This is a genomic window from Pseudomonas fluorescens (assembly GCF_001623525.1).
In the GTDB taxonomy this organism is placed as follows: Bacteria; Pseudomonadota; Gammaproteobacteria; order Pseudomonadales; family Pseudomonadaceae; genus Aquipseudomonas; species Aquipseudomonas fluorescens_Q.
Window position 1 is genome coordinate 57,672 of sequence record NZ_CP015225.1, and the last position, 230,686, is coordinate 288,357.

Consider the following 230,686-nt stretch of genomic DNA (forward strand, 5'->3'; position numbering starts at 1 on the left):
AAGTCTCTGGCATCGCCCGCCATGCGTTCCGCACCCTCACTACGGTGGAGAAGGCCACGGCCACCGACGCCGGTGTGGAACTGGCGGTGCGCAACAACGCTACTGGCGAGTTGACCGTGCGCCGCTATGACGCCGTGGTGCTGGCCACCGGATACGAGCGGCAGATGCATCGCACCTTGCTGGAGCCGCTGGCGCAATACCTGGGGGATTTCGAGGTGGATCGCAACTACAAGCTGATCACCGACGAGCGCTGCAAGGCGGCGATCTACATGCAGGGCTTCTGCCAGGCCAGCCATGGCCTGAGCGATACCTTGCTGTCGATCCTGCCGGTGCGTGCCGATGAAATTGCCGGCTCGCTGTATGAGCACGGGAGCAATCGCGGGCAGGCGCGTCCGGTGCGCGATCAGTTGCTCGCCGCCGTATAGGCCCTGTGGGAGCGAGTCACTCGCAGGAAATCTATCAGCCAACGCAACCCTGTGGGAGCGAGCAAGCTCCCACAGGCCATAGGCCCGGTCTCCGGTCACTCGCAGGAAATTCTTCAGAAATTTCCTACACTCACTTCACAGCCTCCTGCTGTTTGACAGGCTCGGTTCGCTGTTCCCTCGTATTGGCAGTCTGAACCCCTCAGCCGGTCCACCCTGACTGTATGTGCAGTCGGTGTGAGCCGGGCCGACTACGCCAAGCGAAACACCCTGACCAGATGATGTTGCTTTTACGCACAGGCCTGGTGGCGCTGTTGCTGGGCTCATTGAGTGTGGTGCCACCAGTGGACGCGGCCCCCGAGGCGCTGCGGGTGCTCGGGCGCTCCAATGTGAGCGATTATTCGGTGTCCCTGGACGACGCCGACTGGACCTGGCTGCGCCAAAAGGGCGCGTTGCAGTTGGGCGCCTCGGCGCCGGACTACGCGCCGTTCAGCATCACCGGCAATGGTCGCGACTATGAAGGCCTGACCGCCGATTATGCGCAATTGCTCGGGCAACTCCTTCACATCAAGGTGCAGGTCCAGCGCTACCCATCCCGTGCCGAATCGATCCAGGCCCTGCGCGGCGGTGAGATCGATATGCTCGGCACCGCCAACGGCTTCGAAGCCGCTGATCGGGACCTGGCGATGTCCCAGGCCTATGCCGATGACCTGCCCACCCTCGTAGCGCGCATCAACGACAGCCAGGACTTGCCCAGCGACCTGGCGGGCAAGCGCGTGGCGATGCTGTATCACTACTTGCCGCCGGAGACGGTCGAGGCGTTTTACCCCGAAGCCTCCTTGCAGCTGTTTCCCTCGACCTTGAGCGCCATCGGTGCCGTGGCGTTTGGTCAGGCCGACGTTTATCTGGGGGACTCGATCAGTTCCAACTACCTGATCAGCAAGAATTACCTGAACAATATTCAACTGGCCGATTTTTCGCGCATGGAAGTGCAGCCGTTCGCCTTCGCGGTCAGCCGCGACAACGTGCGCCTGTTGCGCATCATCAATGCCGCGCTGCAAGCCATCCCCGCCAGCGAACAGATGAGCATCCTGAGGCGCTGGAGTGCCGGCGGCGCGAGCATGCCGGGTCAGCAGGCGCTGCACTTCAGCGTCAAGGAGCAGCGCTGGCTGGATGCCCACCCACGGATCAAAGTCGCTGCCAACGAAAATTTCTTGCCGCTGACGTTCTTCGATGAACAAGGCCATTTGCACGGCATCGGCGCCGATGTGCTGGCGAGGATCAGTTTGCGCACCGGTTTGAAATTCGATGTACAGCGTGGCGACTCGGTTGATGATTTGATCGGGCAGATCAAGAGCGGCAAGGCCGACGTCCTGGCGACCGCCATACCCAGCACCGAACTCGAAGACGAGTTGCGCTTTACCCGACCGTACCTGACGAATCCGTTCGTGCTGGTGGTGCCCGCGCGGGCCAAGGGGCCGCTAACCCTGGACCAGATGGCCGGCAAGCGCCTGGCGCTGGTGCGTGGCAACGTGTTGCGCGAGTTCCTGCTGGAGCAGTTCCCCCGCGTGCAGTTGGTGACGGCACAAAACACCGCCGATGCCATGGCCATGGTCGCCGCTGGCAGGGCGGACGCTGCGGTCAATCCGCTGATCAGCGCCCGCTACATGATCTCCCGCCAGTACCGCGACACGCTGCAGGTCACCAGTACCGTCGGCACCTTGCCCGCGCGCGTTGCGTTGGCGACGAACCGGGGCGCATTGGAGCTTTACTCGATTCTCGACAAGGCGCTGTTGAGCATTTCTCCCGAAGAGATGGACGAGCTGACCAACCGCTGGCGCAGTGAGGTGGTGATCGACGACAGTTACTGGCTGCGCAACCGCGCCACGATTCTCCAGGGGTTCACCGTCGCTGCGCTGCTATTGCTGGTGACCTTGGGCTGGGTCGTTTACTTGCGGCGCCTGCTGGAGCAATTGCGCGTCGCCAAGGAAAGCGCTGACGACGCCAACCGGGCCAAGACCACCTTCGTGGCGACCATGAGCCATGAGATCCGCACACCGATGAACGCGGTGATCGGCCTGCTGGAACTGGCCCTGAAAAAAGCCGATCAAGGCATCGTGGACCGGGTCGCCATCGAGGTCGCATCGGGGGCCGCCCATGGCATGCTGGACTTGATCGGCGACATCCTCGACATCGCCCGCATCGAGTCGGGCAAGCTGTCGCTGGCGCCACAACGGGCCAATCTGCACGAATTGACCGAGTCGGTGGCGCGGATTTTCGAGGGCCTGGCCCGGCAGAAACACCTGCGCCTGCAACGGGTGCAGGACACCGGGGTCAACCATGACGTGTTGATCGACCCGTTGCGCTTCAAGCAGATCGTCTCGAACCTGTTGAGCAACGCCATCAAGTTCACCGACCAAGGCGAGGTGCGCCTGAGTGTGCGCGGCGAGCCGGACATTGAACACAGGCGCCTGGGCATTTGCCTGCGAGTCGAGGACACCGGCTGCGGGATTTCGCCTGAGGACCAGCGCCGCCTCTTCAGCCCCTTTACCCAGGCCAGCCACACGACCCAGTCGGCCCGCAGCGGTTCCGGGCTGGGGCTGGTCATCAGCCGCACCTTGTGCGAAATGATGGGCGGCACCCTGACGTTGCGCAGCGTGGCGGGGGCGGGCACGCAGGTCGAGATCCTACTGGACCTGCCCCTGCTCGACGCCTTGCCGACCTCGCCGCCTGTCGAGGCTGAGGCGCTGGTGCCGGGCCGGGCGCTGAGTATCCTGGTGGTCGATGACTACCCGGCCAATCGCTTGCTGCTGTCCCAGCAACTGGGCTACCTGGGCCATCGTGTCCAGGAGGCGCAGAACGGTGTCGAAGGCCTGCACGCCTGGCGCAGCGAGCACTTCGATGTGGTCATCACCGATTGCAACATGCCCTTGATGAGCGGCTACGAACTTGCGCGGGCCATTCGCGACGAAGAGCATGCGCAAAACCTGTCGCCCGGGGTGATCCTGGGGTTCACGGCCAACGCCCAGCCTGAGGAAAAGGACCGCTGCGCCGAGGCCGGGATGGACGATTGCCTGTTCAAACCCATCAGCCTTCGGGCGCTCAATGCGTGCCTGGTTTCGGTCACGCCGGACGTGGGGGCGCCTCAGCCCGACGATGGCATCGACTTGACCAGCCTGGAACAACTGACCGGTGGCGACACGACCGCCATCAGGGCACTGCTGGAGGAACTGGTCAGCAGCAATGCCGACGATCAGGCGCGACTGTTGCACTTGTCCAGCCGACAAGACTTGCCGGGCCTGGCGGACCTGGCGCACCGGATCAAGGGTGGGGCGCGGATCGTCCAGGCGCAACGGCTGATCGCCGCCTGCGAGGCGCTGGAAAGCGCTTGTCGGGGCGGCGATACGTTGCTGCTCGCCCAAGCCGTGGAAGATATTCGCCAAGCCATCGAGCACGTGGCGGAGCAACTGAAGACCTAACAAGGGCTTCGTCTGGCTTCATTTTGGGAATAATCCTACATCGTCTTTCAAGCGCTTCCTCTAGCCTGACGGCCTTTAATGTTCTGAGCCGGTTTCTACCTGGCGCGTTGCTATTGGAAAGCTTGCCATGCCGAACAAAGCACTCCGTATCCTGATTGCCGACCCACACCATGCTCATCGAATCGTGCTGGAGCGCCTGTTCAATCAACAGGGCTATTTCCGGATTGTCCCCGTCAGCCATGTGCAAGAGTTGCTGACGCTGGTGGAGTACGGCAGCGAGCCCTTCGACCTGATCGTCGTCAATGCCGGGCTGACCAGCGGGGCGTTGGACTTGCACGATTTTGTTATCTATAACCCACAGGTTCGTCACGGGATGATTTACAACGCGCAACCGGCCAGCCTGTCGCCGGTGCCGGTCGCGCGCCGATCGAGCATGCACCTGAGCCAGGCGCCACTGCCTGACCTTGTCTCCCTGCGGCGCCTGATGGAGCAGGTCGACCCTCAAGTCCGTGAGTCGCTGCAACCGTGGACGCACGCCCTCAGGCAGGGCCATGGACGCTGAGAAAGACCGTTGGTCTGCACTGTCGGATCTGACAGGTGGCTGGGCCTGGCGCTTGTGCAAGAGTCCGGTGCAGTCATGGCGCCGGTGCCGTTTGTAATGACCTGGGGAATTGCCTTGAAAGACGTGTTGATCGTGGATGACCACCCTGTCATACGAGGGGCGCTGCGGCTTATTTGCCAGAATGAGGCGTTCACCCACATCCGAGACGCCAGCGGCGTGGCCGATGCCAGGGCCCTCATCAAGGAGTGCGTGCCAGACCTGGTGATCCTCGACCTGGTGATGAACGGTTTCGATGGCCTGGACCTGCTGGTCTGGATCATGGCCCAATTCCCTGAGTGCAGTGTGCTGGTGTTCACTTCCCAGGATGCGCAGCACTTCTGCAACCGCTGCATCTCGGCCGGGGCCCGGGGTTTTGTGACCAAGAAAAGCGACCTCAAGGAACTGACCAAGGCCATCCAGGCCTTGAAGTCCGGTTATGCCTATTTTCCGCAGATGTCCGTCAGGCTGGATTTTCAGCAGCGCAGCGAACAGCAGGCGCTGGAAAGCCTCTCCACCCGCGAGCTGTCCATCCTGCGCATGCTGGCCATGGGCATGCGCGGCAAGGACATCGCCGAAAGCCTGTTCCTGAGTCCAAAAACCGTCAGCACCTACAAGACTCGGCTGCTGGAAAAGCTTGGCCTGCAATCCTTGGTGGGGCTGTCGGAGTTTGCCAAGCGCAATCACCTTTGAATGACACCAGAACCTGTAGGAGCGAGCTCCTACAGGTTTTTCAGTCGTTCTCTAAATAGAACGCTAAAGCCGATTTTTGCAGTCTAGTGTTGCAAAGGTGTCGGTTCTAAGCTGTGTCCATTGAATCGCAGTAGCTGATTTTGGAGACACAGCATGAAAAACATCATCGGCCTCTACACCAGCCCACGGCCCCATTGGGTTGGCGATGGCTTCCAGGTTCGCACGCTGTTTTCCTACGACAACCTGGGCAAGCACGTCAGCCCGTTCCTGCTGCTGGACCACGCCGCCCCGACTGAATTCACGCCCACCACCGAGCGTCGTGGCGTCGGCCAGCACCCGCATCGCGGTTTCGAAACGGTGACCATCGTCTACCAGGGCGAACTGGAGCACCGAGACTCCACGGGCAGCGGCGGCAAGATCGGTCCCGGCGATGTGCAATGGATGACCGCCGCGTCCGGCATCATCCACGAAGAGTTTCACTCCGAAGCCTTCGCCCGGCAGGGCGGGTTCATGGAGATGGTCCAGTTGTGGGTCAACCTGCCTGCCAAGGACAAGATGGCCCCGGCCGGCTACCAGACACTGCTCAAAGGCGACATTCCGAACATTGCGCTGAAGGACGATGCCGGCAGCCTGCGGTTGATCGCCGGGCGCTTCGAGGGGCATCAAGGGCCCGCGAAGACTTTCACCCCCATCGACGTCTGGGACATTCGCTTGAAGGCCGGTAAAGACCTGGTCCTTGACCTGCATGAAGGCCACAACACCGCCCTGGTGGTGCTGCATGGCTCGGTCCAGGTCAATGGCCGCGAACGGGTCGAGGCCGGCCAGCTCGCGCTGTTCGACCGGGCTGGCGACCAATTGAGCCTGCAAGCCAATAACGATGCCGTTGTGCTGCTGCTCAGTGGCGAGCCGATCGACGAACCCATCGTTGGCCATGGCCCGTTCGTGATGAACAGCGAGCAGGAAATCCACCAGGCCTTCAACGATTTCCACTCGGGGCGTTTTGGCCGGATGGACGATTGAACGCGAAAACAACAGCCATGCCGCTCCCACATGGAGATCTGCGGGGATCTCTACAGCTTGGTCATTCTGTGCCAATCTTCGCCTCATTGATCTTTCTGGAGCCGTCCGATGCTGTCTCTGATCTCCGAGCACCCGCTGCTCTGTGCCCTGGCGCTGCTTGTGCTCGACATCCTGATATGGCGGCTGGTGAGTGCGGATCGGACCTACTGGAAAATCGGCGCGCGGCTGGTGATTTTTTCCTTGTTCAGCATGTTGCTGTTCAACGAGGGCCTCAACCCCATGGAGCCGGCGCAGTGGGTCGACGACGTGCCACGGCACCTGGCGGCCACCGGGTTGCAGATCGCCTGGTGGCTGCTCGCCGCGCGAACCCTGACGGTGATGATGGGCGCGGTGATGATGCAGCGGGTCGGTCACACCGGGCGCTTGTTGCAGGATTTGCTCGGCGCGGTGATTTTCCTGATCGCCGTCATCGCAGCGCTGGCCTATGTGCTGGACCTCCCAGTCAAGGGCGTGCTGGCAACGTCCGGGGCGATGGCGATCATTGTCGGCCTGGCGTTGCAGAGCACCCTCAGCGACGTGTTTTCCGGGATCGTGCTCAACACCACCAAGCCTTATCAGCTCGATGACTGGATTTCCATCGACGGCACCGAAGGCCGGGTCACTGACATCGACTGGCGGGCCACGCGGTTGCAGACCGCCCAGGGCAGCATGGCGGTGATCCCCAACTCACTCGCGGCCAAGGCCAAGGTCATCAACTTCAGTCGACCCAGCGACGTCCATGGCTTGTCCATCAGTATCCAGGTCAGCCCTCACGCGCGGCCACAAACCGTGATCGACGCACTGGAGCGAGCGATGATCGGTTGTCGGACCTTGCTCGCCAACCCGGCACCCTGCGTGACGCTCAAAAGCAGCAGCAGTGACGGGGCGGAATACGAGATCAGCGGGTTCGTCGCCTCCAGGGCCCAGAAGCGCGAGGTGCGCAACCAGCTGTTCGACCTGGCGTTCCGGCATTTGCAGGCCTCGGGCGTGAGCCTGTTGTCCAACAGTGAAAGCGCCACCGCCAAGGATGCGTCGCGGCCTCGGGCGTTGCTGGAAAGCTCGAACATCTTCTCCACCTTGCGCCAGGACGAGAAAGACACCTTCAGCCAGAACATGACCCTGCAGACCTTCCGCGCCGGCGACATGATTTTGCCGGCGGGGGAGGTCAGCGATCATTTGTTCATCATTGAATCCGGTGTGGTCAGCGTGACCCTTGTGCGTAACGGCCAGCCATTCGAGGCCGGGCGCATGGGACCCGGAGAGGTGATCGGCGAAGCCGGGATCGTTTCCGAACAGGCCGCGCTGGCGAGCTTTTCGGCCAAGACCTTCTGCACCCTTTATCGCATCGAGAACAGCTACCTCAAACCTTGCCTCGACGCCCGTCACGACATCAACGACGCCATGAAAAACCTGCTGGACGTACGCATCCACCTCGCCCAGAACCTCACCCGCGAGCTGCCCAAGCCCGTGGCCAAGAAGCGCTTCCTGCAGTGGCTGCGCAGCCGGGCCTGAACCTGCCCCGAAAACACCCCCTGTGGCGAGGGAGCTTGCTCCCGCTGGGTGGCGCAGCCGCCCCAAAATGGCCTACACCGTTCCCCAGGCAGACCGCGTCAGTCGGGTGACGACTGCTTCGCAGCCGAGCGGGAGCAAGCTCCCTCGCCACAACAGCCCCTATGATTGAATACCCTTGCACAGGCCAATATCCGCTCCAACCTGGCGGCCTCCCATTGGCCACCCGAACTTCCCAACAATTGGCTATTTGTACCGCGCCACTGCACGGCTAACGTAGCGCTACACCCCATTGTTCTGGAGTTCACCATGCAACCGCGTATCGATTTCTACACCGCTTCCCCCGACGCCTTCAAAGCCATGCTGGCCCTGGAAAATGCCGTCTCGAAACTGGGCCTGGAAAAATCCCTGCTGGAGCTGGTCAAGCTGCGTTCCTCGCAAATCAACGGCTGCGCCTTCTGCATCGACATGCACACCGCCGACGCCCGCAAGGACGGCGAGACCGAACGTCGCCTCTACGCCGTGACCGCCTGGCGCGAAGCACCGTTCTTCACCGGCCGCGAGCGCGCCGCACTGGCCTGGACCGAAGCCCTGACCCGCCTGAGCGACACCCACGCGCCGGACGCCGACTATGCCCTGCTGAGCGAGCATTTCAGCCCCAAGGAAATGGTCGACCTGACCGTGGCGATCAACGCCATCAATGGCTGGAACCGCCTGGCGGTGGGGTTTCGCAAGATGCCTGAGGCGTAGTCAGAAAAAACTACCCGGGGCGCCTGTAGGAGCAAAGCTTGCTCGCGATAGCGGTGCAACAGTCCATACACATCGACTGACACACCGTCATCGCGAGCAAGCTTTGCTCCCACATAGATTTAATCCTCATCTTTAAAGCTTCGGACGACAGGCACCGTAATAGGTTTGCTTCATATGAATAGTAACCATTACTATTCACGCCCCGTTTCCACAGCGCGCCGCGATGACCCCCAAGCTGCCCCGCAGTCCCGGCTTTTTCGAGCATTACGAAGAGTTGATCGGCACCTGGACCCGTCGCCTGCGCAATCGCCAGCAGGCCGAGGACCTGGCCCATGACACCTTCGTGCGGGTGCTTGAGTCCGATTCGAGCGGGGTCGAGCAGCCACGGGCCTATTTACATCAGACGGCGCGCAACATTGCAGTGGATGGCTATCGGCGCGAAGATCGACGGGGGGCCATGGAGGAGGCGGCCGTCGACCATAGCCAGTCGCTGTCGGGCGACCCGGAGCACTACATGCACGCGATCCAGCTGGCAGACTCCATCGAGCGGGCGCTTGCCGAACTGCCGGCCAACTGCCGCACGGTGTTCGTCTGGCAGAAGATCGAAGGCCTGACCCAGGCGGAAATCGCCGAGCGTTTGGGCCTGTCCAAAAACATGGTGGAAAAATATATGATCCGCACCCTGCGGCATCTGCGCGATCGCCTGGACGGGCCTGGCCAATGATCCGTCGTCCTCTTCCACCTGAGCCACAGGACCTTCCATGATGGATAGCCGTGAATGCCCGTGCGGGCAGGACAGGGTTCGCGACGCGGCGGCGCAATGGTTCGTGCGCCTGCAAGCGCCCGCCATGAGTGTCGAGGAGCGCCAGCGTTTCGAAGCCTGGCTGGACGAACATGCCAACCACCGTGACGAAATTCAATTGCTCCAGGGTATCTGGAGCGCCACGGACCTGCTGCCCAAGGAACGCCTGCGAGCGCTGTGCGAACCTCCCGCCGAACGCCCCAAGCGTCGGCCGCTGCTGCGCTATGCCGTCGCCGCCGGACTGTTCGCGGTGGCGCTGGGGTTGGGGCTGTTCAGCGGTTTGAGTTCTTCCACCGACTACAGCGGCGAATACACCACCGCCCTTGGCGAGCGTCGGCACATCGCCTTGCCGGACGGCTCGATGATCGACCTCAACAGCCGCAGCCGGGTGCGTATTCAATTTGCACATCATCAACGTCGGGTGGAACTGGTCGAAGGCGAGGCCTTGTTTTCGGTCGAGCATGATGCCGGCCGACCCTTCACCGTCGATGCGGGTAACGGCCAGGTGACGGTGACCGGGACGCGCTTCGATGTGCGCCGCGATGCCGACAAGACCCGGGTGGCGGTGGCGCAGGGCAGCGTCAAGGTCCAGGGACGCGCCGCGCCCCCGGCTCAGTTGGCCATACTGACAGCGGGTCTCGGCACCCAGATCGATGCCCAGGGCAAAGTCGCCACACCTTACGCGGTCAACGCCGAGGCGCTTACTGCCTGGCGCAACGGCAAACTGGTGTTCAACAACGCGCCGCTCAAGGAAGTGGCCGAAGAGGTTTCCCGTTATCGCACTCACCCCCTGCGGGTCGGCAGCGCGGCGGTGGGCGACCTGCGCCTGACCAGCGTGTTCCGCGCCGACGATCCCGAGGCACTGCTCAAGGCGCTGCCGAATATTCTGCCGGTGGCCGTGCGCAGCCTGGATGACGGCAGCCAGGAAATAATTGCGCGATAAATTCAGGTTTTTTTCGAGTTCTTCGTCTTCTTGTCCAACTGCAACTGGTTTGCATTAACAGACGCGTATTCTTGCGATCAACAGGACAAGGTTCGACGTGAAAACAACCGCCAAAAACAACAACCGTACCCACGTACGCTGGCTGCCCCTGGCCCTGACCCTGGCGGTCAGCGCCGCTGTGCCCCAGGCGTACGCCGATCAGGCTACCACCGCCATTCACATCCAGGCGCAGCCGTTGGGGCAAGCCTTGAGCCAGCTCGGCCAGCAAACCGCGTTGCAGGTGTTCTTCAGCCCCGAACTGGTGGCCGGTAAACAAGCGCCGGCCGTGGACGGCACCCTGTCCCCGGAAGCGGCCTTGCACCAACTGCTGCAGGGCAGTGGCCTGCAATACCAGATTGATGAGGGTTCGGCGACCGTATTGCCGGCGCCTTCGGCCTCCAGCGCCGGCCCGCTGGAGCTTGGCGCTACTGAAATCCAGGTGGTCGGTGACTGGCTCGGCGATGCCAACGCCGAGGTGGTGCAGAACCACCCCGGTGCGCGGACGGTGATCCGCCGCGAAGCGATGGTGGAGCAGGGCGCGATGAACGTCGGCGATGTGCTGCGGCGCGTGCCAGGGGTGCAGGTGCAGGACGCCAACGGCACGGGTGGCAGCGACATTTCCCTGAACGTCGGCGTGCGCGGCCTCACCTCACGTTTGTCGCCACGCTCCACGGTGTTGATCGACGGCGTTCCGGCAGCGTTCGCGCCCTACGGCCAGCCGCAACTGTCCATGGCCCCGATTTCCTCGGGCAACCTGGACAGCATCGACGTGGTGCGCGGTGCCGGTTCCGTGCGCTACGGGCCACAGAACGTCGGCGGGGTGATCAACTTCGTGACCCGGGCGATCCCGGAAAAAGCCACCGGTGAAATCGGCAGCACCCTGGAAACCTCCCAGCGCGGCGGTTGGAAGCACATCGACACGGCGTTCCTCGGCGGCACGGCGGACAATGGCCTGGGCGTGGCGCTGTTGTATTCCGGCGTCAACGGCAACGGTTATCGCCGGAGCAACAACGACAACGACATCGACGACGTCATCCTCAAGACCCATTGGGCACCCACCGAGGTGGACGATTTCTCGCTGAACTTCCATTACTACGACGCCAAGGCCGACATGCCCGGTGGCCTGACCCAGGCCCAGTACGACGCGGACCCGTACCAGTCCGACCGCGACTGGGACAACTTCAGCGGCCGGCGCAAGGACGTGTCGTTCAAATGGTTGCGCCAGATCGACGACCGCACCCAGGCCGAAGTGCTGACCTATTACTCCGACAGCTACCGTGGCAGCACCATCGCTTCCCGGGACCAGCGCAACCTGGTGTCCTACCCGCGCACCTATTACACCTTCGGCATCGAGCCCCGGGTGTCCCACGTGTTCGACCTGGGCCCCACCACCCAAGAGGCCAGCGTGGGTTATCGCTACCTCAAGGAAGGCATGCACGAAGAGGCCAGTCGCCTGGCGTTGCGTGATAACGAACCAGTGGTGCGTCCGGGGGCCGACGGTCACGTCTACCAGGACCGTACCGGTGGCACTGAAGCCCACGCGGTGTATATCGATGACAAGATCGATGTCGGCAAGTGGACCATCACCCCGGGCATCCGCTTCGAAAGCATCAGTACCGAATGGCACGACCGTCCGGTGCTCGACACCGCCGGTCGCCCGGTGCAGGAAAAACGCCGCAGCATCGACAGCAACGAACCGTTGCCGGCCCTGAGCGTGATGTATCACCTGTCCGATGCCTGGAAGCTGTTCGCCAACTACGAGACCTCGTTCGGCAGCCTGCAGTATTTCCAGCTCGGCCAGGGTGGTGACGGCAACAACACCGCCAATGGCCTGAGCCCGGAAAAGGCCAAGACCTACGAGATCGGCACGCGCTACAACGATGACGTGTGGGGCGGGGAAGTGACGCTGTTCTACATCGACTTCGACGACGAATTGCAGTACATCAGCAACGACGTGGGCTGGACCAACATGGGCGCGACCAAGCACCAGGGGCTGGAGGCTTCGGTGCATTACGACATGGCCGCGCTCGACCCACGTCTTGAAGGCCTCACCGCCAATGCCGGTTTCACCTACACCCGTGCGACCTATGAAGGCGAGATCCCGAGCTTCAAGGGACGTGACCTGCCGTTCTATTCCCGGCAGGTGGCGAACCTGGGCCTGCGCTACGACGTCAATCGCTGGACCTACAACCTCGACGCCTTTGCCCAGTCCAAGCAGCGCTCACCGGGCAACAGTGTGAACGCCGATGGCAGCTTCAGCGGCGACTACATCACCGATGGCAGCGCCGATGGGCAGTACGGCGACATGCCGGGCTACGTGCTCTGGAACGTGCGCGCCGGTTATGACTTTGGCGCGCAGCTGTCGAACCTGAAAGTCGGCGCCGGGGTGAAGAACCTGTTCGACCATCAGTACTACACCCGCTCCAGCGACAACAACTCGGGCATGTACGTGGGCGCACCGCGTACGTTCTTTGTGCAGGCGAGTGTGGGGTTTTGATCGAGGACCAGGCCCTGTAGCTTGGAACACAATGCTAGGGGCTGAAATACAATCCAGTGGCGAGGGAGCTTGCTCCCGCTGGGTGGCGCAGCCGCCCCAAAATGGCCTGACGCCGTTTTCCAGGCAGACCGCATCGGCTGGTTTACGACTGCTGCGCAGCCGAGCGGGAGCAAGCTCCCTCGCCACAGAGAGCGGTGTGAGGCCTCAGACTTTCAACACTTTCCCGCTAATCGCCACCGCCACCAGCGACAACGCAATCAACCCAAACGCAAAGCTCAAGCTGCTGCCATGGGCGACGAAACCAATCAGCGCCGGGCCGGCAAGGATGCCGGCATAGCCGATGGTGGTGATGGCCGGCACAGCGATGGCCTCTGGCATTAAGGTCTGTTTGCCGACGGCGGTGTACAGCACCGGCACGATGTTCGAACACCCGGCGCCCACCAACCCATAGCCCAGTAGCGCGGCTTGCCACATCGGTGCGAGGGTCGCCAACAGGAACCCGGCGGCCGCGATCGATCCGCCATAGATGATCACGCGTTTGGCTCCGAGGCGATGTACCACTGAATCGCCGGTCAGCCGGCCGACGGTCATGGTCAGCGCGAAGGCGGCATAACCCAGCCCGGCATAGGCGGTATCCACCGCGCGTTCGGTGGTCAGGAATACGGCGCTCCAGTCCAGCACCGCGCCTTCGGCCAGGAATACGATGAAACACAGGATGCCGATAAACAGCACCACGCCGTGGGGAATGGCGAACGCCGGTCCCGAGCTTTCACTGCCGTAGGGCAGCAGGTGCGGCGCAGCCTTGAACAACGCTACCAGTAGCACGCCATTGACCACCAGCGTCGCCCCCAGCGGCGAAAGCCCCAGGCCAAGCAGGGCACTGACACCCGCCGCGCCAATGATCCCGCCGAGACTGAACATGCCGTGGAAACCCGACATCATGGTCTTGCCACTGGCCCGTTCGACGATCACCGCTTGCAGGTTCACGGTCGAGTCCACGGTGCCGAGCCCGGCGCCAAACAGGAACAATGCGGCCACCAGCCAGGGCAGGGAAGTCATTGTCGCCAGCAACGGCAACGCCAGGCAGATCAGAATCGTACCGCCGCTGAGCACCCGCCGGCAGCCGAACCGCGTCGCCAGCGCACCGGAAATCGGCATCGCCAGGATCGACCCGACCCCCAGGCACAACAGCAGCAACCCGAGGGTGCCTTCATCCAGGTTCGCCCGCACCTTGGCGTAAGGCACCAGCGGCGCCCAGGCGGCGATGCCGATGCCGGCGATGAGATAGGCGATGCGGGTGGACATCTGTTCCAGGCGTCCGGGGATAAAGGTGGGCGGGGGCGTAATGGCAGTCATGAAACGTCCTTGGCTTACGTGCGATGCGGTGGTGCAGGCAGGAGCCTATGCTTGCATATCCACTGACCGCACCGCGACCCCAAGGTGCCGACGCGAATATCCGGTTGCCAGCAAGCTTTGCTCCCTGGCCTTTGCCGACATAAAGTAGCGGTCCTTGCTGGCTGATACCGGACAGATCCATGACGAAGTTTTATGACGCGCGCGGCAATATCTATGGCGTCATTTCCCCTCGGCAGGTTCGAGACCACGGCATCGCTCTGCCTCAGTCGGCTGCCCAGGCCGCGCAGACACGCGAGTCTTGGGCAACGGCTGCCGTGCACGCGTTCTGCGCCTGGGCGCCGGGCGAAGCTCCGCCGGATGCCAAGGCTCATCGCAGTGACGGTTTGCTGATCGGCCCGTTCCAGAACGAACCGCCCTTTGATCTGTTGATCGTCAATACCGACGGCACCCTGGCCGAGCGCAGTGGCAACGGCTTGACGATTTTCTCCCAGGCCTTGCAAGAGCAGGGCTTGATGGCAGGGACGGGTGATTGCTTGCTGCAGGTCCATCACGATAAACCCGACGGTTTGTCACCGCTGCAAACCTCGGTTCGCGCTGCTGAATTCGAAGGCGCCCAAGGCTTCTGGCTGGACCTGGGCAAACCGCTGTTCGGGCCCGGCGCCGTCGGTGCCCAGGACGTCGTGCGTGTGATGTTCAACCAGTGCGATGTCAGCCGTGTGGCGGCGCTTGAACGGTTGAACCCGGCGTGGGGCAACAGCCAGTTCGTGAACATTGGCAACCCGCATTGCGTGACGCTGGTGGACAGTGCCGAGGCGCTGCCGAGCAATCCGCAGATGCGTGCGCCGGCGCTGTGCCAGAGCCTGACCCGCATCGCCTATGCTCCGCCGGGTGGGGCTGGAATGCCGTGCCCTATGGGGGTGAACCTGCAATGGGCCTGGCTCGAAGCCGAAGGGCGAATCGCCGCCCGGGTGTTCGAGCGGGGCGAAGGTCCCACCGCATCCTCGGGCACCAGCGCCAGCGCCGTGGCCTGCGCGGCGTGGCGGGCGGGGTGGGTGCAGGCGGGGCCGGTGAGTGTGATGATGCCAGGGGGACTGCGCCGATTTTGCTGGAAGAAGAGGCGGGTGAGTGGGTGCGGGTCAGGTTGTTTGGGACGGCGCGGTCTGTGCCCTAGAGCTTTCTGAAAGTTTGTGGCGTGGCCGATGCCGCTATCGCGAGCACGCCCGCTCCCGCAGGGAAATCAGCCTGGCTGCTGCGCAAACTCCACCACCGGCATCTGCCGCTTCATCAGCACTTCACCGTTGCGAATCGAATAGAGCGGCAAGCCCTGGCTGCGGATCACTTCGTAGTCACTGTCCGCCGACAGGATCAGCAGGTTAGCCGGACGCCCGGGTTCCAGGCCATAGCGCTCGCCCAGGGCCATGGCCTTGGCGCTGTTGTCGGTGACCAGGTCGAGGGCGCTTTGCAGGTTGCGGTAGCCGAGCATGTGGCAGATGTGCAGGCCGGCTTCGAGGACTCGCAAGATATTGCCGTTGCCCAGCGGGTACCACGGGTCGACGATGGAGTCCTGGCCGAAGCACACATTCATCCCGGCCTCGAGCAGTTCATTGACCCGGGTGACACCGCGGCGTTTGGGGAAATTATCGAAGCGCCCTTGCAGGTGAATGCTTTCGGTCGGGCACGAGACAAAGCTGATGCCCGAGTGCCCGAGCAGGCGGAACAGCTTGGCGCAGTAGGCGTTGTCGTAGGAGCCCATGGCCGTGGTGTGGCTGGCGGTGACACGCGCGCCCATGTCGCGGCTACGGGCTTCCTCGGCGAGCACTTCGAGGAAGCGTGAGTGCGGGTCATCGGTTTCGTCGCAATGCACATCCACCAGGCAACCGGTGCGTTCGGCCAGGTCCATGAGGAATTTCACCGAGCTGACGCCCTGGTCGCGGGTGTACTCGAAGTGGGGAATGCCACCCACCACGTCGGCGCCCATGCGGATCGCTTCTTCCATGAGCTCGCGGCCGTTGCGATAGGACTCGATGCCTTCCTGGGGAAACGCGACGATCTGCATGTCGATCAGGTGACGACTTTCCTCGCGCACTTGCAGCAGGGCCTTGAGCGCCGTGAGCTCGGGGTCGGTCACGTCGACGTGGGTGCGCACATGCTGGATGCCATGGGCGGCGAGGGCCTGGATGGTTTTCCTGGCGCGGGTCTTGGTGTCTTCCTCGGTGATGGTGGCCTTGCGTTCGCCCCAGCACTCGATGCCTTCGAACAGCGTGCCGCTCATGTTCCAGCGCGGTTCACCGGCGGTGAGCGTGGCGTCCAGGTGGATGTGTGGTTCGACGAAGGGCGGGACCACCAGGTTGCCGCCGGCATCGAGGTCTTCCGGGCCGAGGCTGGGTGCCTCGGTCTGGCGGGCGATGTTGGCGATCAAGCCGTTTTCCAGGTGCAGTTCATGCAAGCCTTCACGGTTACGCAGACGGGCGTTGATGATGTGCATCAGGCGAATCCTTTAGAGGTTTTGTAGGGACGCATCAGCGGTGCGAGTACCCATTACGCTGATCAATAGCACATACGTTAGCGCGCCGGCAGCGATTCCTACCAGCGGCGCGACCCAGGGTGAATTGAACGCCGCGACGGTGCCAATCCCATAGGCCAACAGCCCGGGCCAGTTGAACGCCGGCAGTTGCGCCTCGGCCAGGCGCGGATAACGACCACGCCAGCGGAAGAAGAAATCGGCCATGATGACCCCGCCGATGGGTGGGATGACGGTGCCCAGCAGGATCAGGTAGGGCACCAGCAGATCGTACATGCCCAGCAGCGCCAGCAACGTGCCGATCACCGCGCCGCCGAGGGTTACGGTCTTGCGCCGACGGGTGCGCAGCAGGTTGCAACCGGCCACGGCGAAGTTGTAGATGGTGTTGTCCTGGGTGCTCCAGATGTTGAGCAGCAGCATCGCCATCGCCGCCATGGCGAAGCCCTGCAGCAGCAACACTTCGACCACGTCCGGTTGCTGATAGACGATGGCTCCGTAGGCGCCGATCAGCACCATCAGCCCATTGCCGAGGAAGAAGCCGATCAGACTCGCCAGCACCGCGACCTTCGCCGAGCGGGAGAACCGCGTCCAGTTGGTGGCCTGGGTCGCGCCGCTGACGAAGGTGCCGAACACCAACGTGATGGCGGTGGACCAGTCGAGGCTGCCCGTCGGCACCACCGCCAACAAGCCTTCGAAGCCGCCGACCTTCACCGTCGCGACCCACATCGACAGCATCAGCAGCAACATCATGGCCGGCACGGCGAGGTACGAGAGGATTTCCAACCCGCGATAACCGACATAGGCCGTGGCACAAAACCCCAGGCCGAACAGCACCATCAACCCGAGCACGGTGCTCTCGCTCAACTCGAAATACTTGCCCAGCACCACCGCGGCAGTCGCCGTGCCCCAGGCGTACCAGCCGATCTGGGTGAACCCCAGAATCAAGTCACTGAGCTTGCTGCCCACCTCGCCGAAACAGAAACGCCCCATCAACACCGAATTGAGCCCGCTCTTGAAGGCGATATAGCCCAGGCCGGCGGCGTAGAGGCCCAGCAGCAGATTGCCGATGACGATGACCGTGAGCATTTCGGCAAAACCGAACGCTACCCCCAGCTTGCCGCCGGCAAACATGGTGGCGGTGAAAAAGGTGAAACCCAGCAGCACCATGGCCGTGGAGGCCAGGCCCTTGCGAGCGTGCATCGGGACTTCGCTCAAGGGATAGTCATTGCCTGGATCGTTCTGAGTCATGTGGCGGTCCTTGCGGATGAGGGGTATATCGCAAACGTGCAGCGCCCGTGCCAAGCGAGTGATCGCGAGGTTATTTATAGACAATCCTGGGGATTGGGTGGGCGCAGGGACCAAAAGCGGTGCGCGAGTGATTCAAGTTGGAACACGGATCTCACTCGCAGGGAATTCCCTGTGGGAGCGGTTTCTTCAGGGACCAAGATGCAATGGCAGGAACCGCAACACCGCCGCGACGATGGCCTCCGGCGCGTCTTCCTGGACCAGGTGCCCGGCATTTGGAATGGGATGAAATTGTGCCCCTGGGATCATCCGTTGCAGGGCCCGGCCGCGCTCGATGGGAATCCACTGATCATCCTCGCCCCACAGGATCTGGGTCGGGCAGCGCACGTTCGGATACAGCCCCTCGGCTTCACGGGTGTAGCGTTCGTCCATCTGCGCGATCTGCCGGTAGAACGCCGCCTGGCCCGGCTCGCCAAGCCACGGCTGCACGTAGGGCGCCAGTTCCGCGTCCGGGATGTCCCGTTTGATCGCGCCGCGGACATAGGTCGGCACGATGGCCCGCTGAATGTAGTCGGGCAGGCCGCTGAAGGCCGCTTCATGCTGGCGGACATGCTGCACAAAGGGCGAACCCCAGGGTGACAGCGCCACGGGGTCGATCAGGGTCAGGCTGCGGTAATCCTTGCCGTTTAGCAGGTGCGTGCGCAGGGCCGTGGCACCGCCAAAGTCATGGGCCACCACATCCGGGCAATCCAGGCGCCAATGCTCCAGCAATTGTGCGAACAACAGGTTTTGCACGCCGAGGGACACTTCGGCATCGGGTTGTGCGGATTGGCCATACCCCAGCAGGTCGAAGTAATGCACCCGGTGGGTGGCGAAGAACAGCGGGGCGATCCGGTGCCACACGTAGGAAGAGAAGGGCGTGCCGTGGACAAACACCAACGGCGGGCCATCGCCCTGGATGGCGTAGCGGATGCAGTGCCCGTTGAAGTCGTATGTTTGATCCAGCGGCCAGTGGGTCATGATCGATACTCCCCTGAAAATGGCTCAGGGGCTAGAGCATAGGCCAATGCCATTGAGCAGGGGAGACACCCTTGTGGCGAGGGAGCTTGCTCCCGCTGGGCCGCGAAGCGGTCCTCAAGCCTGAGATTGCGGTGTATCAGGTTGAATCGAGTCGCTGCTTTTGGGGCTGCTGCGCAGCCCAGCGGGAGCAAGCTCCCTCGCCACAGGAAACTCCCTTGCCACAAGGAAAGGGGTTATTCGCCGTGGTAGATGCAACCGCTGGTGCAAGTCTCATGGATGCGGATGGCGCTGAGTTCCGGCAGCAAAGGCTTCAATTCATTCCAGATCCACTTGGCCAGGACTTCGCTGGTGGGGTTTTCCAGGCCAGGAATGTCGTTGAGGTAGTTGTGGTCCAGGCGCTCGTAGAGCGGCTTGAAGATCGCCTTGATTTCCGAGAAGTCGCGAATCCAGCCCGTGTGTGGATCGATGTCGCCGCTCAGGTGGATCGCCACTTTGAACGAGTGGCCGTGAAGGCGGCCGCACTTGTGGCCGTCCGGCACGTGGGGCAGGCGGTGGGCGGATTCGAAGGTAAATTCTTTGAAGATTTCCACAGGTTCGGGCTCTTTAAGGTAGCGGTCGCGAGGCAGGCGGCGGAGTTTATCAGTTTGATAACGGTGTTGCGCGACCGTGCTGACTAAAGGGTCAGCAAACGCTCGCCCAACCTGCCGTTGGCCGTCAGTTCCAGGAACTCGTCACCGAGCCGGCGGCTTTCGTCCATCGCCGTGCGCCAGTACTGGCGGCGGCTCGTGTCATCGCCCATGAACCGCTTGAAGTCGTTACGGTCTGGCAGCTTGCCGTAGGGCAGGCGCGCCAGGTATTCACGGGACGGCGCCAGCAGCAGCACGTCTTGCAGGCGGTCGACGTTGCCCCGGCGCCACGGCAGGCCCTTGTCGAACCAGCCGGGAATGACCCGGTCGGTGAAATGCGGGTAGAGCACGATGTCCTCGCCGCTGTAGGGCAGGTCGAGGTGGTAGTCCAGCAGACCGCCGTCGCGGTAGGTGCCGGCACCGGCGCCCGGCAGGTCGCGCACGCCTTCCATCACCATCGGGATCGAGCCCGAGGCCAGCAGGGCCTGGCGCAGGTTGCCGGCCGCCAGCGGAACGAAACGTGACGGAAAGTCATTCAACGGATGCAGGGGCGGGGCCAGGCGCGGGTCATGGATGATCAGCCGTTCGAAATGCCGCGACAGCCGTGCCCGACCTCGCAAGTTGTCGGCAATCACCGACGACAAGCCCAGGCCCAGTCGGCCGCGATGATCCTGGGCCAGCAGGCCGTGGCTCTTGACCACCATGATGTTGAGCCGGTATCGCGGGTTATCGAGGATCGACGCATCGCGGCCGTCGAGCAAATCATCGAGCATGCGTTGCGAACTCTGGCTGACCCCGGCCATGGTCACGCCTTTGGCAAAGCTTTGTTCGTTGTACAAGGTGCCCAGGCGCCGGATGCCCTCGGCGGCATCCGGCAGGCAGGCGCTGGCGAAGCGCCAGGCACCCACCGAGGCCCCGATCAGCGAGCGCTCCCGGGGCGCGGCGGGCAGCCATTCGTCGAACAGCGCCAAGTCCAGCCCCTGGATGCCCAGGGCCTTGGGACCACCGGCAGCGCCCGGCAGGATGCCGACGTCGGCGGCGTTCAAGCCGGCCTGGCGAATCCGCGCGAACGCACGGGGGCCGGCCTTGAGGGTGAGGGCGGGAAACTTGATGTGGATGGCGGTCATACCGGTCTCGAATGCGGGTAAGCGGCTGATTATAACGACACAAAACCTTGTTATTGATGTGGGTCCCATGATGGCCATTCAGTTTCAGTTAAGTTCACCCCGATACAGTCCCCCCGGTAAAGATTATAAGAAGGAGATACCCCATGAACCGCCTGACTGCCTTTTTTATCGCGACCCTGATGGCACTGGGAACCAGCCTGGTTCACGCACGAGACCTGGACACGGACGAAGCCCGCAAACTGCAAGACGCTGGTACCATCCTGTCCTTTGAAAAACTCAACGCCGCTGCCCTGGCCGAACACCCTGGCGCCACCTTGACCGATACCGAGCTGGACGAAGAGTACGGCAAGTACATTTACCAGGTGGATTTGCGCGATACGAAGGGCATTGAGTGGGATCTGGAATTGGACGCCACCAACGGCAAGGTGCTCAAGAATCATCAGGATACGTAATGAAGCTTAATCTGCGCGCCCATAATCGATGGGCGCTGGCGCTGCTGGCGTTTTGTTCGCTGGCCGTGGCCCGGGACCTGGATCAGGACGAGGCCCTGCAACTGCGCCAGCAGGGTGTGATCTTGCCGCTGGAGCAACTGCTGCAACAGGCGCTGGACCTGCACCCGGGCGCCAAACTGCTGGAAGCCGAGCTGGAGGAGAAACACGGCGTCTATATTTATGAGGTCGAGTTGCTGGACACCGACGGCGTCGTGCGCGAATTGGACCTGGAGGCCGCGACCGGCCGCTTACTCAAAGATAAGGAAGACTGATGCGCCTGCTTCTGGTGGAAGATCACGTGCCCCTGGCCGACGAACTGATGGCCGGACTTGCACGCCAGGGCTACGCCGTCGACTGGCTCGCCGATGGTCGCGACGCGGTATACCAGGGCAGCAGCGAACCCTACGACCTGATCATCCTCGATCTCGGCCTGCCGGGCGTGCCGGGGCTTGAGGTGCTCGCCCAATGGCGTGCCGGTGGCTTGAGCACGCCAGTGTTGATCCTTACCGCACGCGGTTCCTGGGCCGAGCGCATCGAAGGCCTCAAGGCCGGGGCCGACGATTACCTGACCAAACCTTTTCATCCTGAAGAGCTGCAGTTGCGGATCCAGGCGTTGCTGCGCCGCTCCCACGGCCAGGTCAACCAGCCGACGCTGAAGTCGGCCGGGTTGCACCTGGATGAGAGTCGCCAGTGCGTGGTCCGCGACGGCACCGACATCCAGCTCACGGCCGCCGAGTTCCGCCTGTTGCGCTATTTCATGCTGCATCCCGAGCAGATCCTTTCTAAAAGCCATCTCGCCGAACACCTGTACGACGGTGAGACCGAGCGCGATTCCAACGTGCTTGAAGTCCACGTCAATCACCTGCGGCGCAAGCTGGGCCGCAGCGTGATCGAAACCCGTCGCGGCCAGGGTTACCTGTTCGGCGGGCAGGCGCAGTGAGATCCATCCAGCGGCGCCTGAGCCTGGGGTTGATCGGTGTGATGGTGGTGGTCGGCCTGGTTCTGGCACAGACCAGCCTGTGGTTGTTCGAGCTGGGCTTGCAGCGTTACCTGGAAGCCGGGCTGCGCAACGACAGCGAAAACCTGCTGGTGGCCCTGGTGCGCGGCCCGCAGGGGCTGCAACTGGATGAACGACGCTTGTCGCCGGCCTATCAGCGGCCGTTTTCCGGGCATTATTTCCGTATCGACTTTGCCGATGTGCACTGGCGCTCCCGCTCCCTGTGGGACCAGGAATTGCCCCGGCTCGACCACCCGGGCCTGCACAGCAACCTGCAACTGGGGCCCGAGGGCCAGAAGCTGCTGGTGCTGCGCACCGACTATCGACGGCTGGGCCAGGCGATCTCCATCAGCGTGGCCCAGGATTACACGCCGGTGCGTGACAGCTTCCGCCGAATGCAGCAGATCGGCCTGGGGCTCGGGTTGGCGGGGTTACTGTTGATTCTGTTGCTGCAACGCATCACCGTGCGCCGCGCCTTGCGTCCGCTGGACCGGGCGCGGGAGCAGATTGCCCAGTTGCAGCGCGGGCAGCGTTCGCAACTCGACGAACAGGTGCCACGGGAGCTGGAACCGCTGGTGGCGCAAATCAACCATCTGCTGGCCCACACCGAGGACAGCCTCAAGCGTTCGCGCAACGCATTGGGCAACCTCGGCCATGCCTTGAAGACCCCGCTGGCGGTGCTGCAAAGCCTGGCTTCGAACGAGAAGCTCGATCCGTATCCCGAGTTGCGCAAGCTGCTGCTCGATCAACTGGAGCAGGTCCGCCAGCGCCTGAACCGGGAACTCAACCGCGCCCGCTTGTCCGGCGATGCCTTGCCCGGCGCGCACCTGGACTGCGATGCCGAGCTGCCGGGATTGCTCGCCACGCTGAACATGATCCACGGCGAACACCTGCACCTGAGCTACGCCGCCCCGCCGGGCCTGCACCTGCCGTGGGATCGTGAAGACCTGCTGGAGCTGTTGGGCAACCTGCTGGACAACGCCTGCAAATGGGCCGACGCCGAAGTGCGCCTGACCATGACCGAGACAGCCGACGGATTCAGCCTGGCCGTGGAAGACGACGGCCCGGGCATCCCCAGGGATCGCCGCGACCAGGTGTTCAGCCGCGGCACGCGGCTGGATGAACAGACCGATGGACACGGCCTGGGCCTGGGCATCGTGCGGGACATCGTCGACACCTGGGGTGGCCTGCTGGCGTTGGACGACAGCGAGTGGGGTGGATTGAAGGTCGTGATTGAGTTGCCCAAGCGCTGACCTCTATCGCATGGCGCCGCCCTCATGTGGGTGCGAGCTTGCTCGCGATGGCGTCAGTTCAGCCACATGGATAGCTACCGAAAGATCGCTATCGCGAGCAAGCTCGCTCCCACAAGGGTGGGGCGGTGGTGGTCGTCAATATTGCGAGATTTGAAAACCCGCCCCACGGCCCTTGCAGCTTGCCGCCGCTTGCTGCAAAGTCGCGACCTTTTTGTCCGGTGGCTTTCCATCGCTGTGCTTTGAGGTAATGATGATAAATGCAGTAATTGCCGCGGTTGGCGTCATGCTGGTGCTCAGCCTGGCCCGCGTGCATGTGGTGATCGCGCTGATTATCGGTGCGTTGGTGGGTGGCCTGACGGGTGGCCTGGGGATCGAGGCGACGCTCAAGGCGTTCAATGCCGGCCTGGGTGGTGGTGCGACGGTGGCGCTGTCCTACGCCTTGCTCGGCGCTTTCGCCGTGGCGATTGCCAAGTCCGGCATGGCCCACGCCCTGGCGGACAAAGCCCTGGCCCTGGTGGATCGCCAGGACACTGCCGGCGGCAGGGGCGTCAAATGGGTGCTGATCGGTTTGCTGGGAACGGTCGCGGTCGCCTCCCAGAACATTTTGCCGATCCATATCGCTTTCATTCCGTTGCTGGTGCCGCCGCTGCTCTATGTGCTGACCAAGTTGCAGCTGGACCGTCGGTTGATCGCCTGCGTCATGACCTTCGGCCTGATCACGCCCTACATGTTCCTGCCGGTTGGTTTCGGCAATATCTTCCTCAACGAAATCCTCCTGGCCAACATCGCCCGCAGCGGTGTGGACGTCAGCGGCATCAACGTCACCCATGCCATGGGCATCCCGGCGCTGGGCATGGTGTTTGGTCTGCTGTTGTCGTTGTTCTCCTACCGCAAGAAGCGCGTCTATGACCTGAAGAAAATCGCCCGGGTCGAGCAAGTGGCCGTGCGCTACAACCCACTGAGCCTGATGGTGGCCGGTTTTGCGGTGGCGGCGGCGTTCGCGGTGCAACTGCTGGTGGACTCGATGATCATCGGCGCCCTGGTCGGGTTCCTGATTTTCTCGCTGTCGGGGGTGGTGCGCTGGCGCGAGACTGACGACCTGTTCACCGAAGGCATGAAGATGATGGCGATGATCGGCTTCATCATGATCGCGGCCTCAGGCTTCGCCGAAGTGATGAAGGCCACCGGCGAAGTCCAGAGCCTGGTGGAGTCTTCGGCGGCCTGGATCGGCCACAACAAGGGCATTGGCGCGCTGATGATGTTGCTGGTGGGGCTGCTGGTGACCATGGGCATCGGCTCGTCGTTTTCCACGGTGCCGATCCTGGCGACGATTTTCGTGCCACTGTGCCTGCAACTGGGCTTCAGCCCGCTGGCGATCGTCTGCATCGTCGGCACCGCCGGCGCCCTGGGCGATGCCGGCTCGCCCGCCTCGGACTCGACCCTGGGCCCGACCTCCGGCCTGAACATCGACGGCCAGCACCATCACATCTGGGACACCGTGGTCCCGACCTTCATCCACTACAACCTGCCGCTGCTGGTGTTTGGTTGGGTGGCGGCGATGGTGTTGTAAGGCTGATTCAACAGGGCTCAAGGACCGAGTCGCATCCTTCGCGAGCAAGCCCGCTCCCACACTGGATCCGCAATGAACACAGAATATGTGTGCACCAGCGATCCCTTGTGGGAGCGGGCTTGCTCGCGATGAGTCCTTTGAATCCCGCGAAGAAGTTGCTATCTGTACGCGATAGCCGGTTAAACCTGTCCTACAGTTTTGCCGTGCGGTGCCGTTAATACAGCTAACCACGCCAATAACACCTACAAGAGTGAACAGCATGCGCCTGAGCCTGAAGGCTAAAGTCCTGTCCCTTGCGATACTGCCGGTATTGCTGTCCGCCGTGATCATCAGCCTGACCACGGCTTTCATCTTGAAGGAGCAAGCTAGCAAAGAGGTCCAGCAGACCCGCGAACGCCTGCTCAGCGAGGCCAAGGCCACGCTGCAGAACTATGTGGCAGTGGGCCTGACCGCGATCAAGCCGCTCTACGATGCCGCTACGCCTGGCGATAATGAAGCGCGTGCCCAGGCGATCAAGCTGCTGTCGAACATCAGCTACGGCAAGGACGGCTATTTCTTCGGCTACGACTCCGAGACCATTCGTCTGTTCAAGGCCAACAGCCCCGATGGCGTTGGCAAGAGTTTCAAGGACAACCGCGACCCGAACGGTGTCTACGTCAACCGCGACCTGGTGAAAGTCGCCAAGGACGGAACGCATTATCTGGAATACAGCTCGCCACTGCCCGGCAGCCAGGACTTGGTGCCCAAGCTCGGCTACACCGAGTACCTGTCCAAGTGGGACCTGGCAGTCGGTAGCTCAGTCAACCTGGACGGCATCGAGGCCCAGGTGGCCCTGGTGGAAGCCAAGGTCCACGATCGTGTACAAGGCGTGATATTGAGCATTGTCGGGATCGCCGCCGTGGTGTTGCTGGTGATCGCGGTCGTGGGCCTGTTGCTGGCCAATGCGATCCTGCGTCCCCTGCACCTGATGAAAGACAACCTCGACGACATCGCCGCGGGCGAGGGCGACCTGACCCGTCGCCTGACCATCACCAGCCAGGACGAGCTCGGCCAACTGGCCGGTTCGTTCAACCGCTTCGTCGACAAGATCCACGGCCTGGTGCGGCAGATCACCGACATGACCTCGCAACTGACCGGGCTGGTGACGCAAGTCTCCGAGCAGGCCCAGCGCTCCGAACAGGCCATGGAACGCCAGCGCCACGAAACCGATCAGGTCGCCACGGCGATCAACGAGATGTCCTCGGCCGCCCAGGAAGTCGCCCGCAGCGCCCAGGGTGCCGCTGTCGCGGCCCAGCAGACCGACGAGGAAGGACAATCGGCCAAGCGTGTGGTGGCCGGCAGCATCCAGCAGATTCATGCGTTGGTGAACGATATCCGCAGCAGCGGCGTGTCCCTGGACAGCCTGCAGCAGGACGTGGCCTCGATCGTCAGCGTGCTCGGAGTGATTCGTTCGATTGCCGAGCAGACCAACCTGCTGGCCCTCAACGCCGCCATCGAGGCCGCGCGTGCCGGGGAGGCGGGGCGTGGGTTCGCGGTGGTGGCCGATGAAGTACGGGCCCTGGCCAGCCGGACCCAGCAGAGCACCCAGGAAATCCAGGGCATGATCGATCGCCTGCAATCAGGCACCCACGCGGCGGTGGAAGCGATGCGCCGTTCCAGTGAGGCCGGCGACGGCACCTCGGAACGGGCCAACGAGGCGGGCGCCTCCCTGGACACCATGGCGCAACTGATCGGCACCATCAACTCGATGAACGCCCAGATCGCCAGCGCTGCCGAAGAACAGACCGCGGTGGCCGAGGAAATCAACCGCAGCGTGCATCAGATCGCCGTGGCCGTGGACAGCGTCGCCGACGAAACCCAACTCGGCGCCCAGACCTCCCGCAGCCTGGCTGACCTGGGCCAGCGCCTGGGCAAGCTGGTGGGGCAGTTCCGGATCTGATCCGGCGCAGCAGGAGCTGCCGAAGGCTGCGATCTTTTGCTCTCGATCCAGATGTTTTCACCCGGGCAACCGGGTCTTATCGAGAAAGAAGGATCGCAGCCTTCGGCAGTTCCTGCCGGGTAAGTGGCGAGGGAGCAAGCTCCCTCGCCACATTGCCACATTGCCACATTGCCATAATCAGGCAGGCAACTCGCGCACATCGCGCATCAACAACCCAAACCGCAGGTCCACCGCATCCGGGATGGGCAGGTACACCACGTGTCCATCCCCCGGTGCCACCTCGATGCCCTGGCCTTTGGCATTCTGCAACTGATGCAGGTCGAAGTGGAAATTGCCCTTGGGGGTCATCAGTTCCATGTGATCCCCCAGGCCAAAGCGGTTCTTCACCCGCACTTCGGCCAGGCGTTCGCGCCGTGCGCCGGTCAGTTCGCCGACGAACTGCTGGCGCTCCGACACCGAGCTGCCGTTCTGGTAGTTCTGGTATTCGTCGTGCACGTGGCGCCTCAGAAAACCTTCGGTGTAGCCGCGCTGGGCCAGGGACTCCAGGTCGGTCATCAGGCCACGATCGAATTCCCGGCCGGCCACCGCGTCATCGATGGCCCGGCGATACACCTGGGTGGTGCGCGCGCAATAGAAGTGCGACTTGGTCCGGCCTTCGATCTTCAGCGAATGCACGCCCATGCGCGCCAGGCGCTCGACGTGTTGTACGGCGCGCAGGTCCTTGGCATTCATGATGTAGGTGCCGTGTTCGTCCTCGAAGGCCGGCATGGATTCTTCCGGGCGGTTGGCTTCCTGGAGCAAAAACACTTGGTCAGTGGGCGCGCCGAGACCCAGGGTCGGCTCGGGCTGATAGCTCTGCACAATGTCGCCCACGATATTTTCCACCGCCGGTTGTGCCGCATATTTCCAGCGACAGGCATTGGTGCAACTGCCCTGGTTGGCGTCGCGCTTGTTTAAATAGCCGGACAGCAGGCAGCGCCCGGAATAAGCCATGCACAGCGCTCCGTGGACGAACACTTCCAATTCCATGGCCGGCACCTGCTCGCGGATCTCGGCGATTTCCTCCAGGGACAGTTCCCGGGACAGGATGATCCGGCTCAAGCCCTGCTGCTGCCAGAACTCGACGCTCGCCCAGTTCACCGTGTTGGCCTGCACCGACAGGTGAATCGGCATCTGGGGGAAGTGCCGGCGCACCAGCATGATCAGCCCCGGGTCGGACATGATCAGCGCGTCCGGCGCCATGGCGATCACCGGTTCAAGGTCTTTGAGGAAGGTGCGCAGCTTGGCGTTGTGCGGGGCAATGTTCACCACCACGTAGAAGCGCTTGCCCATGGCCTGGGCCTCGGCAATACCCAAGGCCAGATTCGCATGGTCGAACTCGTTGTTGCGCACCCGCAGGCTGTAGCGCGGCTGGCCGGCATACACCGCATCGGCACCGTAGGCGAAGGCATAGCGCATGTTTTTCAGGGTACCGGCGGGAGCCAGCAGTTCGGGGGCGGCGAGGGTCATGATGGCGTCGGATCGCAAAAGGCGGCGAGGGTAGCCCATGGTCGGCCAGGCCTTATTGATCTGAATCAATGCACGGCGCAAACGAGAAGGCACTCCCACGAGTCCTGGCTGACTAATGTTTATCCCGCCTTAGGACATGGAAAGCTGATGAATCGAAAGATGCTGCAAAACAAAGCCCAGATGCTGCTCCTGGTGCTGGTCACCATCGCGTTCATCTGGATTCTGCTGCCGTTTTACGGCGCGGTGTTCTGGGCGGTGATCCTGGGCATCGTCTTTGCGCCGATGCAGCGCCGCCTGCAGTTGAAATTCGGCTGGCACCGCAATGTCACGTCGCTGTTCACGTTGAGCATCTGTGTGGTCAGCGCGATCTTGCCGGTGATCATCATCAGTACGTTGTTGGTCCAGGAAGGCGCGGCGCTGTACAAGAGCCTGGAAAGCGGAGAACTGGACATTGCCGATTACCTGGCCCGTTTCAAGGATGCCTTGCCGCCGTACTTTCAGCACCTGCTGGACCGCTTCGGCCTGGGCAACCTGAACGGCTTGCGCGACAAGATCGTCAGGAGCGCGATGCAGGGCAGCGAGTTCTTCGCCACCCAGGCCTTCAGTTTCGGGCAGGGCACCTTTCAGTTCATGGTCAGCTTCTTCGTGATGATCTACCTGCTGTTCTTCTTTCTGCGCGACGGCGCGGAGCTGGTGCGTAAGGTGCGCATGGCCATTCCCTTGGCGGAACACCAAAAGCGCCGCCTGCAGCTGAAGTTCAATCGAGTGGTGCGCGCCACGGTGAAAGGCAACCTGCTGGTCGCCATCAGCCAGGGGGCGCTGGGTGGGCTGATCTTCTGGGTCCTGGGGATTTCGACGGTGTTGCCCTGGGCGGTGCTGATGGCGTTCCTGTCGTTGTTGCCAGCGGTGGGGGCGGGCCTCGTCTGGGCGCCGGTGGCGGTGTATTTCCTGCTTTCCGGGGCGATCTGGCAGGGCGTGGTGCTGACGCTGTTCGGGGTGTTCGTGATCGGCCTGGTGGACAATTTCCTGCGCCCGATCCTGGTGGGCAAGGACACCAAGATGCCCGACTACATGGTGCTGGTCTCGACACTGGGCGGGCTGGCGGTGTTCGGGCTCAATGGCTTCGTGATCGGGCCGCTGATCGCCGCGCTGTTCATGTCGAGTTGGGCCCTGTTCGTCGAAACCACGCCGCGGGTGCAGTTGCCCTAGGCGCTCAGCAGATACGGGCCGATGCGTTGCGACAGGGCCTGGGCGGCGGGCAGTGAAGTCAGCGGGCCGCTGATGGTCACGCCGTCTTGCACCAGATACCAGCAGGCCAGCAACCCGAGCTCCCGGAGTGGGGCAGGGACGGCGCTGCCAATGACAGACATGATTTGAACCTTGGGCATGGGAAACCTCCATCAATCGATGGGGTTACCTTACGACTCAGTGGGGGTAACGAAAAATCAACCGGCTCAATAGTAGGAATCGATGCCGCTCAATCGACGACCAGATCGAGCATGTGCACCACTTCCTGCTCGTTGAGCAGGCCCTTGCGCACCAGGTTTTCCGTCAGTAGGGAAAGGAACTTGGCGCTGCGGTGGCCTTCGAGTTGCTTGAGTTCGGTCAGCACGTTGTACACCTTGCTGGAGGTGCACAGGCCGACGATGCGATGGGGGTTTTGTGTGGGCATACCTTCGTCCTTGTTTTTATGAAGCTGTTGTTGGCGGACAGAGCCAGTTTGCGGCCCTGTCATGACGCTCACGTGACAGCTTGGGTTGTTGGAAAAAAGAAAGCAGGATTCAGACCATAATGCCTTTTTGGCGCCGGATTATTGTTCCTGTAGCGACCTCGGCAAGTCTTTTCAACCAGCTGCGCTTAAATTTTTCCCACAAAAAAGCCCCTGAACCTTTCGATTCAGGGGCTTGATTGCTTGCTATCTGGCTCCACGACCTGGACTCGAACCAGGGACCCAGTGATTAACAGTCACTTGCTCTACCAACTGAGCTATCGCGGAATGGCGCGTATGTTACTGATTGGAAAAGAGAAGTCAAGCGTCCATTGCCGCACGGCGCATTCCTGGTGCCCTTTGACGGTCAATCAACGATTGGCAGTTACCGTCAGGGCAGGAGAGGACTACCATGGTCGCCCGGAAGTGGCAGGATGCGCTGCCGGCCATTCGCCGACATTAAGGTACGCGCCATGAACCACCTGTTACCTCTTCTCAGTGCCCGCCGCGCCGAGGTGCTCTTGTGAGTACCGCCCAGATCAGCTTGCCCAAGGGTGTGGGGCCTCATGCCGAGAAACTGTACGACGCCATCACCCAGGCCAGCACGGCTGAGGAATTGAACCGTGCCGGGGGCAAGGCCGAGGGTTTTGTCCTGGGGCTGGAAAGTACCAAGGCGATCAAGAGCCAGGTGGCCGAGTCGCTGTACGTCGTGTACGACGATGCGGCGAGCCAGCGGGCGACGGAGTTGTAGTTCTGGAGGCTTTTTGTGGCGAGGGAGCTTGCTCCCGCTGGGCTGCGTAGCAGCCCCAGGAAATGCTTGAGCCAATCAGTCTGACACACCGCGGTGGCTGGCTTTAGGGCCGCTTCGCAGCCCAGCGGGAGCAAGCTCCCTCGCCACGGGGCGGTGTGCGGGCTCAAAAAAAACGGGAAGCCATGGCTTCCCGTTCTTCATTACAGAGACCTTCAGATCACCTGTACGATGGCCTTGGTCACCGCATCGATGTTGTTCTGGTTCAGCGCGGCCACGCAGATGCGGCCGGTGTCCAGGGCATAGATGCCGAACTCGTTGCGCAGGCGTGTCACTTGTTCAACGGTCAGACCGGAGTAGGAGAACATCCCGCTCTGGCGTGCGACGAAGCTGAAGTCGTGGTGCGGGGCGGCCTTGGCCAGCATGTCCACCATCTGGATGCGCATGCCGCGAATGCGCAGGCGCATTTCGGCCAGCTCGGCTTCCCACTGGGCCCGCAGTTCCGGGCTGTTGAGCACGGCGGCGACGATGCTGGCGCCGTGGGTCGGTGGGTTGGAGTAGTTGGTGCGGATCACGCGCTTGACCTGGGACAGCACGCGGGCACTTTCTTCTTTCGATTCGCTGACGATCGACAGGGCGCCGACGCGCTCGCCGTACAGGGAGAACGACTTGGAGAACGAGCTGGAGGCAAAGAAGGTCAGGCCCGACTCGGCGAACAGGCGCACGGCCGCCGCGTCTTCGTCGATACCGGCGCCAAAGCCCTGGTAGGCCATGTCCAGGAACGGAACGTGGTTCTTGGCCTTGACCACGGCCAGCACGTTTTTCCAGTCTTCCGGGCTCAGGTCCACGCCGGTCGGGTTGTGGCAGCAGGCGTGCAGCACAACGATGGAGCGGTCGGGCAGGGCGTTGAGGTCTTCCAGCAGGCCGCTGCGGTTCACGTCGTGGGTGGCGGCGTCGTAGTAGCGGTAGTTCTGCACCGGGAAACCAGCGGTTTCGAACAGGGCGCGGTGGTTTTCCCAGCTTGGGTCGCTGATGGCGACGACGGCGTCAGGCAGCAGTTGCTTGAGGAAGTCGGCACCGATCTTCAGTGCACCGGTGCCGCCCACGGCCTGGGTGGTGATGACGCGACCGGAGGTGATCAGCGGCGAATCCTTGCCGAACAGCAAGGTCTGCACGGCCTGGTCGTAGGCGGCGATGCCGTCGATCGGCAAGTAGCCACGGGAAACGTGCTGAGCCACGCGAGCCGTCTCGGCCTCGACAACGGCGCGCAGGAGTGGAATACGCCCCTCTTCATTGCAGTAAACACCCACACCCAGGTTGACCTTGTTGGTACGGGTGTCGGCGTTGAAAGCTTCGTTGAGGCCCAGGATGGGGTCGCGGGGTGCCAATTCGACAGCGGAAAACAGGCTCATTATTGCGCGGCTCTAATGGAGAGTGAGGGGAGGTGTGGCGCTCCAGCCGAATGCACTAGAGCGGTGCACAAACGGGGAGCTAGTATAGAGGCCATCACTCGGCACGGCGACAGGCGATTCGGCTTTCAGGCTAAGTTTTTTCGATTTTTTTCGACCGTTAGTCCTTTCGCCGCGTCAAAGTCTTCAAGGCGTGTAGGACGTTCGTCTTGAAAGCGAAGGCATTCACCTCCACATTGTGTGCATCCCAGCTTTTTCCTCGGGCGACACCCGTCGTTTCGGTCTTTCTCGTTCCTGTCGGCTGGCCGACAGGGGTGAATCCAGAGGTTATGTCATGTCTGAATTCCAGCTAGTCACCCGCTTCCAGCCCGCCGGCGATCAGCCGGAAGCCATCCGCCTGATGGTCGAGGGCATCGAGGCCGGGCTGGCGCACCAGACGTTGCTCGGTGTGACCGGTTCGGGCAAGACCTTCAGCATCGCCAACGTGATCGCCCAGATTCAGCGCCCGACCCTGGTACTGGCGCCGAACAAGACCTTGGCGGCGCAGCTGTACGGCGAGTTCAAGGCGTTTTTCCCGAATAACGCCGTGGAATACTTCGTTTCCTACTACGACTACTACCAGCCCGAGGCCTACGTGCCGTCGTCGGACACCTTCATCGAGAAGGATGCCTCGATCAACGATCACATCGAACAGATGCGACTGTCGGCGACCAAGGCCTTGCTCGAGCGCAAGGACGCGATCATCGTCACCACGGTGTCGTGCATCTACGGCCTGGGCAGCCCGGAAACCTACTTGAAGATGGTGCTGCACGTGGACCGTGGCGACAAACTCGACCAACGCGCCTTGCTGCGGCGCCTGGCGGACTTGCAGTACACCCGCAACGACATGGATTTCGCCCGGGCGACGTTCCGGGTGCGTGGCGATGTGATCGACATCTACCCGGCGGAATCGGACCTGGAAGCGATTCGCATCGAGCTGTTCGACGATGAAGTGGAGAGCCTCTCGGCGTTCGACCCGCTGACCGGTGAAGTGATCCGCAAGTTGCCACGCTTCACGTTCTACCCCAAGAGCCACTATGTGACGCCCCGGGAAACCCTGCTGGACGCCATCGAAGGAATCAAGGTCGAGTTGCAGGAGCGCCTGGAATACCTGCGTTCGAACAACAAGCTGGTGGAAGCCCAGCGTCTGGAGCAGCGGACCCGGTTCGACCTGGAGATGATCCTGGAGCTGGGCTACTGCAACGGCATCGAAAACTATTCGCGCTACCTGTCGGGCCGTCCGGCGGGCGCGCCACCCCCCACCTTGTATGACTACCTGCCGGCCGATGCCCTGCTGGTCATCGACGAGTCCCACGTCAGCGTGCCCCAGGTCGGCGCCATGTACAAAGGCGACCGTTCGCGCAAGGAAACCCTGGTGGAATACGGTTTCCGCCTGCCCTCGGCCCTGGACAACCGGCCGATGCGCTTCGATGAATGGGAAAGCGTGAGCCCGCAGACGATTTTTGTCTCGGCCACCCCTGGCAACTACGAAGCCGAGCATGCCGGGCGGGTGGTCGAGCAAGTGGTGCGACCGACCGGGCTGGTGGACCCGCAAGTCGAGGTGCGCCCGGCGCTGACCCAGGTGGACGACCTGCTCTCGGAAATCTCCAAGCGCGTGGCGCTGGAAGAGCGAGTGCTGGTCACCACGCTGACCAAGCGCATGGCCGAAGACCTTACCGACTACCTGGCCGACCACGGCGTGCGGGTGCGTTACCTGCACTCGGACATCGACACGGTGGAGCGGGTCGAGATCATTCGCGACCTGCGCCTGGGCACTTTCGATGTGTTGGTGGGGATCAACCTGCTGCGCGAAGGCCTGGACATGCCGGAAGTGTCGCTGGTGGCGATTCTCGACGCCGACAAGGAAGGTTTCCTGCGTTCCGAGCGTTCGTTGATCCAGACCATCGGTCGTGCGGCACGTAACCTCAATGGCCGGGCGATTCTGTATGCCGACCGCATCACCGGCTCCATGGAGCGGGCCATCGGCGAGACCGAGCGCCGTCGCGACAAACAGATCGCCTTCAACCTGGCCAACGGCATTACCCCCAAAGGCGTGTTCAAGGACGTCGCCGACATCATGGAGGGCGCCACCGTGCCCGGCTCGCGCAGCAAGAAGCGCAAGGGCATGGCCAAGGCGGCCGAAGAGAGCGCTCGTTACGAGGCCGAACTGCGCTCGCCAAGCGAAATCACCAAGCGCATCCGGCAGTTGGAAGAGAAGATGTACCAGTTGGCCCGGGACCTGGAGTTCGAGGCGGCGGCGCAGTTGCGCGATGAGATTGGCAAGTTGCGCGAGCGTTTGCTGGTTGTCTGAGGTTGTGTGGCGACCTTAAGGGCGTCATCGCGAGCAAGCTCGCCCCCAGAGTTCGATCGAATCGCCCAATGATCCCTTGTGGGAGCGGGCTTACTCGCGATGGGGGCGATTCGGTCTGACGACTGGCGACACAAATCCCGCTCTCACTGGAGCCCGCCCGCCATCGCCTGTTACCATTCGCCCCCTGTTTGATCTTCGCTTTTATATTCTTTCCGAGACATGCCATGACCACCGTCCGCACCCGCATCGCGCCTTCGCCCACTGGCGATCCCCATGTCGGCACCGCCTACATCGCTTTGTTCAACTATTGCTTTGCCAAGCAGCATGGCGGCGAGTTCATTCTGCGGATCGAGGACACCGACCAGTTGCGTTCGACCCGCGAGTCCGAACAGCAGATCTTCGACGCCCTGCGCTGGTTGGGGATCGACTGGAGCGAAGGCCCGGACGTCGGCGGCCCGCACGGTCCGTATCGCCAGAGCGAGCGTGGTGACATCTACCAGCAATATTGCCAGCAACTGGTGGACATGGGGCATGCGTTCCCGTGTTTCTGCACCGCCGAAGAGCTGGACCAGATGCGCGCCGAGCAAATGGCCCGTGGCGAAACCCCGCGCTACGACGGCCGGGCGCTGCTGCTGTCCAAGGAAGAAGTCGCTCGTCGCCTGGCGGCTGGCGAGCCCCATGTGATCCGCATGAAGGTGCCAACCGAAGGCGTCTGCGTGGTGCCGGACATGCTGCGTGGCGATGTCGAGATCCCGTGGGATCGCATGGACATGCAAGTGCTGATGAAGACCGACGGCCTGCCGACGTACTTCCTGGCCAACGTGGTCGACGATCACTTGATGGGCATCACCCACGTGTTGCGCGGTGAAGAATGGCTGCCGTCGGCGCCGAAACTGATCCTGCTCTACGAATACTTCGGCTGGGAGCAACCACAGCTGTGCTACATGCCGCTGCTGCGTAACCCGGACAAGAGCAAGCTGTCCAAGCGCAAGAACCCGACCTCGGTGACGTTCTACGAGCGCATGGGCTTCATGCCCGAGGCGATGCTCAACTACCTGGGACGCATGGGCTGGTCGATGCCGGACGAGCGCGAGAAGTTCTCGCTGCAGGAAATGGTCGAGCATTTCGATCTGTCGCGCGTGTCCCTGGGCGGGCCGATCTTCGACGTCGAGAAACTGTCGTGGCTCAACGGCCAGTGGCTGCGGGACCTGCCGGTGGAGGAGTTCGCCGCACGTGTGCAGAAGTGGGCATTGAACCCTGAGTACATGATGAAGATCGCTCCTCATGTGCAGGGTAGGGTAGAGACCTTCAGTCAGATCGCCCCGCTGGCCGGTTTCTTCTTCGCCGGCGGCGTGACGCCGGATGCGAAGTTGTTCGAATCCAAGAAGCTTTCGGGCGACCAGGTGCGCCAGTTGATGCAACTGATCCTGTGGAAGCTCGAAAGCCTGCGTCAATGGGAGAAGGACAGCATCACCGCGACCATCCAGGCCGTGGTCGAATCGCTGGAGTTGAAACTGCGCGATGCCATGCCGCTGATGTTCGCCGCCATTACCGGCCAGGCCAGCTCGGTGTCGGTGCTCGATGCGATGGAAATCCTCGGGCCGGACCTCACCCGTTTTCGCCTGCGCCAGGCCATCGATCTGCTCGGTGGTGTGTCGAAGAAGGAAAACAAGGAGTGGGAAAAACTGCTGGGCGCGATCGCGTAAGCGTTCAATGAGGCAGGACATACCCCGGTTTTCCGGGGTTTGTCGGTAAGTGATTGTTATCCCGGCAAAAAATTTTCAAATTTGTTGAAAATAAATTTGACAGCCCTCCGATACGCCCTTAAGATTCGCCCCGTCCTCAGCGATGAGGGGCTATAGCTCAGCTGGGAGAGCGCTTGCATGGCATGCAAGAGGTCGACGGTTCGATCCCGTCTAGCTCCACCAATTTACACTTCAAGGCCTGGCCACACCGGTCTTGATGCGATCAACACTCAGCGTTGATCAGTTGTACAGAAGGGTTTGCGTCCCCTTCGTCTAGTGGCCTAGGACACCGCCCTTTCACGGCGGTAACAGGGGTTCGAGTCCCCTAGGGGACGCCAGTTTTACAGAAGCGATGTTGCAAGATGTCGCTCCGCCGCGAGGCGAAAAATCCGGGGCTATAGCTCAGCTGGGAGAGCGCTTGCATGGCATGCAAGAGGTCGACGGTTCGATCCCGTCTAGCTCCACCAATTACAGGTTCAAGGTCTGGCCACACGGTCCTTGAATCGATCAGTTCTCAGCACTGATCAAGTCAGAAGGTTTGTGTCCCCTTCGTCTAGTGGCCTAGGACACCGCCCTTTCACGGCGGTAACAGGGGTTCGAGTCCCCTAGGGGACGCCACGATTACCCGCTCTGCGGGATTTTATAAGGGTCATTCAATTCTTGAATGGCCCTTTTGTTTGTCTGGCGTTCGGCCAATTCCCTTGTCCTTGAAAATAGACTTCTGACCGGCGGTCAAAATTTCCGCTTGCGGAAAATTATTATAGGAATAATATTTCAATCATAATATTCGGAGGCGACGATGAGCGATAAAAAGGCACAAACCCGTGAACGCATTCTCAAGGCCGCCAGCGACGCGCTGATCCAGCGTGGGCCGGCTGAGCCGAGCGTGGGCGAGGTGATGGGCGCGGCCGGCCTGACGGTGGGCGGTTTTTATGCCCATTTCGAAAGCAAGGATGCCTTGATGCTGGAGGCATTCAAGCACTTGCTCAGCCGGCGTCGCGGCCTGATCGCCGACATGGACGGCGAGCTGACAGGCGAAGAGCGGCGCGCCCTGGTGGCGGCGTTCTATCTGTCGCGCAAGCACCGCGATTCCACCGAAAACGCTTGTCCGATCCCGGCGTCGGTCGGCGAGCTCGGCCGGCTGCCGGATGCGTTCCGTGAGGTCCTCAATGAGCATATCGAGCTGATGACCGCGCAATTGGCGGCCAGCCCGGAAGACGCCGACAAAGTCTTGGCCGACATTGCCCTGATGGTGGGCGGCCTGGCCCTGGCGCGGGCATTGGGCCCTGGAGAGTTGTCGGATCGTTTGCTGCGCGCCGCCAAGTCGGCGGTGCGATGAGCTAAGGCGCAAGCCCTGGAGATGAGCGATGAACAGGTTGAGCTGGATTCGTAGCGTCAATGGCACGCTTGGTTGGGTGGCTCCGCGCCTGGTAGCGAAGAAGATGCGTGGGGTGTTCATGCAGCCCCGGAACCTGCCGCCCCGCGACTGGGAGTTGCCGTTGCTGGCCAGTTCTGAGCGCATCACCTTGCGTTTCGGTCTGTCGGCGTTACGTTGGGGCAGGGGCCCGGTCGTCCTGCTGATGCACGGCTGGGAAGGGCGGCCCACTCAGTTCGGGGCGTTGATCACTGCATTGGTGGACGCCGGCTACATGGTGGTGGCGCTGGACGGCCCGGCCCATGGTCGCTCTCCTGGTCGCGAGGCGAATGTCTTGCTGTTCGCCAGGGCCATGCTTGAAGCAGCGGCTGAATTACCGCCGCTGCAAGCCGTGATCGGGCATTCCATGGGCGGTGCCAGTGCCATGCTGGCGGTTCAGTTGGGGTTGCGTACCGAGACCCTGGTCAGTGTTGCCGCGCCCGCGCGCATTCTTGGCGTGTTGCGCGGGTTCGCCCGGATCATGGGGTTGCCACCCAAGGCACGTTCGGCCTTCATTCGCGAAGTGGAGCGTGACGTCGGCATGCGGGCCGCAAAGATGGACGTCTCCCACTACCAGCTGGATCTGCCCGGGCTGATCGTCCATGCCGAGGACGACACATTCGTCTCGGTCAAGGAATCGCAACTGATCCACGAAGCCTGGTTCGACAGCCGCTTGCTGCGATTGCCCGAGGGTGGGCACCAGCGGGTGCTGGCCGATCCTCGTGTCATTGATGGGGTGTTATCACTGCTGGCCGGGCGCAGCCTGCAAGCGCGGCAATCGGCTTGATCATCCGTTACACTGCCCCGATCCACATTCGACCGGGAGAGGGGCATGGGCTGGGATCGCGCAACACCGTTCATTATTGATCTTCAGGTAAATGCCGAAGACATCGACGGGCTGGGCCACGCCAACAACGCGGTATACGTCACCTGGCTCGAGCGCTGTGCCTGGCGTCATTCCCAGCGCCTGGGCCTGGACCTGGTGGAGTACCGGCGCCTCGACCGGGCCATGGCAGTGGTGCGGCATGAAATCGATTACCTGGCAGCCGCCTATGAAGGCGACGAGCTGCAATTGGCGACCTGGATCGTCGACTGGGACCAGCGGTTGAAGATGACCCGGCATTTCCAGCTGATTCGGCCAAGCGACAACACCACGTTGCTGCGGGCCCAGACCACCTTCGTTTGCATCGAGCTGTCCACTGGCCGGCCCAAGCGTATGCCGCAGGAATTCATCGAGGGTTATGGTCCCGCCCTGGAACCGTCCGGCATCCTCGTGGATTGATCCACCGCCATCACGAGCAAGCTCAGCTCCCACAGGGATTGATGGTGAATTCCGATGTCATGGGCAAAATCCGGTAAACTGCCGCACGTTTTTTCCTTGAGTGTGTCTTTTTCATGCAAATTGCCCTGGCGCCCATGGAGGGGTTGGTCGACAACATCCTGCGGGATGTCCTGACCCGTGTTGGCGGGATCGACTGGTGTGTCACCGAGTTCATCCGTGTCAACGACCGCCTGCTCACGCCGGCCTATTTCCATAAGCTCGCCCCTGAGTTGCTGACCGGTGCCCAGACGGCTGCCGGCGTGCCGTTGCGGGTGCAGTTGCTCGGTTCCGATCCGGTGTGCCTGGCGGAAAACGCGGCGTTGGCGTGCGAGTTGGGTTCCCAGGTTATCGATCTGAACTTCGGTTGCCCGGCCAAAACCGTGAACAAATCCCGGGGCGGGGCGGTGTTGCTCAAGGAACCGGAGTTGCTCAACCAGATCGTCGAACACGTGCGCCGCGCGGTGCCCAGGCATATCCCCGTTACCGCCAAGATGCGCCTGGGCTTCGACAGCCCGGACGGCGCGTTGGTCTGTGCCACGGCGCTGGCCGAAGGTGGCGCGGCGCATATCGTGGTGCATGCGCGGACCAAGGTCGACGGCTACAAGCCTCCGGCCCACTGGGAGTGGATTCCCCGGGTGCAGGAAGTGGTCAAGGTGCCGGTGTTCGCCAACGGCGATATCTGGAGCGTGGACGATTGGCGCCGTTGCCGCGAAATCAGCGGTGTCGAAGACATCATGCTCGGTCGCGGTCTCGTTTCCCGTCCTGACCTGGCCCGGCAGATCGCCGCCGCTCGAGCCGGTGAGGAGGTGGTCGAGATGTCCTGGGTCGAACTGCAGCCGATGCTCCACGACTTCTGGGTGCAAGTGGTCGAGCAGCTGACACCGCGCCAGGCCCCGGGCCGGTTGAAGCAGTGGCTGGCGATGCTGACTCGCAATTACCCCGAAGCGGTGGCGCTGTTTAGCGCTTTGCGCCGGGAAACCGACCTGGACGCGGTGGGCCATTTGTTGGGTGTGCAGCGCACCGAAGCGGCCTGAAAAAAATTTCAGAAAAAGCTCTTGAAAAGTTTTTGGCGGTCCCTAGATAAGGGTTACGCGATGCCGAATTCGGGTCGCGGAGACAAAAAAACTTGCTGAATTTTTCAGGAGATTTGAATCATGAGTACTGCATTTTCGCTGGCCCCTCTGTTCCGTTCCTCGGTAGGTTTCGACCGTTTCAACGACTTGTTCGAAACCGCCCTGCGCAACGAGCCGGGCAGCAGCTATCCACCCTACAACGTGGAAAAACATGGTGATGACGAGTACCGCATCGTGGTCGCCGCCGCCGGGTTCCAGGAAGAAGACCTGGACCTGCAAGTGGAAAAAGGTGTGCTGACCATCAGTGGTGGCAAACGTGAAGCCAGTAACGACAGCGTCACCTACCTGCACCAGGGCATCGCCCAGCGTGCGTTCAAGCTGTCCTTCCGGTTGGCCGATCATATCGAGATCAAGTCCGCCGGCCTGCGTAACGGTCTGTTGAGCATCGACCTGTTGCGAGTGGTTCCGGAAGAGGCGAAAGCCAAGCGCATCCCGATCAACGGTGCGCAGCAGCAACCCGCGCTGCAAAACTGATGCATCGCAACTGAAGAAGGGCGCCAGATGGCGCCCTTTTTCATATTTGTACCTGTGGCGAGGGAGCTTGCTCCCGTTGGACTGCGCAGCAGTCCCAATCAATTGTCGAGGTACAGTCGACCGCTTTTAGGGCTGCGGCGCAGCCCAGCGGGAGCAAGCTCCCTCGCCACAACATCGCCTCTCATATTCCTTTCTATGGCAACAACCGCTCAAACGCCTCCAGCGGCAGCGGTCGGCTATGCAAATAACCCTGGTATAGATGGCAATCGAGCCCTTGCAGGAAGTGCAATTGCTCCAGGGTCTCCACGCCTTCGGCAATCATGATCAGGTTGAGGCTGCGGGCCATGGCGACGATGGCGCGGATGATTTCGGCGTCGTTGGGGTCGCTGGTGGCGTCGCGCACGAATGACTGGTCGATTTTCAGCGTGTCCACCGGCAGGCGCTTGAGGTAGGTCAGCGACGAATAACCGGTGCCGAAATCATCCATGGCGAAGCTCACCCCCAGTTTCTTGAGCCGGCGCATCTTGGCAATGGTGTCGTCCAGGTTCTGGATCACGATGCCTTCGGTGATCTCCAGTTTCAGCAGGGAGAAGGGCAGGCCATGAGTGACGAGGCTATTTTCGATGCGTTCGACAAAGTCGCTCTGGCGGAATTGCCGTGGGCTGATGTTCACGCACAGGCTGAATTGCTGGGGATCGATCTTGCCCTTGGCGATCAGTTGCTTGAAGCCGTCGCAGGCTTCATCGAGGATCCAGGTCCCGACTTCCAGGATCAGGCCACTGTCCTCCAGCACTTTGATGAATTCGTTAGGCGATTGGGCGCCCAGGTCCGGGTGGTGCCAGCGCACCAGGGCTTCGGCGCCGATGATGCGGTTGTCCCGGGCATCGACCTGAGGCTGGAAATGCACGCTGAACTCGCCACGGGCCAGGGCAAGGCGCAGATCGGTCTCCATGCGCAGTCGTTCGCTGGCGGCTTTTTGCATGGTGGTGTGAAACATCTGCGAGGTGTTGCGCCCTGAGTCCTTGGCGCGGTACAGCGCAATGTCGGCGCGCTTGAGCAAATCGGTGGGCGTGGAACCGTGGTCGGGAATCAGCGCTATACCGATGCTCGGCGTGACCTGCAGTCGCTGGCCATCGAGGAACATCGGCTCCGAGAGCAATTCGCGCAGGGTGTTGGCCAGGGTCTGCACTTGCTTGCTGACATCGCTGCGCGAGCCTTCCAGGCCGCTGAGCAGCACCACGAACTCATCGCCACCCAGCCGTGCGACGGTGTCTTCCAGGCGCACGCTGGCCTCCAGGCGTGCGGTGATGATCTTCAGCACGGTGTCGCCCACCGGGTGACCGAGGGAGTCGTTGATGTGCTTGAAGTGATCCAGATCGAGAAACAGCAGGGCGCCGCGCAAGTTGTGGCGCTTGAGCAGGGCGATCTGCTGGCTCAGCCGGTCCATCAGCAAGGCGCGGTTGGGCAGGTTGGTCAGCGGGTCGTGGTAGGCCAGGTGGCGGATCTGGGCTTCGGCATTGCGCAGCAGGCTCACGTCCCGGGCGGTCAGCAGCAGGCACGCCGTTTCATTGAGGGTGATGGGCTCGACCGAGACCTCCACCGTAAGGATTTCCCCCCGTTTATTGCGCCCGAGCATCTCCTGGTGAACGACGCGGCCCTTGAGTCGCAGCTCGGCCAGCAAGGCGGCTCGCTGTTTTTCTTCGGCCCAGATCCCCACTTCGTAGACGGTGTGCCCGATCACTTCGTCGGCGCGGTAGCCGGTCAGCCGGCAGAAGCCGTCGTTGACCTCGAGGTAGCGACCGCTTTCGAGCTCGGTGATGGTGATGGCGTCGGGGCTGGAATGGAACGCCTTGGCGAATTTCTCTTCACTGGCCTTGAGGGCGGCTTCGGAGCGTTGTTGCTGCGTGATGTCCCGCAAGGTCGTGACGATGCAGGGCTGGTTGCCGACGTTGATTTGCCGGCTGGAAATCACACAGGTCAATGGCTGGCCGTTCTTATGGTGAACGACGATGGCGACATTGTTCAGCGATTGTTCGCGGATCACCCGTTCGATGCGTTGCAGGCTGCTGCCCGAGGCATCCCATAGGCCGATTTCGTCGGCGTCGAGACCAATCACGTCGCTGGCGGTCCAGCCGAAGGTCTGGGTGAAACTGGAATTGATCTCAAGGAATCGGCCGCTGTCCTGGTGAGTGACGCAGATGGGGTCGGGGCTGACCTGGAACAGTGTGGCGAATTTTTCCTCCGAGGCGGCCAGGCTTTGTTCGCGCTCCACCTGGTCGGTGATGTCGAGCAAGGTGCCGGCCATGCGCAAGGGGCTGCCGTCGTCGTTGCGGTAGAGGCGGGCGCGGCTTTCCAGGTAGCGCGAACTGCCGTCCGGCAGTTGCACGCGGTAGGTCAACTGATAGTTGCCCGCCGGGCCTTCGCGCAGGCTGCGATAGGCATTGCGCATGTTGTTGCGTTCTTCAGTGGGGACGCCTTCGAAAAACGCATCGAACGATTCGTGGAACGGCTTGGGCTCCAGGCCATGGAGCTGCGCGGCCCGGGCCGAGCCGTAGAGCATGCCGCTGGGAATGTGCCAGTCCCAGGTGCCCAGTTGCGCCGAGTCGAGGGCCAGGTCCAGGCGTTCCTGGCTGTCCTTGAGGGCCTGTTCGGCGAGTTTGTGCTCGGTGGTGTCGAGGAAGGTACTCAACAGGTAGGGCTGGCCCTCCAGCTCGACTTTCTGTGCGCTGAGCAGGCCGGTGTGGATCTGGCCGTTGCTGGCCCGCAGTTCCACCTCCATGCTCGCCAGTTCGCCCCTGGCCTTGATGACCTCCAACAGTTTTACCCGTTGCCCGGGGTCGACCCACAGGCCCAGTTCCAGGGTGGTCCGGCCAATCACATCGTGCAGCGGCCAGCCGAACAGGCTTTCGAAATACTGGTTGGCCTCGCTGATCATCCCGTCTTCCTGGCGGGTCAGCAGCACCATGTTCGGGCTCAGGTGGAACAGCGTGGCAAAGCGCTTTTCCGAACTGCGCAGCGCCTGTTCCCGCTCGCGCTGATGGGTGATTTCGCGGATCACCCCGATCATGCGCGGGCGCCCGTGCTTGTCGGGCAGCACGCTGCCGCTGATCTCCAGCCAGTGCAGGCTGCCATCGGGCCAGACGATGCGGTGGTGCATGGCCTGTTCCAGCGGCGCTCCGGCCACTGCCGCGTGAAAGGCGCGCACGGCCCGGGCCCGGTCTTCGGGTAGTAACAGGTCCAGATAATCCACATCCGCTGGCAATGGCTGCCGCGGATCGAAGCCGAACAGCGCCTGGGTGCCCCGGGACCAGCTGATCTGTCCGCTGTCGATGTCCCACGACCAGGCCCCCAGCCGTGCACCGTTCAGGGCGGCCAGCAACTGCTGCGCGCTGTCCCAGCTTTGTTCGGACCGTTTCGGGTCGAGCGCCTGGATGCGTGGCAAGGGCGGAAGGTGGTCAGCGGGTTTGGGCATTATCTCGCGAGCCTTGAGCGGGTTTGGGCATAAAGCACAAGCGTTCGGGCCCTACAGGCGCGGCACAACCTATGCCCTTGTCCCTGGCAAATCGATTTGTGCGTCCAGTAAGGCCATGAAAGCCCGTGCGGCATTCGATAGCGTCCGTTCGGTGTGCAAGATATAGCCTAGCTGGCGACTGAGTTGTATGCCCGGTAAAGGAATGCGCGCCACCTGTTCGTCGAGCATGGTGCGCGGCAAGACGCTCCAGGCCAGGCCGATGGAGACCATCATTTTTATGGTTTCCAGGTAATTCGTGCTCATGGCGATGTTCGGCGTCAGGCCCTGGGCTTCGAACAGCCGTTGCACGATGTGATGGGTAAACGTGTTGCCCCCCCGGGAAAACCGCTGGATGCAAGGCAACGTCCGCCAGGCTGACCGCGCCGTTTTCCAGCAGCGCATGCTCCGGGGCGACCACGAAATCCAGGGGGTCGTCCCACACTGGCTTGGCCCGTACCAGCGTATGGGGTTCGGGGGGCGAGGGTGATGACGGCCAGTTCCGCCCGACCATGGAGGATTTCTTCGTAGGCCACTTCCGAATCCAGAAACTGGATATCCAGCGCCACCTGGGGGTAGCGTCGGGTAAATTCCCGCAATAACGGCGGCAGGCGGTGCAGGCCTATGTGGTGGCTGGTGGCGAGCGTCAGGCGCCCGGTCACTTCGCCGGTCAGGTTGGTCAGGGCGCGGCGGGTGTCGTCCAGCACGTTGAGGATCTGATAGGCCCTTGGTAACAGGGCCCGGCCGGCCTCGGTCAGGCCCACTTCACGACCGAGGCGGTCGAACAGGCGCACCTTGAGTTGTTGCTCAAGGCCGGCAATGCGCTTGCTGATGGCCGGCTGGGTCAGGTGCAAGCGTTCGCCGGCGCCGGAGAAACTGCCCGTCTCGGCGATGGCTATAAAGGCATTGAGGTTGGCGAGATCCATGGCGGTTCCGATTGAATTCCAGTTGGTTATGCAAAGTATGAAAAATATGAATTTGAGTTATTTAATGTAACCCCATAGGATCAGCCTCACAAGCCAAGGGGTTATTGATTCGTTCAAGGCCCGGGGCATAGAAACAAGCTGATGAGGAAACCGTCTGATGGCCGGCAAAACGCTCTACGACAAGCTCTGGGATTCGCATTTGGTCAAGCAGCGCGACGATGGCTCGGCGCTGATCTACATCGATCGTCACATCATCCACGAAGTGACGTCGCCGCAAGCCTTCGAAGGCCTGCGCCTGGCCGGGCGCAAGCCGTGGCGCATCGATGCCAACATCGCGACCCCGGACCACAACGTACCGACCACGCCAGAGCGCAAGGGCGGCATCGAAGCCATTGTCGACCAGGTCTCGCGCTTGCAGGTCCAGACCCTCGACGATAACTGTGACGAATACGGCATCGTCGAATTCAAGATGAACGATGTGCGCCAGGGCATCGTCCACGTCATCGGCCCGGAGCAGGGCGCGACCTTGCCGGGCATGACCGTGGTCTGCGGTGACTCGCACACCTCGACCCACGGTGCTTTCGGCGCCCTGGCCCATGGCATCGGCACCTCCGAGGTGGAGCATGTGCTTGCCACCCAGTGCCTGGTCGCCAAGAAAATGAAAAACATGCTGGTGCGCGTCGAGGGCAAGTTGCCGTTCGGCGTGACCGCCAAGGACATCGTCCTGGCGGTGATCGGCAAGATCGGCACCGCCGGCGGTAACGGCCATGCCATCGAGTTCGCCGGCAGCGCGATCCGTGACTTGTCCGTCGAAGGCCGCATGACCATCTGCAACATGTCCATCGAGGCCGGTGCCCGCGTGGGCCTGGTGGCCGCCGATAAAAAAACAGTGGAATACGTCAAGGGCCGTCCGTTTGCCCCGAAAGGCGCCGAGTGGGACATGGCGGTCGAGGCCTGGAAAGACCTGGTCTCCGATGCCGATGCCAAATTCGACACCGTGGTCGAGCTCGACGCAACGCAGATCAAGCCGCAAGTCAGCTGGGGCACTTCGCCTGAGATGGTGTTGGCGGTGGACCAGAACGTACCGGATCCGGCCAAGGAAATGGACCTGGTCAAGCGCGACTCCATCGTCCGCGCCTTGAAATACATGGGCTTGAGCGCCAACCAGGCGATCACTGACATTCAGCTCGACCGCGTGTTCATCGGCTCCTGCACCAACTCGCGGATCGAAGACCTGCGCGCTGCGGCGGTGATCGCCAAGGGCCGCAAAGTCGCCTCGACCATCAAGCAGGCCATCGTGGTACCGGGTTCGGGCCTGGTGAAGGCCCAGGCGGAAGCGGAAGGGCTGGACAAGATTTTCCTCGAAGCCGGTTTCGAATGGCGTGAGCCGGGCTGCTCCATGTGCCTGGCGATGAACCCGGACCGTTTGGAGTCGGGCGAACATTGCGCCTCCACCTCCAACCGTAACTTCGAAGGCCGTCAGGGCGCCGGTGGCCGTACGCACCTGGTGAGCCCGGCCATGGCCGCGGCGGCGGCTGTCAACGGCCGTTTCGTCGACGTCCGCGAATTGATCTGAAGGAGCGCAGCATGAAAGCTTTTACCCAGCACACCGGTCTTGTCGCGCCTTTGGATCGTGCCAACGTCGACACCGACCAGATCATTCCCAAGCAGTTCCTGAAGTCCATCAAGCGCACCGGCTTCGGCCCGAACCTGTTCGACGAGTGGCGCTACCTGGATGTCGGCCAGCCATACCAGGACAACTCCAAGCGCCCAGTGAACAAGGATTTCGTGCTCAACGCCGAGCGTTACCAAGGCGCCAGCGTGCTGCTGGCCCGTGAGAACTTCGGCTGCGGTTCCAGTCGTGAGCACGCGCCATGGGCCCTGGAAGAGTACGGTTTCCGCAGCATCATCGCGCCGAGCTACGCCGACATCTTCTTCAACAACAGCTTCAAGAACGGTTTGCTGCCGATCATCTTGAGCGACGCTGAAGTGGATGAACTGTTCCAGCAGGTCGAGGCCAACCCCGGCTATCAGTTGCAGATCGACCTGGCGGCCCAGACCGTGACCCGTCCCGACGGCAAGGTGCTGGGTTTCGAGATCGACGCGTTCCGCAAGCATTGCCTGCTCAACGGCCTGGACGATATCGGCCTGACTTTGCAGGACGGCGAGGCGATTGCTGCGTTCGAGGCCAAGCACCGGGCGAGCCAGCCTTGGTTGTTTCGCGATGCTTGATTTTGCGTAAGGCGTAAAGACACCATCGCGAGCAAGCTCGCTCCCACATTGGATTTGCGGCGTTCACAAAGCCCCCGTGGGAGCGAGCTTGCTCGCGATGGGGCCGGCCCAGGCAAGACAAAACCACAAGGACATCCCATGACCAGCACCGCCCACAGTCAGGTTGTACAAAAGCAATTCGGTGAACAGGCCTCGGCCTATCTGAGCAGTGCCGTGCACGCCCAGGGTGCTGAATTCGCGCTGCTACAAGCTGCATTGGCCGGTCGTGGCGATGCGCGGGTGCTGGACCTGGGGTGCGGTGCCGGCCATGTGAGTTTCCACGTGGCGCCGCTGGCCGGTGAAGTGGTGGCTTATGATTTGTCCCAGCAGATGCTCGACGTGGTTGCCACGGCGGCTGCCGAGCGTGGCCTGGGCAATATCGGCACGGTATGCGGCGCCGCTGAGCACCTGCCGTTCGCCGACGCTGAGTTCGACTTCGTGTTCAGCCGCTATTCGGCGCATCATTGGAGCGATCTGGGCCTGGCGTTGCGGGAAGTGCGCCGAGTGCTCAAGCCGGGCGGGGTGGCGGCGTTCATCGATGTCCTGTCGCCTGGCGCGCCGTTGCTGGACACGTACCTGCAAAGCGTCGAAGTGCTGCGTGACACCAGCCATGTGCGCGATTATTCGGCCGGTGAGTGGTTGCGGCAGGTCAGCGAGGCGGGGCTGCACACCCGCAGTACTTCGCGTCAGCGCCTGCGCCTGGAGTACCGCTCGTGGGTCGAGCGCATGCGTACCCCCGAGGTGATGCGGGCGGCGATTCTCGAGCTGCAGCGATCGATGGGCGACGAAGTGCGTGAATATTTTCAGATTGAGGCCGATGGTTCGTTCAGTACAGATGTGCTGGTGCTGTGGGCCGAGCGATAGCATTTTTCCCGGCCAGGCGTTGGGTACAAAGCCCAGGCGTGTGCCGACAGAGCAAACGAGGAAAGCATGAGCAAGCAGATTCTGATTCTCCCAGGTGATGGCATTGGCCCGGAAATCATGGCCGAAGCGGTCAAGGTCCTGGAGCTGGCCAACGACAAGTACGGCCTGGGCTTCGAACTCAGCCACGACGTGATCGGCGGCGCCGCCATCGACAAGCACGGCGTGCCCCTGGCCGATGAAACCCTGGACCGTGCCCGTGCAGCCGATGCCGTGCTGTTGGGCGCCGTGGGCGGCCCGAAGTGGGACAAGATCGAACGTGACATCCGTCCTGAGCGCGGCCTGCTGAAGATTCGCGCGCAACTGGGCCTGTTCGGCAACCTGCGTCCGGCGATTCTTTATCCGCAACTGGCCGATGCGTCGAGCCTGAAGCCGGAAATCGTCTCGGGCCTGGACATCCTCATCGTCCGTGAACTGACCGGTGGTATCTATTTCGGCGCCCCGCGTGGCACCCGAGAGCTGGAAAATGGCGAGCGCCAGGCCTACGACACCCTGCCGTACAGCGAAAGCGAAATCCGCCGTATCGCCCGGGTCGGCTTCGACATGGCCCGCGTGCGTGGCAAGAAGCTGTGCTCGGTGGACAAGGCCAACGTACTGGCTTCCAGCCAACTGTGGCGTGAAGTGGTCGAGCAGGTGGCCAAGGATTACCCGGACATCGAACTGAGCCACATGTACGTCGACAACGCCGCCATGCAACTGGTGCGTGCGCCGAAGCAGTTCGACGTGATCGTCACCGACAACATGTTCGGCGACATCCTGTCCGACGAAGCGTCGATGCTCACCGGCTCCATCGGCATGCTGCCGTCGGCCTCCCTGGATGCCAACAACAAGGGCATGTACGAGCCGTGCCACGGTTCGGCGCCGGACATCGCCGGACAGGGCATTGCCAACCCATTGGCGACCATCCTGTCGGTGTCGATGATGCTGCGCTACAGCTTCAACTTGAACGATGCCGCCGACGCGATCGAAAAAGCCGTCAGTGTGGTCTTGGACCAAGGCTTGCGCACCGGTGACATCTGGTCGCAAGGTTGTACCAAAGTCGGTACGCAGCAAATGGGCGATGCAGTAGTCGCCGCGCTGCGGAATCTGTAATCTTTCGGGCCCACCGCTCCGACGGTGGCCCACTTTTGTATAGGTGTAGTTGCGATGAAACGTGTAGGTCTGATCGGTTGGCGCGGCATGGTCGGTTCCGTGCTCATGCAGCGAATGCTGGAAGAGCAGGATTTCGATCTCATTGAGCCGGTGTTTTTCACCACTTCCAATGTCGGTGGCCAGGGCCCGTCCGTGGGCAAGGACATCGGTGCGCTCAAGGATGCCTACAGCATCGAAGAGCTCAAGACCCTCGACGTGATCCTGACCTGCCAGGGTGGCGACTACACCAGCGAAGTCTTCCCCAAGCTGCGTGAAGCCGGCTGGCAGGGTTACTGGATCGACGCCGCTTCCAGCCTGCGCATGCAGGACGACGCGGTGATCATCCTCGACCCGGTGAACCGCAAGGTCATCGACCAGCAGCTGGACGCGGGCACCAAGAACTACATCGGCGGCAACTGCACCGTCAGCCTGATGCTGATGGGCCTGGGCGGCCTGTTCGAAGCGGGTCTGGTGGAATGGATGAGCGCCATGACCTACCAGGCGGCGTCCGGTGCCGGCGCGCAGAACATGCGTGAGTTGATCAAGCAGATGGGCGCCACCCACGCCGCCGTCGCCGATGACCTGGCCAACCCGGCCAGCGCCATCCTCGACATCGACCGCAAGGTCGCCGAGGCGATGCGCAGCGATGCCTACCCGACCGAGAACTTCGGCGTACCGCTGGCCGGCAGCCTGATCCCCTGGATCGACAAGGAACTGCCTAACGGCCAGAGCCGCGAAGAGTGGAAGGCCCAGGCCGAAACCAACAAGATCCTGGGTCGCTTCAAGAGCCCGATCCCGGTGGACGGCATCTGCGTGCGCATCGGCGCCATGCGCTGCCACAGCCAGGCGCTGACCATCAAGCTGAACAAAGACGTGCCGATCGCCGACATCGAAGGGCTGATCAGCCAGCACAACCCTTGGGTCAAGCTGGTGCCGAACAACCGCGAAATCAGCATGCAGGAGCTGAGCCCGACCAAGGTCACCGGCACCCTGAACGTACCGGTCGGCCGTCTGCGCAAACTGAACATGGGTTCGCAGTTCGTCGGTGCCTTCACCGTCGGCGACCAACTGCTGTGGGGCGCGGCCGAACCGCTGCGTCGCATGCTGCGGATCCTGCTCGAACGTTGATCGATTGCTGCTGTGAAAGAACCCGTGCCTTGTGAGAGGTGCGGGTTTTTTTATCTCGGTCGGGTGAGTGCCACAGGTTCTCTTGTGTTCAATTGCTTGCCCGCCAGCCACCCGGTAAAGTGCCGCTCCCCACGTTTTACCTGAGGTAGACCCATGAGCCAGTCCTTTGATATTGCCGTGATCGGCGCCACCGGTACTGTCGGCGAAACCCTCGTGCAGATTCTCGAAGAGCGGGACTTCCCGGTCGGCAACCTGCACCTGCTGGCCAGCAGCGAATCGGCAGGCAGCTCGGTGATGTTCCGCGGCAAAAACGTGCGGGTGCGCGAAGTCGACGAGTTCGATTTCAGCAAGGTCCAACTGGTGTTCTTCGCCGCCGGTCCGGCGGTGACCCTGAGTTTCGCCCCGCGGGCCACGGCGGCTGGCTGTGCGCTGATCGACCTGTCCGGCGCCTTGCCGCCTGAACAGGCCCCGCAGATCGTGCCGGAAGCCAATGCCCAGATGCTCGCCGGCTTGGGCAAGCCGTTGCAGGTCAGCAGCCCCAGCGCTTCGGCCACGGCCTTGGCGGTGGTGCTGGCGCCGCTGCGCGAATGCCTGGACTTGCAGCGCATCAGCCTGACCGCGAGCCTGGCTGTGTCGGCCCAGGGCCGCGTGGCGGTGAGCGAATTGGCGCGCCAGACCGCCGAGCTGCTCAACGCCCGTCCGCTGGAGCCGAAATTCTTTGATCGACAGATGGCGTTCAACCTGCTGGCCCAGGTCGGCACCCCGGACGAGCAGGGTCATACGCAGCTGGAAAAGCGCCTGGTCCGCGAGTTGCGCCAGGTGCTGAATCAACCTTTGTTAAAGATTTCCGTAACTTGCATTCAAGCCCCGGTGTTTTTTGGCGATAGCTTTAGCGTGACTGTGCAGTCTGCGACTCCCGTCGACCTGGCCAAGGTCAACGCGGCGTTGGAAGCGGCACCCGGTATCGAGCTGGTGGATGCGGGCGATTATCCGACGGCGGTAGGCGATGCGGTGGGGCAGGATGTGGTCTACGTTGGTCGTGTGCGCAATGGGATCGACGATCCGGCGGAACTAAATATGTGGCTGACGTCAGATAACGTGCGCAAGGGCGCGGCACTCAATGCCGTGCAGGTGGCTGAGTTGTTGATAAAAGACTTGCTGTAAAAGATACTTGGCATCAATTTGTCGAATGATTCTAGCTGGGCGCTATGCTTGGCCGGAGTGCTAAAGGCGAACATCCCTCTGGGGGACTTTCCCGGGGCATGAGTGAAATGATCGCGCGCACCGTCGCATCGGGGCTGCGCGCAATGCCTTACGGCAGCGGCATCAATACCTTCTCGCTGGCCGAGGAATGTTCAAACAAAGGAAGAGGCTATGGTTCAAGTTCGCAAACTGGTGTTAGCAATAGCGGCCGCCTCGGCGCTGTCCTCCGGTATGGCGCAAGCGCTCGGGCTCGGGGAATTGACCCTGAAGTCGACGCCGAACCAGCCTCTGGTCGCCGAGATCGAGTTGCTCGACGTCCAGCAACTGACCGCTGCCGAAGTCGTGCCGAGCCTGGCCTCGCCCGATGACTTCGCCAAGGCCGGCGTCGACCGCCAGGCCTTTCTCAACGACCTGAGCTTCACCCCGGTGATCAACGCCAATGGCAAGAGCATCCTGCGGGTAACGTCCAGCCGGCCGCTGTCTGAACCGATGGTCAAGTTCCTGGTGCAGGTGATGTGGCCCAACGGCCGTCTGCTGCGCGACTACAGCGTATTGCTCGATCCTTCCAAATTCTCGCCACAGGCCGCTGACGCGGCCCGGGCGAAACCGCCCCAGGTCGTGGCCACGCCGGTCACCGGGGCCACCAAGCCTTCCCAATACACCACCACGCCGCGCGATACCCTGTGGGAAATCGCCGCCAAGGTGCGTAATGGTGGGTCGGTCCAGCAAACCATGCTTGCGATCCAGGCGTTGAACCCGAACGCATTCATCAACGGCAACATCAACCTGCTCAAGACCGGTCAGGTCTTGCGCCTGCCCGACCCGGTGCAAAGCACTGCACTGCCGCAACCCCAGGCCATTGCTGAAGTGGCTGCGCAGAACGCCGCCTGGCGCTCGGGTCGCCGTGGCGTGGCGGGTGCTGGCAAGCAGCAGTTGGATGCCACCAAGCGTGGCCGTGGCGAAGGCGCGCCGGCGCAGGCTGCCGGTCGCGACAACTTGAGCCTGGTGTCGGCCGACTCGGCGAAGGCGGGCGGCAAGGGCAAGGGCGCTGCCGGCGATGCCCAGGCGCTTAGCAACAAGCTTGCAGTCACCCAGGAAAGCCTCGACTCGGCTCGCCGGGATAACGAAGAACTGAAAAGCCGCATGGCAGATCTGCAGAGCCAACTGGACAAACTGCAGCGCCTGATCGAGCTGAAGAACAACCAACTGGCCAAGATGCAGGCCGAAGGTGCCGCCGTTCCTCCTGCTGGCGAGGCACCTCCTGCAATGTCCGCAGAGTTGACCCCTGCGCCAGCGGCACAGGCCCCGACGGCTGCGCCTGCGCCAGAGGCGGCCCCGGAAGCGACGCCGCCTGCCGCTCCGGTCGAGCCGACGCCTGCCGCGTCCAACGAGCAAAAATACAATGACCTGCTGACCAACCCGATCCTGCTGGGATTGATTGGCGGCGGCGCGGTGCTCCTGCTGTTGCTGCTGTTGTTGCTCGCCCGTCGCCGCAAGGCTCAACAGGAAGCGGAAAAGCATTTGCGCATGGCTCGAGCCCTCGAGGAGGAGGCTGACTTCTCCCCGGAGCTCGATCTGCCCCCGAGCAGCTTCGAGGGCATTGATGTTCCACCGCCAAGCGTGAAACTCGAGCCAAAACCCGCGCCTGCCCCTGCGCCAGTGCCCAAGCCGGCTCCGGTGGTCGCGCCTGTGGTGGTCACACCGCCTATCGCGGCGCCATTGGTGGCTCCGGCTGCCGAGCGCTCCGACGACGTGCTGCCCCAGGCCCAGTCCCATATCGACCGCGGTCGCTTGAACCAGGCCGCTGACTTGCTTGAGCAAGGCATCAAGGCCGAGCCTCAGCGCAGCGACCTGCGCCTGAAGCTGATGGAAGTCTACGGTCAGCAGGGCGACCGCGACGCTTTCGTCGCCCAAGAACGCCAATTGGTGGCCAATGGCGAGAATTTCGCCCAGGTCGAACAGCTGAAAAGCCGTTTCCCGGCCATGGTGGTCGCCACCGCCGCAGGCTTGGCCGCCGCGACCGTGGCAGCAGAGCTGGACGCGCAGTACGTCAAGGACCTGCTGGAAGACAAGACGCCGACCGACGAGGAGTTGGACAACGCCTTCGACCTGAGCCTGGATGACCTGGAAACGACCCCGGTTGCGCCGACGCCAGAGCCTGTCGCTGAGCTGGACGCGTTCCCGGAAGATGACGACCTGAGTTTCGAGTCGGTGCTCAAGCAGCAGACTGAAGCCAACGAAAGCCTGGACGACCTGTCGGAATTCGACCTGGACCTGGGCGCCGAGGCGCCGACGCCGGTTGCGGCGCTCGACGATGAAGACTTCCTGCTGGACCTGGATGACGACCTCAAGGGCCTGGATCTGCCTGCGACTGAAACGCCAGCCTTGGCCGACATCCCAGCCGACGATCTCGAACTGCCAGCGGATTTCGATCTGTCCCTGTCTGACGAAATGGACGCGCACGATGCGCCCAAGGATGCCTTCGAGTCCGAGCTGGACGATGTGAACGCCGAGCTGGATCGCCTGTCCGACAGCCTGGGCCAGCCGACGTTTACCGCCGAAGATGCCTTGGTCGGCGCCGAAGACGAACCGGACTTCGACTTCCTTAGCGGTACCGATGAAGTGGCGACCAAGCTCGATCTGGCCCAGGCCTACATCGACATGGGCGACAACGACGGCGCCCGCGACATCCTCGGCGAAGTCCTCAGCGAAGGCGACGCCACCCAGAAGAGCGAAGCGCAGGAGATGTTGTCGCGCCTGGCGTGAATCAGCGGTTATACAAAAGCGGCAGCCAGTGAGGCTGCCGTTTTTTTTGCGGGTGATTCACACCGCTCTTGGTGGCGAGGGAGCTTGCTCCCGCTGGGCTGCGAAGCAGACCCTCTCCATGGTGCGTCGAGCACTTTTGCGAGCGCTGCGCACTCGAGCGGGAGCAAGCTCCCTCGCCACAAAGACTTGTCTTGGTCTGGAAAATCACCTGAGCCTCTGTGCGAGCTTGCTCGCGATAGCGCCAGCCCATTCAACACAGGATCACCCGCCGGACTGGCATCCCTAGCCATCGGCCTTATAATGCCCGCCTTTGCGTACTTCAGCAGGCTGTAATTCCTTGGCAAACATAGACAACCCGGCCGCCGAAATGGCGGCCGACGGCTTTTTCCGGATCGCCTTGGGCGTTGAATACAAAGGCTCGCGCTATCGTGGCTGGCAGCGCCAGGCTTCCGGTGTGTTGACGGTGCAGGAAACCCTCGAAAACGCCCTGTCCAAAGTCGCCGACTCGCCCGTGTCGCTGCATTGCGCCGGCCGTACCGATGCCGGCGTGCATGCCTGCGGCCAAGTGGTGCATTTCGACACCCAGGTCGAGCGTTCGATGAAGGCCTGGGTGATGGGCGCCAACATCAACTTGCCCCACGACGTCAGCGTCAGTTGGGCGAAGGTGATGCCGGCGCATTTCCATGCACGCTTCAAGGCCATCGCCCGGCGTTATCGCTACGTGATCTACAACGATCAGATCCGCCCGGCGCACCTGAATGAAGAAATCACCTGGAATCACCGCCCGCTGGACGTCGAACGCATGGCCGAGGCCGCGCAATACCTGGTCGGTGTCCATGATTTCAGCGCCTTCCGTGCCGGCCAGTGCCAGGCCAAATCGCCGATCAAGGAGTTGCATCACCTGCGCGTGACCCGTCACGGCAAGATGATCGTGCTCGACATCCGCGCCAGCGCGTTCCTGCATCACATGGTGCGCAACATTGCCGGCGTGCTGATGACCATTGGTGCTGGCGAACGGCCGGTGGAGTGGATCAAGGAAGTGCTCGACAGTCGTGTCCGTCGCTCCGGTGGCGTCACCGCGCACCCGTTTGGCTTGTACCTGGTACAGGTCGAATATCGCGATGAATTCGAGCTGCCGGAGCGTTACATCGGGCCACATTTCCTCACGGGCTTCTCGGAACTCGACGGCTGACGCCCTCCGCAGCATTTGCTACCATCCGGGACTTTCACGGATTTGCCTGAGGTTTTACCCACCATGCCGGTCGTTCGCAGCAAGATTTGCGGGATTACCCGCGTCGAGGACGCGTTGGCGGCTGTCGAGGCCGGGGCCGATGCCATCGGGCTGGTGTTTTACGCCAAGAGCCCGCGCGCGGTGACGGTGCAGCAGGCGAGAGCGATTATCCAGGCCTTGCCGCCGTTCGTGACGCCCGTGGGCCTGTTCGTCAACGCCAGTCGTTGCGAGTTGGGCGAAATACTCGATGCGGTGCCGCTGGGCCTGTTGCAGTTTCATGGCGACGAGGCCCCGGCCGATTGTGAAGGCTGGCATCGCCCGTACATCAAGGCGTTGCGGGTCAAGGCCGGGGATGACATTGCCGCCAGTTGCGCAGCGTTCGCCAGTGCCAGCGGCATTTTGCTGGACGCCTATGTGGAAGGCGTTCCCGGAGGGACCGGCGAAGCGTTCGATTGGTCGCTGGTGCCCCAAGGCCTGGACAAACCGATCATCCTGGCCGGTGGCCTGACCGTGGACAACGTGGCCCAGGCCATTCGCCAGGTTCGCCCTTACGCGGTGGACGTGAGCGGAGGTGTGGAGCAGGGCAAGGGCATCAAGGACCCTGCAAAGATTCGTGCATTCATGGCCGCTGTGCGCAGCAGCCAGTCGTCAATGTGACGGCTGGCAGACTGCCGCCGTCCATACCAGCACTGTACAAAGCAGGCCGGTGCCGCCTCCGGGTGGGCCGATAGCGAAGTGGTAGCCGCCGTGCGGTTGCCGGGATGGCTGAGGAAGGTTGGGTTGCACGCAGGTCATGTTTTGCACTGACCGTGGTGGCCCCTCGACTCGCCGCACAATGAATTTAGCTCAAGGGCATACGCGGGGCCGCGAACCAAAGCGTTCGGGCCGCCGGTACTGGAGAAAGAAAGCATGAGCAACTGGTTGGTAGACAAACTGATCCCTTCGATCATGCGTTCCGAGGTGAAGAAAAGCTCGGTGCCTGAAGGTCTGTGGCACAAATGTCCATCCTGCGAAGCGGTGCTGTACCGCCCCGAGCTGGAAAAGACCCTGGACGTTTGCCCCAAGTGCAACCATCACATGCGCATCAGTGCGCGTGCCCGTATCGACATTTTCCTCGATGCAGAAGGCCGTGTTGAGCTGGGTGCCGACCTGGAGCCAGTGGACCGTCTGAAATTCCGTGACGGCAAGAAGTACAAGGATCGCCTGACCGCTGCCCAGAAGCAGACCGGCGAAAAAGACGCGCTGATATCCATGAGTGGCACCCTGCTGGGCATGCCGGTGGTGGTGTCGGCCTTCGAATTTTCCTTCATGGGCGGCTCCATGGGTGCCATCGTCGGTGAGCGCTTCGTTCGTGCCGCCAACTACGCTCTGGAAAACCGTTGCCCGATGATCTGCTTCGCCGCTTCCGGCGGTGCGCGGATGCAGGAAGCGCTGATCTCCCTGATGCAAATGGCCAAGACCTCCGCGGTGCTGGCGCGTCTGCGCGAAGAAGGCATTCCGTTCATCTCGGTGCTGACCGACCCGGTCTACGGTGGCGTTTCCGCCAGTCTGGCCATGTTGGGCGACGTGATCGTCGGCGAGCCGAAAGCCTTGATCGGCTTTGCCGGCCCGCGCGTGATCGAGCAGACCGTGCGTGAAAAACTGCCGGAAGGCTTCCAGCGCAGTGAGTTCCTGCTGGAGCACGGCGCCATCGACATGATCATCCATCGTCAGGAGTTGCGTCCGCGCCTGGGCAACCTGCTGGCGCAACTGATGGGGCTGCCGACGCCGAAATTCGTCGCCGCGCCGATCGAGCCGATCGTGGTTCCGCCAGTGCCTGCCGGACTATGACCCAACGCACCCTGGGCGACTGGCTTGCCTACCTCGAGCAGTTGCATCCTTCGGCCATCGACATGGGGCTGGAGCGGTCGCAAGCGGTAGCGTCCCGGATGGGGCTGTCCAAGCCGGCGCCCCGGGTCATCACCGTCACTGGCACCAACGGCAAGGGTTCGACCTGCGCCTTCGTGGCTTCGCTGCTGCGGGCCCAGGGCCTGGGCGTCGGTGTCTACAGCTCGCCGCACCTGCTGCGCTACAACGAGCGGGTGCAAGTGAACGGCGTCGAAGCCACTGACGTCCAGCTGTGCGAAGCCTTTGCCGCGGTGGAAGCCGGGCGAGGCGATACAACCCTCACGTATTTCGAAATGGGCACCCTGGCGGCGTTCTGGTTGTTTGCCCGTGCCGGTCTCGATGCGGTTGTGCTGGAGGTGGGCCTGGGCGGACGGCTGGATACGGTCAACCTGGTGGACGCAGACATTGCGCTGGTCACCAGCATTGGTGTGGACCATGCCGATTACCTGGGCGATACCCGCGAATCCGTGGCCTTCGAGAAGGCCGGCATCTTTCGCCAGGGCGTGCCTGCGCTTTGCGGCGATCTCAATCCCCCCCAGCCGTTGCTGGACAAGGTTCGCGAATTGAGCTGCCCGTTCTTTCTGCGCGGGCGGGATTTCGACCTGGCGATGACCGAGCAGCATTGGCAATGGCGCGGCAGCGACCTGCAGGGCAATCCAGTGGAGTTGCACGATCTGCCCTTGCTGGACCTGCCGATGGAAAACGCCGCGCTGGCGCTCCAGGCCTATCTGTTGCTGGGCTTGCCATGGGATGCCGGGCAAATCGTCCAGGCGCTGCAGGCGACCCGTGTGGTCGGGCGCCTCGATCGTCGTCAGTTCGACTGGCAAGGCAAGCGTCTGAACCTGTTGCTGGATGTCGGCCATAACCCCCACGCGGCGCAGTACCTGGCTGAGCGCCTGGCACGGCGACCCGTGGTGGGGCGGCGCCTGGCGGTGTTCGGGCTACTGTCTGACAAGGATCTGGATGGCGTTGTCGAGGCGTTGGGTGCTAGTGTCCAGCATTGGGCGGTGACGCCACTGGATTCGCCGCGCTCGCGTACCGCGGCGCAGTTGCAGGAAGCCTTGCAGCGCCATGGCGCTTCAGTGCAGGCCTACGCTAGCGTGGCCGCCGCGCTGGAAGGGCAGTGCGCCCTGGCGACGGCCGATGATGAAATCCTGCTGTTCGGATCATTTTTTTGTGTTGCCGAGGCCCTTCAATGGTTGGCCCGGCGCTCCACGGAGGAGGCTGCAGATGGCATTGCTGGATAAGGCGTACAAGCAGCGCATGGTCGGGGCCTTGGTGTTGGTGGCCCTGGCGGTGATTTTCCTGCCGATGCTGTTTTCCCGTCAGGACGAGCAACGCCAGGTCACGGTCGACGCGCCGGCCGCGCCCCAGGCACCTTCGGTGCCGCCTGTGCAAGTCGAGCCAGTGGCGGTGCCCGAGCCCCAGGCGTTGCCTCAGGAACCTGTCCCGAGCGACGAGGAGTTGGCCGAGCAACCGGCGCCGTCGATGCCGATTGCGCCTGCACCCGCAACGCCTGCGCCTGCCGCACCGACCAAGCCGTCAGTCGCTCCGACTCCAGCTCCCGTTCCGGCTGCTCCAGCGGTCAAGCCGGCCCCAAGCCAGCCGATTACCGCCGCCACGACCAAGCCTGACACCACGCAAAGCCGCGTGGATGCCAATGGCCTGTCGGTCAGCTGGTCGGTTCAGTTGGCCAGCCTGACCAGCCGTGAAAGTGCCGAGAACTTGCAGAAAACCCTGCGCAGCCAGGGCTACAACGCCTACATCCGTTCCGCCGATGGCAAGAACCGGGTGTTTGTCGGGCCGCTGATCGAGCGTGCCGAAGCCGACCGCCTGCGCGATCTGCTCAGCCGCCAGCAGAACCTCAAGGGTTTTGTGGTGCGCTTCCAGCCAGAGCGCGGCTGACAGCGATTTGGCTGATTTGAATCGTGCAGCTTACCGACAGCCCTGCGCTCTGCTAAAATGCGCCGCCTTATCCGTCTGTAGGCTGCACCGTGCCATTTACCTGGGTTGACTGGGCGATCGTTGCGATCGTCGCCATCTCCGCATTGATCAGTCTGAGTCGCGGCTTCGTCAAGGAAGCCCTCTCGCTGCTGACCTGGATCATCGCGGGAGTCGTAGCCTGGATGTTTGGTGGTTCGCTGTCCCAGTACCTCGCCGGATACATCGAAACTCCGTCGGCTCGCGTGATCGCGGGCTGTGCCATCTTGTTTATCGCCACCTTGCTGGTTGGCGCAATGATCAATTATCTGATCGGCGAACTGATTCGCGTCACCGGGCTTTCCGGGACGGACCGGTTCCTGGGCATGGCCTTTGGCGCGGCGCGTGGCGCGTTGCTGGTGGTCGTGGCCGTCGGGCTCTTGAGCCTGGGGCCGGTACAGCAGGATACGTGGTGGCAGGAGTCCCGGCTCGTGCCACAATTTCTATTGGTCGCAGACTGGTCCAAAAACCTGATCCTGGGTTGGAGTAGTCAGTGGCTTGCCAGCGGTATCAGCGTACCCGCTGAAATACCGTTCAAGGAACACCTCTTGCCGACGGCCAAAACGCCGCAGTGAGTGTTGTTCAGTTCAGATCCATTAAGTAGGGGTTGCGTCGCATGTGTGGCATCGTCGGTATCGTCGGTAAGTCGAACGTCAATCAGGCGCTGTATGACGCGCTAACCGTGCTCCAGCACCGCGGCCAGGACGCTGCCGGTATCGTGACCAGCCATGACGGCCGGTTATTCCTGCGCAAGGATAATGGCCTGGTGCGTGATGTGTTCCACCAGCGCCACATGCAGCGCCTGGTCGGCCACATGGGTATCGGCCACGTGCGCTATCCGACCGCGGGCAGCTCGACGTCGGCTGAAGCCCAGCCGTTCTACGTCAACTCGCCGTACGGCATCACCCTGGCGCACAACGGCAACCTGACCAACGTCGAGCAACTGGCCAAGGAGATCTACGAATCTGACTTGCGCCACGTCAACACCAATTCCGACTCGGAAGTGATGCTCAACGTGTTCGCCCATGAGCTGGCCCAGCGCGGCAAGCTGCAGCCGACCGAAGAAGACGTATTTGCCGCCGTGACCGACGTGCACAACCGTTGCGTGGGCGGCTATGCGGTGGTGGCAATGATCACCGGCTACGGCATCGTCGGTTTCCGCGATCCCCACGGCATCCGCCCGATCGTGTTCGGCCAGCGCCACACCGACGAAGGCGTCGAATACATGATTGCCTCCGAAAGCGTGTCCCTGGATGTGCTGGGCTTCACCCTGATTCGCGACCTGGCCCCGGGCGAAGCGGTCTACATTACAGAAGACGGCAAGCTGCACACCCGTCAGTGCGCGACCAACCCGTCCTTGACCCCGTGCATCTTCGAACACGTCTACCTGGCGCGTCCGGACTCGATCATCGATGGCGTCTCGGTCTACAAGGCCCGCCTGCGCATGGGTGAGAAACTCGCCGACAAGATCCTGCGCGAGCGTCCGGACCACGACATCGACGTGGTCATCCCGATCCCGGACACCAGCCGCACCGCGGCCCTGGAGCTGGCGAACCACCTGGGCGTCAAGTTCCGCGAAGGCTTCGTGAAGAACCGCTACATTGGCCGGACCTTCATCATGCCAGGCCAGGCTGCACGGAAAAAATCCGTACGCCAGAAGCTCAACGCCATCGAACTGGAGTTCCGCGGCAAGAACGTGATGCTGGTGGACGACTCCATCGTCCGTGGCACCACGTGCAAGCAGATCATTCAGATGGCCCGTGAAGCCGGCGCCAAGAACGTGTATTTCTGCTCTGCGGCCCCGGCCGTGCGCTACCCTAACGTCTACGGCATCGACATGCCGAGTGCCCATGAGCTGATCGCTCATAACCGTACCACCCAGGATGTGGCCGACCTGATCGGCGCTGACTGGTTGATCTACCAGGACCTGCCGGACCTGATCGAAGCGGTCGGTGGCGGCAAGATCAAGATCGAGCACTTCGATTGCGCGGTATTCGACGGCAAGTACGTCACCGGCGACGTCGACGAGGCCTACCTGAACAAGATCGAGAACGCACGTAACGATGCGTCCAAGGCCAAGACTCAGGCGGTCAGCGCGATCATCGATCTGTACAACAATTGATTAACCAACCGGCCCTGAGGGGCCGGTTTGCGTTTAAACCGATTTCAGGAGTGACAGCATGAGTCAGGATTGGGATGCCGGTCGGCTGGACAGCGACCTTGAAGGCGTAGCGTTCGATACCCTGGCGGTTCGCGCGGGTCAGCACCGTACACCGGAAGCCGAACATGGCGATCCGATGTTTTTTACCTCCAGCTACGTGTTCCGCACCGCTGCCGATGCAGCCGCACGGTTTGCCGGCGAAGTGCCGGGCAACGTTTACTCGCGCTACACCAACCCGACCGTGCGGGCCTTCGAGGAGCGCATCGCCGCCCTGGAAGGCGCTGAGCAAGCGGTGGCCACTGCCACCGGCATGGCCGCGATCATGGCCGTGGTGATGAGCCTGTGCAGCGCCGGTGATCATGTGCTGGTGTCGCGCAGCGTCTTCGGCTCGACCATCAGCCTGTTCGAGAAGTACTTCAAGCGCTTTGGCGTGGAGGTCGATTATGTGCCCCTGGCGGACCTGTCTGCTTGGGATGCGGCAATCAAGGCCAATACCAAGCTGCTGTTCGTCGAGTCGCCTTCCAACCCTCTGGCCGAGCTGGTGGACATCGCCGCGCTGGCGGAAATCGCCCACGCCAAGGGCGCCATGCTGGTGGTCGATAACTGCTTCTGTACCCCGGCGCTGCAACAGCCACTGAAAATGGGCGCGGACATGGTGGTGCATTCGGCCACCAAGTTCATCGACGGCCAGGGGCGTTGCATGGGCGGCGTGGTGGCCGGTCGTGGCGAACAGATGAAAGAAGTCGTGGGCTTTTTGCGCACCGCAGGCCCCACCCTCAGTCCGTTCAACGCCTGGATCTTCCTCAAGGGCCTGGAAACCCTGGGCCTGCGCATGAAAGCCCATTGCGCCAATGCCCAGGCCTTGGCCGAGTGGCTGGAGCAGCAGGATGGCATCGAGAAGGTGCATTACGCCGGCCTCAAGAGCCATCCGCAGCATGACCTGGCCTTGCGTCAGCAACGCGGTTTCGGCGCGGTGGTGAGCTTTGAGGTCAAGGGGGGCAAGGAGGGCGCCTGGCGCTTCATCGACGCGACCCGGTTGATTTCCATCACCGCCAACCTGGGTGACAGCAAGACCACCATCACCCACCCGAGCACCACGTCCCACGGTCGCTTGTCGCCCCAGGAACGTGAATCGGCGGGTATTCGTGACAGCTTGATCCGCGTTGCGGTCGGCCTGGAAGACGTGGCTGACCTGCAAGCCGACCTGGCCCGCGGGTTGGCGGCCTTGTGATCGAGCTGGCAACGCCACCGAGCGGCACTCATGGCCGGGTTGCCCTGGTTACGGGCGCCGCACGGGGCATCGGCCTTGGCATCGCTGCCTGGCTGATCTGTGAAGGCTGGCAGGTGGTGCTGACCGACCTGGATCGCGAACGCGGTTCCAAGGTGGCGAAGACCCTGGGCGACAATGCCTGGTTCATTGCCATGGACGTGGCGGACGAGGCGCAGGTCGCCACCGGTATCGCCGAGGTGCTTGGGCAGTTCGGGCGGCTCGACGCGCTGGTGTGCAACGCGGCCATCGCCGACCCGCACAACATCACCCTGGAAAGCCTGGACCTGGCTTATTGGAATCGGGTCCTGGCGGTGAACCTGGGTGGGCCGATGCTGCTGGCCAAGCACTGCGCGCCGTATCTGCGCGCTCACAACGGCGCCATCGTCAACCTGGCCTCGACCCGCGCTGCGCAATCGGAACCCGACACCGAAGCCTATGCGGCGAGCAAGGGCGGCTTGCTGGCCCTGACTCATGCCCTGGCCATCAGCCTCGGGCCGGAGATCCGGGTGAACGCCGTCAGCCCTGGCTGGATCGACGCGCGCGATCCATCACAGCGTCGTGCACAGCCGCTGACCGACGCCGATCACGCCCAGCATCCAGCGGGCAGGGTAGGCACGGTAGAGGACGTGGCGGCGATGGTGGCGTGGCTGTTGTCGCGCAACGCCGGTTTTGTCACGGGGCAGGAGTTCGTGGTGGACGGCGGCATGACCAAGAAAATGATTTATGAGTGAGGAGCAGCTGCAAGTGGCGAGCTGCAAGCTGCAAGCGACTATGCGGTGTTGGTGCTTCTGACTTGTAGCTTGAAGCTTGCCGCTCGAAGCTGTTTTTGAAAAAAACCCAACCCTGCTATTGACTTAGCTTCGGTACCTGCGTAAATTTCGCGGCCTCAACGAAGCAAAGGGTGATTAGCTCAGCTGGGAGAGCGTCTGCCTTACAAGCAGAATGTCGGCGGTTCGATCCCGTCATCACCCACCATGTTTTACGAGAGTTTTGCGAAAGCAAGACGGAAGCTGTCAAAAGCCTCCACCGACGCGCAGCGGTAGTTCAGTCGGTTAGAATACCGGCCTGTCACGCCGGGGGTCGCGGGTTCGAGTCCCGTCCGCTGCGCCATATTTTCCGAAGCAGGTTCGCCTGGTTCGAGATCCAAGCTCAAAGGGGTTGGGTCAGACGAGTTAACTGGACGCAAGTCCATAGCGATACGCAGCGGTAGTTCAGTCGGTTAGAATACCGGCCTGTCACGCCGGGGGTCGCGGGTTCGAGTCCCGTCCGCTGCGCCATATCTGCTTTGAGGCCCACTGAACGCCTTGAAGCTAAGAAGAAAGCTGCAAAGCTACTTCTAATCGATAGCAAAGACCCTGGTCGAAAGACCGGGGTTTTTTGTTTTTGGTGTACTGCAATCCATATGTTGGATGCTGTGGCGAGGGAGCTTGCTCCCGCTGGGCTGCGATATAGGTAGTCCGTTCCTTGCTCCCCCATACTGATACTCGCTGGAGTCCGGTTGTTGCGAGGAAGGAACATGCACCTGCGAGCTACGAATAGGGCTGCAACGCATCTCGATGATTACTGCTTCACCTTCGAGCCCAGCAGGTGCGCTTGCGCCCTCTAACGAACACTCAGGGAAAGCCGGGCACGGCTCTCTATATCGCCTTCGCTGGACGCAAGCATGCATGTTCCTGCATGTACTTTAGCGTCTGTGGAGGTGTGCGATGCAAACGCTCTTGTCTCAGAAATTCACTGCTTATATCGGAATTGATTGGGCCGATACCAAACATGACGTCTGTTTGCAGGTTGCTGGGCAAGCCCAGCGGTGCTTCTCGGTCATCCGACACAACCCCGAAGCTATTGATCAATGGGCTCATGCGCTGTATCAGCGTTATGGCGGTCCTATCGCCATTGCCGTGGAGTTAGACAAAGGACCGTTGATAGCGGCCCTGCAAAAATATGATTTTTTTTGTTTGTTCCCGATCAACCCCGCCACCTTAGCCAAGCAGCGTAAGGCCTTCGTTCCCAGCGGTGCGAAGGACGATCCGAGCGATGCCCAGTGGGCACTTGAGCTATTGCTCAAGCATCCCGACAGATTTCCCCAGCAGGAGAAACAAAGTCCTGCCATACGTTCTCTGGCTAGCTTGACTGAACATCGGAGAACCTTGGTTGATGAGCGGGTAAGAATCAGTAATCGGTTGGTTTGCATGCTCAAGCAGTACTATCCGTTGGCGCTGGAGTTGTTCCACGATCATGACACACAGGTGTTCTGTGATTTCCTGGAGCGCTGGTCGACGTTGGAAACACTTAAACGTGCTCGGCCTACAAGCGTTTTGAAGTTTCTTAACGCGCATAATGTTCGCCATGCAGAACTCAATCAGCAGCGTCTGGCCTTGATCCTCAAGGCCACGCCGCTGACAGAGGATCCGGGGATTGTTAACCCTTCAGCGCTGTATGTGCGGACCCTGGCATCGCAACTGAGTGGGATGCTGGTGGCGATCAAGCAGTTTGATGCGGCGATCGAAGAAACGGCCAATACCCTGGCCGATTACAGCCTCTTCAAATCCTTGCCTGGAGCCGGGCAACAGCTTGCACCACGGCTAATGGTAGCTTTTGGTGAGCAACGTGATCGCTTCAAGGATGCTGGTGCTATGCAGCGATATGCCGGGATCGCTCCGGTTACCGAGCGCAGTGGCAAGAAGAAAATCGTTCGCTGGCGCTATCAATGTTCAACCTTTTTGCGCCAGACATTTGTCGAGTGGGCTGCCCACAGCATCAATCAATCGGTATGGGCAGGGGCGTACTATCGCCAACAGAAGGCCAAAGGCTGCTCTCATCAAGCAGCCCTGAGGGCACTGGCTTTTAAATGGATCAGGATCGTTTATCGGTGCTGGAATGCTGGATCCCAGTATGACGAGAGCGTCTATTTACAAGCCTTGGCCCGCCACGACTCGCCTTTGATAAGAGCACCGGAGGCAACGAAAGCATGTTGACGGAAGAGCTCAGGGCGTGAAGCAGCCCTTGGTGTTGGTGGCTTCAGAACCCCAATTTATCCCGCAACCCGTAATACCAAGCCCCCATTGCCGCGAACGGCGTACGCAACAACTGCCCACCGGGGAAAGGGTAGTGGGGCAGGTCGGCAAACGCATCAAAGCGCTCAGCCTGACCCCGTAGCGCTTCCGCCAGAACCTTGCCCGCCAGATGCGTATACGTCACGCCGTGGCCGCTGCAGCCCTGGGAATAATAAATGTTATCCCCCAGTCGCCCGACCTGTGGAAGACGCGACAGCGTCAGCAGGAAATTTCCGGTCCAGGCGTAATCGATCTTCACATCCTTGAGCTGCGGGAAGGCCTTGAGCATCTTCGGCCGAATGATCGCCTCAATGTTCGCCGGATCCCTCGCGCCATATACCACGCCGCCCCCGAAGATCAGGCGCTTGTCGCCGGTCAGGCGGTAGTAATCGAGCAGGTAGTTGCAATCTTCGACGCAATAATCCTGGGGCAGCAGGCTATGAGCCAGTTCATCGCCCAACGGCTCGGTGGCGATCACCTGCGTGCCGCAAGGCATGGACTTGGCCGCCAACTCCGGCACCAGATTGCCCAGGTAAGCATTGCCCGCCACGATAATGAACTTGGCCCTGACCTTGCCCTGTGGCGTATGCACAACCGGGCTGGCACCACGCTCGATGCGCACCGCTGGCGATTGCTCATAAATCACCCCACCCAGGGACTCCACCGCCGCCGCTTCGCCCAGCGCCAGGTTGAGCGGATGAATATGCCCGCCGCTCATATCGAGCATGCCGCCCACATACTCCTCGCAAGCCACCACCTCGCGAATACGCCGCTGATCCAGCAACTCCAACTGGGTATGCCCGAAACGCTCCCATAAACGCTTCTGCGACTCCAGGTGACCCATCTGTTTAGCGGTGAGGGCGGCGAATACGCCGCCGTCCTTCAAATCACACTGAATCTGATACTTCGCCACCCGCTCACGAATGATCCGCCCACCCTCGAACGCCATGTTGCCCAGCAACTGAGCCTGCTGAGGGCCAACGCTGCGTTCGATCACATCAATATCGCGGCTATAACTGTTAACGATCTGCCCGCCGTTGCGACCCGAAGCCCCAAAGCCGACCTTCGCCGCCTCAAGCACGGTGACTTTGAAACCGTTCTCCAGCAAAAACAGTGCAGAGGACAGGCCGGTGTAACCAGCGCCGATCACGCACACATCCGTCTCGACGTCATCCTGCAGGGTAGGGCGCGGAGGAGTGGGGTTGGCCGACGCGGCGTAATAGGACGCTGGATAGGATGTGTTCGCCATTCTGCAACCTCTGTTTTATATTTTTTACGAATGCAGCGATCCTACCCGAGATAAAAATCGGCCGCCAGCCACCGCCAAGTCTTCGTCGCATCGGCGAAATTAAATATTTTGCATATTCATAGGGTTAGGTGAAAAAAAGGTGTTGACACCCCTCCGGAATTCCGTAGAATGCCGCCTCACAGCAGGCACGTAGCTCAGTTGGTTAGAGCACCACCTTGACATGGTGGGGGTCGTTGGTTCGAGTCCAATCGCGCCTACCAAACAAAATCCGCTCTGCTGGGCGGTCTAGAAGGGTCAACCGAGAGGTTGGCCCTTTTTTGTTGGCGTACACATAAGGACATGGTCATGCGGGTTGTCACTTCCGTCACTCTTCTTGCTTTAGCACTTGCTGGTTGCTCTGGAATACCTTCAGTTCCATACGAAGAGCCTGCTCAATCAGAGGGCGTGGCGCGCGTTCGCGTTATCACGAACTCCGATGTGTATGGAGATAGCATCGTCGGCAGTTGTGCTCCTGCTACCCGGCATAAGATGGCAGAAGCCGGACGTTTCGGGCAGGACGGTACGGCGAGCATCAATTATCCGCAGTATCCCCTGAAGTCGGCGAGCATTGGCATACCGAAAAGAGTTTGGCCCAGTCTTATCCAGTACATCCCTGCAATTCGGATGGGGGAAGGGGCTTACAAAGAGGTCGTGACCGAGTATCGCGTCAGGACGGATCTGCCATTCCAAATTGCAACCCTAGGCGCGACCATTGCGGGCAATGGCAGCTCTTACCGGACCTGTGGTGGCCAGGCGCTCGTTTACAAGCTGGAACCCGGGAAAGACTACGAAGCAGTGGTAGGGGTGGATGGCAGACCAAGCAAAGATGGCGAGCCAGCGCTGATTTGCATGTTGGCGGTTCTTGAAGTTACCACTTTGCCTGGCACTTCGATTGTGATTCCCCAAAAGCTGACGCCTGCTGCGCCTCCGCAGGTGGTCTGCAAAAACTGATAGGCACAGCCCGCCATTGAGCGGGTTTTGCGTCTGGCAGAAACGAGAAAGCCCCGACTTGGATCGGGGCTTTTGCGTTGCGGCGGATAACGAGAGGCATAGGCGCCGCCTCGACAGTAATCGGGGCCTTTTCGTTTTCAGCCACGCTGGGTTTTTTGTTGCTTCAAATCCTCGTCATGAGTAGGGCCCAGGTCTTCATGTTTCAGTCTCGCAAGGCTAAAAGCGTCCCAGCCAAAGTTGCTGAGGCGTTCAGAACTTTCACTGAGCCACCAGAACTTATCGTCGTCACCGTCTAGAACTACGGTTGCGAGCTTTGGTGGAACGGCGGCGTACTCCTGTGCCAGTCCAATTGGCAGGCTCAATTCATCCAAGCCTTTATTTGCAAGATGCACGAGGTAACGGGTGGCCGTCGGCTCTTGAATTTGGCGAATCAACAATTTGGTTGGGTTTTGGCTCATTACCTTGACATCAACGTAGAGTTCAAGAGCATCCAGGGCGCGCTCGACCTGATCCATTTTGGAGGTGTGAAGAAAGTCGACCAAGCGATCGCCTTGGGCCTGATGCACACCGAGCAGTCGGCACAAGTCGGCCTTTCGCATATCTCGCTCCATCATGGTGTTCCAAAGCGCGATCTTCGCCACGGTCACCGCAGGTAGATGAACAACGTGTTCGCCTTCCAGCGGGGCGGATGCCGGCGGAATCGAGCGGCGCTCATCGACGTAGATGGAGAGGGTGGATTCAATCCCGTCCAGGGCTTCGCGGATAGCGTGCTTCCGATCATCGCCGTAGCTGTTCAGCTCTGGCAGGTCGCGGCAGAACACGGCAACGCCTGGGGCGCTAACGTCCTGTTCGAATCGGATTGGATAGTCGTACATCGTCACTCCTTGGAGGTGATAGTCCAGTGCTCAGGCGTGGTGAAAGGGCTCTTCAGAGCCCAGTTGTTTAATGATCGCCTTACCGGTCGGTTCCGGCTTTTCCTTGGAACTGTGATCCGCGAGGTAGCCTTGTTGCCGTGGGGGGACTTTGAAGTGGCTTCCTTTGCCTGCTTCGAAGGCCATCCTTTGGGTCTTCAACCATCGTCTGAGCTCGCTGAGCTTCATCACTTCGCTTGGTTGTTTGGATGAGTCCACTCTACAACATTTCTGTGTTAATACAACACTTGTGTGTTGTTTGGTTCGAGCAGTGCCCGGGCCATGCAGGCCACTTTTATTCTGAAAGGACGATGGCCCCTACTGATCTCGGCACAGGCACAGCTACCTGGATGAACTGACGAGCAAAACGAGCATCGCGCAGACCAGCTGTTTACAGTTGATGGATGTAAGCGGGTGCCTCTCAGCTGTGTTGCGTCGACCGGTTGAATCCACAACCCTGACCGGACATTCATCGACGTCAGTTCAGGGTCGAAAACTGCTTGCTCCGCTATTGCAGCGGAACATACACATCAGTTTGCCAGTGATCCTGCGGTGTCTCGGGATAGATGCTCAAGTAATGGAAGAACAGCGGCTGGTCACGAAGTTCCTCTCCACTGCCAGGAAGCCAATCGCGGTAAATCGGATAGATCGTTTCGCCGATGTGATCCGGTGACCCCTCATGTCGCACCACGACACAGCGACCGCCGGGAATGACGATTTCGCGCACGCCGAACTCATTCGGCGCCACGGCCTCGTGAATCTCGCCGCAGATTGCGAAGCGGAATGCTTGCGCAGGTGTCGTGTCGGGGTTGCCATAGGGAATGCCAAAGCTGCGACTCGACGCCACCGGCGACTGTCCGCTCTGCTTACGCCACTCGATGAACTTACGCACGCTCTCATTGACGAGCCCGGCGGGCCCACAGTGTTCAAATGCTGCGACCCTGACTTCAGGGAATTGCACGATTCGTATTTGCATGATGATAGTCCTGGAAAAATGAGGGATTGCGAACACCGCATTCCAGACCTGCCAGTTCGGCTCTTTCCTGAACGCACTCGGCGTCATACCGAACGCCCGCCTGAACGCCCTGCAAAAAGCCTCCGGACTTTCGAAGCCGGCACCGAGTGCGGCCTCCAGTACCGAGTGATCAGCGGTGGCGGCAAGGCGATGCGCCGCGCGTCGTAATCGCATCAGTTGCACATAACGTGAAACAGGCACGCCTACGAACGCGGTGAATTGTCGATGGAAGTGAAATGCCGAAAAGTTCGCCACATGGCTCAACGTATTCACCGACAGATCATCTTCGAGATTCTCATTAATGTAGGCGAGGACGGCGTTGAAGCGTTTTGTGTAAGCGAAGTTGGGCGCCATGTCAGACACTGGGAAAAGGCTCCTGGAAGTACGGTCGGCAATAGAGTCGACTACAGCGCCGTGAACGCGCCTAGCCGCGTTTGCTCAAGGCACGTTTTGGGTTGGCACGTCCGATCTCTTCCAGGGCGATGTGAAGGGCGGGGGCATGTCAGGCGTTCACTTCTGGCCGTTCTCTGCCGGTGCTCACTGCTTCGTTTGCTGGTCAAGTCGAATGAGAAGGGAAAAAAGGATGAAAAAATTCTCAGATTTATTTTGGTACCCGCGCCTTGCGGGCCAAGTCCTATAAGTTAGCGCCCTGTAAGTGATAGTCTACGAGCTCTTCTATAAATGATATTGGATACAGTTATGACACGCTGTTTGAGGGCGCTCGGAGCTAGCCTCGCTGACAGTATAGTGATCCCGGCCGCTTGGTTATCGGGGCTTGTGACGATAGGACTCTTGTGGGGCATGATAGTGTTTTGGCCCGATAAGCTTACAGTCGAAGGACGTCAGCTCTTCCTGGCTTCTTTTTTTATTTTTTTTCTCGCCATATGGCACTTGATACGGCGCAAGCGACGAGCAAAAGCACTTGTAGCCTCCATCAACCTGAAAGAAAGTCTGAACCTTGACGACACTCGGCTGCTCGGCTATCCAAGCCCCCTATTTTTTGTCTTTGACCTTTCCAACAAGAAACTCGCTCAATGCCAAAGCGCCACCGGCGACTATCAAATTCGAGACTTCACGTGGGTGACAGGCTGGCAGTTTGAGTGGCTACGGATTGACAGCCGGGTGTCGGGCGGGGTTCTGCAAATAGTCGATGGGGCAGGCATGAGCGTTCCTATCGATGAGCTTCGGCGTAAATTCATAAAATTCTCACTGGTTTTGACGGTTGCCGATACAAGTCATCCTCCCTTCCGTTTTCCAATGAACCGGAGCGCAGCTGAAGGGTGGTGTACCCGGTGCAATGAGCTTTTCAAGAGCTAAGCGAAGCATCACACCAGAAGATAATTATCTTTAGAACTCGCGGCAGCGCTGCTATGAGGGCTCAAACGAGCGTTGCGAGAGGCATTGACGCAAATTCCTACACAAACCTCGGAAACGAGCGCATTGCAGCATTTGGGTATGCAACTTATTGTCTTTGTGTCGCACAGATGGCGATTCGGGTTTGGCGACTCGATTGAATGAAGCGCAGAAGCTCCTGCTCCTAAATCAATTGAATGAAGGTACTGCTCATGACCCGATACATGCCCATCACCGGCATCGACTGCATCCCCGCAACCCTGCTCATCGACACCGAAGCGCCTCTGGACGTCCTTTTCGAAACCGCCGATTACCGCATCCGCACGGTGACCCAAGTCTTGGAAAATATCGCGTTTCGCTCGGACATCAGCTCAGACACTGTGGTGCTGACTGATTTTTGTAAATTGCTGACCACATCGTTACGTGATGGTTGTGATGTCATGGATGTGATTGGAAGACGATTGCGGGCGCAGGCGGCGGAATAATGAAGACGGGCGACTTATAAGCCGCCCCGTTTCATAAGAGGAGAACAGGGACAGACTACGATTATGAGACCGACCGATTTTACAAGCGAACTCAAAATCGTGGTTTGTCCCGGTGTCTAATCCGTTCGTCAGGCAGGTGAATGATTAGCTGCACGCCCAGGCTGCGCATGAAGATCAATGCCTAGCGCATGAATGACCTTGAGTACGGTATCAAATCTCGGCTTTGATCCGGGTGCGAACGCCTTGTACAAGCTTTCTCGCCCCATGCCAGAGTCCTTAGCGATCTGCGCCATGCCGCGGGCCTTGGCGACATAGCCGATCGCTCGGAGAAACTCCTCGCTATCACCGTCAGCCAGCACTTGGGAAAGGTATTCACTGGTGGCTTCGTCGCTATCGAGTAGTGCCGCCATGTCAAATGTCGTCAGGTGTTGGCTCATGTTCAAATCTCCTTTGCCAATTTCTTCGCTCGCCGGATATCAGCACTCTGTGAAGACTTGTCACCACCCGCCAGTAGCACGATGACCACTCCACCGCGCATGGTGAAATAGACCCGGTAGCCAGCGCCTACATCCACACGCAACTCTGAAATACCATCACCGACAGGTTTCACATCGCCCAGGTTCCTGCTGCGGCGCGATCAATGCGGCGGGCGATAGCGATTTTTGTTCGCAGATCACGGACCGATGAATGCCAAGCAGCGAGCGTCTGCATTTGCTGGATGAGATCATTTATGAATGGACCGTATCCAGCTGGATACTGGCAGTCAAGATGCCGATGCTGGTCATCCCGGGGGGGTGGGGTAGGGAAGAAAATGGGGGCAGCCCATGACCTGTGAACTCAAACCATGGTCTGTCGCCAGTCTTTGCTGACCTCGTCCTTGCCTCGTAGCAGCGAAGTATTGGTGCTAAATTCTGCGCGTCCAGCGTGCGGGCCCATCTGGCTCGGCGGGATATTTAACGCCTCTCTCAACCGATTTTGTGGATATGGAAATTCAATGAGCACATCCAAGCTTTCGATTACGCTGTCCTGCGCTGTAGCTGTTTTGATGTTGAGCGGATGCGCTGCCTCTGTAAAAAGCGGTGGGACTGAAACGCTCGTCATTCAAGAGTCAGCCAAGCAGAACCTGGTCGTAAACTTTCAAGGCAATAGCAAGGTTCAACAGAACGAGGACTGGCCTCGCTTGAAGCAAGAATGGAATGAGGCCCTGCACGTCGAAGCGACTCGCGCTGGCTACAGCCTTACAGAGGCTCAGGCATCAAGCCTCGAGGGCAAGGACGGTGTCGGTATCAAGATCAACGTGACCAATTTCCGTTACCTGACCCCTGGCGCGCGTTACGGGGCCGGGGTCATGGTGGGAAATGCGTGGGTCAACTCCAGTGCAGACTACTCGGACTTGAAATCGGGCCGCCTGATTGGAACTCGCACCTATGACACGTCCTCGTCTGCTTGGGAGGGTGTCATGTCGGCTATGACTCAAGAGCAGGTCCAGGCTATTTCTCAGAAAATCATCAGTGATATCAAGAGCGCAAAAGCCAAGTAATGCGATCCTGGCTAATCAGCGGCGATGACCGGGGCGGTGTCAATCTGATGCACGCCGCTGTTGATCTTTCGGAAAGCGGATAGGTAACAGGGAAAACGGGGACAGGTCACGATTATGAGATTCAGATGAATTCAAAATCGTGGTCTGTTCTAGTTTTTAGTGCGTGGCTAGTCCTCTATTCTAGTTTTTCAATGTCTCCGTTTGAGGTTTTGAAGTAGCTTATTATGTCTTTCGGTTGCAAGCCGGAGATTATTTTCATGTCGTTGAGGCTGTTGAAATGAAAAAGCTTTAGTTCTTCTGCGTATGTGGCGACAATGGTTTCGTCATTTTCAAGGTGGCATACATACATGTTGTGAAATGGGGGGCGCGTTTCGGGCCAGTCATGGGGCTTGGTGGTGGTGGATGGTATTGGGCCAGCGAATGTTTGATCGTTTCTTGATTTGAAGTCTTCAGTTAGATTTCCTGTATAGAATTCTAGGTGGCCAATAACGTATTCTATTTTTCGAGTGTGAGGTGATGCGGACGGAAATTGATAAATGTCATTGAAGTCTCGGACTAAAAAAGAGTCCGTATCGCTGTAGTTTCCTGCAGCGTTGATCCCCTTGAAAACTTTCCATGATTCCCAGTAGGTTATGGTTTTGTTAGGGGTTTTTTCTATAAAAACTTTGTCTACCAATGAGAATTCTCTTGTTGTAATGGTGACTTTTTGTACTAGATATCCATCTGATGTGGGGTTGTTAATGGCAAATGAGCATTTCCAACTTACATCTCTTCCTTGTGTTCTGCTAGGCAAGTCCAGAGAAACTATTGCGATTCTAGGTTTGTCTTTCATCAATTCCATATGTGCGATCTCCAGGAGGTATTACTTTTCGGACTCCAAGAACCTTAGCTGACTCATGGTTGAACGCCTGATCACCGGTGGAGTAGACCAAGGCTCCAGTATGATCGATACCACGACAGGTCACGAACGCTGGTGTCTTGTGAGAGTGGTCCTTAGCTATCCAACTCTCCGAACTGGGAGCATAGCTGCGTATGGAAAAATCGTAAGGCTGTGATCGTGGGGCGAGCCGATTGCAAGTGAGCTCAAAATTGTGGTGTGTTCCCAGTTTTCTTTTTTGCTCGAAACCTTGTGGCTCAGTCTTGTACCGAGAGCGCGAATGGTTGGCCGTTAGCCGGGTCTGGACACCTGCGTAGTGTTCTGGCGTGTGATGTAATCGCGTCGAAGCTGATGAAACAACGGGCCCGAGGAAGGTTAATCAATGCCAAAGAAACTTCAGGAAAGCAAAGCAGCGACGGCTGCTGACATTGAGCGCTCTATCCAGGCACTGAACAAGATGGCTGAACGCCTCTGGGGCGATGGTCGGGAGGCTGAGGCGAAAGCCCTGCTCGATGCCTTGGATGCTTTAAACAGGGCGCTCGATAGGATCAGGATTGGGGAGAGCCGCAGGGTTCTTCATTGAAGTGCGAAGGAAAATGGGACAGACACGATATGAAACGGGCCGATTGCAAGGGGCTAGAACCGTAGTCTGTCCCCCAGTTCCATCCCCTCCAACCACTGGGCTTTTGTCCTTGGTGGATGCCTGGCCAGTCTGTTGGCGTTTTATCAAGCCCATGCAAGTCGTGATATCGTTCTGCTACTTAGCAATGGAGGCAAGCGATGAAAGTCGATAATTGGCAAGGCTGGGAACCCGAGTGGCTTAGGCTGACTGAGCATTTCCTCAATGCACCGGCGGCACCCGGCGCCTACATAATCTGTGCAGACCACGAGATTCGCCGGGCTGTCGGTTCCGACGAGCACGGTATCTTGACTATTGGCGAATCGGACAATTTACGGCGGCGTCTTGCTGCGTTTGTGCGCTGCGCAAGGAATCCCGGAGTCTCAGGGCATATGGCGGGCTGGCGGTTTAATTACGCCTCTTTCGAAACCGTTTTCCCTTTGGACACACTTTGGGTTAGCTGGTGTCCGACTCTCGATAAGACAGCCGCCTATGCAAAAGAAGGGGAGATGTTGGCCCTCTATTTGGCCCAGCATTTCGAGCTGCCTCCTCTCAACTACAAATTTAACTGGCCAAAGCTGGAAGTGGCAGTGCTCTAGCCCCAGGGGGAAACGGGACGGGAAAGCGGGGACAAACCACGATTATGGGAGGGGCTGATTACAGATAAACTCAACATCGTGGATTGTCGACGGTTTCTAGGCGTCGGCGTACCTTTGGCACGCAAAGAAAAGCCCGACTGGGGAGGCCGGGCTGAAAGGGTTTCACTAGGAGCTGAGATAACCATAGGCGCTCGGCTGTGAAAGGAATGTGAAAGATTGCGTTCAGTACGAGTTTTAAAATCGTGGTGCTCCTGGCTCCATTAAAGAAATGTTGATCCCGCTGTCGACGTGGCGAGCGAGTGAAATCGACCAATCGCTGCCGCATAACCGGCTGCCGCCTACACTGGATTAGCTCATTAATAGAAGGACATGGAATGCTCATCGTCTTCAGCGGGCTTCCCGGCACCGGAAAAACGACTATTGCCAATGATCTTGCCGCTACGACAGGCGCCGTGTACCTGCGGATCGATACGATTGAACAGGCGATTCGAAACTCGGGTGTTCTTGCGCAAGATGTAGGGCGAAGTGGTTACATGGTCGCCAATGAGCTTGCCCTGAGCAACCTTCGTTTGGGTCGCACAGTCATCGTTGATTGTGTCAATCCCGTCCTCGAAAGCCGAATTGCGTGGAGCGAAATAGCCTCACAGGCGGGTATTCGATTGGTAAACATCCAAGTGATTTGCTCCGATAAAGATGAACATCGGCGTCGGGTCGAAACAAGGAGGGTTGATATTCCCGGGTTGACGCCACCCACCTGGCAGTCGGTACTGGATCACGAATATGAGCCGTGGAATGAAGCTACGTTTTGCATAGACACAGCTCTGATTTCTCCGGTGCAAGCGGTCGCGATGATCATCAATAGACACGGTGGTGCTGACTGATTTTTGTAAATTGCTGGCTACATCGTTACGCGATGGTTGTGATGTCACGGATGTAATTGGAAGATAATTGCGTGCGCAGGCGGCGGAATAATGAAGACGGGCGACTTATAGGTCGCCCGGAGCCGGTTAAAGGCGGCTACGAAATGAATTTACCGGCGGTCCGACCTTTTGGAATTGCTGTCGCCCGGGGGACTCCACTCATAGAGAAATATGTATTTCTCAATTGCGGTGAACTCCGCCCGAGGTAAATGGAATGACGTCGTTCGAAGAATTCAGGGCCACATCCCATGAGCTTCTCAAAGAGCTAGACGCTGCGACGATAAAAATGATGATGCTGGTTTCTGCGAAAGAGGTATCCGGTCCTTTTTGGGAGGATGCTGCCCAGCGGCATCATGATGCTGTAGATGCTTGGCATTCCTTTCTCAATATCCCTACGGATTTCGCTGCGAATCCGACTCTTCCCTAAACGGGCGGAAGGAAAGGGTCTGGCGATTTCCTCTGTTCTTCCGCGCTACAGGCGTCACGGGGGACAGTTACGCTCGGACGGCCACAGATTCAAAAAAAACGAAGGCAGACCACGATTATGAGACGGGCTGGTAACAGGTGAGCTCAAATCGTGGCCTGTCGCCGATTCTAATCCTGCCGTACACATGGACGCCCATTTGAACATCCAGAGTGTTGGGCCTGATGCCCATGGGACGTTCAGGGGGGGCGCGATCGCGCTGCAGCCAATCATTGACGGCTTCTCCGAGCGTTTTAGGTACGCCATTACGTATCCAGGCCATAAAGCCCCTATCAAATTTAAAGTTCGTACTGCAGTGCTCCACCATGAATCTGCGGACGTTTTGGGTGTTTCGGTAATTCTTGCCGTAGCAGCATCCAGCGCTGCTTGCAGGACCGGCGCACCTCGACGCAAGGTCAATGCCGTACGGCATCCAAACCATGACCCAAGTCTTGGAAAATATTCGTCATCAAATTTCTTGACTAATGGCAAATTGATGCTATTTGTTTTTGTGAGGTTTGAGGTGGACAGTATTTTTTGCTGAAAGAGATTTGGATTGCTTTCTGTTTTTTTTGTTTGCGCTAAATAAAATCAAAGGATGGAAAAATAATGAGGTTTTCTTTGTTAGGTGTTATCTGGCTTCTATCATTCAGCCTATTTTTTGCCGGGTGTGCATCTTCAGTTTCGTATCCGGCTCCAACTTCCAGTTCTGAGCAGTTACCTTATCCCACGCCGGAATACAGGACTGAAGTTTTTGCGCCAGTGAAGGTCAGCTATGCAACAAATAGAAGAAAAGCGCCGGATGGCAGTCTATTACCTGAGTTGAATGTGTCCGGTGACCCCCTGTCTTATGGTCAGGAGACCGTTCTGATTCCTTTCAAGCGGGATGTAGGAAGCTTTAAAGATTCACATAGCCCTGCATTTAAGATGTTAATGAAGTTTGGGGTCGTGGATGAGCAGGATGATCCGATTATTACCTTGCTTAATGACCAGTCGCTAACGTTGACTGAGGCTGACTTCTTTAAGCAGTTCAAGTCAACGACAGGTTTTAAAAGCGGTGATGTATTGCTTTTCGTACATGGCTTTAATGTGAAGTTTGAAGACGCTGTGAAGCGTGCAGCTCAAGTTTCCTATGATATTAATCCTGATTTGCAACCGGTGGTGTTCAGCTGGCCTTCTATTGGGGATCCGTTAAAGTACAATCGCGATTTCGGTAGGGCGTTGGACTCCGTTGATGACTTCGAAACCTTCATGTTAAAGCTGGTGGCCTCTACGCAGGGAAAGAGAGTTCATGTCCTGGCTCATAGCATGGGGTCAAAAGTAGTCATTCCTGCACTGGCGAGACTCTATTCTACTCATCCAAAACTATTTGATAAGAAACTGGGTAATATCATACTGGCTGCGCCTGATTTTCCCAGGGAGACGTTTATTCTAAAATATAAGGCCGCGTTTAGTAAGTTTGGCCGCGCGACAATCTATATGTCGTCGGAGGATAAGGCGCTCAAGGTTTCCTCTAGCACCTATCTTGCTGATCGAGGAATGCTTGGTTTTAGTGGTTCTGAAGGTTTTTTCTTTCCCGGAATTGACTCTGTTGATATAACTCGTGCGGGAGGTGTTGATGATCTTCTTGGGCATTCGAACTATGGTAGTTCGGCGCGTGTGCTAGTGGATATGCATGATATGATCGGGAGTAATTTGAGGGCTAACAAAAGGAAAGGTTTTATCGTTGTGCCGCCTTACAAGTATTTTTTTCTACAGCCGTAGTGGTTTTTGGGGCTGGGAAGCGTGGCCAGGCGCGATGATTAGGAAGTCGTGATGCCTAAACTCGCAGAGTCTAAACCACTGGCTAACAACGCACCCGAGGCTGCAAGCGTCTTGATTCGTCGGGACGCAGGCAGAACTAATTCAACCAATACTCCGTCCCAACAACCACTCACTAAACCCCCGAACCGCCGCCTGCCGCTCCCGCCCTGGCACGCACACCACGGTATACCGCGCACCCGCCAAGCGAACCTCAGGGCGATATTCAACCAGCTCCCCACGCGCAACAGCCTCAGCAACCAACACATTGCTGGCAAGCACCAGCCCGTGCCCGGCGATCGCCGCCTGCAGGGCGTGCTGTTCCTCGTCATAACGCCGAAAACGCGCGTTCTCCAGCCAGCCCAGGGTGCCGGCCTTGGCGCACCATGCAGGCCAGTCGACTGCAACGTTTGCGCTGCTCAGCCATGGCACGTCGATCAGTTCGACGGGTGAGCCCGCCGCGGGTGGTTGCCAACCGGGGCGGCAATAAACGCCAAAGTGCTCATCCAACAGAGGCTGTTCGAACAGCTGTGGGTCCGGCCTGAAGAGGGCGCGTATCGCCAGGTCGATGCTGGCGTCACGCTGCAGGTCGACCACGTCGTTGCTGGTATGCAGCCTGACGTCGATCTCCGGGTACAACCGATGAAAATCCCCGAGCCGCGGTATCAGCCACAGGCTGGCGAATGCCGGCGTCGTGCTCACCACCAGAGACTGTGCCGCACAAGGCGGTGACAGCACCTGCAGGCCATGTTGGATATCAAGCAGGGCGCGGTACATGTAAGGGTGAAGGCGCTCGCCATCGGCGCTCAGGCGCACGTTTTGGCTGGAGCGCTCGAACAGCCGCACGCCAAGGAAGGCTTCAAGGCTTTTGACCTGGTGGGAGATCGCCGCCGGGCTGACATTCAGTTCCTGGGCCGCTGCCTTGAAGCTGCCCAGCCGCGCAGCGGACTCGAAGCCGCGCAAGGCGGTGAGGGGCAGTTTGGCGAACATGGGCGGGTAGGTTACTCAGGTTGAGCGTGGCTCAATTTAGCTCAATTGTGCGCGGGTGCTCAACTTGCCAGGCTGGGGTCTTCCAAACCGGCTCAGGAGCCCAGCGATGCAAGGTACGCCCCGTAAAATCCTCCAGGCCATCCTCTACGAAGCCGGTGGCGTGCTGTTCGTGGCACCGGCGCTGGCGCTGACTTACGGTCAAGGCATGGGTTATTCAACCCTGCTGTCGCTGGTGATTTCCGCCGTCGCGCTGGCCTGGAACATGCTTTTCAACGGCCTGTTCGAGTGGTGGGAGCGCCGCCAACCCAGCCGCTATCGCAACTGGCAGCGGCGACTACTCCATTCTCTGGGATTTGAAGGCGGCTTGACGTTGATTCTTACCCCGGTGATTGCCGCGTGGTTGGGCATCAGCCTGTGGTTGGCGCTGGTGACCAATCTGGGGTTGTTTGTATTTTTCTTTTTTTACGCACTGGTTTTTCAATGGGTGTTCGATCGAGTGTTCGATGTTCCGCTTTCTGCGCAGACCGATCAGGGGTCTGCGTCCAGCGCCCGCTGAGTCAGTTGCACGACGTGACATTGCGCCTGGTTGTTGCTGATCGTCAGTCATAACCGGGTGCCGATGCTAAAAAACTCATCCAGAAGCCGATAAAAATAAATTCTATCCCGATCAACCTCGATCACTCCATATCGCCGCAGAAACGGCGCTACCCATTGTTCTCCCAACCCCTCGGCAATGTCCCGAGTTGCCAGCGCCAGGTCTTGGTATCGATGCGTGTAACGGGGTGGTGGTTGATTCGTCCTGGGGGGCACCGCAGCTCCTTGGAAGGTCTGGGTCGACCGTCATGAAACCACACATTGGCCCGCCGTGGCAGGGTGTCATTGGTCGGCGACTCGTCTAGACCGGGGGTTTATGCCGGGTCAAGGGTTGCCACTCAGGTTGTTGGCAACTACCCTGAAAATGTTTGGATTGTTACGAGAAAATTCAAGCGTGGCGATTTTCGGTCAACCGACTTAAGGATGAGGTGAACACAATGTTTTCTCATGAAGGTGCTGCAATAGAGGTGTTGCTATTTATTTTTGGCTTTGCAGGCTTTGCCCTGGCGCTGTGGTTTGCTCACGCCTATTTTGAGCGAAAGACTAAAAATGGTGTAAAAAAACAACATTCAGCTCATCGGGGCAGTTAAGCATCGGCTGATGCTGCTTCCCAAGAATTTTTAATCCCCAGAAACAACAAGCCCGCACACTCATGATGAGGCGCGGGCTCTCGATGACCCAAGCCTGCAATCAGAGACGCATGCCTTTGAACGGGTTCCAGCCTTGCTCGCCTTTCATTTCCTTGAGGTAGTAGGCGTAGTTGGCCATGAGTGCGTACATCATCGACATGGCGATGCTCAGGCCTGTACTCAACGGCCGCGGAAACTCCATGCCGAGGATCGCGAAAATCACGCTCAATGCGATATTGATCGCCAGGAAAATACCCAGCAGGGCGAGGTTTTTCTTCCAGAGGCCGAGGACGAACAGGTAGATAGGGCCAAAGAAAAACGCAATCACGTTGGCGTTGATGAGGATTTTCTTCTTGACGCCTGGCAGCGTCTTGACGGCTTCCTTATAGCGCGGGTCGTTTGGTGCGCCATAGGTTTCAAAGAAGTCAAAGCGTTCCTGCCACTTGGCGCTGTATTTACCCGTGCTTTGTACTTGTTCAGTTGTGCTCATTTTGCAAGGCTCCTGCTTTCCATTAGTGATTTTTCTTTCTTCCAAGAAATCCTGTGCTCTGTTTCTAGCGCATTGATTGCTTTGATCTTTGACAAAGGGCGCGAGTGAGTCGCCTGAGGTGTTTATTTTGCCGTTTTATGGGCCTTGGTGTGGAACATTCCGCACTGGCCGCTGGAACGGTCGCCTGGTCTGTGACGTGCTTCACCCTATTTTTTCAATGGGGCCCCCGGTGTGCTGAATCCGGATCGGGAGCAGCAGGTCGAGAACAGAGCAGCACAACTAGACGGTTGACCTTCAGGAGCGGCTGACGCGGTCACCGTAGACACGGATCATGTCCAGCAGGTTCTTGACCCGCAGCGGCAGGTTGCCGGCTGGATAGACCGCATGCATGCGCGGGTCTTCACCCGTGCTGGAGGTTAGTTTGTACTCAGGGAACACCCGCACCAGGCGTCCCGCAGCCACTTCCGGCTCCGCCAGCCAGTCGGCCAGGCGGGCAATCCCGGCACCGGCCAGCGCAGCCTGGAACACCGCCGCGCCGGAACTGAAGCGAAACTTGGGGTGCACGCGAAAGCTGCCGGCCTGGCCCGGCCCACGAAAATTCCATTCCTTGAGAATCCGCGGCGCCGTGTGCAGGATCAATGCGTGCTGTTCCAGCGCCTCGATGGATGTCGGCAGCCCGCATCGCTCCAAGTAGCCAGGGCTGGCATAGAGGTAGCGCGAATAGCTCCACAGCGGGTAGCCGATCAGGTCGCTGGATTGTGGGAAGGCGCCGCGAATCGAAAAGTCCAGCTTGCCCTCGACCGGATCGACCGCCGCATCGGTAAAGATCACATCCACGCTGACATCGGGATAACGCTGGCTGTACTGGGTGATCAACTGGGGGACCACCGTGTGGGCCAAGGATTGCGGTGCGGAAAAGCGGATCCAGCCGGTGGCCAGGCCGCTGAGCCCGGCCAGGTCCTCGTCCGCCTCACGTTGCAGATCGAGCATTCTGTGGGCGTGGGGCAGTAGCCGCTCGCCGGCCTCGGTCAGCGTCACGGCATTGGCCGAGCGATTGAACAGCTTGACCCCGCTGCGTTCTTCCAGCCCTTGAATGACGCGGGTCAGCGAGCTGGGGGAGCGCCCCAGGCTGCGGGCTGCGACGACAAAGCTGCGCTTGCGGGCCACCGTCGCAAAGGCTTCAAGATCAGCCAACATATCCAGTGCCACCGGCTACCTCATTGCACTTTTCACAATATGACATTGCAACACAAAAAAGCCCCTTCCGTTAGCCTTCCCGTTCTCAGCACAAGGACGTAGGTAGACAGGAGCGATGGATATGTCAACGCTGGATGAAACGCTCAGAAAAGCAACCGCCCTTGCGGGCGAAGCGACCCACGAATGGCTGGTGCCAAAAGCCCCCCTCTCGACAGAAAAGCCTTTGGTCGAATTACAGCTTTCCTACGAAGAAAAAAGAAAACTCCACAACGAACTCAGGCATTTCGCGATCGGCGACAGCGCCAGCGGCCTGCGGCAGATGCCCGCCCTCGGACGCTGCCTGGAACAACTGCTGGCTCCGGAAAAATCCCGCTTGCTGCGTGATTTCCAGCACTGCGACGAGGTGGCGCTGGTGATCCGTGGCCTGCCGGTCGACGCGCAGTTGCCGGCGACGCCCTACGGTGGCAACCCGGATATTGCTGAACTGCCGGTGGTCGCCGGGGCGATCCTCGCGGTACTCGCCGTGCTCGGCACCTGCCCGGTGGGCTACCAGGGCGAGAGCGAGGACAGCATATTTCGCCATGTCTCGCCCAAGCAGCAGCGGGAAACCGAGAGGAGTTCTTATGGCTCGCGCCTGGACCTGGGCATGCATGTCGACAATCCACACCTGCCGCTCAGTTGCGAGGCCGTGCAGCAGTTGTCTGCCTGCCCCGAGTACCTGAGCCTGACCGGCTTGCGCTGCGAGCTGACGGTGCCGACGCGGATCGTCGCGATTGCCGACGTGCTCAACATGCTGCCGGACTTCGTCGAGCAGGAACTGCTGCGCCCGAGCTTTTCAGTCCGCCGGCCGGACTCGTTCGCCCGCCAGGACACGGTCCTGGAACAAGTCCCGCTGCTCTACCGGCCCAGCAGCGGCGGCCTGCACTGTCGCTACAACATGGCCAGCATCAGCGCTCACTGCGAGCACTCGCGACTGGCCCTGCAACTGTTCGCCGCCGCTGCCAATCACCCCGACGTAGTCCGCTCGGTACTGCTGCAGCCCGGCGACATGCTGATCTTCAAGAACCAGCAGACCCTGCACGCACGCGATGGCTTCGCGCCGCGCTACGACGGCCTGGACCGCTGGATGCTGCGGGTCTTCGGCGTCAACGACCGCAAGCGCCTGCTCCCGCTCTCGACCACCCACCCCTTTATCGCCAGAGCCTGATCCAATGTTCGATATCGTCCTGCTATGTGTCTTCGCCTTCGCCGCCGGCCTGATCGATGCGGCCGTCGGCGGCGGCGGCCTGATCCAGATCCCGGCACTGTTCAATGTGCTGCCCGGCGCCCAGCCCGCTGCCCTGCTCGGCACCAACAAGGTCGCGGCGGCCTGCGGCACGGCCTTTGCCGCGCGCTCGTTCGTGCGCAAGGTGGTGATCGACTGGAGCCTGGTGGTTCCTGCCGCCGGCGCGGCCTTTGTCATGGCCTTCGCTGGCGCGGCGACGGTATCGCTCGTGCCGCAGGCCGTGATGCGCCCGGCGGTATTGGTGCTAATCATGCTGATGGCGATCTACACCTTCTGGAAAAAGGACTTCGGCAGCCTGCACAAGCCCATGCGCATCGGCACCAAGGAGAAGCTGCTGGCGGTACTGGTCGGTGGCGCCATCGGTTTCTACGACGGGTTGTTCGGACCGGGCACCGGCAGCTTCCTGATCTTCCTGTTCATTCGCTGCTTCGCCTTCGACTTCCTGCACGCCTCGGCGTCGGCCAAGCTGGTGAATATCGCCACCAATGTCGCGGCGCTGCTGTTCTTTATCCCGAGCGGCAACGTGCTCTACTTGGTAGCGCTGCCGATGGCGCTGTTCAATATCCTCGGCGCGCTGACCGGCACCTGGCTGGCGGTGCGCAAGGGTGTGCCCTTTGTCCGCGCGTTGTTCCTGGTGCTGCTGGTGATTCTGATCAGCAAGCTGTCCTATGACCTGATCTCGGTGGGTTGAGTTGCCCATAGCCCCGCCAAAAAGTGTTCGGCAAGCAGATTCAGCCCCATACTCTCGGTTTTTGCACTGTAGATATCCAGATGAGGCCCTGTTTTGTCGAATGTTGAACCCCAGTTGCACGCGCTGACGTTGAATCACATCTATGACGGTTTCAAACAGCTGATCCCAATCTCTCTTTTCGTCGTCGTGTTCGGCGTTGCTTTCGGCCTGGCGGCTGCGCAAACGGGCTTGAGTGATACGTCAGCCGTACTCATGAGCACGCTGGTTTTTGCCGGCGCTTCTCAATTTGCCGCACTGGATCTGTGGGGGCAGCAAGTGCCGGTCGTTCCGCTGATGATCACCGTCTTCGCTATCAACGCCCGGCACTTGTTGATGGGCGCGACGCTTTACCCGTGGCTGCGGGAGCTGCCCGTTGCCAAACGCTACGGTGTCATGCTGGTTGTTTCTGACGCCAACTGGGCCATGGCGATGCAGGCGCTCAGTCGTGGCAAGCCGGGGCTCGGGCTTTTATTCGGCGGCGGCATTGCGCTCTGGGTCGCGTGGATCCTGGGCAGTTGGCTGGGACTTCATTTCGGCAGCGCCATTGAGAACCCGGTCAGTTTCGGACTCGATATGGTGATGGGCTGTTTCTTGTTGGCGATGGTCGTGGGCGGGAAGAAAAACCTGCGCATGTTCATTATCTGGACCGTGGCGGCCTGCTCATCGCTGTTGGCTTACTGGTACTTGCCGGCGAACAGTCATGTCGTGGTCGGCGCTTTGGCGGGGGGCATTCTGGGTGCGCTGTGGATGGAGAAAACACAATGAGCATTGAAACGGCGGGTTACGGCACCCTGATTGTCATATTGATCATGGCCGCGGTGACATTGGCGACTCGGTGGGGCGGTGTTTTCGTGATGTCGTTCGTGCCGATCAACTATCGGGTGCAACAATTCATCACGGCCATGTCCGGTTCGGTGTTGGTGGCGGTGTTGGCTCCGCTGGCGGTTAAAGGTGATAACGGCGCACGCCTGGCTTTGCTGACTACGGCGATCGTCATGCTGATACTGAAAAAACCGTTGCCGGCAATTGCGGCCGGCATACTTGCAGCGGCTTTAGCCAGGCAGTTCTGAATGGTCGAGTCGCCCGCGAACAAGCGAGCGACGAAACCCCATCAACACCCAGGTCAAAAACTCAGCGCCGCCGCTTCCCCAAACGAGTGATCCTGTACACCCGTCATAAAGTGCAGCGACATCTCCTGTGGCGCCTCGATGGGCGGAATTTCAAAACTCCCCACCACCTGCCCCTGAAGCGCACTCAGCCGCATCGACTCTTCTTCCTTTAACTTTGCCATTCTCGCGTGATTCGCTGCGATTTCGTTGAGAGTTGACACGGTACATCTCCGTTTGCTGACCAAGCATTGATTAATTTGCCGCCGCGTCAGAATTACGTCGTTCTTGGCTGCTGAGACAAGTCAGTGCAAGCCCTGAGCCAGACGTGGCCGCCTGTTGGCTCCGCCACTGGACAGGTGACGAATGGCGGGGCAGACGTGCATTGACGGCGGCAACGTTGCAACCATGCCTCAACAATAAGTCACTGATAATACAAACCGCTCCCCGGCAGGGTCAGTCGGTCTCGGCGCTGTAGATGCTTGACCGGTGTGTCGAATACCTGTGCACCACAACCACCCCGGCTCCGATCAGGCTGGTGGCAACCGCCAGCAGCAGAATCACCTGCTGCGTTCCAATAGGCGCGGCCAGCACCGCGACCAGTAGGCCTGCGAGTGGTTGCGACAGGTTGTTGAGCAGCGTGATGACGCCGACGGTCTTGCCGAAGTCCTGGGGCGGAATGACTTGCTGGCGGAGGGTGCGGAAGTAGACGTTGAACATTTTGTCGAAACCGACAATCAGCAAGAAACCGACGACGTAGCCCCCTGTGTTCGGGCTGAGCGCAGTGATGAAGGCGCCGACGGCAATCAGCGTGTAGGAGAGGGCGCCCAGCAGTTTCAAGGGCAGGGTCAGCCGGGCGAGGAGGAACAGAATGAGGATGGTGGTCACGGCACCGGCTGCCTGTAGGCCTGCGTAGTCATCCTTGCCGGCGCCGTAATGGCCGATGACCATGGCCGCCGAGGTGGCGAGGGTGACGCCGATGATCAGGTTGACGCCCACTGCCAGGCTGATGATTTTTTTCAGTTCTGCCAGGTTGCGGATGTGGCCGAAGGCAATGCGCAGCGGGTTCAGCCAGAGGTCATGATGCTGCTCGAAGGTTTCCAGGGTGACCGAACTGATGCGCTGCCAATACAGCATCGCCAGGTCTGCCAGCAGGAACAGCCCGGCAATCGCTAGCACCACCCAGTGCCACGCCCACACCTCTAGCAGCAGCGCAGCGATCAGCGGGCCCAGCACCAAGCCGGTCTGGTCGGCTATTTGCGAGTAGGACAGGGTCTTGGTGTAGGTGTAGTGCTTGAAGATGTACGGCATCACCACTTCGCGGGCCATGATGCCCTGGGTGGTCAGCACGCCGCACAGGGCCGAGAGCGCGACGATCCAATAGATCCCGCCGAAGACGCCATGGAGCACGACCGCCACCCCGCAGGCGACGGCGCGATAGACCTGGCTGATGTGCAGGATGCGAATCGGCGAGAACTTGTCGCACAGCGCGCCGCAGATCGGGAACGACAGGTAGCGTGGCAGGGACTCGACGAAGAACGCCAGGCCTGCCCAGGAGACGCTGTTGGTGGTCTGGAAAACAATCAGCGGGACGATGAACAGCAGAATCTGGTCGGCCAACCGGGAGAGGAACATCGAGACGAAAAAAGCCAGGTAATCCTTGCGCATGAAACTCCTTGATTGCGGTGTTCAGGTATATCCGGTCCAGGCAAGCGGCGCGCAGTGTGATATGGAACTAATATCACCGTTAGTCTCTATATCTTTACAGGGGACATCCCTTTTTTGAGAGAACTGCCATGTTCAAATCGCGCTCGTTGATTGCTGCAGTGACGTGTTTCGCCCTGGCGGCTGGCCCTGGCATTGTTGTCGCGGACCCGGGCAACGGCAAGGGGAATGCTCAATTCGATCAAGGCCCCGGTCATGGACAGGGAGGTAAAGGCGGGCAGGGTAACAAGGGCGGTCAAGGCAATCCCGGCAACAAGGGCAACCAGGGCGGCAAAGGCAACCAAGGTGGTGGCGGCGGCGATTGGCATAACGGCCCGAGCCTCGACCGCAGCGGCATCCTGGGTGTGATTGGCGGCTATCGCGATTACTGGAGCCCCGGCCCGGCGTTGCCGCCAGGCATCCAGAAAAATCTTGCACGAGGCAAGCCGTTGCCACCCGGTATCGCCAAAAAGCTCGATGGGCGACTGCTGGGGCGGTTGCCGCACTATGACGGTTATGAGTGGCAACAGGTCGGCACGGACCTGATCCTGGTGGCGATCGCCACTGGCATCATCTATGAAGTGCTCAATGGCGCGTTCGACTAAGTCGGAGTAATGCCAATCAGTTAAGCAACACACCTGTGGGAGTGGGCTTGCTCGCGAAAGCGGTGGGTCAGTTAGCGATGATGTTGGCTGTGCCGACGCCTTCGCGAGCAAGCTCGCTCCCACAACTGGATTGGAGTATGACTGGGAGAGCCAGGCCGGCTGTCAGGCCGCCTCGCGGTGGACGTTGATCTCGGCGCCCCGTTAACCATGTGTCCGGTCCGTACACGCTTTTCGAAAGTGACCCGCCGTCAGGGCGGAACCCTAAGTGGCCGTTACCGCAGCAATGGATATGTACTCAATCAACAAGAGCAAGCCCACCCACTCCCACAGGTTTCGTATCAGCTTTCAAGTTGCCGCAGCCGTTTGTACAAGGTATTGCGGCTGACGCCCAGCCGTCGCGCCAGGTGTGAAATGTTCCCGCCCACTGCCTGCAACTGACGGTTCAGGTCCTCGGCATCGTTCAGGTCCACCGTCAGCGGCTCAGGCGTTTCCACCGGTTCCATTTCAAGGTCGACAAAGAAGTCGTCGGGCAGGTGTTCCGGGCGGATCGGCTGTTCCTCGGCCATCGCCAGGGCCACTTGCAGCACGCTGCTGACCTGTCGCAGGTTGCCCGGCCATGGATGGCGTTCGAACAGGTCCAGTACCTCGCGGCTCAGGCCGGCCCATTGGGTCGGTTCGCGGTGGTGTTCCCAGAGGCGTTTGAACAGGGCCTGTTTGTCGCTGCGTTCGCGCAGCGGTGGCAGCTCCAGCGTCAGGCCGCCGATGCGGTAGTACAAGTCTTCGCGAAACCGCCCCAGTTGCACCTGTTCACGCAGCGAGCGGTTGGTGGCGGAGATGATGCGGATGTCCACTGGGAACAGCTCGGCGCTGCCCACCGGCTGTACGCAACGTTCCTGCAAGACCCGCAGCAGCCGGGCCTGGGTTGGCAGGGGCATGTCGCCGATCTCGTCGAGGAACAACGTACCCCGGTCGGCCTTGCGGATCAGGCCGATGCTGCCTTTCTGGTTGGCACCGGTGAAGGCGCCTTTTTCGTAGCCGAACAGTTCCGACTCCACCAACTCGGCGGGGATCGCTGCGCAGTTGACGGCAATGAACGGCTGCTTGCAGCGTGAACTGGCCTGGTGCAGCGCTTTGACGAAGACTTCCTTGCCGACACCGGTCTCGCCGTGGATCAGCAGCGGAATGTCCTTCTCCAGCAAGCGCTCGGCCTGGCGCACGGCTTTCTCCACGCGGCTGTCACCGAAGTGCAAGGTGTTGAGGCTGATAGCGTTGCTGGCGGGGGCCGGCGCAGGTGCTGTTTCGGTGAACACGCGAGCCTTGATCGACACCTGGCTCGGGCGTCGGAGCAAGCACTGGAAACGGTTGCTACCGGATGCTTGCAGGGCGAACGGCAGGCCGTCGGGCTGGTTCAGCAGTTCCAGCAGCGAGACCTTGAACAGGCTTTCGATACTGACCCGTGACAGGCTCAGGCCCAGCAGGTTGTCGGCCCGACGGTTGGCGGACAGGACCTGGCCGCTCTCATCGAAGATCAGCAGTCCGGCCCATTGGCTGTCGAGGTTGTTCAGGCCGGTGTTGAAGGTCAGTTGGAAGTGTTCACCGCGAAACAGGTTGAGGATCAGCCGGTTCTCCACGGTCTGGCTCATCATCTTGACCATGCCCAGGGTGTGGGAGGGCGGCAGGTAGCTGTCGCTGGAGACGTCGAGCACGGCGATGACCTTGCGCTCGGCATCGAAGATCGGCGCGGCGGAGCCGGTCATGAAGCGGTTGGCCTTGAGGAAGTGTTCATCGTGTTCGATGTGCACCGCCTGTTCGCAGGCCAGCGCGGTGCCGATGGCGTTGGTGCCGGTGCAGCGCTCCATCCAGCTCGCCCCGGCGCTGAAGCCATGGGCCAGTTTCGGCTCGATGAAACGCTGGGTGCCCCAGGAGGTCAGCACTTGGCCCTGGTTGTCGGCCAGCATGATCAGGCAGTTGGAGTTGCTCAGGATGTTTTCGTAGTACGGCAAGACTTCCTGGTGGGTGGTCTGCACCAGCGAATGCTGGCTCTCCAGCAACTGGGCGATGCCTTGGGCGGGCAACTGGTCGAAGGCCGGCACGCTTTGATGGTTCAGGCCGAAGGCGCGGCAACGGGACCAGGAGGCCTGGATGATGGCCTCGTGGGACAAGGCTGGAGCAGGTGCGGCCATGGGGCACTCTCGCAGGAGCTGTTTTTATTGTTGTGGCAAGTCTCGCACAGACGCCTTGTGCTGGGGCAGGCCTGAATACCACTTCATACACATGCCCTTGTGGGAGCGAGCAAGCTCCCACAAGGGCATGGCCAGGCTAGCCGAAAACGTTCTTTCAGTGTTGTTCAAAATTGTTCATTGTCAACCCGCTCGTTGTTCAGTTGTTCATTCCTGATTGTTCACTTGTGTTCATCAACGAACGTCTTTTTCCTACGGATAAGTAGAAATTTCTTTTAGAACAATGGCTTGTGATTTCTGGCACGGCTTTCGCTTTCTAACTCGGGTCGCTTGACTCCAATAATAAAAAGGCCGAGCCATGTCATTAAAGCTTGAGCACATCTGTCGCACCGTCGAAGGCCAGACCTGGATCGACGATGCCAATCTGAGTTTCGAACCCGGATCCTTCAACGTCTTGTTGGGCCGTACGCTGTCCGGCAAGACCAGTCTCATGCGCCTGATGGCCGGTCTGGACAAGCCCGACAGCGGCCGCATCCTGATGAACGGCGTCGACGTCACCCACCGCCCGGTGCGGCTGCGCAATGTGTCGATGGTTTACCAGCAGTTCATCAACTACCCGACCATGACTGTTTTCGAAAACATCGCCTCGCCGTTGCGCCAGGCCGGTGTGTCCAACGAGGTGATCCAGAGCAAGGTGCTGGAAACCGCCAGGATGCTGCGCATCGAGAAATTCCTGCAGCGCCATCCGCTGGAATTGTCCGGCGGCCAGCAGCAGCGCACGGCCATGGCCCGGGCCTTGGTCAAGGACGCCGAACTGATCCTGTTCGACGAGCCGCTAGTGAACCTGGACTACAAGCTGCGTGAAGAGCTGCGTCAGGAAATGCGCGAATTGTTCCAGGCCCGCCACACCATCGCCGTCTACGCCACCACCGAGCCCAACGAGGCGTTGGCCCTGGGGGGCACCACCACGATCCTGCATGAGGGCCGGGTGATCCAGAGCGGCAAATCGTCCTCTGTGTATCACCAGCCGCAAACCGTGCTGGCCGCCGAGTTGTTTTCCGAACCGCCGATCAACCTCATGCCGGGTCGTATCGCCGGCAACGAAGTCAGCTTCGCCAATTTCGTGCACTTTCCGCTGAATGTCGACCTGCGCCCGGTGGGCGAGGGTGAGTTCCGTTTCGGCGTGCGCCCCAGCCATATTTCCCTGGTGCCGAGCAACGACGACGACCTCGAACTGGCGGTGACCGTCGAGGTGGCCGAGATCAGTGGCTCGGAGACCTTCCTGCACGTGCGCAATGAACATTTCCTGCTGGTGCTGCACTTGCCAGGAGTGCATGAGTACGACGTGGATGCGCCGATCCGCATCTACATTCCGACCCATAAACTGTTTGTCTTCGACGCCCAGGGCAAGCTGGTCCAAGCCCCAGGGCAGCGTATCGCGAGGGTTGCCTGATGGCTGAAATTCGTTTGCAGAACCTCGCCCACAGCTACACCAGCACCCCGGCGGGCCCCGAGGACTACGCGATCCGCGAGATGAACCACATCTGGGAGCAGGGCGGCGCCTATGCGCTGCTCGGACCTTCGGGCTGCGGCAAGTCCACCTTGCTCAACATCATTTCCGGACTGCTCAGCCCCTCCGAGGGGCAGGTGATGTTCGACAGCAAAGTCGTCAACGACCTGACCCCGGAGCGGCGCAACATCGCCCAGGTGTTCCAGTTCCCGGTGGTGTACGACACCATGACCGTGTTCGACAACCTAGCGTTCCCGCTGCGTAACCAGGGCATGGCCGAGGCCAGGATCCACACCAAGGTCCAGGAAATCGCCGAGGTCCTGGACCTGCAGAACCTGCTGGACAAAAAGGCCCGCAACCTGACCGCCGACGAAAAACAGAAAGTCTCCATGGGCCGCGGGCTGGTGCGCGACGATGTGTCGGCGATCCTGTTCGACGAGCCGCTGACGGTGATCGACCCGCACCTGAAATGGAAACTGCGGCGCAAGCTCAAGCAGATCCACGAGCAGTTCAACATCACCATGGTCTACGTCACCCACGACCAGTTGGAAGCCTCGACGTTCGCCGACAAGATCGCGGTGATGTACGGCGGCCAGATCGTGCAGTTCGGCACGCCCCGGGATTTGTTCGAGCGCCCGAGCCACACCTTTGTCGGCTACTTCATCGGCAGCCCGGGGATGAACCTGATCGAGGTCACGGCACAGCCCGGTGGCGTCGGCTTCGCCTCGACGCACTTGCCGCTGTCGGAAACCTTGCAACGACGGGTCGCCGAAGCCGAAGGCAAAAGCCTGAAGGTCGGTATCCGTCCCGAGTTCGTGCATGTCTGGGATGGCCCTTACGACGACGCGATGCAGGCTGACGTGGTCCATGTCGAAGACCTGGGCACCTACAAGATCCTGACCCTCAACCTCGATGGCGTACCGCTGAAAGTACGGCTGGCCGAAGACAAGCCCGTGCCCGAAGGCACCGCGTACATCAGTTTTCCGGGCCAATGGCTGATGGTCTATGCCGATGAGTATTTGCTGGAACCGCTGAGCGAGGTGCAGCCATGAACAAGGTGCAGAACAACAAGGCCTGGTGGCTGGTATTGCCGGTGTTCCTGCTGGTGGCCTTCAGTGCCGTGATCCCGATGATGACGGTGGTCAATTATTCGGTGCAGGACATCTTCGACCAGTCCAGCCGCTACTTCGTCGGCGCCGACTGGTACAAGCAGGTGCTGCTCGATCCACGGCTGCACGATTCGCTGCTACGCCAGTTCATCTACTCAGCGTGCGTGCTGCTGATTGAAATCCCCCTGGGCATCGCCATCGCCCTGACCATGCCGACCAAGGGCAAATGGTCGTCCCTGGTGTTGATCATCCTCGCGATCCCACTGCTGATCCCGTGGAACGTGGTGGGCACCATCTGGCAGATTTTCGGCCGCGCTGACATCGGTTTGCTGGGCTCGACCCTCAACGGCCTGGGCATCAACTACAACTATGCGGCCAACACCATGGACGCCTGGGTCACCGTGCTGGTGATGGATGTCTGGCACTGGACTTCGCTGGTGGCGCTGCTGTGCTATTCGGGGCTGCGGGCGATTCCCGACGTGTACTACCAGGCCGCGCGGATCGACCGGGCGTCGAACTGGGCCGTGTTCCGGCACATCCAGTTGCCGAAGATGAAGAGCGTGCTGCTGATCGCGGTGATGCTGCGTTTCATGGACAGTTTCATGATCTACACCGAGCCGTTCGTACTCACTGGCGGCGGGCCGGGCAACGCCACCACGTTCCTCAGCCAGACCCTGACGCAGATGGCTATCGGCCAATTCGACCTGGGCCCGGCGGCGGCGTTTTCCCTGGTGTACTTCCTGATCATTCTGTTGGTGTCCTGGCTGTTCTACACCGCCATGACGCACTCCGACGCCAACCGTTGAGGCCCGCACGATGAGCAAGAGAAAGCTGATACCCCTGCTGATCTACATCCTGTTCCTGCTGGTGCCCATCTACTGGCTGCTGAATATGTCGTTCAAGAGCAACACCGAGATCCTCGGCAGCCTGACCCTGTGGCCGCAGGATTTCACCTTCCACAACTACAAGGTGATCTTCACCGACCCGAGCTGGTACACCGGTTACTTGAACTCGCTGTACTACGTGAGCCTGAACACGGTGATCTCCCTGGGCGTCGCGTTGCCGGCCGCCTATGCGTTTTCCCGCTATCGGTTCCTGGGGGACAAGCACCTGTTCTTCTGGCTGCTCACCAACCGCATGGCGCCACCGGCGGTGTTCCTGTTGCCGTTCTTCCAGCTGTATTCGTCCATCGGGTTGTTCGACACCCACATCGCCGTGGCCCTGGCCCACTGCCTGTTCAACGTGCCATTGGCGGTGTGGATCCTCGAAGGCTTCATGTCCGGGGTGCCGAAAGAAATTGACGAGACCGCCTACATTGACGGCTACAGTTTCCCCAAGTTCTTCGCCAAGATCTTCATTCCGTTGATCGGCTCCGGCATCGGCGTCACGGCGTTCTTCTGCTTCATGTTTTCCTGGGTAGAGCTGTTACTGGCGCGCACGCTCACTTCGGTGAATGCCAAGCCGATCGCAGCGGTCATGACCCGTACGGTGTCGGCGTCCGGTATCGACTGGGGCGTGCTGGCGGCGGCGGGGGTGTTGACCATCCTGCCGGGCATGCTGGTGATCTGGTTCGTTCGCAACCACGTGGCCAAGGGCTTTGCCCTGGGCCGGGTCTGAGGAGTCGATGATGGAATGGATGAACTGGACCGCCCCCACGGCGGCGTTCTTTGGGGTCATCGCCTTGCTGCTGGCAGGCATGACCACGTGGGAATTGCGTTCGCCGAGTATCCCTCGGCGTGGTTTCCTGCCGATTGCCACCACCCGTGGCGATCGGTTGTTTATCGGTCTTCTCGGTAGCGCCTATCTGCATCTGCTGGTGATTGGCGTTACCGACTGGAGCATCTGGATAGCGTTCGCGTTGTCTGTGGTGTGGCTGTTGGCAGTGATGCGGTGGGGCTAATCGCGACAATTCGACGATCAGGCTCTTAAACCCAAACAGGAGGTCTCTATGTTCGATAAAAACAATAAGCTGCGACATAGCGTTTCATTGGCAGCCATGCTGGCACTCAGCGGGCTGAGCGCTGCGGCCTGGGCCGACGCCTATGAAGACGCCGCTAAAAAGTGGATCGGCAGTGAATTCAAGCCGTCTACCTTGACAGCCGAGCAGCAGCTCGAAGAACTCAAGTGGTTCATCAAGGCCGCCCAGCCGTTTCGTGGGATGAAAATCAACGTGGTGTCGGAAACCATCGCCACCCACGAATATGAATCCAAGGTGTTGGCCAAGGCCTTCAGCGAAATCACCGGGATCCAGCTGACCCACGACCTGCTCCAGGAAGGCGACGTGGTGGAGAAGCTGCAGACCCAGATGCAGTCGGACAAGAATATCTATGATGGCTGGGTCAACGACTCGGACTTGATCGGTACGCACTTCCGCTATGGCAAGACCGAATCGATCACCGACCTGATGGCCAATGAAGGCAAGGACTTCACCTCGCCGACCCTGGACCTCAAGGACTTCATCGGTATCTCCTTTACCACCGCGCCGGACGGCAAGGTCTATCAACTGCCCGACCAGCAATTCGCCAACCTGTACTGGTTCCGCGCTGACTGGTTCGAACGTGCGGACCTGAAGGCCAAGTTCAAGGAGAAATACGGCTACGAGCTGGGCGTGCCGGTGAACTGGTCGGCCTATGAGGACATTGCCAAGTTCTTCTCCGAAGACGTCAAGGAAATCGACGGCAAGCGCGTCTATGGTCACATGGACTACGGCAAGAAAGACCCGTCCCTGGGTTGGCGCTTCACCGATGCCTGGTTCTCCATGGCCGGCGGCGGCGACAAGGGCCTGCCCAACGGTTTGCCAGTGGACGAGTGGGGCATTCGCGTCGAGGATTGCCATCCGGTCGGTTCCAGCGTGACCCGTGGCGGCGACACCAACGGTCCCGCGGCTGTGTTCGCGACCACCAAGTACGTGGACTGGATGAAGAAATACGCACCGCCGGAAGCTGCGGGCATGACCTTCTCCGAGTCCGGCCCGGTGCCGTCCCAAGGCAACATCGCCCAGCAGATTTTCTGGTACACCGCTTTCACCGCCGACATGACCAAGCCGGGCCTGCCGGTGGTGAACGCCGATGGCACGCCGAAATGGCGCATGGCACCTTCGCCACGCGGCCCGTATTGGGAAGAGGGCATGAAGCTGGGGTATCAGGACGTGGGTTCCTGGACATTCATGAAATCCACGCCGGAGAAGCAAAAGCTCGCGGCCTGGCTCTATGCGCAGTTCGTGACGTCCAAGACCGTGTCGCTGAAGAAAACCATCGTTGGCTTGACGCCGATTCGTGAGTCGGACATCAACTCCCAGGCGTTGACCGACCTAGCGCCGAAACTCGGTGGCCTGGTGGAGTTCTACCGCAGCCCGGCCCGCGTGCAATGGACCCCGACCGGGACCAACGTGCCGGACTACCCGCGCCTGGCTCAGCTGTGGTGGAGCCACATCGCCGAAGCCGCCAGTGGCGAGAAGACCCCGCAGCAGGCCCTCGATGGCTTGGCCAAGGACCAGGATGCGATCATGACGCGCCTGGAACGCTCCAAGGCCCAAGCCACCTGCGCCCCGAAAATGAACCCCGAGCGCGACGCGCAATACTGGTTCGACCAACCGGGCGCACCGAAGCCGAAACTGGCGAACGAGAAGCCTAAAGGTGAAACAGTGAGCTACACCGAGCTGTTGAAATCGTGGGAGGCAGCACGCAAGTAAGGCCCCAAGCGTGAAAACGAACGGCACCGAAAGGTGCCGTTTTTTTGCGTGCGCTTGCACCGCTATCGCGAGCAAGCTCGGCTCCCACTGGGGATTGTGGTGATCTGAAGGGCGAGTGATCAACCCGCTTTGGCCGGGCTGGCCAAGGCGTTTCCGGCCACGGGCGATGGTGGGCTTTTCATCAGGGCATTCAATGCCTGCCCGTAGTTTTTGCCCGCCAGGCTCATGCTGTTGTTATGCGTCGCCCCCGGCACCAGCAGCAGGCGCTTGGGCTCCCGGGCGGCGTTGAACAGTTGCTCGCTGAAGCGCGGCGGGACGTAACGATCGGCAGAACCATGGACCACCAGCAGCGGCATGTTGATCTCGCCGATTTTGTCGATGGAGTCGAATTTCTGTGACAACAACCAGCGCACCGGCAGGGACGTATTTGCCATTGCGGTGGCGACATCGCCCAGGGAGGTGAACGTGGATTCGATGATCAGGCCGCGGACCTGGGCAGCGCCATTCTTCGCGGCCTCCTGGCCCAACTGCGCAGCGAGGTCCACCGCGACGGCACCGCCCAGAGAGTGACCGTAGATCAGCCGCAGGGCCGGGTCCGGTTGCAGTACCTTGAGGCGTTCCCAAGCGATGCGTGCATCCTCATAGACGCTGGCTTCCGACGGCAGATCCCCATGGCTTTTGCCAAAGCCACGATAATCGATAGCCAGCACCGAATAACCCAGCGCCCTCAGTTGCTGGATACGAAACAACTGGCCGGTCAAATTCCAACGCACACCGTGCAAGTACAGGATCGTCGGTGCGTTCTTGCGTTCGGCCGGCCACCACCAGCCGTGGATATTTTCCCCGGCCTTGAAACTCTTGGGCTTGAGATCGAATTCCTGCACGCCGCTGGGAAGCCCACTGAACCAGCTCGCGGTCCCCGGCTCGATGCGAAAGACCAGCTCGCGTTCCTTATGTTGCAGCACTGCACAGCCCACCGGCAGCCCGACCACCATTGCGCTCATGACAAGGAAGGCCAGCCAGCGCCGCCGAAGGCGAGAGAATAAAGGTAAAGGCATCGACGCAATTCGCAACTCGAAACAGAAGATGCCTTGTAGCAGATTTTCCGCAAGCGGCGCCGGGATTTCGGACGACCGTGGCGAGGTAGCAAACGCCCTCGCCACAGGTAAACACCGCGCTCCTGTCAGTGCACATCCCCGTACTCAACCACCGTCAACACCCGTGCGTTCCGGCCGTATGCGACCTTGGGCACGCCCGCCAGGCGCTTGTGCAGTACTTGGGTCAAAGACTCGCCTGGCCTCAAGCTGGCATCGCCAAAATCCCCGTCCAATTGCATCGGATGCACGATGACCTCAAGCGAGCCATATGCCGGTGGCGCGGCGTGGTCCAGGTCGGCTGGGGTGCAGACGTAGTCCGCTGTCGCGCCGCACAGGCTGCGCATGCGCCGGTTGAGCAGGGTCTTGAAGATGCGTTTGGGCAGGTTCAAGTTTGCCCCCAGGTTGCGCGCCAGGCGTATGGGCACGCCTTGCCTGGCGGCGAAGCGGGCCACCAGTTCGCCGATGGGCCAGATGTTGTGCACATGTTGATGGGAATCGAGATGGCTGGGTCGCAGGCCGTGGTCCAGGCAGTGTTGCCATTGCGCTTGCAGTTCATCTTCCACTGCCGCCAGATCCTTTGAGCCCAGGCGCAGGCAATAACGCGACAGATTCAGGTCGAACTGGCCACTGGCGTCGCAAAAAACCGCTCGTGAGGTGATCGCCTGGCCCAGCGGCGGGCCGTAGCTGAGGTTGAAATGCAGGCCAACGTGGCCGTTGAGCAACGGTTGCCGGGCCATTTCACACGCCTGATCGAAACCCGGCATGTTGGCCATGGCCGTGGTAGAACTGATCACTCCGGTCTCGAAGGCCCGCAGGATCAGCGCGTTTTCGCTGAGGCTGAGGCCGAAGTCGTCAGCGTTGACGATCACTTGGCGCGGCATCCGTCTTCTCCTGGTTCTTTGGAGGGGACGATGCCGTCGTCGCGGTCGGTTTGCTCCGGCTTTTGCCGAACCATGGCTTCAGGCTTTTCCATAGCCGCAAGGCAAACCCCAGCAGCAAGCCACCGGGCTGCCAGGAGTAAAAACTCCAGCGCCAGTGTTCCAGTTGGCCAGTCATGCGTTCGTGTAGCTGATGGCTGGAGTTCTCCAGGCTGACGCGCGAGGCATCGATCCAGTGCCAGTTCTCGTCCAGCCCCCAGCGAATCCACTCTTCGAGCAATACCCGGCCGCTGCCCAGGTCGGCATGCTGCGGCAGGAACGCCAGGTTGTAGTCATACAGCCGTCCCTGATCCAGTAAACCGAGGCGATAGCTGATGCATTCGCCGTTCAGCTCCAGCATCACCACCCGCACCAGGCCTTGGGCGGCGAGGGCGGTGAAGGCGTGGTTCATCCATTGCCGGCGCCTGGGGTCGGCGAAGATGCCGACGCCTTCCTCGCCTTTCCAACTGGCCGCCTCGACCTCGGCCAGGTTGCGCAACAACTGCCCCATGCTGATGGCATCCGGTTTCACCCGGCGGATCTCGGCGCCACAGGCGGAGATTCGCTTGCGTGCGCGGCGCAATTTGTAGCGTGGGTCGCCGGAGATTTCCTGATGGTCGCTGTCGCTGATCAAATGTACCGGCACCCGGCAACTCAGGCGTCGTTCTCCGGTGGAACTCAGTGCCATCCAGGCACTGAGGACGCTTTGCTCACCGACCGGCTCGACCACCTCGTTCAATTGCAGCAGCGCGTGGGGCAAGTGCTGACGGATCTGCATCAACGCCTGTCCCATGCCTTCGGCGTCCAGGCGCACCATCAAGGCGATGCGGTCGGCCAATGGATAACCCAAGTGATGCAACACCCGGAACCGCAGCCCGCCGATACGCTCACGCCCCGATACCAGGGGCAGGCACAGGCACAGCGCCTGGTCCTCCCAGCCCAGCAACACCTGTAACTGCTGGTCCGGCAGCAGGGCGAACTCCGCCGCTTGCAACCAGGCCAGGGTGTTGAAGGGCGTAGCGTCGGGCACCTGGGTTCGCAGCTGGTCATAGGCCGTTATGGGAAAGTCCTCGGCGCCCAGGGAGCGACACCATTGGAACCGGATCGCCATGGGCGTCAGGCCGCTGCAGTCGATGCAACCGGCTGGGCCGGTTTACGGAAGGCGTCCAGTGCCGAGCCGTTGTAAAGCGTGTCGCGGAAAAAACGCCAGCGACCGAACAGGCGATACACATGGGTGATCTTGCCGCGTTCCTGGAAGCCCATGCGTATATGCATCTTGATCGCTGGGATGTTCTCTATGTCGCAGACATCGACCATGGTGTCGCAGCCTTTGTCCGCCATGACTTTCCACATCTCCAGCTGCATGTCCGCCGACATCCCGGAGCCCCAGTAGGCGCGGGTCATCTCGCCGCCGAACTGAAAGTATTCGCCGGGGTTGATCGGGAAGTTGCAGCGATAGAAATGACGGTCGAAATAGTCTCGCGTGCTGCCCCAGGCGAACCCCACGGTGTCGCCTTGACCGTCCAGGTACATCAAGCCTGTGTAGCCTTCGGCGGCCAGCTCGTGCATGGTTTTGACGCGGTCGCCGAAATACCGGGCAAAAGCGTCGGCATTGTTGACTGTGATGAACTCCAGGCGCATCGGCGGGTAGGCCTTGAGATTATGCGGGGGCAGTGGGGTCCGCACATCGTGCTCCAGCCATACCAGTTGCGAGTGGAGAAACACGTAGCGTCTGAACAGCTGTTTGAGGACGGCGCGCAGGCCTTTTTTCTGGATGCGATCACGCAATTTCTGCAGAACGTTCATGGTGCCTCCTGACGGGTGGCGGGGTGGGGGGAAACGGAAGCGGTCCAGCTCAGGGCAAACAGGGTTTCTCCTGGCAGGAGAAAGTGGATTTGCCCGGCCTCGCAATTGAACGGGGCGCTGCGGCTATGGTTGTCGGGGCCGAAATACGCCAACTCGGCTTTCGCCTGGGGGCAGGGCACGCCGTCCAGGCTGACCTGTTGCAGGCGCGTGCTTTTGTTTACGCCCAGCAGGCTGCGTCTTGCGTCGGTGGCCATGGCCAGTACGTCGACTTCGAAGGCGTCGTTATCCAGGCGCAACACCTGTTCGAGCCAATGCGCTTGGATGAATTGCTGGGCCAGGCCCACCGGCTTGAGTTCCAAACGCTGGTTGTCCAGCACTCGCACCATGCCTTTTGGGTACTCCGGTTCGTCGGCGGACTGGAACCAGTTGAGCATGTCCAGCCAACCGTCCGCCGAGGCGTTGATCACCACGGACGTCCACCACAGGGCGGCGTAGTGGGTTTCCTGGTCGTAGGGGCTCAGGCTCGATCCGCTGGACATGTTGGTCTGGTCCAGCAGCAAGGCCTTGTTCGGCCGGCCCTTGCTGTCCAGGCCCACCAGATCCGCGGCGCGGCGCACGCTGTTGCGATAGACCCGGGTCGCCAGCAGGTCGCGGATCATCCATTCATGCCAGGCCAAGGCGTCGATCTGGTCACTGGATTCGGCCAGCAAGCGTCGCGCCCAGTCGATCCCGCGCCGGTCAGCGGCGTTTTCCGCCAGGGGACCATTGGTGAACCGAGAGCTGGGCGGTATGGCAATGCGCACCCCGGCGCGGGTGTTGGCGGGGTCGGCGCGAACCTGGCTGGCCATGCTATTGAACACCTGCTGGAAGCTGGCGAAATCCGGGTAGTTGAGGTTCGGCTCATCGGCGAAACTGAGGTAGTGGATACCTTTGCCGCCCATGGCGCGGGTCGACTTGAGCCAGGCCTGCAAGCCGCTGTTGCTGACGCGGTCGGCCTGCAGGTCGGCCTTGCGTGCGCTACCGGCCAGCAGGGTGATGTCCCGGGTGATGCCGAAGCGGTCCTGGTACAGGCGCCGGAACCCATCTTCATGGTCCGGCTTGGCGGCGGTAACGTCGACAAAACTGTAATAAGTGGCGGCCTGGGGCTTGAGGGCATCGATTACCGGATAAGCGGAGGGCGGGGGCATGGCGTAGGGCAGGGACATACCCAGTTTCGGAGTTGTTCCCAGGACATCGCCATAGAGTTTCAGGTGCGCCTGCCCCGGGTCCTGGCGCAGCGGGTGCAGATGCTCGGCGGTCTGGGCGAACAGGTTCGCCGTGCCGTCCAGCCAGAACGCCGCCTTGCCGTTGCCCTGCAACTGCAAGCGCCAGGTTTGCTCGACGTTGGCAACGGGTAGGGCGACCTGGTCGAACTGCCAATAGGCCGGGTATGGCTTGAGGTTCAATTGCAGCTGTTTGCCATCGGCGACGCGACGGGCTTGCAGGCTGCGCACACCGCCGTGGAACTTGCCCGCGAGCATGGCTTGCTCACCGGGGGCGACCTTGAAGTACAACTCATCGCCGTCATGGGTTTCAGCGCTGAAATGCACCTTGGCCGGAGCGAACATCGCTTGGGTATGGGCGTCGTGCTCGACGGTGTAGCGACGGAAACTGTAGCCGGGAATTTCCAGTCGATAGCTGGCGGCCCCCGGCAGCAAGGGCCACTGCTGCTCGCCACGTTCCTGGGCGGCCTTGATCAAGCGCGCACCCACCAGTCGCCCCTGGCCGTTGAGCAGGTACAGGTGCTCACTATTGGCGTTGGCCTGCCAGGCTGGCACCCAGCGCACAGTCACGTAATCCGGGCGGTCGGTCTGCAGGTACAGGCTGCCGTCGCGGATGCCGGTCCATTGCATCACCGCGCCCTGGGCCAAAAAGGCCAGGCTCCAAAGGCACAGGCCTGCAGCCACTTTCCACCAATGCTGCACTGGCCCGATCGCGAGCTTATTCGCAATGGCGGTTTGGCAGGCAACCACACTCATGTCGATTTCCCCAACAGCATCTGGCGCATCGGCAGCAAGTCGCTGGGCAGGATAATCAGTGTCTGCCACAGCGCCACGCCGCTGAGGCGGCAGTACATGGCCAGCAGCGCCACGGTCACGCCCAGGTAGGCGATTGAAGACGCGGCGGCGGCCCCGACGATGCCGTAGCGGGGAATCAGGATCAGGTTCAGCGCCAGGTTCAGCAGCGCGCCCACGCCCATCAGCAGCGAAACCGTGCCGGGGCGGTCCTTGCCCAGCAGGTCCAGGCGCAGGATGCTCGCGTAGCACAGCCCGAACAGCCCCGGCAGCAGCGCCAGCAAGGCGGGATAAGCCGGCTGGTAGGCGGTGCCGAACAGGGTAACGATCAGCCATTGGCCGATCAGCGCCATGCTCAGGCAGGCGCCGAGCATCACCGTGGCGGTCAGGCGCAAGGCCAGGGGCGTCAGGCGCTGCATGTCGCGGTCCTGCTGCAACAGGCGTTTCATCAGCGGCGTGGTGACGGCTTCCGGCACGATCAGCAACAATTCGGCGGCGGCGCTGGCCATGGCGTAGTGACCCAGGGCCGTGCTGCCCAGCAGGGCACCGATGAACAGGAAGTCCGAGCGCAGCAGCACTTGCTGGAACAGCAGGTCCGGGTGGCTGCGGGCGCCGTAGCGCAGCAGTTCGTTCTGATGGGGGCGATCCCAGCGCAGGGTCACCACATGATCGCGACGCAACCACATCCAGCCGGCCAGCACCACCAGACTCAGGCCCGCCAGCCAACTGATCAGCGCCGCTTCCAGGGCCGCATCTTTCCACATCCAGAACAACACCAGGAACAGCACCAGTGGCGCCAGGGATTCCATCAGGCGCAAGGCATTGAAGGCACCCACGCCGCCGGAGGCGTTGTGCAGCGTCAGCAGACCGCTCTTGAGCACAGTCAACGGCACGGCCAGCAACAGCAGCCAGGCGAGCAATCCCAATTGCGTGGTGATGTCCAGCTCGCCGCCGAACTCGCGCACCAACGCCACCACCAGCAAGGTCAGCAAGCCGGCCAACAGGCAGCCGAAGACCAGTACCTGGCTGAGCAACAACCCCATCGAGCGCTGTTGCGCCGCCTGATAACCCACGGCGCAATTCAGCCCACCGCTGGTGGCGGCGCTGATCAGGTCCGGCAGGGTGCTGAGCAAGGCAAACAGCCCGCGTTCGCTAGGCCCGAGAATCCGCGCCAGCAGCACATTGCGCAGCAGGCGCAGGCCGATCATCGCCAGGCGCGTGCCCATGCTCAGTGCCAAGTGCTTGAGGTAATGAGCGCGGCTCATGGGCGTGTCCCGCGGCGAATGCGCCAGGCCAGCAATTCAGGGTGATGGGCATTGCTTTGACTGACGCCGAAGCGCGGCAGGTTCAGCGGGTCACCATCGTTGCGATACAGCCCCGCCTCGGTGCCGAGGGCGAAGGCAAACCCATGGGCCGCCACCTGTTGGCGCACCCGGGCATCGTGATCGCCGTTGGGGTAGCAATACACCGGCAACGGATGGGCACAGCCGTTTTCCAGGGCGATCCAGCTGCGCGTCAGTTCTTCGTGCAGGCGCTGGTCATCCAGCCCGGTCAGGATCGCGTGGCTGGCGCCATGGGGACCGAAGCGGATCAGCCCGGAATCTTCGAGCATGCGCACCTGGGGCCAGTCCAGGGCCTGGGGCTGGGAACCCTGGGGGCAGGCGTCGGTGAGGTCGCTCAGCGTGTGGGTATCGAGACTCTTGAGGCTTTGCAGGTAATGCAGCAGTGCCAGGCTGCGGCGCTCGTCGTCGATGTCATCGAGCAGCACCGGCAACGGTCGACCGACGTGCTGCAAGTGCTCGATCAATGAGCGCCGTGCCACCTGGCCATGGCTGCCCCAGAGGGTTTCGCCGATGCTTTCCCACCAGAAGTGCTGGCGACTGCCGATGAAATCGGTGGAGAGGAAAATACTCGCCGGCACCTGGTATTGGCGCAGCAACGGAAAGGCGTTCATGGCGTTGTCGCGCCAACCGTCGTCGAAGGTCAGGGCCACTCGCGGACGGTTCGGAACGGTTTCGGGATCGGCCAGCAACAAGGTCATCAGCGGCACGCACTCGAAATGCCGTAGCAGCCAGATCAGCAAATGTTCAAACGCTTCGGGCCCCACGCACAGTTCGTTGCGGTGGGGCAGTTCGGCGGCGCGGTCGTTGTTCAGTACACGATGGAGCATCAGGATCACGCCGGCGCCACGCAGGGGGTGGCGGCCCAGGGACGTGTTCAGGTACAGCCAGCCGCCGGTGCGCTTGAAGACTTGTTTGATTGACATGGGCCGTCCTCCTCAGCGGTTCTGTTCGGGGTTCCACTGGCTGTAGCGCTGGCCTCGCAGGAACTGCCAGAGCCCGATGCTCATGCCCGCCAGCGTCACCAGCACGAATGCGGCCAGGCGAAAGGGCCGGGGCAGGCGGTGGCGCGCGTCCATCAACCCGATCAGCGCCATGGCGTAACCCAGCAGTTGCGCCACCAGGCTCAGGCGATAGAACGGATGGTCGTTCCACAGCCAGGCATTGCTCAGCAAGAGCGGCAGCAGCAACACCGGCGCCAGGCGGCGGATCAACTTGTGGCTGATCAAGCCGATGGCGTAGAGCCCATGGCGCAGTGGGTTGAGCAGTTCCCGGCGCTGAGCCAGGCTCTGCAACCCGCCAACGGTGACCCGCTGGCGCCGGCGAAATTGCTTGTCGGCTTCGTCCACGCCCTGGTCGGTCACCCGGGCCATGGGGGCATAGACGATGGACTTGCCGGCAGCTGGCGCGCAGGTGCTGAGGAAAAAGTCATCGTTGACCTGGGCCGGTATCGGTTGGAACAGCACCCGGCGCAGGGCCAACAGCGCGCCGTCGGCCGAGACCATGCAACCGGTGCGACTCTCCACCCGACGCAACCAGCCTTCGTAATGGCGATACAGGCTGTCGCCCAGGCTCAGGCCCTTGCCCGGCACCGGGATTTCCATGTGCCCGGCACAAGCGCCGACTTCCGGATCGCCCAAGGGCGCCAGCAGATGGCTGAGGGTGTCGTTGGCCCATTGGTTATCGGCGTCGGTGAACACCAGGATCTCGCCGCTGCTGTGGGCGACACCGGTATTGAGGGCGGCGGCCTTGCCTTGGCGCGGCAGGTCGAGCACGGTGATGCGCGGGTCGATCACCTTGCGTGCGCAGGCCACCGTGTCGTCGGTGGAGCCGTCGCTGGCGAGGATGATTCGCAATGAATGGGCCCGATAATCCTGGGCCAGCAAGGTGCGCAACTTGTCCTCGATGTGCCGCGCCTCGTTGTGGGCGGCAATGACGATGCTCACGTCCATCGGAAGCGCCTTGCCGTAGCGCCTTACCGGAAACAGCGGCGCCAGCAGGCTCAACATCAAGGGATAACCGAGGTAGGCGTACACCGGCAGCAACAGGCACGACCAGTAAATGAATTCAGCCACGGGCAGGTCTCCTGGCATTCCAATGACACAGATTGAGCAGCAGTGCGGCACCGGTCAGGTGCAGGCGCACCCCATGCAAGGCCCACAGTTGAAGCGTCAGGCGCAGGTCGCGCCGACTCTGGCGCAGGCTGAGGAACAAGGCCGGCAGCGAGGTGATCAGCAACAGCATCAGCGCCAGACGCAGCTGCCCCTGCAGCAGCGCCACCAACGTCAGCAAATCCAAGCCCCAGGCGCCAATGGACAGCGCCGGGAAGCGCAGCAGGCGCAGGCTCGGACCATGGCTGCGCAGCAGCTGCAAATGACTGCCCTGGCGCCACAGTTCCTTGCTCATCCACTCGCGCCAACTGCCTTCGTAGCCCCAATGCAAGGCCACGCTTTCGTTGACCAGCAACAGCTGCGCTCCGGCCTGGCGCAGGCGCCAGGAGAAATCCTTGTCTTCACCAGTGCGCAGGGTTTCGTCGAAGCCGCCGACCCGTTCGAACCAACTGCGGCGCATCAACAGGTTGGCGCTGGGCAGCCACTGCACCCGATGCAGGAGGCGTGATGCCGGGCGTTGGCTGCGGCGCTGCCAGGCTTCGGCGAACCACGGTGCTTGCCGGGGCGTGTCCAGGTCCAGGCCCAGCACATCGCCCTGGTGGCCTTCGAGCTCCAGCAACAGCTTGAGCCAGTCGGCCGGCATTTCGATGTCGGCATCGATGAACGCCAGCCAGTCACCACTGGCGACAGCGGCGCCGCGGTTGCGCAGGGCGCCGATGTGCACGCCGGGTACGATCAGCACCCGCGCGTCCAACTCATTGGCGATGCGCGGGCCAGCGTCGTCGGAACCGTTGTCCACCACGATCAATTCGCACTCCAGCTGCGCCTGGCGCGCGGCTTCCTGCGCAGCCAACAGCGTGCGGCCGATGTGACGCGCCTCGTTGTACATCGGGATCACAATGCTGACCCGGCTCATGGGCGAGCCTCCAGTGGCGCGGCCCGTTCGGCGTCGTAGCGCAACACGCTGGTGAGGGCGAGCATGATCCACAGCAACTTGTGGTTCGGCGCACTGAGAAACATCAGGAACAACGCCAGCGAAAGGAAACTCGTGCCCAGGTGCGTCAGCAGGTCGGCTTGCGCCCAGTCCCGGCGTTGCAGCCAGAGGCGTCGGGCGTGCAGCAGGTTGTACAGGCCAAGGCCAATCATGCCGACGAACATCAGCCCGCCCGGCACGCCGATTTCGCTGAAGATTTCCAGGTAGGTGTTATGGGCCCGGCGATACAGGTCCCCCAGCTTGCGGTTGGCCGAGAACGCCTTGGCATAGCCGGTGGGTGCGTAGTGCAGGGGAAAGGTCCCCGGGCCTGAGCCGAGTATCGGGTTTTCGCGGATCATCTGGCTGCCGACCAGGATGTACGAGGCGCGGCGGCCCAGGGATTCGTCCTGGTGGGCGCTGGCGCCGGCACTGAGGATGCTCAATGACTGGATGCGGGCGACGTAGCCGGCAGGCATCACGGCGATTGCCAGGGGAATGATGATCGCCAGCCCGAGCATGGCGAAACCCAGGTGCCGTGGGCGGATACGCGGCAACTGCGCGCGGTAGTGATACAGCCCGATCATCAGGCTAAGCATCAACACCACCAGCCCCGAGCGCGATTCGGTCTTGGTCATGCCGCCCAGCAGCAGGATGAAGCAACCTCCCCAGAACAACCGGTGTAGCAAGCTCGGGCCGCGCACCACCAGCAGCAACGCCAGTGGCACGGTAAAGGCGATCAGCAGGGCGAAGGTGTTCGGGTCTTCCAGCAGGCCGGACGCACGGCCCTGGTTCTGGTACTTGGCTGAGAACATCGCCAGCACGCAGGTGGTGGTGACGCTCAAGGTCATCAGGCGACAGAACAGGTCCAGGTTCAATTCACGACCGATCAGCAAGGTGATCACAAACAGAATCAACCCCACCCCCAGTTCGCGAAAATGGGTCATGGACAGGCCCATGTTTTCCGACAACATCAGGCTCAAGCCATAGAGCACCATGAAACCGATCAGCGGCCGCCAGATATTGCTGCGCAGGCGTGTCGCGGGAATCTGGTGCACCGCCAGTTGCAGCATCAAGATCAGGATCAGCGCCAGGCCAAGGAACTTGCTGCCGGAAAACGCGCTGTCCTTGAACAGGCCTTCGAATGGCACCAGCGCGGCAATGCCCAGCAAACCCCAGCCGGGCTTGCGGTACAGCAGGGCGACGCCGACCAGGCCGAGCACCGCGCCCGGTGCCAGGAACGGATAAGGGCTGGCCAGCAACGCCAGGCACACAAGGCCCAGCAGGCTGACGATCGAGATCGGGACAATCATGAGCGAGCCTCCCGTGCCGTGCGGATGTAAAGCTGCGACCAGCATTCGGCCAGCGTGCGCAGGTCGTAGCGGTCCCGTTGGGTACGGCGGGCGTTATCGGCCAGGATCCGCGCCAGGTGCGGTTCGCTGAACAGCGTTTCGATCTGTGCCGCCAGTTCCGCGCTGTTGGCCGGTGCCGCGAGCAGGCCGTTATGACGGTCCTGCAATACGTCGGGAATGCCGCCGACGCCGAACGCCACCACCGGCACGCCGGCCTGCATGGCTTCGAGCAGAATCATCGGGGTGCCTTCGGTGCGCGAACTGATCACCAGGGCGTCGAGGCGACTCCACCAGGCGTTCATGTCGGTCTGGTAGCCTGGCAATTCGATACGCGTGGGCAGTCCGGCGTCGGTGATGCGCTTGAGTAGCGCCTGGCGCTCAGGGCCGTCGCCGAGCATCACCGCGTGCAGCGATGCATGCTTCTGGCACAGCGGAATCATGGCGTCGAGAAACAGGTCAGGACCTTTCTCGCTGCTCAAGCGGCCGACGTAGCCGACCCGCCAGCGTTGCTTGTCGGCGCGATGGGCCAGCGGCGTGCTGGCCGCTGGCAGGCCGTTGGGAATGACGTCGAGTTTTTCCGCCTGCACGCTGGCTCGGCGATGCAGCGTGGCGATGCTCTCGGCCACGCAGACGACCCGCTTGACCGAGGCGGTGCGGCACAGTTGCAGGCTCAGCCAGGTATAGAAGCGCTGCTTGGGGCTCCGTGGGGTGAAGCCATGCTGGGTAATCACCAGCGGCAGGCCCAGCAGCGTGGCGGCGGACCAGCCGAACAACAGCCCCTTGAAGTTGTGGGTGTTGATCAGCGGCCGCTCGTCCCGGCGCTGGCGCAAGTGCTGCAACAACTCGGCCCAACTGGCGCAATGACGGCAATCGACCCCGGCCTGGCGAAAACGCTTGATCAAGGTGGGGGGCGCCGCCAGGAACAGCACCTGGTGCTGCCCAGGCGTCGCCAGGCAATGATCGAGCAGCATCCGCTCGGCCCCATAGAAGCCGCCGCTGTCGAGCAGATGAATGATCGACAGGGGACTGCTGTGGCGGGTCGGGCCGAACGGCGCGTTCAATTTCGCACCCAATGGACAAGGCTGGGCAGGCTCCAGTTGCGGTGCGGGTTGACCTTGTCGGGGGACTGCTCGTTGATGACCAACAGTACCGGCACATCCAATTGTTGGGTGATTTGTGCTGGGTGCTTGAAGCGATGGTCGAAGAACTCACGCACATAGACCAGGGCAATCGCCAGCAGCAGGCCGCTGAACATACCGAAGACAATGATCAGCATCGGCTTGGGAAAGGCCGCAGCGGTTGGTTCGAACGGCGGGCTCAGGACCCGGGCGTTGGACAGGTCGTTGTCCAGCGAACGCGCGGTGCTGGCTTCGGCGAACCGTTGGGCGTAGGTGGAGAAGGCCGCATGCAGGGCGTTGATCTCGGTGTCCATCTGCCGCAGCTTGCTCTGGGTTTCCTGCAATTGATGGATGCGCTGCTTGAAGGCGGCGATGCGTTCGATCTTCTGATTGATCACCGAACTGACCACCGCCAGATCGGTGGTGCGTTCCTGAATGCGGTTGTTCACCACCTTCAGGAACTGCTGGCGCGTGCGGACGATCTGTTCCCGGGCCAGCAGCATCGGTTCGCTGCTGGGCTGGAAGATCGCCAGGTCATTCATGTAGCGGCTGACCTGGCTGGTCAGTTGCTCGCCCAGCTGTCTGATTTCCCGGTCTTCGAAGGCAATGTTGTCCACGGTGGTGGTGAAGGTGAACGGGAAGGTGTAGTCGTTGAACCGCGAGCTGTTCGCCGCCGCGAGACTGGTCTTGAGGTAATCGAGCCAGCGTTGGCTTTGCAGCAGGCGATCCTGGTACAGGTTCAGGGCCTGCTCTTCGGTATTGATGGCGTTCAGGCGGAAGGTGACTTCTTCCTTGGGATCGGACGATCCGATGTTTTCAAGCAGCCCGAGCCGGTTGCTTTCCAGGCCGTCGAGACGGGTCTGGTACTGGGCTTTCTTCTGCTCATAGAACGTCTGCGGCAGTTCGATCGATTGCAGGTCCTGGCGGCTGCTGAGGTAGTTCTGCAGCAGTTGCGCCACGAACCGGGTGCCCTGGGCCGGGTCGCCGAAACTGTAGACGATGGAGATGACGTTGGAGCCGGGCAGGGTCTCGATCTTCAGGTTTTCGATGGCCTCGTCGGTCAGCGTATCGAGCACGGTGTCGCGCACCGGATCGACTTCCAGCCCCAGGCCATCGCGCAACGGGTTGATGACGTACTCGCGCAGGGGCTGGGTGATGTAACGCTTGAAGGGATCGCTCACCCATTTGTTGAAGATGCCTGGGCTGGGCGTGTATTCGCCCTGGTCGCGCAGGGTGCTGATGGTCTGCCGGATCAACGCTGGCGAGCGCAGGATATTGCTTTCGGTTTCCATGTCCGCCAGGGACGGCGGGATGAAGGTCGCGTTTTCCTGGTTCAGCGACGTGGTGGCGTCGCCCTGGGAGAGTTTTTTCGACTGGACGATCACCTGGGCGGTGATATCGAAGCTCTGCTTGAGCATCAACGGCAGCACCAGGGCGATCACGGCGAAAATCAGGAAGATACGCTTCACCCACTGCTTGTTGGCGAAGAAGATCCTGAAGAACTCGTGCAGATAGTTTTCCTTGGGGTTCATGATCGGTCACCTGAGTTTCAGTTGTCGCTGCCTTTGTTGTCGACGCGGTAGCCGAAGCCGAACCCCACGCCCTGGAACAGCACTACGTCGGCCAGTTGCCTGGCCGTTTCGCCGGCTTTGGCCAGTCCGGTCTTGGGCACGTACAACATGTCCTCCGGCTGCAGGTAGGCGATCTGCGAGGCGTCGCCGCTCAAGGCCTTTTCCACGTCGTAGTGACGGGCTTCGACCTGGTTGCCGTTGCGGCGCATGATCATCACCGAGTCGAGCCGGGCCTTGACGTTCGTGCCACGGGCCAGGGTCAGGGCTTCGAGAACCGAGATCGGCCGGCGGATCGCATAGGCGCCGGGTTGGGCCACTTCACCGAGTACATAGATCTCGTTGCCGGCGGTGGACTTGAGCAGCACATCCACGGTCATGTGGCCGGGCAGTTGGGCGTAGCGCTCGTTGAGGAAGGTCTCCAGCTGGGTGACGGTCATGCCTTGCAACGGCACCGAGCCAATTTCCGGGAAGCTGGCGTAGCCATCCCGGCCCACGATGATTTCCCGACTCATGCCCGTGGCCGGGTGGGTCAGGGTGTTGCGCAGGTTCGCCTCGCCGGAGAGCGGGCTGGTCACCAGGACGGTCAATTGGTTGCGATTGGGTTGGAACAGCATCTTCTGGTCATAGGCACGCTGCACCGCCAGGCGCGCCTCGTCGGTGGTCAATCCGGCGACTTTCACCGAAGTGTTGGCGCCCGGCAGTTCGATGGTGCCGTCGGGCATCACTTGTTGCGTGCCATTGAGCTGGCTGGCGGCGGTGAAGTTCAGGGCAACCTGGTCGCCCGGTTGCACTCGATATGCCTGGGAGGAGGTCGTGCCGATGTGGAAGATCACATCCAGCACATCCTGGGGCCGCAAGGTCTGTTCGACCTTCGGCATGTCGGTGGCCTGGGCGTTGGCCGGCGCGGCCGTGAGGATCTGCACCGGCATCGAGCGGGTATCGCTGGTACTGGAGCAACCGGCAAGCGGCAGCAACAGCAGGACAAGCATTCTGGCGTTCATCTCGTCATCCTTTTGCAGGCTTACAGGTTGTTGTAGAGCCACTTGGGCATGTAGTACTTGCGGCGATTGAACACGCTGCCGACCACTTTCGCGCCGGCCTGGGACAGGCGCTGGCGGGCGGCCTGGGCCACTTCCCAGCGGGTGTCTTCACCGCGCACCACCAGCACCACGCCGTCGACCTGGGTGCTGAGCACCAGTGTGTCGCTGGCCGAATACACCGCGTCGGCGTCGATCACCACAAAGCGGTATTGCGCCGCCAGTTGCCTGAACAGTGGGCGCAGTCGCTCGGGGCTCAAGCGTTCGGCATTGCGGCCCAGGCGCCCGTGGGGCAACACGTCGAAGGGCAGGCTGGACGCCTGCACCACGCAGTCCTGCAGCAAGGGCGGGGCGAGGCTGTTGAACAACAGATCGGTAAAACCGCGCTCTTTGTGCAACGACAGTTGCTGGCTGAGGTTGCGCGGTGACTGGCTGGCATCCACCAGCAGTACGCGACCGTTGCTCATCTGCGCCAGTTGAGCGGCCAGCGCCATCGCGCTGGTGCTGGTTCCGGTGCCTGTGTTGGCGGACGTCAAGAGCAGGATCCGCAGGGAAGGGTCGAGCACGGTCGAGGTCAGGTTGGTCTCGCTCGGGCTGGCTATGGTCAGGATATTCGTTGAACCGTCCATTTAACTCGCTCCGTGGCCGCTGAACACTTTGAAGGGGGTAATCATCAGGATCTTCAAATCCAGCCACAGGCTTTGTTCAGCGATATAGCTGAGGTCCAATTCCACACGCTGGTCGAAGTCGATATTGCTGCGCCCGGAGATCTGCCAAAGGCCGGTCATGCCGGGGTAGATGCTCAAGCGCACAAGATGGTTGTCCTTGTAGCGATAGGCGTTGAACGAGGTCGGCCGGGGGCCCACCAGGCGCATGTCGCCGGTCACTACATTGATCAGGTTCGGTAGTTCGTCGAGGCTGCTGCGTCGCAGGAACCGGCCGATGGGCGTGATGCGCGGATCGTTGTCGATCTTGAAGTCGATGGCATCGGCGCCGTGTTTGTTGAGGTGGCGCAGCGACTCCTTGAGCGCCTCGGCATCGGCCACCATGGTGCGGAACTTGTACATGCCGAAGACTCGGCCGCGATACCCGGTGCGCTTTTGCACGAACAGCACGGGACCGGGGCTGGAGAACTTGACCAGCAGCGCCAGGCCCAGCAGCAGCGGGCATAACAGCAGCAGGATCGCCAGCGCGCCGAGGCAGGCCACTATGCGATTGGTGCGCGAGACCGTCCAGGGCCGGCCGCCGTCGCGACCGGTCAACCAACCTCGACCCTGGCGGTGGATGGCCGCGTCCAGGCGCCTGCGGTGGTCGGGATCGACACGCTTGTCGCGTCCAGGGGCGTTGATCTCGATGACTTGCTCATGTCGGGTCATGGATTCCTCCGCTGAGGTTGGGCCGCAAGCGTTCAGTTGCGTGCGGTGCGTGGGCAGGCTGTGCGTAGTAATCGAGGAACCACCGGATGAAGCGGCCCAGGCCGTCGTCCAGTTCGATACACGGCTTGAAACCGGTGGCCTGTGCCAGGTCGCTGGCATCGGCGCAGGTGTTGAGCACATCTCCTGCTTGCAGGGGGAGCAGTTCGATGCGGGCGGTTTGTCCCAGGTGCTTTTCCAGCAGTGCGACATAGGTGCGCAGCGCCACCGGGTGCTGCCCGCCGATGTTGTAGATCCGCCAGGGCGCACGGCTGGTGGCAGGGTCCGGTTGTTCGTGATCCAACAGGGGCGTGACCTGGGGCGCACGGTCGAGCAGGCGGGCGATGCTTTCGACGATGTCGTCGATGTAGGTGAAATCGCGTTGGTGCTCGCCGTGATTGAACAGTTGCAGCACACGGTCTTCGACGATGGCGCGGGCAAACTGGATCGGCGACATGTCTGGCCGGCCCCAAGGGCCGTACACCGTGAAGAAGCGCAGGCCGGTGCAGGGAATGCCGAACAGGTGGCTGTAGCTGTGGGCCATCAGTTCGTTGGCTTTTTTGCTGGCCGCGTACAGCGACAGCGGATGGTCGACGTTGTCCTGCACCGAATAAGGCGTGCGCGAATTGGCGCCGTATACCGAGCTTGAGGAGGCGTAGATCAGGTGCTTGACCGGATAGCGGCGGCAGTTTTCCAGAATATTCAGGAACCCGGTGATGTTGCTGTCGACATAGGCTTGTGGTTTTTCCAGCGAGTAGCGCACGCCCGCTTGGGCGGCAAGGTGAATCACTACGTCCGGGCGCCGGGCCTGGAACAGTTCATCGATGGCCGGCGCGTCGACCAGATCGATCCGCGCCAGGGGAAATTCGCCGGCCTGGTCGTTTACCCAGGTCACGCGGTCGTGCTTGAGCTGCGGGTCGTAGTAGTCGTTGAAGTTGTCGAGCCCGCACACCCGATGGCCGTCGCGCAGCAGTCGCAGCACGACGTGGGCGCCGATGAAGCCGGCCGCGCCGGTGACCAGGATGTTCATGCTTGCGGCCCGGGTAGCGGAGTGCCCGGCACGGTGTGCCGCAGCCCGATACCGCGATACAGCAGTCCGGCGGCGGCCAGGTGTTCGGGGTTGTACAGGTTGCGGCCATCGATGATCACCCGGGCGCGCAACTTGCTCGCCAGTAGGTCGAAGTCCACCACGCGAAAATTCTTCCACTCGGTGCAGATCACCAGGGCGTCGGCGTCTTCCAGGGTGTCGTCGCGGGTGGCGCAGAGGTTCAGGTCCTTTCGATAGCCGTAGAGGCGCCGGCATTCGGACATGGCTTCCGGGTCATAGGCGTGGACGCGGGCGCCTTCGCGCCACAGCGCTTCCATGAGGTAGCGGCTGGGGGCTTCGCGCATGTCATCGGTGTTGGGCTTGAATGCCAGGCCCCAGATGGCAATCGATTTGCCGGCCAGGCCCTCCTGGAATTGCGTCGCCAGTTTCTCGAAGAGGATATGCCGCTGGCTGTCATTGACGTCGGTGACGCTGCGCAACAAGCGCAGTGGCATGCCGCTTTGTTCGGCGGTGTGCAGCAAGGCCCGCAGGTCTTTGGGAAAGCATGAGCCGCCAAAACCGCAGCCGGGGTAAATGAAGTGGTAACCGATGCGTGGGTCCGAGCCGATGCCTTTGCGCACGGCTTCGATGTCGGCGCCCAGCCGTTCGGTGAGGTTGGCCAGTTCGTTCATGAAGCTGATGCGGGTGGCGAGCATGGCATTGGCGGCGTACTTGGTCAGTTCGGCGCTGCGGTTGTCCATGAACATCAGTTTTTCGTGGTTGCGGCAAAAGGGCGCGTAGAGCTCCGTCATCTGGTCGCGGGCCAGCGGGTCGGCGGTGCCGATGATGATCCGGTCGGGGCGCATGCAATCGGCCAGCGCACTGCCTTCCTTGAGGAACTCGGGATTGGACACCACGCGTACGTTCAACTGTTTCAGGCCCCGCTGCGCCAGCGCCTGGCGGGCGCATTCGGCCACCTTGTCGGCCGTGCCCACCGGCACCGTGGATTTGATGACCAGGGTGCGGTCGCTGTCCATGAAGTCGGCGATTTGCCGGGTGACGGCCAGCACATGGCTCAGGTCTGCCGAGCCGTCTTCATCGGCGGGGGTGCCGACGGCGATGAAAATCAGCTCGCCATGATTGACTGCGTCGCTGGCCTGGGAGCTGAACGACAAGCGTCCTTCCTTGATGTTGTCTTCGAGCAAGCTGGACAGCCCCGGCTCGCTGATGGTCGGTACGGCCTGTTGCAGTTGCCGGATTTTGTTCGGGTCGATATCGATGCACAAAACGCGATGTCCGACGTCGGCCATGGCGGCGGCCTGGATCAGCCCGACATACCCCGTACCAAATACACTCACGTCCATTTTTGGCGCGCCTCGCAAACCGAATGATGTAACTCGGATGAAACTGTTTAGAGGGGTATAGCGCAGCTTCAGAAAAGCGTGTCAGCAAAATGACAGTTGTCAGTGTTGGCAATTCAAGTGAAGTCGGGCCTTTTGATATCAAGTCCTTGACTGCCTTAGTAAAGTGGCTGTTTTATTGGGCTTTACGGGAATTTGACAAAGCGATAAACGGTAGTAACCCATAGTTTTTTACATTTTGTGACGCGTTTTCGTGTCATTTTTGGGGTAACTTTTTTTTGACGCGCGCTTCGGATGAAGCATTTCTTGCGCTTTGAAAATCGGCTGCTAACGTGCAGGAACGAAGTGCTTTGGATACGGCGATCTGGTCGAGGAAAACATGGCCCGTTACCTCAAGGAACTGCTGCTGGTTCTGTACCTGCTCAAGGGATACGACTATTACCTCGACCGTCTCAGCGCGTTGGGCCTGGGGTTCGCCACGTTGCTGTTCGGCGCCATGTTCACGGTGCTGGTGCTGGCGCTGTGGATGAGTGCCTACATACGCCAGACCCTGGTGAGGCATGTGTTTGCCTTGGCGATGTTTGTTTCAGCGGTGTTTTTCGAGGTGTACACCCGGGTCACGGACAGTTACCTGACCTATAGCCAGTTCGTTTCGCTGGTGTACTCGGGGGGATTTATCCAGGAGGCGGCTTATCAGTACCGCGACGTGATTATCAGCGCGGTGATCAGCGGCTTGCTGCTGTTATTCGGCATCGCGCTCAAGCCTCGGCGGTCGGTGCGGTTGCCCGGTTATTTGCCCATCGCGGCGCCGGTGCTGGGCATGTTGTTGCTCAGTGGCGTGTTGTTCGTGCGGGCGGGCGAGGGCGCGCGCGGCCTGCCGGTGATGTACACGCCGTTGGCCTATTTGAATCTGTTTGCCTACGAGTCCTTGCACAGCACCATCGGTCCCCGGGAGCCGGTCACCCTGGTGCGACGGTCGTCTTTGATCGAGCAGGATATCGTGCTGATCATCGATGAAAGCATTGGCGGCAATTACCTGGATATCAACGCGCCATTCGGCGTGCACACCGGGCTGAAGACGCCGCCCGAGGGCGTGGACATCTTCAATTTCGGTTATGCGGCCTCCATCGCCAATTGCAGCGCCGACACCAACGTCACCCTGCGCTATGGTGGCACGCGCGCCGACTACATACGCATCAACAGCACCCGGCCGTCGATCTGGCAATATGCCAAAAAGGCGGGTTTGCGTACCGTCTACATCGACGCCCAACGCACTGGTGGCTACCTGCAAAACCTGATGACCGAGCTGGAAAAACAGGACATCGACGAATTCGTCCAGTTCGACCAGGCCAGCGTACGCGACCGTGACATGGCGGCTGCGGCGAAGTTGATCGAACTGCTGGGCGACAACCAGGCCGAACTGGTGGTGATCAACAAGGTGGGGGCGCATTTCCCGGTACACGACAAATACCCCGACGACTTCATGAACTACCGCCCGGCCTTGCCGCGAGGGCAGTTCCAGGAGGTGGCCGACACCGCTAGCCGCGATGGCTTCAATGGCCAGAAAGATGACTGGTTGCTGTATCGCAATGCTTACCAGAACACCTTGCTGTGGAACGTCGGCGAGTTCTTCAAGCGAATCTTCCAGCAGGCCGATTTGAGCCATGCCGTGCTGATCTACACCTCCGACCACGGCCAGGACCTGCACGAGCGTGGCAACCCCGGGCTCAACACCCATTGCGGCGGTGATCCGGTGGCGGAGGAGGGGTTGGTGCCGTTGGTAGTGATCCAGGGCAGCCAATTGCACACCCTTGATTGGCGTGATGCCTGGGCTCGGAACAAGGACCGTTCGAGCCACTACAACATCTTCCCGACGCTGTTGCAGTTGATGGGTTACGACCCGGCCGGGGTTGAATCGGCCTATGGGAAATCCCTGAGCCAACCAACCGATGATGATTTCACTTTCAACTATCGCTTTAATGCGCGGTTGGGGGCGAAACCGGCTTGGAAACACATCGACTTGGGCGACATCGTGACACCGCAGTCCGGCCAGGTTGAGATGGCGGTGGGGCATTGACTGGAGCTGAGTTCTTGATGGGAGTGAGCTTGCTCGCGATGACGCCGGCACACTCAACATCACTGCAAACTCATCTACCACCTTCGCGAGCTAGCCCGCTCCCACAGGAGAAACGCGGTCCCACCAAGAACCAGGTCGGCTATCAGGCCGCCTCGTGGCGGATGTTGATCTCGGCGCCCCGTTAACCACGCTGGCCGAACGCAGGCATTGTGGAGTGGGCATCCCGGCATGGATGCCGGGATAGCTGCGCTGGGCCCAGAGTGTGTAAAAACGCTTCACCAAAATTGAAGTATGCGCACCTACGTTAAATCTGAAATTTATCGGCACGTCAGCAGATGTGGATTTCGCGTAGAAACGCGATTTCCAGTCCGATTTTGAGTACCTGTCGCGCTCAAAAACGTTTTTACACAGCCTGGGCCATGGATGGCCCTTCGCAGCGGGCCCACGGAGCAATGCCGGAGTGAGGGCACACCGAGCCTAGGCGAGGTGCCGAGTGGTGGGGCTGAAGCGCTTTGGTTACTTTCGCGCTTTTCGAAAGTGACCCGCCGTCAGGGCGGAACCCTAAGTCGCCGTTACCGCCGCAACGGATATACCCCCCACCCGACGAGCAAATACCAAGGCTCACAGCTGTATTGGCCGATGGGGCCCATCACTCAACTCCGCTATCCTGAACCTCAAATCCACCCGTCGAGCCTTTCCATGCTTGAAGTCCGCCAAGTGCACAAAAGCTATCCCACGCCTCAGGGCCCATTGCCAGTGCTGCAAGGCATCGACCTGACGCTGATGCCCGGTAGCAGCCTGGCGCTGATGGGAGAGTCGGGCAGTGGCAAGAGCACCTTGCTGCATCTGGTCGCCGGGCTGGACAAAGTCGATCGCGGCAGCATCCGCAGTGGCGAACATCGGCTCGACGGCATGAGCGAAAGCCAATTGGCGAATTGGCGACGCACGGAAATCGGCCTGGTGTTCCAGCAGTTCAACCTCATCAGCAGCTTGTCGGTGGAGGACAACCTGGCGTTCCAGGCGCGTCTGTGCGGCCGTCATGACGCAGCGTGGCAAGCCCATCTGGTACAGCGGCTCGGGCTTTCAGGGCTGTTGCGGCGTTATCCCGAGCAACTGTCCGGCGGCCAGCAACAGCGGGTAGCGCTGGGGCGGGCATTGGCTTCGCGACCGCCCTTGTTGCTGGCCGATGAACCCACCGGCAGCCTCGACGAAGCCACCAGCGACGAAGTCCTGCAACTGCTACTGGAACTGCTGGAGGGCAGCCCCACCAGCCTGCTGATGGTGACCCACAGTCCACGGGTGGCAGCTCGCCTGGCCCAGCGCGTGGTATTGCACGGCGGGCGGTTGGCGCAGGTGACCCAAGGGTGATGATTTTTCGCCAGACCCTCAAAGCCCTGCTCAGCCATTGGCGCCAACACCCGGTGCAATTCTTCAGCGTGCTGACCGGCCTGTGGCTGGCAACCAGCCTGCTCACTGGCGTGCAAGCGCTGAACAGCCAGGCCCGGGACAGCTACGCTCGGGCCAGCCAACTGATCGGCGGCGAACCCCAGGCCAGCCTCAGTGCGCCCGGTGGCGGCACCTTTCCCCAGCAATGGTTTGTCGAGCTGCGGCGTCAGGGCTGGCCGGTGTCGCCAGTGTTGCAGGCTCGGGTGCTGCTCAAGGACCACGAGGATCAGCGCCTGCAACTGACCGGCATCGACCCGGTGTCGCTGCCGCCCGGTGCCGCGCTGGCGGGGCAGGCGCGGGAGATGACTGAGGTGGTGGCGTTCTTTACCGACCCCGGCCGCACCTGGATCGCCCCGCAAACCTTGCAAGCCCTGGGGCTGACCGAGGGCGACCGACCCCGGAGTGTCGATGGGCAAACCCTGCCGCCGTTGCATGCCCAGGAGGACATGGCGCCGGGCGTGCTGTTGATGGACATCGGTTTTGCCCAACAGGTACTCGGGTTGCCGGAGCAATTGTCGCGACTGTTGCTGCCCGCCACGTTCAGTGCCGCATTACCGGAAGCGTTCACCGGTCGCCTGCAACTCAAGCACGCCGATGAAGAAAACAACCTGTCGCGCCTGACCGAAAGTTTTCACCTGAACCTCGATGCCTTGGGGTTTTTATCCTTCGTGGTGGGACTGTTCATCGTTCACGCGGCCATCGGCCTGGCCCTGGAACAACGCCGCAGTCTGTTGCGGACCCTGCGCGCCTGTGGTGTCAGTGCGCGGGTGCTGGTCACCAGCCTGACCATCGAACTGGGCGCGTTGGCCTTGCTGGGCGGGATCGCCGGGGTGCTCAGCGGCTATTGGCTGGCGAGCCTGTTGTTGCCCGATGTCGCGGCGAGCCTGCGAGGTTTGTATGGCGCCGAAGTGGCCGGACACTTGAACCTCAGCCCATGGTGGTGGTTCAGCGGTGTCGGCTTGAGTCTGCTCGGTGCGCTGCTGGCCGGCGCTGACAGCCTTTTGCGGGCGGCGCGCCTGCCCTTGCTGGCGCTGGCCAACCCCCAGGCCTGGCATCAGGCCCATGCCCAATGGCTGCGACGCCAGGGTTGGGTGGCGACGGTGGCGGCATTGATTGCCGCCTCGGCGTTGATCTGGGGCGATAGCCTGGCCAGTGGTTTTGTCCTGATGACCGCCTTGTTGCTGGGCGCGGCGCTGGCCTTGCCGGTGTTGCTCAACAGTGCGCTGAAGCGGTTGTCGAGCCGCAGCCGCTCGGTGCTCGGGCAGTGGTTTCTTGCCGATTGCCGCCAGCAATTGCCGACATTGAGCCTGGCGCTGATGGCTTTGTTGCTGGCGCTGGCGGCCAATATCGGCGCCGGCAGCATGACCGCCGGTTTTCGCCAGACCTTCAGCAACTGGCTCGAACAACGGTTGACCGCCGAGTTGTACATCAACCCGCAGACCCCGGCCCAGGCGGACGAACTGCACGCCTGGCTCAAGCAACAACCGGCGATCACTGCCGTCGTTCCCCTCTGGCAAGTCTCGGTCCCGTTGCAGGGCTGGCCGACGGATATCCACGGCATCATCGATCACCCCCACTATCGACAGCATTGGCCGCTGCTGGATTCGGCCGGCGACAAGCCGTGGGAACAACTGGCCGCCGCCGACACCCTCATGCTCAGCGAACAACTGGCACGGCGTCTCAAGGTGGGTATCGGCGATCAGTTGACCCTGCCGACACCTCAGGGGCCATGGGCACTGCGCATCGTTGGCATCTACGCCGACTACGGCAATCCCAAGGGCCATGTGCTGGTCAACGTCGATCACTTGCTGGCGCACTGGCCGAACCTGACGCCGAACCGTTTCAACCTGCGCATCGAACCGTCCGCGATCCCGGCGCTACTGACAGCGTTGCAAGACCGGTTCAGCCTGGATGACAGCCGCATCGTCGACCAGGCCCGGCTCAAGGGCTGGTCGACCCAGGTGTTCGAACGCACCTTCGCCGCCACCGCTGCCCTCAACAGCCTGACCCTGGCGGTGGCCGGGGTGGCGCTGTTCATCAGTCTGCTGACCCAGAGCCAGAGTCGCCTCGCTCAGTTGGCGCCGCTGTGGGCGCTGGGGGTGACGCGTCGGCAGTTGATGCTGCTCAACCTCGGCCAGACCTGGCTGCTGGCGCTGCTGACCTTGGTCCTGGCGTTGCCGCTGGGCATCGCCCTGGCCTGGTGCCTGGACACGGTGATCAACGTGCAGGCTTTCGGTTGGCGCCTGCCATTGCGGGTGTTGCCGTTGCAATTGGTGCAATTGCTGGCCCTGGCGATGCTCGCCACGCTGCTGGCATCGGCCTGGCCGCTGTATGCGTTGTACCGCACGCAGCCGGCGGATTTGCTGAGGACCTTTGCCCATGAAGATTAGAGTCGGCGTGTTGTTGCTGCTGGCGTTGCTCAGCGGTTGTGATGACTCCGCGCCAGCGCAGAAGGGTTTTGCCGGCCTCGGCGACCAGGCTGTGGCCTTCACCCCGGTGGTGCCTGGACGGGTATTCAGTTTCCCCGCCGACCACGGGATTCATGAAGGTTTTCGTATCGAGTGGTGGTACGTCACCGCCAATCTCAAGGATGCCCAGGGGCATGAGTTCGGCGTGCAATGGACGTTGTTTCGCAGCGCCTTGAATGCCGCGCCCCAGGCCGGCGGCTGGCGCAACCAGACGATCTGGCTCGGCCACGCGGCGGTCACATCCGCCACCGTGCACCATGCCGCCGAGCGTTATGCACGAGGCGGGGTGGGGCAGGCCGGGGTACGGACGACACCCTTCGAGGCCTGGATCGACGACTGGCGCTTCGGCACTCGAACGACGGGCGTCGACCCGCTGGCGGATATGCAATTGCAGGCCCGGGACCCGCGCTTCAGCTATGCGTTGCGGCTCACTTCGACCCGTCCGTTGGTGTTGCAGGGCGACCACGGTTTCAGCCAGAAATCCGAACAGGGGCAGGCGTCGTACTACTACAGCCAGCCGTTCTTCCAGGCCAGCGGTGAATTGGAAATCGATGGCCAGCGTTACGCGGTCAGCGGCCCGGCCTGGCTCGACCGAGAATGGAGCAGCCAGCCCCTGAGTGCAAACCAGACTGGCTGGGACTGGTTTTCCCTGCACTTGGACAGCGGCGAGCACCTGATGCTCTACCGCATGCGCCACAAGGACGGCGCGCCGTATCTCACGGGCACCTGGATCGACGCCCAGGGCCAAGCGCAAACCCTGCACGCCGGGCAGATCAGCCTGGCGCCACTGGAAAGCGCCAAGGTCGCCGGGCGGTCGATGCCGGTGCGCTGGTCGATCAAGATCCCTGCCAGGCAGCTCGACGTGACGACCCAACCCTTGAACCCCAACGCCTGGATGAACTTGCAGATTCCTTATTGGGAAGGGCCGGTGCGATTGAACGGTAGCCACGTCGGCAACGGCTACCTGGAAATGACCGGCTACTGAGAATCGCCGGAACTCCCCACGAATCTCAGCCCTCATACCTTATGAATGCCTCGCAGGAGCCCGTCATGAGCGATGACCTCAAACCCCCGTCGCTGGCCGATTGGCAGCGGCTGTTCGACGACAAGGCTTATTGGCAACAATCACCCGACGTTCATTTCACCGAGCTGATGCGAGTGGCCAATGACCTGTTCGGCCAGGGTGCCATCGACCTGGCGCAGTGGCAGGCGCTGAAGACCAAGGCTGAGCAACTGCACCAGCGCTCCCCCGATGCCAACGTCGCTGAAGAAGTCGCCGACCCTGATGCCTGATTGCCAGGCTTGAACAACCAAGGAGTTCGTCATGAACCACCGTTCCGATCAAACGCCGCACAACCCTGACGAGCCGGCGATGCCTGGCGAAGTGGAACGCGACAACGACGCCTTGCGCCCCAACGATCCCGCCAAGCGCAAACAGCAGCAGGGGGATGCGGAAGCGGGAGAGACCGATGCGCAGAAAACCGGTCGGCGTGGTTGAGGTGGCGCATCAAGGATAAATAATTATTTAAATGGACTCGCGGAAATATCCTGCAAGTTCCACTAATATTGTGCCGTTCGCCCAGTGTCAGGCTCTTTACCAGTGCATGGATTGCCGAGGCCGTCGCACTGGGCGAACACCTCTGAGGGAAAATATCCCTGTTTACTTCAATGCACATCGGCCAGCAGGACTGGCCGGTGCATTGACGAATGCGCGGACTTAACCGGCGGCCGGTGCACGCCAGTCATCGACGCCCAGCGTGCTGCAGGCTATGTGATTCCAGGTGATCTTGCGGTACGAGAAGTGCACATCTTGCAGGTGAGTGAAATGTGAATTTGCCGGGTCTTGGCAGTTGAGCATGTAGTCCTTGATTTCGACGATAATCGCGTCCTCCAGCGTAGTGGTGTAGTAATGCTCTTGGGTTCCGGAGGCTGAAGTGCGGTACCACTTGATTTCAACTTTGGCCAGGGTTTCGCCGCGGCACAGGACTTCCTGCAGCATCGGTGAGGTTCTGTCAAAGACTTTAGTGATGACTAAGGGTTGGTGTATGCGTTGACCAGTTGGCTGACCGGACTGGGGGTCTCGTGGAATGGTCACCTGATGCTGGAAACCTTGCACCATGATTTCGTCTTTATGACCTTCCTGATAAATGTTACCCACCGAGTCGGCGGTAAACGCCTTCTCGGTCAGTAATATTTGACTGTTGTCTGTAATGGTCATGTACGCGGGGGTAGCCAATGGATGCTCTCCTTCCTGGATAACGATGGGGCCTGGGACTGGATTCGCCCGAGGTGGCCTGACGATTATCAAGAGCTATGCCATTTTTAAAAAAACTATAAATATCAATAAGTTGATTTTGTATCGGGCTGATCCTTCCTCCAAACAGACCAGAAAGCGCTCAAAGACTTGCCCGGCCCATTGCAGTGCCTCGCGGTTCCACCAGGCACCGCGATGCCCGGGTCGGCAGGCCAAGAAAGGCGCGCCGCGTGCATGCCTCTCAGGCAGTTTTTTGCCGTTTTGTCCTTCGGCTTATTCCTACACGCCCAATGCAGCCCTGCACTCATCGATGGAGCGCTGTTGCGTCTGGGCGTACAGCCCCAACTCATCGATGGTCGCCCGCCCCAGCGCTGCTTCAAAGGCGTGGCGATTGGACTGCCCGGCGTAGTGGCTCTGGGCAGCATCGCCAAGGTTCGACTGGAAAATGCCGGCGGCGCTGACCGGCAGGAAGTCTTCATACACCAAGGGTTCGGCACGCAGGTATTGCTGCTCCAACAGGCGTTCCAGCGAGGCCGTGCGCTCGACGCTGCCCTTGGCGGCGAGGCCCTTGGGCGTCACGAAATAACGGAAGTACGCCAGTGCTTCTCGACGCAGCTCATCGTGGTTGTCGGGGAATTGGGCAAAGTGCTCGCTCATCAGCGTGTTGTAGCGTTCGGCGTTGGCCTCGTTGGGGAAATCCCCCAACGCATCCCGCGCAGCGTTGAGCAATCGATCGTAGAGCGCGCGACCCTTGGGCGTGAGGGCGGCGCCGCGTTGCTCGATTTCGCCAAAGCGAGCGCTGTGGCTGCCTTGGGATGGTGATTGATCGGTGAAGCTGACCGGCTCATCGAGGGCCTTGAAGCTGGTCTGGCGCAGCAGGATCGGGCATTGGCGGCGAGGCGGGCCTTCGATCACGGCTTTGGGTGTGATGCCATGCACGGGCATCCGGGCCTGGACGATGTCGATGTCCAGGGTGCGCGGTGTCAGGTGGTTGATGTGCGGGCCCTTGAAGGCCACCACATCGGCGATCAAGCGATGTTGGGCGCTCAGTTGCCGGTACTGCTCGGCGGTGACCGTGGCGCTGTGGTGCCAGCGAAAGGTTTCCAGGGCTTGTAGGACGAAGTCCTCAGCCTGGGACTCGCTCAGGCCGCCCTGGTATTCGGCCTGCTCGATGAGCTCAAGGGCCCTGGGGGTGAAAATCTGCCGTTTATCCAACACCGATTCGGCAAAGGCCCGAAGCTCGGCGTGCTCGATCAGTTCCAGGCGCAGCAGAGAGGTAAACACCCGGAACGGGCTGACCTGCAACGCGCTTTCGTGCACGGCGCGGAAGGCGGTGGAATGCACCGGCACCCCGGCAGGCGTGAGGTCGTAGTAGCCCACCGGCTGCATGCCCATGACCGCGAACAGACGCCCCAGGGTCGCCAGCTCGGCGGCGGTGCCGACGCGGATCGCGCCGTGGCGTTCCAGGTCCAGGCGTTCGAGTTCGCCGGTGCTGCGCAGGTGTGCGGCCAGGATCGGGTCTTCGGCCAGCACCTGGGCGTTGGTGTGCTCCACCAGCTTCATCAGGGCGCCATACAGCGGCACCTCGTCGCGGTACATGTCGGACATCGCTCTAGAGAAGCGTTGGCGGATCAGGTCGGGGCTGACGAAGCTCATCGTAAGAATTCCTGGCGAGGGCTGTGGGAAAGTTGGACGAAAGATCGCAGCCTTCGCCGGCCCCGGCAAACGAAGAATCTTCAGGACTTCATTCTGCCAGGGACTGATCCACCAGCTCGATCCAGTGCCGCACGGGCGTGCGCCCGGCGCCGTCGAGGTGGTTCTGGCAGCCGACGTTGGCGGTGACGATCAGCTCCGGCTGGCCACTTTCCAGCGCATTGAGGCGGTTGTCGCGCAATTGCCGCGCCAGGGCGGGCTGGGTCAGCGAATAGGTGCCGGCCGAGCCGCAACACAAATGGCCGTCGGGCACCTCGGTGAGGTTGAAACCCAGCCGCGTCAGCAGCGCCTCAATGCTGCCGCCGAGTTTCTGCGCGTGCTGCAAGGTGCAGGGGCAATGCACGGCAATGCGCTGGTTCCTGGCCGCGCAGATCTGTTCCAGCGGTTCCTTGCCGAGCACTTGCACCAGGTCCAGTGCCCGTTCACTCACCTGTCTGGCCTTGGCGGCGTAGGCGCGGTCGTGTTCCAGCAGGTGCCCGTAGTCCTTGATGAAGGCGCCGCAGCCGCTGGCGGTCTGGACGATGGCTTCAGCACCGTTTTCCAGGTGCGGCCACCAGGCGTCGATGTTCTGTCGGGCGCGGTCCAATCCGGTGGCCTGAGCGTCGAGGTGATACTCCAGCGCACCGCAGCAGCCGGCCTGCGCACAGGGGATCACGCTGATGCCGAGTCGATCCAGCACTCGCGCTGCCGAGGCATTGGTGTTGGGCGACAGGCCCGGTTGCACGCAACCTTCGAGCATCAACACCGTACGCCGATGCCGCAGAGGCGGGCGCTCGCCGCGAGACGGGGAAGGGCGGGGCAACTTGGCGGTCAGGTTCGCCGGCAGCAACGGACGGAAGACCGCGCCAAGACGCAGCAGGGCCTTGAACCGCTCGGGGCTGGCGGCCAGGCTTCGCAGCCCCAGGCGCAGCGCACGTTGGTCGGCGGGGCGCGGTACGGCTTGGTCGACCACCGCCCGGCCGATGTCCAGCAGGTTGTGGTAATCCACACCGGACGGGCAGGTGGTCTCGCAGTTGCGACAGGACAGGCAGCGATCCAGGTGCAACTGGGTGCTGGCTGTCGCCGGCTGGCCTTCGAGTACTTGCTTGATCAGGTAGATGCGTCCGCGCGGGCCGTCCAGTTCATCGCCGAGCAATTGGTAAGTGGGGCAGGTGGCGTTGCAGAAACCGCAATGCACGCAACTGCGCAGGATCCGTTCGGCTTCTTCGGCGCGGGGCAGGTTTTTGCTTTCCTCACTGAAGCGAGTCTGCATAGTTAGTGTCCTGTATCACAAATGCTGTTCCTTTTTGACGGCGTCTGTTGTCGTCATGCTGCGTTGCCGCTCCTCGCCATAGCGGGCTATGACTCGTCGCGGCGCCTTGCCTGACGACAACAGCCACTCGTCAAAAAAGGAACGCATTTGCGACACAGGGCACTAAAGCTCCGGGTACATCCGACCAGGGTTGAACAGCCCCAGGGGATCGAGCTGGGCCTTGAGTTGCCGGTGATAGCGCAGCAGCGCCGGGGCCAGTGGCTGGAACGGTGTGTCACTGGCACCCTGACGATAGCAGGTGGCATGGCCGCCGACTTCATGGGCCAGGGCTTGCACCGTGTCGGCCTCGGTTTTCACCCAGCGTTGGGCACCGGCCCAGTCGATCAGTTGCGCGCCCGGCAGGGTGAGCGGCCCGGTATGGTTGGGCAACGACAGGCGCCACAGCGGCAAGCCTTCATCGAAGAAGGCCAGCTGATGTTCATTGAGTGCCGTCCAGTATTGATCGTCGATCACCTCTCCACCAAAACGCTGATGAGCGGCGCTGACCGAGCCTTCGCCACCCTCCAGGCGCAGGTGCAGACAGTCGCCGTCATGGCTGGCGGCGCTGATGGGCAGGGGCTGACGGCCCCATTCGGCGAGTTTCCCCAGGGCCTCGGTGCTGTCCAGTTCCAGGCGGATACTCAGGCTGTGACGGGGTTTGGGCAGGACCTTCAAGGAAACTTCGGTGATGACCCCCAGGCAACCGAAACTGCCGGCCAACAGGCGCGACAGATCGTAGCCGGCGACGTTTTTCATCACCTCGCCGCCGAAACGCAACAGCGTGCCGTGGCCACTGATCAGGCGCGTGCCCAGGACGAAATCGCGCACCGAACCGGCCCATGGGCGACGCGGCCCCGATAGCCCGGCGGCGACCATGCCGCCGACCGTGGCGTCATCGCCAAATGCTGGCGGTTCGCAGGGCAGCCGTTGCCCGGCGGCGTCGAGGGCGGCAAGCAGTTCCAGCAGCGGGGTGCCGGCCCGGGCCGTGATGACCAGTTCGGTGGGGTCGTAGTGGACGATGCCACGATGCACGCGGGTGTCCAGCACTTCGCCGGCCACTTCGCGTCCCAGGAAGGCCTTGCTGTTCGAGCCCTGGATACGCAGCGGCGTGGCGTTGGCCCGGGCGCGATTGACCTGTTCGAGCAGCAGGTCGCTGGCGTCCTGGTCGGCTTCGCGGCTCATCAGAAACGCTCCAGTTCAGGAAACGGCAGTTGCCCGCCGTGGATGTGCATGGCACCGAATTCGGCGCAGCGGTGCAGGGTGGGGATGTTCTTGCCGGGGTTGAGCAGGCCTTGGGGATCGAACGCTGCTTTTACCGCGTGGAACAGGTTCAGTTCGTCGCTGTTGAATTGCGTGCACATCTGATTGATTTTTTCCCGGCCCACACCGTGCTCGCCGGTGATGCTGCCGCCCACCTGGACACACAGCTCGAGGATTTTCCCGCCCAGGGTTTCGGCGCGCTCCAGTTCGCCGGGCTGGTTGGCATCGAACAGGATCAGCGGGTGCATGTTGCCGTCGCCGGCGTGAAAGACGTTGGCGACGCGCAGGCCATGCTCGGCACCGAGGCTGGCGATGCGCTGCAGTACCTCGGGCAAGGCGCGTCGCGGGATCGTGCCGTCCATGCAGTAATAATCCGGCGCCAGGCGACCCACCGCCGGGAAGGCGTTCTTGCGCCCGGCCCAGAACCGCAGCCGTTCGGCCTCGTCCCGCGCCTGGCGCACTTCGGTGGCACCGGCCTGCTCCAACACTTGGCGGACCCGTTCACAATCGTCATGGACATCGGCCTCGACCCCATCCAGTTCACACAGCAGGATTGCTTCGGCCTCCACCGGATAGCCGGCGTGGATGAAGTCCTCGGCGGCGCGGATCGCCAGGTTGTCCATCATTTCCAGGCCGCCGGGAATGATCCCGGCGGCGATGATGTCGGCCACCGCTCGCCCGGCCTTGTCCACCGAATCGAAACTGGCCAGCAGCACCTTGGCGACCTGGGGCCGGGGCAGCAATTTGACCGTCACTTCGGTGATCACCCCCAGCAAACCTTCGGAGCCGGTGAACAGCGCCAGCAGGTCCAGGCCCGGCGAGTCCAGGGCTTCGCTGCCGAGGGTCAGGCGTTCGCCTTCGATGGTGAGGATTTCCAGTTTCAACAGGTTGTGCACCGTCAGGCCGTACTTGAGGCAGTGCACGCCACCGGCGTTTTCCGCGACATTGCCGCCGATGGAACAGGCGATCTGCGATGAGGGATCCGGTGCGTAATACAGCCCGAACGGTGCCGCCGCCTGGGAGATCGCCAGGTTGCGCACACCGGGTTGAAGCCGCGCGGTGCGGGCGTCGGGGTCGATGTGCAGGATCTGGTTGAACCGCGCCATCACCAGCAATACGCCGCTTTCCAGGGGCAGGGCGCCACCGGACAGACCGGTCCCGGCACCCCTGGCGACCACGGGTACATCCAGCCCATGGCAGAGCTTGAGCAGCGCTTGCACCTGCTCGACGCGCCTGGGCAATGCCACCAGCAGGGGCGTGGTACGGTAGGCCGACAAGCCATCGCATTCATAGGGCTTGAGGTCTTCCTCCTGGTGCAGGATGTCCAGGTCCGGAATCTGTGCCTGCAAGGCTTGAAGCAGGGCCTGTTTGTCCACCTTGGGCAAGGGGCCGTCGAGGTGTTCGTCGTAGAGGATGTTCATGAAGTCGATACCTCTGGGTCGGCTCGAATCCCACATAGGGTTCATTTTGTTATTCTTGCATCGCCGTCACTGCCCCAACCCCTTGAGAAATTCCCGATACAGCGCCGCGGTTTTCCCCGGTCGTTCGACCATGGGCATGTGGCCGATACCGTCCCAGATTTCCACCCGCAAATCGGCGATGCCCTTGCTCCACACTGGCACGCTGCTGACGTCGATCAGGCGGTCCTTGCGCCCCCAGAGTAGCAGCGAAGGGGCGCGGATGTCGGCCAGGTGCGGTTCCATCGGCGGGCTGGCGCGAAAATCGACGAAGATCTCCGCCAGTTCATCGCGGCGCTGTTCGTAACGTTCGGCCATTGCCGCCAGCACCACGCTGGGCACCCAGGGCGGGGAGGCCATGGTCATTGCGTAGAACGGCGCGAAATCGTCCCGCGAGTGGACGAGGAACGGGTTATGCCCGGCGGCCAGGTGGCGTTCCATGTCGCTGGCCTGGGGGGCGGTGACGCCGGCCGGATCGATCAGCGCCAGGGTGAGCACGCGCTCGGGCGACGTGGCCGCCAGCCATGCGGCGAGGTAACCGCCCATGGAATTGCCGATCACATGGACCTTGTCCAGGCCACAGGCGTCGAGCAACTCGATGACCCGCCGGGCCTGGGTCGGGATGTCATAGCCACCGCCGGCCTTGAAGCCGGTTTCGCCATGGCCGGCCAGGTCGGGCACCACCACCCGGTAGTCGCCGACAAAATGCCGGGCGAAGCGTAGCCAGAGATTCTTGTCGGCGCTGTAGCCATGCAGCATCAGGATGCTGCCGGACGCTTCATAGGGCCCGCCTTGCCAGGTCGAGACGGTCATCTCGCTGATGGGGACGGTGATCTTGTGCAACCGGTAGAGACGTGCCTCCAGCGCCATGCCCATGTCGTACAGCACATGGCCGATGCCTGGATACGTCAACCAGCTCCAGGCGATAAACACGGCAAGGACTACCCACAACACCAGCATGTTTTGCCCTCCATGGGTCAGGACAGAATGTGATCGGCCAGTCTGAGCCGACGGGTCAGATACTCTCTAAGTGAAGCTGAAACCCGAGGACATCGCGATGACGTAGCGCATTTGCTTTGCTACTTGCTATGACAGCCGCCGGATGACTCATGTATAGCCAAAATCCGCGGCAGGGCCCGACATTTGAAGGAGAATAAATACCCCTTCATTCAGTGGTGGCTATTTGATGCTGCCCTGATAGACTCCAAGCTACCCCCCGTCCCAATGACTTGGGAAACCCGCGGTGCAGAGGTTCCTATGCAAAAAACGGGAAAAAAGGGACGGACGCTGGCCAGGAGGCTTTATATATCGCGCATTCTGGGCCTGACGCTGGGGTTGCTGTTGGTGAGTGCTGCCATCTTTCCTCTCGGACCGGCGTCGTGGGTCTGGGGTTTCATGCTGTTCAATGGCCTGCTCTGGCCACACTTGTCCTACTGGTGGGCCCGACGTTGCTCGATGCCCTACCACGCCGAACACCTCAATTTATTGATCGATGCGGTGCTTGGCGGCTTCTGGGTCGCGGCAATGCAGTTCAACCCGCTGCCCGCGGCTGTCACGCTGGCGATGATGGCGATGAACAATGTCGCCATTGGTGGCCTGCGTTTCCTGCTCATTGGGGCCTTGGCCCAGGTGGCCGGCATTGTCGTGGGCGTGCTGATCTTCCCGCTGACCAGCGTGCCCATGACCAGTCCGGCGCAGATCTATGCGTGTTTGCCGTTGCTGTGCCTGTATCCGATGGCGCTGGGTTGGTTCTGCTATCGCCAGGCTTACACCCTGGGCCGGCAAAAGCGCGAATTGCTGGCCCTGAGTCGCACCGACAGCCTGACCGGCTTGCTTAACCATGGCGCCTGGAAAGATCGCCTCAACGAGGAGTTCCAGCGCTGCCAGCGTCACCCGAATGACGGGGCAGGGCGCGGCGCGATTGCGCTGATCGACATCGATCACTTCAAGGCCATCAATGACACCTATGGCCATGTCGCCGGCGACGTCGTGCTGCGCCAGCTTGGCAAGATGCTCAAGCAAAACCTGCGCGCCGCCGATGTGGTCGGGCGTTATGGCGGGGACGAGTTCTGTGTGATCTTGCCGGACCTGACGCTTCACAACGCCGTGCAGGCCATGGACGGGTTGCGCGAGCGCTTCGCGACGCTCAGCTATGAACAGAACCCGGCGCTGAAGGTGAGCCTGAGTATTGGCCTGGCAGCCTTCAACCCGGCTTATGGCGATGCCACCCATTGGCTCAATGATGCCGACCAGGCGCTTTACGAGGCCAAGACCGGCGGGCGCAACCGAGTCACTTGTTTTCGGCATCGGCAGGTGTTGGAAGAATCGGTCATGTCTCCCTGAGGTGGCCACCTGCGGTCTAGAGCCTTGACCCATTGTCGGGTAGGGTGCCTATGGCACTCTTTCGATACGGAACAAGGATGAAATCATGATGATGACCGCTCTTCGCTCCCGTCTGGCCGTCAGTCTTGGCCTGAGCCTGGCCCTCGGCGCCTTCGCCCCCGGTGCTTTCGCACAGCCCCATCAACAAGTCCTGAGCGACGCCGAACAGTACAAGGGCGAGGCCCTGAAACTGCTCGAGCGGTTGGTGAACATCGACTCTGGCTCAGGCTATGTGCCGGGGTTGACCCAGGTCGGTGATATTGCGATCGATGAATTGACGAAGTTGGGCGCCACCATCGAAAAGGTGCCTAACTCGGACGGTACCCAGCACATCCTGGCGACCCTCAAGGGCACCGGCAAGGCAAAAATCCTGCTGATGGCCCACATGGATACGGTGTTCAAGGAGGGCTCGGCCGCCGAACGGCCGTTCCATATCAAGGATGGCCGGGCCTACGGTCCGGGGGTGATGGACGACAAGGGCGGCATCGTCGCCGGGATCTACGCCTTGAAGGTGCTCAAGAACCTGGACTTCAAGCACTACGCGCAGATTACTTTCCTGCTCGACGCCAGCGAAGAAACCGGCTCGGACGCCGCCACCGACCTGATCAAGAAAACCGCCAAGGCCCATGACGTGACCCTCAACCTTGAACCGGGTCGCCCGGCCGATGGCTTGGTGGTGTGGCGCAAGGGCAGTGCCACGGCGCTGGTGGAGGTCAAGGGCAAGGCGTCCCACGCCGGTGTCGCACCGGAACTGGGGCGCAATGCGGCGATGGAAGCCGCGCACCAGATCTTGCAACTGGGCAAGCTTGGCGACGCGGAAAAGAAAACCACCATCAACTTCACGGTGATCAAGGCTGGTGACCGGACCAACGTGATCCCCGACCAGGCGAGCGCCAAAGCGGATGTGCGGGCAGCGGTGCCGGAAGAGTTCGACCGCATCGAAAAAGACTTGGCCCGCGTGTCGCAGGACAAATTGATCGCCGACACCGAAGTCACCACCAGCCTCAAGCGCGGCCTGCCACCGATGCCGCAGACGGCGGAGTCGGACCGGTTGATGGCCATGGCCCAAGGCATCTATGGCGAACTGGGGCGCAAACTGACTGAAGAAGGCAGCGGTGGAGCGGCGGATGCCAGTCTGTCGGCCGGGGTAGGCACGCCGACGCTGGATGGTTTTGGCATCGTCGGTGGCAACATCCATACGCCGGAGGAATACGCCGAAGTCGAGAGCGTGGTGCCAAGGATTTATTTGTTGTCGCGGATGATCATGGAGTTGGCGGGGCGATAACGCGCTATGTCGTCCTGTGGGAGCGAGCTGCAGCGGCTAGCGCGCTTCGATCGTTCCCACGCAGAGTGGCGTGGGAACGATCAATGGGGTGGGGCGGCTAGCGCGGTTCGACGTTGTGCCCGACCCTAAGGCGTACAAGCCTGCGGATTCTGGCGTAGTTGTAGGTAATGGCGCAAGGCGACGGAGCTTGGTCCTACATCGAAATCAGCGGGATAAACACACGGTTCTTGTGGCGAGGGAGCTTGCTCCCGCTCGGCTGCGAAGCAGTCGTAAAAACGGCTGATGCGGTCCACCGGAAAGACCGCGTCAGTCCATTTTGGGGCGGCTTCGCCACCCAGCGGGAGCAAGCTCCCTCGCCACGGGAATGAGGTTTGCCGTGGGAGAGGTGTCCGGCCTTTGGACCCTAGTAAACCCAAACCTCCACTCGCCGATTCCTGATCCTTCCTTCATCTTCACTATTGGCCGCCACCGGCATCAGCGCGCCGAAGCCGCGCACTTCCCGCAAGGTCACGCCGTACTTGACCAGTTCACGTGACGCAGAGCGTCACGGGATGCATTCCCACGCAGAGCGTGGGAACGATCAATGGGGTGGGGCGGCTAGCGCGGTTCGACGTTGTGCCCGCCCCTAAGGCGTACAAGCCGGCGGATTCTGGCGTAGTTGTAGGTAATGGCGCAAGGCGACGGAGCTTGGTCCTACATCGAAATCAGCGGGATAAACACACGGCTCTTGTGGCGAGGGAGCTTGCTCCCGCTCGGCTGCGAAGCAGTCGTAAAACCGGCTGATGCGGTCCACCGGAAAGACCACGTCAGTCCATTTTGGGGCGGCTTCGCCACCCAGCGGGAGCAAGCTCCCTCGCCACGGGAATGAGGTTTGCCGTGGGAGAGGTGTCCGGCCTTTGGACCCTAGTAAACCCAAACCTCCACTCGCCGATTCCTGATCCTTCCTTCATCTTCACTATTGGCCGCCACTGGCATCAGCGCGCCGAAGCCGCGCACTTCCCGCAAGGTCACGCCGTACTTGACCAGTTCACGTCGCACCGCCATGGCCCGCAGTTTGGACAGAAGATCCGCCCGCGCCGGGTCGTCCTTGGCGTCGCCGAAACCCACCAGCGTCACGCGGCGCTCGGTCTTGCCGTGTTTCTGGATGTAGTCGAGCACCCGACTCAGGTCCTGGTGGGCCTTGTTGTCCAGGCTGGCGCTGCCTTCTTCAAAGCGGAAATTCACCGTCAGGCGCTGGGCGTGGCGGCTCAGGGCCTGGTAACCCTCGGGCATCAATGCATTCGGCGTGACGGCCATGGCCTGGACGGTTTGGGCGATGAACCCATTGGCGGCGACGATGGCCTGGCCTTTGTCGCTTTGAGTGAACGCCACCAGCGCCTCGGCCCACGGATTGGTTGCCTGGGGTGGCAAATAAAAGAACAGGCGCCGGGACAGGGGGTAGTCCTCGGTGGCGATCAGGTTGTTCAACGGCAACATGGGTTGGGAATCACCGTCGACAATCGCCAGTGCCTTGGCCTGGCGCACATAGGGCAAACCGATGAAACCGATGCCCTGCGGGTCCTGGCTGACAGCGTCGGACAATTGTTCGCTGGATTCGAAGCGCCGTGCTGAAGTGTCCAGCCGTTTGCCCTGTCGGGCGAGGACCAGTTCCTTGAAGGTATCGTAGGTGCCGGATTGTTCATCCCGGGCATAAAGATGAATCGGCCTACCGACGCCGCCCACGGCCTCCCAGGTTTTTGCCTCGCCACTGAATATCCGCGCCAGTTGCAGGGTATCGAGCTGACGCAACGGGTTCTGCGGATGAAGAATAATCGCCAGGCCATCAATGGCGATGACCTGCTCGGCCGTGGGACTTTTCAGATCGCCGAGGGACGATAATTCCTTCCGTTCGTTGTCCTTGATCGGCCGGGAAGAGGCCGCCAGGTCGGCGCTGGCCTGCTTGAGGGCGGCGAAACCGGTGCTCGAACCATGGGCCGCGATGTCGACTTCCACCCGTCGGCCATCGGCGCTCAGGCCGACGATGCGCTGCTCGTTGTCGCGCCCGGTGATTTCGCTGCTGACCCTGAGCAGGCCCTGATCCTCCATCAAACCTCTGACCAGAGCCGGCCCCAGCGCCGCGCCGATGGTATTGGAGCCTTGGAGGCGTAAGGCTGGGCCCTGTTCGGGAATGGGCAAATGGCCGGCCCATGCCAAGAACGGCAGCCAGAGGCCCATGAAAACCACAACACACAGCTGCATGCTGGCACCTTCTGAACCTGAGGAAGTGCCGGAAGATTAAGTCAGTCAGGTTACTGAAAGGTGACAGGGGTGCGACGGAGTACCCAAATACAATGTGGGAGCGAGCTTGCTCGCGATGACGGCGGCACATTCAAGACCAATGTGACGGCTGGACCGCTATCGCGAGCAAGCTCGCTCCCACAGGGGACTCGATCAGCTCAACTGCAACCAGATCGGCGCATGGTCCGACGGCTTTTCCATGCCCCGCAGCTCATAGTCGACGCCGGCGTCCTTGACCCGTGGCAGCAGGCCGTGGGAGGTGAGGATCAGGTCGATGCGCAGGCCGCGCTTGGGCTCGTCCTCGAAACCGCGGCTGCGGTAGTCGAACCAGCTGAAGCGGTCGGTGACGTCCGGGTTCAAGTGGCGGAAGCTGTCCACCAGGCCCCAGTTCTTCAGGCGCGCCATCCATTCGCGTTCTTCCGGCAGGAAGCTGCATTTGCCGGTTTTCAGCCAGCGCTTCATGTTGTCCGGGCCGATGCCGATGTCGCAGTCTTCCGGGGAAATGTTCACGTCACCCATCACCACCACCGGCTGATCGTTGCTGAAGCGGCTTTCCAGCAGCTGCTGCAAATCGCTGTAGAAACGTTCCTTGGCCGGGAATTTGGTCGGGTGGTCGCGGCTTTCACCTTGTGGGAAATAACCATTCATGATGGTCACCGGCACGCCGTTGGCATCGGCGAAGGTGCCCCAGATGAAGCGTCGCTGGGCGTCCTCGTCGTCGCCCTCGAAGCCCTTGTACAGGCTCAGTGGCGCCTGGCGGGAGAGCAGGGCGACGCCGTAATGACCCTTTTGCCCGTGGTAATGCACGTGGTAGCCCAGGGCCTGCACCTCGGCCAGGGGAAATTGTTCGTCGTGGACCTTGGTTTCCTGCAGCCCGATCACGTCCGGCTGGTGCTTCTCGATCAGCGCCGCCAACTGATGGGGACGGGCGCGCAGCCCGTTGATGTTGAAGGAGACGATCTTCATGGTCGGCTGTCCTGGCAAAACTGCGATGCTAGCTGACATGTGGGAAGGGAGCCAGCGTGGCAGTAGGACAAATGCGCTGCTAATGTCCTTTGCATGTAGGAACGATCACGACCCTATCGGGTTCGTACTCAATAAGAGCAGGGCCTCACCGAGCCTCGCCCCAGGAGATCCAACGCCATGCCCGAAACTGCAACCGCCATCGCCGACATCCATATGCTCGACAGTGGTTATTCCCGTGAAGCCCGTTCGTTGCTGTATCAGGCCTATCGCCACGAGCCGACCTTCAGCTACCTGTTCGAATCCGAGCGTCCCGGTTATGAACAGCGGGTACGGGCCACGGTGCGTGAGCTGGTCAAGCAGCATTTTCTCCAGGATTTGCCGGCCATCGGCTTGCTGGTCAACGACCGCCTGATCGGCATCGCCCTGATCGCTCCGCCGCAGCGGCGCCTGGGCATCACCGAAAGCTGGGCCTGGCGCCTGCGCATGGTCTTGAGCACTGGTTTTCGTTGCACGCGGCGCTACCTGGAATACCACGCGGCGGTGCTGGCCTGCCTGCCGTCGGATGCGGTCCATGTATTGCCTCTGCTGGGCGTGCACCCACAGTTCCAGGGCAAGCATTTCGGTGAACAGTTGCTCGAGGCGGTGCATAACTGGTGTGCGGTGGACGAGCATTCCCAGGGCGTGGTGCTGGACACCGGCAACCCACGTTACCTTGAGTTTTATAAACGCCAGGGTTATGAGGAAATCGGCGAAGTGGCGGTAGGACCGATCCGCGAGCATGTGTTCTTCCACGCCAACCCGCAGGTTCTGCAAAGCGCAACGGCATAGTCGGCCGAACTTTTGCGAAATGTCCGGCTCTATCAAGCACCTACGCTCGTGATAGCATCCGCGCCATGAACCTCCCAGGAAGAATGACCAGTGGCGCGCTCTTGCTGTCCCTCAGCTGCGTGGCGCTGGCAAACAGTGAATTGGAAGTACGGGTCAAGCCGTCCAACGATGAACTCAAGGCCAACGTAGAAGGTTATATCGGCGGTGTGGGTGATCGTGACGAGGAGGCCTTGCTGCGCTTCAGCCGTGGTGCCGAGGAGCAGGCGCGCAAAGCCGCCCAGGCGCTGGGCTACTACCAGCCGCAGATCGACAGTGAGGTCAAGGGCGGCAAGGACCCACGCCTGGTACTGACCATCGACCCCGGCGAGCCTGTGCATTTGCGCAACGTCACCGTGCGCATTGATGGCCCGGCGGCATCGCTCAAAGCCTTTCGCGTACCCAGCAACGCCGCCCTCAAGCCCGGCGCGGTGCTCAACCATGGTCGCTACGAAGACGCCAAGCGAATCATCCAGAACCAGGCCTCGCGTTATGGTTTTTTCAGTGGGCGCTTCACTCGGCAGAAGCTGTTGGTTGACCCCCAGGCGGGCATCGCCGACATCGAACTGATTTACGACAGCGGCCCGCGCTATGCCTTGGGCCCGGTGAGTTTTGAGGGCGACACGCCGTTCGACGAAGACCTGCTGCAGCGCATGGTGCCGTTCAAGGCCGGCACGGCGTACGACTCCGAACTCATTGCAGAGCTCAACCAGGCCCTGCAATCGAGCGGTTATTTCGAAGGCGTCCGGGTGGATGCCGCACCGACGGCGGCCACCGACAACGTGATCCCGGTGGCGGTCAAGCTTGATACGCGCAAGCCGCGCACCATGGGCCTGGGCCTGGGGTTTTCCACCGATGTCGGCCCACGGGTCAAAGCCAACTGGACGCGTCACTGGGTCAACCCCCAGGGCCACAGTTATGGCTGGGAAGCGGAAGTGTCGGCGCCCCGGCAGAACGTCGGCTTGTGGTACGACGTGCCGCTGGATCCGCCGCTGACTGACAAGATACGTTACGCCGGCGGTTATCAATATGAAGAACTGGCCGGCACCGACAGCCTCAGCAAACTGCTCACCGTGGGCCCGGAATGGCACAGCAAGTTGCCCAGCGGCTGGCAGCGGGTGGTGTCGCTCAAGTGGCAACGCGAGGAATATCGCCTCGGCGACGATGCGGGCCTGAGCACATTGCTGATGCCGGGCCTCAGCTATTCCTACCTGCGCAGCGACAATCGCATCGATCCACACAACGGTTACCGCTTGCAGTTCGACACCAAGGTCGCCAAGGAAGGGCTCGGCTCGGACAACAATCTTTTATACGGCACCGCCATGGTCAAGGGCCTGACCACGGTGTTCGACAAGCATCGCTTGCTGGCGCGGGCGCAGATCGGCGGCAGCGCCACCAATGGCTACAAATCCATCCCGCCATCCCTGCGCTTTTTTGCCGGTGGCGACCAGAGCGTACGGGGTTACGACTACCAGAGCCTGTCGCCGGAAAACTCAGAGGGCGACCGTATCGGTGGTCGTTACATGGTCGCCGGCAGCCTCGAATATCAATATTCCATCGCGGAAAAATGGCGGGTGGCGACGTTCATCGACCAGGGCAACTCTTTTAACAGCCTGGAACTGCCGAGCCTCAAGACCGGCGTGGGGGTCGGCGTGCGCTGGGTGTCGCCGGTGGGGCCGATCCGCCTCGACCTGGCTCATGCGATGGACGACGACGGCGGCATCCGCTTGCACTTTTCCATGGGACCTGAGCTGTGACGCGTGGTTTGAAGATAATGCTGCTGGCGCTCGCCGGGGTCGTGCTGGCCTTGAGCGTTGTGCTGGGCACGGCATTCGGCAGCCGTTGGGCCCTTGGCCTGGTGCCGGGGCTGACCGTGGAGAACTTCCAGGGCCGGCTGGGCGGGCAGTGGAGCGCCGATCACGTGCTGTGGCAGCAGGACGCCAGTCGGGTGGAGGTGGATCGGCTGATATTCGCCTGGTCGCCGCTGTGCCTGGCGCGCATGACCCTGTGCGTCGAACAGCTCAAGGCCGACCAGGTCGCCTTGCAATTGCCTGCCTCTGCCGATGAACCGAGCAGCGGCCCGATCAGCTTGCCGGACCTGGATTTGCCGCTCGCCATCGAACTGGGCGATGTGCAGGTCGGCAGCCTGTCGTTCAACGGCAGCGAGCAGCTCAAAGGGCTGCAATTGGTTGCCCATTGGACCGCCGAGGGCATGCAGATCGATTCGGTGCAATTGCAGCGCGATGAACTGAGCCTGAAGCTCTCCGGCCTGCTGAAACCGGGCGGCGACTGGCCGTTGCGCGCCGAGGGCCGGTTGACCTTGCCGGCGCCGGGCACCACACCCTGGGCGCTGGACCTGAAAGTCGACGGCAACCTGCTCAAGACCCTCAACCTCAAAGCCGACAGTAGCGGCTACCTGCAAGGCCAGTTGAGCGGTGAACTGCAACCGCTGGCGGACAACCTGCCCGCCAAGGTGCGCATCAGCGCCGACGGCTTCAAGGCCAGTGCCGATCTGCCGGACACGTTGGTGCTCAATCAGCTGGAATTGACCGGCGAAGGCGATCTGAAAAACGGCTATCAACTGCTCGGCAAAGCGACGCTGCCCGCCGAAAAAGGGTCGGTGGCGTTGTTGCTGCAAGGCACGGTGGACGCCAATGGCGCGCAGATCGCCGGCCTGGATCTGGATGCCGGCGCTCAGCAAAGCCTGAAACTCAGCGGCCAACTGGACTGGCGCGAAGGTCTGCGCGCCGAAGCGAAGGTTGCCTGGCTGGATTTCCCCTGGCATCGCCTCTATCCGCTGATCGACGAGCCACAGGTGACGCTGCGTAGCTTTGACGGCGAAGTCTCTTACACCGATGGCCAATACCTGGGCAACTTCCAGGCCGCGTTGGACGGACCCGCCGGGGCCTTCAGCCTGGGCAGCCCGTTCAGCGGCGACCTGACGCAAATCCATTTGCCGCAGCTCAAGCTCGCGGCGGGGCAGGGCAAGGCCGAAGGGCACCTGAGCCTGCAATTTGCCGATGGCATTGCCTGGGATACGGCGCTGCAACTGTCGGCCATCAACCCGGCGTATTGGCTTGGCGAACTGCCCGGGACCCTGGCTGGGCCGTTGCGCAGCAAAGGGACGATGAAGAACGACCGCCTCGATCTCGACGCGGACCTGGACCTCAAGGGCAAACTGCGCGGCCAGCCAGCGGTGCTCCAGGCCCAGGCCAGCGGCGCTGGCGAGCAGTGGACGCTCAGCGCGCTGGACATTCGCCTGGGGGATAACCGCATCAACGGCAGTGCCAGCCTGCAAGAGAAACTGACCGGCCAGATCGACATCAAGCTCGCACGCCTGGCTCAACTCTGGCCGCAATTGCGTGGCCAAGTCATCGGCCGTGTCGACGTGGCCGGCACGCTCAAGGCCCCCCAAGGCAAGCTCGGCCTGCAAGGCTCGCAACTGGCCCTCCAGGACAACCGCCTGCAAAGCCTGAACCTGGACGCGACCCTCGACAGCGCCCAGCGCGGCAAGCTCGACCTCAAGGCCAGCGGCATCCGCGTCGGCGAAACGTCGCTGGGCGTGCTGACGGTCAGCGGCCAGGGCGATATCAAACAACAGAAGCTCAACCTGGACCTGCAAGGGCCGCAGCTCGACACGACCCTGGCCCTCGATGGCGCGCTCGACCAGGGCAACTGGCGCGGGCGCCTGGCCAGCGGCGACGTGCAGGCCGGCGGCCAAGCCTGGCGCCTGCAAGCTCCGGCGAAACTGGAGCGCCTGGCCGATGGCACGCTCAACGTCGGAGCTCATTGCTGGCGTTCCTTTGATGCCAGCCTGTGCGGTGAAGACCAGCGGCTGATGCCGGAGCCGAAGCTGCGCTATCACCTCAAGCAATTCCCCATCGAAAGCCTGGCCCAGTGGATGCCCAAGGATTTTGCCTGGCAGGGCCGGCTCAACGCGGACCTGCAATTGGACCTGCCGGCCAGCGGCCCGAACGGCCGGGTCCTGGTGGACGCCAGCGGCGGTACTTTACGGATTCGGGACAAGGAGGGCGATAAGGCGCAATGGCTGGACTTCCCGTACCAGACCCTCACACTCAACAGCCGCCTGACCCCCAAGCGTATCGACACCGACCTGAATTTCGCCGGCGCCAGGCTCGGCGAACTGATGCTCCAGGCACAAATCAACCCCATGCTCGCCAGCAAACCCATCAGCGGCTCGTTCCGCCTGACCGGCCTGGACCTGTCCGTGGCCCGGCCATTCGTGCCGATGGTGGAAACCCTCACCGGTCACCTGAACGGCAGCGGGACCTTGTCCGGTGGTTTGCTTGCGCCCCAGGTCAACGGCAACCTGGTGCTCAGCGACGGCGAAGTGTCTGGCCCGGAACTGCCGGTCAGCCTCGAAGCCTTGCAGATGCGGGCAACGATTACCGGCGAAGCGGTACAGCTCAATGGCAATTGGAAAAGTGGCAAGAGCGGGCAGGGCAGCCTGACCGGGAACATCGGCTGGGGCGAAGCCCTGACCCTGAACCTGGCCCTCAAGGGCTCGCAACTGCCGGTCACCGTCGAGCCTTATGCGGTGCTCGACGTGGCGCCCGACCTCGCCATCACCCTGCACGGTGAGCAGCTTGCCATTGCCGGCAAGGTCCTGGTTCCCAAAGGCGAGATCACCATTCGCGAACTGCCGCCGTCCACCGTCAAGGTGTCGGATGACACGGTGATCGTCGGCCACCAGACCGAGGAGGGCAAGGCGCCGCTGGCCATGGCGATGGACATCGACGTGATCGTCGGCCAGGACAAACTCGCGTTCTCGGGTTTCGGCCTGACGGCCAACGTCCAGGGGCAAGTGCACATCGGCGACAACATGGACACCCGCGGCGAGCTCTGGCTCAACGACGGTCGTTATCGGGCCTACGGGCAACGGCTGACGGTGCGACGGGCGCGGTTGCTGTTCGCCGGGCCCATCGACCAGCCCTACCTGGACATCGAAGCGATCCGCCAGACCGACGACGTGATCGCCGGCATCCGCTTGAGCGGCAGCGCCGAGCAACCGGCCACGCAAATTTTCTCGGAACCGGCCATGAGCCAGGAGCAGGCATTGTCCTACTTGGTGCTGGGCCGGCCACTGAGCACCACCGGCGAGGACAACAACATGCTCGCCCAGGCAGCGTTGGGCCTGGGGTTGATGGGCAGCTCGGGCGTGACCACCAGCCTGGCCAATAATCTGGGGATCGAGGATTTCCAGCTCGACACCCAGGGCAGCGGCAATGCCACCAGCGTGGTCGCCAGCGGCAACCTGTCGGAAAAACTCAGCCTGCGCTACGGCGTTGGCGTGTTCGAACCGGCCAACACCATCGCCCTGCGCTACAAGCTCAGCAAGAAGGTCTACCTCGAAGCCGCAAGCGGCGTCGCCAGCTCGCTGGACATCTTCTACAAGCGCGATTTCTAACCTTTCCCCAACCCCCTGTGTGCGAGCTTGCTCGCGATAGCGGTATGACATTCAACACCTTCGTTGATTGACACACCGCTATCGCGAGCAAGCTCGCTCCCACATTCGTTTTCCCACAGGTTTATCTGCGTTTTGGCTGTTAGTGCATAGCAAGCTAACTATTCGATTGACATTCGCTGCCTAAGCAGTAATATCTCGACATACATTCACTGCCTAGGCAGCAAACGGTGGTCAGATGAAGCATTTCACTCCAGACAACTTTCACAATTGCCATCTCGGCATGCTGCTCGGCCGTACCGCGCTGCTCAAGGACCGGATCATCGACACTCATATGGAACCCGTCGGCATCACCGCCGCGCAGTTCAAGGTGTTGATCATCATGGCCCAGTACGGCATCGAGACGCCGGCCGAGCTGTGTCGCTACCTGTCCCTGGACAGTGGCTCGATGACGCGGATGCTCGATCGCCTGGAACAGAAAGGTTTCCTGGCCCGTGAACGCTCCGCCCCAGGACCGCCGGCAAGTGCGCCTGGTGCTGACCGAAGCCGGCCAGGCCCTTGCCGATCGCCTGCCGTTTATCGGTGCCGAGGCCATGAACCAGTTGGCCAGCGCCATCAGCCCCCGAGGAGCTGCAAACCCTCGAACAGATCCTCAAGAAAATTCTGCTCGCCGCCGGTGACCCCATCACCGTGTCGCGAATGGGGGAAAAATGAAGTGTAAAACCTTGCGTACCCGATTAAGCCTGGTGGTCTTGGCCATGAGCCTGGCGGGCTGTGCCAGCTACAGCGGCCTGAAGACCGAAGGCGTCAGCATGGAGGCCCAGAGCCTCAAGGCCGGGCAATCCCTGAACGGTGTCACGCTGTCGCAGGCCGCGTGGCCGAAAAGCGATTGGTGGAAGAGCCTCGGCGACCCGCAACTCGACGGCCTGATCCGTGAAGCCCTGCGCGATAGCCCGGACATGCAGATCGCCAGCGCCCGGGTGCATCAGGCCAGTGCCGCTGCCTATGCTGCCAACGCGGCGCGCCTGCCGACCCTGGATGCCAGCGGCGGCGCCAGCCGTTCGCGCCTGTCCCGTGACCAGGACCCGCAAGGGCAGGGCGGGGCGTACAGCACCCTGCGCACGTTAGGTGTGGACTTCAATTACAACTTCGACCTCTGGGGTGGCCAGCGTGCCGCCTGGGAAGCCGCCCTCGGCCAGGCCCGCTCTGCCGAGATCGATCGCCAGGCCGCGCAACTGACCCTGGCCGCCGACGTGGCCCGGGCCTACAGCGACCTGGGCCAGGCCCACATTATTTATGACCTGGCCTCCGAGGACCTCAAGCGCACCCGGCAGATGCTCGACCTGGGCAAGCGCCGCCTCACTGCCGGGATCGACAGCGAATATCAGTTCCAGCAGACCGAAAGCCTGGAAGCCAGCGCCGACGCCACCCTGATCGACGCAGAGAAACGCCTGCAAAGCGCCAAGATCGCCCTGGCGGTGTTGCTGGGCAAAGGTCCGGACCGCGGCCATGAAATCCCCCGGCCCAACGTGCTGCAAGCCAGCGCGGTCGCCTTGCCGTCGAACCTGCCGGCCGAGTTGCTGGGGCGTCGTCCGGACCTGGTCGCGGCACGCTGGCGGGTCGAGGCGGCGAGCAAGAACATCGAGGCCGGCAAGACCAACTTCTACCCCAATCTCAACTTGAGCGCAGCCGCCGGAACCCGGTCGTTGCTGGGCGATGCGATGTTCGGTTCGGCCAGCCGCTTCTTCAATGTGGGGCCGACGGTGTCGCTGCCGATCTTTGATGGCGGCCGCTTGCGGGCGGACCTGGATGCCCGGGACGCCGATTACGACCTGGCGGTGGCGCAATACAACAAAAGCCTGGTCACGGCCCTTGGGGATGTCAGCGACACCATCAACCAATTGCGTGACATCGCTCGCCAGATCGGTGCCCAGCAACATGCCACCGATATCGCACAGAGCTCCTACGACACGGTGGTCCAGCGCTACGGCTCGGGCATCGGGAATTACCTGGACGTGCTGAGCATCGAGCAGCAATTGCTCCAGGCCCAGCGCCAACTGGCGAACCTGAATGCCGAGCAGATCGATTTGTCGATCCAACTGATGCAGGCCCTGGGCGGCGGTTTCGAGGCCCAGACCCTGGCGGCGGCCACCCCGGCCGCTACCACGCCAAATAACTGATTCGAGGTACTTGTCATGGCGACTGCCGAAACGACTCAATCCGAACATGCGCAAGACGGTAATCCACGCAAGCGCAAGGTCATGCTGCTGACACTGACGCTGCTGGTCATTCTTTCGGGCCTGGGCGTCTGGGCCTGGCACGAACTGTATGGTCGCTGGAGCGAAAGCACTGACGATGCCTATGTGAACGGCAACGTGGTGGAAATCACGCCGCTGGTCACCGGCACCGTGGTGAGCATTGGGGCCGACGACGGCGACCTGGTGCGTGAGGGCCAGGTGCTGGTGCAGTTCGACCCGAACGACGCCGAAGTCGGGCTGCAAAGTGCCCAGGCCAACCTGGCGCGGACCGTGCGCCAGGTGCGTGGCTTGTACAGCAACGTCGATGGCATGCGGGCGCAGGTCAATGCGCAAGAGGCCGAAGTGCAGAAGGCCCAGGAAAACTACAGCCGACGCAAGAACCTGGCGGCCGGCGGGGCGATTTCCAAGGAGGAACTGTCTCACGCCCGGGATGACCTGACCTCGGCGCAGAACGCCTTGGCCAATGCCCGGCAACAGCTCAAGACCACCAGCGCCTTGGTCGACGATACCGTGGTGTCGTCCCATCCCGACGTGCAGTCCGCCGCCGCGCAGCTGCGTCAGGCCTTCCTGGCCAACGCCCGCAGTACTTTGATCGCACCCGTCACCGGCTATGTCGCCAAGCGCACCGTGCAACTCGGCCAACGGGTGCAGCCGGGCACGGCGTTGATGGCGGTGATCCCGCTGGATCAGCTGTGGATCGACGCCAACTTCAAGGAAACCCAACTGCGCGACATGCGCATCGGCCAACCGGTGGAGATCGAAGCCGACCTGTACGGCAGCGATGTGAAGTACAGCGGCACTATCGACAGCCTTGGCGCCGGGACCGGCAGCGCGTTTGCCTTGCTACCGGCGCAGAACGCTACCGGTAACTGGATCAAGATCGTCCAGCGGGTGCCGGTGCGCATTCACATCAATGCCCAGGAACTGGCCAAGCATCCGCTGCGCATTGGCCTGTCGACCCTGGTCAACGTCGACCTGCACGACCAGAGCGGCCCGGTACTGGCCCAACAACCACCGCAGAAAGCCTCGCTCAGCACCCAGGTCTACGATCAGCAACTGACCGATGCTGACGCGATGATCGCGCGCCTGATCCACGACAACAGTGCGGCTGCGAGCAAGACCGCGCAGCGCTAGTCAGTCATGGCATGAACCTGTGGGAGCGAGCTTGCTCCGGGCGGCTCGCTCCCACACCACCACAGTTCATTCAAGGGAACCACTGAATCTGTGGCGAGGGAGCTTGCTCCCGCTTGAGTGCGAAGCGCTCACAAAAAGGGCTGCTGCGCAGCCAACGGGAGCAAGCTCCCTCGCCACGGTGGTTCAAGCGACCTTGATGAACGGCAGTGTGTTCCCACAGGTTCTGTGCCTTGCCCCGAACGATTTCGCCACCTTCGCTTCATAGGATTTCGCAATGAGCAATAACGCGTCTTTCACGCCGCCCAGCCTGTTGCTCAGCACCATCGGGCTGTCGCTGGCGACGTTCATGCAAGTGCTCGACACCACCATTGCCAACGTCGCCTTGCCGACTATTTCCGGCAACCTGGGCGTCAGCTCGGAGCAGGGCACCTGGGTGATCACCTCGTTCGCGGTGAGCAACGCCATTGCCTTGCCGCTTACTGGCTGGCTGAGCCGGCGGTTTGGCGAGGTGAAGCTGTTTTTGTGGGCGACGATGCTGTTCGTGCTCGCGTCGTTCTTGTGTGGTATTTCCACCTCGATGCCGGAGCTGATTGGCTTTCGCGTACTTCAAGGGCTGGTGGCCGGGCCGTTGTACCCGATGACCCAGACCCTGCTGATTGCCGTGTACCCGCCGGCCAGGCGCGGCATGGCCCTGGCGTTGCTGGCGATGGTCACGGTGGTGGCGCCGATTGCCGGGCCGATCCTCGGCGGCTGGATCACCGACAGCTACAGCTGGCCGTGGATCTTCTTCATCAACGTGCCCATCGGCGTTTTCGCCGTGCTCGTGGTGCAACAGCAGCTCAAGGCGCGGCCGGTGGTCACCAGCCATCAACCGATGGATTACGTGGGCTTGATCACGTTGATCATCGGCGTCGGCGCGCTCCAGGTGATTCTCGACAAAGGCAATGACTTGGACTGGTTCGAATCGAACTTCATCATCATCGGTGCGCTGATTTCGATCATTGCCCTGGCGGTGTTCGTGATCTGGGAAATGACCGACCGCCATCCGGTGGTCAATCTCCGCCTGTTCGCCTACCGCAACTTTCGTATCGGCACCATCGTGCTGGTGGGGGGGTATGCCGGATTCTTCGGCATCAACCTGATCCTGCCGCAGTGGTTGCAGACCCAGATGGGCTACACCGCCACCTGGGCCGGACTGGCGGTGGCCCCCATCGGCATCCTGCCGGTGCTGATGTCGCCCTTCGTCGGCAAGTACGCCCACCGGTTCGACCTGCGCGTATTGGCCGGGCTGGCGTTCCTGGCCATTGGCCTGAGCTGCTTCATGCGCGCCGGGTTCACCAACGAGGTGGATTTCCAGCACATTGCCTTGGTGCAATTGTTCATGGGCATCGGTGTGGCGCTGTTTTTCATGCCGACCCTGAGCATCCTGATGTCGGACCTGCCGCCGCACCAGATCGCCGACGGCGCGGGCCTGGCGACGTTCTTGCGGACCTTGGGCGGCAGCTTTGCCGCGTCCCTGACCACCTGGATCTGGATCCGCCGGGCCGACCTGCACCATGCCTACCTGAGCGAAAGCATCAGCACCTTCGAGCCGGCCACCCGCGAGGCACTCAACCAGCTTGGCGGCGCGAGCACACCGGCTTATGCCCGGCTTGACCAGGTCCTTACCAGCCAGGCATACATGCTTTCCACCGTGGATTACTTCACGCTGTTGGGCTGGGCGTTCATGGGCTTGATCGTGCTGGTGTGGCTGGCGAAGCCGCCGTTTGCGGCGAAGGCTGGGCCGGCTTCGGCGGGGCATTGATCACGAAGTGAAGTGCAGTGTGTGGGCATGCTGTTCACTTGAAATTCCCCCGAATCCCTGTGGCGAGGGAGCTTGCTCCCGCTGGGCTGCGCAGCAGTCCCTTTTTTGAGTGCTTCGCACTCAAGCGGGAGCAAGCTCCCTCACCACAGGGGGATTCAGGTTGGGTGAGGCGCAGGCAGCAGCGGCGGCGGGGCAAATCCAAACGGCGCCAACGCAAACCCTTGTTCATCCACCTGCAACGCCCAGCCTTGCTTGTCCCAATCCCCCAGCACGATGCGCCGGGCGGCGTGTTCGCCCAGTTGCAGCTTGTGGATGGCAGGGCGGTGGGTGTGGCCGTGGATCAAGGTCTTCACGCCGTATTGCTGCATGATCCGCGGGATCTCTTCGGGCGTGACGTCGACGATGTCATTGGCTTTCATGCGTGTCTGCGTGCGGCTTTCGCTGCGCAGTTTGCGCGCCAGTTTCTGGCGACTGCCCAGGGGCAGGTGTCGCAGGACGAACAGCGTGACCGGGTTGCGCAGCCAGCGCCGCAGCTTCATGTAGCCTTCGTCGCGGGTGCAGAGGCTGTCGCCGTGCATCAGCAGCACCGGCTCGCCATTGAACTGCACGACACTCGGGTCCTTGAGCAGGGTGCAGCCGGCCGCTTTGCAAAAGGCCTGCCCCAGCATGAAGTCGCGATTGCCGTGCATCAGGAAGATGTCCGTGCCACTGTCGCTCAATTCGCGCAGGGCCTGGCAGATGGAACGCTGGAACGGCGTCATGGCATCGTCGCCGATCCAGGCTTCGAAAAAGTCGCCCAGGATGTACAACGCTTGCGCCGAGCGGGCGCGTGTGGCGAGTAAATCCAGAAACGCCCGGGTGATGTCCGGGCGCTCCTCTTCCAGATGCAAGTCTGAAATCAGCAATATCACTCAACGATCTCGGCTTTCTCGATGATCACGTCTTCTGCCGGGACGTCCTGGTGGCCGGCCTTGGACGTGGTGGAAACGCCTTTGATCTTGTCGACCACGTCGGTGCCTTCGATCACTTCACCGAACACTGCATAGCCCCAGCCCTGGGTGGTCTTGCTGCTGTGGTTGAGGAAGCTGTTGTCCGCCACGTTGATGAAGAACTGTGCGGAGGCCGAATGCGGCTCCATGGTACGGGCCATGGCAACGCTGTACTTTTTGTTCGGCAGGCCATTGTCGGCTTCGTTCTGGATGCTTGGGCGCTTGTCTTTCTTTTCCTTCATGCCTGGCTCGAAACCGCCGCCCTGGATCATGAAGTTGCCGATGACGCGGTGGAACACGGTGTTTTCGTAGTGGCCGGCGTTGACGTATTCGATGAAGTTGGCCACGGTCAGCGGCGCCTTCTCGGCGTTCAGTTGCAGAACGATGTCACCGTGGTTGGTGGTCAGTTTGACTTTGCTCATGGTCGGTACTCTTTCAAGGAATTCGTGGGTTTCGGGGCGTCACTGCCCGCAACCGGTCTGGCTGTAATCGGCCAGGCAGGGCAGTTTAGCGTGCCGGGCACGAATTTCGAGGCTGTTTTTCATCAGGCCGTCGATTAAATTCAATCGTTTGCCGGCCTGGCCTGTCAGGTGCTTGACAGCATCGGCTATGATACGGGCTTTGATTTATCAGGCCGCACCCGGCCGCGCACTTGTCTGTTCAAGGATCCTATGAGCAAGCCCACTGTCGACCCTACCTCGAATTCCAAGACCGGCCCGGCCGTGCCGGTCAATTTCCTGCGCCCGATCATCCAGGCGGACCTGGACTCGGGTAAGCACACACAGATCGTCACTCGCTTCCCACCAGAGCCCAACGGCTACCTGCACATCGGCCATGCCAAGTCGATCTGCGTGAATTTCGGCCTGGCCCAGGAGTTCGGCGGCGTCACGCACCTGCGTTTCGACGACACCAACCCGGCCAAGGAAGACCAGGAATACATCGACGCGATCGAAACCGACGTCAAGTGGCTGGGTTTCCAATGGTCCGGTGAGGTGCGCTACGCCTCGCAATATTTCGACCAGTTGCACGACTGGGCCGTGGAACTGATCAAGGCCGGCAACGCCTATGTGTGCGACCTGACCCCCGAGCAGGCCAAGGAATACCGTGGCAGCCTGACCGAGCCGGGCAAGAACAGCCCGTTCCGTGATCGCAGCGTGGAAGAGAACCTCGACCTGTTCGCCCGTATGCGCGCCGGCGAGTTCCCGGACGGCGCTCGGGTGCTGCGCGCCAAGATCGACATGGCTTCGCCGAACATGAACCTGCGCGACCCGATCATGTACCGCATTCGCCACGCCCATCACCACCAGACAGGCGACAAATGGTGCATCTACCCCAACTATGACTTCACCCACGGCCAGTCGGACGCCATCGAAGGCATCACTCATTCGATCTGCACCCTGGAGTTCGAAAGCCATCGTCCGTTGTACGAGTGGTTCCTCGAGCACCTGCCGGTGCCGGCCACCCCGCGCCAGTACGAATTCAGCCGCCTGAACCTGAACTACACCATCACCAGCAAGCGCAAGCTCAAGCAACTGGTGGACGAGAAGCACGTCAACGGCTGGGACGACCCGCGCATGTCGACGCTGTCGGGCTTCCGTCGTCGCGGCTACACGCCGGCGTCGATCCGCAACTTCTGCGAGATGATCGGCACCAACCGTTCCGACGGTGTGGTCGATTTCGGCATGCTTGAGTTCAGCATCCGTCAGGATCTGGATGCGAATGCCCCGCGCGCCATGTGCGTGTTGCGTCCGTTGAAGGTCGTGATCACCAACTACCCGCAAGACCAGGTCGAAAACCTCGAACTGCCGCGTCATCCGCAAAAAGAAGAACTCGGCGTGCGCAAACTGCCGTTCGCCCGTGAAATCTACATCGACCACGATGACTTCATGGAAGAGCCGCCAAAAGGCTACAAGCGCCTGGAGCCGAACGGCGAAGTGCGTCTGCGCGGCAGCTACGTGATCCGCGCCGACGAAGCGATCAAGGACGCCGACGGCAACATCGTCGAGCTGCGTTGCTCGTACGATCCCGACACCTTGGGCAAGAACCCGGAAGGTCGCAAGGTCAAGGGCGTGATCCACTGGGTGCCGGCCGCCGCCAGCGTCGAGTGCGAAGTGCGTCTGTACGATCGCCTGTTCCGCTCTCCGAACCCGGAGAAGGCCGAAGACAGCGCGAGTTTCCTGGACAACATCAACCCTGACTCACTGCAAGTGCTGACCGGTTGTCGTGCTGAACCCTCGTTGGGCAATGCACAGCCGGAAGACCGTTTCCAGTTCGAACGCGAAGGTTACTTCGTCGCGGATATCAAGGACTCGAAACCAGGTCAGCCGGTATTCAACCGTACCGTGACCCTGCGTGATTCGTGGGGCCAGTGATCAAGTCTTAAGGAAACACCGTGCTTACGATCTACAACACGCTCACCAAGAGCAAAGAAGTCTTCAAGCCGTTGGATGGCAACAAGGTCCGCATGTACGTCTGCGGCATGACCGTGTACGACTACTGCCACATTGGTCACGGTCGCAGCATGGTCGCCTTCGACCTGGTGACCCGCTGGCTGCGGTTCAGCGGTTATGACCTGACCTACGTGCGCAACATCACCGACATCGAAGACAAGATCATCAACCGTGCCCGCGAAAACGGCGAGCCTTACGATGCGCTGACCGAGCGCATGATCAAGGCCATGCACGAGGATGAGGCGCGCCTCAATATCCTCAAGCCGGACCTGGAGCCCCGTGCCACGGACCACATCCCTGGCATGCTGAGCATGATCCAGACCTTGATCGACAAGGGCTACGCCTACGCACCGGGCAATGGCGACGTGTACTACCGCGTCGCCAGGTTCATGGGCTACGGCAAGCTGTCGCGCAAGAAGATCGAAGACCTGCGCATCGGCGCGCGTATCGAAGTCGACGAGTCGAAAGAAGACCCGCTGGACTTCGTGCTGTGGAAGGGCGCCAAGCCGGGTGAGCCGAGCTGGGAGTCGCCGTGGGGCGCCGGGCGTCCGGGCTGGCACATCGAATGCTCGGTGATGTCCACCTGCTGCCTGGGCGAGACCTTCGACATTCATGGCGGCGGCAGTGACCTGGAATTTCCGCACCACGAAAACGAAATCGCCCAGAGCGAAGCGGCCACCGGCAAGACCTACGCCAATGCGTGGATGCATTGCGGCATGATCCGGATCAACGGCGAGAAGATGTCCAAGTCCTTGAACAACTTCTTCACCATCCGCGACGTGCTCGACAAGTACCACCCGGAAGTCGTGCGTTACCTGTTGGTGTCGAGCCACTACCGCAGCGCCATCAACTACTCGGAAGACAACCTCAAGGACGCCAAGGGTGCCCTGGAGCGTTTCTATCATGCGTTGAAAGGCCTGCCGAGCGTGCCGCCGGCCGGTGGCGAAGCGTTCGTTGCACGGTTTACCGAAGTGATGAACGACGACTTCGGCACACCGGAAGCGTGCGCGGTGCTGTTCGAGATGGTGCGTGAGATCAATCGCCTGCGTGAGAGTGATCTCAATGCCGCGGCAGGCCTGGCGGCGCGCCTGAAGGAATTGGCCAGTGTGCTGGGGGTGTTGCAGCTCGAAGCCGATGACTTCCTGCAGGCCGGTGCCGAAGGCCGCGTGGACGCCGCCGAAGTCGAGACGTTGATCCAGGCGCGCCTGACTGCACGCGCCAACAAGGATTGGGCCGAATCCGACCGCATCCGCGACCAGCTCACCGCCATGGGCGTGGTGCTGGAAGACGGCAAGGGCGGGACGACCTGGCGCCTGGCGGACTAAGATCTTCTAAAGCTCGTCGTACCCCTGTGGGAGCGAGCTTGCTCGCGATAGCGGAATGTCAGGCAACATTGTTGCCGACTGATACACCGCCATCGCGAGCAAGCTCGTTCCCACAATTTTTTGTGCTCAGCCTGGCAATCATTCCTTTATGAGCTAGTACTGTCAGGTCGATTCGACGTTCTCTGACAGGGCTCTTCCATGTTGGCTCATTGGTCTCTGGCGGCTATTCATCTTCTGGCGTTCGCCCTTGGGTTCTGGGCGGTGCTCACGCGCGGCACGGCGCTACGACGCCTGGCTGCTGGTGTCGATGCGGTTCGAAATGTGCTGATGGCGGACAACCTGTGGGGCCTGTCGGCGCTGGTGCTGCTGGTGACCGGTGGGATGCGCGCTTTCGCGGGGTACGAAAAGGGCACGGATTATTACCTGCACCAACCGCTGTTTCACCTGAAGATGACTTTGTTCCTGCTGATCCTGTTGCTTGAAATCGCGCCAATGATCGCCCTGATCAAATGGCGGATGGCGCTGGGCAAAGGGGCTGCGATCGATCCCTCGAAAGCCGGCCGGTTTGCACGGATCAGTCACATCGAAGCTTTGTTGCTGATCCTGATGGTGATCGCCGCCACGGGCATGGCGCGCGGCGTGAGCCTGGGTTGACCGGCCGCGAACGCCTGCTTCGTCATCATTAAAACGAAACGTCTGACAGCCATGCTAAGCGCCATGTCATTAGTATCGGTTCAACGGGCTGGACGAAAAAAGGTGGGGGCAGGGTGAGGTACGGTCGACCAGAATCTTTAGCCAGCCATTGCGACGATGCAAACGGGCTGGCTACGGACTGCAGCAAGGCTCAGGGAGTTTGCGGTTTGTCAGGGGCGGTAAGGCCTGCCTGAATACGCTGATAAATCTCTTCACGATGCACCGCAACGTTTTTCGGGGCGTTGATGCCGATCCGGACTTGTTGGCCGCTAACGCCCAGAATGGTGATCGTGATGTCGTCACCAATGTTTATGCTTTCACCGACTTTGCGGGTGAGTATCAGCATGGTGTTCTCCTTGATTACTTTATAGGGCACCTGATTCAGACAGTGCAGATGTCGGTACTGCTTATAGATTAGTGCTAAGTGTCACAATATGGGTGCCTCTTTCTGACGCGCAGACGCAGCATTAATTCCCAGGGTGCGACTATACAGAGACGCCGGGCAGGATTCTCGTGTTTTGAGCACTGTTTGCGGCGATCTTGAGGGGCACGGGTGCTAAAATCCGTGCCTCATGTCTTCCGGGGGAAACGTTGTGCGCAAATTGGCTTGGGTTATTGCGGTATTGGTGCTGGCAGGATGCGGTGAGGGGCGTGACGTCGAAGCACCGAAGCCCAAGCCCGTAGCGACCTCCGCACCGGCCGCCGCTGCCGCGCCGCAGTGGGCCGTCGAGGTTCGTGGCCAGACGCCGCAGGCTGTCAGCGACCTGACCGGCTGGCTCATCGAACACAGCTTCATGTCGAACGTGGTGCGGGAGAACGGCAAGGAGCGCGTCCTGGTCGGTCCTTTCAGTTCCAAGGCTGAGGCCGAAGCCAAGCAGGAACAGGTGACGGCTGCCCTGGTCCGGGCGAAAAAACGCAACATCGAGACGTTGGTGGTGGATTACCCGATGGCCCAATAATCGGGCAACCCAAAAAAGTCAGCCAAGCCACAAAACCTGTGGGAGCTGTTCACGAGTGCGAGGTCAGCCGCAGGCCTTCATGTCCACCGGCCCCACGAACTCGTTGCCACGGCCCATGACGCACGCCACGCTCTGGTTGCGCTGACGCTCCCAGCTTTCGACCGGGTAGGTCTTGTCCCAGGCTTCATACAGGCGTCGGTCCTGTTTCGAGAGGCGCAGGCCGTATTGTTTGCTCATGTAGAAATAGGTCCGGGCGATCATGCCCCGGATAGACGGGCGGGGCATGACCTTCTTGGCCTTGAAGTCCACTTGGGTCAGGCATGAGCCGTACTGGCCCTTCTGCACCGGCAACCAGCCGAAACTGAAATTGCTGCGATCACCATTCACTTCCCCGATGCTCGGCACCAGGTTGTGCAGGTCGGCCTCGGCCCGTTGATAGACCGGGTCATAGCGGGTGCAGTTCTTGCGACCCCCTTGTTGCCAGCATTGACGCTGATGGCCGATCTGCCAGGCCGGGACAATATGCTCCCACTCGATGCGAGCGGCGCGGCTGGCATTCTTGCGCGGTACATAACCGCAGGCGGCCAGGTTCACGCGATTGCCAGTGTATTTACAGCCACAGTAGAACTCGGTGGATTGTGGTGCGTAGAGTTTCCAGGCGACTTTCTTGGCTTCGTTGAAGGTGCGCGGCGCACCGGCTTGTGCGCCCATCGCGATAAACACAAGCAAAAAAGCTAAACAGCGAACACTCATCAGGCTCAATCTTCCTTCGGCACAACCCAGAAAACCTGCACACCGCCATCATCGCGATAGGCGAGGGTCACGTTGTCGTTCTCGTCGATTTCTTCCAACAGGCGCTCCCACTCATCCACCGGCTCGTCAGGCAGACGGAAGATCAGGGCGGCCTTGGCTTTTTGCGCGGTGGGGGCGTTGATGATTTTCGAGACCCGAAGGCCGAGTCGTGTATAGGAATCTAAGGGGGTAGTTGCAGCGGAGGGCGTGGCCACAGAATTATCCTTATTAAGCTGTACGTGCATACAGTATTTGACCGTAGGCAATTACGCAACTGCTTAAAATCCAAGAAAATCGTCTGACAGCACTTTTTTCGTTTTGGTGTAGGAGAAGGGAGTTTTTTATTGGCTGGCATAAACAGGTGGATCAACCGCTCTGGCCTGTGACGGTTTTGCGCGAGCGCTAAAGAAATGGCTTCGGCGGGCGATGTCCTGCGTAGGAATCCCATCCATGGAGTTTTGTCATGTCATTTTCAGTCGGCTTTCCCAATGCGGCGGCCGTGACCATCGGCGGTCAATCCACCGCTACCCTGAAGGCCTTGAACGAGGCGAGTGCTGAGGCCGTCGATGAGGCCCTTGGCGAGACGCAAACGCCCGGCAAAGTCCGTACGGGTACGGGCGCGGAAGCAGCCGACCAGGCGCAGGAGGGCGGCAGCACCCAGAGCGTGGCGATCCAGGTGCTGCTCAAGCGGATGCAAGAGCTTCAGCAGCAGCTCAGGGAGCAGCAACAGCAACTGGCCGCCGCAGAGGCACGCGACTATGCAACGGAGGAAGCCAAGACTTCGGCGGTCATGGCCGTCCAGGGACAGATCGCCGACACCAGTGGCGCTTTACTGGAGGTCACCGGTCATCTGGTCACGGAGCTGGCCAAGGGCAGCGGTTCGGGTTCGGTGGTCAATACAACGGCCTGAGCCTCGACGTTGCGGATCAAACCGCAACGTTGACAAATCTGCGAAGCCTTACCATAGTTCACTTCACGCAAACGTTTGCGCGGCGTTCCGTGCATTGATTTGCTCACAATAATCATAAGATCGGAGTGAACCCATGAAGTTGCCATTCGCTGGACGCCTTCTCGCTGTTGCCATGCTCGCGGCCGCATCCGCTGCGCTGCCTCTCTCCTCGGCATTCGCCCAGACCGCAGAAAAGCCCAAGGTCGCCCTGGTCATGAAATCCCTGGCCAACGAATTCTTCCTGACCATGGAAGACGGCGCCAAGGCTTACCAGAAGGAACACTCCGCCGATTTCGACCTGATCTCCAACGGGATCAAGGATGAAACCGACACCGCCAACCAGATCCGCATCGTCGAGCAGATGATCGTGTCCAAGGTCGATGCCCTGATTATCGCGCCAGCGGATTCCAAGGCCATGGTGCCGGTGATCAAGAAAGCCGTGGACGCTGGCATCACGGTGATCAACATCGATAACCAGCTCGATCCGGCCGTGGTCAAAAGCAAGAACATCAACGTGCCGTTCGTAGGCCCGGACAACCGCAAAGGCGCGCGCCTGGTGGGCGAGTACCTGGCCAAGCAGCTCAAGGCCGGTGACGAAGTCGGCATCATCGAAGGCGTGTCCACAACGACCAATGCCCAGGCACGCACCGCAGGCTTCAAGGATGCAATGGAAGCGGCGCAGGTCAAGGTCGTTTCCCTGCAATCGGGTGACTGGGAAATCAACAAGGGCAACCAGGTTGCCGCGTCGATGCTCAGCGAATACCCGAACATCAAGGCACTGCTGGCCGGTAACGACAGCATGGCGGTCGGTGCCGTATCGGCCGTGCGCGCGGCGGGCAAGGCGGGCAAGGTGCAGGTGGTCGGCTACGACAACATCAACGCCATCAAGCCAATGCTCAAGGACGGTCGTGTCCTGGCGACGGCCGACCAGTTCGCCGCCAAGCAGGCCGTGTTCGGCATCGAAACAGCGCTGAAGATCCTCAAGGGTGAAAAAGTCGACAGCGGTACCAACGGCGTTATCGAAACTCCGGTCGAGCTGGTGACCAAGTAGTTATCCTGGCGACACAACGGTGCTCGCCCATCCGGGCGAGCGCATTGGAGAGTTTGTTATGTCCGTTCGCGACCCGAACGCTGTCCTGTGCGTCAGCGGTATCGGCAAGACCTATGCCCAGCCGGTACTGACCGATATCAACCTGACGTTGATGCGCGGTGAAGTGCTGGCGCTGACCGGTGAAAATGGCGCCGGCAAAAGCACCTTGTCCAAGATCATCGGCGGGTTGGTGACGCCGACGACCGGGCAGATGCAATTTCAAGGTCAGGATTATCGCCCTGGCAGCCGGACCCAGGCTGAAGAGCTGGGCGTGCGCATGGTGATGCAGGAACTCAACCTGCTGCCGACCCTGTCCGTGGCCGAGAACCTGTTTCTCGACAACCTGCCCAACCACGGCGGCTGGATCAGTCGCAAGCAATTGCGCAAGGCGGCCATCGAGGCCATGGCCCAGGTGGGGCTCGATGCAATCGATCCTGACACGTTGGTCGGCGAACTGGGGATCGGTCACCAGCAGATGGTCGAGATCGCCCGCAACCTGATTGGCGATTGCCATGTGCTGATTCTCGATGAGCCGACCGCCATGCTGACGGCCCGCGAAGTCGAGATGCTCTTTGAACAGATCACGCGTCTGCAGGCTCGCGGCGTGTCGATCATCTACATTTCCCATCGTCTCGAAGAACTGGCGCGGGTCGCCCAGCGCATTGCCGTGCTGCGTGACGGCAACCTGGTCTGCGTCGAGCCGATGGCCAACTACAACAGCGAGCAACTGGTGACCCTGATGGTCGGCCGGGAGCTGGGTGAGCATATCGACCTGGGTCCACGCCAGATCGGCGCGCCGGCGCTGACGGTTAAAGGCCTGACACGCTCCGACAAGGTCCGCGACGTGTCCTTCGAAGTGCGCAGTGGCGAGATCTTTGGTATCTCCGGCCTGATCGGGGCAGGGCGTACCGAACTGTTGCGGCTGATCTTCGGTGCCGATACTGCTGACAGTGGCACGGTGGCGCTGGGTTCGCCGGCCCAGGTCGTGAGCATTCGCTCCCCGGCCGATGCGGTGGCCCATGGCATTGCCTTGATCACCGAAGACCGCAAGGGTGAAGGCCTGCTGTTGACCCAATCCATCGCCGCCAATATTGCCTTGGGCAACATGCCGGAGATTTCCAGCGCCGGCCTGGTCAATGGCGATGCCGAACTGGCCTTGGCACAGCGGCAGGTCGATGCCATGCGCATCCGCAGTTCCAGCCCGACACAGTTGGTGTCCGAGCTGTCGGGCGGCAACCAGCAGAAAGTGGTCATCGGGCGTTGGCTCGAACGCGATTGCGCGGTCATGTTGTTCGATGAGCCGACCCGTGGCATCGACGTCGGCGCCAAATTCGACATTTATGCGCTGCTCGGCGAGCTGACTCGCCAGGGCAAGGCGCTGGTCGTGGTGTCCAGCGACCTGCGGGAACTGATGTTGATCTGCGACCGGATCGGCGTGCTGTCCGCCGGGCGCCTGATCGACACCTTCGAGCGCGACAGCTGGACCCAGGATGACTTGCTTGCCGCCGCATTCGCCGGCTACCAGAAACGTGATGCGTTGCTCAACGAAGCAGCGCCTAGGGATTTTTCATGAAAACCGCATCTGCCGTCGGCAAATCGAGTGGCAACTTCTATGGCCTCGGGACCTACCTGGGCCTGGCTGGCGCGCTGCTGGCCATGGTCGCGCTGTTCTCGGCGCTGAGCAGCCATTTCCTGTCCTATGACACCTTCAGTACCTTGGCCAACCAGATTCCCGACCTGATGGTGCTGGCGGTCGGCATGACGTTCATCCTGATCATCGGTGGCATCGATCTGTCGGTGGGGTCGGTGCTGGCGCTTGCGGCCTCGACGGTCAGCGTGGCCGTGCTCGGTTGGGGCTGGAGCGTGTGGCCATCGGCCTTGCTCGGCATGGCCGTGGCGGCGTTGGCGGGTACGGTCACCGGTTCGATTACCGTGGCGTGGCGGATCCCATCGTTCATCGTCTCCCTCGGTGTGCTGGAAATGGCCCGGGGTCTGGCGTACCAGATGACCGGCTCCCGGACTGCCTACATCGGCGACTCGTTCGCCTGGCTGTCCAATCCCATCGCCTTTGGTATCTCACCTTCATTCATCATCGCCTTGCTGGTGATCTTCATTGCCCAGGCCGTGCTGACCCGAACCGTGTTCGGTCGCTACCTGATCGGCATCGGCACCAATGAAGAAGCCGTGCGCCTGGCCGGTATCAATCCAAAGCCCTACAAGATCCTGGTATTCAGCCTGATGGGCTTGCTGGCCGGTGTGGCCGCGCTGTTCCAGATTTCGCGCCTGGAAGCGGCGGATCCGAACGCCGGTTCAGGGCTTGAGCTGCAAGTCATCGCTGCCGTGGTCATCGGTGGTACCAGCCTGATGGGTGGCCGCGGTTCGGTCATCAGCACCTTTTTTGGCGTGCTGATCATCTCCGTGCTGGCGGCGGGCCTGGCGCAGATCGGCGCCACTGAGCCAACCAAGCGCATCATTACCGGTGCGGTGATCGTGGTGGCGGTCGTGCTCGATACCTATCGCAGCCAGCGCGCCAGTCGGCGGGGCTGAACCATGGCGACGATCAAGGATGTAGCAGCGCTCGCCGGGATTTCCTACACCACCGTGTCCCACGTGGTGAACAAGACGCGGCCGGTCAGCGAGGAAGTGCGGCTCAAGGTCGAGGCGGCCATCGAGCGCCTGGACTACGTGCCAAGTGCCGTGGCCCGGTCGCTCAAGGCCAAGACCACGGCGACCATCGGCCTGCTGGTGCCCAACAGCCTCAATCCTTACTTTGCCGAGTTGGCCCGGGGTATCGAGGACTACTGTGAGCGCAACGGCTATTGCGTGATTCTGTGCAACTCCGACGACAACCCGGACAAGCAACGCAGCTACCTGCGGGTGCTGCTGGAAAAACGCATCGACGGCCTGATTTTCGCGTCTGCTGGCGGTGATGTCGGCCTGGCCGAGGGGCTGTCCAACGTGCGCACCCCCATGGTGATCGTCGACCGTGGGCTCGAGGGTGTCGACGCGGACCTAGTGCGCATCGATCATGAATACGGTGCGTACCTGGCGACCCGGCACTTGCTTGAGCTGGGTCACCGCGATATCGCCTTCATCGGTGGGCCGGCCAATACCAGCGTGGCGCAAATGCGCTTGGCCGGTTACTGCCGTGCGCTGAAAGAGGCCGGGATCGAGCTGCCTGTCGAGCGCATGCTCGAGAGCGATTTCACCAGTACCGGCGGCTACCGCGCCGCTGCGCAGCTGCTTGTACAGCAGCCGCCGAGCGCGATTTTTGCGGCCAACGACATGATCGGTATCGGTGTGCTGCGCGCCGCGGCTGAACGCAATGTGCGCGTGCCCAGCGAACTGTCGGTCATCGGTTTCGATGACATCCAGATGAGCCGTTATGTCTACCCGGCATTGACCACGGTAGGGCAGTCGATCCTGCAGCTCGGCGAGATGGCGGCCGAAGTGCTGCTGCGACGAATTGCGACGCCGGGCCTTGCCACCGAGCAGCGGATCGTGACGCCAAGTATTGTCCTGCGAGAGTCGACTGCGCCGCTGTCCGGCACATTCGCCCAATACCGCTGAACCGAATTGATGAGTAGTGATGTATGCCAGCAAAAGTAGTGGTAATAGGCAGCCTGAACATGGACCTGGTGACCCGGGCGCCGCGTCTGCCGCGTGGTGGTGAAACACTGATCGGCGAGTCCTTCTCCACCATCCCGGGCGGCAAGGGTGCCAACCAGGCGGTGGCCGCCGCGCGCCTGGGCGCCGAGGTATCGATGGTCGGTTGCGTGGGCAATGATGCCTACGGCGAACAATTGCGTGGCGGGCTGTTGGCCGAGGGCATCGACTGCCAAGCGGTTAGCGTGGTGGAGGGGGCCAGCGGCGTGGCGCTGATCGTCGTCGACGACAATAGCCAGAATGCGATCGTTATCGTTGCCGGTGCCAACGGTGCGCTCACCGCCGAGGTCCTGGACAGTGTCGATGAAGTGCTGCAAAGCGCCGATGTCATCATCTGCCAGCTCGAAGTGCCGGATGCCACCGTCGGTCATGCCCTCAAGCGCGCTCGTGAGCTGGGCAAAATCGTCATCCTCAACCCGGCGCCGGCTTCCCATACGTTGCCCGCCGACTGGTACGCCTGCATCGACTACCTGGTTCCTAATGAAAGCGAAGCAGCGGTGCTGAGCGGGCTGGCGGTGGATTCCCTGGAAACCGCCGAAGCCGCCGCCGCGCATTTGATCGCCGCCGGTGCCGGCAAGGTGATCGTCACCTTGGGAGCCCAGGGGCTGATGTTCGCCAACGGCGTCAGCTTCGAGCATTTCCCGGCCCCGCGGGTCAAGGCAGTGGACACCACGGCGGCCGGAGACACCTTTGTCGGCGGCTTCGCGGCAGCCCTGGCGAGCGGCAAAAGCGAGGTCGACGCGATTCGTTTCGGCCAGGCCGCCGCCGCGCTGTCGGTCACCCGCGCGGGCGCGCAGCCTTCAATCCCCACGTTGTTGGAAGTACAGGCTTTCAAATCATGAAAAAGACGCCGTTGTTGAATGTGGCACTGTCACGACTGATCGCTTCCCTGGGCCATGGCGACAAGGTGGTCATCGGTGATGCCGGCCTGCCTGTGCCGCCTCAGGTCGAATTGATCGATCTGGCCCTGACCCATGGCATTCCTGACTTTGTCAGCACCTTGAAGGTGGTGCTCAGCGAAATGCAGGTGGAAAGCCATGTCCTGGCCGAGGAAATCCTCGACAAGCAGCCGCTGGCTCTGACAACCCTGGAAGCACTGCATGCCGAGGGTGCGTTGGGCGAGCGAGAGCTGGTCAGCCATGAACAATTCAAGATCATCAGCCGGCAGGCGCGGGCGATCATTCGCACAGGCGAGTGCTCTCCGTACTGCAATATCGTGCTGGTCGCTGGAGTGACGTTCTAACCCTGTTCAACCCTGCACAAGGAGTGCGCCATGCACCGCTATGCTGAGAAAATGCATCAACTGATCCGGAGTCTGCTGCTTTTGTCATTGATCACTGCAACGAGCGCCCAGGCGGCGGAAAAAATCGACCTGATCATCGACACCGACCCAGGGGCCGATGACGTGGTGGCGCTGTTGTTCGCCCTGGCGTCGCCCGAGGAGCTGCATATTCGTGCGCTGACCACCGTCGCCGGCAATGTGCGTCTGGACAAGACCTCTCGCAACGCTCGCCTGGCCCGGGAATGGGCGGGGCGCGAAGACGTGCCCGTGTATGCCGGTGCGCCGAAACCGTTGATGCGCACGCCGATCTACGCGGAAAACATCCATGGCAAGGAAGGCCTGTCGGGTGTCACCGTACACGAGCCGAAGAAGGGCTTGGCCGAAGGCAATGCCGTCAACTACCTGATCGACACGCTGAAGGCGGCCAAGCCCCACAGCATCACCATTGCCATGCTTGGCCCGCAGACCAACCTGGCCCTGGCGCTGGTGCAGGAGCCCGATATCGTCCAGGGCATCAAGGAAGTGGTGATCATGGGCGGAGCGCACTTCAACGGCGGCAATATCACGCCGGTGGCCGAGTTCAATCTGTTCGCCGATCCGCAGGCGGCCGAGGTGGTGGCCAAGAGCGGTGTGAAACTGACCTACCTGCCGTTGGACGTGACCCACAAGATCCTCACCAGCGATGCACGCCTGAAGCAGATCGCGGCGCTGAACAACAATGCCAGCAAGCTGGTGGGCGATATCCTCAACGAATACGTCAAGGGCGACATGGAACACTACGGCATGACGGGCGGGCCGGTGCATGACGCGACGGTGATCGCCTATCTGCTCAAGCCACAGTTGTTCACTGGTCGTTCGGTCAATGTCGTCGTGGACAGTCGCGAGGGCCCGACGTTCGGGCAGACCATCGTCGACTGGTACGATGGTTTGAAAGCGCCGAAGAACGCGTTCTGGGTGGAAAACGGTGATGCCCAGGGCTTCTTCGACCTGCTGACCGAGCGCCTGGCGCGCCTCAAGTAACCTGCCTGGCTATATGCGCCCGCAGGTGGGCCTGCGGGTGCGTGAGCATCAGTCCACGGCGTCGACAACGCTCGGATAGCGTTCGAACGCCTGCTGGATGAAGTTGCGGGCGACCTCCGTCCCCAGTTCCCTCACCAGCAATTCTATGCCGATGATTGCCAACTCCTCGGGACTGCTCGGGCTATAGGAGCTATGGCCCTCCGACCATTTGGCATTGATGGTTGCTTCGATGCTGACGGTGCTCATGGTAAGGCTCGCGAGTTGGAGGGCTGTAAGTGGAGTTAAGCATTTTTGCCCCCGGTTTGGCACTGCGACTTAGGCATTGGAGAAGGGCTGTGCGACACTCTTTTTTTTGTTTTTAAAGGAGCCCCGCCGTGCAGATCGATTTGAACGCTCCGGATGGCCTGACCCTCGAGGCGGTTCGTCAATTGCTGGCCTCGGCCAGTGATGACGAGCATACCCAGCTGCGCGTGACCAAGGGCGGTATCGCCTATTTGTCCTCGGGTGTGGTCGGTGGCGCTGACATCGATGGTTTGCTGTTTCGGCTCGAAACCTGGGCGAAGGGCTCGGGATACGTCGGACGGGTTGCGGCCAGCGACGAGGTCTGGGTCATGCAGATCTACAATGCGCTGAAGGATAACTGGCCCAATCCTCCGTTCGATTACATCGACGTTTATTGAGCGGTGTTCATATCCAGTCACGATTCATGTCTGAACAGCCGTGGCGGCTCAGGCAAACTGCCGGTTTTCCGGATGAGCCAGGCCGACGGCTGTGGTGTTGAAACCAAGCGCCGTTTGGGTTGTCGCACGCTCTCTGTTTATCTATCGAAAAAAGGAGGCTTCATGCCTTGGAAGCTCGCGTCATTGAGTACTCTGTTGGCCGCCGTGGTCTTGAGCGGTTGCAGCAGCACCTCGGAATCGACTCCCGAACCCGTGGCGACCGAGACCGGTCACGGCCGTTGCGAAGCGAAGGGCGCCGAGTTCGCCATTGGCAAGCAGGCCTCGCCACAATTGCTGGAGCAGGCTCGTACCCGTGCCGGCGCGCAGATCGCCCGAATCCTCAAGCCCAACGACATGGTGACGCTTGAGTACCGCTCCGATCGCCTGAATCTCAATACCGATGCCAACCTGGTGGTCAACCGGGTGAACTGCGGCTGACAGGCGGTTTTCAATCACCCATAAAAAACCCCGTCACATGGACGGGGTTTTTTTAGTGCGCCAAGAAATTACTCTGGGCGAACCTGTGCAGCTTGCATACCCTTTTGGCCTTTCTCAGCCACGAAGGAAACGGTCTGGCCTTCTTTCAGGCTTTTGAAACCGTCGCTTTCGATAGCTTTGAAGTGTACGAACAGGTCGTCACCGCCACCTTGAGGAGTGATGAAGCCGAAGCCTTTTTCATCGTTGAACCATTTAACGGTGCCGGTTTGGCGATTAGACATGGTGTATCTCCAAGAAACATATATTTTCAGTGTACTGTGCTGCTCAGGCCAACTGGGCACACCCGGGTATCATAGTCGAAATGTTCGATTTGGGACCCCCCCAGACGCGCTGTTTGCCAATCAGTCGTGTTTACTTTACCGCCTTTACCCGCTGAAAGGCCCGGTTTTAAAGGCTTTCAGCCGAAAGTAAAGACGATAAAAAAAGCTGTAAAACCTGAATAAATCGTTCAAAAAAGCCTGAAATCAGTGTTTTTCAACCCTGCCGGGCTCGTTCAGGAAGCCTGCTTTCTCACTTTTTCGCCTTGTTGTCAGCCTTGCATTTTGCGATCTGGCCCAGTGCCTTTTGCTGCAGATCCGGGGTGGCCTTGTTGTCCATCAAGGCCTGGATGTCCGAGGCTGGATAGGACTTGATCGCATCGGCGCCACAGGCGCAATGAGCCTTGGCCGCGGCCGGGCCGATCTGGGGTGCTGCCGCCTCCGTGCATTGGGCCATGTATTTTTCGCGCTCGCCTTTGGGCCAGTCGGCATGGGCGGTCAGTGGAAGCAGCAGGGCGAGTGGGGCGACTACTGCAAACAATGTATTGAGACGCATGCGAAGATGCTCCTTTCGGGTCGATGTCTTGATATCTGAGGCGTTGCGCTCGGTTCAGTTCAGCACTCTGGCATAAAAACCGTGGATTTACGCCTGCTTCAATTCGAGCGCAGCGATGACCGTTCATCTGTGCTAGCATGCCGGGCTCGGGTATTTCCAGGCTGCGGATGACAACTCGTCCCGGCGGCAAATGTTCGAAATAACCCTGATTTGAATCCCAGTCACTCTGGTTCGGTTTTCCCGGTTGGCCGCAAGGCTCCTGCCGCTGTAAGGCAGGCGTTCGTCATTGAATGGCCTGGACTGGATCTTGTACTGGCTCATCCCAACCCACGTGACCTTTGGTAGGGGTCACCACTAGGAGAGGAGGCGCCATGCCAACTATTACTCTTCCCGACGGCAGTCAACGTTCATTCGATCACCCGGTTTCCGTAGCCGAGGTCGCCGCATCCATCGGCGCGGGCCTGGCCAAGGCCACCCTGGCCGGCAAGGTCAACGGCAAGCTGGTCGACGCCAGTGACGTCATCGACAGCGACGCCACGCTGCAAATCATCACGCCAAAGGATGAAGAGGGGCTGGAGATCATTCGCCACTCTTGCGCGCACCTGGTCGGCCACGCGGTCAAGCAGCTGTACCCGAGCGCGAAGATGGTCATCGGGCCGGTCATCGACGAAGGCTTCTATTACGACATCGCCTTCGAGCGTCCTTTCACGCCGGAAGACATGGCGGCCATCGAACAGCGCATGCAGCAGCTGATCGAGAAGGATTACGACGTCATCAAGAAAGTCACCCCGCGTGCCGAGGTCATCGAAGTCTTCAAGGCCCGTGGCGAGGACTACAAGTTGCGTCTGGTGGAAGACATGCCGGACGAGCAGGCCATGGGCCTGTACTACCACGAAGAATACGTCGACATGTGCCGTGGCCCGCATGTGCCGAACACGCGTTTCCTCAAATCCTTCAAGCTGACCAAGCTGTCCGGCGCCTACTGGCGTGGCGATGCGAAGAACGAGCAGTTGCAGCGCGTCTATGGCACTGCCTGGGCCGACAAGAAGCAACTGGCGGCCTACATCCAGCGTATCGAAGAAGCCGAGAAGCGCGACCATCGCAAGATCGGCAAGCGTCTGGGCCTGTTCCACACCCAGGAAGAATCCCCGGGCATGGTGTTCTGGCACCCGAACGGCTGGACCCTGTACCAGGTGCTCGAGCAATACATGCGCCAGGTCCAGCGTGAAAACGGCTACCTCGAGATCAAGACGCCGCAAGTGGTGGACCGCAGCCTGTGGGAGAAATCCGGGCACTGGGCCAACTACGCCGACAACATGTTCACCACCCAGTCGGAAAACCGCGACTACGCCATCAAGCCGATGAACTGCCCTTGCCACGTGCAGGTGTTCAACCAGGGCCTGAAAAGCTACCGCGAGTTGCCGATGCGCCTGGCCGAGTTCGGTGCCTGCCACCGTAACGAGCCTTCGGGTGCGCTGCACGGCATCATGCGCGTGCGTGCGTTCACCCAGGACGATGCGCACATTTTCTGCACTGAAGAGCAGATGCAGGCCGAATCCGCCGCCTTCATCAAGCTGACCATGGACGTCTACCGCGACTTCGGCTTCACCGAAGTCGAAATGAAACTGTCCACTCGTCCGGAAAAGCGCGTTGGCTCCGACGAACTGTGGGATCGCGCCGAAGCGGCCCTGGCGGCTGCCCTCGATAGCGCGGGCCTGGCGTACGACCTGCAGCCGGGTGAGGGGGCCTTCTACGGTCCGAAAATCGAATTCTCGCTGAAAGATTGCCTCGGTCGTGTGTGGCAGTGTGGTACCTTGCAGCTCGATTTCAACCTGCCGATCCGTCTGGGCGCCGAATATGTGTCCGAAGACAACAGCCGCAAGCACCCGGTCATGCTTCACCGCGCGATCCTCGGTTCCTTCGAGCGTTTCGTCGGGATCCTGATCGAGCACTACGAGGGTGCGTTCCCCGCGTGGCTGGCGCCGACCCAGGCAGTGATCATGAATATCACTGATAAACAGGCAGATTTTGCCGCCGAAGTCGAAAAAACTCTCAACCAAAGCGGATTTCGTGCCAAGTCCGACTTGAGAAATGAAAAGATCGGCTTTAAAATCCGCGAGCATACTTTGCTCAAGGTTCCCTTTCTCTTGGTTATTGGAGATCGGGAGGTCGAGATGCAGACTGTCGCTGTGCGTACTCGTGAAGGTGCTGACCTGGGCTCGATGCCCGTCGCCGAATTCGCTGAGTTCCTCGCGCAAGCGGTTTCCCGGCGTGGTCGCCCAGATTTGGAGTAATTATTATTAAGCGTGAAATGAGACAAGATAAACGAGCTGCACCGAAAGCCCCGATCAACGAGAATATCTCGGCACGCGAGGTTCGGTTAATTGGCGCTGACGGCGAGCAGATTGGCATCGTCTCGATTGATGAAGCGCTTCGTATTGCTGAAGAAGCCAAGCTTGATCTGGTAGAAATTTCCGCAGACGCAGTCCCACCGGTTTGCCGGGTGATGGACTACGGCAAGTCGATCTTCGAAAAGAAGAAGCAGATTGCCGCGGCGAAGAAAAACCAGAAGCAGATTCAGGTAAAAGAAATCAAGTTTCGTCCAGGGACGGAGGAAGGGGATTACCAGGTAAAACTGCGCAACCTGGTACGTTTCCTGAGTGACGGGGACAGGGCCAAGGTATCCTTGCGATTCCGCGGCCGTGAGATGGCCCACCAGGAGCTGGGGATGGAACTCCTCAAGCGGGTTGAACAAGACCTGCTCGAGTACGGTTCGGTCGAACAGCATCCTAAGATGGAAGGACGCCAGCTGATCATGGTCATCGCCCCGAAAAAGAAGAAGTAATCACCAGGGCACGGCAGGCCTTGCGATTATGTTTATCAACTGAATGCGGAGTATCCGAACATGCCAAAGATGAAAACCAAAAGTGGTGCTGCTAAGCGGTTTCTGAAAACTGCTAACGGTATCAAGCACAAGCACGCTTTCAAGAGCCACATCCTGACCAAAATGTCGACCAAGCGTAAGCGTCAACTGCGCGGTAGCAGCTTGCTGCATCCGTCTGACGTGGCAAAAGTCGAGCGCATGCTGCGCCTTCGTTAATTTTTGGATCAAGAATAGAGGAAGTAACTCATGGCTCGTGTAAAGCGTGGCGTCATTGCCCGTAAGCGTCACAAAAAAATTCTGAAACTTGCTAAAGGCTACTACGGCGCGCGTTCCCGCGTATTCCGTGTTGCCAAGCAAGCGGTAATCAAGGCAGGCCAATACGCCTACCGTGACCGTCGTCAGAAAAAACGTCAGTTCCGCGCTCTGTGGATCGCTCGTATCAACGCTGGTGCTCGTGTTAACGGTCTGTCCTACAGCCGTTTCATTGCCGGCCTGAAAAAAGCGTCCATCGAGATCGACCGTAAGGTTCTGGCTGATCTGGCAGTGAACGAAAAAGCGGCGTTTGCTGCGATTGTCGAGAAAGCTAAAGCCACCTTGGCTTAAGTACCCCCGACAGTCACCAGGGCTCACCTCTGTGGGCTCGGGTGTTAAACGTCATAAATAGGGGAAGAGCCTTAAAGCTCTTCCCCTATTTTGTATCTGGAGTCTGTACATGGAAAACCTGGATGCGCTGGTCGCTCAAGCACTAGAGGCTGTGCAAAGCGCTGAAGATATCAATGCCCTGGAGCAAATCCGGGTTCTGTACCTTGGCAAGAAGGGCGAGTTGACCCAGGTGATGAAGACCCTGGGGAACCTGCCGGCCGAAGAGCGTCCGCAGGTCGGGGCGCTGATCAACGTTGCCAAGGAACGTGTCACAGAGGTCCTTAACGCGCGTAAGGCGTTGTTCGAGGAGGCGGATCTGGCTGCCAAGCTCGCCGCCGAGTCCATCGACGTGACCCTGCCTGGCCGTGGCCAGACTTCCGGCGGCCTGCATCCGGTGACCCGCACGCTGGAACGCATCGAGCAGTTCTTCACCCACATCGGCTACGGCATTGCCGAAGGCCCTGAGGTCGAAGACGACTACCACAACTTTGAAGCGCTCAACATCCCAGGCCATCACCCGGCCCGGTCGATGCATGACACTTTCTATTTCAATGCGAACATGTTGTTGCGCACCCATACCTCGCCGGTACAGGTCCGCACCATGGAATCGCAGCAGCCGCCGATCCGCATCGTCTGCCCAGGCCGTGTGTACCGCAGCGACTCCGATATCACCCACTCGCCGATGTTCCACCAGGTCGAAGGCCTGCTGGTTGATCGCGATATCAATTTCGCCGACCTCAAAGGCACGATCGAAGAGTTCCTGCGGGTGTTCTTCGAAAAAGAACTGGCCGTGCGTTTCCGCCCTTCGTACTTCCCGTTCACCGAGCCATCGGCTGAAGTCGACATGGAATGCGTGATGTGCAGCGGTAAAGGCTGCCGTGTCTGCAAGCAGACTGGCTGGCTGGAAGTCATGGGCTGCGGCATGGTTCACCCGAACGTGCTGCGTATGTCCGGTATCGATCCGGAAGAATTCTCGGGTTTTGCCTTCGGCATGGGCGCCGAGCGCCTGGCCATGCTGCGTTACGGTGTGAATGACTTGCGCCTGTTCTTCGACAACGACTTGCGATTCCTTGCGCAATTTCGCTAGGCCGCAGTCCGTAACGAATCTATTGGGAGAGCAGGATGAAATTCAGTGAACAATGGCTGCGCGGCTGGGTAAGCCCGCAGGTAAGTCGGGACGAGCTGGTTGCTCGCCTGTCGATGGCCGGCCTCGAGGTCGATAGCGTCACGCCGGCTGCCGGTGATTTCAGCGGTGTGGTAGTGGGCGAGGTGCTGGGCACCGAGCAGCACCCGGACGCTGACAAATTGCGGGTTTGCCAGGTCAGCAATGGCGCGGAAACCTTCCAGGTGGTCTGCGGCGCGCCCAACGTGCGCCCGGGCCTGAAGATCCCGTTCGCCATGATCGGTGCCGAGCTGCCAGGCGACTTCAAGATCAAGAAAGCCAAGCTGCGTGGCGTTGAGTCCAACGGCATGCTGTGCTCCCAGGCCGAACTGAAGATCGGCGAAGGCAACGATGGCCTGATGGAACTGCCGGCTGATGCGCCGGTGGGCCAGGACATCCGTGAGTACCTGGGGCTGGACGATGCGAGCATTGAGGTCGACCTGACGCCGAACCGTGGCGACTGCCTGTCCCTGGCCGGTCTGGCCCGCGAAGTCGGCGCGCTGTATGCCGTCCCCGTGACGCGTCCTGTGGTCGCGGCCGTGCCGGCGGTGCATGATGAGGTGCGCGCGGTTGAAGTCCTCGCGCCGGCGGCGTGCCCACGTTACCTGGGCCGCGTGATCCGTAACGTCGACCTGTCGAAGCCGACGCCGCTTTGGATGGTCGAGCGCCTGCGCCGTGCCGACGTGCGCAGCATCGACGCCGCCGTTGACATCACCAACTACGTGATGCTGGAGCTGGGTCAACCGCTGCACGCGTTCGATCTCGCCGAAATCAACGGCGGTATTCGCGTGCGCATGGCCGAAGAGGGCGAGAAGCTGGTCCTGCTCGACGGCCAGGAAGTGACCTTGCGCAGCGATACACTGGTGATTGCCGACCATTCCCGCGCCTTGGCGATTGCCGGCGTAATGGGTGGCGAGCACAGCGGTGTTTCCACCACGACCCGTGACGTATTCCTTGAAAGCGCGTTCTTCGACCAGATCGCAGTGGCTGGCAAGGCGCGCTCCTATGGGCTGCACACCGATGCTTCGCACCGTTACGAGCGTGGCGTGGACTGGCAACTGGCCCGTGAAGCCATGGAGCGCGCCACTGGCTTGCTGCTGGACATCACCGGTGGCGAAGCCGGCCCGATCATCGAGACCGTCAGCGAACAGCACCTGCCGAAGATCGCTCCGATCACCCTGCGTGCCCAACGCATCACCCAGATGCTGGGCATGGAAATGGACGCTGCCGAAGTCGAGCGCCTGCTCAGTGCCCTTGGCCTGGGTATCAGTGCGGATGGGGCAGGGCAGTGGCGCGTCGAAGTGCCAAGCCATCGCTTCGATATCAGCCTGGAAGTCGACCTGATCGAAGAACTGGCCCGCCTGTATGGCTACAACCGCCTGCCGGTTCGCTACCCGCAAGCGCGCCTGGCCCCACAGGCCAAGGCTGAAGCCCGCAGCGACCTGCCGGAACTGCGCCGCCTGCTGGTGGCCCGTGGTTATCAGGAAGCGATCACCTACAGCTTCATCGATCCGCGTCAGTTCGAGCTGTTCAATCCGGGTGTCGAGCCGCTGTTGCTGGCCAACCCGATCTCCAACGACATGGCCGCCATGCGCTCGTCGCTGTGGCCTGGTTTGGTCAAATCGCTGCAGCACAACCTGAACCGTCAACAGGATCGCGTGCGTCTGTTCGAAAGCGGCCTGCGCTTTGTCGGGCAACTGGACGGCTTGAAGCAAGAGTCGATGCTGGCCGGTGTGGTCTGCGGCAGTCGCTTGCCGGAAGGCTGGGCGCAAGGTCGCGATGGCGTCGATTTCTTCGACGTCAAGGCTGACGTGGAAGCGGTGCTCGGCTTCGCCGGTGCGCTCGACGCGTTCACTTTCGTGCCAGGCAAGCATCCAGCGCTGCATCCTGGACAGACCGCACGCATCGAGCGAGACGGGCGCGAAGTCGGCTATGTCGGTGCCATTCACCCTGAACTGTCGAAAACCCTGGGCCTTGATCGTCCGGTCTTCGTTTTCGAGCTGGTTCTGGCTGAAGTCGCCCAGGGGAAAATGCCTAAATTCCAGGAGTTATCGCGCTTTCCTGAAGTGCGTCGTGACCTGGCGTTGCTGGCCGATCGCGACGTTGCATCCAGCGCCGTGCTGGAGGTAATCCGTGAAAATGCAGGCGAATGGCTGACGGACCTCAGGCTATTTGACGTGTATCAGGGTAAAGGTATTGATCCGCATAGAAAAAGCCTTGCAGTTGGCTTGACCTGGCAGCATCCATCGCGCACTCTTAATGACGATGAGGTGAATACCGCAACGCAGAATATCCTCACCTCGCTCGAAAACAGGTTGAACGCCACGTTAAGGAAGTGACGTATGGGGGCTCTGACGAAAGCTGAGATGGCGGAACGTCTGTATGAGGAGCTGGGCCTGAATAAACGGGAGGCCAAAGAATTGGTCGAACTGTTTTTCGAAGAAATCAGGCACGCTCTGGAAGACAACGAGCAGGTCAAGTTGTCCGGTTTCGGCAATTTCGACCTTCGGGACAAACGCCAGCGGCCTGGCCGCAATCCGAAAACGGGAGAAGAAATCCCGATCACGGCTCGCCGTGTGGTCACCTTTCGTCCAGGGCAGAAGTTGAAGGCCCGAGTTGAGGCTTATGCTGGAACCAAGTCATAACGACGAACTACCCGTCATCCCGGGCAAACGCTACTTCACCATTGGTGAAGTCAGCGAGCTGTGTGCGGTAAAACCGCACGTGCTGCGCTATTGGGAGCAGGAGTTTCCTCAACTCAACCCGGTCAAGCGCCGCGGAAACCGCCGGTATTATCAGCGTCAAGACGTGCTGATGATCCGGCAGATCCGCGCGCTGCTGTACGATCAGGGGTTCACCATCGGCGGCGCACGCCTGCGCCTCTCCGGTGATGAGGCCAAGGACGATACAACCCAGTACAAACAGATGATCCGCCAGATGATCGCCGAGCTTGAAGATGTGCTGGTGGTGCTCAAGAAATAAATTTCTGCTTTTAAATACTTCCAGTTTTCAAAAGCTTGCGATATATTCCTGAGCGTTCCGTTGAGAAGCGGAACAAGATTCACGCCTAGTCGGGGCGTAGCGCAGTCCGGTAGCGCACTAGCATGGGGTGCTAGGGGTCGAGTGTTCGAATCACTCCGTCCCGACCATATTTTTCAATGACTTAGCCCAATCTGAAAAGGTTGGGCTTTTTCATGCCTAAAAAATACCCCCGCATTGCCTGGCTGGCAGGGCTGAAAATCCAGAGCCGTTTCTAACGTTCCTGCTTCATCCTCCAGATTCTGTCATGGACGAAAACGGCCCCAGTGCTCATCCAACAATACGTCCGGTTATCGTGGCTCACCTTGAAGCACTGTTGCGAGAATCGGTCATGGCCGACAAGGCCACGGAGGTCGCTGCTGTGCGTGTTTCTACACCTAACTTCACATACACATGTTCCAGATGTTTGTTCACGGTGCGTGGGCTCAGATCAAGAATGGTGCCGATGTCGCGGTTGGTCTTGCCGCAGGCCACCCAGCGCAGAACCTCGACTTCTCGACCGGTGAGCTGAAAGCGTGCCGACAGCACTCTGTGCGCCGGCTCGTCGTCCAGGCTCGGCGCGGCTGGTTGTGACGCCGCTCGGGCCGAGAGCAGGATGCGCGAGGTGCGCAGGTGCGCGGCGACCCGGGCCAGCACTTCGTCGGTCTGGATCGGCTTGGTCACGTAGTCGCTGCCACCCACTTCAAAGCCCTGGACCACATGCCTGCTTTCCGTCAGCGCGGTCATGAACAGCACCGGAATATCGGCGTTGGCCGGTTGCTCCTTGATCCGCCGGCAGGTCTCGAAGCCGTCCAGGCCCGGCATCATCGCATCCAGCAGGATCAGGTCTGGACGCCGGCGTTCGATGCGGTTCAGGGCGCTGAGCCCGTCGAGGGCCACCAGCACCATGTAGCCGGCATCGTTGAGGGCGTCGGAGAGCATGGCGAGGTTGTCCGGGGTGTCGTCCACAATCAACACGACACCGGGTTCAGCGACTGTGGTCAGTGCATTCATCTTCTGCCTCCTTGAGGGCGCGGTTGATTTCGTCCAGGCGAAAATTTTTCAGCAGCTTGCGTAGCGAACTGATGAAAGGGGCGGTGGCTGGTGTCTCGGCCTGGATGGCGTCGAGTTTTTCGTGCAGACCGCGTACGTAGCCGATGGCGCTGAGTTCGCCGAGGGCGATGAGGTCAGGCTGTGAGGGCAATATCCCCGGTTCGGGGAATGTCGCAGGGGCTGGTTTTTCGCGGCGCAGCCAGTGCAGGTCGAGCTGTTTCTGGATCCGCTCGAGCAGCTCCGGGGTGTGTACCGGCTTGGCAAGGTAGTCGTTGCAGACACTGGCCAGGCTGCGCTCGCGCTCGTCGTTAAAGGCATTGGCCGATATCACGATGATCGGTGCCGTGGACAACGCATTGCGGCGGATCAGCCGGCTGGTTTCCCAGCCATCCATCGTCGGCATCGACAGGTCCATGAGAATCAGGTCCGGCCCCAGCAGGGCGACCTGGCGAATCGCTTCCTGGCCGTTGCTGGCCTGGACCACTTCAAAGCCCAGGGGCGTAAGCATGCCGCTGAGGACCTTGCGATGGTCCACATGGTCGTCCACTACCAGCACCAGACGCCGCGGCCCCTGGTAGCCGATGATGTCGTGTTCGACATGGATCACCGCTTGCGGCACCCGTACTTGCGAGAGAAACAGGCGCACCTGGAAACAGGTGCCCTTGTCCTGCTGACTCTTGACCTGCAACTCGCCGCCCATCAGCGAGGTGAGCATGCGGGTAATGGTCAGGCCCAGGCCAACGCCCTTGTCCTGGCGCATCAGATCACCGCGCTCGAAAGGCTGGAAGATTCGCTCGATGTGCTCGGGGTCGATGCCGATACCTGTGTCGATGATGTCGAAGGTTGCCGTCTCGCGCATATAACTGACCCGCAGGCAGACTTCGCCGCTGTCGGTGAAGTTGACCGCATTGCCCAACAGGTTGATGAGGATCTGCCGGACGCGCTTTTCGTCGCCTCGCACCACCGCCGGCATCTTGCCGATCAGCTCCAGGCGAAAGCGCAACCCTTTGTCCCGTGCTTGTGGGGTGAACATCAGCTCCAGATCGTGGATCAGTTCCGGAAAGGGGATTTCCGTCGGCTCCAGGCGCAATTTGCCAGCCTCGATCTTGGCCACATCGAGCAGGCCGTCGATCAGCGACAGCAGGTGCGAGCCGCTGCGCAGGATGGTCGCCAGGGCATCCTGATGCTGCTCCGGCATGGCCGCGTCGCGCTGCAGGATCTGGGTAAAACCGAGGATGCTGTTCAACGGCGTACGCAGTTCGTGGGACAGTCCGGTGACGTAGCGACTCTTGGCCGCGTTGGCCGCCTCGGATGCCTCCTTGGCATCTTGCAGGGCCTGGTCGGTCAAGCGGTGGGCTTCGATTTCCTGCATCAGCAGCAGGGTCTGGCGGTCCGATTCTTCCTGGGCCACGCGGCGGCTTTCCCGCGTCAGAACGACCCACCAGGCGAGGATGGCCGCCAGTACCGAGAGCGTCAGGAAGGCCTGGAAAAATGCCTGGTACAGCGTCGCCTGGGCTTGCGGCGAGTGGGGCAGTCCCTGGGAGGCCTGGCCATAGATCAGCGCCAGAGCGCCGCTGAGCATCAGGATCAGCGCGAGCAGCAGGCCCAGGTAATGCACTAGCCGGGTGTGCAGGCGTGGCACCGTTGCATTGGGCAGCAACCAATGCAACAGCGCTTCGAACTGCGCCGACAGACGCCCGTGAGGTTTGCAGCGATCGCCGCAACGCGCGTCCAGCGAACAGCAAAGTGAGCAGATGGGCGTGCTGTAGGCCGGACAGAAAGCCATGTCGGCGGTTTCGAACGGGTTGCTGCACAGGCCGCAGGTGATCAGCGTGCTCGGTGCCACCGGTTGCAGCAGTAGCGGATCGCGGGTGCGGGCGATGTAATAGCGGCTGCGTGTGGCCCAGGCCAGCAGCGGGGTCATGACCAGCGAGGTGCCGAGGGCGACGAAGGGCGGGGCGGCCTGGGCCAGCGCACCAAATAGACCGAAGTGGGCGAGGACCGACAGCAGCGAGGCAATCAGCATGGAGCCGACGCCCACCGGGTTGATGTCGTAGAGGTGAGCGCGCTTGAACTCGATGTATTTCGGTGACAACCCCAAGGGTTTGTTGATCACCAGGTCGGCGACCACCGAGCCGATCCAGGCGATGGCGATGTTGGCGTAGAGACCGAGCACCTGGTCGATGACGTCGAATACCCCCAGCTCCATCAGCATCAGGGCAATCGCCACATTGAACACCAGCCAAACTACGCGGCCGGGGTGACTGTGGGTGACCCGGGCGAAAAAGTTCGACCAGGCCAGGGAGCCGGCGTAGGCGTTGGTCAGGTTGATCTTCATCTGCGAGACGAAGACGAACAGCACCATGGCCGCCAGGGCCCATTCCGGCGAGGCGAACACATAACCGAAGGCCACCAGGTACATCTGGGTCGGCTCTGTAGCGCGCTCGATGGGGATCTCGTGTTGCAGGGCGAGAAATGCCAGGAAGGCGCCAGCGAACATTTTCAGGGCGCCGGGCAGGATCCAGCCGGGGCCGGCGCAGAGCAGGGCGGCCCACCAGCGCTTGCGGTTGGCCGCGGTTTTTTCCGGCAGGAAGCGCAGGTAGTCGACCTGTTCGCCGATCTGCGTCACCAGGGACAGGGCCACGGTACAGGCCGCGCAAAACGCCAGCAAATTGAAGTCGCCGCTGGCATCACGGCCCTGGAAACTGGTCCAGTCGCTGAAGGCCTCGGGGTTTTTCAGCAGCACAAACAGATAGGGCAGCACCAGCAGCACCAGCCACAACGGCTGGGTCCAGAGTTGCAGGCGGCTGATCAGGGTCACCCCATAGGCCACCAGGGGGATCACCAGCACAGAGCAGATCACATAGGCAAAGGCCAATGGGATATGGAAGTACAGCTCCAAGGCCAGGGCCATGATCGCTGCTTCCAGGGCGAAGAACAGAAAGGTGAAGCTGGCGTAGATCAGTGAGGTGATGGTCGAGCCGATGTAGCCGAAGCCGGCACCGCGGGTCAACAGGTCCATATCGACGCCGTAGCGGGCGGCGTAGTAGCTGACGGGCAGGCCGGTGAGGAAGATGATCAGGCTCACGGCGAGGATCGCCCAGAAGGTGTTGGTGAAGCCGTAGCTCAGGGCCAGCACCCCGCCAATCGCCTCCAGGGCCAGGAACGACACCGCGCCCAGGGCGGTGTTGGCGATGCGCAGTTCCGACCACCTGCGAAAGGACTTTGGTGTGTAACGCAGGGCGTAGTCTTCCATGGTTTCGTCGGCGACCCAGCTGTTGTAGTCGCGACGGATCTTGGCGATGCGCTGGGTGCCAGGTGGAAGCACGACGAAAGACTCCTGGGGTCAAGGCGCTCCGTGCCTGGCGGGTGTGCCCGTGGCGGATAGCCGAGCAATTTTCATGCCCTGCACCGCGCCGTCTTGCCGCGCCAACTGTTGCCTGCGCGCGCGTCCGCGCAGTGCCGTTCAGGCGGGGCCTGGAGCGATAGCCTGCGCCGCCTTGGTGCATTTTTCCCTACGTCAAATGACGTATGCGCTTACGTCAGGCTGCGTATACCCGTCGCCGATCCGCGCCGCCATGCTGATGCCACCACCGTTGCCGGCCGCCCCAAGGCGAGCTGTCAGCGTCACCGCAGAGGAGTAGCAGCATGGAACCACGATTGATCCGGACCAAAGGCCTGTTGCCGCGCCGCCTGGCGCTGGGGGCGGCGGCCCTGTCGCTATTGGCTGCCAGTGTGTTCAGCCAGGGTGTATGGGCCGACGAGGCCAATAGCACCGGCCTGGCGGTGACCGCCACTGAAGTCACGGTCGGCCAGTTGCACTCGGCCACCGGCACCATGGCGATTTCCGAGACCGGTTCGATCCAGGCCGAACGCCTGGCCATCGAGCAGATCAACGCTTCAGGCGGCATCCTCGGTCGGCAGATCAAGGTGATCCAAGAAGACGGCGCCTCCGACTGGCCGACCTTCGCCGAGAAGGCCAAGAAGCTTCTGGTCAACGACAAGGTGGCCACGGTGTTCGGCTGCTGGACCTCGGCGTCGCGCAAGGCTGTGCTGCCGATCTTCGAGAAAGAAAACGGCCTGCTCTACTACCCGACTTTCTACGAGGGGCTGGAGCAGTCGAAGAACGTGATCTACACGGGCCAGGAAGCCACCCAGCAAATCCTCGCCAGCCTCGACTGGATCGCCAAGACCAAAGGCGCCAAAACCTTCTACCTGGTGGGATCGGACTATATCTGGCCGCGCACCTCGATGAAGATTGCCCGCAAGCACATTGAAAACGTGCTGCACGGCACCGTGGTCGGCGAAGACTATTACCCGCTCGGCAACACCCAGTTCGGTTCGCTGATCAACAAAGTCAAGTTGAAGAAGCCCGACGTGGTGTTCGCGGCAGTGGTGGGTGGCTCCAACGTGGCCTTCTACAAGCAACTCAATGCGGCGGGTGTCAATTCGGCCAAGCAGACCTTGCTCACGCTCTCGGTCACCGAAGATGAGTTGCTGGGCATCGGCGGCGAGAACATGGCCGGTTTCTATGCCTCGATGAAGTACTTCCAGAGCCTGGACAACCCCAACAACAAAGCCTTCGTCGACGCTTTCAAGGCCAAGTACGGCAAGGATTCGGTGATCGGCGACGTGACCCAGGCCGCGTACCTGGGCCCATGGTTGTGGAAGGCCGCGGTGGAAAAAGCCGGCAGCTTCGATGTCGATAAAGTGGTTGCAGCCTCGCCGGGCATCGAGTTGAAAACCGCGCCTGAAGGCTACGTCAAAGTGCATGAAAACCATCACCTGTGGAGCAAGACCCGCATCGGTGAAGTGCAGCCCGATGGCCAGTTCAAAGTGGTGTACGAGTCCGATCTGATCGAGCCGAATCCGTTCCCTAAAGGCTATCAGTAAGGTCTGGGCCATCGCGGCAAGCCGACTCCAACACTCCGTAGGAGCTGGCTTGCCGGCGATGGAGCTCCAACGTTTTTCCACATCCTCCCTCCAAGCAGGAGTCCATCATCATGGAATGGCTATCGGAATTTGGTGCCATCGCGGCGATGCAGGGGTTCAACGGCTTGTCCGTGTTCTGTGTGCTGCTGTTGATGGCATTGGGGCTGGCGATCATTTTCGGCCAGATGGGGGTCATCAACATGGCCCACGGCGAGTTCCTCACGATCGGCGCCTACACCACCTATGTCTGTTCGAGCCTGACCAGTCATTTCGCCCCGTGGTTTCAACCCTATTATTTTTTCATCGCCATCGCCCTGTCGTTTCTGGTGGCCGGGGCCATCGGCTGGCTGGTGGAGTGGGCGATGATCAGCCGGCTCTACAAGCGTCCGTTGGACACATTGCTGGCGACCTGGGGGCTGTCCCTAGTGATGCAGCAGACCTTCCGTTCGGTGTTCGGCGCCCGTGAAGTCAGCGCCACGCCGCCGGAGTGGCTGATGGGCTCGTTCAACTTCACCGAGTCCATCGAGATCCCGCGCAACGGTCTGTTCATGATGGCCCTGACCCTGCTGCTCACCGCGGCCATTTTTCTCTTGCTCTACCGCTCACGCTGGGGCCTGCAAGTGCGGGCCACGGTGCAAAACCGGCTGATGAGCCGTGCCGTGGGCATCAACACGCGCAAGGTCGACCGCATGACCTTTGCCCTCGGTTGTGGTGTCGCGGGGGTGGCCGGCGCGGCCTTTACCACCATTGGCTCCACCGGGCCCACCGCGGGCTCGCAGTACATAGTCGACACCTTCCTGGTGGTGGTCTTCGGCGGCGCACAAAGCCTGTTCGGCACTATTGCGTCGGCGTTCGTCATTGCCCAGACCCAATCGATCTCGGAGTTCTTCCTCAGTGGTTCGATGGCCAAGGTGCTGACCCTGTCCGGGGTGATTCTGATCCTGATGTTGCGCCCTCAAGGGTTGTTCTCCATCAAAGTGCGCAAGTAGAGGCGAGCCAATGAAGCTTTTAGACAAGATGCTGGCGGGCAAGCAGAACCTGTTGGGCGTGGCCCTGTTGGCGCTACTGATTCTCGTGGTCTTCCCGCTGACCCTGGATGCCTTTCGCCTGAACATGGTGGGCAAGTACCTGACCTATGCCTTCGTCGCTGTCGGCCTGGTGCTGTGTTGGGGCTATGGCGGCATTCTCAGCCTCGGGCAAGGGGTGTTCTTCGGCGTCGGCGGCTACTGCATGGCGATGTTTCTCAAGCTCGAAGCCTCCGACCCGCAGAGCACCAAAATCCAGTCGACGCCGGGCATTCCGGATTTCATGGACTGGAACCAGATCACCGAACTGCCGTGGCTCTGGGTACCGTTCCACAGTTTCAGCTTCACCCTGTTGGCGGTGATCCTGGTGCCGGTAGGGCTGGCCTTCATCATTGGCATGGCGCTGTTCAAGCGGCGGGTGGGGGATGTTTATTTCTCTATCGTCAGCCAGGCCATCGCGCTGATTCTCACGGTGCTGATCGTCGGCCAGCAGGGCCTGACCGGCGGAGTCAACGGCATCACCGATCTCAAGACGCTGCTCGGCTGGGACCTGCGCAGTGACAGCGCCAAGCTGCTGCTGTACTTCATCAACGCGGCCTTGTTGTTCGGCTGCATTTTCATCGGCCGTTTTGTCCTTGCGTCGAAGCTCGGGCGGCTGCTGATGGCGATGCGCGATAAAGAGGAGCGGGTGCGCTTCTCCGGTTATGACGTGGCCAGTTTCAAGATTTTCGTGTTCTGCATCGCCGCTGCCTTCTCGGCCATAGGCGGCGCCATGTTCGCCTTGCAGGTGGGCTTCATGTCGCCTTCGTTCGTCGGCATCGTGCCATCCATCGAGATGGTGATCTTTGCCGCTGTCGGCGGGCGCATGTCGCTGCTCGGCGCGGTGTATGGGGCCTTGCTGGTGAACTACGGCAAGACCTATTTCTCCGAGTCCTTCCCCGAATTGTGGCTGTACCTGATGGGCGGGCTGTTCATTGCCGTGGTCATGTACTTCCCCAATGGTTTGGCCGGACTTTGGGACAGCCATGGCCGCCAGACCCTTGGCCGTTTATTGCGGCGTACCCCGCAGCAAGCTGCCGTTGCCGCGCCCCTGCCGGAGACGTCGCGCACTGCACCGCCGACCCCCGCTTCTGAACGCCCTTCGCTGGAGACGCAACCATGACCGCCGTAGGTTTTCAGATGAACAAGTCGGTGCTGGTTATCGAGGGGCTGACGGTGTCCTTCGACGGTTTCAAGGCCGTGGACAACCTCAACCTGTACATCGACCGCAATGAAGTGCGGGTGGTGATCGGGCCCAACGGCGCAGGCAAGACCACGGTGCTCGACCTGATCTGCGGCAAGACCCGCGCCACCAGCGGCAGCATCCAGTTCGACGGAAAGGAACTGACCAAGATGCGCGAGTACAACATCGTCCGTGCCGGTGTCGGGCGCAAATTCCAGAACCCGTCGATCTACGAAAACCTCACGGTGTTCGAGAACCTGGAGATGTCCTACCCGGCCGGGCGCAAGGTGTTTGGCGCGTTGTTCTTCAAACGCAGTGCCGCAGTGATTGCCCGGGTTGAAGAGGTGGCGCGGGAGATCTTTCTCGGCGAGCTGTTGCAGCAACAGGCCGACCTGCTGTCCCACGGCCAGAAGCAGTGGCTGGAGATCGGCATGCTGCTGATGCAGGACCCTGACCTGTTGATGCTCGATGAACCGGTCGCAGGGATGAGCGTCAACGAGCGCGTACAGACTGCGGAACTGCTCAAGCGCATCAGCCAGGGCCGCTCAGTGCTGGTGATCGAACACGACATGGAATTCGTCAAGAGCATCGCCCATAAGGTCACGGTGCTGCATCAGGGCAAGGTCCTGGCGGAGGGCAGCATGGAGTCGGTGCAGAACAACCCGAAAGTCATCGAAGTCTATTTAGGCCATTGAGGAAGCAGGCATGTTCAACGTAGACAAGCTGTCCTGTGGTTACGGCCAGAGTCAGATCCTTCACGACCTCGACCTGGCCGTGGCCAAACGCGAAATCGTCGCCGTGATGGGACGCAACGGCATGGGCAAGACCACGCTGTTCAAGAGTTTGATGGGCATCCTTCCGCAGTGGCGGGGGCAGGTCAGCGTCGATGGTCAGGAAGTCTCGAACCTGGAAACCCACGAGCGGGTGGAGCACGGCATCGCCTATGTGCCTCAGGGGCGGATGATTTTCCCTAGCATGACGGTGTTGGAAAACATACAGACCGGCCTGCCGGCATCGGCCCGGGGCCAGGTGCCCGAAGACCTCTATGCGTTGTTTCCGGTGCTCCACGACATGCGCTCGCGCAAGGGTGGCAACCTTTCGGGCGGGCAGCAGCAACAACTGGCGATTGCCCGGGCACTGGCGACCAATCCCAAGGTGTTGTTGCTCGATGAACCCACCGAGGGCATCCAGCCATCGATCATCAAGGACATCGCCCGCACTTTGAAAGAGATCCGCCACCTGCGCGACCTGACCATTGTGGTCTCCGAGCAGGTGCTGTCATTCACCCTGGAAATCGCCGACCGCTTCCTGGTGATCGAGAAGGGTCGCTTCGTGATCGAGGAGACCCGGGACAAGGTCGACGAATCCACCATCAGTCGCTACCTCTGCGTGTAGGCGCGATCGGCCCCCTTGTAGCAGCTGGTAAGCCAGCTCAAAGGGGTACGTCATCCAACGTATTGGCCGATTCGTGCCGCCATTCGAGACTGGTTCCAACGCGGTACATCCCTAATGTTCAGGAGCTTCGCCATGACCGATACCTTGATCAAAGTCGACCTCAACCAGCCCGCCACCGAGAACGAACAGATCCACAACCGCTGGCATCCGGACATTCCCATGGCCTGCTGGGTCAAGCCGGGGGATGACTTTATTCTTGAGACCTACGACTGGACCGCTGGCGCGATCAAGAACAACGACGACGCCTCGGATGTGCGTGACGTCGACTTGTCCACCGTGCACTACCTGTCCGGTCCAGTGGGCGTGCATGGCGCCGAGCCGGGAGATCTGCTGGTGGTCGACCTGCTGGACATCGGCGCCAAGGCCGAATCGATGTGGGGCTTCAACGGCTTCTTCTCGCGGCAGAACGGTGGCGGATTCCTCACGGATCACTTTCCCAGCGCACAGAAAGCCATCTGGGATTTCAAAGGCATGTTTACCAGCTCGCGGCACATTCCCGGGGTCAACTTTGCCGGCCTGATCCACCCCGGATTGATCGGTTGCCTGCCCGACCCGGTAATGCTCGGCGACTGGAACCGCCGTGAGCAGGAACTGATCGACACCCACCCGACCCGCGTGCCGCCCCTGGCCAACGCGCCGCTGGCCGCCACCGCACACATGGGCAAGCTCAAGGGCCAGGCCCGGGATGATGCCGCGGCAACGGGCGCGCGCACCGTGCCACCGCGTGAACATGGTGGTAACTGCGATATCAAGGACTTGTCCCGGGGCTCGAAAATTTTCTTCCCGGTCTACGTCAAAGGCGCCGGGTTGTCGGTGGGGGATCTGCACTTCAGTCAGGGCGACGGCGAGATCACCTTTTGCGGTGCTATCGAGATGGCCGGCTGGGTTCATATGAAAGTCGAGCTGATCAAGGGCGGCATGGCCAAGTACGGGATCAAGAACCCGGTGTTCAAACCCAGCCCGATCATCCCGACCTACCAGAACTACCTGATCTTCGAAGGTATCTCGGTGGATGAAGCCGGCAAACAGCACTACCTGGACGTGAATATCGCCTATCGCCAGGCCTGCCTGAATGCGATCAACTACCTGACCAAGTTTGGTTATTCCCCCGCCCAAGGCTATGCCCTGTTGGGTTCTGCGCCGGTGCAAGGGCATATCAGCGGCGTGGTCGATATCCCCAACGCCTGCGCGACCCTCTGGTTACCCACCGAAATCTTCGAGTTCGACATCAACCCCAACGCCAACGGTCCCATCAAACACCTCGACGGCAGTATCGATCTGCCGATTGCCCCGGACCTGTGAGACACGCCCGAGCTCGATCAATGTCTGGAGAGCGCCATGCCGACCTATGAGTACGAATGCCAAACCTGTGGTTCTTTCACAATGTTGCGGCCCATGGCCCAACGGCACGAGTCGTGCCAGTGCCCGTCTTGCGCGGGCCCGGGAGGGCGGTTGCTGTTGTCTGCGCCGGCACTGACGACGTTGTCGAGCAGTCAGCGCCAGGCCATGGCGACCAACGAGCGAAGTGCCCACGCGCCGCAGACGCTTGGCGAGTACCAGCAGAACCGTCGTCATCCCAGTGGGTGCAGTTGTTGCGCACCGAGCAAACCGCTGGCCCCGACCAAAGAAAATCCACAGGGGCTCAAGCGTAAAACCGGCTCCAGACCTTGGATGATCAGTCATTAACAGAGGTAAATCTCATGCGTCATGGTGATATTTCCAGCAGCCCGGACACCGTGGGTGTCGCGGTCGTCAATTACAAAATGCCGCGGCTGCATACAAAAGCCGAGGTCATTGAAAACGCCCGCAAGATTGCCGACATCATCACGGGGATGAAAAGCGGTCTCCCCGGCATGGACCTGGTGGTGTTTCCTGAATACAGCACCATGGGCATCATGTACGACCACGATGAGATGATGGCGACTGCCGCCAGTATTCCAGGCGAAGAGACTGCGATCTTTTCCGCCGCGTGCCGTGCGGCTGACACGTGGGGGGTGTTTTCACTGACCGGTGAGCGGCATGAGGAACATCCCCACAAAGCCCCGTACAACACGTTGGTGTTGATCAATAACCAGGGCGAAATCGTCCAGAAGTACCGCAAGTGCATTCCCTGGTGCCCCATAGAAGGGTGGTACCCGGGTGATCGGACCTATGTCTGCGAGGGTCCCAAGGGCCTGCAAATCAGCTTGATCATTTGTGATGACGGCAACTACCCGGAGATCTGGCGCGACTGTGCAATGAAAGGAGCGGAGTTGATCGTCCGTTGCCAGGGCTATATGTACCCGGCCAAAGAGCAGCAGGTGATGATGTCCAAAAGCATGGCCTGGGCCAATAATTGCTATGTGGCAGTGGCCAATGCGGCGGGCTTCGATGGGGTTTATTCCTACTTTGGTCACTCGGCGATTATTGGCTTCGACGGTCGCACCCTGGGCGAATGCGGTGAAGAGGAAATGGGCATTCAGTACGCACAATTATCCGTTTCGCAAATCCGCGATGCGCGAGCGAACGACCAATCACAGAATCATTTGTTCAAGCTGCTGCATCGCGGTTACACCGGGGTCTATCACTCCGGGGACGGCGACAAGGGAGTGGCTGACTGCCCGTTCGACTTTTACCGCACCTGGGTACTGGACGCGCAGAAAGCCCGGGAAAACGTCGAAAAACTGACCCGTAGCACCGTCGGCGTGGCTCATTGCCCGGTGGGAGACCTTCCCCACGACGGTAAAGAAAAACACGCAGGCTAAACCATGCCTTTGGTGAATGATCGCATCGACCCAAACCACCCCCAGCCTGGCCTGACCAGCGCATCACCGGCAGCAGAGTTGTTGACCTCACGCTTCGCCTTCAATCCCGCCCAAGTCATGGCGTTGTTGCGCAGTCGAATTGTCGGCCAAGAACACGTCATGCGCGTGGTCGAGGCGTTGCTAAACGTGGTTAAGGTCGATATTGGTGAACGTGAGCGACCGTTGACGGTGAACCTGTTCATGGGGCCGACCGGTGTCGGCAAGACCGAAATCGTACGTCTGCTGGCACTGGCCATACACGGTCGCGCCGATGCTTTTTGTCGCATCGACATGCACACCTTGGCCCAGGAGCATTACTCGGCGGCGCTCACCGGAGCGCCACCTGGTTATGTGGGGAGTAAAGAGGGCGTCAGTCTGTTCAATAGCGAATTGATTCAAGGCACCTACAGTCGCCCAGGCATCGTGCTGTTCGATGAGCTGGAAAAGGCCAGCAAGGAAGTGGTGCGCAGTTTGCTGGGCATTCTTGAGAACGGCCAACTGACTTTGGCGGGCGGTAGCCGAACACTGGATTTTCGCAATAGCCTGATCTTCATGACCAGCAACATTGGAGCCCGGCAAGCGACCACCTACAGGGAACGTTTTTCACGCGGTTGGCGGCGCTGGCTCGGCATCGCCCCACAAGGTGAGCAGGCTATGTTGGAGCTGGCGTTGCACGCGTGGTTCGAACCGGAGTTTCTAAACCGTATTGATCGCATCCTGGTTTTCCAACGCATCGAAACCCAATGGCTGGAAGCGTTGTTGCAGATCGAACTGAACAAACTCAACCAACGTCTCGGTCAGCATCGCCGTACGCTGGTCCTGGACGTTGCGGCAAGCGACTGGCTGTGCCAAAAGCATGACCCACGCTTCGGTGCTCGGGCCCTGACAAGGCGAGTGCGGGTTGAGCTGGAACCTGCCATCGCTGAGTGTTTGCTGGCTTATCCGCAGGCAATGCAGATGGCTGCGACGGTCGAATCAAACAGGCTCAGGGTTGTTCCATTGGCGTAAGAGACGACACCGGATTGAGGTCCGCCGTGATACCCCGCTTACCGGCGATCCTGACCAGCATTCAGTGTCTCGTTGCCGAGTTCAGCAGTCGAGGATTCAGCCGGTGCAAACTTTTGGCCGTTTTCTTCTGGTAGTTCTACAACGCATCAAGCTGACGCTATGGCCTAGGGAATCGCTGACGCACTACGCTAGGTGATGATGCGCATTCCCCAGCGTGTCAACGCGCCAGCGCCGAAGGATTTTCCTGCAACATCACCGAGCTGTGGAGGGTAGCGAGCGCTTCCTTCAATAAGGATTGTTCCTGCGCGTCCTTGGATTTCTTGCTTTCCTTGGCGGCGTACTCCAGCAATGCCAAGTGGCTGCGGCTGGTTGAAAGTTCCTTCGGCACCACTGTCTCTTCAACCATTTTGCCCATGACGTATTGCTGTGTCCGTGTGTCCTGGCTGGCGCTTTGCGTGACGGTGGCTTTGCTCAGTCGGCCATCCTTGTAGGCGAGGCTGGCCGAGCTGCGGGCCTCGTCGTGCACTTGTACGTAGAGATAGTTCTGCGAGTCGGTCGTTGTGCCTAGCACGGGTGCTTTCCCGCCCTTCAGGCTCTTGTGGTAACTGGCCGATAAACTCGATTGCTGGACTTGATCGACGCTGCGATTGCTCATTATGGAACCTGCAACGACAGTTTTTTGCGACAGGGTATAAGCAAAGCTATCGACTTCGGACGGGCGCATCGGGTTGGACGCGTTGTTGGTTTGTTTGATAGACGCCTCGAAGTCTGCCAGTCCGGTCAGTAGGCCTTTGTCCGTCGCATTCCGGGTCAGTGGCGCTGTTGGGATAGCGCCCTGTGGATAGTGGCTGTTCATGGCGCTGAAGGCGTCCTTGAACATCTCCATCAGGGCGGCCTTGGCGCTGCCGCGCTCCTGCACCCGGTCAAACTGGGCGAGGTAGCTGTTCAGGGCGCTGGCCTGTTGCTTGGCATCACCCAGGATTGTGCTGTTTTTCAGATCCACGCTCAGGTTCAATTCGCCATCTGGACCACTCATTTGCGTGGTGCGGCTCTGGCTGTCGGCGCGGTAGGCAAGGATCAGGTCCTCACCGTCCACGCCCTTGAGCTTGGCGTTCAGGTCAATGGATGCCAATACGCTGGAGTCGAACTGCGTCAGCTTGCTCAGGTCGAGCTTGGGCGGCTCGGCGGTCAGCCCGTCGACAGCCGCTTGAAAGGCGCTGCCCAGAACGCCAATCGCCTTGAGTTCGTCCTCGCTCAGCGGGTCGCCGTCCACCGTAGCCTGAACGCCAAGTCCATCGTCCTGGCTGGTCAGGCTGAAGGTAACCGTCTTGCCACTGGCGGTCTTGATGCTGAGGGTGATCAGGTTGTCGGCTTTATTGTGCAGCAGCGCCTGTTCGGATTTTATCTCGGCGGCGTTGTGAGCCCCGTCCGTGGTGGTATGGAGCACTGACTGGGAAATGCTCGAACCACTCTTGGCGAACTGCTCCACCAAGGCTGCGCCCAGGCCGTGGAAACGGTTGGCTATCGACAGCGATCTGGGGTTGGTTCCCATGACGCGAGTGACGGCATCCTGACTGGTCTTTTCCCAGACACGAACAATCTCCTGGCCGGGCAGTTGCCCGAGTCGGGAATAGGTCTGTGATTCGACATCGGCCACGGGGTTGCCCAGGCTGACGATTGCCGCTGGTCGAGCCGCCGAGACATCAGCGCTCTCTATCACTGTTGCAGGCGATGCCGCGACGGCAGAGCGAGTCGGGATCTGGATGGGAATGGCAGGGCTGATCGGGGATAGCGTAGTCATGACAGTCCGTGTCGAGTGGGCAGAGTTACGCTCAATGTAGTGAATACACCGTCCGATTGAAAGCGTGGACGTTGAAATAGGTGGCAGAAAGCTATGATCCGTCGGTAAATGCCGGAACGACACAGCTCAATCGGAACGGATTGGGTTTTTCATGGGAGCGTCAGGCAGGGACGGTTCAATGCTGCGTGATCAAGCCATCTGATAGTAAATTGAGCCCAAGCCGTTTGTCGGTTTCAGGTATAGCGCTTTTCTAAAGTAGAGGGATCCTCATGAAAGCCGTAGTTTACGAAGCCTTCTCCCAACCCCCACGTTTGATGACCGTCGAAGACCCGACCCCCGAGCGTCACGGTGTGGTGGTTCAGGTCCTTGGCACGGGCGTCTGCCGAAGCGACTGGCATGGCTGGAAAGGTCATGACCCTGATATTCAGCTGCCCCATGTGCCCGGTCACGAATTGGCAGGGATCGTGGCTGAGGTCGGTAAAGATGTCACAAGATGGAAGGTGGGCGATCGTATCACCGTGCCTTTTGTCGGCGGCTGCGGCGTGTGTCCGGAATGCAATAGCGGCAACCAGCAGGTGTGCCACAGCCAGTTTCAGCCGGGTTTCACCCATTGGGGCTCTTTCGCCGAGTATGTGGGGATTCACAAGGCGGATTTGAACCTGGTTGCGTTGCCGGAAAACATGGATTTCGCCACGGCGGCGAGCCTGGGCTGTCGTTTCGTCACCTCGTTCCGCGCGGTTGTCGATCAAGGCAGGGTCTCGGCGGGGCAGTGGGTGGCTGTTCATGGCTGTGGTGGCGTGGGGCTGTCCGCGGTGATGATCGCCCACGCTATCGGGGCGAACGTCATCGCCATCGATATCTGCGACGATAAGCTCAAGCTTGCCCAGTCGCTTGGTGCCGTCGCGACGGTCAACGCAAGCCGGGTGGCGGATGTCACCGAGGCGGTACTCGAGATTACGAAGGGCGGCGCTCACGTTTCGCTGGATGCCCTGGGTCATCCAACGACCTGCTTCAACTCCATCAATAATCTGAGGCGGCGCGGCAGGCATGTCCAGGTCGGTTTGATGCTGGCGGACCACAGCACGCCCTCGATCCCAATGAGCAAGGTCATTGCCTACGAGCTGGAGATCTGTGGCAGCCATGGCATGCAGGCTCACCGTTACGGCGCGATGATGGACATGATCACGTCCGGCAAGCTGGCGCCTGAAAAACTGGTGGGCAAGACCATCAGCCTTGAGCAATCGATTGATGCGCTCATGAACATGGACCGGTTTGACACCGCAGGCGTTACGGTTGTGACGCAGTTCTAAACGCTTGCCGCCGGCTGGCCGAGCGATTCCCGATACTGCGTTTCATCGACCTCGCTCAGCGTCGCATAACCGTCGTAATGGTAGAACCGATGCCTGTCACGGGCGTAGCGGTCATTCAGAAATTCGAGGGTGGCCAGGTCGATTCGCTTGGCACTCAGCGGGCGTCGGTGGCAGAACAACTTACGCGTGCCCAGTTGCAGGAAGTCGGGATGTGGCACGCGGACTTCATTGGGGTCGAATGCCACATCCAGCGGCTTGCCTTCCGAGAGAATCAGGGTAGGGCTGATGGCATAGGTGCCGAGAATGCGGGTGTCCGAGGGATGTAGCCGCTTTTTCGCCTCACCGTAGTAATACACCGTGTCCTGATCCTTGGCCCAGCCATGCCCGCAGGATTCGAAAGAGGCCGCTTGTGCCTTACGAATCGGTTCCGGGGGATGGTAAAAAATCCGGTGGCAGAACACGGTCTTGCCGTCGGTCAGGTAGGGTGGGCCGAGTGAGTGAAAATGCTCCGCCGCTTCCGGGGAAAAACGTTCGGGTACCTCCGTGTCTGCGTTATGGAATGGGATCAGATACAAGCCGTTGGCATCGCCGCAAAGATGCGTGTCCAGCAATTTGAAACTCGCTGCGTCCAGCCCGTTGATCACGCGTCCATGGAAATACACCTGGTCGCCTAGCTCAAAACCGAGACCGATGGCCTGTAGCGCCAGCGTTTCCGTGTGCGTTTGTGCGGCTTCAGGCCGTGCCTGCAAGCGGTGCCACCAATACCCTTCCAACTGCGGATGGGCTTCGAAGTAAGGTGCCCACGCCTCTTGCATGGTCGCATCGATGATGCCGCCAGAGCCCAGCGGGCCGTGCTTGTCACCGACCAGCACGGGCGAATAATCCTGGTCATGGCGATAGAGCTGGGTCACGACGAAGCTTTCCACGTCGACATCGAGGCGTTTCTGGCGCCTGTAGACGTGTTGGTGATCACGGTAATAATCGAACCCCAAATGACGAAAACTCGGGCCATGGGCATCGCGAAGGCGGGTCCCGGCGGCGTAGACGTACTGGTCGTCCACGGCAAAATACTCATCCTCGTATTCGCTGGCGCTGACCATGCGACCGCCGTCATCGAACGCTGGCTGCCAGCACTGGAGCAGGTGGAAGTCGCCCACGTAGCGCATGGTTTTTCCGGTCAGGTAATAGGCGCGTTGCTTGTCCTTGGCGTAGCGTTCGTTAAGTACGGTGAAGGTCGCCAGGTCGGCATTGTCGATGCGGTAGAAGTACTCATAGGAAATGCTCGAACCTTGCTGCGCTTGCACGATGATCGACTGCCCATCGGTGCCCCAGCGTTGGGCGAGCATCTGGAAGTTGTCCGGGTTGGCGACCGGCAGCGGCGTGCCGTCCTTCTGGTGCAGTGGCTTGAAGCCCCTATAGACTTGATCGTCGATCACTCGATAGGACGAGTGGTTGCAATACCGCACCCGCGCCGTGGCGCTAGCGATAATGTGCCCCTGCAAAAAGAGATGCGCACCGTCGCAGAACAGGGCGGACGCTGAAGTCACCGTGGCTGGGGACGAGGCCAGCAGGGCCAGCCTGTCGGGTCGCGCCTCGTGGATTTGGGTGATCGCGTACTCGCCGAACCAATAGGCACCGGTTGCGTCACGCCAGTACTGGTGACCGAGGCTTTCCAGGCCGTTGTCGAAGCGAAACGGCAGGGCCAGCAGCGCGTGGTAGCCGTGGCGCTCCCGGTAGGCCGGAAGCAGGTAGTAATCACGCAGGGCGCCGCGCAAGACCCAAGGGTTGCGTCGATGCCGCCAAACCGGCTGACCGGCCAGCAAGGGTGAGGGCGGATAGTGCCCGGCGCTGGCACATTGTGCTAACTCGCCGGGTGGTGCGCCTTGAGGGTTGAGCATGATGTACACATCAGGCACTTGCCCATCGCCCAGCAGCACACCGTCCATGAATGCGAAGCCTTGATGCCATTCAAGGTTCAGCGGTTCCCAGTCGGCAATAGCAGTCTCTATGTCTGTCATGTCATTGCGATCTGCACGTTTCATGGTTGGCCAAAGACGACAAGTTTCACTCGAGTTCGACCCCTGGCGAGGCTGGCCCAAGAGTGTATACTTTGGCAAATTTTGTCAAAAAACAGGCAAAGTCATGAGTACCATGAACATCTCCCTGCCGGACGCTCTCAAATCATTCATAGATGATCAGGTTAGCCAGAGAGGCTACAGCACCAGTAGCGAATATGTGCGGGAGCTGATTCGCAAGGATCAGGATCGGCAGCACCTGCGTGGCTTGATACTGGCCGGGGCGGAGTCTGCTCCCACTGCTCCTGTGAATGGCGACTACTTCGAATCCCTTCGGGCCAAGGTGCGCAAGGCGAGAGGATGAAGGCGAAGCCCGTCATTGCGCGAGCTCTTGCCAGCCAGGATGTAGAGGACGCCATCAACTATTACCTAGGCGAGCAGGCAGAGCAGGCGGCACTCAATTTCATCGACGCCTTGGAAAACGCCTATATGCACATCAGCCGCCATCCGGCATCGGGTATGTCCAGGTACGCCCATGAGCTGGATGTCCCCGGATTACTCTGCTGGCCGCTGAAACGTTATCCCTATCTGGTGTTCTACGTGGAGTGCAACGAACACATTGACGTATGGCGAGTTCTACACGCCATGCGGGACATTCCTGAATGGATGTCATCATGAATCAAGCGAACCCGTTGGCCACAATGACGTAGCCCAATCTGCAAAGATTGGGCTTTTTTACGCCTGAAAATAGGGACCACCAAACCAAAGATCCCCGCTGCCACACTCAGAAAATGAATTTGAACAGCGCAATCACCACGATCAGGCCAATCAGGAAAATGATACCTACGGTGCCGCCAAGGAATTTCAACATAAGGACGCTCTCATCGGATGGGCTTAATCGTCTAGACCGCCACCGATAGCGCTCGTTTCGTCGAATATTCATGGGTGATGATCAATGGACCGCAAAGGACCTTGGCACCGGCACATGCTCGAATTTGGAAATGGTCTTGATCCAGTAGCGGCGATAGTCCGTCTGGTCCGGCGCCAGCGGCTTGTGGCTGGACCATGGGTGTTTCTCCTTCAGGCTGGCGCGGTACGCTTCCCATTCTTTCTGCTCGGCCACTTCCCGGGCTTTGCTCCGGTCATCGAACCAGCCCAGAACGTAAGCTTCGCCCTGGTCCGTGCCGTGCGCTATCAGCAAATAAATCTCTGTCATGACTGACCTACCGTTCTGTCCTGCGCCCCAGTTGCGGGGTCTTATCCTGGGTATCGGCCGTTATTGGCCGTTTTTGAGATTGATCGCAGAAAAACGCTGAGCCCAACGGTGCGCCTGACGAAATTGATGAACAGTCGAGCGGTCGCTTGGGCTGGCGAGTGCTTCGACGGCGGTTTTGCGCAAATCGCTGTCTTCATCCACGATCCAGACCCCCGGTTCTCGGTCGCGCAGGGCCATTTCACCGAAGCGAGTGGAGATGACGGGCAGGCCGAGGGCGCGGTACTCGTAGTATTTGATCGGGTCGACCGAGGCGGTCAGGCGGTTGAGCTTGAACGGGATCAAGCCCACCGAAAACGTTGTCATGGCTGCGATTGCACCGGCATGGGAGCACTCGGGGAGCAGCTCGATGTTGGCGGGCAATACGCAAGGCGGTGGTGTGAAGAGGGGGCCGATCAGCCGGATCTGGTTTCCAGGATTGGCCTGCGCCAGCGCGATGACCAGCTCCCAATCGAACCAACGCCCCAGCGTGCCAACGTAGCCGAGTACCTGCTGTTTGACACCGAAGTCCAGGCTTTCGACCGGCGCCAGGGCATGCATGTCACAGGCATTGAGGGCCAGTTCTACCTGGTCGGTCATGCCCAGGAGTCTGTCGCGAAGCGGGCTGGAGGACGCCAGTACTGTGCCCACCTGTCCAATGAGCTGCGCCTGGCGACGCTCCATGGACCTGCGTGACAGGCCCTGATAAAAGGCCGGGAAATCATCCATGGCATCGTAGACGGCACGGCTGCCAGGGATGAGGGCGAGCAGTTGCAGGGCCAGTTCGGAAGGTTTTCCGACACAGATCATGCAGGGCCCTTTTGCGGAAAATGCCGCAGCCTCTTTGAACAGGTTGCGCCACAGTCGCTTTAGGAGCAACGCCGAGCCCGGAATGGGCTCGATGGGTAAGCTCCGGGGTTTGCAGATCTGCAACCAGGGTGGAACGGCGACGCTTTGCTGATCGGCAACAGGCGGTTTGCGCTTGAAATCGTTCAGCGTGGGTAAACGCGTCGGGTACGGATCGATCCAGAGTACTGGCGCCCCGGTCTGGTTGTGATACCCGTTGACGAAGTGATGGGGGCGCTGGCTGAAGCTGGCCCATGGCACCGGGGACAGGTAGATCATGCGCATGACTGGAAGTACTGCCTGAGAGCGTCGACGATGCGCGCGGCGGCCTTGCCGTCACCATAGGGGGAAACCCCACGTGCCATGCGCTGGTAAGCCTGTGGGTCATCGAGCAGACGCTGTGCCTGTTCGACGATGGTGTCCCGGTTGACGCCCACCAGCTTGACCACGCCGAGCTCGACGGCCTCCGGGCGTTCGGTTTCCTCCCGCAATACCAGCACGGGTTTGCCCAGGGCCGGGGCTTCTTCCTGCACGCCCCCGGAGTCACTGATGATCAGGTAAGAACGCTTCATTGCCGCGATAAACGGTGCGTAATCCAGCGGTGCGCAGAGGAGAATGTTCGGCGTCTGGCCGAGCAATCGGTGCGCGACATCCTTGACGTTCGGGTTGGGATGGACCGGGTAGAGGATCTGGATGCCTGGGTTGCGCTCGGCCAGGTCCTTGAGGGCCTGGCAGATATCCTGGAACGGTTCGCCGAAGTTTTCCCGCCGATGGGCGGTCACCAGCACCAGGCGTTTGTTGGCGTCCAGTGGGATAGTCAAGGCGGAGTCTTGTGCGGCTGTCATCAACAAGGCATCGATCACGGTATTGCCAGTCAGGGTGATATCCCTGGCGGCGACACCCTCGCGCAGCAAGTTGTCCACGGCCTGCTGGGTAGGCGCGAAATGCCAGCGAGCCAGTTTGCCGGCGATCACCCGGTTGGCTTCTTCGGGGAACGGATTGCCTAGGTCCCCGGTACGCAGGCCGGCTTCAACATGGCCAAAGGGAATCCGCAGGTGGAAACACGCCAGTGCGGCGCACATGACCGTGGTCGTGTCGCCTTGAGCCAGTACGACGTCCGGTTTCTCGGCTTGCAGTACCCCGTCGAGTTCAAGCAGCAAGCGTGAGGTCAGCACCGTCAATGACTGGTTGGGGCGCATGATGTCCAGGTCCAGATCGGCGGTGATTGCGAAGCCCTCAAGCACCTGGTCCAGCAAGCCTCGGTGCTGGGCGGTGGCGAGCACCCGACAAACGATATTGTCTTGGGCCTGGAGCGCCTTGATCACAGGGGCCATTTTGATGGCCTCCGGACGCGTACCGACGATGCAGAGTACCTTGCGTGTCATGCCTTGTGATTTCCTATCGTTGTTACGAGTGAACGGGCTATCCGGTCCGCGTTGGCCATGAGAGTCAGCGTGTGGGATTTCTCGGTCAGGCTGGGCAGGCAGGCGCCGTCGACAATATGCACGCCGCCAAGGCCCGCGATTTCGCCGAGGCGATCGGTTTGCCCGATCCTGGGCGCCGAGTGCATGGGCAGGGTGCCCGCATAATGGATATCCGCCCCCGGCCTGCCGACCGTGAAGCTCATGGGCATCAATAGTGCGCCCATTTTCCAATAGATCCGCCGCAGCTTTGCTTCGGCGGTCTTCATGAGGCCGGGAAGCTCCGGATGCTCGTGGCCGTTGATGCTCAACGAACCGTCAGGGCGCAAGACCGCCGTGTTGTGAGACAAGTGCCCGGGCAGGAAGATATTCCCGACGACGCAGGCGCTGAGCAGGTTTTTTAGCAGTTCGATGCTGTAGCGTTTGCTCATGGGGATCCGGCTGACAAACTCGGTCATCGGCAAGCCCGTGGTGCTGAACGTCGAACCGAAAGCAGTGGTACTGGCCGTCAGCGCCAGGACGAACGATAACTGGCCCAGGCCAAATGTCGACACCCTTGGGGTGCCGAGCATTTTTGGCAGCCACAGCAGGAAGGCGGCCGTCGGCGATGACAGCAGCGGGATCGGGGACGAATGGTTCAGGCCCTTGAGGGCGAGCCGGGTCGTGGCCAGGGTGCCCGTTGCCAGCAGCAGGCGCGTACCGCAGAAGCGCCGGGCGCAGCGATGATCGGTGATCGCCCATGCACCGTCCAGTTTCTGCAGATCCTCCACGAGGAAGTCCTGGACGTGCTGGAACCCAGGGTATTGCTTGAGTTTTTGCAGCTCTTGCGAGGCGCTATACAAGGCCTGGTTCTGACAGCCCCACAAGCAGTTTCCAGACAGGTCGCAGGCCTTGCGCTCGTCCAGCGGTTGGCTCAAGACGGCGACCCTGGAGCGGCCAAGGCGAAACCCCTGTTCGGGAAACGCCGATCGGCGCCGGGTGTATTGATCGAGCAGGCGCTGGTGCAGTGTGTCCAATGGCAGGGGCGGTTGCGACCACTCATCGAGACCGAAGTAGCTTGAGAGATCATCGTCGATCCGGCCACTGATACCGATCCGGCGAGTTACCGTTTCATAGGACGCCTGCATCTCGGAGTAATCGATGGGCAGCCCGGCAAAGTCGCTGGCCCCGAGCGTTGCCACGCCGCAGCCCCAGGCATTGGACAGGCCTCCGGTGGCCAGTGAACCGATGCCGATAAAGTTGTCGGTCTCGATGCGATTGCGGGCGCTGAACCCTTCGAAAACATGGGCGTGGGTCGGCGTCTTCAGCTTGGGCGATACCGCGTCCAGTTGGCTCAAGGCGTGGAAGTTTTCGCCGATCATCCATTTCCACTGATGCTCGTCGTTTGCCCTGGCGCTGAGAAATGGACGCGTCGGCGCTGTCACTGAGCCTGTATCGGCCTGGGCATCGACCATCAGGACTTTCAGGCCCGCCTTGACCAGCGGATAGGCTGCCGAAGTCCCGGCCGGACCGCTGCCGACAATGATCACATCAAATTCAGGCTTCACGGTGGGCTTCACTTCCATGCAACAGTTGGCGGGCAAAGGGGCGGCCTAACAGCGCCGCTATCTTCCACGCCAGCGCTTTGACCGAGGTGAGTCCCAGCGCAACCAGCGTGGCGACCAGGCTGCGCGGCTGTTGGGCGCCGAGAAACACTTGCGCGCCCTGGGGGCAGGCTTCGGCTATACCGAGTGCAACCTGCAGGCGCCAGGACAGTTCCTGGCCGCCGGGCTTGTGCAGGACACCGGGATTGTCCAGAAGCGCCAGGAGTATCGGCCAGCGCATCAGCAAGGGTGAATGAATGATGGGTCGGGTTTTACCCGCACGTTCCAATGCCCTGGCGTAACGATTGACCAGGTTTTTTTGCGGCGGGCGTTTGAGCAGGTAGTGCAGGAGGATTGCGGCTTCTTGCAGAAGTCCGCGACGTTGCCCATGGCCGGAGCGATGCATGCCGTAGGCAAGGGGGCGCAACTGGATGCCGAGTTTTTGCAGGGACTGCGCGCTGTCCATGGGCGGCAGGTGGATGAGGGAAAAAATCCGCGCCAGGCCCCATTTCGCGCTCAAGGAGCGTCCGAGTGACAGGCGCAATAGCCTGAGCAATGCCACCGGCAGAGGGACTGGCAGGCGAGCGGCACGCACCCGGTGCGCGGCAATCGACATCAGGAAGCTGCCAAAGGCAATCGGCTGCACGGCGCCCAGATTGAAGATCTCGGCGTGAAGGTCATCCCGCTCGACGACCGCTAAGATCGAGGCTGCCAAGTCGTCGACATGAATAGGTTGCACGCCAGGCGCCGGCATCAGGATCGGAACGAACGGGCTGCGGCGCACCAACCCTGACAACACGCCAAAGAGCCCGCGTTCGGGGCCACCATACACTTGGCCAGGACGGATCACGGTGCCCCCGGCGGCCAGCACGTGCTGCTCGATACGCCACTTTGTCCGGCCATAAACGCCAGGGGCCGTGGCCATGGCGGTTTGACTGGAGATGAAGATGAACCTGGCCGAGCCTTGTTGGGCACAACGGATCAGTGCCTCGGCCGCCTTGACTTCGTCGTCCGCGTTGGTGGGAGATGTCGATGTGTCGGCCGCCAAATGGATCAACACCTGGGTGCCCGCCGGGCATTCGGGCGCCAGGCCCTGCAGGTCATAAGGGAGCCAGGTATAGGTGGCGGGACATGGCTGGCGCGTGGCGCAAATGACCTCGTGTCCGCTGGCCGCCGCGAGGGCTGACAAGCGTTGTCCGATGTAGCCTGTTGCGCCGGTAATCAGTAGCTTCATCGTCATGCGCCTTCGGCGCGGTCAGTGGGAACAGGCGGGTGCGCAGCGCAATGGAACACGAACAGTTTGCTGATCCAGTAAGTCAGCACCACGCAGGCCACATCGGAGACAAATTTCACCAGGGCAGGGCTGTTGACGAAGTACAGCCCCACGCTGAACAGCGCCGAAGCGAGCGGAATATTGATGGCAAGCAACGAGAAATAGCGCACCGCTTGAACCTTGCTGCTGCCGCCGGTCGACTGGAACGTGAAGTGCCGATGCAAAAAGAACGCGAACACACCGGCGACGCCTTTACCGGCGATGTTGGCCAGGACGGGTTGATCGTTGAACAAGGCCATCAATAGCAAGAAAGTCCCCATGTCCAGCGCATAGGCCACGAGTTGGATGATGCCGTACCTGATAAAGGTCAAGACTTCCTCCGGATGACCACGATGTGGTGCAGCGCCAATACCCGTCTCAACGGATACAACAGTTTTTCAACGACCTTGAGCACAGAGATCAGCGCGTCGGGCAGCAACTGGCGAAAGTTCAAGCCGCCGGAAGTCAGGTAGCGCAGATAGTTGCCGCAGATTTCCTGGTGGACGATTTCCAGGCCCGGGTGCTTGCGCTCGAACGCCTGCCTGTCGCGAACGAAGACGATGTAGCTGAGGGCTTGGTTGGCACCGTTCATGGGCCCGGTCGACGGGGTTTCCCAAGATGGGAAGTGCATGTCGAAGCCTTCGGATTTGAACAGGCGCTTATAGAGAAAAGCGGCAAAGGGGCCGTGGAAGGGTTCGATCAAAATGGCGCCGCCGCCAATCTTGAGGGTTCTTTCCAGCTCCGTGAAGAAGCGATCGGGATGAGGGAAGTGGTGAAAACAGTTCTGAGCGTAAAAGGCCCTGACCGAGTGATCGTCCAGGCTCATTGCCTCGGCATTGAGCGCCATGTCCAGTTGCTCGGTGGCGACAATGTCCGTCGCCAATACTTCAGGGTATGAGTGACGCATGGGGGCGATGCCTGCCCCCAATTCCACCTCAAGACCTTCGACCTTGAAATAGTGGTCCGCCAGGCGATGAAACGCATGGTGGAACTCCACGAAGACTTCCCGAAGCATCCGCTTGCGCTCAAGCACTTTGCCGTGAAGTTCCAGGCGTTCGCTGCCATCGACATCCAATGCCTTGAGCGACGGGTCCGATAAAAAATCTCTCAGCGCTTTAATGAGTTTTCTTCCCGCAATGACGTTGCTTTAACACGCCTGGATTGCCGTGGCCGGCTGGGCACCGAGGCGATGTCGTAACCGAGGAACGCCATGATCAGCTGCAACCCCATGAGCATGGGCAGTGCACTGAGCATCACCGTGCCGGCGGGAGTCGCGATGCCATTCTGCGCCGATTCATACCAGTGATAACTGCCGAAGAAGACGCCGAACAAGAACATGACAATCCCGATCGGCAGCTCGATCGAGGCCAGGGACATGTCGCGAAGATAATAGTTGTAGAGCACACGCTTGGTGAAATTGCGCAGGTGTTTGAACAGGAATTCACCGACGATTTTCGAGATATTGAGGTGACTGACCTCATCGCCGTATCGGGCTTCCATCGGAATATCCACCACGACGGCACGCACGGTGTTCAAGCGGAACAGAATGTCGGTCTCGAAAAAGTAGCGTTGGCTGACCTTGTCCAGGGGTAAAAGCCTGGCGACGTCGCGGTGAATCGCCGTGTAGCCGTTGGTGGGGTCGAACAGATCCCAATAACCCGTCGACAGTTTGGCCATCAGCGACAACACGGCGTTGCCGAAAAGGCGGATGCGTGGCATCGATTGGATCTCTTCCAGATCGAAAAACCGATTGCCCTTGGTGTAGTCGGCTTCTCCCGCCAGGATCGGCTCGATGAACAGCGGGATCAGGGTCGGGTCCATCTGGCCGTCCCCATCGACTTTGACGATGATACTCGCACCGTCGGCGAGGGCGGCTCGATAGCCGGTCATGACCGCACCGCCCACGCCTTGGTTGACCTCATGGGGCAGCACCTTGACCCGGGGGTCGTGACAGGAAGCCAGGACATGCCCGCCGGAGCCGTCCGGGCAGGCATCGTCGATGACGTAGATGCGCCAGACCTCCGGCCCTATGGCCGCTATGACGGCGTCTATATGAGCGGTAACCCGATAGCTGGGGATGACGACGGCGACGCGTTGCTCGTCCGTGAAAAGCGCTGTTTTTGAGTTCATCGATATCGCCCACTATTGCCTGAATGAAAGTGACTTGAACTCCAGGGGAGTGTCGGTATGCCCGGATGCATAAATGATCACGGACGCGGCATTCGCAGGGGCGACGACGCTCATCTCATGGGTCTCCCATTGCGTGGTGCAGTCAAACGTTTCGATGCTGGTGGTAATGAAGTTGCCTTGGTCGTCCATCCAATTGGCCTGGATTCTTCCGGCGGTGACCGTCGTTGCGCAACGTGCGGAAACGCTGTTGATGTACGTCAGCCCCGGCGTCACTTCGACCCGCTGTGTGGCCGGTGTCTTGACGTTGACGGTCAGGATCTTGCGCGACGCGTCATAGGTCGAGGGTGACGTCAGGCTCCAGCCCTCGAGGCTGGACAGCTCTGGGTTGAGCAGGTGTTCGTAGTGCGTGTCATTGAGTTTGCGCAGTTCCATGTCACCCAGTCTGGCATACGACGTGGACACCGTGAGCAGCCGATCGAGTGGCGCCTGGTGAAGGGACTTGAGGTCGATCACCAGCCAGCTCACCTGGCGCCGGCGCAAGCGCTGGGCAAGTTCTGATGGCGAGGTCGCCGCGTCGAACTCGTTTTTCCATTTCAGGTTGTACCACGACGCGTAAAGGGCATCGCCATGCAAACCCGCCATCAAGGGCGACGCAAAGACCGCCACGGGCTGATGTCCGGTATTCAAGGCGTTGACGGTGTCGACCATTTTTCGAATGGGCAGGCGTTCCAATAGATAGGCATCCCGACCTGCTGTGCTCAAGAGTGCAGAGGGTTTGATGTCGCCATAGTAAGTCGCGGCCTGGATGAAACGGGTATTGGTCAGGACCAGCACGGCACCGGCGATGATGGCGAGGCCGCGCGGGAAGATCCTGGTGTCGGAAAAGGGCAGGGCCAGGATCACTGAGAACAGCGCGAAGGAGGGGAACACATAACGCAGGTAGGCCGTTGAGTGGAACGTCATGAACATCGCGCCGGCGCCGACCAGGAGGATGCACAGGGCTTTTTTGTTGCCGCTCAACAGCACGGAGACGGCAGCCGTGGGCAGCAGCAGCCATTGAAAACCTGCTGCGCCAACCCGCCCCTCGATGAACTGAGGCGATTTGAAGACCATTCGATACAGGGTGTCCCAGGTCACCCCGGTACCGAAAGTGGCCGGTGGTTCGAAGTTGATGTTCGGCCAGAGCGGCGAATGGAAAATGGCATTGAAAAACGGGAACACTGGGTTGCCGGTCAAGTACCCGGCAGAGACGTAAGGGGTAGCACCGGCCAGTATCAGGGCGACACTGCCCAGCAGGAACGTCTTGACGATCCCGTGGACGGCCCAGGCCTTGTAGTGCAGCAAGAGGATCGCCAGCAGGACCGGCAGGACGCTCAGGGTCACGGCCTTGGTCGCCATGGCGAAGCCCAGCAGGAGGCCCGCCAGGAGCAATTGCGACAGGCGCTCCCTGGGCTCCGGCGTAGCGCTTGAGACCTTCAGGATCGCCAGCGTCCCGGCCATCATGAAGGCGGTCCACGCCGATTCGATGTGCAGGCTGCTGCTTTCAGCGAAGGCGAGGGGCGTTGACAGAAAGATCAGGCTGGCCCAGCGGGCGCTTGTGGCGGAGCCTCCGGCCCAGAGGGTCATGTTGCGGATTTGCCACGCCAGCAGCAGGGTGAACGCGCTGTTGCTCAGGCGCGAGGCTGTTTCACCGGCCAGCATATAGACAATGCTGTAGATCCAGTCGGCCAGCATGGGCATGACCGCCCACACATAGGTGCTGGCGTCGAACGTCCATTGATGCTGTTGGGCCAGGTGTGACGGGACAAAGAGGTGCATGGCCAATGCGTCGTGCCCGACCTCCGGCATGAAGGCGACCAACACATAGAGGCAGGCGAAGCTGCAGATCAGTACGTCGAGCCCCGTCTGGAGGGGTGTTTGCGCTGAGCGGTCGGCCCGGATTTGCCGCAACAGTTCACGGCCTATCGAGGTGATGTGTCTACGCCCCAATACAAGCGGCAACAACAGCAGCGCGCCATACAGCCAGGGGTAGTTGATCGGCAAGTAGGCCGCCAGGCCTGTCAGCGTGCCGAACGTACCGGCTCCCACCAGCAGGTGGACGCTCCAGTCGTCCAAGGTTTCTTGCCTGAGCATCCAACTGCCGAGCACGGTCGAAGACAGTGCGAACACCGCGACGACCATCACCGGCCAAATCTGTGCGCAGGCAATGGACAGGCACGCCAGCAAACCCAGGCAAAGAATGATCGGTGGCTTGCGAGTGAAGACGGTGAGGGCGGCCAGCCCTGCCAGTGACAGCAATATCGTCCGGGTGCCGCTGTTCATGGACGCCAGTTCAAGCGTCGAAAAACCGTATGCGCCGACCACCGCACTCGCCAGCAAAACCAACAACACCACTGCGTATTTCAGGCTGAATCTGGGCAAAATATCGTCTCGGCTAAAGGGGCAACGCTGTCCATTAAGGCAAACCAAGATCCGTGGCGAGGGAGCTTGCTCCCGCTGGGCTGCATAGCAGCCCCAAAAGGCAGGATGCGACCAACCTGACACGCTGCGGAGGCTGGGTTCAGGGCCGCTTCGCAGCCCAGCGGGAGCAAGCTCCCTCGCCACGGATTCATCGGCTCCCTTGAATAAATGGCATTGCCTGCAAAGGGGCTGCTTATACGTCTCGGTACGTGTGCGGGACCCAGGATCCCCACTTGCTTTCGTAGATCGCCCGGTTCTTTTCGAAAAGTGCCTGTTTTTTCCTTGCGCCCAAGGTGTTGAACGAGGCGGACAGGTGGTGGTGCACGAAAACGTCTTCGGCACACGCCGCGCGCATGCCACGACGCTGCACGCGACGGCAGTAATCGTCATCCTCGAAGAACCCCAGGCCATACTCTTCGCACAGGCCACCGATTTGCTCGTAGGTCGAGCGCGGGAACATCACGCAGAAAAAGGCCAGGGTGTTGATTTCGAACCACTCGCCCATACGGGCGCGGCTCATCTGCGCGGCTTCGGCGGGCATGTCTTCGATCCGGCCATAGCGGGTGCTGACTTTGGCCTCGTTGCCGATGTTGTTGGTGATCGGGCCGATGATGCCGATTTCCTTGTGGTCCTGCAGATGGCGGATCAAGCCTTTGATCCAGCCGGCGGTGACGACCGTGTCGTTGTTCAGGATGACCAGATAGTCGCCACTGGCCGCTGCGAGGCCCTGGTTGTTGCCGGCGGCGAAGCCCTTGTTGTCCGGGTTGAGGATGACGATCCGGTCCGGATGTCCCTTGGCCCAGGCGGTGAGGTAGGCCGGGGTCTGGTCGCTGGAGTGGTTGTCGACGACGATGATTTCAAGGTTCGGGTATTGGCTCTGGGTCAACAGGCTGTCGAGGCAGGCCTTGGTCAGTTCGAGGTTGTTGTAGGTCAGCACCACGACGCTGACTTTGGGCTGGGGCAATGCCGCGATGGCATCGCGCAGGCTGGCGGCCCGGTGCTGCCAGGTCTGGCCTCGGGCGAACGATTGACGAGCCTCCAATGTGGCGCTGGCCTCCGGCAGTGCTCCCAGGACAGCGCGCAGGGTCGAGATGAACTCAGTCGGCTCTTCAACCGCCCAGACCAGTTTGCCGAACTGGCTCAACTCCGGCAGTTTCACCGACACCACCGGTTTGCCCGCGCTCAGGTATTCATAGACCTTGACCGGGTTGGTGGCGAGGGTCAACGGCATGACCTTGAACGGTAGCAGGCAAACGTCCATGGCGTGGAGGTAGTAAGGCAGGGCGGTATACGGGACTTCACCTTCCAGGATCACATTCGGGCAGGCCTTGAAGTGTTTTTTTGCCTGGACGATATCACTGCCGATCAACAGAATCAGGTGCTGCGGGAAGGATTGGGCGACCCGCTTGACCAGGTCCAGGTCGAACCATTCGGCAATAACGCCGTAGTAACCAATGATCTTTCTGTTGGCAGGGTCCCGGTAGACCCTGTCGGGACGTCGGCTGAAGAAACTGAACTCGCAGGCGTTGCGGATCACCTCGACGTTGCGGTTTTCCCGCTTGCCGTGTTGTTCGATCCAGTCGGATGTCGCCACCAGCAGATCGGCCCTGCGCATCAGGGCGATTTCCAGGTCGAGCAGTTCCTGGGCAACGTTGCCGAAACCTTCGTGATGATCCATGCAGTCATAGACCAGGGTGGCGTTGGGGACACGCCTTGCCAGCGGAAACCAGTAGGCGTGCTGGACAATGCAATCCGCGGCATCGACGTTCGCCGCTTCCAGGAGCATGGCCAGGCCTTCGCACAACTGGCGGATCACGGCCGCTGACGGCGGTGCATGATAGATGGCCGGTGCACCGCGTACCTTGAAACGGATCTGGAACAGCCGGTGGGAGCCTTCCAAAGGTTCTGCTTGGAAGCCGGGGGCCTCGTCGTCGATGAAATTGTTCGAGATATAAAAAGTCGTTTGTCCGGCCCGGGCCAATTCCTTGGCCAGGTTTTGCGGGCGTTGGATGCGAAAGTGCCAGTCAATCACGCCGAACATCAGGATCATGGGCTGCCCGAGGCTGGACGGTACGGCAACGTTTACGGGCGGTGGCAGAGTTTGCAGCGCAAAACCAGCGTCTGGCGATGATTCGCCTGGTGTTGCCTTGCCGGGTTTCAGCCAATTTCGAAGCCGACGCGCCAGTTTGCTTTTCTGCTGTGCGGTGAGGGGCAACCAGGCGTAGACCCGGCGCGATAATTTATACAATTGCTTGCGTATCGAATAACGCAGCGGTGCACGTTCGATGGCGTTGCCCCAGTCGGAAAGCTTGAACAACTCGGCTTGCTTGGCCGCCAGTTGGGCACGCAAATCCACCGCCCAATCGGAAAACACGACAGCCTCTTTTTCCTTTGTCTGGATTAATGCCTCGGCGTCCTTGAGGCGCTGTTCGGCCAGCCGCAGTCGCTCACGCAGCCGCCCGGTCTTGCCTTCTTGAAGTGACAGGCGGGTGCGAAGCGCTTTTGAATCGAGGTTCAGTTGTTTGATAAGCCGATCTCGATTCTCGATTTCCTTGACCAACTGCAAGGCTTCAATGGATCTGGATTGTGTTGAGCGAGTCAGTTTGTCAATGCAATCAACGAGACGGTTGATCTGGTCCATGCGGTTTTCTGGTCCTTTGGTCAATACGGCAACGCATACTCGGTCTTTCAGGATCGATGTTGGCTTCAATCAACAGACAGGCCCTGGCTCCAGCCGTGCATGAATCATCATAGCGGCTGCTGGACGGGGCGCCACGCCAACAAGCGTCATATGACGTCGGCAAAGCCTTTGCGTGTCCGCTGGAACCAGGCGAACCCTGAGCAGGCAATCAGTACGGAGGTCGCCGAATAAGCGGCCAGTTGCCCCCATTGTGGCGCCTTGCCCCAAAACAGGACATCGCGAACCATTTCCACCGGCAGTGTCAGGGGATTTGCCTGCAGGGCGACCTGGTAGCTTTGGGGCAGGGTCGAGAGTGGATAGAAAATCGGTGAGAGAAACAGCATCGCCGTGATGATAATGCCGATGAACTGGCCGATATCGCGCAGGTAGACGCTTATCGAGGCGAGAAACCAGGAGATTCCCAGCGTCAGCAGCACCAATGGGAACAGCACCACCGGTAGCAGAAGCGCGGTTACCGGAGGGGTACCGAACAGGACGATATAGAACACCAGCCAGGCCAGGACGCTGACCGCCATGTGGAACAGTGCTGCGCCGAGCGACACCAGGGGCAGGGTTTCCAGTGGAAACACGATCTTCTTGACGTAGTTGGTATTGGCCAGCACCAGGCCTGGCGCACGGTTCACGCATTCGGAAAACAGGTTGAAGACCAGCAGGCCCGCGAACAGCACCAAGGCGAATTCGCTCTTGGATTCACCGCCCCCAGACCAGCGGGCCTTGAAAACGACACTGAACACGAATGTGTAGACCACCAGCATGAAAACCGGCGTGAAGAACGACCATAGAATACCGAGCATCGAGCCTTTGTAGCGACCGATGACTTCCCTGCGGATCAACACGTAGATCAAGATTCGATTGATCAGGACACTCTTGAGCATGGCAACGGGGGACGTGCTGAACGACTGCATCGGAGCTTGATCCTCAAGACAATAGCGGAAGCTCCTTGAGCGCATCCTCATGGAGTAGGCCCAGTGTAGATTCATTCGAAGTTTTTTATCCCATCTGTGCTTAACTCATCCGCAGCATCCAGCGAAGGACTGATTCAGTAACGCCGCAATAATGGCCGTGATTCATGGAAGGGTTTTGCCGATGTCGTTTGAAGTGGCCATCCGCGCCGAAAACCTGAGCAAGTGTTATCAGATTTACGATGCCCCCAAGGACCGCCTGTTGCAGATGCTGGTGCGCGGCAGGAAGCGTTTCTATCGCGAGTTCTGGGCCCTGGACGATGTTTCCCTGACCATCGCAAGGGGGGAGACCGTCGGTATCATCGGCCGTAATGGCAGTGGCAAATCCACCTTGTTGCAATTGATCTGCGGAACGTTGATGCCGACCCGGGGCAGTGTCCAGGGGCAGGGTCGGATTGCGGCGTTGCTCGAGCTGGGGTCTGGTTTCAATCCGGAGTTCACCGGCCGGGAAAACGTCTATGTGAATGCGGCGGTGCTGGGCTTGAGTCGCTCGGAAATCGACGCTCGCTTCGATGACATCCTCGCTTTTGCCAATATCGGCGACTTTATCGACCAGCCCACCAAAATCTATTCCAGCGGGATGCTGGTGCGGCTGGCCTTCGCCGTTTCGGTCTGTGTCGAGCCCGAGATCCTGATCGTCGATGAGGCCCTTTCCGTCGGCGATGCCTCGTTTCAATTCAAATGCCTGAATCGGCTGGAAGAACTGGCTGCCAAAGGCACGACCCTGCTGTTCGTCTCCCATGACATGAGCATGGTCAAGCGCTTTTGCCATCGGGTCATCTATCTGCGCGCAGGCCGGGTCGTTGCCAGTGGTTCGCCCGATGAAATGGCCGAGCTGCATTTGCTCGACATGCGCGACGAGCAACGCCGCTGGGCCAGTGGCGGGGTCATACCGGTGACGCGCAAGTCCTTCATGGGCGGGCAGGAGGGGATGGCCTTTGGGACCGAAGAGGGGCACATCAGCGCTGCCTGCTTCACCAACACCCAGCAGCTCTCCTCCAGTTACCTGTATGGCGACGACATCGAGATTCGTGTCGAGGCGTTGCTGCATGAGTCGATCACTCAACCCAACATCAGCTTCACCATCCAGGAAGCCAGGCTGCTGGTGATCGGCGGGGGGAACTTCGCACTGCAAGCAGGCCCGGCCGAGAATGGCTGGCGGCGCGCGGCGATCACGGTGCGCTTCCCGGCCAACCTCGCCGAGGGGCGCTATCATGTCACGCTCAAGCTGTTGCACGGCGCGACGGAAGACACCTCGCAACTGATCGAGAAACAGGTGGCGCCCTTGGCGTTCGACATGTTGCCGAACCACAAGCATTTTCTGGGCATGGTTGACCTGGGGTTGCAGAGGATCGACCCTGGACCAGTCGAGTCGCTTGCCAAGGCCTGCGGGACTCAAGGAGAGAAGGTCTTGACGCAACACCTGGACGAGCGCACGTGGCAGGTCGCTATATTCGGAACCTTTGATGTAGAAAACTACGGTGATCTGCTGTTTCCGATCATTGCCGAGGCGGAATTGGTCCGGCGCTTGGGTTCAGTCAACCTGCATCGTTTTTCCTATCACGGAAAAAATCGACCTGAATGGCCCTATGCGGTGACGTCTTTGACGCAGTTGCCTCATGTAGCGGCCAGCCTGGATGGCGTTTTGATCGGCGGGGGCTTCCTGATCCGGTTCGATAAAGTCGTTGCCCACGGCTATGGTCCGACAACCGCCAATATCCATCACCCCACCGGTTACTGGTTGACCCCTGCGCTTATCGCGCAGCAGCACGGGGTTCCGGTCATATGGAATGCCCCCGGGATGCATTGCAACAGTATTCCCGACTGGGCCAGGCCGTTGTTGACGATGGCCCTTGAGCAAAGCCAGTACGTGCGCGTCCGTGATGCGCTGTCGCGCGATGCCCTCGGTGCACTCACCCCGCAGGCCGAGATCGAAGTGCTGCCCGATACCGCGTTCGGCTTGCCCCGCCTGATCGATGAGCAGCAGCCTTCCGTCGAGTTCGTTCGCCTGCGTGAGCAGGCCGGGTTGACGGGGCCCTACATCGTGATCCACGCCATTCATGTGGTGGAATCTTTTGTAAAACTGTTCGAAGACCACGCCGAGGCGTTCCAGGGCTATCAGTTTTTGGTGGTGCCGATAGGCCCTGTCCTGGGGGACGATCCGTCGGTCATTGCCGGGCGCTTGCCTGGGGCCGTCACCTTGTCGTTCTGGCCGGAACCGTTGCTGATGGCGGAAATTCTCAGCCAGGCCCAAGCGGTGATCGGCCATAGTTACCACCTGGCAATCACCGCCCTGGCGTTTGGCGTCCCGGTGTTTTGCTCGGCGGACCTGACCACGGGCAAATACACGGCGTTGGCTGGGTTCGACACACTCCACGCATTGCCGGATGTGGCGACGGTCGATCCGCAATGGTTTCTCGCGCGGGTGGGCAAGACCCGCCCATCGCCCGCGGCGCTTGCGGCGGCAGATCGGTTGGTCGAGCATTGGGACCGGGTCGCGGCGATCATTCGCCAGGGCAAAACGTCGTCCCAGCCGGTGTTGGGCGCTTTTCTACAGCATCTGCCCAATCTGCTTGAAAGCGCAGCCCAGGGTCGCGACCCATTGCCGGCTGAATGTCCGGCAAGCCCCGTCGTGGCGGAGCCTGAGGTCATCGAACCGACGCCGGAGCCGGCAACACAGGCGCTCGCCCAGCAGCAACGGATTGCCCAACTCAGTCAGCAACTGGCCCTCAGTGATGCCAGGATGCTTGAGTTGCAGAACTCCAATTCATTCCGAATGACCGCGCCACTGCGTTCCATTGCCCGTGGTATCAGAAACCTGACAGCGAACAAGAACAGACAATGCTAGATCTCTCTCGTCTCACGCCAGCGGCGCTAAAGTCTCACCCGTTCTCATGGGCTGAAATTGGCAGTCTGTATTCGGCCGGGGATGCCGCTGCGTTGGCGGCAACCTTCCCCCATGATCACTTCAAGACGGTGAGTGGCTATGGGGGTGAAAAAAACTATGACTATGAGGCACGCGCCCTGGTAGACATGGGCAGCCATACCATCGCTTTCCCCGAAGAACTGAGCGAGGCGTGGTTGAGGCTGGCGCAGGATCTTGGCTCGGCCGGCTATCGAGAGGCCATGTCGGAGCTGACCGGGGTTGATCTGCGCAGCGTGCCGATGGAGGTCAACGTTTTTCATTACGGTCCTGGCGCGAGCCTGGGGGCCCATCCAGACCTGCCCGATAAACTGGTCACCCATATCCTGTATTTCAATGAGTCCTGGGACCGCAACGACGGCGGGTGCCTGAACATCTTGCACCGTAACGATCCCACTGCCGTGGCGGCCGAGATCGAGCCCCTGGTGGGCAACTCGGCGATCCTGGTACGTTCGGATAACTCCTGGCATGCTGTCACGCCCGTGGTGAGCGGCTGTCATTCCTCCCGCCGCAGCCTGACGGCAACGTTCTACCGACCGGGGTCCCTCAGTTCCATGTGGCCACCGGGCGACAGCACTCCACTGCATGGATACCCACGTGCTTAAGCTCGACAGCACCTTGATTGACCGCGACGCCGCCTTGGCTCAAAGAGATGCGGCCATCAATGAGCGCGATATTGCCTTGGCAAAAGTCGACTTCCTGCAAAACACCCGTTCGTGGCGTTTCACTCGCCCCTTGCGCTCGCTGTTCCGATGGATGCGTTATGGGTTTGCCGCTACCCAGGAGTTCCCCGACACGGCCGCTGCAATCGTCTACCCGGCCGCACCGGAACCGTTGCCGAACGTTGAGGTGGAGGCTGATTTTGACACGAAGGGACGCCTGGATATTCTCTGCTTCGCCAACATCGATTGGGCCGCACGCTTCCAGCGACCGCAGCAGTTGATGAGTCAGTTTGCGAGCAATGGTTATCGGGTGTTTTATATCGTCCCCGCCCGTGTGCCGGAACAGGCACAGCTCTATGGATTGACATCGGTGGCGCCCAATGTCTTTGAAGTGGTCCTGCAGCGCGAGGCGCAAGAGGCGTATTACGAAAAAATAGTGACGCCTGAAAATCATCAGGCGTTGCTGCGTGCCCTGGCTGCATTGGTCGCCGACATGCAGATCAGAACCGCCCTCTCGGTGGTGCATATCGCTTACTGGAGCCCCGTGGCACTCAGCCTGCGAGCCATGCATGGCTGGCGTATTCTCTATGACTGCATGGATGACTGGGATGGTTTTCCGAACATCGGCGAACAGCTGCTGAGCGAGGAAAAGACCCTGGTTGCCCAGGCGGATCTGGTGACCGTTTCCGCCGCGTTGCTTTACCACAAGTGGTGCGCCCATAACCCACGCTGCGTGCTGGTGCGAAACGCGGTGGATTTCGCTTTTTTTCGGCAGCACTGCTTTACCAATGATGTGCTGAACGGGCTTGTCGGGCCTGTCATTGGTTACTACGGTGCCCTGGCGCAATGGCTCGATTTTCCTTTGCTGGCGGCGTTGGCGGACAGGCGGCCAGAGTGGAACTTCGTCCTGGTGGGGGATATTTTTGTCGACGATCTGGCGGGCCTTGAGCGCAAGCCCAATGTCCAGTTGTTGGGCCGCAAGCCTTATTCGCAGATGCCGCTTTACCTGGATCATTTCGATGCCTGCCTGATTCCCTTCAGGCTCTACAACGTGACGCATGCGGTCGATCCGGTGAAGTTCTACGAGTACATCAGCGCAGGCAAGCCGGTGATCTCCACGCCTTTGACGGAGATGAGCATTTACAAAGACCTGCTGTACTTCGCCACCGGGGTCGATGAGTTCATCGAGCAGATCGAGCGTGCCTTGGCCGAGCGCGACCTGGCCCTGTACAAGCGGCGCGTGGAGCTCGCCCGAGCGAACGACTGGAAGGATCGATTCAATAGCATGCAACTTGCTATCGTCGGGCTGTACGAGAAAGTCTCCATCGTGCTCGTGACATACAACAACCTCAACCTGACGATTCAATGTGTAAACAGCATTCTGAGAAATACCACCTGGCCCAATTACCAGCTCATTGTCGTCGACAACGGCTCGGAGGATGGTACGGGCGATTATCTTGAGCGCCTGCGCCAAGAGGTGCCGACCGCGAAGGTCATCCTCAACCCCGACAACCGAGGCTTCGCTGCGGCCAATAACCAGGGCTTGCGAGAAGCCGACGGTGACATCCTGCTGTTGCTCAATAACGACACGGTAGTGCCTGGCGGCTGGCTGGATCCGCTGGTCAGGCATTTGAGAGAGCCGAGTATCGGCTTGGTCGGACCGGTCACGAATGCGGTAGGTAACGAAGCGAAAATCGCGATTTCCTACACCGACATTCAACAGATGCAAGATTTTGCAGACCGCTACACCGAAGCCCGCAAGGGACAGACGTTCGACATCTCGATGCTGGCGATGTTTTGTGTCGCCTTTCGCCGCAGCATCCTCGAAGAGGTGGGTTATCTGGATGAAGCATTCGGCATCGGCATGTTCGAGGACGACGACTACAGTCGTCGCGTACAGGCGGCCGGCTACCGGACGGTCTGCGCCGAAGACGCGTTTATCCATCATTACGGGCAGGCGTCGTTCAGGAAGCTGATCGCCAGTGGTGAGTACCAGGCGCTCTGGGACAAAAACCAGGCGTACTTCGAAAGCAAATGGGGGGCGTGGCAGGCCCATGTTCATCGTGACGAGCCTGGCGGGGAAACGGGGGAGAAGGCTGGGTCGCAATAAGGCCGGCACCGACACATCCAACATCATCGCCACCATGCCAAGGCTGTTTCAGCGCCCAGGCAAATCTTCATCCATCAGATGAAACGCCCGGGGAGCAAAACCAAGCCAGTCACTGGCGTGCGAATGGTCGAACACCAGGTCCTGGTTCATCCGCCCCACCAGGGCGCTTGAAAGATGTCGGTAACGTGGCAGGCAGCGCAAAATCGAAACGCCCACGCTGAGTGCCTTGGCGGGAAGGGGCAGCGTTCGCTCCGGGCGTCCCATGGCCTGGAAGATTCGCCGCACCATCGTGTGATACGGCAAGACTTCCCCTCCTGAGAGGTTGTAGCCGCCACTGGGCAGGCCAGGTGTACTCATGGCGGACAGACACGCCTGGATCACGTCATCCCCATGCACTGGCTGGCGCAAGCCGGTACCGCCACCGATAAGCGGGAAAAATCCGAAGCGTTGAATGAAACGTGCTATTTCCGAGATGTTCTTGTCGCGGCCAAAGCCATAGATCAGGGTCGGTCGCAGGATCACCCATTCGATTTGCCGTTCGATCGCCCACTGCTCGAGTTGTTCTTCTGCACAGATCAAGCGTTGCGCCACGTCGCGCTCCCGAGCGTCAGGCGATGCGTGCTTGGCAAAGCGGCTCGTGGAGGAGAGCACGACAACGCGTTTGACGTGGGTGCTGGCAAGGCGCTCCAGGTAGTCGGGCAGCACCCAGAGGGGGGCGAATGACAGGAACGTGTCCAGCGCCAATCCGTGCCAGTCGTCAGCCTTTCGCCACGTCACACCGGGACAGGACACCGTGGGCAGGCTTCGAGTGAAGGCGCTCGTCAGGTGGCCGGTTTGTGCCAGCAATGGCAGGGCACGCTTGCCCAGGAGGCTGGAGCCGCCCAATATTCCTATCCGCAATTGAGCGCTCTTATCGTAGGTTCCATGCATTTCTAAACCGGGTGGTGGCGTGGCGAAGGACCACCAGGCCGAATCGAAACCAGACCCCGATCACCACGCTGATCCACAGGACGGTAGGGTACTTGCGGCGAAAGAACTTGCGATAGAAACGCAGGAATCCCAAGTGTTTGTGCCATTCGACGAAATAGGGACGATGACGACTGCAACCACCGAATACATGCATCACCCGGGCATCAGGTACGAACAGTACGCGCCAGCCGGCCTGATGGAAGCGCATGCACCAGTCCAGGTCTTCGCAATGAAGGAAATAGTCTTCGTCCCATAAGCCGACACTCTCGATCGCTTCGCGCTTGACCAGCATGCACGCCCCGGAGATGGCCTCAACGACAACGGGCGTGCCGGGTAGCGGCTCCTTGTGCAATAAAAAATCGGATAACAGCGATGGGAAAAGTACTGAGAGCCGCGAAAGTCCGAAGGCCCGCATGAAGGCACGCCTGGGCGTGGGGAATACCCGGCGCCCACCGGCTTGCTCGCTGCCGTCCGGGTTGCACAGGAACCCTCCGACCATGCCGATCTCCGGCGCGCTGCGCAGCGCCAGTAGCAAGTGGTCTATGGCATCGGCGGCCAGCACGGTGTCGGGGTTCAAGAAAAACAAGTTGGGGGCCGCTGACAGGCGGGCACCTTGGTTGCACGCCACGGCGAAGCCGAGGTTGGCGGCATTGCGTACGATTTGAAGCGAGTTGCCGGCAGCATGGGTTCGCTCCACCAGCATCAGGCTATCGTCGTGGGAGTCGTTATCCACCACGATCACTCGGGAAGCGCCGGCGGCAAATGCCGACCCTACACACGCCAGCAAAAGCTTGCCAGCGTTGTAATTGACGATGATCACATCACACTCGCCACGCAGAGATGATGTGGCCCATTCATCCATAGCGAGCAGTTCCACTGCTTCCAACTTCATCACTCCATTGCTCAAACCTGGATACGTATGGGGTCGCAACTACTCAGGTCTGTATCAAAGATAGCAGGTCCGTGCCCTGCGACCAGTTCCGGCCAGCGCTTTCAGAACGTTTGCCCCAAGGAAAACTGGAATACCTGCGTATCAGCGTTATCCGGCGTTCGGACCGGAAAGGCGACGTTGGCGCTCAACGGGCCCAGCGGGCTATACCACGTCACCCCGACTCCCACCGAGCTGGCCATCTGGCTGAGGTCGACCCCATCGCATCCCTGGGTGGTGCTCAGGTAGCACTTGTCGGAATAGACGCTGCCAACGTCCCAGAACACCGAGGTACGCAGTGATTTGTTGTCTTTGATGAAGGGCAGTGGGAACAGGTACTCCACGCCGCCGGTGATGAGTATGTTGCCGCCCAGTGACTCGGTGTCCCGGTCGGAGTAGTAGGCTTGGCCGGCGCTGGCATAGGTGCCGGTGGCCGGCGTGTTGCGCGGGCCGAGGGTACCGCTTTCAAAGCCGCGCACCGAGCCTTCGCCACCGGCGGTGTAGTTTTCATAGAACGGCAGGCCGTCGGTCGAACCGTAGCTATTGCCGTAGCCGAGTTTGGTGTGTAAACGCAGCGAGGTGGCGTCGGTGACCGGCAGGAAGGCCTGCCCGGTGTAGTCGATCTTGTAGAAGCTCAGATCACTGCCAGGCACCGTCGCCATCAGGTTAAGGCTTTGCGAATGCCCCCGAGTGGCCAGCACGCCTTTGTTCAGGGTTGATTCTGACCAGCCGAGATTAGCCTTGAAGTTGGTGAAGTCCTTGCCTTCACGCTCGATGAAATCGTAGATCTCATCGGCGCTGTAGGTCCCCGGTTCGATGCTGTCATGTTGCACCGTCACGCCGAAATTCAACCGTGAGGTTTCATTGATCGGGTAGCCGAGGGAGGTGCCGGCGCCGTAGCTATTGATGGAATAGTACGAATAATCGTCATCGTAATATTCGTTGTAGTCAGTGGCGTTGTAGAACAGGTTGTAACCCAGGCTCACGCCGTCTGGCGTGAAGTAGGGGTCGGTAAAGCCGATGTTGTACTTGCTTTGGTAGGACGAGCGGGTCAGGCCCAGGCTGGCGGAGTTGCCGGTGCCGAGAAAGTTGTTCTGGGTGATCGAGCCGCCAAGGATCAGGCCGGCGCTTTGCGAGAAGCCGACGCTGGCGCTGATCGAGCCGGAAGCCTGCTCTTCGACGCTGTAGTTCACATCGACCTGGTCATCGACACCGGGCACTGCCGGGGTCTCGACGTTGACTTCCTTGAAGAAACCCAGGCGCTCCAGGCGGGTCTTGGACTGGTCGATCAGGTAGGTCGAGGCCCAGCCACCTTCCATCTGGCGCATTTCACGGCGCAGCACTTCGTCCTCGGACTTGGTGTTGCCACGGAAGTTGATGCGGTTGACGTAGGCGCGCTTGCCCGGGTCCACGGCGAAGGTGATGTCGACGGTATGGTCTTCATCATGCGGCTGCGGCACACCGTTGACGTTGGCGAAGGTGTAGCCCTCGTTACCCAGACGGCGGGTGATCAGCTCGGAGGTGGTGGTCATCAGCTTGCGCGAGAACACCTGGCCCTTCTGCACCAAGAGCAGCGACTTGACCTGGTCTTCAGGCACTTTCAGGTCGCCGCTGAGCTTGACGTCACGAACGGTGTATTTCTCGCCTTCGTTGACGTTGACGGTAATGTAGACGTGCTTCTTGTCCGGGGTGATGGACACCTGGGTCGAGGCGATGTCCATGTTGATGTAGCCGCGGTCCAGGTAGTAGGAACGCAGGCGCTCCAGGTCACCGGAGAGTTTTTCACGGGCGTACTTGTCGTCGTTCTTGAAGAACGACAGCCAGTTGGTGGTCTTGAGTTCGAACAGGTCGATCAGGTCTTCGTCAGGGAAAACCGTGTTGCCCACCACGTTGATGTGCTGGATGGCTGCCACGGTGCCTTCGTTGATGTTGACCTTCAGGCCGACGCGGTTGCGCGGTTGCGGCACCACTTCGGTGTCGACGGTGGCCGAGTAGCGACCCTGGGCAACGTACTGGCGTTGCAGTTCGTTACGTACACCTTCGAGGGTGGCACGCTGGAAGATCTCGCCTTCGGCCAGGCCGGATTGCTTGAGGCCTTTCATCAGGTCTTCAGTGGAGATCGCCTTGTTGCCTTCGATCTCGATACTGGCGACCGACGGGCGCTCGACAACGGTGATGACCAGCACATCACCGTCGTGTCCCAGTTGAATGTCCTGGAAAAAACCGGTCTTGAACAGCGCACGCGTGGACTCCACCAGGCGCCGCTCATCCGCGTTATCACCGACGTTCAACGGCAAGGCACCGAAGACACTGCCAGCGGAAACGCGCTGGAGGCCGTTGATACGAATATCGGAAATCTTGAAGCCTTGGGCGTGGGCAAGTGTGACATTGAGCAGCAGTGCAGCCGAGCAGAGCAGGCGCGAAAAATTCATCAAGATCTTATCCAGGACACATCGACAGGTGGTGTAGGTGGACGCGGATATCTCACCGCAAGACGAGACACCGCGGGAGCGAGCGGGCTGGTGGCGAGCAAGCATAAAAGTTCGCTGCGTTTGGTGCGGTTAACCCAATGTCAAGTTAGGTAAAGGTTGGCCTGCGGCGATGACGGTGCGCGGCACACGGGCGATAATGGGCCGACACCTACTCAAGAGCGCCCCATGATCTCTGTATTGCTAGTCGACGATGACCAGGAACTGACGGGAATGCTCAGCCAATACCTGGAGCGCGAAGGCTTTGAGGCGACTGCCGTGCACACGGGGGAGGAAGGCGAGGTGCAAGCGCTGTCCGGTCGCTATAGCATCGTGGTGCTGGACGTGATGCTGCCGCGGTTGTCGGGTATCGAGGTGCTCAGGCGCATTCGGGCCGTGAGCCAGGTGCCGGTGGTGTTGCTGACAGCTCGTGGCGACAACATCGACAAGATCACCGGCCTGGAGCTGGGCGCCGATGACTATGTGCCCAAGCCCAGTTCGCCGGGGGAGCTGGTGGCGCGTTTGCGGGCGATCATGCGCCGGGTGCAGCCAGCGGATCGGCCATCCAGCGAAGTGATCAGGACCGGGCCGCTGGTCCTGTGGCCCGGCAAGCGCCAGGCGCTCTGGCAGGGGCGCGAGCTGGGGGTGACCAGCACCGAGTTCAGTTTGCTCGAGGAACTGGCCCGCTGTGCCGGGCAAGTGGTGAGCAAACAGAACCTGTCGCTCAATGCCCTGGGTTGTCCCTTGACTCGCTATGACCGGCGCATCGATGTGCACATCAGCAGCATTCGCCACAAGCTGGGACCGCGCCCCGATGCCAAGGCCTGGATCCAGAGCGTGCGGGGCCTCGGTTACCTGTTGATCGTCGAATGATGAAGCCCAGCCGGCTGTTCTGGAAACTGTTCCTGGCGTTCTGGCTCGCCACCAGTTTGACGTTTCTGGTCGGGTTGGGCCTCTTGGTCATGGGCAGTTCCAGGCCGGGTGATCCTCATCTGGAAACGGTCCTTGCTACAGAAGAGCAGCTATTGCGACAGTTTGGCATCGAGTCGGGCCGGCAACTGCTGGCGGTGTGGGAACACCCGGATGACCAGGCCGTTGGCGTCTATGACAGCGCAGGTCAGCTGTTGGCCGGCACGCCAGTGCCGCAACCGGCCTACGAGCGATCGATCATCGGCAAGGACGGCATCGTGCTGTCGCTCAAGTCATCCCATCCCCTGGACAAAAAAGGCGACAGAGGGCCGAGTCACTGGACGCCGTTGATCATCGGTACGGTCATGAGTGCGCTGTTCAGCGGTTACATGGCGTTCTACCTGGCATGGCCGCTGGCCTATCTTCGACGCGCCATGAGTGACGTGGCCCAGGGGCGCTTCGAGACCCGGGTCAAGCCGATCATGGGGGAGCGACGTGATGAGATCGTCGATCTGGCCGAAGACTGCGACCGAATGGCCAACCAGTTGAAGCTGTTGGTAGACGCCCAGCAACACTTGCTGCACGACATCTCCCACGAATTGCGCTCACCGCTGACCCGCATGCAAGCGGCCATCGGGCTGCTGCAGCAAGATCCAGCTCGCCTGGAAATGGTGGAACGCATCGACCGTGAGTCGGTGCGCATGGACACGCTGATCGAGGCGTTGTTGACCCTGGCACGCCTGCAGGGGCGACCGGAGAGTATCGAGCGCGAACCAATCGATGTGGTCGAGTTGCTGTCGGTGATCGTCGAGGACGCCCGATTCGAAGCGCAAATGAAAGGCTGCCAGGTCACCTTGCAGGCGTGCCCGGCGTTTGTCAGTCGGGTCAGCGGTGAGCTGTTGTATCGGTGTTTCGAGAACGTCATTCGAAACGCGGTGCGTCATACCCGGCCAAACACCACGGTGATGGTCGTGGCGAAGGTCAATGGCGTCGCAGATGGCTTGACGGTGCAGATCAGCGATCAGGGCGCGGGTGTTGAACATTCGCGACTACAGAGCATCTTCAACCCGTTCGAACGTGGCTTGAACGAAGTCAGTGCCGGTTTCGGCCTGGGCCTGGCCATTGCCTCAAGGTCCGTGGAAATACACGGTGGCACCATCCTGGCGCGCAACGAGCCGTCCGGTGGGCTGACGGTGGAAATCAGCTTGCCTCGTAGGGGGTGATCTTTACACGATATTACATTGGCTTGACGGCCCTGTACGCCCCGCCTCAGTAGACTTTGCGCTCAAACTTACTCAGCGTTTGCTGGTGTTTCAGCGTGGAGGTGCTCATGTTTCTGGTTCATAAGAAGGGTTTCGTTCCCGGCAAGAGAATGGTCGACGGTCTGGTGCCTTATGACTTCTTCTGCGAAGACAATCCGAGCCTTAACCTGTTTGTCTTCACCGGTTCCGCCACCCCGGGCAAGGTGGTCGAGGAACAGACACTCTGGGGATTTACCCGTCTTGAGCGTTTTGAAGCACTGAGCGGCACCCTGGTGTCGAACAAAAAGCAGAAGGGCTGGTTCCAGAAAGTCAATGTACTCACCGGCCCGGCCCAGAACGGCACGCAAGGCGTGAAGTTCCAGCGGGTGCTGAAAATCATCAAGCACACCGATGCATCGAGCCGGATCGCCAGCAAGGCCGACTACGAGATCCAGACAGACGAAGGCGACACCTACTTCACTCGTCGGCCTGCTGGGGGTGACAGGGCGCAAACCGTTATCTATTCGGCAGAACAATAAGCTCGATTTCAACGCGACGCTTCAGGATTCGCCGAGCTGAAACCGATAACCCACGCCATACAACGACTCGATCGGCTGCTCTCCTGGGCAAGCCTGTTCGAGCTTGCGCCGCAGATTACGGATATGGCTATCGACGGTGCGATCAGTGACCACCCGATGATCGGAATAGATCCGGTCGAGCAATTGATCCCGGGAAAACACCCGCCCCGGGGACTGGGCCAGTGTACTGAGCAGGCGCAGTTCCAAGGGCGTCAGGTCCAGGGCGATGCCATCGAGTGACGCCTGGTAGCGGTCTTCGTCAATCAGCAGCCGGGCTGGCGCGGTGACGAGAAGTCGTGGGCTGCGCCGCAGGATCGCCTTGACCCTGGCTACCACTTCACGCGGGCTGAAGGGTTTGCAGATGTAATCGTCGGCCCCCAGGTCCAACCCGAGCAGGCGATCGACTTCCTCCACGCGGGCGGTGATCATGATGATCGGCACGGCGCTGAAGCTGCGCAGCTCCTGGCACACTTGCAGGCCGTCGCGCCCCGGCAGCATCAGGTCGAGCAGGATCAACCGCGGCTCGCTGGCCCGTACCGCTGGCACCACTTGAAGGCCATTGTCCAGGCACTGGGTTGCATAGCCGGCGGCGATCAGGTAGTCGCGCATCAATGCGGCCAGCTTGGGTTCGTCTTCGACGATCAGGATCGGGCTGTCATGGGTCATGTTCAGGCATTCCGTGGCAGGCGCAGGGTCAGCCAAAGGCCGCCCAACGGCGAGTGCTCGGCGCTGAGGCTGCCGCCATGGGCCAGGGCGATGCTGTGACAGATGGCCAGTCCCAGGCCGGCGCCGCCACTGGCGCGATTGCGTGAGGTTTCGCCGCGGTAAAAACGCTCGAACAGTCGCGGCAGTTGAACCGCATCGACCCCGGGGCCAGAGTCGAGAAAATCGATGCGTACGACGTCGTCCTCGCTGGCCGCACGAATGCGCAGCACGCCACCCTCGTCGGTATAACGCACCGCGTTTTCCAGCAGATTGCCGAACAGTTGCTGCAGGCGCTTGGGGTCGGCTTCGACCTGCAGCGGCGTTGTCGGCAATTCCAGCTCCAAACGCAGATGCCGGGCATTGCAGCGCTCCTGGAACATCGCCACGCACCCGTCCAGCAGTTCGTTGAGATCGCATTCGCCCTTGCGGTAAGTCAGCGCGCCGACATCGGCCAGGGACAGTTCGTACAGATCGTCCACCAGTTTGCTGAGCATGCCGACTTCGCCTTGCAGCGATTTCATCGAGGACGAGTCGAGGGTGCGCACGCCGTCTTCGATGGCTTCCAGCTCGCCGCGCAATACCGACAACGGGGTGCGCAGTTCGTGGGACACATCGGCCATGAACTCCCGGCGCATTTTTTCGTTGCGTTCCAGGGTATACGCCAACTGGTTGAAGTCTCGGGCCAACTGACCGACTTCGTCATTGGAGGCCACCGACACGCGGTTGCTGTATTCCCCGGCGGCCAACCGGTGCGTGGCGGCGGCCACTCGCTTGACCGGGTCAAGCAGGGTACGGGCGATCCACCAGGCAATCAGCATCGCCAACAGCAACGAGAGCACACCCACGGCCAGGCTGGTGCGCACCAGATACTGACGAAAGCGTTCACCGCCAGCCTCGGTCACGTTCTGGAACGGCGTCACCGCCAGCCAGCCGACGGTTTTGCCAGCGACCTCGATCGGGCGCATCAGGGCGTCGTTGGCAATCGCCGAGTAGCCCATGACCAACTGTTTCTGCTGATCCAGCAGAGCGATGCGAAACACCGCGCCAGTCAGGTCGGACATCGGCATGGGTGGGTGCTCTGGGTGGGTGGTGTTTTCGCCCGGTTCCGGACGCAGGAGCTCGAACCAGCGATCCGGCTGGTTGCGCAGGAATTCCCAGTCGCCTTCGCGCTCGTAGGCGCTGGCCAGGCGCGGCAGTACCGGCGTCATGCGCACCAGGGCCTGTTCGTTGAGGTAGTCCAGAAAGCCTTTGCCGAAGCTCCAGCCGTTGGCCACCCCCATGCTCAGGATGACGAACAGCACGCTGGCCAGTACGGCAATAAACAGCTTGGTGGAGATGCTCAGTTTCATGGGCTCGGGCAGTTCGATGAATGGCCCGACCATTTAGGCCTTGGTGCGATGAAGATTCAAGGGCGGCGGACAATCTTCAATTTTCCTGCACATTTGCCTCGCAGTATGGCGCCTGGCTTGAACCATCCGTCTTGCAGAGGCATTTATGTCGACCAAATTATTCGCCAAATCCCTGGTGACCGCCGCCATCCTGGTGTGCTTGATCGTTTTGTTCATGTTGGGCGGTTGCTCCGGCGAGTCGGCACCCACGCCCGAACCGCCCAAGGTCTCGGTGATCACCGTGCAGCCGCAAAGTCAGGCGCTGACCACTGAGCTGGCCGGACGCACCCAGGCGTTCATGGTCGCCGAGATACGCCCGCAGGTCGGCGGTATCGTCCAGCAGCGGTTGTTTGTCGAAGGGGCCGAGGTCAAGGCCGGACAGGCGCTGTATCAACTGGATGCTTCTTCTTACAAGGCCGCATTGGCTGAGGCCCAGGCGAACCTCGCCAAGGCACGCGCCACCTTGAAGTCGGCCCAGGCCACGGCCAAGCGTGACGCCCAGTTGGTAAAGATCGATGCCATCAGCCAGCAGGACAACGAGGATGCCCAGGCCAACCTGATGACCGCCGAAGCGGAAGTGCAGGTGGCCCAGGCCGATGTCGACACTGCACGCATCAACCTGGCGTATACCCGCATCAGTTCCCCCGTCAGTGGGCGCGTCGAAACCTCGACGGTCACGCCCGGCGCGCTGGTGGTGGCCAACCAGGACAGCGCACTGACCACCGTGCAGCAGTTGGACCCGATGTATGTAGACGTCACCCAGTCGACCACCGAACTGTTGCGGCTCAAGCGCGACTTGGCCAGCGGTGTGCTACAGAGCAATGGTGAAGGTGAAGCGCGGATCCGCCTCAAGCTCGATGACGGCAGCACCTATGCCCATGAAGGTCGCTTGAAGTTCAGTGGGGTCAGCGTCAATGAGGGCACGGGCACGGTGACCCTGCGGGCGCAAATTGCCAACCCGGACCGCCTGTTGCTGCCGGGCATGTACGTGCGGGCGGTGCTGGAGCAGGCGCGGGATGACAAGGCCATCCTGATTCCACAGAAGGCGGTGACCCGCAGTGCCAGCGGTGCGACTTCGGTGCTGGTGGTGGTCGACGGCAAAGTCGAGCAGCGCATGCTGACCATCGACCGCGCCGTGGATAACCAGTGGTGGGTCACGGCGGGGCTGAACGCGGGAGACCAGGTGATTGTCGAGGGTGGGCAGAAGGTCCGGGTCGGTGAAACCGTCGTGGCACAGAATACCGGTACCCGCAGCCGTACGCAGAAAGCGACGCCTGTTGCCATCGCGCAGGAGGGCTGAACATGGCGCGCTTCTTTATCGACCGACCGATTTTCGCCTGGGTCATCGCCATCGTCATCATGCTCGCTGGCGCCTTGTCCATCAGCCAGTTGCCCCTGGAACAGTACCCGGACATCGCGCCGCCGACGGTGCGCATTTCCGCGACCTACACCGGCGCCTCGGCCAAGACCGTGGAAGACTCGGTGACCCAGGTCATCGAACAGCAAATGAAGGGCCTGGACAACCTGACCTACATGTCGGCCTCCAGCAGCTCGGACGGCAGCGCCAGCATCAGCCTGACCTTCACCGCCGGCACCAACCCGGACGTGGCCCAGATGCAGGTGCAGAACAAGCTGCAACAGGCCGAGTCGAGGTTGCCGCAGTCGGTGCAAAGCGAGGGGCTGACCGTGACCAAGGGCGGTTCGGACTTCCTGATGATTGCCGCCCTGGCCTCCGACAATCCGAGCGTCACCGGCACGCAGATCGGCGATTACATTTCCAGCACCTTGCTCGATTCCATCAGCCGCATCGACGGTGTCGGCGATGTGCAGACATTGGGGTCCGGCTATGCCATGCGCATCTGGCTGGACCCGGCCCTGCTGGAAAAATACGCGCTGATGCCTTCGGATGTCAGCACGGCCCTGGAGGCGCAGAACACCGAGGTTTCTGCCGGTCAACTCGGCGCCATGCCGGCGGTGAAAGGTCAGCAGTTGAACGCCACCATCAGCGCCCGCAGCAAGCTGCAAACCGTCGAGGAGTTTCGCAATGTGGTGGTCAAGTCCACCAGTGACGGTGCGGTGGTGCTGCTGGGGGATGTGGCGCGGGTCGAATTGGGCAGTGAAAGCTACGATGTCAGCTCTGCTCTCAACGGCAAACCCGCTGCCGCCATGGGCGTCCAGCTCGCCGCCGGGGCCAACGCCCTGAACGTGGGCGAGGCGGTGAAGGCCAAGCTCAAGGAGCTGGAGGCGTTCTATCCGACGGAGCTGCAACTCAAGAACGTGATTGCCTACGACACCACGCCCTTTGTCAGCCTGTCCATCGAAGAAGTGGTCAAGTCACTGGGCGAGGCTATTGTCCTGGTGGTGCTGATCATGTTCCTTTTCCTGCAGAACCTGCGTGCCACGTTGATCCCCGCGATCACGGTGCCGGTGGTGCTGCTGGGGACATTCGGCGTGCTGGCGCTGTTCGGTTATTCGATCAATACCCTGACCATGTTCGCCATGGTCCTGGCCATCGGCCTGTTGGTGGACGACGCGATTGTGGTGGTGGAGAACGTCGAGCGGGTAATGGGCGAGCAGGGGCTCTCGGCCCTGGACGCCACGCGCCAGTCGATGGATGAAATCACCAGCGCCCTGGTCGGCATCGCCCTGGTGCTCAGTGCGGTGTTCATTCCCATGGCGTTTTTTGGCGGCTCCACAGGCGTTATCTACCGGCAGTTTTCGGTCACCATCGTCTCGGCCATGGTGCTCTCGGTACTCGTCGCCATGACGCTGACGCCGGCATTGTGCGCGACCTTGCTCAAGCCGTCCGATGGTCAGGGTCATGGCGCTCAACGTGGATTCTTCGGCTGGTTCAACCGCACGTTCGAGCGTGCTGCCGAGGCCTATAAACGTCAGGTGGGGGGCATTTTGCAGCGCGGGCGCGTTGGCTGGCTGGTGTATGGGCTGGTGCTGCTGCTGATGGCCGTCGGATATTTCAGCCTGCCGACTTCGTTCCTGCCTGACGAAGACCAAGGCATTCTCATGGCCCAGGTGCAGCTACCCGTCGGGGCCACGGACAGCCGCACGCAAGCGGTGGTCAAGCAGTTCGAAAGCTACCTGCTCGAACAGCCGGAAGTCGAAGCACTGATCAGCATTTCCGGCCTGGGCATGAACGGCAACAGCCAGAACAGCGCCCGTGCCTTTATCCGGCTCAAGGACTGGAGCGAGCGCACGGGGGCGGGGCAGGATGCGGCGTCCTTCGCCCAGCGCGCGACTATGGCGCTGTCGAGCATCGGCGATGCCAATGTGTTCGTCATGCAACCGCCGGCCGTGCGCGGCCTGGGGCAGACGTCCGGCTTCGACCTGCAACTCAAGGACCTCGCCGGCCTGGGGCATGACACGCTGGTGGCGGCACGGGAAAAACTCATCGAGCTGGCCAACCAGGACCCTCGCTTGCTCGGGGTACGCAGCAATGGCCTGGACGACGCACCGCAGCTCAAGGTCAGCATCGATGATCGCAAGGCCGGGGCCTTGAGCCTGAGCACCAGCGACATCAACACCACGCTGTCCACGGCGTTGGGCGGCACTTATGTCAATGACTTCCTCAACCAGGGGCGGGTGAAAAAGGTCTACGTCCAGGGTGAGGCTGCGGCGCGGATGCAGGCGGCTGACCTGGAGCACTGGTTCGTGCGCAACAGCAACGATGAAATGGTGCCGTTTTCTTCGTTCGCCAGCAGTTCCTGGAGCTACGGCTCGCCGTTGCTGGAGCGCTACAACGGCAACGCCTCGCTGGAGGTGGTTGGCGATCCGGCGCCCGGCGTCAGTTCCGGGGACGCCATGGATGCGGTGCAAGCGCTGGTCAAACAATTGCCGGAGGGTATCGGCTACGAGTGGACGGGGCAGTCCTATCAGTTGCGCCTTTCCGGTTCGCAGGCGCCGTTGCTGTACGGGATTTCGGTGCTGTTCGTATTCCTCTGCCTCGCTGCGCTCTATGAGAGTTGGTCGGTGCCTTTCTCGGTGATGCTGGTGGTGCCGCTGGGGGTGGTGGGTGCGGTGCTGGCCACGCGTGTCAGTGGCTTGAGCAACGACGTGTACTTTCAGGTCGGGCTGTTGACCACCGTGGGATTGGCCGCCAAGAACGCCATTCTGATCGTCGAGTTCGCCAAGCACCTGCAAGAGCAGGGCAACAGCTTGCGCGAGGCGACATTGATCGCTGTGCGCCAACGCCTGCGGCCGATTCTCATGACGTCCCTGGCCTTCATGTTCGGCGTATTGCCCCTGGCCCTGAGTAGCGGTGCCGGTTCCGCCGGACGTCAGGCCATTGGTACCGGTGTGCTGGGCGGCATGTTGTCCGCCACGGTGTTGGGGATCTTCTTCGTTCCTTTGTTTTTTGTGCAGATTCGCCGACGTTTCGGTCGCGTTTCCACGGTTTCGACCTCTGTTCCATCCGCCCAGTCAGGTGACGCATGATCAAATTTCGCTGGCCATTGCTGGCCATCCTCACGCTGTTCGGTGGCTGCATGAATCTGGCGCCGCAGTATGAACGCCCTGAGGCGCCAGTCTCCGAGCAATGGCTGCCGGCTGCCAGCACGCCCAAGGGCGAGGTGAGTGCCGACATCGAGTGGCAGAATTTTTTCACCGACAGCCGCCTGGCGCGCTTGCAGTCCCTGGCGCTGAGCAACAACCGCGACCTGCGCCTGGCGGTCCTGAACGTTGAAAAGGCCCAGGCGCAATACCGCATCCAGCGCGCCGAGTCCTTGCCTTCGATCGATGCGAGTGTCAGTGGCACTCACAGTCGCACGCCCGGCTCGTTGTCCAACACGGGCTCGGCGGCCACCACCCATGACTACAGTGCGCAACTGGGGTTGAGCAGCTATGAAGTGGATCTGTTCGGACGGGTGCAGAACCTTCAGGACGAAGCCCTGGAGGACTATCTGTCCTTGACCGAAACCCGACGCAGCACGCAGATCAGCCTGGTGGCCGAAGTGGCGACGGCCTGGCTGACCCTGGCGGCCGACAACGAGCGTCTGCACTTGGCCCAGGAGACCTTGCGCAGCCAGCAGGCGACCTACGAACTGACTCAACGCAGCCACGCCCTGGGCGGCTCCTCCGGTCTGTCCGTGGCCCAGGCGCAAACTACCGTGGAGTCGGCGCGGGTCGACGCAGCGGCGTATGAAAGCCAGATCCTGCAGGATCGCAACGCCCTGCGGCTGCTGGTGGGCAGCGACATTCCCGAAGAATTGTTGCCGGGTGCTTACCTGGAATCGGCCGCGGCGCTGGTGCAGGTGCCGGCAGAGCTGCCTTCCAGCCTGTTGCAACGACGCCCCGATGTGCTGGCCGCCGAGCACACGCTCAAGTCGGCCAATATCGACATCGGTGCCGCCCGTGCGGCGTTCTTTCCCAGCATCAGCCTGACGGCCAATGCCGGTTCCTCAAGCTCGGCCCTGTCCGGCCTGTTCAAGTCCGGCAGTGGCGCCTGGACGTTTGCCCCGAGCATCAGCCTGCCGATCTTCGATGCCGGCAGTAACCGCGCGACGCTGGACTCGGCCAAGACCGAGCGCGAGATCCAGGTGCAGACCTACCAGCAAACACTGCAGAGCGCCTTCAAGGAAGTGGCCGATGCCCTGGCGGAGCGCAGCACGCTGGATCGCCGTATCGAGGCCCAACAGGCGTTGACTGACGCCAGCCGCAAGAGCTTCGAACTCTCCGACGCTTTGTACCGTGGTGGTTCGCAAAGCTATCTCGAAGCCCTCGACGCCCAGCGCTCTCTGTACAGCGCGCAGCAGGACCTGATCACCTTGCGCCTGACCGAGCAGAGCAACCGTGTGACGTTGTACAAGGTGATGGGCGGCGGCTGGAATTAAGGAGTGCTCTGGGAGGAGTACCTGTGAGAGCCAAGCCCCCTTGTGGGAGCCGAGCTTGCTCGCGATAGCGTCAGCAGATTCACCATCCCTGCCAACTGACTCACCGCCATCGCGAGCAAGCTCAGTTCCCACAGGAGATTTGTGGTGAACAGCGAATCCATGCCTCCCCGAACCGCCCTGTGGCAGTGAGCAGGCTCAGCTCCCACAGGGGATATGGTGAACCCAGATGAATTGGACCAGGCTCAAGCCGCCGTCGATTTTTCCCGGCTGTCACTCGCGGTGTCGCGGAACAGCCGGGGCGACATGCCGAACGTCGATTTGAAATGCCGGCTGAAGTGGGAGCTGCTGCCATAGCCCCAGGCGTAGGCGATCTCGGTGAGCGAGCGGTGGGCATGTTCCCGGTTGCGCAGGTCTTCGGCACAACGTGACAGGCGCCGCTGCCAGATGTATTCGCTGACACTGCACCCCAGTTCATCCTGGAAGGCGCGGTGCAGGCTGCGGACCGAGCACTGTTCGGCGTTGGCGATGCGTTCGATGGTCAGGTCGCGGTCGGCCAGGTGGCGTTCGATGTACGCCTTGAGGCGGTTCTGCTTGAAGAAGCGGAAGTCGTGTTCGAGTTGCTTTTCTTCCTGTTTGTTCTTCAGCGCGTTATCCAGCAGCCCGGTGATGCTGTCACCGATCAGCCCGGCCGAATGGTTGTTCAGCAAGGGGTACTGATTGTAGGCATCGCTGATCAGGTGCATGAGCATCCGCCCCAGTCCATTGCGACCGTTAAGGTGCATGTCGCCGGTTTGCGCCACCTGCCCGGATGCCCCTTGGAACAGCAGGATGAAATGTTCGCAACCTTGCGTGCTGGTCACATTGAAAGGTTTGCCGCAGTCCACCAGGAGCATTTCGTCAGGGGCCAGCACGCTGCTTTGCCGGCCCTGCTCGAAATGACTGACGCCAGCCACCTGCATGATCAACATGCGCGGCGTATCGAGGGCGTCGACCGCCTTGCTCAGGTGGCGCGAATATCGATGGGCGCTGGCGGTCATTCGACAGAAACGCAGCTGGCCCAGGTCCCCGTACTCCAGCCGACCCTGGAAATTGCTGTCATGCAACGGGTCGATGAACGTCGATTCCAGCCGTTTTATATAGTCCGGCGTACGCCCCAGGTGATCGCTCATGAACTCTTTCCATTTCATCAGGCGATCGGAGCGAACAACCTGATCGGTGGACACGCAGGCTAAATGGTTCATTTTTCGCCTCTATTTATTATTGTTTTCTGACGGATCGGGCAAAGGGGTCGATTTGCCCGATCCGGGCCTGATCAAGGGGGTCACAGACTCAGAACGGGTAGTGATGGCCTCCGGGCTGCCAGGTCACCCAATGGGCACGGGTAAACTCATCCAGGGCATAGTGACCGTTGAAGCGACCGAGGCCGGAATTTTTTTCACCACCGAACGGGGCATTGGGTTGGTCATCGACGGTGATGTCGTTGATATGGGTCATGCCCGCCACAATGCCACGGGCGAAGTTCAAGCCACGGGCCATGTCCCGGGTGAACACGGCGCTGGACAGGCCATACTCGCTGGCGTTCGCCAACGCCAATGCATGGGTTTCGTTTTCTGCGACCAGCAGCGGCAGCAGGGGGCCGAACGTTTCATCGCGGGCCAGTTCCTGATCGGCTCCTACTTCGCCGAACACATGGGCAGGCAGCACCAGCCCGGATGCGGGGCCGCCGCAAAGCTGCTTGAGGCCGGCACTCCGGGCGCCGTCGAGCTTACGCAGCAGGCCATCGAGCTGGCTCTGATTGACCACTGGCCCGATCACCGTGTCGGCCTTGGTCGGATCACCCGTCTTGAGGTTGCGCACGCGCTCCGCCACCAGCGACGCGAAATCGGCATACAGCGAGCGGTCGACAATCACTCGGTTGACGCTCATGCAGATCTGGCCCTGGTGCAGGAAACGCCCGACCACCGCAGCGTGCGCCGCAACGTCAATGTCGGCGTCATCCAGCACCACCAGCGGCGCGTTGCCGCCCAGTTCCAGGGCCACGCGCTTGATGTGTTTGCCACCGGTGGCAATACGGCCGACATTGCGTCCCACATCCGTCGAACCGGTGAAGGAAATCAGGCTCGGCACCGGGTGCTCGACAAAGGCATCGCCGATTTCCGAGCCTGCGCCGACCACCACGTTGAGCGAGCCCTCGGGGAAGCCGGCCTCTTCGAACAGGTGGGCAATCAGCAGGCCGCCGGTCACCGCTGTGTCGCTGGCGGGCTTGAGCACGATCGTGTTGCCCAGGGCGAGTGCCGGCACCACCGAGCGCATGCTCAGGTACAGCGGGAAATTCCATGGACTGATCACACCCACCACACCCAAGGGTTCACGGAAGACAAAGCTCTGTTCGCCGGGCTTGTAGCTGGTCAGGATCCGACCTTCGACCTGCATCGGCATCGTCGTGCATTCGCGCACCAGGTTCAGCGTGAACTGCCATTCCATGCTCGCCTTGATCCGGGTGCTGCCGGACTCGTGGATCAGCCAGTCGATGATTTCTTCGCGGCGGTTCTGGATGACCTGGGCGAGCTTTTCAAGTTGTGCGCCGCGCTGGGTGGGGTGCAGTTGTGCCCACGCTGCCTGTGCCTTTTGCGCCGCCTGATAGGCGTCGTCGAGATCGGCAATCGAGGCCAGGGGCATCTCCAGCAGTTGTTCGCCGTTGAAGGGGTTGCGGTCGTCCAGGCGGCGTGCGGAGCGTCCTGCACGCCAGGTGCCGTTGATGTATTGGTCGCCGTTGATGGCGTAGGGCGCGAGCGGTTGAGTCGTCATGGTCTTTTACCTTTGGAGGCAGGTGGTCGCCTCGTTTAGAAATCAAGGGGGCAAACGCCGATGGGGAAAACTGCTCAGCTCCTGATCCAGGCGCGGCCCCAGGAATTGAGTGTGTATTCCTCCTGTGCCCAGACACCGGGCTGGCGGTTGGCATCGGTGACTTCCAGCTCAGCCGAGAACTCCAGGCGGTTGCGATCGGCATCGACCACCATGAAGAACAGGTTGTTGCCCGGCCCATGTCGGCCGGGCCCGAAGAAAATGGTGATGCGCTCCTTGGCGAAGCGATCACCCCAGTCGCGGATGTCATTCCATTCGTTGGTTTCGTAACAGTGGTGATCCCACTCGTTTTTCGAACCGCGGAAAAACGCCAAGGTGTGGTGCTCGTCGTCCGAGCGCAGGAAGCACGTCATCAGTTGGCCGGTCTGCTCATCCACGACATTGTCCGAAACAGTGAAGCCCACCGTGTTGACGTAGAAATCGATCATGGCTTCCAGCTCCGTGGTCTGGAACACCACGTGTTGCAAGCGGCCGGGCATGCCTTGGCCCGAGGCCTGGAGAGCGGGCTGAGCGACGC

At 60.9% G+C, this 230,686-nt stretch carries 197 protein-coding genes, 10 tRNA genes and 10 pseudogenes (2 of these 217 only partly in view); 134 read left to right on the forward strand and 83 right to left on the reverse strand.

Features of this window, described 5'->3' with window-relative positions; genetic code table 11:
• The 10 genes from TK06_RS00105 to TK06_RS00150 form a co-directional block, all read left to right on the forward strand.
• On the forward strand, nucleotides 1–425 hold the end of the coding sequence (locus tag TK06_RS00105) for a lysine N(6)-hydroxylase/L-ornithine N(5)-oxygenase family protein (RefSeq protein WP_063320278.1). It extends 910 nt beyond the left edge of the window; only the last 425 of its 1,335 coding nucleotides appear in the window; its start codon lies off the left edge, out of view; its stop codon occupies nucleotides 423–425.
• 275 nt (nucleotides 426–700) lie between these two features.
• Nucleotides 701–3,901, forward strand: coding sequence for a transporter substrate-binding domain-containing protein (locus TK06_RS00110; protein ID WP_063320279.1), 3,201 nt, complete (start codon nucleotides 701–703; stop codon nucleotides 3,899–3,901).
• 127 nt (nucleotides 3,902–4,028) lie between these two features.
• On the forward strand, nucleotides 4,029–4,463 hold the full coding sequence (locus tag TK06_RS00115) for a response regulator (RefSeq protein WP_063320280.1): 435 nt from the start codon (nucleotides 4,029–4,031) through the stop codon (nucleotides 4,461–4,463).
• Nucleotides 4,464–4,538: 75 nt separating this feature from the next.
• Nucleotides 4,539–5,192, forward strand: a complete 654-nt coding sequence (locus TK06_RS00120) for a response regulator transcription factor (RefSeq protein ID WP_170845957.1) — start codon at nucleotides 4,539–4,541, stop codon at nucleotides 5,190–5,192.
• Nucleotides 5,193–5,345: 153 nt separating this feature from the next.
• A complete protein-coding gene (locus TK06_RS00125) occupies nucleotides 5,346–6,212 on the forward strand; it encodes a pirin family protein (RefSeq protein WP_063320281.1) in 867 nt (288 codons plus the stop codon).
• Nucleotides 6,213–6,320: 108 nt separating this feature from the next.
• A complete protein-coding gene (locus TK06_RS00130) occupies nucleotides 6,321–7,763 on the forward strand; it encodes a mechanosensitive ion channel family protein (protein WP_063320282.1) in 1,443 nt (480 codons plus the stop codon).
• A 306-nt stretch (nucleotides 7,764–8,069) separates the two neighbouring features.
• Nucleotides 8,070–8,510: a carboxymuconolactone decarboxylase family protein gene (locus tag TK06_RS00135; protein WP_063320283.1), complete on the forward strand. Its 441-nt coding sequence runs from the start codon at nucleotides 8,070–8,072 to the stop codon at nucleotides 8,508–8,510.
• 223 nt (nucleotides 8,511–8,733) lie between these two features.
• Nucleotides 8,734–9,234 carry a sigma-70 family RNA polymerase sigma factor gene (locus TK06_RS00140; protein ID WP_063320284.1) on the forward strand — a complete coding sequence of 167 codons (501 nt, stop codon included), beginning with the start codon at nucleotides 8,734–8,736 and terminating at the stop codon, nucleotides 9,232–9,234.
• A 37-nt stretch (nucleotides 9,235–9,271) separates the two neighbouring features.
• Nucleotides 9,272–10,255 (forward strand): FecR family protein, encoded by a 984-nt coding sequence (locus TK06_RS00145; protein WP_063320285.1) that lies wholly within the window; start codon nucleotides 9,272–9,274, stop codon nucleotides 10,253–10,255.
• A 97-nt stretch (nucleotides 10,256–10,352) separates the two neighbouring features.
• A complete protein-coding gene (locus TK06_RS00150) occupies nucleotides 10,353–12,791 on the forward strand; it encodes a TonB-dependent siderophore receptor (protein ID WP_063320286.1) in 2,439 nt (812 codons plus the stop codon).
• 204 nt (nucleotides 12,792–12,995) lie between these two features.
• Here TK06_RS00150 and TK06_RS00155 read toward each other — a convergent pair whose 3' ends face one another.
• Entirely contained in the window at nucleotides 12,996–14,147 is a 1,152-nt protein-coding gene (locus TK06_RS00155; protein ID WP_063320287.1) for an MFS transporter, read from the reverse strand.
• Between the two features lie 179 nt (nucleotides 14,148–14,326).
• Here TK06_RS00155 and TK06_RS00160 point away from each other — a divergent pair.
• Nucleotides 14,327–15,318 (forward strand): annotated as a pseudogene (locus TK06_RS00160) (diaminopimelate epimerase).
• A gap of 66 nt (nucleotides 15,319–15,384) precedes the next feature.
• On the opposite strand, the gene codA reads toward TK06_RS00160, so the two are convergent.
• The 5 genes from codA to TK06_RS00185 all read right to left on the reverse strand — a co-directional run bounded on the left by codA (nucleotide 15,385) and on the right by TK06_RS00185 (nucleotide 20,686).
• Nucleotides 15,385–16,632 (reverse strand): cytosine deaminase, encoded by a 1,248-nt coding sequence (codA, locus tag TK06_RS00165; protein ID WP_063320288.1) that lies wholly within the window; start codon nucleotides 16,630–16,632, stop codon nucleotides 15,385–15,387.
• Between the two features lie 12 nt (nucleotides 16,633–16,644).
• The gene (gene codB, locus TK06_RS00170) at nucleotides 16,645–17,916 is read right to left on the reverse strand and encodes a cytosine permease (RefSeq protein ID WP_063320289.1); all 1,272 of its coding nucleotides are present in this window, start codon (nucleotides 17,914–17,916) and stop codon (nucleotides 16,645–16,647) included.
• Nucleotides 17,917–18,102: 186 nt separating this feature from the next.
• Nucleotides 18,103–18,933: an alpha/beta fold hydrolase gene (locus tag TK06_RS00175; protein ID WP_063320290.1), complete on the reverse strand. Its 831-nt coding sequence runs from the start codon at nucleotides 18,931–18,933 to the stop codon at nucleotides 18,103–18,105.
• A gap of 233 nt (nucleotides 18,934–19,166) precedes the next feature.
• Nucleotides 19,167–19,523 carry a 6-carboxytetrahydropterin synthase QueD gene (gene queD / locus TK06_RS00180; RefSeq protein WP_003203918.1) on the reverse strand — a complete coding sequence of 119 codons (357 nt, stop codon included), beginning with the start codon at nucleotides 19,521–19,523 and terminating at the stop codon, nucleotides 19,167–19,169.
• 83 nt (nucleotides 19,524–19,606) lie between these two features.
• Nucleotides 19,607–20,686, reverse strand: a complete 1,080-nt coding sequence (locus TK06_RS00185) for a hypothetical protein (protein WP_063320291.1) — start codon at nucleotides 20,684–20,686, stop codon at nucleotides 19,607–19,609.
• Between the two features lie 143 nt (nucleotides 20,687–20,829).
• On the opposite strand from TK06_RS00185, the gene TK06_RS00190 reads away from it, so the two are divergent.
• The 7 genes and pseudogenes from TK06_RS00190 (at nucleotide 20,830) to TK06_RS33300 (ending at nucleotide 26,936) form a co-directional block, all read left to right on the forward strand.
• Nucleotides 20,830–21,138, forward strand: coding sequence for a PepSY domain-containing protein (locus TK06_RS00190; protein WP_063320292.1), 309 nt, complete (start codon nucleotides 20,830–20,832; stop codon nucleotides 21,136–21,138).
• Nucleotides 21,138–21,449: a PepSY domain-containing protein gene (locus TK06_RS00195; RefSeq protein ID WP_063320293.1), complete on the forward strand. Its 312-nt coding sequence runs from the start codon at nucleotides 21,138–21,140 to the stop codon at nucleotides 21,447–21,449. The genes TK06_RS00190 and TK06_RS00195 overlap by 1 nt, the downstream gene beginning before the upstream one ends.
• Nucleotides 21,449–22,117 (forward strand): response regulator transcription factor, encoded by a 669-nt coding sequence (locus TK06_RS00200; protein ID WP_063320294.1) that lies wholly within the window; start codon nucleotides 21,449–21,451, stop codon nucleotides 22,115–22,117. The genes TK06_RS00195 and TK06_RS00200 overlap by 1 nt, the downstream gene beginning before the upstream one ends.
• Nucleotides 22,114–23,427, forward strand: coding sequence for a sensor histidine kinase (locus TK06_RS00205; RefSeq protein WP_063320295.1), 1,314 nt, complete (start codon nucleotides 22,114–22,116; stop codon nucleotides 23,425–23,427). Before TK06_RS00200 ends, TK06_RS00205 begins: the two co-directional genes overlap by 4 nt.
• 253 nt (nucleotides 23,428–23,680) lie before the next feature.
• Nucleotides 23,681–24,997 carry a Na+/H+ antiporter family protein gene (locus TK06_RS00210; protein WP_161951748.1) on the forward strand — a complete coding sequence of 439 codons (1,317 nt, stop codon included), beginning with the start codon at nucleotides 23,681–23,683 and terminating at the stop codon, nucleotides 24,995–24,997.
• 259 nt (nucleotides 24,998–25,256) lie between these two features.
• Nucleotides 25,257–26,078, forward strand: a pseudogene (locus TK06_RS33295) (cache domain-containing protein); the annotation flags it as partial.
• 102 nt (nucleotides 26,079–26,180) lie between these two features.
• Nucleotides 26,181–26,936 carry a methyl-accepting chemotaxis protein gene (locus TK06_RS33300; RefSeq protein ID WP_371856978.1) on the forward strand — a complete coding sequence of 252 codons (756 nt, stop codon included), beginning with the start codon at nucleotides 26,181–26,183 and terminating at the stop codon, nucleotides 26,934–26,936.
• Nucleotides 26,937–27,113: 177 nt separating this feature from the next.
• On the opposite strand, the gene yegQ is transcribed toward TK06_RS33300, so the two are convergent.
• Nucleotides 27,114–28,445 carry a tRNA 5-hydroxyuridine modification protein YegQ gene (yegQ, locus tag TK06_RS00220; RefSeq protein WP_063325034.1) on the reverse strand — a complete coding sequence of 444 codons (1,332 nt, stop codon included), beginning with the start codon at nucleotides 28,443–28,445 and terminating at the stop codon, nucleotides 27,114–27,116.
• Nucleotides 28,446–28,592: 147 nt separating this feature from the next.
• Here yegQ and TK06_RS00225 point away from each other — a divergent pair, with 147 nt between their 5' ends.
• Nucleotides 28,593–29,654 carry an AI-2E family transporter gene (locus tag TK06_RS00225; RefSeq protein WP_063320298.1) on the forward strand — a complete coding sequence of 354 codons (1,062 nt, stop codon included), beginning with the start codon at nucleotides 28,593–28,595 and terminating at the stop codon, nucleotides 29,652–29,654.
• Here TK06_RS00225 and TK06_RS00230 read toward each other — a convergent pair.
• The 3 genes from TK06_RS00230 to TK06_RS00240 all read right to left on the reverse strand — a co-directional run bounded on the left by TK06_RS00230 (nucleotide 29,651) and on the right by TK06_RS00240 (nucleotide 30,441).
• Nucleotides 29,651–29,833 (reverse strand): hypothetical protein, encoded by a 183-nt coding sequence (locus TK06_RS00230; RefSeq protein ID WP_003203898.1) that lies wholly within the window; start codon nucleotides 29,831–29,833, stop codon nucleotides 29,651–29,653. The two genes, TK06_RS00225 and TK06_RS00230, sit on opposite strands and share 4 nt — an antisense overlap.
• A gap of 89 nt (nucleotides 29,834–29,922) precedes the next feature.
• A complete protein-coding gene (locus TK06_RS00235; RefSeq protein WP_063320299.1) occupies nucleotides 29,923–30,117 on the reverse strand; it encodes a hypothetical protein in 195 nt (64 codons plus the stop codon).
• Between the two features lie 248 nt (nucleotides 30,118–30,365).
• A tRNA-Asn gene (locus tag TK06_RS00240) sits at nucleotides 30,366–30,441 on the reverse strand.
• A gap of 235 nt (nucleotides 30,442–30,676) precedes the next feature.
• On the opposite strand from TK06_RS00240, the gene TK06_RS00245 reads away from it, so the two are divergent.
• Entirely contained in the window at nucleotides 30,677–30,904 is a 228-nt protein-coding gene (locus TK06_RS00245) for a hypothetical protein (RefSeq protein WP_063320300.1), read from the forward strand.
• A gap of 212 nt (nucleotides 30,905–31,116) precedes the next feature.
• Here the strand turns inward: TK06_RS00245 and TK06_RS00250 are convergent, their stop codons facing one another.
• The gene (locus TK06_RS00250; RefSeq protein WP_063320301.1) at nucleotides 31,117–32,313 is read right to left on the reverse strand and encodes an amino acid aminotransferase; all 1,197 of its coding nucleotides are present in this window, start codon (nucleotides 32,311–32,313) and stop codon (nucleotides 31,117–31,119) included.
• A gap of 331 nt (nucleotides 32,314–32,644) precedes the next feature.
• Here TK06_RS00250 and uvrB point away from each other — a divergent pair, with 331 nt between their 5' ends.
• The 11 genes from uvrB to TK06_RS00305 all read left to right on the forward strand — a co-directional run bounded on the left by uvrB (nucleotide 32,645) and on the right by TK06_RS00305 (nucleotide 40,747).
• On the forward strand, nucleotides 32,645–34,660 hold the full coding sequence (gene uvrB, locus TK06_RS00255; protein ID WP_063320302.1) for an excinuclease ABC subunit UvrB: 2,016 nt from the start codon (nucleotides 32,645–32,647) through the stop codon (nucleotides 34,658–34,660).
• Nucleotides 34,661–34,884: 224 nt separating this feature from the next.
• The gene (gene gltX / locus TK06_RS00260) at nucleotides 34,885–36,366 is read left to right on the forward strand and encodes a glutamate--tRNA ligase (protein ID WP_014337445.1); all 1,482 of its coding nucleotides are present in this window, start codon (nucleotides 34,885–34,887) and stop codon (nucleotides 36,364–36,366) included.
• 146 nt (nucleotides 36,367–36,512) lie between these two features.
• A tRNA-Ala gene (locus TK06_RS00265) sits at nucleotides 36,513–36,588 on the forward strand.
• A gap of 79 nt (nucleotides 36,589–36,667) precedes the next feature.
• Nucleotides 36,668–36,743 (forward strand) — tRNA-Glu (locus TK06_RS00270).
• Nucleotides 36,744–36,796: 53 nt separating this feature from the next.
• Nucleotides 36,797–36,872: transfer RNA gene (locus TK06_RS00275), tRNA-Ala, on the forward strand.
• 75 nt (nucleotides 36,873–36,947) lie between these two features.
• Nucleotides 36,948–37,023 (forward strand) — tRNA-Glu (locus TK06_RS00280).
• 181 nt (nucleotides 37,024–37,204) lie between these two features.
• Nucleotides 37,205–37,744: a TetR/AcrR family transcriptional regulator gene (locus TK06_RS00285; protein ID WP_063320303.1), complete on the forward strand. Its 540-nt coding sequence runs from the start codon at nucleotides 37,205–37,207 to the stop codon at nucleotides 37,742–37,744.
• Between the two features lie 28 nt (nucleotides 37,745–37,772).
• Nucleotides 37,773–38,606 carry an alpha/beta fold hydrolase gene (locus TK06_RS00290; protein WP_063320304.1) on the forward strand — a complete coding sequence of 278 codons (834 nt, stop codon included), beginning with the start codon at nucleotides 37,773–37,775 and terminating at the stop codon, nucleotides 38,604–38,606.
• A gap of 45 nt (nucleotides 38,607–38,651) precedes the next feature.
• A complete protein-coding gene (locus tag TK06_RS00295; protein ID WP_063320305.1) occupies nucleotides 38,652–39,101 on the forward strand; it encodes an acyl-CoA thioesterase in 450 nt (149 codons plus the stop codon).
• Nucleotides 39,102–39,214: 113 nt separating this feature from the next.
• On the forward strand, nucleotides 39,215–40,174 hold the full coding sequence (locus tag TK06_RS00300; protein ID WP_063320306.1) for a tRNA dihydrouridine synthase: 960 nt from the start codon (nucleotides 39,215–39,217) through the stop codon (nucleotides 40,172–40,174).
• A 120-nt stretch (nucleotides 40,175–40,294) separates the two neighbouring features.
• A complete protein-coding gene (locus tag TK06_RS00305; RefSeq protein ID WP_063320307.1) occupies nucleotides 40,295–40,747 on the forward strand; it encodes an Hsp20 family protein in 453 nt (150 codons plus the stop codon).
• A 193-nt stretch (nucleotides 40,748–40,940) separates the two neighbouring features.
• Here TK06_RS00305 and TK06_RS00310 read toward each other — a convergent pair whose 3' ends face one another.
• Nucleotides 40,941–44,219 carry a sensor domain-containing protein gene (locus TK06_RS00310; protein ID WP_063320308.1) on the reverse strand — a complete coding sequence of 1,093 codons (3,279 nt, stop codon included), beginning with the start codon at nucleotides 44,217–44,219 and terminating at the stop codon, nucleotides 40,941–40,943.
• A 69-nt stretch (nucleotides 44,220–44,288) separates the two neighbouring features.
• A pseudogene (locus TK06_RS00315) lies at nucleotides 44,289–45,181 on the reverse strand (LysR family transcriptional regulator).
• A gap of 157 nt (nucleotides 45,182–45,338) precedes the next feature.
• On the opposite strand from TK06_RS00315, the gene leuC reads away from it, so the two are divergent.
• The 20 genes from leuC to TK06_RS00415 all read left to right on the forward strand — a co-directional run bounded on the left by leuC (nucleotide 45,339) and on the right by TK06_RS00415 (nucleotide 66,105).
• Entirely contained in the window at nucleotides 45,339–46,757 is a 1,419-nt protein-coding gene (leuC, locus tag TK06_RS00320) for a 3-isopropylmalate dehydratase large subunit (RefSeq protein ID WP_063320309.1), read from the forward strand.
• A gap of 11 nt (nucleotides 46,758–46,768) precedes the next feature.
• Complete coding sequence (gene leuD / locus TK06_RS00325) at nucleotides 46,769–47,413, forward strand: 3-isopropylmalate dehydratase small subunit (RefSeq protein ID WP_063320310.1); 645 nt, start codon at nucleotides 46,769–46,771, stop codon at nucleotides 47,411–47,413.
• A 138-nt stretch (nucleotides 47,414–47,551) separates the two neighbouring features.
• Nucleotides 47,552–48,316 (forward strand): class I SAM-dependent methyltransferase, encoded by a 765-nt coding sequence (locus tag TK06_RS00330; protein ID WP_063320311.1) that lies wholly within the window; start codon nucleotides 47,552–47,554, stop codon nucleotides 48,314–48,316.
• A gap of 66 nt (nucleotides 48,317–48,382) precedes the next feature.
• Entirely contained in the window at nucleotides 48,383–49,465 is a 1,083-nt protein-coding gene (gene leuB, locus TK06_RS00335) for a 3-isopropylmalate dehydrogenase (protein WP_063320312.1), read from the forward strand.
• A gap of 54 nt (nucleotides 49,466–49,519) precedes the next feature.
• The gene (gene asd / locus TK06_RS00340; protein ID WP_063320313.1) at nucleotides 49,520–50,632 is read left to right on the forward strand and encodes an aspartate-semialdehyde dehydrogenase; all 1,113 of its coding nucleotides are present in this window, start codon (nucleotides 49,520–49,522) and stop codon (nucleotides 50,630–50,632) included.
• Nucleotides 50,633–50,785: 153 nt separating this feature from the next.
• On the forward strand, nucleotides 50,786–51,796 hold the full coding sequence (locus TK06_RS00345; RefSeq protein WP_063320314.1) for an aspartate-semialdehyde dehydrogenase: 1,011 nt from the start codon (nucleotides 50,786–50,788) through the stop codon (nucleotides 51,794–51,796).
• Nucleotides 51,797–52,006: 210 nt separating this feature from the next.
• Nucleotides 52,007–54,601 (forward strand): FimV/HubP family polar landmark protein, encoded by a 2,595-nt coding sequence (locus TK06_RS00350; protein WP_063320315.1) that lies wholly within the window; start codon nucleotides 52,007–52,009, stop codon nucleotides 54,599–54,601.
• A 367-nt stretch (nucleotides 54,602–54,968) separates the two neighbouring features.
• Nucleotides 54,969–55,793, forward strand: a complete 825-nt coding sequence (truA, locus tag TK06_RS00355) for a tRNA pseudouridine(38-40) synthase TruA (protein WP_018610821.1) — start codon at nucleotides 54,969–54,971, stop codon at nucleotides 55,791–55,793.
• 63 nt (nucleotides 55,794–55,856) lie between these two features.
• A complete protein-coding gene (locus tag TK06_RS00360) occupies nucleotides 55,857–56,489 on the forward strand; it encodes a phosphoribosylanthranilate isomerase (RefSeq protein WP_063320316.1) in 633 nt (210 codons plus the stop codon).
• 252 nt (nucleotides 56,490–56,741) lie between these two features.
• The gene (gene accD / locus TK06_RS00365; protein WP_058546590.1) at nucleotides 56,742–57,662 is read left to right on the forward strand and encodes an acetyl-CoA carboxylase, carboxyltransferase subunit beta; all 921 of its coding nucleotides are present in this window, start codon (nucleotides 56,742–56,744) and stop codon (nucleotides 57,660–57,662) included.
• Nucleotides 57,659–58,966: a bifunctional tetrahydrofolate synthase/dihydrofolate synthase gene (gene folC / locus TK06_RS00370; protein WP_063320317.1), complete on the forward strand. Its 1,308-nt coding sequence runs from the start codon at nucleotides 57,659–57,661 to the stop codon at nucleotides 58,964–58,966. The genes accD and folC overlap by 4 nt, the downstream gene beginning before the upstream one ends.
• Nucleotides 58,950–59,624 (forward strand): SPOR domain-containing protein, encoded by a 675-nt coding sequence (locus TK06_RS00375; protein WP_063320318.1) that lies wholly within the window; start codon nucleotides 58,950–58,952, stop codon nucleotides 59,622–59,624. Before folC ends, TK06_RS00375 begins: the two co-directional genes overlap by 17 nt.
• 89 nt (nucleotides 59,625–59,713) lie before the next feature.
• Nucleotides 59,714–60,274, forward strand: coding sequence for a CvpA family protein (locus tag TK06_RS00380; RefSeq protein WP_030142022.1), 561 nt, complete (start codon nucleotides 59,714–59,716; stop codon nucleotides 60,272–60,274).
• Between the two features lie 41 nt (nucleotides 60,275–60,315).
• On the forward strand, nucleotides 60,316–61,821 hold the full coding sequence (gene purF, locus TK06_RS00385; RefSeq protein WP_063320319.1) for an amidophosphoribosyltransferase: 1,506 nt from the start codon (nucleotides 60,316–60,318) through the stop codon (nucleotides 61,819–61,821).
• Nucleotides 61,822–61,879: 58 nt separating this feature from the next.
• Nucleotides 61,880–63,091, forward strand: a complete 1,212-nt coding sequence (locus TK06_RS00390) for an O-succinylhomoserine sulfhydrylase (protein ID WP_063320320.1) — start codon at nucleotides 61,880–61,882, stop codon at nucleotides 63,089–63,091.
• On the forward strand, nucleotides 63,088–63,861 hold the full coding sequence (locus TK06_RS00395; RefSeq protein WP_063320321.1) for an SDR family oxidoreductase: 774 nt from the start codon (nucleotides 63,088–63,090) through the stop codon (nucleotides 63,859–63,861). The genes TK06_RS00390 and TK06_RS00395 overlap by 4 nt, the downstream gene beginning before the upstream one ends.
• A 168-nt stretch (nucleotides 63,862–64,029) precedes the next feature.
• Nucleotides 64,030–64,105, forward strand: a tRNA-Val gene (locus tag TK06_RS00400).
• A gap of 58 nt (nucleotides 64,106–64,163) precedes the next feature.
• Nucleotides 64,164–64,240: transfer RNA gene (locus TK06_RS00405), tRNA-Asp, on the forward strand.
• A 90-nt stretch (nucleotides 64,241–64,330) separates the two neighbouring features.
• A tRNA-Asp gene (locus TK06_RS00410) sits at nucleotides 64,331–64,407 on the forward strand.
• A gap of 429 nt (nucleotides 64,408–64,836) precedes the next feature.
• The gene (locus tag TK06_RS00415) at nucleotides 64,837–66,105 is read left to right on the forward strand and encodes an IS110 family transposase (RefSeq protein ID WP_063320322.1); all 1,269 of its coding nucleotides are present in this window, start codon (nucleotides 64,837–64,839) and stop codon (nucleotides 66,103–66,105) included.
• A 43-nt stretch (nucleotides 66,106–66,148) separates the two neighbouring features.
• On the opposite strand, the gene TK06_RS00420 is transcribed toward TK06_RS00415, so the two are convergent.
• A complete protein-coding gene (locus TK06_RS00420; RefSeq protein ID WP_063320323.1) occupies nucleotides 66,149–67,432 on the reverse strand; it encodes an NAD(P)/FAD-dependent oxidoreductase in 1,284 nt (427 codons plus the stop codon).
• Between the two features lie 183 nt (nucleotides 67,433–67,615).
• Here TK06_RS00420 and TK06_RS00425 point away from each other — a divergent pair.
• Both TK06_RS00425 and TK06_RS00430 read left to right on the forward strand, forming a co-directional pair.
• A tRNA-Val gene (locus TK06_RS00425) sits at nucleotides 67,616–67,692 on the forward strand.
• 85 nt (nucleotides 67,693–67,777) lie between these two features.
• Complete coding sequence (locus tag TK06_RS00430; RefSeq protein ID WP_063320324.1) at nucleotides 67,778–68,422, forward strand: hypothetical protein; 645 nt, start codon at nucleotides 67,778–67,780, stop codon at nucleotides 68,420–68,422.
• A 458-nt stretch (nucleotides 68,423–68,880) separates the two neighbouring features.
• Here TK06_RS00430 and TK06_RS00435 read toward each other — a convergent pair.
• Together TK06_RS00435 and TK06_RS00445 are read right to left on the reverse strand one after the other, a co-directional pair.
• Nucleotides 68,881–69,297, reverse strand: a pseudogene (locus TK06_RS00435) (type II toxin-antitoxin system HicB family antitoxin); the annotation flags it as partial.
• A gap of 544 nt (nucleotides 69,298–69,841) precedes the next feature.
• Nucleotides 69,842–70,702, reverse strand: a complete 861-nt coding sequence (locus TK06_RS00445) for an AraC family transcriptional regulator (protein ID WP_219737616.1) — start codon at nucleotides 70,700–70,702, stop codon at nucleotides 69,842–69,844.
• 447 nt (nucleotides 70,703–71,149) lie between these two features.
• On the opposite strand from TK06_RS00445, the gene TK06_RS00450 reads away from it, so the two are divergent.
• On the forward strand, nucleotides 71,150–71,665 hold the full coding sequence (locus tag TK06_RS00450; protein WP_238992574.1) for a hypothetical protein: 516 nt from the start codon (nucleotides 71,150–71,152) through the stop codon (nucleotides 71,663–71,665).
• A 248-nt stretch (nucleotides 71,666–71,913) separates the two neighbouring features.
• On the forward strand, nucleotides 71,914–72,186 hold the full coding sequence (locus TK06_RS00455) for a hypothetical protein (RefSeq protein ID WP_003203821.1): 273 nt from the start codon (nucleotides 71,914–71,916) through the stop codon (nucleotides 72,184–72,186).
• 128 nt (nucleotides 72,187–72,314) lie between these two features.
• Here TK06_RS00455 and TK06_RS00460 read toward each other — a convergent pair whose 3' ends face one another.
• Together TK06_RS00460 and TK06_RS31390 are read right to left on the reverse strand one after the other, a co-directional pair.
• Nucleotides 72,315–72,623: an addiction module antidote protein gene (locus TK06_RS00460; protein ID WP_063320328.1), complete on the reverse strand. Its 309-nt coding sequence runs from the start codon at nucleotides 72,621–72,623 to the stop codon at nucleotides 72,315–72,317.
• A gap of 2 nt (nucleotides 72,624–72,625) precedes the next feature.
• A pseudogene (locus TK06_RS31390) lies at nucleotides 72,626–72,897 on the reverse strand (type II toxin-antitoxin system RelE/ParE family toxin).
• A 283-nt stretch (nucleotides 72,898–73,180) separates the two neighbouring features.
• Between TK06_RS31390 and TK06_RS00470 the strand changes: the two are divergent.
• Nucleotides 73,181–73,726, forward strand: a complete 546-nt coding sequence (locus tag TK06_RS00470) for a DUF4410 domain-containing protein (RefSeq protein WP_063320329.1) — start codon at nucleotides 73,181–73,183, stop codon at nucleotides 73,724–73,726.
• A gap of 175 nt (nucleotides 73,727–73,901) precedes the next feature.
• On the opposite strand, the gene TK06_RS32350 is transcribed toward TK06_RS00470, so the two are convergent.
• The gene (locus TK06_RS32350; RefSeq protein WP_153044814.1) at nucleotides 73,902–74,567 is read right to left on the reverse strand and encodes a hypothetical protein; all 666 of its coding nucleotides are present in this window, start codon (nucleotides 74,565–74,567) and stop codon (nucleotides 73,902–73,904) included.
• A gap of 418 nt (nucleotides 74,568–74,985) precedes the next feature.
• On the opposite strand from TK06_RS32350, the gene TK06_RS00475 reads away from it, so the two are divergent.
• From TK06_RS00475 to TK06_RS00490, 4 genes are all read left to right on the forward strand, one after another.
• Nucleotides 74,986–75,186, forward strand: a complete 201-nt coding sequence (locus TK06_RS00475; protein WP_013693816.1) for a hypothetical protein — start codon at nucleotides 74,986–74,988, stop codon at nucleotides 75,184–75,186.
• A 197-nt stretch (nucleotides 75,187–75,383) separates the two neighbouring features.
• Nucleotides 75,384–75,821 (forward strand): hypothetical protein, encoded by a 438-nt coding sequence (locus TK06_RS00480; RefSeq protein ID WP_063320330.1) that lies wholly within the window; start codon nucleotides 75,384–75,386, stop codon nucleotides 75,819–75,821.
• Nucleotides 75,822–76,195: 374 nt separating this feature from the next.
• Nucleotides 76,196–76,702 (forward strand): AAA family ATPase, encoded by a 507-nt coding sequence (locus tag TK06_RS00485; protein ID WP_063320331.1) that lies wholly within the window; start codon nucleotides 76,196–76,198, stop codon nucleotides 76,700–76,702.
• 253 nt (nucleotides 76,703–76,955) lie between these two features.
• Nucleotides 76,956–77,168: a hypothetical protein gene (locus TK06_RS00490; protein ID WP_063320332.1), complete on the forward strand. Its 213-nt coding sequence runs from the start codon at nucleotides 76,956–76,958 to the stop codon at nucleotides 77,166–77,168.
• 250 nt (nucleotides 77,169–77,418) lie between these two features.
• Here the strand turns inward: TK06_RS00490 and TK06_RS32835 are convergent.
• A pseudogene (locus tag TK06_RS32835) lies at nucleotides 77,419–77,625 on the reverse strand (DUF6434 domain-containing protein); the annotation flags it as partial.
• Nucleotides 77,626–77,813: 188 nt separating this feature from the next.
• On the opposite strand from TK06_RS32835, the gene TK06_RS00500 reads away from it, so the two are divergent.
• Nucleotides 77,814–78,968, forward strand: coding sequence for an alpha/beta hydrolase (locus TK06_RS00500; protein WP_063320333.1), 1,155 nt, complete (start codon nucleotides 77,814–77,816; stop codon nucleotides 78,966–78,968).
• A gap of 141 nt (nucleotides 78,969–79,109) precedes the next feature.
• Here TK06_RS00500 and TK06_RS00505 read toward each other — a convergent pair whose 3' ends face one another.
• Nucleotides 79,110–79,994 (reverse strand): LysR substrate-binding domain-containing protein, encoded by an 885-nt coding sequence (locus TK06_RS00505; RefSeq protein WP_063320334.1) that lies wholly within the window; start codon nucleotides 79,992–79,994, stop codon nucleotides 79,110–79,112.
• Nucleotides 79,995–80,100: 106 nt separating this feature from the next.
• Here TK06_RS00505 and TK06_RS00510 point away from each other — a divergent pair, with 106 nt between their 5' ends.
• Together TK06_RS00510 and TK06_RS32630 are read left to right on the forward strand one after the other, a co-directional pair.
• Nucleotides 80,101–80,550 (forward strand): PACE efflux transporter, encoded by a 450-nt coding sequence (locus tag TK06_RS00510; protein WP_063320335.1) that lies wholly within the window; start codon nucleotides 80,101–80,103, stop codon nucleotides 80,548–80,550.
• Nucleotides 80,551–81,025: 475 nt separating this feature from the next.
• Nucleotides 81,026–81,178: a hypothetical protein gene (locus TK06_RS32630; RefSeq protein ID WP_203417396.1), complete on the forward strand. Its 153-nt coding sequence runs from the start codon at nucleotides 81,026–81,028 to the stop codon at nucleotides 81,176–81,178.
• Nucleotides 81,179–81,278: 100 nt separating this feature from the next.
• Here the strand turns inward: TK06_RS32630 and TK06_RS00515 are convergent, their stop codons facing one another.
• Both TK06_RS00515 and TK06_RS00520 read right to left on the reverse strand, forming a co-directional pair.
• Nucleotides 81,279–81,707, reverse strand: a complete 429-nt coding sequence (locus TK06_RS00515) for a DUF2628 domain-containing protein (protein ID WP_063320336.1) — start codon at nucleotides 81,705–81,707, stop codon at nucleotides 81,279–81,281.
• 294 nt (nucleotides 81,708–82,001) lie between these two features.
• Nucleotides 82,002–82,916: a LysR family transcriptional regulator gene (locus TK06_RS00520; protein WP_063320337.1), complete on the reverse strand. Its 915-nt coding sequence runs from the start codon at nucleotides 82,914–82,916 to the stop codon at nucleotides 82,002–82,004.
• 109 nt (nucleotides 82,917–83,025) lie between these two features.
• Between TK06_RS00520 and TK06_RS00525 the strand changes: the two genes are divergently transcribed.
• The 4 genes from TK06_RS00525 to TK06_RS00540 all read left to right on the forward strand — a co-directional run bounded on the left by TK06_RS00525 (nucleotide 83,026) and on the right by TK06_RS00540 (nucleotide 85,989).
• On the forward strand, nucleotides 83,026–84,111 hold the full coding sequence (locus TK06_RS00525; protein ID WP_063320338.1) for a TauD/TfdA family dioxygenase: 1,086 nt from the start codon (nucleotides 83,026–83,028) through the stop codon (nucleotides 84,109–84,111).
• Between the two features lie 4 nt (nucleotides 84,112–84,115).
• Nucleotides 84,116–84,880: a sulfite exporter TauE/SafE family protein gene (locus tag TK06_RS00530; RefSeq protein ID WP_063320339.1), complete on the forward strand. Its 765-nt coding sequence runs from the start codon at nucleotides 84,116–84,118 to the stop codon at nucleotides 84,878–84,880.
• Between the two features lie 93 nt (nucleotides 84,881–84,973).
• Nucleotides 84,974–85,684, forward strand: coding sequence for an AzlC family ABC transporter permease (locus tag TK06_RS00535; RefSeq protein ID WP_063320340.1), 711 nt, complete (start codon nucleotides 84,974–84,976; stop codon nucleotides 85,682–85,684).
• Entirely contained in the window at nucleotides 85,681–85,989 is a 309-nt protein-coding gene (locus TK06_RS00540) for an AzlD family protein (RefSeq protein WP_063320341.1), read from the forward strand. Before TK06_RS00535 ends, TK06_RS00540 begins: the two co-directional genes overlap by 4 nt.
• A gap of 53 nt (nucleotides 85,990–86,042) precedes the next feature.
• Here TK06_RS00540 and TK06_RS00545 read toward each other — a convergent pair whose 3' ends face one another.
• Both TK06_RS00545 and TK06_RS00550 read right to left on the reverse strand, forming a co-directional pair.
• The gene (locus tag TK06_RS00545) at nucleotides 86,043–86,249 is read right to left on the reverse strand and encodes a hypothetical protein (RefSeq protein WP_027912993.1); all 207 of its coding nucleotides are present in this window, start codon (nucleotides 86,247–86,249) and stop codon (nucleotides 86,043–86,045) included.
• Between the two features lie 232 nt (nucleotides 86,250–86,481).
• Nucleotides 86,482–87,693, reverse strand: coding sequence for an MFS transporter (locus tag TK06_RS00550; RefSeq protein WP_063320342.1), 1,212 nt, complete (start codon nucleotides 87,691–87,693; stop codon nucleotides 86,482–86,484).
• Nucleotides 87,694–87,821: 128 nt separating this feature from the next.
• Here TK06_RS00550 and TK06_RS00555 point away from each other — a divergent pair, with 128 nt between their 5' ends.
• Complete coding sequence (locus TK06_RS00555; protein ID WP_063320343.1) at nucleotides 87,822–88,334, forward strand: anti-virulence regulator CigR family protein; 513 nt, start codon at nucleotides 87,822–87,824, stop codon at nucleotides 88,332–88,334.
• Nucleotides 88,335–88,364: 30 nt separating this feature from the next.
• Here TK06_RS00555 and TK06_RS32840 read toward each other — a convergent pair.
• Nucleotides 88,365–88,457: pseudogene (locus TK06_RS32840) on the reverse strand (metal ABC transporter ATP-binding protein); the annotation flags it as partial.
• 215 nt (nucleotides 88,458–88,672) lie between these two features.
• Nucleotides 88,673–90,517, reverse strand: coding sequence for a sigma-54-dependent Fis family transcriptional regulator (locus TK06_RS00560; RefSeq protein WP_018608201.1), 1,845 nt, complete (start codon nucleotides 90,515–90,517; stop codon nucleotides 88,673–88,675).
• Between the two features lie 355 nt (nucleotides 90,518–90,872).
• Between TK06_RS00560 and TK06_RS00565 the strand changes: the two genes are divergently transcribed.
• The 6 genes from TK06_RS00565 to TK06_RS00590 are packed head-to-tail and all read left to right on the forward strand — an operon-like array spanning nucleotide 90,873 to nucleotide 96,824.
• Complete coding sequence (locus tag TK06_RS00565) at nucleotides 90,873–91,967, forward strand: ABC transporter ATP-binding protein (protein WP_063320344.1); 1,095 nt, start codon at nucleotides 90,873–90,875, stop codon at nucleotides 91,965–91,967.
• Nucleotides 91,967–93,076 (forward strand): ABC transporter ATP-binding protein, encoded by a 1,110-nt coding sequence (locus TK06_RS00570; protein WP_063320345.1) that lies wholly within the window; start codon nucleotides 91,967–91,969, stop codon nucleotides 93,074–93,076. Before TK06_RS00565 ends, TK06_RS00570 begins: the two co-directional genes overlap by 1 nt.
• A complete protein-coding gene (locus tag TK06_RS00575) occupies nucleotides 93,073–93,939 on the forward strand; it encodes a carbohydrate ABC transporter permease (protein WP_030142069.1) in 867 nt (288 codons plus the stop codon). The genes TK06_RS00570 and TK06_RS00575 overlap by 4 nt, the downstream gene beginning before the upstream one ends.
• Nucleotides 93,940–93,949: 10 nt before the next feature.
• Entirely contained in the window at nucleotides 93,950–94,750 is an 801-nt protein-coding gene (locus TK06_RS00580; protein ID WP_063320346.1) for a carbohydrate ABC transporter permease, read from the forward strand.
• A 10-nt stretch (nucleotides 94,751–94,760) separates the two neighbouring features.
• The gene (locus TK06_RS00585; protein WP_063320347.1) at nucleotides 94,761–95,033 is read left to right on the forward strand and encodes a DUF2160 domain-containing protein; all 273 of its coding nucleotides are present in this window, start codon (nucleotides 94,761–94,763) and stop codon (nucleotides 95,031–95,033) included.
• A gap of 48 nt (nucleotides 95,034–95,081) precedes the next feature.
• A complete protein-coding gene (locus tag TK06_RS00590) occupies nucleotides 95,082–96,824 on the forward strand; it encodes an ABC transporter substrate-binding protein (protein ID WP_063320348.1) in 1,743 nt (580 codons plus the stop codon).
• Between the two features lie 119 nt (nucleotides 96,825–96,943).
• On the opposite strand, the gene TK06_RS00595 is transcribed toward TK06_RS00590, so the two are convergent.
• The 17 genes from TK06_RS00595 to TK06_RS00675 form a co-directional block, all read right to left on the reverse strand.
• Nucleotides 96,944–97,882: an alpha/beta hydrolase gene (locus TK06_RS00595; RefSeq protein ID WP_063320349.1), complete on the reverse strand. Its 939-nt coding sequence runs from the start codon at nucleotides 97,880–97,882 to the stop codon at nucleotides 96,944–96,946.
• Between the two features lie 125 nt (nucleotides 97,883–98,007).
• Nucleotides 98,008–98,802 carry a ChbG/HpnK family deacetylase gene (locus tag TK06_RS00600; RefSeq protein ID WP_063320350.1) on the reverse strand — a complete coding sequence of 265 codons (795 nt, stop codon included), beginning with the start codon at nucleotides 98,800–98,802 and terminating at the stop codon, nucleotides 98,008–98,010.
• Nucleotides 98,774–99,949: a GNAT family N-acetyltransferase gene (locus tag TK06_RS00605; protein WP_063320351.1), complete on the reverse strand. Its 1,176-nt coding sequence runs from the start codon at nucleotides 99,947–99,949 to the stop codon at nucleotides 98,774–98,776. Before TK06_RS00605 ends, TK06_RS00600 begins: the two co-directional genes overlap by 29 nt.
• Nucleotides 99,950–99,954: 5 nt before the next feature.
• A complete protein-coding gene (locus TK06_RS00610; protein ID WP_063320352.1) occupies nucleotides 99,955–100,644 on the reverse strand; it encodes a GNAT family N-acetyltransferase in 690 nt (229 codons plus the stop codon).
• Complete coding sequence (locus TK06_RS00615) at nucleotides 100,641–102,536, reverse strand: hypothetical protein (protein WP_063325035.1); 1,896 nt, start codon at nucleotides 102,534–102,536, stop codon at nucleotides 100,641–100,643. Before TK06_RS00615 ends, TK06_RS00610 begins: the two co-directional genes overlap by 4 nt.
• Before the next feature lie 122 nt (nucleotides 102,537–102,658).
• Nucleotides 102,659–103,963, reverse strand: a complete 1,305-nt coding sequence (locus TK06_RS00620) for a lipopolysaccharide biosynthesis protein (RefSeq protein WP_063320353.1) — start codon at nucleotides 103,961–103,963, stop codon at nucleotides 102,659–102,661.
• Nucleotides 103,960–104,964 (reverse strand): polysaccharide deacetylase family protein, encoded by a 1,005-nt coding sequence (locus TK06_RS00625; protein WP_063320354.1) that lies wholly within the window; start codon nucleotides 104,962–104,964, stop codon nucleotides 103,960–103,962. Before TK06_RS00625 ends, TK06_RS00620 begins: the two co-directional genes overlap by 4 nt.
• Nucleotides 104,965–104,976: 12 nt before the next feature.
• A complete protein-coding gene (locus tag TK06_RS00630; RefSeq protein WP_063320355.1) occupies nucleotides 104,977–106,113 on the reverse strand; it encodes a glycosyltransferase family 2 protein in 1,137 nt (378 codons plus the stop codon).
• Nucleotides 106,106–107,065: a glycosyltransferase family 2 protein gene (locus TK06_RS00635; protein WP_063320356.1), complete on the reverse strand. Its 960-nt coding sequence runs from the start codon at nucleotides 107,063–107,065 to the stop codon at nucleotides 106,106–106,108. Before TK06_RS00635 ends, TK06_RS00630 begins: the two co-directional genes overlap by 8 nt.
• A complete protein-coding gene (locus tag TK06_RS00640) occupies nucleotides 107,062–108,432 on the reverse strand; it encodes an O-antigen ligase family protein (RefSeq protein ID WP_063320357.1) in 1,371 nt (456 codons plus the stop codon). The genes TK06_RS00635 and TK06_RS00640 overlap by 4 nt, the downstream gene beginning before the upstream one ends.
• Nucleotides 108,429–109,532, reverse strand: a complete 1,104-nt coding sequence (locus TK06_RS00645) for a glycosyltransferase family 4 protein (protein WP_063320358.1) — start codon at nucleotides 109,530–109,532, stop codon at nucleotides 108,429–108,431. Before TK06_RS00645 ends, TK06_RS00640 begins: the two co-directional genes overlap by 4 nt.
• Complete coding sequence (locus tag TK06_RS00650; protein WP_063320359.1) at nucleotides 109,529–111,121, reverse strand: GumC family protein; 1,593 nt, start codon at nucleotides 111,119–111,121, stop codon at nucleotides 109,529–109,531. Before TK06_RS00650 ends, TK06_RS00645 begins: the two co-directional genes overlap by 4 nt.
• 17 nt (nucleotides 111,122–111,138) lie before the next feature.
• Nucleotides 111,139–112,161 carry a polysaccharide biosynthesis/export family protein gene (locus TK06_RS00655; RefSeq protein WP_046063509.1) on the reverse strand — a complete coding sequence of 341 codons (1,023 nt, stop codon included), beginning with the start codon at nucleotides 112,159–112,161 and terminating at the stop codon, nucleotides 111,139–111,141.
• A gap of 20 nt (nucleotides 112,162–112,181) precedes the next feature.
• Nucleotides 112,182–112,826, reverse strand: coding sequence for a CpsD/CapB family tyrosine-protein kinase (locus TK06_RS00660; RefSeq protein ID WP_063320360.1), 645 nt, complete (start codon nucleotides 112,824–112,826; stop codon nucleotides 112,182–112,184).
• Nucleotides 112,827–113,573 carry a sugar transferase gene (locus tag TK06_RS00665; protein ID WP_063320361.1) on the reverse strand — a complete coding sequence of 249 codons (747 nt, stop codon included), beginning with the start codon at nucleotides 113,571–113,573 and terminating at the stop codon, nucleotides 112,827–112,829.
• Complete coding sequence (locus TK06_RS00670; protein WP_063320362.1) at nucleotides 113,560–114,639, reverse strand: NAD-dependent epimerase; 1,080 nt, start codon at nucleotides 114,637–114,639, stop codon at nucleotides 113,560–113,562. The genes TK06_RS00665 and TK06_RS00670 overlap by 14 nt, the downstream gene beginning before the upstream one ends.
• Complete coding sequence (locus TK06_RS00675) at nucleotides 114,636–116,000, reverse strand: UDP-glucose dehydrogenase family protein (RefSeq protein ID WP_063320363.1); 1,365 nt, start codon at nucleotides 115,998–116,000, stop codon at nucleotides 114,636–114,638. The genes TK06_RS00670 and TK06_RS00675 overlap by 4 nt, the downstream gene beginning before the upstream one ends.
• Before the next feature lie 376 nt (nucleotides 116,001–116,376).
• Here TK06_RS00675 and TK06_RS00680 point away from each other — a divergent pair, with 376 nt between their 5' ends.
• The 6 genes from TK06_RS00680 to TK06_RS32635 all read left to right on the forward strand — a co-directional run bounded on the left by TK06_RS00680 (nucleotide 116,377) and on the right by TK06_RS32635 (nucleotide 123,486).
• Nucleotides 116,377–118,074: a sulfatase-like hydrolase/transferase gene (locus TK06_RS00680; RefSeq protein ID WP_063320364.1), complete on the forward strand. Its 1,698-nt coding sequence runs from the start codon at nucleotides 116,377–116,379 to the stop codon at nucleotides 118,072–118,074.
• A 699-nt stretch (nucleotides 118,075–118,773) separates the two neighbouring features.
• Nucleotides 118,774–119,442 (forward strand): ABC transporter ATP-binding protein, encoded by a 669-nt coding sequence (locus tag TK06_RS00685; protein WP_063320365.1) that lies wholly within the window; start codon nucleotides 118,774–118,776, stop codon nucleotides 119,440–119,442.
• Nucleotides 119,439–121,910: an ABC transporter permease gene (locus TK06_RS00690; protein WP_063320366.1), complete on the forward strand. Its 2,472-nt coding sequence runs from the start codon at nucleotides 119,439–119,441 to the stop codon at nucleotides 121,908–121,910. The genes TK06_RS00685 and TK06_RS00690 overlap by 4 nt, the downstream gene beginning before the upstream one ends.
• A complete protein-coding gene (locus TK06_RS00695; RefSeq protein WP_063320367.1) occupies nucleotides 121,900–122,973 on the forward strand; it encodes a lipocalin-like domain-containing protein in 1,074 nt (357 codons plus the stop codon). The genes TK06_RS00690 and TK06_RS00695 overlap by 11 nt, the downstream gene beginning before the upstream one ends.
• A gap of 65 nt (nucleotides 122,974–123,038) precedes the next feature.
• The gene (locus TK06_RS00700; protein ID WP_063320368.1) at nucleotides 123,039–123,281 is read left to right on the forward strand and encodes a hypothetical protein; all 243 of its coding nucleotides are present in this window, start codon (nucleotides 123,039–123,041) and stop codon (nucleotides 123,279–123,281) included.
• Nucleotides 123,282–123,312: 31 nt separating this feature from the next.
• Nucleotides 123,313–123,486, forward strand: coding sequence for a hypothetical protein (locus TK06_RS32635; RefSeq protein ID WP_170862016.1), 174 nt, complete (start codon nucleotides 123,313–123,315; stop codon nucleotides 123,484–123,486).
• Nucleotides 123,487–123,705: 219 nt separating this feature from the next.
• Here TK06_RS32635 and TK06_RS00705 read toward each other — a convergent pair whose 3' ends face one another.
• The 6 genes from TK06_RS00705 to TK06_RS00730 all read right to left on the reverse strand — a co-directional run bounded on the left by TK06_RS00705 (nucleotide 123,706) and on the right by TK06_RS00730 (nucleotide 130,923).
• Nucleotides 123,706–124,224, reverse strand: coding sequence for an Hcp family type VI secretion system effector (locus TK06_RS00705; RefSeq protein WP_063320369.1), 519 nt, complete (start codon nucleotides 124,222–124,224; stop codon nucleotides 123,706–123,708).
• A 297-nt stretch (nucleotides 124,225–124,521) separates the two neighbouring features.
• On the reverse strand, nucleotides 124,522–125,898 hold the full coding sequence (hglS, locus tag TK06_RS00710) for a 2-oxoadipate dioxygenase/decarboxylase HglS (protein WP_063320370.1): 1,377 nt from the start codon (nucleotides 125,896–125,898) through the stop codon (nucleotides 124,522–124,524).
• Nucleotides 125,899–125,986: 88 nt separating this feature from the next.
• Nucleotides 125,987–127,207, reverse strand: coding sequence for a glycolate oxidase subunit GlcF (gene glcF, locus TK06_RS00715; protein ID WP_063320371.1), 1,221 nt, complete (start codon nucleotides 127,205–127,207; stop codon nucleotides 125,987–125,989).
• Nucleotides 127,208–127,369: 162 nt separating this feature from the next.
• Nucleotides 127,370–128,428 carry a glycolate oxidase subunit GlcE gene (glcE, locus tag TK06_RS00720; protein ID WP_063320372.1) on the reverse strand — a complete coding sequence of 353 codons (1,059 nt, stop codon included), beginning with the start codon at nucleotides 128,426–128,428 and terminating at the stop codon, nucleotides 127,370–127,372.
• On the reverse strand, nucleotides 128,428–129,927 hold the full coding sequence (gene glcD, locus TK06_RS00725) for a glycolate oxidase subunit GlcD (RefSeq protein ID WP_063320373.1): 1,500 nt from the start codon (nucleotides 129,925–129,927) through the stop codon (nucleotides 128,428–128,430). Before glcD ends, glcE begins: the two co-directional genes overlap by 1 nt.
• Nucleotides 129,928–129,993: 66 nt before the next feature.
• Nucleotides 129,994–130,923 (reverse strand): alpha/beta fold hydrolase, encoded by a 930-nt coding sequence (locus TK06_RS00730; RefSeq protein WP_063320374.1) that lies wholly within the window; start codon nucleotides 130,921–130,923, stop codon nucleotides 129,994–129,996.
• A gap of 297 nt (nucleotides 130,924–131,220) precedes the next feature.
• On the opposite strand from TK06_RS00730, the gene TK06_RS00735 reads away from it, so the two are divergent.
• Nucleotides 131,221–132,306, forward strand: coding sequence for a diguanylate cyclase (locus TK06_RS00735; RefSeq protein ID WP_063320375.1), 1,086 nt, complete (start codon nucleotides 131,221–131,223; stop codon nucleotides 132,304–132,306).
• A gap of 85 nt (nucleotides 132,307–132,391) precedes the next feature.
• Nucleotides 132,392–133,630 carry a M20/M25/M40 family metallo-hydrolase gene (locus tag TK06_RS00740; protein WP_063320376.1) on the forward strand — a complete coding sequence of 413 codons (1,239 nt, stop codon included), beginning with the start codon at nucleotides 132,392–132,394 and terminating at the stop codon, nucleotides 133,628–133,630.
• Between the two features lie 903 nt (nucleotides 133,631–134,533).
• Here the strand turns inward: TK06_RS00740 and TK06_RS00745 are convergent.
• Together TK06_RS00745 and xthA are read right to left on the reverse strand one after the other, a co-directional pair.
• The gene (locus TK06_RS00745) at nucleotides 134,534–135,868 is read right to left on the reverse strand and encodes a substrate-binding domain-containing protein (RefSeq protein WP_063320377.1); all 1,335 of its coding nucleotides are present in this window, start codon (nucleotides 135,866–135,868) and stop codon (nucleotides 134,534–134,536) included.
• A 192-nt stretch (nucleotides 135,869–136,060) separates the two neighbouring features.
• Nucleotides 136,061–136,873, reverse strand: a complete 813-nt coding sequence (gene xthA / locus TK06_RS00750; RefSeq protein ID WP_003203684.1) for an exodeoxyribonuclease III — start codon at nucleotides 136,871–136,873, stop codon at nucleotides 136,061–136,063.
• Between the two features lie 177 nt (nucleotides 136,874–137,050).
• Here xthA and TK06_RS00755 point away from each other — a divergent pair, with 177 nt between their 5' ends.
• The 7 genes and pseudogenes from TK06_RS00755 to TK06_RS00785 all read left to right on the forward strand — a co-directional run bounded on the left by TK06_RS00755 (nucleotide 137,051) and on the right by TK06_RS00785 (nucleotide 148,358).
• Nucleotides 137,051–137,701, forward strand: a complete 651-nt coding sequence (locus TK06_RS00755) for a GNAT family N-acetyltransferase (RefSeq protein ID WP_003203682.1) — start codon at nucleotides 137,051–137,053, stop codon at nucleotides 137,699–137,701.
• Nucleotides 137,702–137,766: 65 nt separating this feature from the next.
• Nucleotides 137,767–139,494 carry an autotransporter assembly complex protein TamA gene (locus tag TK06_RS00760; protein WP_063320378.1) on the forward strand — a complete coding sequence of 576 codons (1,728 nt, stop codon included), beginning with the start codon at nucleotides 137,767–137,769 and terminating at the stop codon, nucleotides 139,492–139,494.
• Entirely contained in the window at nucleotides 139,491–143,165 is a 3,675-nt protein-coding gene (locus tag TK06_RS00765; protein WP_063320379.1) for a translocation/assembly module TamB domain-containing protein, read from the forward strand. The genes TK06_RS00760 and TK06_RS00765 overlap by 4 nt, the downstream gene beginning before the upstream one ends.
• Nucleotides 143,166–143,400: 235 nt before the next feature.
• Nucleotides 143,401–143,876 (forward strand): annotated as a pseudogene (locus tag TK06_RS00770) (MarR family winged helix-turn-helix transcriptional regulator).
• Complete coding sequence (locus TK06_RS00775; protein WP_063320380.1) at nucleotides 143,873–145,342, forward strand: efflux transporter outer membrane subunit; 1,470 nt, start codon at nucleotides 143,873–143,875, stop codon at nucleotides 145,340–145,342. Before TK06_RS00770 ends, TK06_RS00775 begins: the two are co-directional and overlap by 4 nt.
• Before the next feature lie 15 nt (nucleotides 145,343–145,357).
• Nucleotides 145,358–146,554, forward strand: a complete 1,197-nt coding sequence (locus tag TK06_RS00780) for an HlyD family efflux transporter periplasmic adaptor subunit (protein WP_063320381.1) — start codon at nucleotides 145,358–145,360, stop codon at nucleotides 146,552–146,554.
• Nucleotides 146,555–146,828: 274 nt separating this feature from the next.
• Nucleotides 146,829–148,358 (forward strand): DHA2 family efflux MFS transporter permease subunit, encoded by a 1,530-nt coding sequence (locus tag TK06_RS00785; RefSeq protein WP_063320382.1) that lies wholly within the window; start codon nucleotides 146,829–146,831, stop codon nucleotides 148,356–148,358.
• 155 nt (nucleotides 148,359–148,513) lie between these two features.
• Here TK06_RS00785 and TK06_RS00790 read toward each other — a convergent pair whose 3' ends face one another.
• Nucleotides 148,514–149,269, reverse strand: coding sequence for a UDP-2,3-diacylglucosamine diphosphatase (locus tag TK06_RS00790; RefSeq protein WP_063320383.1), 756 nt, complete (start codon nucleotides 149,267–149,269; stop codon nucleotides 148,514–148,516).
• Nucleotides 149,266–149,769, reverse strand: a complete 504-nt coding sequence (locus TK06_RS00795) for a peptidylprolyl isomerase (protein ID WP_063320384.1) — start codon at nucleotides 149,767–149,769, stop codon at nucleotides 149,266–149,268. Before TK06_RS00795 ends, TK06_RS00790 begins: the two co-directional genes overlap by 4 nt.
• 249 nt (nucleotides 149,770–150,018) lie before the next feature.
• On the opposite strand from TK06_RS00795, the gene TK06_RS00800 reads away from it, so the two are divergent.
• The 3 genes from TK06_RS00800 to TK06_RS00810 all read left to right on the forward strand — a co-directional run bounded on the left by TK06_RS00800 (nucleotide 150,019) and on the right by TK06_RS00810 (nucleotide 153,776).
• The gene (locus tag TK06_RS00800) at nucleotides 150,019–151,719 is read left to right on the forward strand and encodes a glutamine--tRNA ligase/YqeY domain fusion protein (protein ID WP_063320385.1); all 1,701 of its coding nucleotides are present in this window, start codon (nucleotides 150,019–150,021) and stop codon (nucleotides 151,717–151,719) included.
• Nucleotides 151,720–151,739: 20 nt separating this feature from the next.
• On the forward strand, nucleotides 151,740–153,122 hold the full coding sequence (cysS, locus tag TK06_RS00805; RefSeq protein ID WP_063320386.1) for a cysteine--tRNA ligase: 1,383 nt from the start codon (nucleotides 151,740–151,742) through the stop codon (nucleotides 153,120–153,122).
• 198 nt (nucleotides 153,123–153,320) lie between these two features.
• Nucleotides 153,321–153,776, forward strand: a complete 456-nt coding sequence (locus TK06_RS00810) for a DUF2214 family protein (RefSeq protein WP_063320387.1) — start codon at nucleotides 153,321–153,323, stop codon at nucleotides 153,774–153,776.
• 190 nt (nucleotides 153,777–153,966) lie between these two features.
• Here the strand turns inward: TK06_RS00810 and csrA are convergent, their stop codons facing one another.
• On the reverse strand, nucleotides 153,967–154,161 hold the full coding sequence (gene csrA / locus TK06_RS00815) for a carbon storage regulator CsrA (RefSeq protein ID WP_003179932.1): 195 nt from the start codon (nucleotides 154,159–154,161) through the stop codon (nucleotides 153,967–153,969).
• Between the two features lie 247 nt (nucleotides 154,162–154,408).
• Here csrA and TK06_RS00820 point away from each other — a divergent pair, with 247 nt between their 5' ends.
• A complete protein-coding gene (locus tag TK06_RS00820) occupies nucleotides 154,409–154,774 on the forward strand; it encodes a hypothetical protein (protein ID WP_063320388.1) in 366 nt (121 codons plus the stop codon).
• A gap of 63 nt (nucleotides 154,775–154,837) precedes the next feature.
• On the opposite strand, the gene TK06_RS00825 is transcribed toward TK06_RS00820, so the two are convergent.
• The gene (locus TK06_RS00825; protein WP_043042288.1) at nucleotides 154,838–155,527 is read right to left on the reverse strand and encodes an endonuclease; all 690 of its coding nucleotides are present in this window, start codon (nucleotides 155,525–155,527) and stop codon (nucleotides 154,838–154,840) included.
• A 5-nt stretch (nucleotides 155,528–155,532) separates the two neighbouring features.
• Entirely contained in the window at nucleotides 155,533–155,832 is a 300-nt protein-coding gene (locus TK06_RS00830) for a DUF1654 domain-containing protein (RefSeq protein ID WP_170862015.1), read from the reverse strand.
• 197 nt (nucleotides 155,833–156,029) lie between these two features.
• On the opposite strand from TK06_RS00830, the gene TK06_RS00835 reads away from it, so the two are divergent.
• From TK06_RS00835 to TK06_RS00870, 8 genes are all read left to right on the forward strand, one after another.
• Complete coding sequence (locus TK06_RS00835) at nucleotides 156,030–156,476, forward strand: hypothetical protein (protein WP_063320390.1); 447 nt, start codon at nucleotides 156,030–156,032, stop codon at nucleotides 156,474–156,476.
• A gap of 133 nt (nucleotides 156,477–156,609) precedes the next feature.
• The gene (locus tag TK06_RS00840) at nucleotides 156,610–157,566 is read left to right on the forward strand and encodes a sugar ABC transporter substrate-binding protein (RefSeq protein WP_063320391.1); all 957 of its coding nucleotides are present in this window, start codon (nucleotides 156,610–156,612) and stop codon (nucleotides 157,564–157,566) included.
• 58 nt (nucleotides 157,567–157,624) lie between these two features.
• On the forward strand, nucleotides 157,625–159,178 hold the full coding sequence (locus TK06_RS00845) for a sugar ABC transporter ATP-binding protein (RefSeq protein ID WP_063320392.1): 1,554 nt from the start codon (nucleotides 157,625–157,627) through the stop codon (nucleotides 159,176–159,178).
• A complete protein-coding gene (locus tag TK06_RS00850) occupies nucleotides 159,175–160,152 on the forward strand; it encodes an ABC transporter permease (RefSeq protein ID WP_013693780.1) in 978 nt (325 codons plus the stop codon). Before TK06_RS00845 ends, TK06_RS00850 begins: the two co-directional genes overlap by 4 nt.
• A gap of 3 nt (nucleotides 160,153–160,155) precedes the next feature.
• Entirely contained in the window at nucleotides 160,156–161,175 is a 1,020-nt protein-coding gene (locus TK06_RS00855; RefSeq protein WP_063320393.1) for a LacI family DNA-binding transcriptional regulator, read from the forward strand.
• 23 nt (nucleotides 161,176–161,198) lie between these two features.
• Nucleotides 161,199–162,113 (forward strand): ribokinase, encoded by a 915-nt coding sequence (gene rbsK, locus TK06_RS00860; protein WP_063320394.1) that lies wholly within the window; start codon nucleotides 161,199–161,201, stop codon nucleotides 162,111–162,113.
• On the forward strand, nucleotides 162,110–162,514 hold the full coding sequence (rbsD, locus tag TK06_RS00865) for a D-ribose pyranase (RefSeq protein WP_063320395.1): 405 nt from the start codon (nucleotides 162,110–162,112) through the stop codon (nucleotides 162,512–162,514). The genes rbsK and rbsD overlap by 4 nt, the downstream gene beginning before the upstream one ends.
• A 30-nt stretch (nucleotides 162,515–162,544) precedes the next feature.
• Nucleotides 162,545–163,573: a nucleoside hydrolase gene (locus TK06_RS00870; RefSeq protein WP_063320396.1), complete on the forward strand. Its 1,029-nt coding sequence runs from the start codon at nucleotides 162,545–162,547 to the stop codon at nucleotides 163,571–163,573.
• A 48-nt stretch (nucleotides 163,574–163,621) separates the two neighbouring features.
• Here the strand turns inward: TK06_RS00870 and TK06_RS00875 are convergent, their stop codons facing one another.
• Nucleotides 163,622–163,819, reverse strand: a complete 198-nt coding sequence (locus tag TK06_RS00875; RefSeq protein ID WP_003203634.1) for a hypothetical protein — start codon at nucleotides 163,817–163,819, stop codon at nucleotides 163,622–163,624.
• Nucleotides 163,820–163,947: 128 nt separating this feature from the next.
• Here TK06_RS00875 and TK06_RS00880 point away from each other — a divergent pair, with 128 nt between their 5' ends.
• A complete protein-coding gene (locus TK06_RS00880) occupies nucleotides 163,948–164,253 on the forward strand; it encodes a hypothetical protein (protein ID WP_003203632.1) in 306 nt (101 codons plus the stop codon).
• Nucleotides 164,254–164,415: 162 nt separating this feature from the next.
• Complete coding sequence (locus tag TK06_RS00885) at nucleotides 164,416–164,730, forward strand: I78 family peptidase inhibitor (RefSeq protein ID WP_014337548.1); 315 nt, start codon at nucleotides 164,416–164,418, stop codon at nucleotides 164,728–164,730.
• Between the two features lie 68 nt (nucleotides 164,731–164,798).
• Here the strand turns inward: TK06_RS00885 and TK06_RS00890 are convergent, their stop codons facing one another.
• Both TK06_RS00890 and TK06_RS00895 read right to left on the reverse strand, forming a co-directional pair.
• The gene (locus TK06_RS00890; protein WP_003179963.1) at nucleotides 164,799–165,011 is read right to left on the reverse strand and encodes a cold-shock protein; all 213 of its coding nucleotides are present in this window, start codon (nucleotides 165,009–165,011) and stop codon (nucleotides 164,799–164,801) included.
• Between the two features lie 289 nt (nucleotides 165,012–165,300).
• A complete protein-coding gene (locus TK06_RS00895) occupies nucleotides 165,301–165,603 on the reverse strand; it encodes a hypothetical protein (RefSeq protein ID WP_063320397.1) in 303 nt (100 codons plus the stop codon).
• A 371-nt stretch (nucleotides 165,604–165,974) separates the two neighbouring features.
• Here TK06_RS00895 and thrS point away from each other — a divergent pair, with 371 nt between their 5' ends.
• The 9 genes from thrS to TK06_RS00940 all read left to right on the forward strand — a co-directional run bounded on the left by thrS (nucleotide 165,975) and on the right by TK06_RS00940 (nucleotide 173,440).
• On the forward strand, nucleotides 165,975–167,897 hold the full coding sequence (thrS, locus tag TK06_RS00900) for a threonine--tRNA ligase (protein ID WP_003203626.1): 1,923 nt from the start codon (nucleotides 165,975–165,977) through the stop codon (nucleotides 167,895–167,897).
• Entirely contained in the window at nucleotides 167,897–168,448 is a 552-nt protein-coding gene (gene infC, locus TK06_RS00905) for a translation initiation factor IF-3 (RefSeq protein WP_169432615.1), read from the forward strand. Before thrS ends, infC begins: the two co-directional genes overlap by 1 nt.
• Before the next feature lie 60 nt (nucleotides 168,449–168,508).
• On the forward strand, nucleotides 168,509–168,703 hold the full coding sequence (rpmI, locus tag TK06_RS00910; RefSeq protein WP_002553160.1) for a 50S ribosomal protein L35: 195 nt from the start codon (nucleotides 168,509–168,511) through the stop codon (nucleotides 168,701–168,703).
• Between the two features lie 30 nt (nucleotides 168,704–168,733).
• Complete coding sequence (rplT, locus tag TK06_RS00915) at nucleotides 168,734–169,090, forward strand: 50S ribosomal protein L20 (RefSeq protein ID WP_002553161.1); 357 nt, start codon at nucleotides 168,734–168,736, stop codon at nucleotides 169,088–169,090.
• 109 nt (nucleotides 169,091–169,199) lie between these two features.
• Complete coding sequence (gene pheS, locus TK06_RS00920) at nucleotides 169,200–170,216, forward strand: phenylalanine--tRNA ligase subunit alpha (protein WP_063320398.1); 1,017 nt, start codon at nucleotides 169,200–169,202, stop codon at nucleotides 170,214–170,216.
• Nucleotides 170,217–170,251: 35 nt separating this feature from the next.
• Nucleotides 170,252–172,630 carry a phenylalanine--tRNA ligase subunit beta gene (gene pheT, locus TK06_RS00925; protein ID WP_063320399.1) on the forward strand — a complete coding sequence of 793 codons (2,379 nt, stop codon included), beginning with the start codon at nucleotides 170,252–170,254 and terminating at the stop codon, nucleotides 172,628–172,630.
• 3 nt (nucleotides 172,631–172,633) lie between these two features.
• Entirely contained in the window at nucleotides 172,634–172,936 is a 303-nt protein-coding gene (gene ihfA, locus TK06_RS00930; protein ID WP_002553164.1) for an integration host factor subunit alpha, read from the forward strand.
• Nucleotides 172,917–173,273 carry a MerR family transcriptional regulator gene (locus tag TK06_RS00935; RefSeq protein ID WP_003179985.1) on the forward strand — a complete coding sequence of 119 codons (357 nt, stop codon included), beginning with the start codon at nucleotides 172,917–172,919 and terminating at the stop codon, nucleotides 173,271–173,273. The genes ihfA and TK06_RS00935 overlap by 20 nt, the downstream gene beginning before the upstream one ends.
• A 90-nt stretch (nucleotides 173,274–173,363) precedes the next feature.
• Nucleotides 173,364–173,440, forward strand: a tRNA-Pro gene (locus TK06_RS00940).
• A 190-nt stretch (nucleotides 173,441–173,630) separates the two neighbouring features.
• On the opposite strand, the gene TK06_RS00945 is transcribed toward TK06_RS00940, so the two are convergent.
• Nucleotides 173,631–174,323, reverse strand: coding sequence for a response regulator (locus TK06_RS00945; protein ID WP_053162973.1), 693 nt, complete (start codon nucleotides 174,321–174,323; stop codon nucleotides 173,631–173,633).
• Complete coding sequence (locus TK06_RS00950; protein ID WP_063320400.1) at nucleotides 174,298–177,690, reverse strand: ATP-binding protein; 3,393 nt, start codon at nucleotides 177,688–177,690, stop codon at nucleotides 174,298–174,300. Before TK06_RS00950 ends, TK06_RS00945 begins: the two co-directional genes overlap by 26 nt.
• A 320-nt stretch (nucleotides 177,691–178,010) precedes the next feature.
• Between TK06_RS00950 and urtA the strand changes: the two genes are divergently transcribed.
• The 9 genes from urtA to TK06_RS00990 all read left to right on the forward strand — a co-directional run bounded on the left by urtA (nucleotide 178,011) and on the right by TK06_RS00990 (nucleotide 186,787).
• Nucleotides 178,011–179,255, forward strand: a complete 1,245-nt coding sequence (urtA, locus tag TK06_RS00955; RefSeq protein WP_058542510.1) for an urea ABC transporter substrate-binding protein — start codon at nucleotides 178,011–178,013, stop codon at nucleotides 179,253–179,255.
• Nucleotides 179,256–179,365: 110 nt separating this feature from the next.
• Entirely contained in the window at nucleotides 179,366–180,283 is a 918-nt protein-coding gene (gene urtB / locus TK06_RS00960) for an urea ABC transporter permease subunit UrtB (RefSeq protein WP_063320401.1), read from the forward strand.
• Between the two features lie 10 nt (nucleotides 180,284–180,293).
• The gene (urtC, locus tag TK06_RS00965; RefSeq protein WP_063320402.1) at nucleotides 180,294–181,481 is read left to right on the forward strand and encodes an urea ABC transporter permease subunit UrtC; all 1,188 of its coding nucleotides are present in this window, start codon (nucleotides 180,294–180,296) and stop codon (nucleotides 181,479–181,481) included.
• The gene (urtD, locus tag TK06_RS00970; RefSeq protein WP_063320403.1) at nucleotides 181,478–182,236 is read left to right on the forward strand and encodes an urea ABC transporter ATP-binding protein UrtD; all 759 of its coding nucleotides are present in this window, start codon (nucleotides 181,478–181,480) and stop codon (nucleotides 182,234–182,236) included. Before urtC ends, urtD begins: the two co-directional genes overlap by 4 nt.
• 10 nt (nucleotides 182,237–182,246) lie before the next feature.
• Nucleotides 182,247–182,936: an urea ABC transporter ATP-binding subunit UrtE gene (gene urtE, locus TK06_RS00975; protein WP_063320404.1), complete on the forward strand. Its 690-nt coding sequence runs from the start codon at nucleotides 182,247–182,249 to the stop codon at nucleotides 182,934–182,936.
• Between the two features lie 132 nt (nucleotides 182,937–183,068).
• Nucleotides 183,069–184,298: a formamidase gene (gene fmdA, locus TK06_RS00980; protein WP_003203578.1), complete on the forward strand. Its 1,230-nt coding sequence runs from the start codon at nucleotides 183,069–183,071 to the stop codon at nucleotides 184,296–184,298.
• Between the two features lie 36 nt (nucleotides 184,299–184,334).
• Complete coding sequence (locus TK06_RS30455) at nucleotides 184,335–184,682, forward strand: FmdB family zinc ribbon protein (protein ID WP_082534334.1); 348 nt, start codon at nucleotides 184,335–184,337, stop codon at nucleotides 184,680–184,682.
• 14 nt (nucleotides 184,683–184,696) lie between these two features.
• Nucleotides 184,697–185,740 (forward strand): aliphatic amidase, encoded by a 1,044-nt coding sequence (locus TK06_RS00985; protein ID WP_063320405.1) that lies wholly within the window; start codon nucleotides 184,697–184,699, stop codon nucleotides 185,738–185,740.
• Nucleotides 185,741–185,743: 3 nt separating this feature from the next.
• Nucleotides 185,744–186,787 (forward strand): AAA family ATPase, encoded by a 1,044-nt coding sequence (locus TK06_RS00990; protein ID WP_063320406.1) that lies wholly within the window; start codon nucleotides 185,744–185,746, stop codon nucleotides 186,785–186,787.
• A 217-nt stretch (nucleotides 186,788–187,004) separates the two neighbouring features.
• Here TK06_RS00990 and TK06_RS00995 read toward each other — a convergent pair whose 3' ends face one another.
• Nucleotides 187,005–188,444, reverse strand: a complete 1,440-nt coding sequence (locus TK06_RS00995; RefSeq protein ID WP_063320407.1) for a hypothetical protein — start codon at nucleotides 188,442–188,444, stop codon at nucleotides 187,005–187,007.
• Between the two features lie 413 nt (nucleotides 188,445–188,857).
• Between TK06_RS00995 and TK06_RS01000 the strand changes: the two genes are divergently transcribed.
• The gene (locus TK06_RS01000; RefSeq protein ID WP_063320408.1) at nucleotides 188,858–189,898 is read left to right on the forward strand and encodes a zinc-dependent alcohol dehydrogenase family protein; all 1,041 of its coding nucleotides are present in this window, start codon (nucleotides 188,858–188,860) and stop codon (nucleotides 189,896–189,898) included.
• On the opposite strand, the gene TK06_RS01005 is transcribed toward TK06_RS01000, so the two are convergent.
• Nucleotides 189,895–191,916, reverse strand: coding sequence for a DKNYY domain-containing protein (locus tag TK06_RS01005; RefSeq protein ID WP_063325036.1), 2,022 nt, complete (start codon nucleotides 191,914–191,916; stop codon nucleotides 189,895–189,897). The two genes, TK06_RS01000 and TK06_RS01005, sit on opposite strands and share 4 nt — an antisense overlap.
• Nucleotides 191,917–192,040: 124 nt before the next feature.
• On the opposite strand from TK06_RS01005, the gene TK06_RS01010 reads away from it, so the two are divergent.
• On the forward strand, nucleotides 192,041–192,277 hold the full coding sequence (locus TK06_RS01010) for a type II toxin-antitoxin system ParD family antitoxin (protein ID WP_063320409.1): 237 nt from the start codon (nucleotides 192,041–192,043) through the stop codon (nucleotides 192,275–192,277).
• Nucleotides 192,274–192,591: a type II toxin-antitoxin system RelE/ParE family toxin gene (locus TK06_RS01015; protein WP_063320410.1), complete on the forward strand. Its 318-nt coding sequence runs from the start codon at nucleotides 192,274–192,276 to the stop codon at nucleotides 192,589–192,591. The genes TK06_RS01010 and TK06_RS01015 overlap by 4 nt, the downstream gene beginning before the upstream one ends.
• 274 nt (nucleotides 192,592–192,865) lie before the next feature.
• Here the strand turns inward: TK06_RS01015 and TK06_RS01020 are convergent, their stop codons facing one another.
• The 11 genes from TK06_RS01020 to TK06_RS01070 all read right to left on the reverse strand — a co-directional run bounded on the left by TK06_RS01020 (nucleotide 192,866) and on the right by TK06_RS01070 (nucleotide 206,523).
• Nucleotides 192,866–193,129: a hypothetical protein gene (locus TK06_RS01020; protein ID WP_003203536.1), complete on the reverse strand. Its 264-nt coding sequence runs from the start codon at nucleotides 193,127–193,129 to the stop codon at nucleotides 192,866–192,868.
• A 60-nt stretch (nucleotides 193,130–193,189) separates the two neighbouring features.
• Nucleotides 193,190–194,296 carry a glycosyltransferase gene (locus TK06_RS01025; protein ID WP_063320411.1) on the reverse strand — a complete coding sequence of 369 codons (1,107 nt, stop codon included), beginning with the start codon at nucleotides 194,294–194,296 and terminating at the stop codon, nucleotides 193,190–193,192.
• Nucleotides 194,287–195,396, reverse strand: coding sequence for a non-hydrolyzing UDP-N-acetylglucosamine 2-epimerase (gene wecB, locus TK06_RS01030; protein ID WP_063320412.1), 1,110 nt, complete (start codon nucleotides 195,394–195,396; stop codon nucleotides 194,287–194,289). The genes TK06_RS01025 and wecB overlap by 10 nt, the downstream gene beginning before the upstream one ends.
• On the reverse strand, nucleotides 195,393–196,979 hold the full coding sequence (locus TK06_RS01035; RefSeq protein ID WP_063320413.1) for an FAD-dependent oxidoreductase: 1,587 nt from the start codon (nucleotides 196,977–196,979) through the stop codon (nucleotides 195,393–195,395). Before TK06_RS01035 ends, wecB begins: the two co-directional genes overlap by 4 nt.
• The gene (locus TK06_RS01040) at nucleotides 196,969–198,249 is read right to left on the reverse strand and encodes an NAD-dependent epimerase/dehydratase family protein (protein ID WP_086936541.1); all 1,281 of its coding nucleotides are present in this window, start codon (nucleotides 198,247–198,249) and stop codon (nucleotides 196,969–196,971) included. Before TK06_RS01040 ends, TK06_RS01035 begins: the two co-directional genes overlap by 11 nt.
• A 2-nt stretch (nucleotides 198,250–198,251) precedes the next feature.
• A complete protein-coding gene (locus TK06_RS01045) occupies nucleotides 198,252–198,659 on the reverse strand; it encodes a GtrA family protein (protein ID WP_063320414.1) in 408 nt (135 codons plus the stop codon).
• Nucleotides 198,656–199,342, reverse strand: coding sequence for a class I SAM-dependent methyltransferase (locus TK06_RS01050; protein WP_238992575.1), 687 nt, complete (start codon nucleotides 199,340–199,342; stop codon nucleotides 198,656–198,658). Before TK06_RS01050 ends, TK06_RS01045 begins: the two co-directional genes overlap by 4 nt.
• Before the next feature lie 92 nt (nucleotides 199,343–199,434).
• A complete protein-coding gene (locus TK06_RS01055) occupies nucleotides 199,435–200,457 on the reverse strand; it encodes a glycosyltransferase family 2 protein (RefSeq protein WP_063320416.1) in 1,023 nt (340 codons plus the stop codon).
• A 12-nt stretch (nucleotides 200,458–200,469) separates the two neighbouring features.
• A complete protein-coding gene (locus tag TK06_RS01060; protein WP_238992576.1) occupies nucleotides 200,470–202,878 on the reverse strand; it encodes a phospholipid carrier-dependent glycosyltransferase in 2,409 nt (802 codons plus the stop codon).
• A gap of 232 nt (nucleotides 202,879–203,110) precedes the next feature.
• On the reverse strand, nucleotides 203,111–205,558 hold the full coding sequence (locus TK06_RS01065) for a glycosyltransferase (RefSeq protein WP_063320418.1): 2,448 nt from the start codon (nucleotides 205,556–205,558) through the stop codon (nucleotides 203,111–203,113).
• 146 nt (nucleotides 205,559–205,704) lie between these two features.
• Nucleotides 205,705–206,523, reverse strand: a complete 819-nt coding sequence (locus tag TK06_RS01070) for an ABC transporter permease (protein ID WP_063320419.1) — start codon at nucleotides 206,521–206,523, stop codon at nucleotides 205,705–205,707.
• A 181-nt stretch (nucleotides 206,524–206,704) separates the two neighbouring features.
• On the opposite strand from TK06_RS01070, the pseudogene TK06_RS32845 reads away from it, so the two are divergent.
• The 4 genes and pseudogenes from TK06_RS32845 to TK06_RS01085 all read left to right on the forward strand — a co-directional run.
• A pseudogene (locus tag TK06_RS32845) lies at nucleotides 206,705–207,928 on the forward strand (ABC transporter ATP-binding protein); the annotation flags it as partial.
• 138 nt (nucleotides 207,929–208,066) lie between these two features.
• Nucleotides 208,067–209,428, forward strand: a pseudogene (locus tag TK06_RS32850) (polysaccharide pyruvyl transferase family protein); the annotation flags it as partial.
• Nucleotides 209,422–210,108, forward strand: a complete 687-nt coding sequence (locus TK06_RS01080) for a 2OG-Fe(II) oxygenase (protein ID WP_063320421.1) — start codon at nucleotides 209,422–209,424, stop codon at nucleotides 210,106–210,108. The pseudogene TK06_RS32850 and the gene TK06_RS01080, both read left to right, overlap by 7 nt.
• Nucleotides 210,101–212,275 (forward strand): glycosyltransferase, encoded by a 2,175-nt coding sequence (locus TK06_RS01085; RefSeq protein ID WP_086936543.1) that lies wholly within the window; start codon nucleotides 210,101–210,103, stop codon nucleotides 212,273–212,275. The genes TK06_RS01080 and TK06_RS01085 overlap by 8 nt, the downstream gene beginning before the upstream one ends.
• A 48-nt stretch (nucleotides 212,276–212,323) precedes the next feature.
• On the opposite strand, the gene TK06_RS01090 is transcribed toward TK06_RS01085, so the two are convergent.
• The 3 genes from TK06_RS01090 to bamA all read right to left on the reverse strand — a co-directional run bounded on the left by TK06_RS01090 (nucleotide 212,324) and on the right by bamA (nucleotide 216,604).
• On the reverse strand, nucleotides 212,324–213,160 hold the full coding sequence (locus TK06_RS01090; protein ID WP_203417397.1) for an NAD-dependent epimerase/dehydratase family protein: 837 nt from the start codon (nucleotides 213,158–213,160) through the stop codon (nucleotides 212,324–212,326).
• A 25-nt stretch (nucleotides 213,161–213,185) separates the two neighbouring features.
• Complete coding sequence (locus TK06_RS01095) at nucleotides 213,186–214,130, reverse strand: glycosyltransferase family 2 protein (protein WP_086936752.1); 945 nt, start codon at nucleotides 214,128–214,130, stop codon at nucleotides 213,186–213,188.
• Nucleotides 214,131–214,237: 107 nt separating this feature from the next.
• Nucleotides 214,238–216,604, reverse strand: coding sequence for an outer membrane protein assembly factor BamA (gene bamA / locus TK06_RS01100; RefSeq protein WP_063320424.1), 2,367 nt, complete (start codon nucleotides 216,602–216,604; stop codon nucleotides 214,238–214,240).
• A gap of 225 nt (nucleotides 216,605–216,829) precedes the next feature.
• Between bamA and TK06_RS01105 the strand changes: the two genes are divergently transcribed.
• From TK06_RS01105 to TK06_RS01115, 3 genes are all read left to right on the forward strand, one after another.
• Nucleotides 216,830–217,513, forward strand: a complete 684-nt coding sequence (locus TK06_RS01105) for a response regulator transcription factor (RefSeq protein ID WP_063320425.1) — start codon at nucleotides 216,830–216,832, stop codon at nucleotides 217,511–217,513.
• A complete protein-coding gene (locus tag TK06_RS01110) occupies nucleotides 217,510–218,772 on the forward strand; it encodes a sensor histidine kinase (protein WP_063320426.1) in 1,263 nt (420 codons plus the stop codon). The genes TK06_RS01105 and TK06_RS01110 overlap by 4 nt, the downstream gene beginning before the upstream one ends.
• Nucleotides 218,773–218,879: 107 nt before the next feature.
• Nucleotides 218,880–219,329: a hypothetical protein gene (locus TK06_RS01115; RefSeq protein WP_063320427.1), complete on the forward strand. Its 450-nt coding sequence runs from the start codon at nucleotides 218,880–218,882 to the stop codon at nucleotides 219,327–219,329.
• 21 nt (nucleotides 219,330–219,350) lie between these two features.
• Here the strand turns inward: TK06_RS01115 and TK06_RS01120 are convergent, their stop codons facing one another.
• Together TK06_RS01120 and baeS are read right to left on the reverse strand one after the other, a co-directional pair.
• Nucleotides 219,351–220,034: a response regulator gene (locus tag TK06_RS01120; protein WP_063320428.1), complete on the reverse strand. Its 684-nt coding sequence runs from the start codon at nucleotides 220,032–220,034 to the stop codon at nucleotides 219,351–219,353.
• Between the two features lie 2 nt (nucleotides 220,035–220,036).
• Nucleotides 220,037–221,455 (reverse strand): sensor histidine kinase efflux regulator BaeS, encoded by a 1,419-nt coding sequence (gene baeS, locus TK06_RS01125; RefSeq protein ID WP_063320429.1) that lies wholly within the window; start codon nucleotides 221,453–221,455, stop codon nucleotides 220,037–220,039.
• Between the two features lie 112 nt (nucleotides 221,456–221,567).
• Here baeS and TK06_RS01130 point away from each other — a divergent pair, with 112 nt between their 5' ends.
• Genes TK06_RS01130 through TK06_RS01140 form a run of 3 tightly spaced genes read left to right on the forward strand, consistent with a single transcriptional unit; the run spans nucleotide 221,568 to nucleotide 227,304 of the window.
• Entirely contained in the window at nucleotides 221,568–222,761 is a 1,194-nt protein-coding gene (locus tag TK06_RS01130) for an efflux RND transporter periplasmic adaptor subunit (RefSeq protein WP_063320430.1), read from the forward strand.
• Nucleotides 222,762–222,763: 2 nt separating this feature from the next.
• Nucleotides 222,764–225,910, forward strand: coding sequence for an efflux RND transporter permease subunit (locus TK06_RS01135; protein ID WP_063320431.1), 3,147 nt, complete (start codon nucleotides 222,764–222,766; stop codon nucleotides 225,908–225,910).
• Nucleotides 225,907–227,304 carry an efflux transporter outer membrane subunit gene (locus TK06_RS01140; RefSeq protein ID WP_063320432.1) on the forward strand — a complete coding sequence of 466 codons (1,398 nt, stop codon included), beginning with the start codon at nucleotides 225,907–225,909 and terminating at the stop codon, nucleotides 227,302–227,304. The genes TK06_RS01135 and TK06_RS01140 overlap by 4 nt, the downstream gene beginning before the upstream one ends.
• A gap of 242 nt (nucleotides 227,305–227,546) precedes the next feature.
• Here TK06_RS01140 and TK06_RS01145 read toward each other — a convergent pair whose 3' ends face one another.
• The 3 genes from TK06_RS01145 to TK06_RS01155 form a co-directional block, all read right to left on the reverse strand.
• Nucleotides 227,547–228,545, reverse strand: coding sequence for a helix-turn-helix domain-containing protein (locus tag TK06_RS01145; protein ID WP_063320433.1), 999 nt, complete (start codon nucleotides 228,543–228,545; stop codon nucleotides 227,547–227,549).
• Between the two features lie 88 nt (nucleotides 228,546–228,633).
• Entirely contained in the window at nucleotides 228,634–230,112 is a 1,479-nt protein-coding gene (locus TK06_RS01150; protein ID WP_063320434.1) for an aldehyde dehydrogenase family protein, read from the reverse strand.
• A 74-nt stretch (nucleotides 230,113–230,186) separates the two neighbouring features.
• Nucleotides 230,187–230,686, reverse strand: the 3' portion of a protein-coding gene (locus TK06_RS01155) for a VOC family protein (RefSeq protein WP_063320435.1). The gene runs 349 nt beyond the window's last position; the window shows 500 of its 849 coding nt (coding positions 350–849); its start codon lies beyond the right edge, outside the window — the gene reads right to left on this strand; it ends in the stop codon at nucleotides 230,187–230,189.

Coding starts and splice junctions, on each gene's coding strand:
- TK06_RS00110 (WP_063320279.1), top strand. CDS start 701: ATGATGTTGCTTTTACGCACAGGCCTGGTGGCGCTGTTGCTGGGCTCA.
- TK06_RS00115 (WP_063320280.1), top strand. CDS start 4,029: ATGCCGAACAAAGCACTCCGTATCCTGATTGCCGACCCACACCATGCT.
- TK06_RS00120 (WP_170845957.1), top strand. CDS start 4,539: ATGGCGCCGGTGCCGTTTGTAATGACCTGGGGAATTGCCTTGAAAGAC.
- TK06_RS00125 (WP_063320281.1), top strand. CDS start 5,346: ATGAAAAACATCATCGGCCTCTACACCAGCCCACGGCCCCATTGGGTT.
- TK06_RS00130 (WP_063320282.1), top strand. CDS start 6,321: ATGCTGTCTCTGATCTCCGAGCACCCGCTGCTCTGTGCCCTGGCGCTG.
- TK06_RS00135 (WP_063320283.1), top strand. CDS start 8,070: ATGCAACCGCGTATCGATTTCTACACCGCTTCCCCCGACGCCTTCAAA.
- TK06_RS00140 (WP_063320284.1), top strand. CDS start 8,734: ATGACCCCCAAGCTGCCCCGCAGTCCCGGCTTTTTCGAGCATTACGAA.
- TK06_RS00145 (WP_063320285.1), top strand. CDS start 9,272: ATGATGGATAGCCGTGAATGCCCGTGCGGGCAGGACAGGGTTCGCGAC.
- TK06_RS00155 (WP_063320287.1), bottom strand. CDS start 14,147: ATGACTGCCATTACGCCCCCGCCCACCTTTATCCCCGGACGCCTGGAA.
- codA (WP_063320288.1), bottom strand. CDS start 16,632: ATGCACATCATCAACGCCCGTCTGCGTAACCGTGAAGGCTTGCATGAA.
- codB (WP_063320289.1), bottom strand. CDS start 17,916: ATGACTCAGAACGATCCAGGCAATGACTATCCCTTGAGCGAAGTCCCG.
- TK06_RS00175 (WP_063320290.1), bottom strand. CDS start 18,933: ATGACCCACTGGCCGCTGGATCAAACATACGACTTCAACGGGCACTGC.
- TK06_RS00185 (WP_063320291.1), bottom strand. CDS start 20,686: ATGACCGCCATCCACATCAAGTTTCCCGCCCTCACCCTCAAGGCCGGC.
- TK06_RS00190 (WP_063320292.1), top strand. CDS start 20,830: ATGAACCGCCTGACTGCCTTTTTTATCGCGACCCTGATGGCACTGGGA.
- TK06_RS00195 (WP_063320293.1), top strand. CDS start 21,138: ATGAAGCTTAATCTGCGCGCCCATAATCGATGGGCGCTGGCGCTGCTG.
- TK06_RS00200 (WP_063320294.1), top strand. CDS start 21,449: ATGCGCCTGCTTCTGGTGGAAGATCACGTGCCCCTGGCCGACGAACTG.
- TK06_RS33300 (WP_371856978.1), top strand. CDS start 26,181: ATGGAACGCCAGCGCCACGAAACCGATCAGGTCGCCACGGCGATCAAC.
- yegQ (WP_063325034.1), bottom strand. CDS start 28,445: ATGACCCTCGCCGCCCCCGAACTGCTGGCTCCCGCCGGTACCCTGAAA.
- TK06_RS00225 (WP_063320298.1), top strand. CDS start 28,593: ATGAATCGAAAGATGCTGCAAAACAAAGCCCAGATGCTGCTCCTGGTG.
- TK06_RS00230 (WP_003203898.1), bottom strand. CDS start 29,833: ATGCCCAAGGTTCAAATCATGTCTGTCATTGGCAGCGCCGTCCCTGCC.
- TK06_RS00235 (WP_063320299.1), bottom strand. CDS start 30,117: ATGCCCACACAAAACCCCCATCGCATCGTCGGCCTGTGCACCTCCAGC.
- TK06_RS00250 (WP_063320301.1), bottom strand. CDS start 32,313: ATGAGCCTGTTTTCCGCTGTCGAATTGGCACCCCGCGACCCCATCCTG.
- uvrB (WP_063320302.1), top strand. CDS start 32,645: ATGTCTGAATTCCAGCTAGTCACCCGCTTCCAGCCCGCCGGCGATCAG.
- gltX (WP_014337445.1), top strand. CDS start 34,885: ATGACCACCGTCCGCACCCGCATCGCGCCTTCGCCCACTGGCGATCCC.
- TK06_RS00285 (WP_063320303.1), top strand. CDS start 37,205: ATGAGCGATAAAAAGGCACAAACCCGTGAACGCATTCTCAAGGCCGCC.
- TK06_RS00290 (WP_063320304.1), top strand. CDS start 37,773: ATGAACAGGTTGAGCTGGATTCGTAGCGTCAATGGCACGCTTGGTTGG.
- TK06_RS00295 (WP_063320305.1), top strand. CDS start 38,652: ATGGGCTGGGATCGCGCAACACCGTTCATTATTGATCTTCAGGTAAAT.
- TK06_RS00300 (WP_063320306.1), top strand. CDS start 39,215: ATGCAAATTGCCCTGGCGCCCATGGAGGGGTTGGTCGACAACATCCTG.
- TK06_RS00305 (WP_063320307.1), top strand. CDS start 40,295: ATGAGTACTGCATTTTCGCTGGCCCCTCTGTTCCGTTCCTCGGTAGGT.
- TK06_RS00310 (WP_063320308.1), bottom strand. CDS start 44,219: ATGCCCAAACCCGCTGACCACCTTCCGCCCTTGCCACGCATCCAGGCG.
- leuC (WP_063320309.1), top strand. CDS start 45,339: ATGGCCGGCAAAACGCTCTACGACAAGCTCTGGGATTCGCATTTGGTC.
- leuD (WP_063320310.1), top strand. CDS start 46,769: ATGAAAGCTTTTACCCAGCACACCGGTCTTGTCGCGCCTTTGGATCGT.
- TK06_RS00330 (WP_063320311.1), top strand. CDS start 47,552: ATGACCAGCACCGCCCACAGTCAGGTTGTACAAAAGCAATTCGGTGAA.
- leuB (WP_063320312.1), top strand. CDS start 48,383: ATGAGCAAGCAGATTCTGATTCTCCCAGGTGATGGCATTGGCCCGGAA.
- asd (WP_063320313.1), top strand. CDS start 49,520: ATGAAACGTGTAGGTCTGATCGGTTGGCGCGGCATGGTCGGTTCCGTG.
- TK06_RS00345 (WP_063320314.1), top strand. CDS start 50,786: ATGAGCCAGTCCTTTGATATTGCCGTGATCGGCGCCACCGGTACTGTC.
- TK06_RS00350 (WP_063320315.1), top strand. CDS start 52,007: ATGGTTCAAGTTCGCAAACTGGTGTTAGCAATAGCGGCCGCCTCGGCG.
- truA (WP_018610821.1), top strand. CDS start 54,969: ATGGCGGCCGACGGCTTTTTCCGGATCGCCTTGGGCGTTGAATACAAA.
- TK06_RS00360 (WP_063320316.1), top strand. CDS start 55,857: ATGCCGGTCGTTCGCAGCAAGATTTGCGGGATTACCCGCGTCGAGGAC.
- accD (WP_058546590.1), top strand. CDS start 56,742: ATGAGCAACTGGTTGGTAGACAAACTGATCCCTTCGATCATGCGTTCC.
- folC (WP_063320317.1), top strand. CDS start 57,659: ATGACCCAACGCACCCTGGGCGACTGGCTTGCCTACCTCGAGCAGTTG.
- TK06_RS00375 (WP_063320318.1), top strand. CDS start 58,950: ATGGCATTGCTGGATAAGGCGTACAAGCAGCGCATGGTCGGGGCCTTG.
- purF (WP_063320319.1), top strand. CDS start 60,316: ATGTGTGGCATCGTCGGTATCGTCGGTAAGTCGAACGTCAATCAGGCG.
- TK06_RS00390 (WP_063320320.1), top strand. CDS start 61,880: ATGAGTCAGGATTGGGATGCCGGTCGGCTGGACAGCGACCTTGAAGGC.
- TK06_RS00415 (WP_063320322.1), top strand. CDS start 64,837: ATGCAAACGCTCTTGTCTCAGAAATTCACTGCTTATATCGGAATTGAT.
- TK06_RS00420 (WP_063320323.1), bottom strand. CDS start 67,432: ATGGCGAACACATCCTATCCAGCGTCCTATTACGCCGCGTCGGCCAAC.
- TK06_RS00430 (WP_063320324.1), top strand. CDS start 67,778: ATGCGGGTTGTCACTTCCGTCACTCTTCTTGCTTTAGCACTTGCTGGT.
- TK06_RS00445 (WP_219737616.1), bottom strand. CDS start 70,702: ATGGCGCCCAACTTCGCTTACACAAAACGCTTCAACGCCGTCCTCGCC.
- TK06_RS00450 (WP_238992574.1), top strand. CDS start 71,150: ATGATAGTGTTTTGGCCCGATAAGCTTACAGTCGAAGGACGTCAGCTC.
- TK06_RS00455 (WP_003203821.1), top strand. CDS start 71,914: ATGACCCGATACATGCCCATCACCGGCATCGACTGCATCCCCGCAACC.
- TK06_RS00460 (WP_063320328.1), bottom strand. CDS start 72,623: ATGAGCCAACACCTGACGACATTTGACATGGCGGCACTACTCGATAGC.
- TK06_RS00470 (WP_063320329.1), top strand. CDS start 73,181: ATGAGCACATCCAAGCTTTCGATTACGCTGTCCTGCGCTGTAGCTGTT.
- TK06_RS32350 (WP_153044814.1), bottom strand. CDS start 74,567: ATGGAATTGATGAAAGACAAACCTAGAATCGCAATAGTTTCTCTGGAC.
- TK06_RS00475 (WP_013693816.1), top strand. CDS start 74,986: ATGCCAAAGAAACTTCAGGAAAGCAAAGCAGCGACGGCTGCTGACATT.
- TK06_RS00480 (WP_063320330.1), top strand. CDS start 75,384: ATGAAAGTCGATAATTGGCAAGGCTGGGAACCCGAGTGGCTTAGGCTG.
- TK06_RS00485 (WP_063320331.1), top strand. CDS start 76,196: ATGCTCATCGTCTTCAGCGGGCTTCCCGGCACCGGAAAAACGACTATT.
- TK06_RS00490 (WP_063320332.1), top strand. CDS start 76,956: ATGACGTCGTTCGAAGAATTCAGGGCCACATCCCATGAGCTTCTCAAA.
- TK06_RS00500 (WP_063320333.1), top strand. CDS start 77,814: ATGAGGTTTTCTTTGTTAGGTGTTATCTGGCTTCTATCATTCAGCCTA.
- TK06_RS00505 (WP_063320334.1), bottom strand. CDS start 79,994: ATGTTCGCCAAACTGCCCCTCACCGCCTTGCGCGGCTTCGAGTCCGCT.
- TK06_RS00510 (WP_063320335.1), top strand. CDS start 80,101: ATGCAAGGTACGCCCCGTAAAATCCTCCAGGCCATCCTCTACGAAGCC.
- TK06_RS32630 (WP_203417396.1), top strand. CDS start 81,026: ATGTTTTCTCATGAAGGTGCTGCAATAGAGGTGTTGCTATTTATTTTT.
- TK06_RS00515 (WP_063320336.1), bottom strand. CDS start 81,707: ATGAGCACAACTGAACAAGTACAAAGCACGGGTAAATACAGCGCCAAG.
- TK06_RS00525 (WP_063320338.1), top strand. CDS start 83,026: ATGTCAACGCTGGATGAAACGCTCAGAAAAGCAACCGCCCTTGCGGGC.
- TK06_RS00530 (WP_063320339.1), top strand. CDS start 84,116: ATGTTCGATATCGTCCTGCTATGTGTCTTCGCCTTCGCCGCCGGCCTG.
- TK06_RS00540 (WP_063320341.1), top strand. CDS start 85,681: ATGAGCATTGAAACGGCGGGTTACGGCACCCTGATTGTCATATTGATC.
- TK06_RS00550 (WP_063320342.1), bottom strand. CDS start 87,693: ATGCGCAAGGATTACCTGGCTTTTTTCGTCTCGATGTTCCTCTCCCGG.
- TK06_RS00555 (WP_063320343.1), top strand. CDS start 87,822: ATGTTCAAATCGCGCTCGTTGATTGCTGCAGTGACGTGTTTCGCCCTG.
- TK06_RS00560 (WP_018608201.1), bottom strand. CDS start 90,517: ATGGCCGCACCTGCTCCAGCCTTGTCCCACGAGGCCATCATCCAGGCC.
- TK06_RS00565 (WP_063320344.1), top strand. CDS start 90,873: ATGTCATTAAAGCTTGAGCACATCTGTCGCACCGTCGAAGGCCAGACC.
- TK06_RS00570 (WP_063320345.1), top strand. CDS start 91,967: ATGGCTGAAATTCGTTTGCAGAACCTCGCCCACAGCTACACCAGCACC.
- TK06_RS00575 (WP_030142069.1), top strand. CDS start 93,073: ATGAACAAGGTGCAGAACAACAAGGCCTGGTGGCTGGTATTGCCGGTG.
- TK06_RS00580 (WP_063320346.1), top strand. CDS start 93,950: ATGAGCAAGAGAAAGCTGATACCCCTGCTGATCTACATCCTGTTCCTG.
- TK06_RS00585 (WP_063320347.1), top strand. CDS start 94,761: ATGGAATGGATGAACTGGACCGCCCCCACGGCGGCGTTCTTTGGGGTC.
- TK06_RS00590 (WP_063320348.1), top strand. CDS start 95,082: ATGTTCGATAAAAACAATAAGCTGCGACATAGCGTTTCATTGGCAGCC.
- TK06_RS00595 (WP_063320349.1), bottom strand. CDS start 97,882: ATGCCTTTACCTTTATTCTCTCGCCTTCGGCGGCGCTGGCTGGCCTTC.
- TK06_RS00600 (WP_063320350.1), bottom strand. CDS start 98,802: ATGCCGCGCCAAGTGATCGTCAACGCTGACGACTTCGGCCTCAGCCTC.
- TK06_RS00605 (WP_063320351.1), bottom strand. CDS start 99,949: ATGGCGATCCGGTTCCAATGGTGTCGCTCCCTGGGCGCCGAGGACTTT.
- TK06_RS00610 (WP_063320352.1), bottom strand. CDS start 100,644: ATGAACGTTCTGCAGAAATTGCGTGATCGCATCCAGAAAAAAGGCCTG.
- TK06_RS00615 (WP_063325035.1), bottom strand. CDS start 102,536: ATGCAATGGACCGGCATCCGCGACGGCAGCCTGTACCTGCAGACCGAC.
- TK06_RS00620 (WP_063320353.1), bottom strand. CDS start 103,963: ATGAGCCGCGCTCATTACCTCAAGCACTTGGCACTGAGCATGGGCACG.
- TK06_RS00625 (WP_063320354.1), bottom strand. CDS start 104,964: ATGTCAATCAAACAAGTCTTCAAGCGCACCGGCGGCTGGCTGTACCTG.
- TK06_RS00635 (WP_063320356.1), bottom strand. CDS start 107,065: ATGAGCCGGGTCAGCATTGTGATCCCGATGTACAACGAGGCGCGTCAC.
- TK06_RS00640 (WP_063320357.1), bottom strand. CDS start 108,432: ATGATTGTCCCGATCTCGATCGTCAGCCTGCTGGGCCTTGTGTGCCTG.
- TK06_RS00650 (WP_063320359.1), bottom strand. CDS start 111,121: ATGAACCCCAAGGAAAACTATCTGCACGAGTTCTTCAGGATCTTCTTC.
- TK06_RS00655 (WP_046063509.1), bottom strand. CDS start 112,161: ATGAACGCCAGAATGCTTGTCCTGCTGTTGCTGCCGCTTGCCGGTTGC.
- TK06_RS00660 (WP_063320360.1), bottom strand. CDS start 112,826: ATGGACGGTTCAACGAATATCCTGACCATAGCCAGCCCGAGCGAGACC.
- TK06_RS00665 (WP_063320361.1), bottom strand. CDS start 113,573: ATGACCCGACATGAGCAAGTCATCGAGATCAACGCCCCTGGACGCGAC.
- TK06_RS00670 (WP_063320362.1), bottom strand. CDS start 114,639: ATGAACATCCTGGTCACCGGCGCGGCCGGCTTCATCGGCGCCCACGTC.
- TK06_RS00675 (WP_063320363.1), bottom strand. CDS start 116,000: ATGGACGTGAGTGTATTTGGTACGGGGTATGTCGGGCTGATCCAGGCC.
- TK06_RS00680 (WP_063320364.1), top strand. CDS start 116,377: ATGGCCCGTTACCTCAAGGAACTGCTGCTGGTTCTGTACCTGCTCAAG.
- TK06_RS00685 (WP_063320365.1), top strand. CDS start 118,774: ATGCTTGAAGTCCGCCAAGTGCACAAAAGCTATCCCACGCCTCAGGGC.
- TK06_RS00695 (WP_063320367.1), top strand. CDS start 121,900: ATGAAGATTAGAGTCGGCGTGTTGTTGCTGCTGGCGTTGCTCAGCGGT.
- TK06_RS00700 (WP_063320368.1), top strand. CDS start 123,039: ATGAGCGATGACCTCAAACCCCCGTCGCTGGCCGATTGGCAGCGGCTG.
- TK06_RS32635 (WP_170862016.1), top strand. CDS start 123,313: ATGAACCACCGTTCCGATCAAACGCCGCACAACCCTGACGAGCCGGCG.
- hglS (WP_063320370.1), bottom strand. CDS start 125,898: ATGAGCTTCGTCAGCCCCGACCTGATCCGCCAACGCTTCTCTAGAGCG.
- glcF (WP_063320371.1), bottom strand. CDS start 127,207: ATGCAGACTCGCTTCAGTGAGGAAAGCAAAAACCTGCCCCGCGCCGAA.
- glcE (WP_063320372.1), bottom strand. CDS start 128,428: ATGAGCCGCGAAGCCGACCAGGACGCCAGCGACCTGCTGCTCGAACAG.
- glcD (WP_063320373.1), bottom strand. CDS start 129,927: ATGAACATCCTCTACGACGAACACCTCGACGGCCCCTTGCCCAAGGTG.
- TK06_RS00730 (WP_063320374.1), bottom strand. CDS start 130,923: ATGCTGGTGTTGTGGGTAGTCCTTGCCGTGTTTATCGCCTGGAGCTGG.
- TK06_RS00735 (WP_063320375.1), top strand. CDS start 131,221: ATGCAAAAAACGGGAAAAAAGGGACGGACGCTGGCCAGGAGGCTTTAT.
- TK06_RS00740 (WP_063320376.1), top strand. CDS start 132,392: ATGATGATGACCGCTCTTCGCTCCCGTCTGGCCGTCAGTCTTGGCCTG.
- TK06_RS00745 (WP_063320377.1), bottom strand. CDS start 135,868: ATGCAGCTGTGTGTTGTGGTTTTCATGGGCCTCTGGCTGCCGTTCTTG.
- xthA (WP_003203684.1), bottom strand. CDS start 136,873: ATGAAGATCGTCTCCTTCAACATCAACGGGCTGCGCGCCCGTCCCCAT.
- TK06_RS00755 (WP_003203682.1), top strand. CDS start 137,051: ATGCCCGAAACTGCAACCGCCATCGCCGACATCCATATGCTCGACAGT.
- TK06_RS00760 (WP_063320378.1), top strand. CDS start 137,767: ATGAACCTCCCAGGAAGAATGACCAGTGGCGCGCTCTTGCTGTCCCTC.
- TK06_RS00775 (WP_063320380.1), top strand. CDS start 143,873: ATGAAGTGTAAAACCTTGCGTACCCGATTAAGCCTGGTGGTCTTGGCC.
- TK06_RS00780 (WP_063320381.1), top strand. CDS start 145,358: ATGGCGACTGCCGAAACGACTCAATCCGAACATGCGCAAGACGGTAAT.
- TK06_RS00785 (WP_063320382.1), top strand. CDS start 146,829: ATGAGCAATAACGCGTCTTTCACGCCGCCCAGCCTGTTGCTCAGCACC.
- TK06_RS00795 (WP_063320384.1), bottom strand. CDS start 149,769: ATGAGCAAAGTCAAACTGACCACCAACCACGGTGACATCGTTCTGCAA.
- TK06_RS00800 (WP_063320385.1), top strand. CDS start 150,019: ATGAGCAAGCCCACTGTCGACCCTACCTCGAATTCCAAGACCGGCCCG.
- TK06_RS00810 (WP_063320387.1), top strand. CDS start 153,321: ATGTTGGCTCATTGGTCTCTGGCGGCTATTCATCTTCTGGCGTTCGCC.
- csrA (WP_003179932.1), bottom strand. CDS start 154,161: ATGCTGATACTCACCCGCAAAGTCGGTGAAAGCATAAACATTGGTGAC.
- TK06_RS00825 (WP_043042288.1), bottom strand. CDS start 155,527: ATGAGTGTTCGCTGTTTAGCTTTTTTGCTTGTGTTTATCGCGATGGGC.
- TK06_RS00835 (WP_063320390.1), top strand. CDS start 156,030: ATGTCATTTTCAGTCGGCTTTCCCAATGCGGCGGCCGTGACCATCGGC.
- TK06_RS00840 (WP_063320391.1), top strand. CDS start 156,610: ATGAAGTTGCCATTCGCTGGACGCCTTCTCGCTGTTGCCATGCTCGCG.
- TK06_RS00845 (WP_063320392.1), top strand. CDS start 157,625: ATGTCCGTTCGCGACCCGAACGCTGTCCTGTGCGTCAGCGGTATCGGC.
- TK06_RS00850 (WP_013693780.1), top strand. CDS start 159,175: ATGAAAACCGCATCTGCCGTCGGCAAATCGAGTGGCAACTTCTATGGC.
- TK06_RS00855 (WP_063320393.1), top strand. CDS start 160,156: ATGGCGACGATCAAGGATGTAGCAGCGCTCGCCGGGATTTCCTACACC.
- rbsK (WP_063320394.1), top strand. CDS start 161,199: ATGCCAGCAAAAGTAGTGGTAATAGGCAGCCTGAACATGGACCTGGTG.
- rbsD (WP_063320395.1), top strand. CDS start 162,110: ATGAAAAAGACGCCGTTGTTGAATGTGGCACTGTCACGACTGATCGCT.
- TK06_RS00870 (WP_063320396.1), top strand. CDS start 162,545: ATGCACCGCTATGCTGAGAAAATGCATCAACTGATCCGGAGTCTGCTG.
- TK06_RS00875 (WP_003203634.1), bottom strand. CDS start 163,819: ATGAGCACCGTCAGCATCGAAGCAACCATCAATGCCAAATGGTCGGAG.
- TK06_RS00885 (WP_014337548.1), top strand. CDS start 164,416: ATGCCTTGGAAGCTCGCGTCATTGAGTACTCTGTTGGCCGCCGTGGTC.
- TK06_RS00890 (WP_003179963.1), bottom strand. CDS start 165,011: ATGTCTAATCGCCAAACCGGCACCGTTAAATGGTTCAACGATGAAAAA.
- TK06_RS00895 (WP_063320397.1), bottom strand. CDS start 165,603: ATGCGTCTCAATACATTGTTTGCAGTAGTCGCCCCACTCGCCCTGCTG.
- thrS (WP_003203626.1), top strand. CDS start 165,975: ATGCCAACTATTACTCTTCCCGACGGCAGTCAACGTTCATTCGATCAC.
- rpmI (WP_002553160.1), top strand. CDS start 168,509: ATGCCAAAGATGAAAACCAAAAGTGGTGCTGCTAAGCGGTTTCTGAAA.
- rplT (WP_002553161.1), top strand. CDS start 168,734: ATGGCTCGTGTAAAGCGTGGCGTCATTGCCCGTAAGCGTCACAAAAAA.
- pheS (WP_063320398.1), top strand. CDS start 169,200: ATGGAAAACCTGGATGCGCTGGTCGCTCAAGCACTAGAGGCTGTGCAA.
- pheT (WP_063320399.1), top strand. CDS start 170,252: ATGAAATTCAGTGAACAATGGCTGCGCGGCTGGGTAAGCCCGCAGGTA.
- ihfA (WP_002553164.1), top strand. CDS start 172,634: ATGGGGGCTCTGACGAAAGCTGAGATGGCGGAACGTCTGTATGAGGAG.
- TK06_RS00935 (WP_003179985.1), top strand. CDS start 172,917: ATGCTGGAACCAAGTCATAACGACGAACTACCCGTCATCCCGGGCAAA.
- TK06_RS00945 (WP_053162973.1), bottom strand. CDS start 174,323: ATGAATGCACTGACCACAGTCGCTGAACCCGGTGTCGTGTTGATTGTG.
- urtA (WP_058542510.1), top strand. CDS start 178,011: ATGGAACCACGATTGATCCGGACCAAAGGCCTGTTGCCGCGCCGCCTG.
- urtB (WP_063320401.1), top strand. CDS start 179,366: ATGGAATGGCTATCGGAATTTGGTGCCATCGCGGCGATGCAGGGGTTC.
- urtC (WP_063320402.1), top strand. CDS start 180,294: ATGAAGCTTTTAGACAAGATGCTGGCGGGCAAGCAGAACCTGTTGGGC.
- urtD (WP_063320403.1), top strand. CDS start 181,478: ATGACCGCCGTAGGTTTTCAGATGAACAAGTCGGTGCTGGTTATCGAG.
- urtE (WP_063320404.1), top strand. CDS start 182,247: ATGTTCAACGTAGACAAGCTGTCCTGTGGTTACGGCCAGAGTCAGATC.
- fmdA (WP_003203578.1), top strand. CDS start 183,069: ATGACCGATACCTTGATCAAAGTCGACCTCAACCAGCCCGCCACCGAG.
- TK06_RS30455 (WP_082534334.1), top strand. CDS start 184,335: ATGCCGACCTATGAGTACGAATGCCAAACCTGTGGTTCTTTCACAATG.
- TK06_RS00985 (WP_063320405.1), top strand. CDS start 184,697: ATGCGTCATGGTGATATTTCCAGCAGCCCGGACACCGTGGGTGTCGCG.
- TK06_RS00990 (WP_063320406.1), top strand. CDS start 185,744: ATGCCTTTGGTGAATGATCGCATCGACCCAAACCACCCCCAGCCTGGC.
- TK06_RS01000 (WP_063320408.1), top strand. CDS start 188,858: ATGAAAGCCGTAGTTTACGAAGCCTTCTCCCAACCCCCACGTTTGATG.
- TK06_RS01005 (WP_063325036.1), bottom strand. CDS start 191,916: ATGACAGACATAGAGACTGCTATTGCCGACTGGGAACCGCTGAACCTT.
- TK06_RS01010 (WP_063320409.1), top strand. CDS start 192,041: ATGAGTACCATGAACATCTCCCTGCCGGACGCTCTCAAATCATTCATA.
- TK06_RS01015 (WP_063320410.1), top strand. CDS start 192,274: ATGAAGGCGAAGCCCGTCATTGCGCGAGCTCTTGCCAGCCAGGATGTA.
- TK06_RS01020 (WP_003203536.1), bottom strand. CDS start 193,129: ATGACAGAGATTTATTTGCTGATAGCGCACGGCACGGACCAGGGCGAA.
- TK06_RS01025 (WP_063320411.1), bottom strand. CDS start 194,296: ATGCGCATGATCTACCTGTCCCCGGTGCCATGGGCCAGCTTCAGCCAG.
- wecB (WP_063320412.1), bottom strand. CDS start 195,396: ATGACACGCAAGGTACTCTGCATCGTCGGTACGCGTCCGGAGGCCATC.
- TK06_RS01040 (WP_086936541.1), bottom strand. CDS start 198,249: ATGAAGCTACTGATTACCGGCGCAACAGGCTACATCGGACAACGCTTG.
- TK06_RS01050 (WP_238992575.1), bottom strand. CDS start 199,342: ATGCTTCGGGAAGTCTTCGTGGAGTTCCACCATGCGTTTCATCGCCTG.
- TK06_RS01055 (WP_063320416.1), bottom strand. CDS start 200,457: ATGAACTCAAAAACAGCGCTTTTCACGGACGAGCAACGCGTCGCCGTC.
- TK06_RS01065 (WP_063320418.1), bottom strand. CDS start 205,558: ATGGACCAGATCAACCGTCTCGTTGATTGCATTGACAAACTGACTCGC.
- TK06_RS01070 (WP_063320419.1), bottom strand. CDS start 206,523: ATGCAGTCGTTCAGCACGTCCCCCGTTGCCATGCTCAAGAGTGTCCTG.
- TK06_RS01080 (WP_063320421.1), top strand. CDS start 209,422: ATGCTAGATCTCTCTCGTCTCACGCCAGCGGCGCTAAAGTCTCACCCG.
- bamA (WP_063320424.1), bottom strand. CDS start 216,604: ATGAATTTTTCGCGCCTGCTCTGCTCGGCTGCACTGCTGCTCAATGTC.
- TK06_RS01105 (WP_063320425.1), top strand. CDS start 216,830: ATGATCTCTGTATTGCTAGTCGACGATGACCAGGAACTGACGGGAATG.
- TK06_RS01110 (WP_063320426.1), top strand. CDS start 217,510: ATGATGAAGCCCAGCCGGCTGTTCTGGAAACTGTTCCTGGCGTTCTGG.
- TK06_RS01115 (WP_063320427.1), top strand. CDS start 218,880: ATGTTTCTGGTTCATAAGAAGGGTTTCGTTCCCGGCAAGAGAATGGTC.
- TK06_RS01120 (WP_063320428.1), bottom strand. CDS start 220,034: ATGACCCATGACAGCCCGATCCTGATCGTCGAAGACGAACCCAAGCTG.
- baeS (WP_063320429.1), bottom strand. CDS start 221,455: ATGGTCGGGCCATTCATCGAACTGCCCGAGCCCATGAAACTGAGCATC.
- TK06_RS01130 (WP_063320430.1), top strand. CDS start 221,568: ATGTCGACCAAATTATTCGCCAAATCCCTGGTGACCGCCGCCATCCTG.
- TK06_RS01135 (WP_063320431.1), top strand. CDS start 222,764: ATGGCGCGCTTCTTTATCGACCGACCGATTTTCGCCTGGGTCATCGCC.
- TK06_RS01140 (WP_063320432.1), top strand. CDS start 225,907: ATGATCAAATTTCGCTGGCCATTGCTGGCCATCCTCACGCTGTTCGGT.
- TK06_RS01145 (WP_063320433.1), bottom strand. CDS start 228,545: ATGAACCATTTAGCCTGCGTGTCCACCGATCAGGTTGTTCGCTCCGAT.
- TK06_RS01150 (WP_063320434.1), bottom strand. CDS start 230,112: ATGACGACTCAACCGCTCGCGCCCTACGCCATCAACGGCGACCAATAC.